This is a genomic window from Bacillus sp. FSL W8-0629, assembly GCF_038593225.1.
GTDB classification, from domain to species: Bacteria; Bacillota; Bacilli; order Bacillales; family Bacillaceae; genus Bacillus; species Bacillus altitudinis.
The window spans coordinates 3,533,011-3,763,696 of the sequence record NZ_CP151975.1; the positions used below are offsets into that span (position 1 = coordinate 3,533,011).

Genomic DNA, 230,686 nt, shown 5'->3' on the forward strand with positions numbered 1-230,686 from the left:
ACAGTCTTTTTGTGGATGAAAATGCGATTCGTACAGATGATATGCTCAGCTACTATTTCTATTTCTTTAAAGGCATGTATGAAATGCGCAGAGGGAATCAAGATACAGCATTTCACCATTTGAAATTGGCCGAGGATAAATTAGATCTCGTACATGATGACATTGAAAAGGCAGAATTCCATTATAAAACAGGATGTCTATACTATAATATAAGATCCACACTTCTCTCCATCCACCACTTAAAAAAGGCTTCGTCTATTTACGACGCAGATCCATGTTATGTGAAAAAATCAATCAGCTGTCAAATGATGCTTGCTCTGAATTATGCGGATCAATCGAAATATGAAGAGGCAGAAGCTTTGTTTGGACAGGTGATTCACTCACTAGAACAGGTGGAGGACCCAGATTTACTTGGTCACGCGTATTGCAATGCAGCCTTTATTAAAAGTCTAAGAAATGAATACAGTGAAGCTGTACCGCTCCTAGAAAAGGCTTTATTGATTGAGGCATTCGAAACTTCTTCTCCAGGCGGCTATTTACTGGCCTTGTATGCCTACACGAAAGCGCTGTTTAAGCTGAAAAAGCCTGGTTTGTTCCACTATTATGTACAGCTTTCACTTCAAAAAGCAGAAAATTTAAAACAACGGAACATTTCACTTAAATTATCCATTTTAGAAACATTGATGCTCCAGCCAGACAACATGATTGAGCAGATCATTTCTTATTGTGACCAATTAGAATCTATGAATTTCCTTGTTGATCTTGAGGCTATCTGTCAGGATGTAGCCGCCTACTTAACTGAAAATGGTCTTCCGAAAGAAGCGATGTATTTTCAGAACAAGGCATTGTCATTCAAAACTTGTTAAGAAGATGGAGTGATGTATGATGAAAAAATGGCTGATCTCAAGTGCGATTTTTGCGCTCTTGTTCACAGGTGTTTGGATTGGCACTTCTACACAAAAAGGCAGCCCGTCTGCACAATCGCAAGATGACGGTACGATCATTCAAAAGAGAGATCGAGGCACCAACCCTTAATAAGACTGAAAAGAGTAGCTGTCATTCAAAACAGCTACTCTTTTTATTGGTTAATCAATTTCTCGTTTGATATTTTGCATTTTTTCATCTAAGTAGTGAGCGATATCTGCCGCTTCCTTTAGTTCATCGGTGAGCTGATGAGGAACATCGTTTTGCAGTTTATAATAGATTTTATGTTCGAGACTCGCCCAGAAATCCATCGCAATGGTCCGCACCTGAATTTCAACCTTCACATGCTCCACACGATTCGTTAAGTAAACAGGAATCTCAACAATTAAATGAAGACTTCGATAGCCATTTGGTTTCGGATGCTGAATGTAATCCTTCACTTCAAGGATCTTTAAATCCTCTCTTTGCCTCAGAACATCAATAATGTTATAGATATCTTGAATAAACGAACAGATGATGCGGACACCAGCAATATCATGTATGTACTCCTTGGCACATTGTGTGGTGATGTCACATCCTTTTCTCGCTAGTTTATTCACGATGCTTTCAAAGGATTTGATCCGTGATTTTGTATGCTCTATTGGGTTGTGTCCATGGATTAAATTATATTCCTGACTAATAATCGAAAACTTTGTATCCATTTCATCTAATGCAAATTTATATACTAATAATTCATTTTTCCAGTCTTCCATGACACTTTTCAAATCTTCTACATGAGTTGCTGACATATTCATTTCTTTTTGTCATCTCCTTTTGGCAAACAGCTGTTACGCTGCTTTCCGTTTACTAGACGAAGAGAGGACACAAATGGTTTTAAAAAAGTACATCTTAGCCACGCTGTTTGTAATAAGTCAGCGCGAGTGCCAGTGCAAGCACAGATCCTTTCACGATATCCATTGCATAATACGGGACAGACATCATCACAAGTCCATTTTGCAAAATACCGATGAGTACCGCACCAATAAACGTACCGAATGCGTTTGGTTTACCTGCTCCCATGACTGAAAAACCGATAAAAGCAGCAGCTACCCCATCCATTAAATATGGCGTTCCTGCGTTAATTTCTGCTGTCATCACCCTTGATGCCAGCACGATACCACCGATCGCCGCAAATAAAGCAGACAACAAATATGCTGCGATTTTGTATTTGTTCACATGAATACCAGATAATCGAGCGGCTTCTTTATTTCCACCAATGATATACATCAATCGCCCATGCTTTGTGTAAGTCATAAAAACATGGGCAAAAAGCACAATGGCCGCCATAATCAAAATGATATAGGGGACCTGCCCAATCTTGCTGAAAAAGGCAGGGATGGTGCCAGTTGAAAAAGTGCCATCAGGCAGCACCATATTTTCAGAAATGGTCGCACCTTTCGTATAGGTTTGTGCGAGCCCTTGAATGATAAACATCATGGCTAGTGTCATGAGCATATCTGGAATCTTCATTTTGACAATCATCCAAGCATTCAGCAAACCGACAATAAGAGAAGCCGCCAGCGCAGAAAGGATCGCAATGAGTGGGTTTTGCGAGAACCATACAAACATGGAGATCACAATTGCATTTGATAACGTAGCAACTGAGCCTACAGATAAATCAAAGCCGTTCACTGCTAGGGAGATCGTCAGCCCTACCGCAATGATGGTTACAATCGAGATCGATCGTAAAATATTGATGATATTTCCTGACTGTAAAAATGCCGGATTGGCTGCCGCAAAGACAACAATCAATACGACAATCGTTAAGATGGTGCCATATTGATAAAAGAAATCAAACAGATGAAAGGATGGCCGCTGTTTCTTGATTTGTTGAACTGGGGCTGAAACTTGTCGTTCACTCATGATTGTCCTCCTGTTGAATGATATAAAAGCTCTTCTTCAGTCATTGGTGCCGTCATTTCCCGGGCAATGCTGCCATCATATAAGACGTATACTCGGTCGGCAATTCCTGCAATTTCTGAAAGCTCACTTGAAGCATAAATAACCGCTTTTCCTCTTGCAGCTAGTTCTGCAATAAGGGAGAAAATGTCCTTTTTTGCTCCAACGTCTACACCTTTGGTTGGTTCATCAAAGAGATAGACATCCGCCTCAGCCAACAGCCATTTTCCAATCGCAATCTTTTGCTGATTTCCACCAGAGAGATGCTTCACCTTCGCTTCAAGAGAAGGTGTCTTGACGCCAAGCCGCTTGACGATTCCATCTGCTGCCTTCCGTTCCTTAGAACGATGTAAGAAGCTGAACGGCCGTGTAAACGAACGTAGACTTGCAGCTGTTACGTTCCATCCAACAGTTTCTTCTGTTAGAATCCCTTCTTTTCTCCGTTCCTCAGGCACAAGGGCAATACCCGCTCTCACAGCGTGATGAGGCGACTTGATATGAATGGTTTGACCATGCAGCTGCACAGTGCCTGACTTTTTTTCTGAGGCGCCGAATAGGGCTTTGCACAATTCTGTTTTACCAGCACCGACTAGTCCTGCAATCCCGAGAATTTCTCCTTTTTTCACATGAAGATGAATGTTGTTTAATTTATGCTGGTCATGCAACTCTTTCACATCAAGCACAATCGGTGCATCCTCTAGCGGTGTACGGAATGGGAATTGATCCTCTAATGGCGCGCCAAGCATTTCTTCAATGACCTGCTTTGGATCGGTTTCTTTAATGAGGTGCGCCGCCACATCAGTTCCATTCTTCATCACAGTCAGTTCATCACAGATGTTGAAAATCTCCGGCATGCGATGCGAGATAAAAATGATGCCTGTGCCGTTCTTTTTCAATTGATGAATCATTGAGAATAACTTGCTTGTTTCTGCATGACTAAGTGGAGCGGTTGGTTCATCTAAAATTAAAATGCTGCATTTGATCGACACAGCCTTGGCAATGAGCACCATTTGTTTTTCTGCCAGTGTCAAATCACTCACAAGACGCTTCGTTGAGATGTCAATGTCCATCTCTTGTAACAGCTGTGCTGCCTTGCGGTGAATCTCTTTCCAACGGACGAATGGTTTTTTCTCCATTTCATGGATCATCATATTTTCGCCAACACTTAAATAAGGCACTAGAGCTGTATCCACTTCTTGATGGACGGTCTGCACACCGTATGAGGCCGCATCCTTCGGTGTATGAATGGTCGCCGCCTCGCCATTGATGTGGATGGTTCCTTCAAAATGTGAATGAGCACCAGAGAGAACTTTCATTAACGTTGACTTCCCAGCACCGTTCGCCCCAATCAGGGCATGGACTGTGCCTTTTCTTAATGTGAAATTTGCTTGATCTAACGCTTTGACTCCTGGGAATTCAATCGAAATGTTTTTCATATGAACAAGCGGCGTTGTCATAGGTGTCCTCCTTCTCTCCTGATCGTCAATTGAAAAACGAAACACCCTCTATGAAAAGAGAGTGCACGTTGTTTATTTTGCATAATGCTTCTTCAAGGTCTTCATCCAGTCTTCTTCAAAAGCTGTGGATGATCCGAATCCTTTTACTTCATCTGCAAGATTGACCATATTGATGGCCCTTCCTGCATCCTGAAGCTGCTTTTGTGAAATGAGAGAGGCCTCAAGGTCATAGGAAGATGGCGTTTTCTCGCCAGCTAGTTTCTTCGCAAGAATCCTTACGTCGATTGCGCCAATGAGCTTCGGATCAACAGCGGCAGTGTACTTCCAAGGACTGTCTTTCGCAGTCATTTCTTGCAGATCGGCATTAGACACATCAATACCGTATATTTTCACTTCGGTTCTTCCTGCTTCTTTTAAAGCTCTTGCGGCACCAATCGCAAATGCATCCCACGTGGCAAAAATCGCATCCAGTTTACCCTTTGGATATTTATTTAGCATAGCCGCAACCGCATTTTGTGTTTGAACTGATGTATCAGAGGCCGCAACGCCAAATCGGTCAAGTTCCTTGATTCCTGTATGCTGTTTGAGCGTTTCTTGGTACACCTTGTTTCGTCTCACCATTGGAGGGAATCCGTCTACCCAAAGATACGCAATATTTGCTTTCCCTTTAAAATCAGCCACGAGTGCATCTAATGATTTTTTCGCTAATTGCTCGTCATCTTGAGACGTCACTGTGACCCCTTTGATGTCCTTCAGCTTCGGATTTGAATCAAACGCCACAACTGGAATGCCTTTCGCTGTGATCTTCTTCACATCAGCGACTGTCGCCTCATCATCCCCATGAGAGATGATAAAGCCATCATAGTTTTCTTCTAGTGCTTGAGAAATAGCATCATGAAACTTCGCCGTATCACCATTTGCCGTGTAGACATCTACTGTAAAGCCTAGCGCTTCACCTTCTGCCTTCGTTCCTGCTAAAAACTGAGCAGTATGATCGTCCCCGCCAATTTTACGGATGACTTTAATTTTTGCTCCCTGTCCTTTTGCAAATCGCTTCGGGACATTGTCAAAGGAGACCTTTTCGTTTGCATTAGCCTTTGAGCCCGCGCTTGATCCCGTACCGCAACCAGATAATAGCACGGTCAGGACCGTCAATAATACAAGAGATGATGTCCAATATTTACGTTTCATTGCTGTTCCTCCTCAAGTTGTTTAATTTTTCACATCGGAAAACTGGGTAAAAAAGTGAGAATATGCCTGAGAACCCCGTCGTTTGATTCTCAAAAAAGAGATCAAAAAAAGCCTCTCTTGATAAAGAGAGGCTTGATCACCGTTGCATGAAACATGTATCGGGAAGTCTTCCTCTCTTATCTGTCAAAGCTGTAACAGCTTTGCAGGAATTAGCACCAATTTCTTAAATAGAAACGGTTGCTGGGCGTCATAGGGCCAGTCCCTCTGCCTCTCTTGATAAGAGATCCGTTATGAAATTTGTTTTAGTTGAAATGTCTTCTTTACTTTAATGTGATGTCTCATCAATGTCAATGACTTTTTTGAAAATTTCTAAAATGATCATTTGCACCGAATGCCTTGTTTAACTGCCGATGATTTTCTTAGCAGGTGATGATGCCTTAAGACGGAAATCATATTTTTTCTCATTCACAAATTGGGGATTAAGGTGTGCTGATCCTTTATCTTGACCGCTTTTCGAGCGATACGTTTTGTAGCCTTCCAGCCATTTCCCGCGCCATACCCACTGTGAGGCTTTTGCACCTTTGCGGTCATCGTAGACATTCTTTTGGAATGTATTCTTCTTGTTCACTTCGTAGAGATTCACGACTAAGTAATGCGAAGCACTGGCTGTCATGATATTATTCGTGATTCGATTGTTCACCGATTGATATTGCATGAGCAATTGACCGCCTTCTAAGCCGGCTGTGTCATTTTTGTACAAAATGTTATGGGAGATGGTCGTGTTTGTGGTTCCGCCCCGCTTCTTGTCATAGCCGCCAATGGAGATGCCTGTATAACGATTTAAATATACTTGATTGTGCTCAATGCGAATGCGTTCGGCCATCTTCCCTTTATGTTCACTTGTGACCTCAATCCCAAGGTCATTATGATGGCTGATGTTATGATCAATCACGATGTCTTTTCCGCCATCCACATAGATTCCTCCTGCGGAGATGTCCTTGCCGTACGCTGGATTCCCAACACTCGTAATCTCATAAACTTTGTTTCTAGATACGACACCATTTCGCACTTGATCATACTTTTTAGAAGGTGCGACATTCTCAAAACCAATTAAATCAATCCCGATATTGTCCGTATGCCGGACTGTATTATGTGTCACGCGGAATTTTTTCACGTTTCCGTTTAGCACAAGGGCTTCACTAAAACCTAGCTTTAACTTTTCCACAGTGTTTCCTTTGATTTCGATGTCTTCAATGGCTGCAGGTGCTTTCGTTCCATAGACCGCAATGCCATGAGCATTCCCATTTTGATGTGTCGTCTGAATGTCGTACACACGGTTGTTAAGCAGTTTGACGCCTTTGCCGCTTCCTGTGATGAATATACCGATGGGTGTCACATCTTCTTTATTCGTTTTAATATGACCGACTGTCAAACCTTTCAGGGTGATATAGCTTTTTTGATCAAGCTTCACGAGACCTCCGTCTGCTTGATTTCCTTTAAGAGATGCTCCGCTAATGACAGGCTTCTCTTTTCCATACGCTTGAAAAACAACTGGTGCTTTCTTTGTTCCAGAATGGCGGACAATCAATCTCTCTTTGTATGTACCGCCTCTCATGTAAACTGTTGTCCCAGCTTTCGCGATACTTGCCGCTTTTTTCAGCGTACGGAAAGGCTTTTGCTTTGTCCCTGGATGTTTGTCGTTCCCATTTGCTGCGACGTAATAGGCAGTACCTTGCTTCGCACCAGCCTCCTCCGTCATCGCTTGACAGCCAAAACTAATGGCGGTCATCAATAAAATCAATAAGGCGCCTGATATCATTCGTTTCATCTCGTTGTTTGCTCCCTTCCACTCTCTTCTACCTTTATCGGTTAAAAAAAGAGGATTAAAATATGGCAATGCCCCTTGCAATGTACTAGTCAAAAGGTGTATGGTTGAAAGAATATCTTACAGGAAAACAAGTTGTTTTTAAATTGTCAGATTAATCAGTTAATAATGAAATTGGATTTTATTTCTAAGGAGAAACTTCAGTAAAACCACGACAGAGAGGAGGAAAGCGCTTTAACAGATTTTTCTTGTCTGAATTCCAGAAAACCTATTGCTAATATTTTGTGAAGGTATAGAATAGAATCATAATTATTTCATATTATTAGAATTTTCAAATAATCAAACAGCAAGGAGATTTACGATGCCAAAACAACCCATCCGCGTTGAACTTAGTTCAACAAAAAAACCAAAACCTCAATCTGATCAACTTGAATTCGGAAAAATCTTCACAGACCACATGTTTGTGATGGATTATTCAATTGATAAAGGCTGGTATGATCCGAGAATTATCCCTTATCAGGCGATTCCAATGGATCCAGCTTCTATGGTTTATCATTATGGCCAATCTGTTTTTGAAGGCTTGAAGGCGTATGTGTCTGAGGATCAAAAGATTCTTTTATTCCGTCCCGAAAAAAATATGGAACGCTTAAACAGATCAAACGACCGCCTATGTATCCCGCAAATTGATACAGAAACGGTTTTAGAAGGCTTAAATGAACTCATTCGCATTGATAAGGATTGGGTACCTGATGCAGAGGGCACTTCTTTGTATATTCGTCCATTCATTATTTCTACTGAGCCCTATTTAGGTGTTGCACCGTCAAGCACCTATAAGCTGATCATCATTTTATCTCCAGTAGGTTCTTATTATAAAGAAGGCATCCATCCGGTCAAAATTGCGGTGGAAAACGAATTTGTCCGCGCTGTTAAAGGCGGAACAGGAAATGCCAAAACAGCTGGAAACTATGCATCAAGCCTGAAAGCACAGCAAGTTGCTGAAACGAAAGGATTTTCACAAGTCCTGTGGCTTGATGGCATCGAGAAAAAGTACATTGAAGAAGTCGGCAGTATGAATATCTTCTTTAAAATCAATGGAGAAATCGTGACGCCTGAACTGAATGGCAGCATTTTAGAAGGGATCACACGGAATTCTGTGCTTGAGCTGTTAAAGCATTGGGAAATCCCTGTGACAGAACGTAAAATTTCAATTGATGAGTTAATCGAAGCACATCAGTCAGGTGAACTTGAAGAAATCTTCGGGACAGGAACGGCAGCCGTCATTTCTCCTGTCGGTGAATTAATTTATCACGATCAGCCATACGTCATTCAAAATGGTCAAACAGGCGAAGTATCGAAGAAATTGTACGAAGCGATTACTGGAATCCAAAAAGGAACTCAGCCAGATATCTTCGGCTGGACAGTAGAAGTCGATTCGGTCGTCAAGCAGGCATAAGCAAACGAAAGAACCTTTCATTTGATGAAGGGTTCTTTTTTTGTTTCTTTATCTCCTTCGCTACCTCATAATGGAAAATATGGATCTATTCCACGCTTAAGGAGTGATGATATGTTTTTTACTTATTTACTAGCGTTCTTTGGGATTTGCATCGGATCGATCATCATCGCTACAGGTTTCGATGATTCACCGTTCTTCACCCGTTTTCTATTTAAGTTTCTCGGAATTTCTATCCTTGTTCTTTCCATTACTTTTGTAAAAGTGAGGCGAAAGAGGTTACGCAACAAAAAGGCGAAAAAGACTTAGATGTCAGTCAGCCTCTCATCAAATCGTGCACCAAAACAAGACCGATATCCCCACAATGGCCCCTGCATATATCCACTGTTTCCCTTTGATACTCCGCTTTCTCTCGATCAGTAAAAAGATCTCTGGTAAAAAGACGATGATGATTTCTAGGATAAAAACAAGATGATAAACTGGCGGCATCGGCTGGAAATCAAAGTCTCTTTCATCTCCATCGATGGTGGCGAAATACATTAACAGATTGGTTACTGGAATGGTAAAACAAACGAGCAGGCGGAGAACATACATCCACACATCCTGTCTATGCCGAATCAGGCCAATAAATGAAGCGATGATTCCATACAAAAACAAAACCACTGTGCCGTAACTCAGTAGAGGTTGAACGATAAAGCCGTAAAGCATTAACCCAATTGCCACCATATTCTAACCGTCCTTTCTTTGAAGCAGTACATGTTGTTTTTTCTATCATACACTGCTTTCTCCGGTTTCCATATGAAAAAATCATAAAAAACGACCCCATAAAGGGGCCATTTTATTTTACGCATTCACTGATTTGAAGAACTGCGGTAAATATTCGCGGTGCGCTTCAAGCATTTCATCTAAGATTTGCTTTGCAATTTCGTCAGATGGAACGAGTGGATTGATGGTCATGGCGACAAGAGCCGTCTCGTAATCTCCTGTCACAGCTGCTTCAGCTGCCACACGCTCGAAGGACTTGATTTGTTGAACGAGTCCTCTCACAGCCACAGGCAGATCACCTGTCGCGATTGGTTTCGGTCCGTCCTTTGTAATAATACAGTTCACTTCAACCGCTGATTCGGCCGGAATGCTGGCAATCGCTCCTCTGTTCACTGTATTTACCGGTTGAATGTCATGTTTATCATTATAGATGGAGCTGATCAAATTACATGCTGCATCGCTGTAATAAGCCCCGCCTCTTTTTTCGAGCTGCGGCGGTTTAATCGATAAATCTGGGTCTTTATATAACTCAAATAGTTCATGCTCGACTTGCTGCACAACCTCTGCTCTTGTTCCTTTTTCTTGAGCCGCTTTTTGTTCTTCCTCCAGCATATCTTTCGTTTTATAGTAATAACGATGATACGGACATGGAATGACCCCTAAGCCTTTGACGAAAGAAGGCTCCCAGTTTTTCGCTTCAATATTCCTCATGGACCACTGGCTATTTGGATTTCCTAACTCATCGAGCACTTGATCCATAATGCTGACCCCGTCTAAATACACATCTAAACCATAGACCATGTGATTGAGGCCTGCAAATTGTACTTCAATGCGTTCGACATCGACATCCAGCGCTTTTGCAATGCCCATTTTGATTCCAATCGGCACATTGCATAGACCGACCACTTTTTTCAGATTCGTGTAGCGTAACACCGCCTCTGTGACCATGCCTGCTGGATTTGTAAAGTTCACCAGCCAGGCATCTGGACAAAGCTCTTCCATATCCTTCACGATGTCTAGAATGACTGGAATGGTGCGTAGACCTTTAAATAACCCGCCTGGACCATTCGTTTCCTGTCCAATGACGCCGTATTTGAGCGGGATTCTTTCATCCTTGGCTCTGGCTTCGAGCAGTCCTACACGAAATTGTGTCGTGACAAAGTCCGCATCTTTCAGAGCTGCCCGGCGGTCAAGGGTGAGGTGCACTTCAATCGGCAAACCTGCTTTTTCAACCATACGTTTTGCAAGGGCACCCACGATGTTCAACTTTTCCTGACCTGCTTCAATATCCACAAGCCATAATTCCTTTACAGGCAATTCTTGATATCGTTTAATAAACCCTTCGACGAGCTCAGGCGTATAGCTTGATCCACCGCCTATTGTGACAATTTTGATTCCGTCTTTCATGAATTGACACCTCCGAATTGCTTCATTTTTTCATGGAGCTCAATGATTTCAGCTGCAAGCTCCTTGACGGTCATTGCGTTCATCAGATGATCCTGTGCATGAATCATCAAGAGACTGACGTCGGTTTTCTCTCCTCTGATTTCTCCTTGGATCAGCTCTGTCTGTGCGTGATGCGCCTCATTTAACGCGTCTTGTGCTTCCTGCAATTTTTGCTTCGCCTCATCAAAATTGCCTTGCTTTGCACATGTAATGGCCTCCATGGCCGAGCTTCTGCCATTACCACCGTGCAAGATGAGTTGAAACACAATTTGTTCCATTTCCATCGGCCGCATCCCCCTTGTTCCCTCTATTACATGCTGACGACATTTTCATCTGTTGATGCTTTTGCTTCAAGCTCATTTTCTTCTTTCAATTTCTGCTTATCCCACATTCTAAAGAATGGATAGTATAGCGCAAATGACAAGGCAAGGTTAATCAGCTGCATGACCGCACCAGAGATTTTCCCGCCTGTTGCGAGATAGCCTGAAATGATTGGCGGCATTGTCCACGGGACAGCGATCCCTGCCGGTTTTGCTACAAGTCCTGTGCTCATTCCGATATATGTGGTGATGATCATCATAATTGGGGTAAGGATAAACGGAATGAGAAGCATTGGGTTCATCACAATCGGCATTCCAAAAATGATCGGTTCGTTGATGTTAAAGATGGCTGGCCCAATCGCAAGACGGCCAAGCTGTTTCATTTGTTTACTTCTCGCACGCAAGATCATGGTCAGTACCAAAGCAAGCGTCGCGCCGCTTCCGCCGACATTGATAAAGATTTCAAAGAACTGCGCTGTGAAAATATTCGGCAGCACTTCTCCTGCTTGGAAGGCAAGACGGTTTTCATCCATCGCACCGAGCCAAATCGGACCCATGACTCCACCGACAATGGTGGCTCCGTGAATACCACATGCCCAGAGGAGCATTTGCACACCGATGGCAACGATACTTCCGCCTAAGCTTCCACCAAGAATGGATAGTGGTGTGCCGATTAAGACCGTAATGATATTATGAATACTCTCAAAAGGTGTCATCTCAATCAGAAGCCTAGCGACCCAGATCAGCGTGATGACCACAAAACCTGGAATAAGTGCGATAAACGATTTACTAACTGCTGGCGGTACACCATCAGGCATTTTGATGACGATATTCCGCTGTACAATAAAGCGGTAAATTTCGGTGGAAAGCATGGCAATAATCATGGCAACGAATAGCCCTTTACTGCCCATCAGTGTGACGGGAATACCACCATTCACTAGGATAGCTTCTGTTGATCCTTCAGGTGTGAACGGTACTTGATAAGGTGTGGCTAGGAGGAACGCTGCGACAGCAATTGCACCAGATGACAGTGCATCGACTGCATACTTTTCAGCTAACCTGTACGCGATCCCAAAGGTCGCAACAAGTGCCATAATGTCAAAGGTGGCATTCACAGGATAGGATAGTTTCGTGGCCCATTCGGCTCCGAAGACACTTGCCATAAAATCGCTGTATCCTGGAATCGGAAGGTTGGCTAAAATAAGAAACAGTGAACCGACGATAATGAGAGGCATGGTTAAAACAATTCCGTCACGCAATGCTTGTAAATGTCTTTGAGCGGCAATCTTCCCTGCAAACGGCATAACCTTCTCTTCTAGAAATCGGTTGAATCCATTCATCCCTTCCGCCCCCTTTATCCGTTCACTAACTGTTCAGCAGATTTTAAAACCTCAGCACCATTACATACGCCATAATGCACGGTATTAATCACGTCTACTGGAATTCCTTTGTCTTCTCCGAGTTTTTTCATTTGCGGTAATAAATAACGAACTTGAGGTCCTAATAAAAGCACATCGGCTTGATCAATATGATTTTTTGCAGCATCTCCAGATACTGCCCAAATACGATAGTCTTTTCCTTGTTCTTGTGCACTTTTCTCCATTTTTGTGACAAGTAAGCTTGTTGACATACCTGCTGCACAAACTAATAAAATGTTCATTGTAAACGCCCCCTTTTTGAAATATGAAGCTTTTCTTTACACATTCATCATATTATGAAACCGCTTTCATAAACACCCATACTTTTTCCTTTAGGAAGCGGAAAAAGTTAATATCACACCATTAGTTCTTGTACGAAGGCGCTTTTTTATCCATGACATCCAGCATGTCTTCAAAGGTGTCACAGGTGATGAGGTGCTGAATAAATTTCACATGATGGACAAGCTCTCCAAGCAGACGGTACATGCCTTTTAAGTCTTTGGCATTCTCTTTTTCGACACAAAGCAAGCACACAAATTGAACTTTTTTCTCTCCCCAAATAATCGGTTTTTCTAATGTACAGATCGCCCAAAACGTCTCTTCTGTTAGCGGGGTCATCGGATGCGGAATCGCTGTATAATGCCCAAATGAAGTCGGTGCAGACTCTTCTCTTTCCATCACAGATTGTGTAAGTTCTGCTGGCGCTAAGCCCATGTCAATGACCTTTTGCGTGAGAAAGTGTATGACCTCTTCCTTTGTTTGAAAGGCGCGTTTTGTAAAGACCAATTCCTTTTTCATATATTGCGTGGCTAATGTCACTCTTGTTTCACTTGTCAAAGCTTCTTCTATTTTTAAAAAATCACTGCCTCCTAAAATCGTGTTCACTTGAATGACCGGAATCGGTAAATCCATATGAATGGGAATGGTCGAAATAATTAAATCCAATGCATGTAAAGAGACATGCGGAAGCGAATAAAGCTCTGCTGTGCCTAAAATGGTCAGCTTCGACCCAAATTGTGACCGCAAACGATCTTGAAGTAGCCTTGCACTCCCAGCACCAGACGCACAGACAATCAGGCATCGCTTCGGTGGTATTTCCATTTTCCTGCGCTCTAAGGCCGCACCAAAATGAAGTGCCATATAGCCGATCTCATTTTCATGAATGGACAAACCTGTCTCTTCTTCAATGACCCTGCTCGCCACAATCCCTGCTTCAAAGGCAATTGGATAGCCCGCTTTGATCTCATCAAGCATTGGATTTCTTAAATTCATTCCATACTTACACCGATTGATCGCTGGCTTTAAGTGCAAACTGAGGCCAATCAGCAATTCCGCATCTCCCGCTAAATCCAGCTGCAATTTTTGATCAATGGCTTTCAGCATCAGCTGAACAAGACGGCTCGTGTCATCATCCACAATTTGTTTTTGACCGCCCGTTGAAAAAGACTGTACCATTTTGGCTGTTCCTAGCAAATGAATGGCGATATAAACGATTTCCTCTTGTGGAAATGAGACATCTAGCAGCCCTTCAAGACGCTCAACCATTTTTTGGGCTACCTTGTATTCTTTTGCCCTTGGGATTTCGTTGATTTCTTCAGGCAGCACAGATACATAGTTTCCGTGTCTAATCCGTTTACAGGCAATAGCAATATGAACAATTAAATTATTCATGCAAATGTCTGATAGATTCATTTTTTCCTCGTTGATATAATCAATCATGGTTCTCTGAATCAATTCCAGCTCATGTTTTGGCAAAATCGTAACCGCCGTGTTCAGCATGGTTTGATAGGAACGCCGTTCATTGAATAAATATTCTGACATGCAATAACGGATTTTCATCTCAGATCCTTTGATCCGGCAGCCTTTATTCGGCTTTGCTTCCAGCTTCAGATCAAAGGGTTCGAGCTTACGTTTGACCCATTTCATGTCATTACTCATCGTCGATTTACTAATAAACAGCTGCTCCTGTAAGTCTTCCAGCTTCACATATGATTCCGCTAGAAGCAGCTTTTTCAAAATAAATCGAACTCGTTCTTCTGGAAGAATTGCAAGCGGTTCTTCCTGTTCGACTTCTTCCTTCATAAAACGGCGAAAGGCATTCTCATCGTTGATCAACAGCTCATAGCCAGCGCCTCTAACAGCTGATACAGCTGCTTGATAAGGGGCTAGACGCTCATTCAGTTCCTTGATGTCTGTTCGGATGGTGCGGCTTGTCACTTGTAAACTGACAGAAAGCGCAGCGCTCGTGAGAGGAGTCTCAGCTGCCATCAGCTGACTTAAAATGTGCGCCAGTCTTTTACTCAGCATTAGGTCGGCCTCCTTCATTTAGGGTGGAGAATCTGCCTTGTTCGGACAGGTTGTATACGCTTACAGTTCTCTTCATTACTCATATTCTACTGAAAAGAAATAAAAATTGCCAACTCATTTATATGACAAACGCCCCTATTTATACAACCAACCATATCTAATGACCTATGAATCTTCTTCTAAGATGCTGTTGTGGAAATCATGAAAAAAAGGCGTTACACCTCCGTGTATCCGCCTTTTTCTTATGAGGAAATCAGTTGTGTAAAGACAACCAATCTTTTTTCATGTGTACCGGCTGCATGATCAAAAGTTCCCGTACATGTGATGAAATTGAGATTCCGTGTAAAGGCGTACCCGAAAAAAGCATTTGGTTTCTCTTCGCGCGGATAGCTTTTCACCTTGAGAACCTCAAAGGTTCGCTTTTCCCCTGACGAGGATGTCACAATGACTTTGTCTCCCTTTTTTAGCTCCTTTAGTCGATAAAAAACAGCTGGACCCCATTTATTATCAACATGACCATTTATGACAGCATTCCCTTTATCACCAGGCTTCGGACCATCTTCAAACCAAGCTGTGTGATCTGTATTTTGTGGAACACCCATACTGCCATCCTTTGATAAAGTCGTTTTCTCCACTTTTGCTTGGACATCAATCGCTGGAATGGAGATGTCAGCTGGCACAATACCCGATGGCTCATCTTTTAACGTGTCGTGTGAATGAGATTGATTCTTGGCTTGTTTTGCTGTCATTGGCTCAGGAGATGATGCAGTTTCAGAGGATGACTTTTCATCTATTGATTGGGATGCGCAGCCCGTGATGATGAAAAGCGTCAGAATACCAAACAGCCATCTTTTCACGCAAGTCGACCTCCTTTTGAAGAAAGGAACGGCACGATTGTGCACGTTCCCTCTTGTCTTGATGCCTGCTTAATTTGATGGTTTACGGCGAATGAGGAAGAACGCCCCCACTGCACCTCCGGCTAAGATGAGACTTGCCATCATCCCAGCAAATGCTTCATATGACATACCTAATGGACCGGCTGTGCCTCCCATACCTGTTTTCGGCATCTCATTTGGCATGTTGGATTTGAACATGTCAGGATGCTGATCGACAATAGCTGATGCGACATCTTGACCAACCATGAACATATGGCCGTATGCTTCTCTGACAGTCGGGTACAGCTGATCATATTCACCATGATGATAAGACGTGTACGTTTTGATGAGCTCATCAATATGGGTTTTCAACCCAGCTTCTAAGTCAGCCGCCTTCAATCGTCCATCTGTTGCTTGATCTAAAAATTTTGCTTGTTTCATACGGTAAGCATCTAAATCTTTGACAGCCTTTTCTTTTGCCTGCTCGTCTCCTGATGCATCCGCTTTAACATAATCAACTAAATATCCGATATGACTTGACCAGATCGTTTTAAATTGTTTTCCTGCATCTTTTCCATAAACAGAAGCGATCGCATCTGATAAATCATTTGTATTTTCATTTAAGGCTGCTGCCGCTTGGTCAAAGTCCTTGCTGCCATCATTCCCTTTTTGCATAGCCACTACCGCGAGTGCCAAATGCTCTGAGAACAAGTAGTTTAAATCCTCACGAAGATCTGCCGCTGGAGTATCGACTGATTTTTGATCAAATTTCCCAGGAAATTGATCTGTAATCGCCCATGATACACCTTTACCTACTTCAAACATATGATGAATGGATTTTCTGACCGTTTCATAGGTTGTATCAAAATCCTTTTCTGTGTAACTGTCAAAAGCTTTTAGCAGTTCATTGACGTGCATCTTTAACCCTTCTTCAAGTTCACTTGCTTTCAATCTTCCACCTGTTGCTTTATCAAGCATATCAGCTTGTTTCATGCGGTATTGATCAAGCTCTTTGACCGCTTTCTTTTTACCTGCTTCATCTTTTTTCGCTGTCGCTTGTACATAATCAACGAAGTAGCCGATATGGCTTGACCAAATCTCTTTGAATTGTTTCCCTGCTTTTTTTCCATACACAGAGGCGATCGCATCTGATAGATCATTCGTGTTTTCATTTAACGCTGCGGCTGCTTGATCAAAATCTTTACTGCCGTCAATTCCCTTTTGCATCGTGATCACTGCTAAATAAGCATGCTCTGAGAAGAGCTGATCAAGCGCTGCGCGAAGATCCGTTGCTTTATTTGACACCTCTTGTGATGATGACGACTTTTTTGCATCCCCATGCATATGTCCTTCGTGTGCACTTGCCATTTGAGCAGTTGGTAATAATAATGCTGCACTAAGCGGGATCGTTAAAAATGCTTTTTTCATTTTCATCTGTTTTGCCTCCTCTTTCCGTTTGTTATGTACTTAACGGAGAGAGAAGTGAAATGGATCATTCACAAAGCATATTTTTTTGTTTCATTCATTTCATAAAAAAAAAGCCGGATTACCCGGCTGATACGTTACGACTTTTGGATGCTTTTCGTTCTTTGTATATTTTCCTCACCACTGGATAAATCACTGGTGCCCATTTGACAATTTGTTTCAGCCACTTTTTCATTTTCTCCCGCGCCTCCTTATTGTCATTCTTACAAGACGATTCCCGATCTTGTCATGAAATAAACAGGTGCGGGAGAGCAGGAATTAAATGACGCCTTGCGCGATCATGGCATCTGCCACTTTGCGAAATCCTGCAATATTTGCGCCTACCATTAAGTTTCCAGCGTATCCGTATTCTTCAGCTGTCTCAGTACACTGACGATAAATCGACTGCATCATTTGTTTCAACTGACCATCTACTTCTTCAAAAGTCCAAGACATTCTCGCACTGTTTTGCGCCATTTCTAACGCCGAAACACCCACTCCCCCAGCATTTGCTGCTTTTGCTGGTGCAAACAAAATATCATGTTGTTCAAATACTTTGACGGCCTCAAGTGTGGACGGCATATTGGCCCCTTCTCCTACAGCGATGACACCGTTTGCCACTAGCTGCTGTGCTTGCGACTCTGAAATTTCATTTTGTGTCGCACATGGCAGCGCAATGTCACAAGGGAGAGACCAAATTTGTTCGCAATCTTCAATCAATTCAGCATGCGGGTGAATGTCTATGTAGGCACTAATTCGCTGGTTATCGACTTCCTTCAGCTGCTTCACTGTCTCAAGTGAAATGCCTTGAGGGTCGTAAATGGCTCCGCTTGAATCACTACAAGCCACAACCTTTCCGCCTAATTCCAATACTTTTTCCATCGCATAAATCGATACATTTCCTGACCCAGACACAACAACAGATCGTCCTTCAAATTGCATTCCGTGGGCTTTTAACATTTCTTCCATAAAGTACACCAGTCCATAGCCGGTCGCTTCTTTTCTTGCTAAACTGCCTCCGAAGCTAGGGCTCTTTCCTGTCAGGACACCTGCTTCATACGCACCACGCATTTTTTTGTACTGGCCGAACATATAGCCAATTTCGCGTGCGCCTACCCCAATATCTCCTGCCGGTACATCTTGATCAGGTCCAATATAACGACTGAGTTCACTCATAAAGCTTTGAACAAAACGCATGATTTCTCCATCAGATTTCTCTTTAGGGTCAAAATCTGATCCACCTTTTCCTCCGCCGATCGGCAAACCTGTCAGTGCGTTTTTAAAGATTTGTTCAAATCCTAAAAACTTGATGATGCTGGCATTGACCGATGGGTGGAAACGAATGCCCCCCTTATAAGGACCGATGGCACTATTAAATTGAACCCTGAATCCTCTGTTCACCTGTACTTTGCCTTCATCGTCTACCCACGGTACACGAAACATCACAAGCCGCTCAGGCTCAATTAAGCGTTCTAAGATCCCCTGTTTTTCATACTCTGGGTGTTTTGCAAAAACCGAGACGAGGGATTCCAGAATTTCTTTCACGGCTTGCTGGAATTCCGCCTCGCCTGGATTCCGTTTTTCTACATCCTCTAGCACACGGTGGATGTAGCTTTGTGCTGTTTGTGCTGCTCGATCTAAGGTCAACATGTCTCATCTGCCTCCTTGTCAATATCTCACTCTTTGGTTGTTAGATTTTCTAACGCATATTGAGATTAATTTAACACCATTTGTAAAAACTGATCAATATTGATAACAGATGAAAACGATGCCGAAATGAGATAGATCAAGCAGAATCACCTTCCGTCATGAAAATGACCCGCTCAAAGAATGACTATCGTGCTAGAAATGACGAACTGGGCGTTCAACATCCCGCTTTCTTTGACACATTCATGAAACTTTCATTGTTTCTAGATGATGATCATTCAAAAAAAAGGTCAAAAGTTTTACAACGTCTTTCAATCTTTCCTGAGCTTTTCTCCTCTTTTACGATCAGGTAAGACAACACACAGCCAATATAAAATAGAAGAAGATGGGAAGTTGATTAATCCAATGATGCCCCAGAACCATTTATAACGCCCTCTTTTCTTAGCATCCATAAATAAGAGAAATCCTTGTGCAAACAGTAACGGTAATGCGCACAATAAGATGATCATTTCCGTCTGACTCATAAGGAGGACCCTCCTTTAATATGTTGGTATTCCTTGATGCCGACAACCACACAGAGTGGCACGCTCACCACTTGGAGAAGAATGAAGATGATGGGCAAATGAGTAATGGCAGCTGCAAAAAGTGTCATGATGGTCAGACTGACGATGATGTACGCCAGCACTTCTTGTTTAAAACGTTTTTTCTCTTTTTCCTTTGCCTGCTTTAGCATCAACATCAAAGCTTGTTCACTCGGCTTTTCTACTTCGATTTGTTCATCGAGCTCCTGCAGCCCCTCTTTTAAACGATCGGCGAAACGATCTTCTTTCATCAGTCCCACTCCTTTCGAATTTTCTTGATCCCATGATGAACCCTCGATTTCACCGTACCTTCTCTCACCCCGAGCATCGAAGCGATTTCAGGGTAAGTAAAGCCATAATAGTAATGGAGAAGGATCGGTGCTCTCTCCTGAGCCTTTAACTCATTTAGAGCATCCCACATGTCATGCCAAGTATGGCCTTTTTGCTGAACATCCCATTTGAACCGGCGGATGGCTTCTTGATTCGCCTTTCCTTCTCTCTTTTGTTCACGTTTTCTTTTCTTTTGATGATCTAAAAATTGTCTAGATGCAATGGACATGAGCCATGTTGAAAATAATGAATCTCCTCTAAAAGAAGAAAGTTTCATGTACGCTTTGAGCATCGTTTCTTGCATGATCTCCTCTGTCAGCTCTTGTTGAAGGGTCAATTTCATCAAATAACGGTAAAGAAACGAATAATGATGCCGATAAAGGGCGGTAAATGCGGCATCATCCCCCTGTTTTGCCCGCTTGATCCATAAAGTCTCCTCGGTCTGCTCCAAACACGTCCCTCCTTCCTTTCTATCTCTTATTGATTAGACGACACCGGTGATCGCATCGTTTAAAATAGACCTTCTTTTTTTAATTGGAGCCTTTTCTACCTGCTATTTAGCGCATGGATCTATTTGATATCCATTTTTTTCTTATGTAATGATTATGACATGTCTTTGTCTCTAACAAAATGACGCTTTCGTAATCATCTTGATTTTCCTTGAAAAGAAGAACGTCCTTTTCATAATCACTAGGTTACCCCAATACCTATCGTCAATGATCCTTGTCTCATGTAGATAAATTGAAATAATCATTGCCTTAGTTTCCTTGAAAATCGTGGAATACTTCGTTCCAATTCTTAGCCGATGATACCTTTTTGCGTGCTATGCTCTTCCTACATTCCGAAAGAGGCGATGCTGGCGAAGGAAGGAGGAGCGGTTGAATCGCAGCTTATTTTGGAAACGTTTACATTAAAACAAAATATAGAATGGAGATGTTCATGTTGAAGAAAAAAGTTCCAATGTTAGCTGGTGTGTTAGCGGTTGGTCTCGTGACTTCATTATTTGCGCCAAATGGGGAGGCAAAAGCAGCAACGAAATATCCAGAAAGCCCTTCGATTATGGCCAATTTTAATCAGCAAGGATTCTCCACATTAAATGGCGGTACAACAGGCGGTGAAGGCGGTAAAACGGTGACGGTGAAAACCGGAAATGAACTATTAGCTGCCCTCAAAAGCAAAGGAACAAATGAAAAATTGAAAATCGTGGTAGACGGAACGATTACTCCTTCTAATACTTCGGCCAATAAAATTGATGTGAAAGATACAAACAATGTCTCCATCGTCGGTAAAGGGAAAAACGGCGAATTTAATGGGATTGGTATTAAAGTATGGCGTGCCAATAACGTCATCATCCGCAACCTCAAAATCCATCACAGCAAAATCGGTGACAAAGATGCCATCGGAATCGAAGGTGGCTCTAAAAACGTATGGGTCGACCATAATGAACTTTACAACACTTTGAACTCTGGGAAAGATGACTATGATGGGTTATTCGATGTGAAAAATGACTCCGATTACATTACGTTCTCATGGAACTATGTCCATGACAGCTGGAAAACAATGCTGATGGGCAGCTCCGATAACGATAACTACAACAGAAAAATCACATTCCACAACAACCGCTTTGAAAACTTGAACTCTCGTGTACCGTCTATGCGCTACGGAGAAGGTCATGTGTATAACAACTACTACAAAGGCATCCATACAACTGCGATTAACTCTCGTATGGGCGCAAAAATGAGAATTGAGCACAACGTATTTGAAAATACAAACAATGCCATTGGCAGCTGGGACAGCCGTCAAGTCGGTACATGGCATGTCATCAACAACTCATATATTAACAGCACAGGTAGCCTGCCAACGTCTTCAACAGGTACGTACAACCCTCCTTATAACTACTCTTTGCTTAACGTGAACAATGTGAAATCAGAAGTTGTATCAAATGCGGGTGTAGGAAAAGTAAATCCTTAAACTCAAAAAAACGTTCGGGCAGAAATCTTCTGTCCGAACGTTCTTGTCATACATTTTTTACACGTTCGAAAATGGACGATCCATTTCATACAGCTTTTGATAACGCACATTTTCTTTCAGCAAATCATGATGGTGCCCTTCCATCTCAATACGTCCACCTTCAATAAACATCATACGGTCACATGCCTCACAGCCAGTGAGATGATGGGTGATCCAAATGACTGTTTTTCCTTTTAACACACGGAAGATTGTTTCAAGCAATTCACGCTCTGTGCGTGGATCAAGCCCGACGGTTGGCTCATCTAATACAACAATCGGTGTGTTTTGCAGCAAAATCCGTGCTAGAGCCATACGCTGTCTTTCTCCACCAGAGAAACGAACCCCTGTCTCTTGTACACCTGTGTGATAACCTTCTGGCAAAGACTCAATGTAATCGTGCAGCTGCACTTGCCGCGCGGCTTCTTTTACTTGCTCTTCTGTCGCTTCTGGAGAACCTAAGCGAATGTTGTTTAAAACAGACGTATCGAATAAATAGGGCTGTTGATTGAGCACAGACACATAAGAGGATATCTCCTCTTGAATGCTTTGTACCGGTTTCCCCTGAATGCTGACAACCCCTTGATTTGGCACGACTGCCCCTTCTAACAGTTTTAAAATGGTCGATTTGCCTGCACCGCTTTTTCCTAAAAGAGCGAGCGATTCACCTTGCTTCAGGGAAAACGAAAAATGCTTTAGTACATGTTGATCTACTTCATATCCGAAGGTGACTTGATCAAAACAGACCGCTTCAACGCCATCAGAGACGGGTGTCTCGTCTGCTGCCTTCCTCTCCACTAATCCTTCATACGACCGCTCTTCATAATGATTTAATCTGCTGACGGCATGCTGATAAACAGGAATATCGCCTGCTGCATCTGACAGCGGAAGAAAGGCTTCTGTTAATGGAAACAGCACAAGCACAAAGGCTGCGATGAGCGTGTGTGGCATAGAACCAGCCTGAACGACTGAGCCGCTCCAATACACAACAAGGACGACTGCTCCTCCAATGACTAGCTGTGCTAAAAATTGGCGCAGACGGATAAACCGGTGCTTTGCCGATTCGAGTGCTAATAGCTTTGCTTCTTTTCGTTCATAGCCCTCAACAAAATCGTTCTGTCTGCCGCTAAACAACCAGTCACTCACCCCCATGACAGCATCCGTTAAATGGCTGTACAGTTCATTTCTGCCTTTCTTCATTTGAATTTGTCGCGCCCGGTTCACAAGTACTGTGATATATGGGAATACAAATACGAGCAGCGCCATATAAAGCAGCATCAACCCGGCAAAAGGCCATGAAAAAAGCCCAAGTGCTCCAATCGAAGCGGCATATAAAAGCAGCGCACCGATGGATGGAAAAATTGTTTTTAAATACGCATCCTGTAATCTCTCCACATCTTCTGATAACAGCCCAAGCATTTCACCTGTTCCAAGCTTAGTCTGTTTGGCACTTCGTTCAGCCATATCATAAAGACGTACCCGCATTTTTTCAATCATCGTCAAAATGAGCTGATGACTCGCCAGTCTCTCCGCATAACGAGCCGCTGAGCGTGAAATACCAAAGGTACGTACTGCCACGATTGGGACATAGACCATCAAAATATTCTCAGGTCTTGTGGCAGCTTTTGAAATGAGGAACCCTGACGTATACATGAGCATAGAAGCAGAAAACACCGCAATCGCCCCTAAAAAAAGCACCAAGGCAAACAGCTTTTGATTCTCCTTGATATAAGGTATAAACCAGCCTTTACTGACCATGTGTGACCGCCCCCATTTGTTCCTGTACCAATTGATAGTACACACCTTTTCTTTCCATTAATGATTCATGAGTCCCCATCTCTGCAATCGTCCCATGATCCATCACAATGATTTCATCCATATCCGTCATCCAATGAAGTCTGTGTGTAGCTAAAAACACAAGTTTATCTTCAAACAATGGAAGCATTGTTTTCTTCAATTCATACTCTGTCTCAATATCCAGATGAGCCGTTGGTTCATCTAACAGCATAATGGATCGCTGGCCGAGCACTGTGCGAGCGAGTGCAATCCGCTGCGCTTGTCCACCGCTCAGTCCTCTGCCCTGTTCGCCAATGACCTCATCCAGTCCATTGGGGAGATCAGCTACGAGCTGAGACAAACCTGCCTCTTGCACCGCTCTTTCAACGTCTTCATCTGTTGCATTCGGTTCATAAAAACGAATGTTTTCTCTCAGTGTCATGTGAAATAAATAAGGATGCTGCGGCATATAAACAACTTCTTTTTGCCATGCCGCCAGCTGTAAATGAGCAAGCGGCTTTCCGTTTAGGATGATTTCACCTGCAGACGGTTCAACAAAACCGCCGAGGACATCCGTTAACGTCGATTTCCCCGAACCACTGGCACCGATGATCCCAATCTTTTTCTTTCCTTTCACAGTGAGGTCCACATCCTGAATCGAATAAGGAGCATGTTCATCATGCAACACACTGACATCTTGCAGTATGAGCTCAGATTGCTCATTCCACTCGTTCAGCTGCACGGATTGTGTCTCCTGCTCTCGGAAGCCCTTTTCCTCTAAAATCACTTGAATCGCCTCATTCGCTTCTTTACCGTTTAACGTCGCATGATAATCATTTCCCACTTCACGGACTGGCAAGAAATATTCTGGCGCAAGCATCAGTGCGGTCAAAGCGGGCAATAACAAAAGATCTCCCTCAATTAAGCGCAAGCCGAGAAATACAGCGACAGTCGCAATGGACAGCATTGAAAAGAAATCGAGAGCAAAAGATGAAAGAAAGGCGACTTTCAGTGTGCTCATCGTCGCCTTTCGATAACGCTTTGAGACCTCTCCAATATTGCGAGAATGCTTTTTGCTAATCCCTAAGTAGCGAAGCGTTTCAAGGCCACGGAGAGAATCAGTAAAATGATTGGATAATTTCTCATACGATCTCCATTGTTTGGCCGCTTTACGCTGAGCGACAAGTCCTAGCAAAATCATAAAAACAATTAAAATCGGCAGCGTGACAATGAGAATGACAGCAGATGTTTCATCTAATGTCCAAACATAGACAAGCACCATCACCGGAATAACTGCCATGTTCACCATTTTCGGCAAAAACAGCTGTAAATACTGACGATATTGGGCAATGCCCTCCATCGCCAATGTCACAAGCTTTCCTGTTCCTTTTTTCTTCGTGAAAGCTGGCCCTAAACGGAACAGCTGGTCCAGCAGCTGCTTTCTCACGTCTGCTCCAATTCGGGAAGAATAGGTGAACATGACCTTCTCCCGCATCAAGGTGAGACCGTGCCGCACCAGAAAGGCAGCAAGAAACAGCAAGACATAAGGCGTTGCCTGCATGAGGCTCTTCCCGTCAAACAGCGTTGTTATGGCATGTGCCAGCCACTGTGCTTGAAAAATAATACTTGCTCCTTGGATGATTGACACAATACCTAAGAGGGCAAGAAGCCCCCTCATTCCTTTTAGTTGAAGCAAACGTTTATCCATTAGTAAGTCATTGGCTCCTTACCGCTTACACGTTTACGGAAGACATAGTAGCTCCAGATTTGATACCCAAGCACAAAAGGTAGCAAAGAAATGGCAACAATCGTCATGACCGTCAGTGAATAAGATCCTGATGCAGCGTTTTGAATGGTGAGGTCGAATGCATGGTTGATCGAACTAATCATGACACGCGGGAATAATGCTGTGAAAAGCATGGTCACCGTCACCATAATACCTGCACCTGTGAATAAAAATGTCCATCCATCACGCTCTTTTCTCATAAAGAATAGAGCCGCTACATAACAAACCACAATGAGTACAGTTAAAGGGATTGTGATGATCGGACGCACGGTATAAATGTCTGTTTCAAGAATAGACACACCAACAAATAGAACAAGAACTGGTAGTGCAATCAATAAAACACGCTGACCGAGCTTTCTTGCACGATTTCTTAAATCACCCTCAGTGCGGAGTGTGACGAAAATCAATCCATGCAGGAGGCAAAGCACCGTCACGGCTACCCCGCCGATCACTGAATAAAGATTCACAAAGTCTGTAAATCCAGCGTACATATTCATATCTTGATCAATTGGCATTCCTCGTAACATACTTGTGAATAGCACTCCGAGTAAAAATGGCGGAAGCAGACTGCCAAAGAAGATGATCCAGTCCCACGTTTTGATCCATGAAGCCTTCTCGACCTTCCCTCTAAATTCAAAGGCGACCCCCCGCCCAATGAGCGCTAATAGGAGAATCGTAAATGGAATATAGTATCCGCTGAACATCGTAGCGTACCAGTGAGGAAAAGCGGCGAAAATAGCCCCGCCAGCTGTAATCAGCCAGACCTCATTCGCATCCCAGAAAGGGCCAATCGTATTGATTAAAATGCGGCGCTCATGTGCATCTTTTCCAAGCAGCTGCATGGACATCCCGACACCAAAATCAAATCCTTCTAAGAAGAAAAATCCAACAAACAATACTGCGACAAGAATAAACCAAATCTCGTTAAGATATGCCATGATATGCGCCTCCATCAAATGGATCTGTAGACAGGTCCGTTTCATCCTTTTGATCTGTATTCTCTTCAGAATGTGCACCTTTTTTAATTTCTCGAATGAATAAGTAGGCAAGCACGATGGCAAGAATCAGATAAATGGTCGTAAAGCTAATGACTGAGAATAGCAACATGCCGTACGATACGTTTGGTGAAATGGATTGTGCGGTTGTCATCATACCAAAGACTGTCCACGGCTGACGCCCAATTTCCGTCATGATCCAGCCCGCTGAGTTTGCAATAAACGGGAACGCAATCATCCATACCATGAAGCGTAAATACCATTTGTTTGATTCTAGTTTTTTTCTAAAGCTCAAATACAAACCAATCATACTAGCAAAAATCATCAACATGCCGGCACCCACCATGATTCTAAAGCTCCAGAAGGTTGTTTTGACTGGAGGAATGTAATCTCCAGGACCAAACTTTGCTTCATATTCTTTTTGAAGGGTCAGCATGCCTGGCACATCTCCACTAAACTTCGAATAGGCCAAGTAACTTAAAGCAAACGGAATATTGATCTCCGCAGAGTTTTCTTTTTTATCTGTATCAATGTTGGCAAATAGTGTCCAAGCCGCTGGATCTCCACTATCCTTCCAAAGGGCTTCACTTGCTGCCATCTTCATCGGCTGTGATTCCATTAAATGCTTCGCTTGATCATGTCCAGAGAACGCCACACCTAAGCCAGAAATGAAAGCAAGCACCATGGCAATCTGGAAAGATTTTTTGAAAAAGGTCACTTCTTGTTTTTTGATCATTTTATAGGCACTGACACCCGCAATAAAGAAAGCACCGGTTGCCAATGCACCAAACAGAACGTGCGGGAACTCTACCCAAAGTTGCGGATTTGTCACGAGCGCCCCAAAGTCATTCATTTCTGCACGGCCATTTTTAATCACAAATCCAACTGGCTCCTGCATAAATGAGTTGGCGAGTAAAATCCAAAACGCCGAAAAGATCGTACCAAGAGAAACGAGCCAAATACATAACAAATGAATTTTTTTCGGTAGACGGTCCCAGCCGAATATCCAAAGACCAATAAAGGTCGATTCAAGGAAAAAGGCCAATAGCGCTTCAATGGCAAGCGGTGCACCAAAGACATCACCGACAAACCTTGAATAATCTGACCAGTTCATCCCAAACTGGAATTCTTGCAGAATCCCTGTCACCACACCTACTGCAAAGTTAATTAAGAAAAGGTGACCCCAAAATTTTGCCATCTTTTTATAGATGTCTTTTTTCTTCACCACATAAAGGGTTTGCATCAATGCAACGATAAATACCAAACCTATAGACATAGGAACAAAAATAAAATGAAATAATGTCGTTGAGGCAAATTGAAATCTTGCTAAAAACAGCTCACTCACAGCCTTACATCCTCCCTTACTTTCGCATGCCGAATGATTCGAGATATTTATGCTCACCATTTCACAAAAAGTTCACTATTTGTTCAATGATTCACAAGTGAAAGTCCATTTGATATAGTTCACTCGGTGAAATTTTACTCTTGATTTTCATTCGGTTAGTTATTTATACCTGTACTTTACACCCATGCGCTTCAAAAATAAAGTAAATTTTACCTAAAATTTGGATAGGATTGTGTCAGTTGTTTGAATACTTTGTCAAAAATATGTGACGGAAAGAGACAATCACAAAAAAAATAGCGCTGCTTCTTCGCTGCAGCGCTTTTGAATATTTAGGCTTTTTTCTGTAAAGCGGGTCTTGTGACTTGCACTTCATAGTACGTAATTTTGTTTTTTAACAGGCCTTCAGGTTTCGCCTTTCCATGAGCATGCGCATCACCAAATGCCTGAGATTTTGTCCAATTCACAAAGTCTTCTTTTCGATTCCAGCGGGTGTGAATGGTCACTTCATCGTAATCAGTTGTCTGCTGAGTGACCCATACTTCCATTCCTAAAAAGCCTTCCATAAATTCTACTTGTCCCTGCTTGTTAAACCGTTTAACAAGGTGGTCGGCACTGCCTTTTTCTACTCTTACTTGGTTGTTTACAATAATCATGTTTGGTTCATCTCCCTTTTGTTGTTGAATGGAGGCGATTGGGATAATGAGTGGATGCTCACCGTCTAAGTGAACCTCTGCCTGAATCCCAAAGACCTCCTTGAAAAAGTCTTCTGTTAACACTTCTTTTGGTGAGCCAATTTGATGCACCTGACCTCGCTTCATAGCAATGAGGCGGTCACAATATTTTGCGGCCTGCTGCAAGTCATGGAGAACCATTAAAATGGTGATGCCATGTGTTTGATTCAGCTGTTTGAGCAGCTCCAGTAATTCAAGCTGATGCGCAATGTCTAAATAAGTGGTTGGCTCATCGAGAATGATGGTTTCTGTCTTCTGAGCCAGTGCCATTGCAATATATGCCTTTTGTCTTTCTCCGCCTGACAATGTATGAAGCATTCTGTTTTCATTGGTGCGGCTATTCGTCACCTCAAGCGCCCACTCAATCGCTTCATGATCTGACGTACTGCTTTTTTTCCAGATGGAACGATGCGGACTGCGTCCAAGTGCGACCAGCTCACGTACTGTCATCGATGGAATGGCGGTTCTTGTTTGCATGAGAACCGCCACCTCCTTGGCGATCTCCTGTGCCGTCATCTCTTTTTGCGGGATGTCGTGAATGTAAATCATGCCGCTTTCGATTGAGGTCAGTCGTGCGGCCGCTTTGATAAAAGTCGACTTACCTGACCCATTCGGGCCAATGATTCCGGTTACACTCCCTTTAGGAACAGCTGCTGAAATGGAAGACAGCCGAAAGCCGCCTTGACTGAGACTCACGTCATCCATTGCAATGACATCCATCTTAACCCCTCCCTTTCTTTTTTAATAAATAGAGGAAGAAAGGTGCACCGATGCAGGCAAGCAAGATCCCTACAGGCAATTCAACCGGTGTAAACCAGACCCGTGCCGCTGTATCGGCAAAGACCACAAGCACGCCCCCTCCAAGCATTGAAATCGGCAGCAAATACCGGTAATCATCTCCGATTAAAAGACGGATAAAATGAGGCACAACAAGCCCGACAAATCCGATTAAACCACTGACACTGACAGCCGCTCCAGCTAAAAGAGCGGCCAGCACAATAAGGAAAAATCGGGTCCTTTCTACTCGAAGGCCCAATAGCTGAGCCGATTCATCGCCAAGCAAAAGGAGATTGGACGGTTTAATGGCGAAAAGACAAAGACATAATCCAGCCAGCGCATATGGCGACACAAAGCTAAGATGATGCCAACTCCGTCCGTTTAACCCCCCTGATAGAAAAGGCAAAACAGCCTGCACACGCTCACTATAAAGCACCATAAACCCATTCATCACCGCACCAAGCAGGGCATTGACGGCAACACCTGCCAAGATCAATTTAAGCGGGGAAACCCCTTGATCAAATGACAGCATATACACGACAAGAGCTGCTAATAAGGCGCCCAGAAAAGCAGCTGCCGGAAGCAAATACGTGAATTGCGGAAGAACAATCATGCTGAGTACAGCAGCTAACCCGCCGCCCGCAGTCACACCAATGATCCCAGGGTCAGCAAGTGGATTTCGGACAACTCCTTGTAAAATCGCCCCTGATGCCGCGAGACAGGCCCCAACGAGAAAACCAATGAGCACACGGGGCAGCCGTAAATCCATGACAATTTTTTCATGAACAGGCAGACCTGATCCCGTGAAGACAGCCATTAAATCCGTCAGCGACAATTGGACAGAACCTACCGCAAGTCCTAGACAGACGCCCACACATAAAGAGAGAAACAATCCTGGTAACAGCCATTTTCGTCTTGACTGCCTTTTTTGAAAATCTAGTTCTGCATTCATCTTCATGATGACAATCGCTTCAATTTCTTCTCTAATTCATCGATCGCTCTGATGACTTCTGCGCCTGGATTTGTCCCAAATAGGTCACTTGGCAGAATCTCAACGTGTCCATTTTTGACAGCTGATACATCGTGCCACGCCGCATTTTGCTTCATTTCACTCATAAAGCCTGCTTTGACATCTTCAGGATTGCTGTGTGTCATCAGCAAAATGAGATCCGGATCGGCCTCGATTACCTTTTCTGCATTGATTTGTGCATATTGCGGAAACTTCTCGAGTGCTGGTTCATTTTCAGCAATATTCGCCCCACCAGCGATCCGCAGCAGATCACCGCTTAAAGATTGTGGAAGTGCCGCCATATATGTGCCGGGCGCACCATATACAACGAGTGTCTTTATTTTTTTCTCAGGCTGCTTCACTTGCTTGATCCGCTGATCGATTTGAGCATTGAGCGCTTTGGCCTTTTGCTGTTTTCCAAGTAAATCACCAAATAAAGTAACTTGACGCTGGATGTCCTTCACTGAGTTGGCACTTGTCAAAAGAAGCTGTGAACCAATTCCTTCTATAGTAGAGATATCCTTGCTGTTTAATGATTCATTCCCAAGCACCACATCGGGCTTTAAACTCGTGATCAGCTCGACATCAAATTGATGGGTTGTGCCAATTGATTGTACGGACTTTGCCTTTTGTAGATTGTCTGGCAATTCGGCAGTTGGCCGGCCGACAACCTGACCACCTAGAGCATAAATGATGCTCATGTCGCCAGTTGACAACGAGACGATCCGTTCAGGTGATTCATGAAACGATAATGTTCTGCCGGCAAAATCCTGAATGTTGAGCGCACCTTGCCCGCTCCCATTCTCGACAGGCGCGGCCTGACTGCATCCGCCGAGGAGAAGCACGACGACGAGTCCTGCCCAAATCACATGTAAACATTTCAACCGTCTGTCTCTCCTTTTCTAGTAAACTTTCTTTAGCTTCGCCTGTACCACGAGACGCTTGTTTTTAGGTGCCAGCACGTGATCACAGGTCGATAATGTGAGAATCAAGTCATCTGTGGATACGTCTGTTTTCGTTTGATAGATGGACTTCTTACGCACAGCTTGCAAGTAGTGCGCATATTCACCAAGATCCTGAAAATCAGTCTGAATATAATCGAAATCGACTGTCGTCTCATACACAGCAAAAATCTCTGCTTCATAGCTTTGGTACAGCGTATCGTACTGAAATGTGCGATGATCTTGGAAGAAATCTTTTTTCAAATAGTTTGTGAGACCAGCAAACATAGACCCATCCCTCATCCGATGACCGTATAACACTGTATTGGGACTTTCATGCAAGACGTCATTACGATAATCCATAAAGATACTGCCTGCCCGTGTGTCATCCTTTACATAATTACGAGTTAAATAAAATGCATTATCGTTTGACTGAACAATTGGATACTGAATCATCGTGTCCTTCATATCAATCCAACCGACAATGTCTTGATTCACCTTTCGCAAATCATCAAATGACTGACGGATTTCTCCAGGTTTTCGCTGTTTCATTCCATCCTCGTGTGTGTAAAGTGTCTGAGCCTTTGCAAGCACCTGACGATTTTGATAATAGCCAAAGAGCTCCAAGCCAATGGCAGTACCGCTATATAGAAAAACACCTAAACAGACGATCGTCAGCATTCGCTGCCCGATCCTTTTCCCTCGTTTCACACTGTCTCACCTGCTTTTTGCACAACTTATATGCCTACAGGCACGATATACATCCCTGTTTCTGCATCCTGCTTAATTGTGACGGACACATGATAAATGTGCCGCACCATCTCTTCTGTTAACACATCATTTGGCCGTCCTTCGCGGATAATTTGTCCATCTTTCATGGCGATGATGACATCACTATAGCGAATCGCCTGATTCATATCGTGCAGGACCATCACGATGGTTAATCCATGCTCGACATTGAGCTCTCGAATGAGCTCCAGAATGTCAAATTGATAATACATATCCAAATAAGTCGTCGGTTCATCTAAGAAAAGGATCGGTGTTTTTTGCGCTAAAGCCATCGCAATCCATACACGTTGCCGTTCTCCACCTGACAATGAGGCGAGAGGCACCTTTCGCTTATCCGTCAGCTTTGTACAGGACAGTGCCCACTCAATTGCTTTCTCATCTTCTCCCTTGTCACTGCCGCGCATCGTCTGGTAGGGCGTTCTCCCAAATGCCACGACTCGTTCGATCGTTAAATCGAGCGGCGCTTCATTTTGCTGATGTACGACTGCCAGCTTTCTCGCGAGTTCCCTGGGCTTGAACGCATTCAGCTCTTGCCCATCTAAATGTATCTGTCCTTTATGTGGACAATGGTTATGTGCCATCAAAGAAAGTAACGTGGATTTGCCCGAGCCATTTGGACCGATAATGGTCGTAATTTTCCCTTTTTCGATGTGCGTGGTGACCGATTGAACAATATCCCTCTGCCGATCATAGGAAAACGACACCTCACGAATGTCCATGAAGACGATCCCCCCTTCTTAATAAAAAGATCAGAAACGGCCCGCCAATAACAGCCATGATTGTAGAAGCAGGGATTTCATTTGGTGCCACAAGCGTTCTGCCGAGCGTATCAGCCGTCAAAATGAGCAAGGCCCCGCTTAACGCAGAAAATGGAATCAGTACCCGATGGTCCGAGCCGACGAGCCTTCTAGAGATATGGGGAATGAGCAAACCGACAAAGGCAATCACGCCCGCTACCGCAGCAGTCACCGCTGCTAATAACACCGCCGTGATTGAAATCAAAAGGCGCATTCTGGTCACACGCAATCCTAAGTTTTTCGCCGTCTTATCTTGAAGGGCAAGCAAGTTACACCATCTGCTAAAGAAAAGCGCAACCACAAGCCCAATGACGCCATAGACACCGATTAAACGGACATCTCCCCACGTTTTCATCGTCAGATTCGACTGTCCCGACTGATTAATGGTGATATTGAAATAGCTGCAAATGGTCACAAACGCTTCTGCCATCCCTGTAAACATGGCATTGATGGCGATCCCCACCAAAATCATTCGAATCGGGCTTAAGCCGCCTTTCCAAGACAACACGTATACGAGGAAGCAGGCAATTGCCCCGCCTAAAACTGAAAATAAAGGAGAGTAGAAATAAAATTGAGGAAGCGCTGTAATCGCCATTAAAGAAAAGAAGCTAGCTCCCGATGAAATACCAATAACACCGGCATCTGCTAATGGATTCCTCATCACAGACTGCAAGAGGACACCGGAGACAGATAAAGCCGCCCCTGTAAACATCGCTATGAGCATGCGGGGGATTCTTAAATCTTTAATGATTTCTACCTGTGCATGTTGACCGGTCATAAGCCCTTCCAATAATTCAATTGGTGTAACATGAATGCTCCCCGTAATGGCGGAATAAATAAATACGCCGGCTAGTAAGAGACTGACTATCAGAAATAAAATCCCTGTTTTTTTCATCTTGAACGTCCTTTTATCATTAAGATTCGCCGCTTATGACGGATACAACATACGAGTCAATTCATCTAATGCCTCTCTTGCCTTTAAGTTGCCTGTTGTCCCGAATAAGCTTTCTTCTAGGTCGTACACCCGGTCTTGTTTGACCGCATGGAAATGTTTCCAGATGTCATTTGTTTTAAATTCTTGATCAAACATTTTGACGACTTCATCCGGCATCCCATGTGCAGCTCGGAGAATGATATCTGGATTGGCTTTTTGTAAATACTCCGTATTGGATGCCAAATACTCCATTTTCTCACCTTTTACGATGTTCTTTCCTCCTGCAATACGCACAAGATCACCGATATACGAATTCTCTGTTGCCACTAAATAACTGCCTGGTACACCAAGCAAAATGAGAACGGATGGCTTCGTCTTTCCCTTCGTTCTCTCTTGTATGTCTTTCTTTTTTTGTTCAAAATCATCCACAATGCGTTTCGCTTGTGTCTTTCTATCATATTTTTCTCCAAGCTTTGTGATGGCGTTCTCCATCTTGTCCAGGCTCTCAAGGTTGAGGTATGTCGCAGGGACAGAAGCTTGTTGAAAAGGCGTTTCTAAATCATATTGAAGGGTCGTGACAGACAGGACATCTGTCGGTTGAAGTGATTGGATGATTTCCATGTCTGGGCTCATTGGGTTACCGACTGCTGGGAGTCCTTTGTATCGAGCCGGCAAGGATTTTTGACTTGTTGGCACCCCGACAAGATCTACCTCTAGCGCATCCATGATCTCAGCAGCAGCTACAGTCGTTGCCACAATGCGGGCATTTGATGCTGCGCTTTTTTTGCCTTTCGCTGAGCTTTCAGCTGATTGTGAGCAGCCTGCTAAGAAGACGCACACACATAGAGCCGTGATCAGGGTACATAACATTCGATGCTTCAAAAAACAGAAGCCTCCTTTCGAAAAAAAGGAAGTGGATGCGCCGAGATGAATGGCGCACCTCACTTAAAATAGATTCTTTATCTTGTACGAGTTTGATACTTTCTGACGAGCACGAATAGTGATCCGCCGAATAAAAGAATGTACACCCAAAGAAGTGAAGTATCTCCTGTTTTTGGGTTCAGCTGACCTGTCTCAGACTTGGTTTGGTCATCTGATGGCGTAAAGGTCATCTGCTCTGCACCCGTTTCCTCAGGGGCGAGATTCGCAAGCTGGCTTGGTTGAGAATCGTGATCATTCGGATTTTTCACAAAGCCGATGCTCTCATCGTCTCCGATCACCGTCGCAATTCCGCTTCCTTCACCAAGTGAAATGCCTTTCGTATCATAGACAAGTTTGACATCGTACTGCTCATGATAATTGGCAGCTGGAATGTCAATTTTCACGCGTGCTGCCTGATCACTGCTTACACTTTTTGCTTCATATTGAATCACTCGTGTATCTGCTTTTTGATCAGTCTTTGCAACTAGCGTCTCTTCAAATTTACCGCCGGTTCCTACTTGGAACGACGTGATGGCTGAGCTGTTCTTCACAGTGTATGAAACGAAATGGCGGCCATTTTTCACCACCAATGTCGCAGGGCTCACGACGTAATCGTTCATGCGAGAAAGCTCATCTTTGTCTGCTTTCTTCATTGAGAAAGGAAGCTTGTACACCCCGTCTTTTAGCTGAACTGTCTCTTGATTCGTTCCGCCGTTCGTTGTGTCTGGTGCTGGTTTATTTGGTTTTGGTGTTTCTGGTGTAGCCGGTGTTTCTTCCTCTATTTGACCGTCCTTCAGTGGAACGATACTTTTTGAATCAAATTGAAAACGAATATCGTACGTTTGATCATAGTGAGCGGCTGCTACCACAATGTGTACTTTTCCGTTAACTGCTTTTTTCAGATCAGACACTTCAAATGAAACCACTCTTGTGTTCTTTGCTTGATCTGTGCTCACGTTTTTCACTTCTTGATAAGAACCGTTTTTCTCTATTTTCAAAGAATCAACTGACGTATGATCCTTCACCGTAAAGGAAACGGTTTGCGTTCCATTTTTAACGGTTAACGATGCTGGATGTGAGAAGTATTGGCTCATCCGAGATGCCTCATCCTCATCGCCCTTCAGCACACTGTAGTTGATACGATACACACCATCTTTTAATTGGTTCTGCGGTGAATCAACTGGTGTTGTGCCGTTGTTATTGTCTGGCGTTTCCGGCTGATCGTCTGGTGTTGTGCCGTTTTGATCATCCGGCTTTGTTTCGCTGTCACCTGGTGTCGTACCACTTTGATCATCTGGTGTTGTTTCACTGTCGCCTGGCGTCGTACCGTTTTGATCATCTGGTGTTGTTTCACTATCGTCTGGCTTCGCAGGCGTGACAAGTGTGAGACTGCTCTCGTCGAAAGCGATCTGTACGTCATACGCCTCATCATAAATAAAGCCGCCTAAGTCCCAGTAAATTTTGACCCAGCCATTTAATTTGGCTGATACATCGGCTACATCAAATTTGATCACACGCGTATTCGCTGTCTCATCTTCACTGACCGTTTCAGTGGTGACGAGAGAGCCATTTTGTTCGACCTTGAAATCTGTGATTTCTTTGCTTTGCTTCAGCGTCAAATAGGCAGTCGTCTTGCCATTTTCGATGATGAGCTTAGCTGGCTTTTCTGTATACGTATCCATCATGGATGCTTCAGTGCTGCCATTTTTTAAAATGGTGAATCCGGCCGTATATTCACCATCAACCAATGATGCCGCCTGAGCCGTTCCTTGAGGCAGCTGAAACGCAGTCAACAAACTGAATAAAACGAGCAGAATAGCTGTCTGTAGATGAAAAAGACGTTTCAAAAGATGACACTTCCTTCCGTTAATGCTTGATGATCCACTTTCTCGCTAAAAACCCGCCTGAACATAAGACAAGCACAAGGAGCCATCCCATCTGGCTTGTATCACCAGTTTGAGGATTTTCTTCTTGTTTTGTTTTGGTGGATGAATCAGTTGTTTTGGTTGTTTCTTTTGATGATTCTTGATGTTTTGCTGCACCTGCTGTTTCTTTTGAACTGTCAGAAGAAAGTGACTTGATGCTGCTTTCATCGAATTTCAGTTGGATGGTATAGTCATGATCATAATCAGCCGATTTGACTGTGACATGGATTTTTGACTTGATTGGTTTAGACAAACTCTGTGCTTGGAATTGAACAAGCCTTGTATTGGCTTTCTTATTCGTTGATAGAACCGTCGTATCGACATAGCCGCCATTTCCCGGCACTTTAAATTCCGTTACCCAGCTGCTGTTTTTAATGGTCATTTGAACCGTTAGCTTGCCATTTTTCACGATCACTTTTGCCGGCTTCAGCCAGTAATCATTTGCCATCGAAACTGCAGTTCCTTCCGCCTTCATCACAGTGTAATTGACGGAGTATGTACCATCATTTAATGAGGCAGCCTGTGCATTTGAAAAAGGCAGTATAAGTGCCAGCAGCAATGCAGCCATGAAGGCTGGCATCCTAATCCATTTTTTCATCAAACGAATTTCCTCCCTTTTTATTGAACAGTTGCTGCATCAAACTTGACGCGAATATCGTAATTGCCTGTATATCCAATGACCGGTACAGTCACACTCACTTTAGCTGGTACAACATCTGTCAGGCTGTTGACATTGAACTCTACCGTTCTCTTATTAGCAGCTGTGTTTGTACTGATCACCTTCGCATCTTTGTAGACACCTTGATCCAATGTTTTAAAGCTTGTAATCCAAGAGCTGTTCGTTAACGTGACTTGCGCTTTGATTTTTCCGTCCTTCACAACAAGCTTAGCTGGTTTTTCAAAATACGTATTTGCTGTTGACGTTGAATCACTGTCTGCTTTCCATACCACATATTGTGCTGAATATTGACCATCTGCTAAACCTGCTGCTGAGGCAGAGCTAACCGGGGCTAGAGCAAACAATAGAACAAAGCTAAAGAATAATAAGACGTGTGATGCTGAACGAAGTGATTTCATATATATCCTCCTAATTGATATTGATAATTATTCTCAATAGACAATAAAAAAAATAACCTTTATCAGCGTATGAATCACACTCACAAATGATTATGATAATCATTATCAATTGAGTTCAAAAAATAAATCTTTGCTTTCGACAAGTCAAAGATGTCTGTTGCTACATGATGTAGTGATACACGGTTTAGGTAATCTGTCCCATTCATGATACCATGGCATAACCTCCCCATTCCATTACAGGGAAAAGAACCCTCTTCTCCTTGATATTATATGATGAATGAAATTATTGTCAACATCATTTTTCATACTATTGACTTAGATTTCTGGAAAATCACAAAAAAAATCGATCAGGGACACTGATCGAAATCGATTAAGAAGGGACATGTTCACCCTTTTCACTATTTTTGCGCTCTAAAGACCAAGCATACATTTCCCGTATGACTGGTTCAATTTTCTTTCCTTGTTCTGTTAGTTCATATTCAATCCGCACGGGAATGTCGGGATATACTTTTTTCTCAACAAGGCCTTCAGCTTCTAAATCTTTCAGCCTTTCTGATAATAACCGTCCGCTGATGTTCATTTCATTTTCTAGCTGACAAAAACGTTTTGGCCCTGTCAAAAGCTGATTGATGATCAGAATCACCCACTTCTTCCCTAAAATCTCCATGGCATCTGTAATTGGGCAGCCATCTACTTGAGCCATACTTTACTCCCTCCTGCTTTTCTCTACTTTTTTTCATTATAACATAATTAATTACTTGAAATAAGTCACTAACTATTATATAGTTTAGTTACTAAAAGTAACAAGGTAATCATTTTATCAATTTTCAATAAACCATTGAACATGCAGATGCATATAACATGAAGGAGATGACCGAGCTTTGAATACAATAGAGCAGGTAAGATTAGGTGTAACAGAATTACATGTGTCCAGCTTTGAGCGTTCTTTGCCTTTTTATACAGACATTTTAGGTTTTACTTTATTAGAACAGACGGATTCTACTGTCACGCTTGGCAGCAACGCAAAGGAACCAATCCTTGTGCTGAAAGAAGATGTGCAGCTGAAAGAGAAGCCGGATCATGAGCCAGGACTTTATCATTTTGCGGTTTTATTACCTACCAGAAAAAACCTGGGCACATGGCTGGCGCATGTGATCAAAAAAGGCTATCCTTTAATTGGAGCAAGCGATCACTTTTTCAGTGAAGCCATTTATTTAAGTGATCCAGATGGAATCGGCGTCGAAATTTATGCTGATCGTCCTCAGGACATATGGGTAGGTGAGCATGGAGAAGTGAAAGGTGGCGGAAATGCTCCGCTTGATGGAGATGGTCTCCTGCAAGAAGCCGCTGATTCCACCTGGGAAGGACTCCCGGCTGGTACAGTCATGGGACACTTGCATTTCCATCTCAACCCAGAAGAAGCCGATTCCTTTTATGTGAACACGCTCGGTTTTCATATCCGAATGGCTCCCCCAGCCAGCTTATTCGTTGCTGGTGGCGTCTATCATCACCACCTTGCCTTTAATGCATGGGGACGCGGGAGAAAAGGAGCCATTGATCCACGTTTTTCAGGAATTAGAAGCTATACACTGGTTTTCCCAAAAGAAGACGATAGAACATCCGTCGTCGAACGTCTGACAAAAGCAGGCGTTCACATGAACACGACAGGAAAAAGTAACGAATTTATTGATCCATTTGGCGTTCTCGTTCGTTTACAGATTGAAGAAACAGACAAAAAAGAAGGTGCAGAATATGGACAAACACACAGAGGTTAAAACAGCCATTTTAAAAGATAAAATCAAACGAGTACAGCAAGAAGACGGATTTATATATATCACTGGACCTATTAAACTGCCAGTGAATTTAGACGGTAGAACGGTCATGTTTAACTGGTATTCATGGTTAAAAGATGACGGGAAAGAACCATTATCAGATGAAGCTTTAATCGAAAGCCTTTCCTCCCGTGAGCTTGCAGATCACCAGCAATCAAGTGTCCTTGTTTACGGAGATTTCGAACATGCTGATGAAGCGCTGATCCGCATGCATTCCATCTGCCACACCGGCGATATTTTCGGAAGCAAACGCTGCGATTGCGGGTTCCAATTGAAACAGTCTATGCGGATGATTGAGGACAATGGAGCAGGCGCACTGTTTTATTTAGCCAACCATGAAGGACGCGGGATCGGTCTTTTCAGTAAAGCCATGGCCTACATCTTGCAAGAAAACGGCTACGATACAGTAGAAGCAAACGAAGCACTAGGCTTTGAAGATGATACACGTCAATATGAAGAAGCGATTGCTGTTCTTCAAACGTTGCGTACAAAGCCAGTCAGACTTATTACCAATAATCCGAAAAAGACCGATGCTATCAGTCATGCAGGCCTTTCTCTTTCTGGACGGATTCCTCTTTGGGGTGATGTCTCTGAGTTCAATGAAAAATACTTGCAGACAAAAATTAACCGCTCAGGCCATATGAAGGCGGATCAAGAGGTGCGTACGATTGCCACATCATGAGCGATATATGAAACTAGCCCTTAAAAATGCCGAAGCAATGAAAGGTCAGACATCTCCCAATCCGCTCGTCGGGGCTGTGATTGTGCGAGAAAATGAAATTGTTGGGGTCGGGGCGCATATGAAGGCCGGCGAACCACATGCAGAAATCCATGCGCTCAAAATGGCTGGAGATAAGGCAAAAGGTGCCACGATCTATGTGACACTAGAGCCTTGTTCCCACCATGGCCGCACAGGCCCATGCGCTGAAGCACTTGTGAAAGCTGGCGTCGAAACTGTTGTCGTGGCGGCACTTGATCCGAATCCGCTGGTCGCTGGCCGCGGGATTGCCATTTTACAAGACGCTGGCATACAAGTTATCACGGGCGTACTTGAACAGGAATCCATTCTGATGAATGAAGTATTTAATCACTTTATTACGAAAAAAACACCTTTCGTGACGCTCAAAGCGGGCATTACGTTAGACGGAAAAATTGCATCTGCTACGTCTGACAGCAAGTGGATTACATCAGAGACGTCCCGTTATGATGCACATCACATTCGCAGTATCAACGATGCCATCTTGGTCGGTGCGCAAACCGTCATTCACGACGATCCTTCATTAACAGCACGGATTCCAAACGGTCATCATCCAATTCGAATTGTCTTAGACTCTAAGCTGTCTATCCCGCTGACAGCAAAGGTGGTCACAGATCAAATGGCGCCAACATGGATCTTTACAACAAAACAAGCCAATGAAGAAAAACGAGCCGCTTTAGAAGCAGCTGGCGTCAGCGTCATCATGACGGATAGCGATATCCGAGTGCCCTTACAAGAAGTACTTCAAGTGCTTGGAGAAAGAAATATCTCCTCCCTGATGATTGAAGGCGGCGGACAAATCAATGCCTCATTTTTAGAACAGCAGCTTGTCGATAAACTCGTCATCTACATGGCACCCAAGCTCATTGGCGGTCGACTCTCTCCTTCTTTTTTCGGAGGCGAAGGCATACGCCTCATGAGTGATGCAATTGAACTGGATCAACTCTCTCTTGAACCACTCGGAAAAGATATAAAGATAACGGGTTATCCTGTTTATCAATAAACAACAAAGCTTGTAGATTGAGTCTGCAAGCTTTTTTCTCATCATTGAATTTGAGGTGATTAAATTGAACATCAAAGGAATAAACCATTTATTATTTTCTGTTTCTGATTTAGAGACATCTATTGATTTTTACACAAAGGTCTTTAATGCCAAATTGTTAACAAAGGGCAGAACGACAGCTTACTTCGATTTGAACGGCCTGTGGCTTGCCCTCAATGTAGAAAAAGACATTCCTCGTCAAGACATCCATCACTCTTACACACACATCGCTTTTTCTATTGATGAGGAGGATGTAGATCCAATGTATAACAAACTAAAAGATTTGAACGTCAACATCTTACCAAGCCGGCCAAGAGACGAAAGAGATCAGAAGTCGATTTATTTCACAGACCCTGATGGACATAAATTTGAATTTCATACAGGAACCTTGAAAGATCGATTGGATTATTACAAACTAGAGAAAACGCATATAGAGTTTTATGAATGAAACGCAAAGAAAAACAGAGAAGAAACAACAAGGTGCTATTCGTCATTAAATAGGAAAGATGGTAAAATATACATAGAAACGTGTTGCAAACGATAGTCCTCCCCCCTTCCATACTAAAGGTGTTTTTATGCCTAGAAAGGAGGGGTCAGTTTGAGAACAAAACTTGTGCGTTCACGCGTTGAAAGACGCAAAAACAAAAAGAAAAAAGCTTGTACCTGTAAGTACAAGCTTTGGTTCCTTATCTTAAATTCAATCCGAACTCTAGTCCAGTTCATCATATGGATTTTAGATAAGAGAACATTCTGAATGAACCCTTAAGATGATAATGAAAAATAAAGCGGCACCTTCATTACCCCTAGTCAAGGTAATGCTGGTTCTATCTCGTTTCTGTTTTTTGGAGGGCTGCTTTATTTTTTCATATTATTTCAGTGTATTCCTCACATTTTAAATTTATACATAGAAAAAGCACACGGTAGTCAGCCGAGTGCCCAAATTAAATTTCTTTTCAGTTGTATGGTGAACGTTCAAGAAATTCACCTTGAAGCTCTCGTGCTTCAGTTTGAAAACTAGTTCAACTTAGTCCGAGTTGAACAAAAAACTTGTGCAACAATATGTTACCATAAGTAACAATTTGTTACCATAGTTAAGCTTATTTTTTAATCTTACTTATCCATTTCAAATTCAGAATTCTCATTATTTCAAATAAATTATACAGCTTTTTGTTATGCAATGAATCAAATAAACTGAACAACACTCAAATTAACTTTCAAGTATAATAACCAATAACCTGTACTTTTCTTCTAACCCCTCCTACTTTCTATTGGCAACTGTAAGACCTTATTTAATTAAATAAAAAAGAATCAGTATATAAAAAACTGATTCCTTCTGCATACATTTATCTCAAACAAATCGTATTTAATCCACGAAACGTGTCGTAAAATGTTTCATGTGAAACATCTGTGATCTAATATTGATCAATTTCCCTCTATCAGCCTGCCAAAGCTTTCGGGTGAAAGTCCTGGTGAAATGCGCAGGCGGTGTAAGGACATCATGCCTTGTTCCTTTTTCGCATGTCCTGGTTCAGTGGTCACAGCCATTTCATATCCTGCTTCCTTCGCCAGCTTCAGTGTGTCTTCGTTATAGCGACCGACCGGATAGCTGACCATGATCGTTTGTTGAGAAAACCGCTGGTCAAAGAATACCTTCGATCCTTTTAATTCTTCTTCCTGCTGCTTCTGTGTTAAACGATTGAGTTCTAAATGATGAATGGTATGACTCTCTATTGAAATACCATGCGACATCATATCATCCATTTGAGCATCGGTTAAATGATGCGGACGGCCAATGGACTGCTCGATCATAAAAATCGTGGCTTTCATTCCATATTCCTTTAAAATCGGAAATGCCTTTGTGTAGTTATCCGTGTATCCATCGTCAAATGTGATAAGAACATACTTTTCACTTGGTGTCGAATTGGTCGCGAGAACTTGATATGCCTCTTTCGGCGACAGCGTGACATAGCCGTTGTCTTTCAGCCATTTCATATGAGCCGCAAATTCGCTTTTTGGCACACGTAACGAATTACCGCTGGAAATACTGTGATACATCAAGATTGGAAGCGCAACGGGTTCCTTTTGCTGAATCCAGTTTTGTTTGTCTATCTCTGCCGCTTCAATTTGCTGCGTTTCTGTTGTTTCTTTCGTTTGTACTTGACCCTTTACCTCTTTGATGGCTTGCTGGTTTCCTTCTGTTTGCTGTTTCGTACCCATACAGCCCGAAATGAGCAGCATGACTACACCAACTGCAAGCCACATACATGTTTTTTTCATTCACCAATCCTGCTTTCTCTTTATCTACCGAATGATTATAACAGAAATTGGTTAATAACTGATATCTATTTTGACAGGGTATTCATTTTTTTACACATTTCGATCATTTCAATGGCAAGCAGATGGATGGTCTCTGTTGTGAGCATTTGGTCTTCTGCATGTATGAGCAGTAAAGAAAAGGGAAGCTGTTCCCCCGCCGCCTCTTTTTGTATCAGCGACAAGTGCAGGTCATGGATGCTTCGAAACGCTTCCTCCCCTTTTTCAATCAACTGCTGTGCTGCTTCAAAGTCATCCGCTCTTGCTAGACGAATGGCTTCTACATAATGGCTTCGTGCCTCACCTGCATGGGCAATGATTTGAAAGGCCGCTCCCTGCATTTCCTCTAATACCGTCATCTGCTTCTCCTCCGATTGCTCAAGATTCATTTGCTAGTTTCAGTGCATGTTCTAGAATTTTTTCTCCATTCGCTGTTCCATATAATCTTACATTTACCACATCGACAGGTATATGATAAGGTGCCGCTGTTTTTTCTGCTGCCTTTCTCATAAAGCTAACTTGCGGTCCTAGCAAAATGACCTTTACATCGTCCCCATGCTCTTCTAATTCGTCCGCAATGGCCCCTTCAGGTATCGCATAAATTTCATAATCCAGCCCTTTTCCTTCTGCGGCTGCCTTCATTTTAGATACCACAATCGACGTCGACATTCCTGCTGCACAAGCGAGAATGATTCGCTTCATATCCCATCACTCCTATTGATAAATGACATCTGGTTCATCCCTTAATTTCCTCGTTTGGATTAATGTTTTGAACCAGTACCCTGACGCTTTCATCTGACGATTCCGTTCATTCTCCAGCTGGATCTCTACTAATCCGTAGCGATTCTTGAATGCATTCATCGGCGAGACATTATCAGTAAAAGCCCAGAGCATATATCCCTTGCAGTTTGAACCTTCTTTTTTCGCTTGGAGGGCTTTTTTCAAATGCTGGCTGATAAATGAAATTCGGTACTGATCATCAATGATGCCGTCTTCGTTTTTAAACCGCTCTTCCTGCTCGACCCCCATACCATTTTCAGCCACAAACCACTCGATATTGCCGTATTCTTCTTTTATTCTCATGCCCATATCATAGACGATATTCGGATAGATTTCCCAGCCTCTGAATGGATTCATTTTTCTCCCTGGGAGCTCAAATAGATCGTAATAATAAGATGGATGAAACGGTGTATTTTCATTCCAAGCCTTGCTAGGTGCCTTAACGCGATGCGGATAGTATAAATTAAGACCGACCACATCGACTGTATGACCTTTAATGAGCTGAAGCTCTTCTTCCGTTGCATCGAAAAGAATGTCATGCTTTTTCAACACATCAAGCAGTTCTTCTGGATACTCGCCTTTAATGGAGGGATCTAAGAACACTCGATTAAAAAACAAATCATACATGCGGGCCGCTTCTTGATCATGCGGAGCAGTCGATCTCGCATACGTCACTTCTGGATTGAGAATGACCCCGATTTTTGCACGGGCTGATTCCTTCAAGCCCATTTCCTGAAAAAGCTTCACCACTTTTGCTGTCGCCAAGGCTTTATGATAGTTCCACTGCATCCATTTCTTCGTATTTTGCTCGAAAGGATAACGAATAGCATCTAGATACACACGAGTCTGAACAACAATTGGTTCATTAAAGGTAAACCAATGTTTGACCCGGTCTCCATAGCGTTCAAACACCTTTTCTGCATACAGAACAAACAGCTCGACAACATGTTTAGATGACCAACCGCCGTACTTTTCAAGCAAAACAGCAGGAAGCTCATAATGCTCTAAGCAAAACATCGGCTCTACACCTGCTTCAAGTAATTCATTGATGAAATCATCAATATAACGAGCATAGGTCTCATCTACAATTCCATTCTCGTAATCTATGAGAAACCTCGACCAATTGATCGATGTCCGGTAATGAGATAACCCAATTTCCTTCATAAGGGCTACATCTTCAGGATAGCGCTCGTAAAAATTCGTTGCTCCTGCTGGTCCGTATCCTTCGTGCCATACGTGATACCCCTCCTTATACCAAAGGTCTATATACGAATCCTGATGCGGTTTCTTCCCTTTCCAACCCTCCGTCTGCCAAGCAGAAGCCGCAGCACCTAGAATAAAGTCATTGGGTATATCAATTTTGTTCATGTTGCCACCTGACCTTTCTTCGTGTGAATTTGAAGTCCTTCCCACATCCCTTGTAAATACATAGCTCCAAGTGCTCGGTCGTATAATCCATAGCCAGGTCTGCCCGTCTCACCAAAGATCATTCGTCCATGATCTGGCCGGACATAGCCAGCAAATCCTTCCTTAAACAATGCGTTCACAATCGCTCCCATATCGAGGCTGCCTGCTGACGACAGGTGTGCCGACTCTTCAAAATCACCGTTTTCATACAAATTGACATTGCGTAAATGAGCAAAGTGTATACGCCCTTTTTTGGCATACTTTCTCGCAAGTGAAGGAACATCATTTTTCGCATTACAGCCTAGGGAACCGGAACAAAAGGTCAGTCCATGCTGTGAGCGTTCATCGAGCTGAAGGATACGATCTATTTGTTCTTCACAACTGACAATGCGGGGCAGACCAAATATGTTCCAAGGAGGGTCATCTGGATGCAGTGCCATGTTCATGTTCTCTTCCGCTGCAACTGGAAGGATATTTCCCAAGAAATAGTCTAGGTTCTCAAACAACCCTTCCGCACCCAATGCCCTGTATGCAGCCATCAACTTTCTCATTTCTTCCTGCGTATAAGACGTATCCCATCCTGGTAAGGAAAATCGATCTTTTTCTATATCCATCTGTTCAAGCTGATGCTGAAAATAAACAAGGGTCGTCGATTGATCAGCTAGTGGGAAATCGAGCTGTGTTCGTGTCCAATCAAGGACTGGCATGAAGTTATAACAAATGACTTTCACACCATGCCTTGCTAATCTCCGGATATTTTCTTGATAATGCTCGATATAAGCATCCCGGCTAGGCTTTCCCAGCTTAATATCTTCATGGACCGGGAGACTTTCTACGACTTCAAAAGCAAGATCGTGACGTTCGATTTCCTCTTTTAAATGAGCAATACTTTCCTCCGGCCACAGATCACCAGCCGGCACATCATAGACTGCACTGACAATCCCTTTCATGCCGGGAATTTGCCGAATATATGAAAGGGAGACAGGATCTTCTTTGCCATACCATCTAAATTGCATGTTCATTCATGAGCCCTCCTTCTATTCTGAATCAGGTGCTGCTTCTGGCTTCCGGTTGGATAAGAGAACAAAAGGTAAATAGATGAAAACAGCGACAACAATACAGATGAGCTGTGTGATGACAGCCCCCATACTGCCAGCGGTAGACAGCCAAGCATTCACAATCGGAGGTGTCGTCCACGGCACCATCACCACCGCTTTCCCGGCAAAACCTGTAGCGGTTGCGATATAACCAATCGTACCTGTCACGAGTGGTGTAACGATAAACGGAATCGCCATCACAGGGTTCAACATGACAGGTAATCCGAAAATAACTGGTTCATTGATGTTAAACAGTCCAGGTCCTGATGAAAGCTTGGCAATGCTACGCATCTCTTCCCTTCTACCCGCTATAAAAATGGCGATCAACAGACCAATCGTCACACCCGAACCACCAATGCTCATATACACATCCCAAAATGGCATCGTGATAATATTTGGAATCTCTTTGCCCTCTTGAAATGCTGTCATATTCACTGCAATTGATCCTAATAACAGCGGCTCGCGAATCGGTTTAATCATTTGGTTGCCATGTATACCGATCACCCAGAAAAATTGAGCCACAAACATTAACGTTAAAATACCAGGCAGTCCCTGTACAACACTTTCAAGCGGACGCTGCACGACGTTATACACCGCTTCATGCAAATAAATGCCTGTCACACGGTGAAACGCAAACCCGAATGAACTAATGATTGTAATCGTAATAATTGATGGGAAAAGTGAAGAAAAAGACGTCGCCACATTTGATGGAACAGAATCTGGCATCTTAATTTGCAGCCACTTCACCTCGGTAAGCTTACAAAAGATCTCTACAGAGACGATGGCAATGATCATACCCAAAAATAAGCTTTTTGGATCGGAGAATTGCCTCGCCAGCACATCGACAACCTCACGCATCGATCCATCGACTTCAAGAAGAAGTGTCGTCGGAATAACGGATATAAATGAAATCAATGCCATTAACCCTGGGAATAATGATTTATGTCCATTGATTTTCCCGAGCTCAATCCCGATGAGGAACACAGCCCCGATCGTTAAAAAGTTCAGCGTGGCATAATTGATTGCCTTCATAATTGGCTGAAGCTCTGCTAAAAACCTGAATATCTCAAAATGGGCAAGCCCCGTTTCCGGGCTCATGATCATATTTGCGACCAGTACAGCAAAAGCCCCCGTAATGATGATTGGCATTAATGTGACAAATGCTTGCTTAATCGCCATAATATATTTCTGATTTGTAATACGATAAGCGACATGTCCCATGACGTCGGCCGCTCTCTCTTTAAAGCTCATGATCCGTCTCCCCCTTTACAAAAACTCGTGATCATCCTCCTTTTTGATGTTATTTTAAAAGCGCTTTCATTAACATCTAATCTTTTTCCTCACAGATGCGGAAATGGGTGTCCTTTTTTTTCATCTGGCTGTTCCAACACGTGCAGCGCCGCCGTCAGTTCTTCAAATGAAGCAGCTTTGATGATTTGCTCCACCACTTCCTTCTGCTCTGTCAAACGTACAAGAAATTGATAGAGTGACTGCAATTCTTTCTGATACGTCTTCTGTATACTTAACAAACAGACGACCTGTACCCGCTCTTCTCCCCACAGCACTGGTTTTCTCAACGTACAGATCGCACAAAACGTATCATCTGTTGCCGGTTTGATTGGGTGAGGAATTGCGACCAAATGACCGAACGACGTAGGTGACACTTCCTCTCTTTCCAGCAATAGCTGTTCAAAATCATTTGGGATTCGGTTTTGTTCCTGCAATACATTCACGAAAAATTGAAGAACCTCTTCCCTTGTTTGTAGATCTTGCTGAAAAAAAGTCATCTTCGGACTGATATATCGCAAGACCCCCATTTCTTGTGACCCCTGCACAAATCGTTTCAGCCTCGACATATCGTCTTCACTGAGGATCGTATGTACATCAATCACTGGCACAGGTAATGTGTTCTGAAGCGGGATGGTACTAATGATCAAATCGATACTTCTCAAGTCATACGACAAAAGGTCACTGACACTTGCAGTTCCAGCAATCTCTAGCCTTTCGCTAAAGGCGGCCTTCAGCTTATGGAGAAGAAGCTGACTGCTTGCGACACCCGTTGCACACACAATCAAGCATTTTTTTCTCACAGTTTGAGTTTTTGTCCGCTCTATGGCAGCACCAATATGCAGCGCCAAATATCCGATTTCATCTTCATGAATCTCTACATTCTCTTTTTCCTTCAGCCATCTTCCCATATAGACACCTGCTTCAAAAGCAATCGGATAATGCCTTTTTATGTCTGATAAATAGGGGTTACGGATGTTCATATCATATCGGAATCGATGAATCGCTGATCTCAGGTGAAGACTTAGTCCCACAATCAATTCCTTGTCTGTCTGAATATCAAGTGACATGTGCTCTTCGACATAACCAAGTAATTGGTGAGTTAAACGGAAATGCTCTTCATCAAGCATGTGAAATAGCGTGTGGCCCGTTTCTCCATACGCCATCATTTTTGCCCCCATTAAATGAATCGCAATATAGGCCATTTCAGATAATGGAAAATCTATACCGAGTACGTGACGCATATCTTCTGCCATTTGCCTCGCCACTTGAAAAGCGGGCTGTGTTTGAATATCTTTGAGTTCTCCTTCCGGCATCATGACCAATTTTTTCTCTTCAATTCGTTTGCACGCAATGGCGATATGTGTCACTAAGTTGCTTAAACCGATCTCTGACACATGAAGGCCGCTTGCCTTTGTACGTGAACGCACCATATCTTGAATCAATTGATATGTTTCTTCAGGTAAAAGGGCAGGGTTCGGATGCTCCTGCTGAAACACATGCTCAGCTAGACAATACCTTAATTTCATTTCATCTCCAGTCAGCCTCAGTCCATATTTAGGACGGTGTGCAACAGAGAGGCCATGTAAAGAGAAAATATGCTTGACTGCTTTCAGGTCATTTTTCACAGTAGATTCACTCACAAATAATTCCTCGGCCAATTCATCTAATTTCATATAGTCTTCGGACAATAAAAGCCTTCTCAATAAATAAGAGATACGATCCTCCGGCTGATCTGGAATGACTTGATTCTTTTTTTCATTTCTTTCTCTCATTGAGTTTTTCAAAAAAGTACGAAATGCTCCATAATCTTCGACAGTCAATGTATACCCTGCTCCACGTTTCATATGAAGTGTTGCCCCATGTGCTTCTAATATCGATTTAAGCGCTTTCATATCTGTTCGAACTGTTCGTGATGTGACGCCTATCAGGCGTGCAATTTCTTCACCTGTCAGCTCCTGCTCTGCCTGCATTAACCGCCTCAACAGCTCCTCCTGACGTAGAGATAACATAGACTCCCCTCCCTTGGTCAATTACTTTTGCCTATCATCATAAACGAAAATAGAACTCTTTGCCCAGTTTTTCTTTCCGACCGGGAACTTTGTTATGGCTCAAACGTATGAATATGAAACAAGAGGAGGGATACATCATGTTTGTTATCATCATCATACTAGCTTCTTTAGGCGCCATTGCCGCCCACATGTTTACACCAAAAGATAAGCGTTCATCTTCTAAGCATTCTGCACATCACAGTTCAACAACCAGTAACTATACTGATTCGTATACACATCACGCTTCTGATGCCTCCTGCGGTGGTGATTCAGGTGGTAGCGGCGGATGTGACTAAACCCAAAAAAACAGCCGCTTGTTCAGCCGGCTGTTTCGTTTATTTTATTAAAGAGCTTTCCAGCCCCGTTCAATTAAATGTTTGACATCCTTTGCAAAATCCTCGCCCTTTTCCATTACATCTTGGGCTCTTCCTGCAAAATTACTGGCGACAGCGAGTTCCATTTTTTTTAACTCAAAGTGCATAATTTTTTGGTCTATCTCCGTAATATAGGTTTCATACTCATTGTTCACAATGTCGTGCAGCACGTGATAGGCTTTTTTCCGATGACGGTGAAAGTCCGTTCCTCTCTCACCTTTCCATGAAGAATCTAGAGCAGGTTTCTTGATTTCCTTTATGTCAGACTGCGCAAGATCTTGTTCTGTTCGAATATTACTTTTGGCTGTCTTTAACCGAGAGATCATTTCGTCAAATTCTGCACGTTTGTTTTCAATCCCCATATGCAGATGGTGCAGCATCTCGGATAAACTCATGTCATCCACCTCTATTAGACCTCATAAGAAAGCACGGCGTCAGCGTTTTTGAAACCGAGCAGATCATCTGCTTTTTCCAGTCCTGACATTTCTATCGTTCGCTTTCATTAAGTATAGTATAAGGTGAAAAGCCTTAGGCTTAAATAGGGAAAAGGTGTCCTTTTAACATGGTGTTTGGAAGAAAAACGGAATAATCTAGGGTCATAAATCCCGAATTATATATGAGTCTTTAAGACTATATTTTACATCATACTCCGCTACGCTATCAATAAAACGATTAGGGCTTATGATTTTGCCGCAATTGCCTCATCCTGTTCTTTTAGCGTCTTCACATTTGAGCGTGTATCCTGAACGTTTTTGATCAAGGCTTCTTTAAAGCTTGAGACCATTTCGCCCACCTCTGCTTCACGTGCCGTCCATTTGGTTACAAATTCAAGGCTATTTTCACCAGCTTTATCTGCTGCTTTTTTCATTGTTAAAGCTTCAACTGCTTGGGAGACTTCATCTAGTTTATCCATCACTGTTTGGTAGTTTAACTTAATTTGTCCCATTATGATATCCTCCAGATTTGTTCAGCATGAAGCTCGCTTACAAGCTGCTCCATGCTTTTGAGATCAAGCGTTTTGCGTCTTCTACTGCGTCTTCTCCTTTTTCAGCCAAACGTGCGGCATCTCCAGCTAAAGAGCTGGCAAAGGATAAGGCAGCCTGCTCTGCTTCTAGTGTACTGATTTTGAATTCGATTCGGCTCACGTAGCGTGGGTATTTATCGCTTACGATCGTTTGCAGCGCTTCATGCGCTTCATTTCGCTCTGATTTGAAATCTTGGCTCCGCTCACCTTTCCAAGAGGCCCCAAGCTTTGGCTGCTTGATTTGTTTTAGATCTGTTTCTGCCGCATCTTGTTCACGTTCAACCTTACTTTTTGCCTTTTTGAGTCGAGCAATTTTCTCTTCGATCTCTGCCTTTTTATTTGAAATGCCACCGTTAAGGGCAGACAGCATATCCGATAAGCTCATATGGGTTCCTCCTCCTGTCAAAAATAAAAACGCTGCTTAGAGTCCCTCTAAACGAGCGTAATGGTGAATCGCACTTTTTCCAATATTGTTATTATAAGGTTCAAAGACTCATGTTTGAATAGGGATTTGTGCCCTTTTTATGGTATAAATATGCTTTCAATCTGCTTCATACCACACCTTAAGCCCTCTTTTATAGGGGGTCAAAATACACAACCACCCTTCTGGAAACACACATAGTCTTACGGTCCTAGGACAAACAAAAGCCGCCCGGGGAGGGGCGGCTTTTGCAGCGGCTTATGATGCCGATTCTTCTGAGTCTTGTTGATTTTTCACGTACCAAATGAATTTCCCTGTATATCCGTAGATGATGGCAAGACCAATGGCAACAAAACTCAGCCACATAAATGGTAAATAAGAGAATGTCGAGACGCCTAGAATCCCTGCCATGTAAATTCCGTTATCTGACCACGGAACCATACCAGACGTAAGTGTTCCACCAACCTCAGAGTTTCTAGATAACACACGTCTGTCTAATTTTAATTTGTCATAGCTTTTTTCCATGATTTTTGGTGTAAGAATTAATGAGACATACATTGCACAACCAAAGATATTCGCAAAGAATGCTACTACAAGTGTAGATAGGGTTACATTTCCTGCATTATATAATTTCTTCTCGAAAGTAGCGACAATTACTTTTAAGACGCCGAGATATTCAAGTACGCCACCAAAACCAAGTCCGAGAATAATGACCACTAGCGATCCAAGCATATTCACAATACCGCCACGATTTAACAGCGTATTTAAGAAATCTACATCTGAATTAATAGAGAAGCCGTTATAAGCTGTACCAAGCGCATCAGCTGGGTTCATTCCTTGGAATGCCATCGCCCAGACTGCCCCAAGCAGTGCACCAATTGCGATAACAGGCATTGACGGTTTTTTCAATACAAGTAATAGGACAACAATGACTGCCGGAATGATCATCCAAATATTAATCGTGAATGTATCCTGCAATGCTTGTTTCAAAAACTCTACTTTATCTTGATCAATATTTCTTCCACCATACATAAATCCAGTAATTGTAAACATAATAGCCGTAATCACAAAGGCCGGTATGGATAAGACCATCATGGCTCTTACATGCGCCAGCACGTCCACTTTTGAAAGAGAGGAAGCGAGCACAGTACTATCAGATAAAGGAGATAATTTATCACCAAAATAAGCGCCAGATAAAACAGCCCCAGCTACGATCGGTAATGGGATACCCAATCCTTCACCAATCGCAATCATCGCAATCCCTGCTGTTCCAACTGTACCCCAAGACGTACCAGTAGCAACAGACATAATAGAACAGATAATCAGTGTAGCTAATAAGAAGATATTAGGATGAATAAATTCCAGTCCGTAATAAATTAACGTGGGTACAACACCGCCGGCAATCCATGTACCAACAAGTGCACCTACTGCAATTAAGATTAAAACAGCCTCTAATCCATTTGATATCCCTTTTGTGATCGCATTTTGAAGGTCTTTGTACGAATGCCCTAAACGAATTCCTAAAGCGATAACCATAAACCATGAGATGAACAATGCTAGCTGAATATCTAGTTTGAAGTAAAGAGTGAATGATAAAACAATTGCTAAAAATAAGCCAAGTACAGACACGACTTCTAAAATAGACGGTAGACGTGGTGTTTTCATTTTGTTTCCTCCCTTTGTGCGTGCGTTAAGCGTTTTCAAAATATTGTGAAAAAAGTGTGTCAATTCGAAAGAAAGTGAATTGCCTGTTTTTCTCTATTTCACAGGCAATTCCACATATTAATAAAATAAAATTTTTGATATTATTATCGCTCTAGGAGCTCTGCACCCGCAATGCCAGGCTTTGTCATCTCGTAAGGATTCAAAATAATATCAAGTTCTTCTTCTGTTAACACATCATTTTGCAGGCAAAGATCTCTGATCGATTGTCCTGTTAAAATGGCTTCCCTTGCGATTCTAGCCGCGGCTTCATAGCCTAAGTGAGGGTTTACCGCAGTAATGACACCTGCACTTTTTTCGACATATTCTTTCAAACGTTTTTCATTTGCTTCGATGTCCGCTAAGCAGTGATCTGTGAATGAGCGGAATCCGTTATTCATTATACTAATAGATTGAAGCAAGTTAAAGACCAGAACAGGCTCCATCACATTTAACTCAAGCTGGCCTGCTTCAGAAGCAAGACAGATGGTGTGGTCGTTCCCAATGACCTGGAATGCGATTTGGTTAATGAGCTCTGCCATGACTGGATTGACTTTTCCAGGCATAATGGATGATCCCGGCTGACGGGCTGGCAATGCAATCTCAGCAAGACCTGCACGTGGGCCAGATGCCATTAAGCGAAGGTCATTCGCAATTTTAGACATGTTCATCATGCATACTTTTAAGGCAGCAGATACTTCTGTGTATGCATCTGTATTTTGCGTCGCATCTACGAGGTGCTCTGCGCCTACTAGTGGCAGTCCAGAAATATCAGCAAGCTTCTTCACGACGATTTCGATGTAGCGAGGATCTGCATTGAGGCCTGTCCCAACAGCTGTCGCACCCATATTTACTTCATATAAATGCTGTTTTGATTGGTTGATTCGTTTAATATCTCGGCTCAGCACACGGCTGTATGCTTCAAACTCTTGTCCTAAACGGATCGGAACAGCGTCTTGTAAATGAGTACGCCCCATTTTGATGACATGATCGAATTCTTTTGCTTTCTTTTGAAATACGTCATGCATGGCCTGCATCGTCTCAAGTAAAATGTCTAACTGCTTGAGCACTGCAATATGGATCGCCGTTGGGAACGAATCATTTGTCGATTGTGACATGTTCACATGTGTGTTTGGACTTAAATGAATGTATTCGCCCTTTTGATGTCCCATGATCTCGAGGGCTCTGTTTCCAATGACCTCATTGGCATTCATATTCATAGACGTTCCTGCGCCGCCTTGAATCGGGTCTACGATGAAATATTCATGGAATTTGCCTTCAATGACTTCATCTGAAGCTTGAACGATCGCATTTCCAATTCCTTCATATAAACGTCCGACTTCCATGTTGGCTTGAGCTGCTGCTTTTTTGACAATGGCAAATGCTCGAATGAGTTCTTCATGCATGCGATATCCTGTAATCGGGAAATTCTCTTTTGCACGAAGCGTTTGAACACCATAATACACGTCTGCGGGAATTTCTTTTTCACCTAGAAAATCCTTCTCGTAACGATAAGTTGCTTGAACCATCTCGTATGACCTGCTTTCTATAGAATAGTTAAATCACTAAATCTTCTGCGATTGGCGTTTCCATAATCTTTTTCACTTCTCGTGGATCTGTTGTTTTACCTAATGCCCACATGAGCTTTGGCACGATGGCTTCTGTGTTCATGTTTCTTGAACGAGCAACCAGTTCTTGATTGATTTTACGTCCTACTTCATACACACTCATGTCTTCTCCTTCTTCGAGACACTGAGTGGTGATCACAACAGAAATGCCTTCTTCCAGCAATTCGTTGATTTTTTCTAAAAGGTTTCTTCCTTCGAAAGGAATTCCGCCGCTGCCGTAGCTTTCAATGACGACTCCTTTGTACAACCCTTTGATTGAATCTAAAAACTCAGGCTTCAGTCCTGGATGCAGTTTTAATAAACAAACGTCTGTGTTCAAGGATGCATCTAATTTAAGCGGTTTCATTGATGATCTTTTTACTTTGCTATTGTATTCAATTTGATGATTTTCAATCGATGCAATATATGGGTAGTTAATACTTTCAAATGCATCGTAGCTTTTCGTTCTTAGTTTGATTGCGCGAGTTCCTTGAATGACTCTGCCATCAAACACGACATACACGCCGCCAACACCGTCACATGCAAAACGAATCGCATCTGTAATGTTTTTCTTCGCATCTGTTTTCTTAAACGTAATTGGAATTTGAGACCCTGTAATGACAATTGGCTTATCAGGATTTTGCAGCATATACGATAGTGCTGCTGATGTATAGGCCATTGTGTCCGTACCATGCGTGACGACAAATCCGTCATATTGATCATAATTTTCATAAATGGCTGTTGCGATATCAACCCAGTATTCAGGCTGCATATTGGTACTATCTATACTCATTAGGGACTTTGTGTCCATTGTGTAGTCTGCATTAATTTCGTTTAAATAGCTTAAAAGGTCCTCAGCTTTAACACCTGGAGCTAAACCATTTTCACTTTCTACAGATGCAATCGTCCCACCAGTGGTTAAAAGCAATAATTTCTTCAACAGGTCCACCTCTTTCAGTAAAATTACTTCGTTTGTCACACATATTATAAGCCAGCTTGTGCTATTCTATAATATACGCTTTACGCGTACCTTCATTGCCATTATAGTCACATAACGCGAATTAATCAAGAAATTATTACGCATAACGCGTACACTCTTTGTCAAAATATGATATACTGTTGTTGTATATAAAGGAGCGTTCATGTATGATACTCGATCGTTTAACCACCCTTAGAAAAAAGAAAAAATGGTCTCTCCAGCATACGGCAGATCGCCTAGGTATCGCCAAAAGCACCTATGCCGGTTACGAATCTGGGTACCGACGACCTTCGCTTGAAGCAGTGAAACTGCTGGCTGATTTGTATGATACGTCCATTGATTTTTTACTTGGTAGAACGGACGAGCCAGAGATACAACGCAAAATCTCTGATATCAAAATTGAGCTGACGGAAGCAAAAGAAGGAACCATCCATGTAGACGGCGTTCCACTAACAGATGAAGAAATTAAACAGCTTGTTGCCTTTATTCGGGCGAAAAACACTCTGAAAGTATAAACAACACAAAAAAGAGAGGTCCCTGTCATAGAGGGACCTCTCTTTTTCTGCTTACGACAGCTCACTTAATTCCTCTAACCGCCGCTTCGCTTCTTCTTTATTAAAGGAACTATAATAGCGATAATTCTCATCATCTAAGATGCGGTAATGCTGACTTAGCACATTCTGCTGAAGACGAAACGTACCTTTTCTCACAGACGTCCGCCACCAAACCTTTCCGCCAATCGTACGTTCAACAGATAAATGCAATTCATCGTGGGCGACGACTTCCAAAATTTCAAGCGGATCATCCCCAAGTGTCCCTTTTAAAATGTCACTATCCCTGAATAATGCACATACGGCCGCAGATTGCGTCCAGTTGAGGCGAAGACGATTCTTTTCAACCTGCTGCAAATGCCGTTTGGATAACCCAAGCACCTCAGCCATGCGGTCCTGTGTATAGTCTTTTTCTTTTCGAATTCGTGCCATTTGTTCTGTGACGAGGTCAATTACCATTTCTTTGTCCATCTCTCATCACCTCTTGATTGTTCAGTCTTTACTGACATCTTACACGATTTCTTAAAAAAAGTGGCGTCTCACCTCATGGAATGATGGCGAAAACATCTATTGATTCTGCTTTTCACCATGACCATTCTGCTGTTTCCAATTCTCTTGGGCAGTCTCATGTAAATATGGATAAATGTCTTGTTTCACCGTTTGCTCAAATACTTCTTCATCTAAAATACTGTACGCCGGAATCTTGATCAATTTCCCATCAATTTTCCGAATAAGCACATCCATGAACAGAAATCCCCTGATATTGTAACGATGCCTGCGCATATCAATAGATTGAATGTCTTGAAAAGGGATTGTTTGTTGCCGGTATAAAACAGCGCCATTCTCTCCACGCTGAATGCGAAAAATCACATTTCCCCTCTTCGTAAAAGCCGGAAAAATCATCAAAAAAGAGATCCACCCATAGACAATGCCTAATAATCCGCCTAAAAATAAAAACAACGTATAATTCGATTCAAATGTAAGAGCTTCTGAAAATAACCAAATACCGATGATGCCAAATCCGCCCGTTGCTAAGAATGCCCATACTCTTAGAAAGGGTCTGCTCCTCACTTCTATTACTTCACTTGGATTCAAGCGCCATTCTCCTTTTCTCCATTAGAATATAGAACGTAATCCGTCCCTATGAGCCGTCTCTATCCGAAATTCATTTTCCTTCATGCCCGACACTAGCCAAGAATGCTTCTGCCCCGGAATAACAAATATCATAGACTCTACATCCGGCGTATTATTTTTATCATAAGTGACCTTCATCAAAGAATCCATTTTTCCTTTTCTGACCCTTACATCAGAAACAAATGCCCGCACAAGCTCTTGGTTCTCTGCTTTATTTAGAAAAGAAGGCCAATCATCATTCCCTTGACTGGCTTGTTCTAACAGCAGTTCAAATTCTTCCGCCTGCAAATTGATGACTGGTGTAAGGTGTTCACTCATGTGTATGTTCAAAAAGGTTGTCACTTGCTCCACAGTCTGCTGATCGTCTTTTAGTTTGTGAATCTGATGCACTTGTTGATCATAAAGCGTATGGTGTGAATACACACCTGCCTGAGTCGTATGGAAGGACGTACTGACCTCTTCATCTAATGCACCAAACCTTGAAGCTTTCACGGTATGTGATGCATCGTTCATGGCTTGAATGAAATGCCGGTATTTTTCTTTATAACGGTATTGTCTATTTCGAAATTCCAGCACGTCTTTTGCCAGCAAAGAGCGACATGCAATTTCAAATAAAAATCCAAGACGTTCATCCTCTACATCTGGATAATAGGCTTCCTTTAAAGACATCCCTTGCTCAAAATAGCCTTCACTGTAAAAACTAAAGATGAGTTCCTCGATACTTAGACTTAGCTGATCCAACTTGATCTCTCCTTATCCAAAAGAAAATGCGCCCTTCAAGAAATCACCTGCACCTTTCAACAGCGAATCTGCGGTTTCTTTTGTTTTTTCTATTCCTTTATGTATCACCTGATTTGCTTGATCAATGGTGTCATTGACTGCTTTAACACCTTGACCTGCCAGTTCAAATGCTTTTTTGCCCTGATCGACGACCGCATGAATTGGGTCTTTTAATTTCACTGCGACCTGTTCTGCAAAACCAGAAGTAAGCTTGGCGACTTTTTCACCAATAAAGCCACCTACTGCTGATCCTATCGCTCCGCCAACGACTGTTCCAATCGGTCCTGCAAAGCTTCCAAGAGCGCCGCCCACAACGGCACCTGCAACAGATCCGCCTGCAATAAAGACCGTATTATTCACTGCATTACCAACAGCCTTTGCATTTTCACGCTTGAGAACTTCTGGCTGATCCCCAAATTCCGCATAGTTCTCCGCAATTTTCAGACCGCAGCCAACCGTTTCTGTTGCACCCGTGACGACCGTTGCAATGATGGCATTTCCTTTCGCAAACCTTGCACCATTTTTCAGAACAGACTTGATGCCAGCCGTGTCCTTCCAATTGATACTTCCTTTTGTGAAATCACGTACACTGTTCGTGAACGCAACTGTATCGCTAGGATAAAATTTCGTAAATTTCTTATGGACCAGGTCAGCCATCGACCAATTGGATCGTTTTAATAATTCTTTTTTACTCAGCCAAATCCTTGCCAACCGGTCAAATCTCGTTCCTTCTACCCGTCCGGTCACATCAAGAAGGAGCTTTGAATGCTGCGCAGCATAGCGGCCATTTTCTTTAATAAAGGTCGTCATGCCAAGCCCATAGTATTTTGCCTGCATCATCACAATACCAGCTAGGCTCGTGAGTGTACCATATTGATCATACAGACTGTACATTTTCCTTAAAATATCATCAGCTTCGACCATTTTATCCGTTGCATGACGAATGGCAATGTCGTCACTGCTCAATTTGCTCATTAAGGCTTGTCCAGAACCCCATGCATCTCCTACTCCAGAAAAACAGCTTCGATAACGGGGATCACAGCCTAGGATGAGGCCATCCAGTTCACTATGTAAATCGTGGTGCTTTGTTTCGATGGCCGAAAGCTCTCCTACAAAATCATTCGCCAGCCCTGTCAGCTGATCTGGATCTACTACAATGTCACGCGCCATCACATCATCTCCCTTCTCGGTTTCTTTCTCTCCGTTCTTCTCGCCTTTTTCGCTCAAGCTCTTCCATTCTGGCGATTTCAGCTTTACGTTCCTCGATTTTGACAGCAGCATCCCGCAGTTCCTGACTTGTTTCAAGCAAGTCCTTTTCAAATTGATCATAGCGTGCCACTGTTTCCTCAAAGCTTTGATCAAATTTATCTCTTGCTTCCCCTTGCCAGCCTGATCCAACTGCCTTCAGCCGATTCTCAAGTAGCTGCTTCGACTGCCGAATGCCATCAGCAGCTTCCTGGAACTTTTGAGCGAGTGCAAGTGTTTGACTAGAATCCAACTTTCGCACCCCTTTCTCCCAAATTAACGTACAAATGGATGATTTTATATGTCCTCATTATAAATAAAAAGACACCCAAAAAAATCACCCTAAAGAACCATTCAGCACATCGCAAAATAAAAGTAGGTCTTTTTCCTCTCTAATTGTCAGAGAAAGCCTTTCTTGTTATGAAGCGCATTCAAGACATGATAAAATGAACATATTCTACAAAAGGAGTGACGTATTGATGAAAGAGGAAATGATCCAGCGATTCACAAGTTATGTAAAAGTGGATACACAGTCTGATGCAGACATAGAGAGCTGCCCATCCACTGAAGGACAGCTGAACCTAGCAAGGCAGCTTGTTGAAGAGATGAAATCCATCGGCATTCAAGAAGTGACAATGGATGAAAACGGTTATGTCATGGGCACGATCCCATCTAACACAGACAAAGAAGTGCCAACCATTGGCTTCCTAGCTCATATCGACACAGCCACTGACTTCACTGGCAAGAACGTGAAACCGCAGATTCATGAGAACTATCAAGGCGGGGACATCACGTTAAACGAAGATCTACATATCGTATTATCTCCAGCACAGTTTCCAAATTTACAAAAATACCAAGGACATACGCTCATCACGACTGATGGCACGACCCTGCTTGGTGCAGATAACAAAGCAGGTATCGCAGAAATTATGACCGCCATGCATTACCTGATTGAGCATCCAGAAATCAAGCATGGAAAAATTCGTGTCGCCTTCACACCAGATGAAGAGATCGGCAGAGGACCTCACAAATTCGATGTTGATGCCTTTGGCGCTTCTTATGCTTATACGATTGACGGCGGCCCGCTAGGAGAGCTTCAATATGAAAGCTTCAACGCCGCAGGTGCAAAAGTATCAATTAAAGGAAACAACGTCCATCCAGGGACAGCAAAAGACAAAATGGTCAGTGCTGCAAAGATCGGCATGCTCTTTCACAACAAACTTCCTTCAGATGAATCTCCAGAATACACAGAAGGATACGAAGGCTTTTTCCACCTCACAAGGTTTGTAGGAGAAGTAGAAGAAGCAGAGCTGCAATATATTATTCGTGATTTTGATAAAGAGAAATTCAACAAGCGCAAAGCACTGTTTGAAAAAATCGCAAACGACTTAAAAGCGGTCTACGGTGAAAACAGCATCACCCTTAGCATTCAGGATCAATATTACAATATGAGAGAAAAAATTGAACCAGTCAAACATATCGTAGACATCGCTCATGAAGCCATGGAAAACCGCTCAGTGACACCTGTCATTGAACCAATCCGCGGCGGTACAGATGGCTCACAGCTTTCATATAAAGGACTTCCAACGCCAAACATCTTTACTGGCGGGGAAAACTTCCACGGTAAATATGAATTCATCTCTGTAGAGAACATGCTGAAAGCGTCAGAAGTGATCGTGGAAATTGCACGTTTATTTGAAGAAAAAGCATAAACATGTTTACAACCGTTCCTGTTCGGGAACGGTTTTTTAATAAAAGTTTACAATTTTCTGAAACTTTTATGACACTTAATCGTACTAATAGAGACAACCCCAGAAAAATTCTTCTTGACGAGTGCAATAACTGGAAATATAATAGTTAAAAACAACCAGTATTTTAGACCTAAAAAAGCAGCAAGAATAAACCTTTAGAACTAAACGCTATTTGCTAACTATTTTCAGTTATAAACATCACTCACCCTGTCTACACTTAAAGAATAGGATGAATTGGAGGAATGTCATATGATGATTTTATTGATTATCGCTTCACTTTGCTGCTACTTACTATTCTCTTTCAAAAAAGATAACCGCACCCAAAAACGAAAAAGCGCAGAGCTTTCGGAGTTTGAAATCTTTCGTATGCGCCGCCACTACAACGGCAAACGCCGTCACCCACTAAACGATGCACCCAAACAAGTATAAATGTAAAAAGAAGAGCCTCGTCACCAGGGGCTCTTTTTATGTATAAAAAAACGACCAAATTCATGGCCGTTTCTCTTCTTTATTTATACACCTTCGCAGGTACTTGAATCATAGGAATTCCTACATAGTACGGTGAAATTTCATATGGCTGGAAGACAACAGCGATTCCCTTTTTCGTGAAGTAGTACTGCGTGTCGTAGCCGATTTGAATATCGCTTTTTTTCAGATTCGCATAGAATTTACTTTTATGCTTCTTTGTGTAGTTATAGATATAATCTCTTACTTTTGTACGCTTTTTCTTTGTTTTTACCACATCTGTAAAGTACAGTTGCTTTGTTTTTTTCTTTGTTAACACATAGTTCATGCTCGTAACCATCGTATCCCCGTGCATGCTACCGTCATTCATGTAATCATAGTTTAGGATACTTAGTTTCTTCCCATTATTAAATTTCGTTTTAAACGATCTCTCGTATGTGATCTTCCCAATGCCTTCTTTTTTCGCTTCGTCCTTTAAGAACAAGTACGTAGAATAAGAGAATGCAATATCATCTTTTAAATCACGATTGATGGTTTTCATATGCGCCTTACTAAGGTTTTTCACCTGTGCATATTTAAACGTTTTTTTCTTTTTATAATAGTGTGTACTTACTTTTGCTTTTTTCACTTGTTTGGCATCCGCAGATCCAACTGGCGCAAACAATGAAACAATCAGCGAAAAAATGAGCAGGCTGATCGTTAGGCCTTTTTTCATTGTCATAGTAAAAACCCCCATTTTTGTCTATTACCAATTGAGTATACCATGACAAAAGAACCAAAAGAAGTGTTTTCTTCCATATTATTCTTTATTTTTCATGTGAGGTTTGTTTACCGTTTTCATAAGTTCCTGTATGCTTAAGATAGAATGTTAGATGAAGTGTGGTGTTTATCATAGAAGAGAATATTTTTAGTCATATCCGGACAACATTTCATAGTTTGTCCCCTACCCAGAAAAAGATTGCCAATTACATTTTACAAAACCCTCAGAAAGTTGTGCTTCATTCGATTAGTGCACTCGCTGCTGAATGCAACACAAGTGAAACGACGATCTTTCGTTTTCTGCGAAAAATTGGCTATGAGTCCTATCAAGTGTTTCGTGTCCATGTCGCGCAGGATATTGCGACCAATACACCTCAATCCATATACGGTGAGATCGAAGCATCTGATAGTGTCGCAGATATTAAACATAAGGTCATAGAGTTAACAACCAACTCTATTCAGGATATGAAACATATTTTAGAAGACCAAGCTGTGACACAATTTATTGAGCAAATGAAACAGGCTCATAAAACCGTCTTCTTTGGAGCAGGTGCCTCCAGTTTTATTGCCGGGGATGCCTATCATAAGTTTCTCCAGCTTGGATTTGAAGTGAGTCTATGCAGTGATCCTCATATGATGAATATGATTGCAACACATGCAACGGAACATGATTTTATCGTCGCGATCTCACATTCAGGGGAAAGTAGAGAAATCCTTGATGCCGTGCAATTTGCAAAGGAAAAAGGTGCAACGGTCGCCTCGATTACGAGCTATCCGAAATCAGAGCTCGCCAAGAAATCCGACTTTCATCTGCTCAGTTCATCGAGAGAAACAACCTATCGTTCTGACTCAATGATTTCTCGTATTAATCAGCTTGTGATTATTGATGTTTTGTACGTCACAGCTGTTTTAGAATTAGGAGCAAATGCAATCGACAACGTCAAACGTTCTCGATTAGCTGTAGCTAAAAATAAAACATAATCGACCATAGACCGGAGCTGTTTCCGGTCTTTTTTTTGTGACTTTTCTCATATTTTCCGTTGACACATTCCTATTTCGTCATGTACATTAAATGAACAATAGTTTATTTCCTACTATTAATTTAAATCGATAGTATATATACTAACAAAAAGAAAAGAAAGCGCTTTTTGTAAGGGGTTTCTAAATAGGAGGCGGACAAAATGGCAAAACAAATTGGATTCATTGGATTAGGCATTATGGGGAAACCTATGGCACTCAATCTATTAAAAGCCGGTCATACTGTGACTGTTTTCGATATTCATACAGAATCTGTTCTAGCATTAAAAGAAGTGGGCGCAAATGCAGCTGCATCAGCTGCTGAGGCAGCATCTGAAAGCGATATCATAATCACGATGCTTCCAAAAGGTGAGCATGTAGAAGCAGTCGTAGCAGGTGAACAAGGCATATTGGCTACAGCAAAACCTGGCACGATTATTATAGATATGAGCTCTATTTCACCTGTTACTTCTAGAGCATTAGCGGCACTGGCAAAACAGCATCAGGTCGAATTTATCGATGCTCCTGTCAGTGGCGGAGAGCCAAAGGCGATAGACGGGACACTTGCGATTATGGCGGGCGGAGAAGAAGAGATCTTTGAACAAGTAAAGGATGTCCTCTATGCCATGGGCACAGATGTCGTATTAGTTGGATCAAATGGAAGCGGGACAACTGCTAAGCTTGCGAATCAAATCATCGTCAACTTAAATATCGCTGCCATGTCCGAGGCACTCGTCCTTGCCGCTAAGTCTGGCATTGCGATTGATAAAATGTATGAAGCCATCCGAGGTGGACTGGCAGGAAGTGCTGTACTCGATGCGAAGGTTCCTCTCATTTTAGAACGAAACTTTGAGCCTGGCGGACGTATTGACATCAACTTAAAGGATTTAACCAATGTCATGGAAACTGCCCACGATATCGGCGTTCCTCTCCCGCTTTCTAGTCAGCTGCTGGAAATCTTCCACGCCCTCAAAGCGGACGGAAAGTCTGGACTTGATCACGGTGGGATCGTTCAATATTACGAAAAAATGGCTCATGTTGAAGTGAAGAAAGGATGAGGTTCTATGAAACAAAGCATTGAGTTACTAAATGCCATTCCGAAAGCGGATTCAGACCGCATTCAATCAGCATACGAACAAGCACTAAACCATTTTCACCATAAAGTGATTGTATTAGACGATGACCCAACAGGCATTCAAACCGTACACGGCGTCTCTGTTTTCACCGATTGGTCAGAGAAAAGCATTGAAGCTGGTTTTCTTGAAGACAGCCGTATGTTCTTTATCTTAACCAACTCTCGCAGTATGACAGAGAAAGAAACGGCGGTTCTTCATGAAACGATCGCATCAACGATTGTGAAAACGGCTGAACGGCTTGATCAAGATTTCATCATTGTCAGCCGGGGGGACTCCACCCTGCGTGGACACTTCCCGCTAGAGACTGACATTCTCAGAACGACCATTGAACAGCAAAGCTCCTGCCAATTTGACGGCGAAATCCTTCTTCCCTTTTTTAAAGAAGGCGGCCGCTTTACGATTGGCAATATTCACTACGTACAGGAAGGTCACGAATTAATTCCTGCTGGTGACACAGAATTTGCATTGGATCGTACATTCGGATTTCAATCTTCTCACCTCGGAGAATGGATCGAAGAGAAATCAAACGGATCGTTCACTAAGGAAAACACTACTTATATTTCTTTAGAAGATATCCGGTCTTTACGTATTGAACAAATCAAGGATCAGCTGATGACCGTGAAGGATTTTCAAAAAGTGGTTGTAAATGCAGTAGACTATGACGATGTCAAAGTCTTTGTCATTGCCCTCATAGATGCCATCAAAGCAGGTCAGCACTTTCTATTTAGAAGTGCGGCAGCTCTCACAAAAGTGCTTGGCGGTGTTGAGGATCAAGCACTATTAACTAGACAAGACTTAATACAGGAAGAAAGCACGCACGGTGGCCTCATCATGGTCGGTTCCCATGTCAAAAAAACAACCGAACAATTGCGAGCACTGCAGCAAAATAAAGACATTGCATTTATTGAATTTGATACACACCTCGTGTTAGAACCTGAAGCATTTCAAGAGGAAATTGACCTCGTGATTCAACAAACTGAACGGCTTTTAACAACCGGGCAATCGGTTGCTGTTTATACAAGGAGAGAACGGCTTGATCTTGGGGACGATCGTCAAGAGGAAGAATTGAAACTGTCTGTTCAGATTAGTGATGCTGTGACGAGCATTGTTCAGCGCCTCTCCATTCGCCCTAAGTACCTCATTGCCAAAGGTGGAATCACCTCAAGCGATATTGGAACAAGAGGACTCAGCGTCAAACGTGCGACCGTCGCAGGTCAAATCAGACCAGGTATTCCCGTTTGGCAAACAGGAGAAGAAAGCAAATTCCCATTTATGTCTTATGTGATTTTCCCGGGAAATGTTGGCTCAAAGGATACGTTAAAAGAAGCAGTAGACATACTTGAAGGATAAAGCAGAGGGGGCGTTCACGCTCCCTTATGCAGCACAAAGGAGGAAAGATCATGTCGTTAGTTTTTATCGGACTTGGCGTTTTGTTATTACTTTTACTCATGGTTGTCTTTAAGTTAAACGCTTTCATTTCGTTGATTATTGTCTCTTTAATCGTTGCCGTTTTAGAAGGCATGTCACCACTTGAAGCGATTTCTTCAGTCGAAAAAGGGCTTGGAAGTACACTCGGCCATCTGGCGTTGGTTCTTGGCTTTGGAGCGATGCTTGGTAAATTGATGGCTGATTCTGGCGGTGCTCAGCGTATTGCCATGACACTCATCGACCGCTTTGGTATCGGGAAAATCCAATGGGCGACGATGCTGACTGGATTTGTTATCGGAATTGCTCTTTTTTATGAAACCGGATTCATTATTCTTATTCCATTAGTCTTTACCATTGCTCAAGCCGCAAGACTTCCTGTGTTGTATGTGGGAATGCCGCTCGTCGCTGCACTCATTACAACACATGGCTTCCTCCCTCCTCACCCAGGGCCGACAGCCATTGCCAATGTATTTCAAGCCAACATGGGACAAACCTTATTGGTTGGAATTATTTTAGCCATTCCTGCTGTTTTAGTAGGCGGACTTTTGTTTACGAAACTATTTAAGAAAGATCAACTGCATGCACACATTCCAAAGGACTTGTTTAATCCAAAGGAATTTACAGAAGAGGAAATGCCAAGCTTCGGCATTAGTATTTTCACCGCTATTTTACCTGTATTGCTCATGACATTCAGAGCATGTTTAGAAATTTTCTTCCCGTCCTCCCCGCTGCTACCGGCGGCTGAGTTTTTAGGTGAGCCGGCGATTGCCCTATTAATCTCTGTGCTGCTTGCCATCTACACATTTGGTCTTGGCAGAGGAAAGAGCATGCAGGACGTCATGAAGTCGATTACGGATTCAATTGGTTCCATTGCGATGATTCTATTGATCATTGCAGGAGGCGGCGCCTTTAAACAGGTGCTCATTGACAGCGGTGTTGATCAATACATTGCAGGGATTATGCAAGGAAGCACACTGTCTCCTCTGCTCCTCACTTGGCTGATTGCAGCTGTCCTTCGTGTCTCTTTAGGGTCAGCGACTGTCGCGGGTCTCACAGCAGCTGGCATTTCTGCACCGCTGATTGGCTTGACGGGAGTCAGCCCAGAATTAATGGTGATTGCAACAGGCGCCGGCAGTATTACATTCTCTCACGTGAATGATGCGGGTTTCTGGATTTACAAAGAATACTTTAATCTGTCGATGGCCCAAACTTTTAAAACTTGGACATTAATGGTGACTGTTCTTTCACTTGTTGGATTAGCTGGTGTTCTCGTCGCTGATTTGTTTATGTAGGAAAATAAATAGGAAAAACCATTGACTTTTTCTCGAAAAGATTGAATAATTGTGTTTATTAAGAAAATTGAATCAAAGGTAACCTTATTAAGAGTGGTGGAGGGACTGGCCCTGTGAAACCCGGCAACCGCTGTTCCTAGGAACAGAATGGTGCTAATTCCTTAAACAAGCTGATGCTTGTTTGAAGATAAGGCAGAGATCTCACAGTATATGATGCTCTTCCTTATCCAAGGAAGAGCTTTTTTATTTGATTTATAACTTGAAGAAAGAAGGGATTCAACATGACACAAGTACAAACCATTGGTAAGAAAACAACAAAGCCGCCATTTCGCGCAGATCAAGTAGGGAGTTTACTTCGTTCTGAACGCATCAAAGAAGCCCGCAAGCAAAAAGCAGACGGTACACTGACAGCAGAACAGCTCAGACAAATTGAAAATGAAGAAATCACTCGTATTGTAGAGAAGCAAAAAGAAATTGGATTAGAGGTTGTCACAGATGGAGAATTCAGACGTGCATGGTGGCATTTTGACTTTCTTGAGGGACTCGATGGAGTCGAAGGATTTGAAGCGGATCAAGGTATTCAATTCCACAATACGACAACAAAAGCCAGAGGCATCAAAGTAACAGGTAAGATTGATTTTACTGATCATCCAATGCTGGAGGATTATCGCTTCCTTCACAGCATCGCGGGTGACCATACGGCTAAAATGACGATTCCAAGTCCGAATATGCTCTTTTTCCGTGGAAAGCTTGAAGAAGGTGTGTACGACAGCTTAGATGATTTTCACCATGACGTGGCACAAGCTTATAAAAAAGCCATCCGTGCTTTTTATGATGCAGGCTGCCGTTACTTACAGCTAGATGATACAGCTTGGGCTGTGTTCTTTTCTGAAAAAGGACATGAACAAATCAAAGCTTTTGGCCGCGAGGAAGATGAACTGCGTGAATCGTTTGCGAAAACAATCAATGAAGCGGTTGCCGATCGACCAGATGATTTAGTGATCACTATGCACATTTGCCGTGGTAACTTTAAATCAACTTGGGCAGCCGAAGGTGGTTATGAGGCAGCGGCAGAAACGATTTTTGCGGGTCTCGATTTGGATGGTCTCTTCTTAGAATTCGACGATGACCGTTCTGGCGGATTCGAACCCCTTCGTTATGTGAAAAATCCAAACCTTCAAATCGTACTAGGTCTTGTCACTTCAAAGTATGGGGAACTTGAACCCGTTGATCAGATCAAAAGAAGAATCGAGGAAGCGGCACAATATGTGGACATCAACCAAATCTGTTTGAGCCCACAATGTGGATTCGCCTCAACAGAGGAAGGCAATTTGTTAACAGAAGAACAGCAATGGGAAAAGCTGCGTCATGTGATTGAGATTGCGGATCAAGTGTGGAAATAGGCGGAAATCTGCAGAAAAAGCTTACCGTCATAATAAAGAACCGCTTTTTTGGCGGTTCTTTATTTTTTGTCATCTCTATCAACATTATATTAAGTTTAATCGTCATACTTCTATAGTAGAGTTAAGAAGATAATGAATATAAGTTATCTTCTTAAAAACCATCTTTTATACTCATAAGTTGTCTTACAACAAGTTGTGTAGATTGATATACATCTAAGTCATCTTTCTTTCTTGCCAGTATATCCCCTACTGAAATTCCTTTGAAATCGTTTGGCAAATTATTTATCATTGATTTTAATTTTTCTTCTACCTTTTTTCGTTCATTTTCATCCAAAAGATCAATATTAACGAGTTCTCTCCATTCGTCTTTTTGAATCAATCGATTCCTTAATTCTATTAAAATTAGATCTAGCCAAGCTGGCTGACCGAAGGTAAAGTTTAGTGCAATGGTTTCTTCAGAAGAACTAGTTGAATGCCAACAACCTCTTGGAAGAAATAAAAATGATCCCGTATCCAAAATCAATTCCCTTCCATTAGATAAATTTTCATCAGGAAAATCACCATTCCAATACGACTTTAATGGATCTGGATCTGGCAAATGAGGAGCCTCAATTAATTCATAATGTTGAAGTGGATTCACTGTATTAAAATTTTCAGCCAACTTCCATTTCTTTTTCCCTTTAAGTTGAAAAATGAAATTGCAATACGCATCAAAATGTGCTGAAAATCCAGCTGATTCTTTAGCAGCGTACAATACTGCTTTTGCCATTGTTCCCTCAGGCAAGCCTAAAAGATTATCCTATACCATTTAGAATTCAATTTAGTGGATATACAGCTCTCTAAAACCATAAACGCCTTCCTAGATTAAAATAACCGATGATTCTAGCCATCTTTTGTATTTTCTCCAACTTCTTTTTTACAAACTATCAATCTACTCATCACTATTACTTTATAAACATAAAATTTGTCAAAAAATCATTATTTAAATATTGAAAAAAATATAAACGACATGCTATTATCACTTTTGTTAGGATATAAAATAGGAATTTAATACATATATAGGAGGAATGTTACATCAAAAAAATTATAAAACTCCATGTCTTGTTGAGATTCGTAATGTAGTTGTTGCTGGAGGACATTAATAACTAGTTTTTCATACCCTAACACTTTATGAAAGGAGTGTACAATCTTTGCTGACTCATAATGAATGTTATTTATATAATGATTTTGTCAAAGAAAATCAACTATACATATATCCTTTGAAGGTAATAAAATCTTAAATCATAACCTGACACAAACGAGCCAAAGCCACAATCTTGGTACCTTGTTATAGTAAGAAAGAATGGAGGGAATCACAATGGAAAATAATACAATTTTCGTGAAAAATCCTGATAATGAACAAGAAAGTACTTAAAAGGTATCATTATCGAACCGGGCATGTCCCTAAATCAAGTCGCAGCTGATTTTTATGAACGAATTGACGGACAAAGAGAGTATATTTCAATAGTAATGGAAATTGCTGAAGAATATAATACAGATGTTCAAACTTGTATCGAAGACCTGCAAGCATTGAGTAAACAATTAATTGAAAAGGAAGTTGTATATGTAAAATGAATAAACTGAATGATGATATTCTAGAAAACATCTATAAAAACATTTCAACTAAGAGAAGCAAAACAATCGTTAATTACATTGCAATGCTAATGGCACTAGCAAGAGATCATGAACTAAACGAGGATGATTTAATTAATTGGATTCACAGTAAATTAAGTGCAATAGGATATTTTCAAGAAAAAAATCGTTTATTTACTCCAAACAAATTAGATGAATTTGTCGTAGAGTTTATTGAAGGAAGAGCACTATTATATGATGATATCAACATAACTGAAACAAAACAAAACGAATATGTCATCAGTAGCAAATTGTGGTACAAAAAGAATCCACCTGAAAGTTTTTTTCATTTTGGTATTGACCCTGAAGATTTTTCGAACTACGCACAAAAACTTGCTCAAATAAACGCCGAAAAACTAGGTATCTCAATCAATTTTTCTAAGGATCAAGCGAATGACAACGAAATAGCTCATATCCAGCTTTCAAAAAAATGTTCTCTTTCAGAAGAATTGACAGTAACTCAGCCAAGTTCAAAAGACTTTTCTTGGTTAACATGTTTTTTCAATGAACATTGGGGTGGAACGACTATGGTGTCTAAAGGGACAACTTATAATGTTTTAAATGAAAACATTATGTTGGCTAAACGTGGAGATACTATAGTAGGAATATTAGTTTACAAAATATTCAAAGAAGAGGCGGAAATCCTGACTTTAGAGGCTCTAGAAAAGTACCATGGGGTTGGCAGTAAATTGCTTTTTGAGTTAGAACAACATTTAAAAACACAAAATATACAATCTATTAATTTAATCACTAGTAATGATAACTTAAATGCCATTAGGTTTTATCAAAGAAAGGGATATTCTTTCAAAAACATCTATGTCGGTGCAATTGATAAAGCAAGAATGCTTAAGCCGACAATTCCCTCTATAGGAAATTACGGAATAAATGTCAAAGATGAATTAGAATTTGAAAAAAGGTTGCTACGATGACTATAAAAAGCAGATTGATTGTTATTGCGATTTCACTTTTAACTTAAACCAAGACGCAGCTCTCACGATTAATATATTACACATTCCAATACTAAAAGAAAACATAGATGTTTTAATGCCTTTACAAGAGGATAACTTATTATATATCACTATTAATAATAGCATTGAATACCTTGTTGATTCACGCGATGCTTATGAATGGTTTACTTTTTTAAGTAAAATCAATGGTATCAAATCCATAAAAGATATTATATCTCAAAATAATCAAGATTTTAGATATATAAAAGAAAGACTTGAAGAATCAGTATTACTTGATATTATCGAATTAAAACCACTTTTTGAAGATCAAAGCTCTTCTTCAAAAGCATAAATAAATATATTCGAAAGATCATATGATTTATTTGAACCACGCAAAAATTTAAAGTGTGGTTTATTTTTTGTACAATTTTGTCTTTTTCATAAAACAAAAAGCATTATCATTCCAAAGTGACACCTAAAGAATGATAATGCCTCGATTCAAATTGTTTTCATCGTTTTATGACACCATGAGTTCTCAAAGAAACCAAACAATATTTTCTCTATTTATGCGTCTAAATGCTTTCCATTTGTCGCGATCACTTGTTTATACCAATCAAAGCTTTTCTTTTTCTTTCTATCTAATGTACCGTTGCCTTCATTGTCACGGTCGACATAAATGAAGCCGTAGCGTTTTTTCATTTCAGCTGTTGATGCGCTGACAAGGTCAATTGGGCCCCAGCTTGTATAGCCGATCAGATCAACGCCGTCTGCGATCGCTTCTCTTGCCTCAAGCAAATGACTTCTGAGGTAATCAATTCGGTAATCGTCTTGAATGGAGCCGTCTTCTTCTACTTGATCCACAGCACCCAATCCATTTTCTACGATAAACAATGGTTTTTGGTAGCGGTCATATAGTTGGTTTAGTGTTGTACGAAGTCCTTTTGGATCAATTTGCCAGCCCCAATCACTTGCTTCTAGATAAGGGTTTTTCACGCCTTCAAATAGGTTGCCACCAGTCACTTGTCCAAGTACCTCTGGATCTGTACTTGTCACAAAACTCATATAATAGCTGAAGCCGATATAGTCGACTGTATGGTTTCTTAGAATGTCTTCGTCACCGTCTTGGAATTCAATGTTGATGTTATTTTCCAGGAAATAACGTTTCATGTATCCAGGGTAATAGCCTCTTGCCTGTACATCTGAGAAGAACAATGTTTTACGATCTTGATCAATCGCAGCAAACATATCTTCAGGTCTTGAGCTGTACGGATATGTGGTCATCGCTGCAATCATACAACCGATTTTCGCATCTGGAATGATTTCGTGTCCTGCTTTAACAGCTAGAGCACTTGCAACAAACTGATGATGCGCTGCTTGATATTGAATGCTTTTCTCGTCTTCGCCTTCTTCAAATACAAGGCCACCCCCTGTGAAAGGAGCATGTAAGACGACGTTAATTTCATTGAAAGTCATCCAATATTTCACTTTATCTTTAAAGCGAGTGAACAATGTTTTAGCGTATGTTTCATAAAGACCCACAAGCTTACGGTTTCTCCATCCGCCGTAGTTTTTCACAAGTGCAAGTGGCATTTCATAGTGAGAGATCGTGACAACTGGCTCAATTCCATGCTTATGCAGTTCATCAAATACTTTTTCATAGAAAGCGAGGCCCGCTTCATTCGGTTCCGCATCGTCGCCATTTGGGAAAATACGTGGCCAAGAAATGGATAGTCTGAAGCACTTGAATCCCATTTCTGCAAACAGGGCAATATCTTCTTTGTAGCGATGATAGAAGTCGATCGCATCATGATATAAGTTAAGGTCCTTCATTGATTCATCGAATGGGTGCATAATACCGTGTGGTGATACATCCGCTGTTGATAAGCCTTTTCCATCTTTGTTATAAGCACCTTCAATTTGGTTGGCGGCTACTGCGCCGCCCCATAAGAAACCTTTAGGAAATGTTTTTTCTAAATTGGTCATGTTGAATGCCCTCCTCATTTTCTTCTACACTGACTGTAAGCAATGTCTCTTTTACTGTAATCGCCCCATCTGTTTTCGCATTAACTTGTGCATAATCATTTGTGTTGGTGACGATAATTGGCGTTGTTACATCATAGCCTTCTTGCTGAATGCCCTTGATATCAAATTCAACTAGCAGATCTCCTGCTTGAACGAGATCACCTGACTGCACATGACTTGTGAAATGTTTACCGCCAAGTTTTACTGTATCAATCCCCACATGGATGAGAAGCTCTGTGCCTTGATCACTCTTTAAACCAATGGCATGTTTCGTTTGGAAAATGGTTTCAACCTTACCGTTGAACGGTGCTACTACACGTCCAACTGTTGGGACAATGGCTGTTCCTTTACCCATGATTTCATTAGAGAATGTTGCATCATTTACTTGATTGAGCGGCTTTAGTTGACCTTCAAGCGGGCTTTGTACCACTTCATTTTGAAGCGCTACTGTGTCTTTCTTTTCTTCTGGTTTGTCTGCTTTTGTATCATCTTTCACTGGTACATCTTTGAACCCTAGAACAAGTGTCATGATGGTTGCTACAACAAAGCCGATCACTAATCCAATGATGGAGTAAACAAATGTCGGTCCAATGAACGTTGGGAGACCTGGAAGACCTGCTGATCCTGATATCACATATGACTTTACTTTGAAGATAGACATGAACACGCCGCCTGCTGCTGCACCAATGAGGGCTGCAAGGAACGGTTTTTTCAATCGCATGTTCACACCATACATAGCAGGTTCAGTAATACCCATTAACGCAGTGATACTTGTAGACATCGCCAATGATTTGAATGTTTTGTTTTTTGATCTTAAGAAGACACCGAATGCTGCGCCTGCTTGTGCCATATTCGCTACAAACATCATTGGAAGAATGAAGTCAAAACCGTTTAATGTAATGTTGTTGATCATGATTGGAAGTAGTGCATAGTGCATGCCCGTAATGATCAATGGTGACATAAAGCCACCGATTAAGAGTCCGGCCAAAATACCTGCATGTTTGAACAATAAATCAATTCCACCTGAAAGGCCATTTCCGATAATACCACCAAGCGGTCCAACCGCGATGAGCATAACTGGTACCACGACAAGAAGTGTAACTGTTGGAACAAGAATGATTTTTAGTGATTTCGGACTATATTTTTCCGCGAATCTTTCAACATATGAGCCGAGCCAGATAGTGAGTAGAATTGGAATCACCGATGAAGAGTACACAACGGCAACCACTGGTAGCCCTAGAAATTCTGTATTTCCTGCGCCTAGTAAAGCCGTTAACTGCGGGTGCAGTGCGGCTGCTGCAATGGCAGCGGCGATATACTGATTTGTGCCAATTTTTTTGGCTACGCTTACAGCAAGCAGAATCGGTAAGAAGTAAAAGGCTCCGTCTCCGATAGCTGTTAAAATCGCATATGTGCTGCTTTTATCTGAGATCCATTGGAACGTCAGCATTAATGCCAAGATCCCTTTGATCATACCAGCTCCAGCGATGGCTGGAAGAATCGGTGTGAAGACACCAGAGATAAAATCGAAAAGTTTAGAAATCACATTTTGTTTTGAAGCTTCTTCTGAACCGCCTGATTTCACATCGGCTGATAACCCAGAATCAGCAATCATTGCTTGATAGACGTTTGATACGTCGTTGCCAATAATGACATGGTATTGACCGCCGCTTTGATTCACGCCCATGACGCCGTCTGTTGATTGCAGCTTCTCTTTATCCGCTTTGCTTTCATCGTATAGGTTGAAGCGGAGCCTTGTCATACAGTGCGTGACTTGCTTTACATTCTTTTCACCGCCGACAAGCTCTAGAACTTCTTTTGCTGTTTGTTTGTGGTTCATTGTGTTACCCTCCAATCGTTGATTTCATCTTGATATAGAAAAAACCTAAACATCCATTAATGCCCGAAAAATAGCGATTCAGACATTAATCGATATTTAGGTTTTGCCTGCTTAACCAGTAACAATCCTTCATAGCGATTGATCGTTATTCAATTTTATAAGCCTTTAGATACAAAAAAACCTAAATCATGCCTTATCAAAGATAGGGACAATGATTTAGGTTTTGCCTGCTTGACCAGTAACAATCCTAAAAGATTGTGGGTTATTAAGTTTATAGTTATAAATTAGCATGTTAATTTTGATATGTCAACGCTTTCTTTTTGATTTATTTTCTTTTTATGACTCGATCGATGTGCAAAGTTAAGTATAACATCTCATCTTCTATGAGACTTCGGTTGTATTCTTTTTGAACATAGTCATTAATTTTCTCCGCACATTGAAAAGCGGCTGTATTTTTTTCCTTTACCACTTCATACAGAAACTCATTTTGATTTTCCATTTGTGTTTCGTTAAACAGACGCTGTCCAAAAAACTTCAAATGCGTGACAAAACGGAAATAGTTTAATGATTCTTCGTCCAAATCAATTTGGAAATGATACTTTACGATGTTCAAAATATCTTGAATCAGTTTTGTAATTTGAATGACATTCGGCATTTCCTCATTCAGTTCTGCATTGACAATATGCATCGCAATAAAGCCTGCTTCATCCTCGGGAAGATGGATGTTGAGCTTGTCCTGTATGATCCGAATCGCTTCTACACCACACATGAATTCCTCTTTGTACAGCCGTTTGATTTCCCAAAGCAAGGCATTTTTAATGTCCATTCCTTTTTGATGACGTTCAATAGCAAAGGTAATATGATCCGTTAATGTGACATAGATGCTGTCATTTAAATTTTTGTTAAGGGTCGTTCTTGCGTGATCGATAATTGCCTCACACACTTGCATATACTCGATCGGAATATCATAAAGCAGGGTTTTGAATTTTTCTGATATATCTTTATTTTGAATGGAAAATACTTTTTCGATACGTTCTTCGTCAATCGGGTCTCCGCTTTTCTTTTGAAACGCAATCCCTCTGCCCATAATGACCAGTTCATGCTGCTCGTCATCATACGCACTGACCACATTATTGTTGATTACTTTCGAAATGATCAATTGATCCCCCCCAGTACATTCCGCTTTTTCGAGCATTTCATTGTTGATTGATATGTCATTTTATTATTATTTTCAAAAAAGAGGACTTTAAGATGATTTTACATTTTTTTTTGATACGGTCAACTAGAAAGAATGACATATTACCTCTCAGAAATGACGATTTAGGGGCAAAAAGGCTAAAAATAGACAAAAAACACTCTTCAAAAAGAGTGTTTTTTACAAAATTAGGAGCAATCCCAGTTATAGACGACATTTTCGAAATGTTTTCGTTTGAGGTCTTCTGGTTTGATAAAAATGTTGGCAATGCCGCAATCTCCCCACAACATGTCCACTTCATCATCTGAGTCAATTTGCAATAATAGCACAGTATGTTCTTGGTCTACATAGGTACGCGGGTCTTCTTGTGTAAAACCTGGGTATCCGCCAACTTTATGGCCAAAACCACTTGCTGTCTCATAAAATTCATCTAGCAAATGATCTGCTTCATCACCATCAATACCAACAGCATCTTCGAATAGATCCCAGCTTTGCTTTCCTGTGACTTTTTCAAAGCGGAAATCTCCTACACTGATCGTTTCGCTTGATAATTCACCTGTAATCGCACCTTCCTTCGTAACTGGAAAATAAAAATCGTCAGGAATTTTCACGAATGAAAAATCAGTCAATAAGTCTTCTTCAGCTAAGAAAGGTTCCTCAATAAATTTGATCCGAAAATCTTTTTGCTCTGTTTTTTGGTCAATATTCATCCCATAAAGATCATCATGTACAGAAATAAACACTTGCAAAAGTCCTGTTTCTGGGTAATCTTTCAGCTTTGGCAGCTGGCCGAAATTGATTTGTGCCAGCAGCTTCATAGGATGGCCTTCTCCATCAACGGGATATTCGTCGTTTTTTGGGAAATAAGGATCACCTGCTATTTTGCTGTCATATGGTCCTGTTTTTCCTTGTTTTATCTGTAATTGAATCAGTGGTTTTTCAGTTTGATCTAACAATGGACGGTAAGGCGCAAGTACTTCTTGCAGCTTTGCTGATTGTGTCAAGATGGTCTTCCTCCTTATGAATAGGTCTAATGATCAAAACAGGTCTCTCTTTTTCTATCATACAGAAGTGTAACTTCCCTGTCAGTGAAAAACCCGTCAATATCGTGACAAAAAACTCACTTTAACACGTTAAAAAACCTCCGATACGGCTGGAGGTTTGGTGATTCGTTTATTTATTTCACTTGATAATTCACTAAGTCTGTTGCCAATGATTTCATCGTTTCGTTCGTTTCGTGCAGCCCCTCAATAATTTTTGTGAAAGTGCCAACGAGTTCTGCTTGATGTTCAGAAGAAGCCACAATTTGTGCTATTTCTTCTTCCATTCCTTTGATAGAACCTTGCACATCTTTTAGCGCTGTTTCAATATCAGTCGTTGCTTGCTTCGCGTGAGTAGACAGCTTTCTCACTTCTGTAGCAACCACCCCAAAGCCTGCTCCTGCTTCACCTACTCTTGCAGCCTCAATGGATGCATTGAGTCCAAGTAAGTTCGTTTGATCAGAGATACCTTTGATGAGATTAGACACTTGGTTGATTTTAGAGGAATTTTCGACAGTGGTTTTTGTATTTTGTAGAATTTGTTCACTTGTCGCTTGTAGTTCCTCTGAATGTGCAGCCACTTGCTGTACCATCGCGACTAGTTTTTCGGAAGCATCGTTACTTTCCGTCATAATGTGTTCTAATCGTTGTTGATTCGTTTGGTCATATGCTACACAGAAGGCAGCGACCACTTGACCATTGTCATCTTTAATCGGGACGGCGACGATGTCCATAGGAATTCCGTACACCTCTTTAGGAATCTGGATAAACGATGGCTCTCTCCCATTTTTCAACATTGAAAAGTTTTGGAACCCGGGAGCTACAACGTCCCCTGCTTTAAACCCTAAGTCAATGTTCCCGTGCTGCTGATAATAAAGAACCTTCTCTTTCCCTAATACAGAAAAGGTTAGCTGCTCTCTCATAGCTAGTCCAACGATTGGTAAAGCGTCTATTATGTTATCAATTCTCTGTGACATTCGCTCACGTTCATCCTCTCTTTTTCTCAGTACACTCTCTTTATCGGTTCTTTATATGATCTATTACAGCCTGCAATGTGTACTAATATCAACCAAATGACCTAAGACATATAAAACAGCCACATTCTATCAAGAGAATGTGGCTGTTTTTAAAAGAAGAAGATGCATATCAACACACTAATGACGATGAAAAAAAGATACATGCAGTCGATCCATGAAGTGCTGATGACATGATAATACGTTCTCTCCCTCGTCCCTGTGAAGCCTCTTGCTTCCATCGCAATGGCTAGTCGTTCAGATTTCCGTACACCTTGCGTGAAAAGTGGGAGTGCATAACGTATAAAGGCTTTCCAGCTGTTTTTTTGCTTGTAGCCTCTAATTTTATGTGCAGCCTTCATTTGCTTCAATTCACTTTGAAACAACGGGATAAACCGGAAGCCTGCCAGCATTCCATATGCCCATTTGGGTGACATTCGGCATTGATGGATTAAGCTCATCATAAAGGCCGTCAAATCAGTTGTTGATGTAAAAAGGAGACCAAATGTCACAAAGCCAAGCATTCTAAAAGAAATGGTCAGCCCATTTCTTAAACTCTCCTCTGTGATATGAAACCATGCCCATTTCCAAACCGTATGATCTCCCTTGCCAAAGGCCGCGATCATCCAAAACACGAGAATGAAAAAGAGCAGATAAGGTACAAGTCTGGTGATGAGGTATTTCAAATTCCAGCCGCCTAGGACAAGTCCAATTCCAAGTGCAAACAGCCAGATGATGAACGTCGTTTTAGGATCAGAAATCGCCATCAGACAGCACATCGCAAGGAGATGGGCGAGTAATTTCATGACTGGATTTACAGTGGATAGAAAGGAGTGATTACTTTGCAATCGTCATCACTTCCTTTCTTTCAGCCATATAGCGGTAATGTAACGGCACTCTCAGCTCACAGGAAGTGACAAGTTCCTGATGAGAAAATAAATCAAAAGGCGTACCATCATAAACATGCTCCCCTTGATGAAAAACAAGCACTTGATCAGCGCACTCATCAACAAGTTCCATATCATGTGTGACCATGATAATAGTGGTGCCTTGTCGTTGACGTTCTTTTAAACGCCGGATTAACTCCCTCGCCGTTTTCTCATCCTGCCCGAAGGTCGGCTCATCTAAAATGAGTACATCCTGATCAAAAAGAAGCATCGTGGCAACACTTAATCTTCTTTTTTGTCCTAAGCTTAAGGTGAAAGGATGCACGTCTCTATGCTTCTCTAGGCCGAACTCTACCAATAGCTGATTCGTTTTTTCTTGCACCACAGGCTCTGGCCAATTTCGCTGTCTCCCACCAAATGCGATTTCATCAAACACTGTGTCCTGTATAAATTGAAGTTCTGGATTTTGAAATACAAAGCCTGCTTTTTCATATAATGTTCGGTCAGACCACTTTTTCAGGTGTTTTCCTTTTAAGAAAATGTGACCTTTCTTTATTGGTTCTAAACGGATGACATGTTTAAGAAACGTACTTTTTCCGCTGCCATTTTCACCGATGATCGCAACCCAATCTCCTGCTTTTATATTAAGGTGCAGGTCATCTATAATGCTTTTTTTCCCGTAGCTTAATTGTAGATGATCTGTGCGAATAATGACCTCTCGATCTGTTGATGACAATTTCTCATGACGTTCTTTTCTCGCCTCAAAGGTTTGCAAGAGTGTTTGACTCAGTGGATGAAACGGATCTTGTACGATAGTGGACCATTTCTCGGGAAATATTTTCGGACGCCAAATGCCGGCTTCTTTCATTTCTCCCTCAAATGTGTTCATCACGTCTTTTGGCGTTCCATCTGCTATGATACGGCCTTGATGATCTAATAAGATCACCCGATCCATCCACTCGATGACACCGTCTAACACATGCTCCACAAAAATCATCGTCTGATTCTGTTCAGCCGAAAGCTGCTGAAGTAATTGAAATATCTCCATTCTTCCTGCTGGGTCAAGCTGTGCTGTCGGTTCATCAAAGAACAGGACATCTGGCTCTAATGCTAGTAAACAAGCAAGCGCCAACCGCTGCTTCATTCCGCCAGATAAGGTATGAATATCTGTATTTGGACCGACATCCAGCTGTACCTTTTTCATGAGATGCTGAATCATGTCATCCATTTGTTCACGAGGGACAGATCGATTCTCTAAGCTAAACGCAATTTCTTCATTGACTCGGTGCATACAAAACTGCGAATCTGGGTCTTGAAACATGACACCAGTATGCCTTTGCCGCATCACTTCTCCCTGTACTTCAGCTTCCATATGCTCTGGAATAATGCCAGCAAGCACAGAAATCAGCGTAGATTTCCCGCTTCCACTTGGTCCTAATATCAGCACCTTTTCCTCCTTTTGAATAGAAAGAGATACTTGATGAAGAACGGGATTCGGCTGTTCATAAAAACGGACAGTGAGATTACTGCACGCGAGAAATGAATCCATGCTGGTCACCCTTACTTCGTTTTTCTTTCATGATGGCATATTGATTCAGCACACCCGTTTTAGATAAAGCATCCACCACAACCTTTGCCAAGCAACCACCGAGTAACATGCCGCTAATGACTTGAGTGACAAGTGTCATGAGTAACACTTGAGGCGTGTAATAGCCGAATCCATTGGCAATGAGGCTATATGCCATTGCCCCTACTGCTGCAAAGGCACCAGACAACATGAGTGTCCACATGCGATATCGCTTATAGCCAAATAGAGCGAAGGCGATTTCTGCTCCAAGTCCTTGGCATACACCAATCAAAAGCGCAGAAAGACCGAAGTGGCTGCCTGTCAGTAATTCCACGGCAGCGGCAGCTGTTTCTGCGATGAGGGCAGCACCAGGCTTTTGGATAATGTAAGCAACGATTGGACTGGCAATGACCCAAATTCCGAACATGATGTTGCCTCCTGCTGGACCGACAAGGGCTGTAATCGGTAAATAAAGAGTCGACCACCCTAAATAGATAACTCCGCATGCCACTGATAAAATGACAGCAAGAACGACTTCTTTCATCTTCCATGTCATGAAGAATGCACCTCCATTTGGACAGGCCACTCTTCGACAGTAAAGGCCATGTCCCAGAATTTATACTCAAGCTGACAGCTTAAGATGAAGTGCTGTTTCATTTTCTCCTTTTCCTTCTCACTTGCTCCTTCCGCCCACTGATCAAGCCGTTTGCAAAGCTCCACTGTAACAGAGTCCGTTAACCCGCCATAAAACGTGATCCACTCATAGAATGGATGGGCAGGATCGGGCTCAACATCTTTAAGCATTCGTTTGCCTATTTCCCAATAGGTCCAAGGGCAAGGGAGCAAAACCGCAATGATTTCTCCTAGCGTCCCTTCCTCGGCGACTTGCAGCATGTGATGAATATAGTGATGGGCACTTGGCGCCAAAGACGCACCTTGCAGTTCATCATAAGCGACACCTGCCACTCGGCAAAGGTTTTGATGAGGATGTGTCTCACTATCAAGGACAAAAGCCATTTGTTGATGGAAAAAGGTAATGTCCTCTCTGTCTGTACATCTGCTGATGGCTGCCGCATAAATTTTAATAAAGGCATTTAAATATTCTGCATCCTGTTTGACATAATGAATGATCTGTTCCTTTTCGAGTTCTCCTGCTGCGAGTCCTCTCACAAACGGATGCTGATAAATCGCTTCAAATAATGGTTCTGCTTCTTGCCTTAATTGGGTTGAAAATGTCATAAAAAAAGCCTCCTCTTTTTCAGTTGAATAAATGAAAAAGCCACCCCGAATGGAGCGGCCTTCTTATCGATTCAATCATGAATAAGACAAGGTCCAGCTCCACTTCCCTCCGCTAGTACAAACTAGATCAGGTTCAAAGGGTCCAAGATTTCCTCTTGTCTCAGTCATACATGACTCCCCTAGTGGACTTTTGTCATTTAATTATCTTTACTCTACACATGTGGCGATTTGATGTCAACCGCCGATCTTAATTCAATGTATTGATCGTTGGCAGCTTCTCGATCCCTGCTGCATAGTAGAAATTAAGGACACTGAAGAAATCAATTGGCTTTCCTGTCTTTAAATCAACAGCCAAAATATGATCGCCGTAATTTGTCAGGTCATCAATGTCTAAACGCCTTGGCGTTGTCTTTCCGAGAGTATCAACAAAGCTGCTATGGTAGTACTGCCCACTAGCAAACGATGATTCATGATACATAAATAATGTCTCCACATCTAAGTAGACAAGAATGGCCTCAGAGGAACTCGCGTATGGAGCAGAGTACGATACTGGTGCCGAAATACTTTTCACTTTTACACTGTCAACAGAATGCGTTCTCTGTTGATATTTTCCATCATATGAGAAATAAAATACACGCTCCCATTTATAATCGGCGGTCTTAGATTGTTTGTTATACACTTTTGTACCATTTGCGAAAACATCCCCATTGGCATACGAAGCAACAAAGTATTGCAATGTTGATGACAGGGATTCAGCACCTGTGAAATTTGGTGGGTTTTTTGCATTCACCTGTAATGTATATGAGTCTCCAAAGTCTCCACCGCTAGTAATACCAAACGCATAATCACCCGCTGGTAAATTGCTTAACGCAAGCAGACTGCCTGCCGGTTGAATCAGATCCGTTGGATAAGCTTGTCCTTCTTCATAATCAATAACAAATAACTGAACGAAATAATCAGCATTTGGAGAGGTAATCCGGCTGATGAGCGCCTGAGGGGACGATGTACTTAAGAACCATAAATCAACTGGATCTTCCTCGTTTAAAACTGCCGATTGATTAATGGCTAGTCCATCAATAGAGCGAACGGCAGACGTGCGCATCTTTCCATCTGTAGCCGCTTTTCGTTTAATACTTATTCCCTTTTTCTTATCTACTTTAAATGATTTTTTTACTTCCTTCTGTTGAACCGCAGTCCCTTTATCCTGCTTTTCAAACGACTCTTGCACTTGCTGAATGGCTTTTTCAGTCAGTGGCGATACTTTTTCACTTGATTTTGGTGCATCTTCTGCTTTGATTGCTGGTGAAAATAAACCTGTTGTGACCAATAAAATAGACAGTAAGGCGGCGGTGATTTTGACATAAAATGCTCTCACAGGAACATCCCCTTTTCCCTAATTTGGGTTTTTTACCCTGTGATTATTTTACCATTTTTCTAATACTTGTTTTGGACTTTTTAGGAAATTTTTATAACAAAAAACCAGCCGTATGCGTCACGACTGGTTTATTTGATGATTTATGCAATGGTTTTGACAAATAAACGTGCTGTTTCTGCACTTGATCCTGGATTTTGTCCAGTAATGATTTGTCCGTCTACAACGGCGAATGGCGCAAATGCATCGCCTTTTTCAAATGCTGCCCCTTGCTCGCGAAGTTTTGTTTCCAATAAAAATGGAACTTTAGATGTCAATTGAACAGCATCCTCTTCCTCATTTGTGAATCCTGTTATTTTCTTGCCGTCGATAAATGATTTTCCATCACGATCCTTCACATCAACAAAGGCAGAAACGCCATGGCAAACTGCCCCAACGGCTCCTTTTTTGTCTGAAATCGCTAAGATCGCATCGGCAACCAATTGATTGGACGCAAAGTCGATCATTGGGCCATGTCCTCCAGCAAAGAAAATGCCATCATACTCAGCTGGGTTTACATCGGTCAGTGCCTTTGTGTCTTGAAGTAATTCATACACATCTTGATATTGTGCTGGAACTCCTTCAGGAATTGAATTTTTATCGATCGGTACTGTTCCACCTTTTATTGAAACAATTTGCACGTTGAGTCCATTTTCTTTAAAAATATGAAATGGCTCGGCCAATTCTTCTAGCCATAAGCCTGTTGGGTGTCCGTTCATTTCTGAGCTGCTTGTTGATACTAATAAAACGTTCTTGCTCAACTTTTATCATCCTTTCTATTTATCATGTGACTATTTTATATTTTGCACAATTAAATATCAAGCAATCAGACTTGGATACAACTCTTTATGTTATACCCAATTTTTTAAAAAATATAGCCTCACTTCAAATCTAATCATTCTGTCACATTCTATTGACAGGGAATTTCATGTAAAATTGTGATGAAATGATATAATATGAGAAACAATTGACAGACCTCTTGCGCTAGAGGGAATTTAAAAGGAGTGGAAAAAGAGATGAAAACCTATTCGATTGTGATGATTATCATCACGCTCTGTATCATATTGGCTGTCTTTTTAATGAATCTTACGGGCGTCATGTATGGAAAAATCATATTGGCTGTCGCTGTTGCCCTTTGTCTTACGTCCATTATTCGTTTGATAGGAATGCGTAAAAGATAAAAGCCGCCCTCTAGGGCGGCTTTACCGTGTAGACAAACCCCTCGCATTCAGTGTCAGTCCTGCGCTTCGGTGCTCACCAATGTCAAATTCACTCCGATGCTCGTCCTTCCTAAACTGCAAAGGTTTTCTATCACGCTGATAGGATTATATAGCCAGGATAAGTGCAATTAATGCAAGAAACGCTGGTAACCCTTGTTTGATGATAATCGATTTATTAGACGTCACACCGCCAAATACTGCTGCGATGAACACACAAAGAACGAAAAATAGCTGAATCATATATCCTACGGTATTCGAACCAAGAATGAGCCCCCAAATGAGTCCAGCAGCTAGAAAGCCATTGTATAGCCCTTGATTAGCAAACATCACTTTCACATTTGGATCCTTTTGTAAGTGTTCAGGCAGATTGAAAGATCTTTTCGCCATTTTTGATTCCATAAAAAACATTTCTAGTAACATGATGACAATGTGCTCTAAAGCGACAATTCCTACTAAAATCATTGCTAAAATATTCAATTTAGTGAATTCCTTTCTGATAGACGGTCTCGTATTTGTATTTTGTCCGTGTATAAATCAAAGTCTTGGATTAGCTCTAACGCCTCATGAAAACGACTTTGTGGAATGTCTTTCATTTTTCTTACACCAAATTCCTTTTTAATAAAAGCCATGATGGTATTAATATGAAGCTTACCGTGGCCATCATACTCTAAATGGCTGCAAAAAGTCTGCATCGTCCCTCGAATCACCTTTAATTGCTTGGCAGTGACACAACTCATTGGTAACGCTCATCCTTTCTTGGTTTTTTAACAACTAAAAAGAACATTGAATGAAAGAAAAACCTTCCAATCTCTATTATATAATGGTTTCATTCGGATATCAAAATAAAAAAGAACAAACATTCGATCAAAGACGAGTCATACGCTAAAAATCCATGTCTTAACGTATCAAAAAGCCGGATTCATGGATAGAATCCGGCTTTTTGTTTAGTTGCTTTTAGAAATTAATACCTTTCCAACAGAACGGTCCTTACTTTGTCCGACGACTTTAAAGGATAGGCCGTATGCTGGCACATCACGTCCTGCATCCGGGTTATTTGGATTCACATAGTTCTTTTTATCACTAAATGTACGCGTTGGGCGGATATAGCGATCCTCTAAGGTTAAGCCTGTTGTCGCTGTATAATCAATATTCAGCTTCGTGCTTGGATTCAAAGAGAATGCTGCATCATGTACTTGGAAACCTGTCGCTGCAATAGAGCCGTCACTCCATTTCAACACTTGTTGATCTGCATCTACGACTCCAAGGAAGCCGTTCCCTGGATGTTTTCCAACCCAGTTATCACTGTACGATTGATCGACGTACCACACGACCAAACCGTTATTATAGCTCATCAGACTTGCTCCTCGTTTGATATGCTTTAAGCCTTTATCGACATCAGCATAAGAGCGCCATTCTAGTAAATAATACTGAGCGGCATATTGTTTTCCATTAGATTGAGAGAATCCATTAAAAGTGAACGTGGACGTTCCCTCGGCATCATCTGACCACACTTTTGCTCCATCTGCTGTAATCTTTAGATCATCTACAAATAAACCTGGCAGTGAATATCCTGCATCGGTTGTATAGCGGAATTGCAGATCGATCTTCTTCCCTGCATAAGCAGAAAGGTCAAAGGATGCATCTACCCAGCCATCTGATTTTCCATCGATGCCATTGCCTTCATTCGCTCCTGCCTCATTTCGATCATTCGTAATATTACCAGCAATGGTTGTCCATTTGTCTGTCCCAGTTTCACGAACTTCTACATACGCATAGTCATAATCTTCTTCGATATCGTACCATGCTTTAAACGTAAGCTCGGCTTTGCTTCCCTTCGACAAATCAATCCCTGATGTCGTCATGGTAGCATTCAAATTGTCACCTGTTCCGCTGAAGTATGAATATTGCCCTTGTGCAGGCTGAGTGACCACAATCTCTTTATCTGGCAAATCGACTCGAACCGCATCATGGTTGGTTCCTTTTGTTGCTGCTTCATCGATTAAAACTGTTTTGCTTTTTGTTAATGTCTTACCATCAATGGTTTTTCCAGAAAGCCAGTTGCCGCCATGCAAGTTTTGAAGCATTTCTTTTGCATATGGACTAAAACCTGTTGGTTCCGTACCAGGTACTTTACCTGCCCAGCTTCCGCTTGACATGATAGACCAATAAGAAACGGGCTCTCCTCTGCCTGTGTATTGTGTATCGTATTCATCAGGCAGACCAAGATCATGTCCAAATTCATGTGTGAACACGCCTGCTGCGCCATCTTCAGGCTCAATCGTATAATCTAGAGCGCCTAACTTTCCGCCTTGACCCACTTCTGATTCAGTGTTTGGAATCTCAAATACATCACCAAGTGACCAGCGATGCGACCAAATCGCGTCAGAGCCAAGCTGTCCGCCGCCAGCTTCTTCACCTACGCCAGCGTGTACAACCATGAGGTGGTCAATGATACCGTCCGGCTCATTATAAACACCGTCCCCATCCATATCATAGCGGTCCCATTGATCATATTCACCAAGGTCAATATTTGGATCCTTTGCCGCTGCTTCGAGGGCTTCTTTCACCAATTCGCGCGGTCTGCCGTCACTGCCTGATTCGTCTGGTACGTTCCCGCCATAATATGCTGCTTCATGCTTGGCTGTATACCATCCAGCTACTGTTCCACTAATCGTGTAGCTTCCACCGGACTGCTTTTCATAATACTGCTTCATAGATACTTTTCTTTTACCATCTGGACCAATGTAGCCATTTTTTCCGAAAAGCATATCTTGGTAATGCTGCTGATCGTACTTGTCATAGTACATATCAGTCTCTTCTTTTTTAATACTATTATGCTTATAATCTTTAAAATCTACTAATAATACCAAAACTTTATCATTACGGACGTCGCCTTTATATTTTTCCTTTTTCACCGGCTTTACTTGATTGCCTTCTTTTCCTTTATGCTTCTTTAACTTTTTCTTTTTGGCTAGTTTATTATGTACATTTTGTTTGTATTCTTTTAGGAATTCAGGTTCTTCTGTTAAGGTACTTGCGCTTTGTTTCATCGCTGCTTCTTCTTTTTTCTTTAGGTAGTTCTTTAATGCTTTTTGGGTTTCTGCCTCATTGGCATTCTTTTTGATCTTTCCTTGTTTTTTCAAGGCTTTGATGAGGCGGTCTTCATTGACAACACTTGCGTCGAATGGAATACCTGAATAATGACCACCATCTGAGGATGTTGACTTTTCTGAGGTGTGGGCAGATAGAGGGGTGCTGAAAGCTGTCAATGTGCCTAAACTGAGGACAGCTGTTAGTGCGATGCTCGTCCATTTCCCTTTTTTCATATTGGTTCCTCCCTAATTTGGTAATAAATAATATCTAATTCTAGCATATTCCAATATACTTAAGTCGAAAAACATTTTATTTTCAGAAACTTTGTGGAAAATGCACAATACGAGATTGAAATAGGTGGAACGAATTGTCGAAAATAAAAGAACCCTAGGCTATAAATGCCTAGGGTGTTTGTTGTTTTTCTATGAAAGCTGCTCTCCTTGATATGCAACAACATCAAGTGGAGCGGCTAAAAATTCTTTTGCCTTTGCGACGAAAGCTTGGAAATGTGCACTTGCATTATGGCTTTGAACCGCTGCTTCATCTTTCCACACTTCTACCATTAAAAAGGTGTTTTCTTTCTCTGTATCCTTGAAAAGCTTGTAGGACACATTGCCTGCTTCTTCCTGTGAAGCTTTCATTAAACCGTTGATTTCTTCTAGAAATACGTTTTCTTTCTCTGGATGAATGGTCATCCCTGCATGAATAATAATCATATGATCGTCTCCCTTTTTTTAAAAATTATTTCCACTCTGTGATGCGTTCAATCGGTAAACGGTAAGAAGCATAACCTTCGTCAGCTGCTTTCCCAATGGATAGAAGCATAACTGGTACATAGCGCTCTTTATCCCAGCCGAATGTTTCAGCGATGACTTCTTTGTCATATCCGCCAATTGGGTTTGTATCATAGCCATGCGCACGAGCAGCAAGCATCAGCTGCATTGACACAAGTCCACCGTCAATTAAGATCGTTTCACGATTCACTTGCTCTGGAAGAGCTTCAAAATGTGCAGTTAATGCAGCAATTTGTCTTTCTTTTACTTCCTGCGGCATGTAGCCATTTTCTACTGCTTTTGAATAAATTTCTTCTAAGTATTCATTGTTTTTCATATCTGCAAACACAGCGATGACAGCTGATGATGTAGCTACTTGTGTTTGGTTGAATTTTGCGAGTGGTGCGAGCTTTTCTTTTCCTTCTGGGCTGTCAATGACCATGAAGCGCCAAGGCTGTGCATTCACTGATGATGGTGCTGTTGTTGCCTCTTCTAAAATCTCCGTCATTTCTTCTTTGCTAATTTTCACTGCTGGATCATAGTTACGAATGGAGCGGCGCCCTTTCATAATATCCATAAAATCGTTTGTTTTTAATGTTGTAGCCATGTGTAACACTCCTTTAGGTTGTTTGAATCTTCTCGATGTTTTGTTGTATACGGATGAGCACATCAGTGAGAAGCTTTCGTTCTTCATCACTTACGTTTTCAAGCATTTCTGAGATAAATCGTTCTTTTTCTTTTTTAGAAGCTTCGATTCTTGTTCTGCCTTCATCTGTCAGACGAACAAGCGTGACTCGATTATCTTCCGGCTTTCTTCTGCGCGTGACCATTCCTTTTGTTTCTAACTGTTTTAAGTGACGCGTCACAGCCGCACTATCAATATTTACTTTTTTCTGCAAATCGGATTGGCTGATTTCGTCGGCTTGGAATAACAGTGATAGCAACTCCAGTCTTGATTGGCTGATGCCCGTGCATGCTTCGAACTTCACACCCATCATACGGTTCACGCACTGCAAACGATATAATACCTCTGCTTCTTCAGAGCAAAATGCAGTCAATGCCATCCCCTCTTTTCTATTCAGATCAATTAGTTGATATATCAATCATTGACTCGTCAACTAATATACACCCATTGTTTCATGATTGCAAGAGGTTTGTTTCATAAAGTGAAATTTTTTATTTCAATTAAAAAAGACGAGCTTTTGCTCGTCTTAAGAACTTGGTGTCGATGTTGGTCCCACATAGTAGCTGATAAATCCAATGATCATCAAGACTACAAAAATAAAGAGAATGAGTTTGAGCATTCTCATGGTTTATCCCCTCCCACTCATATAACTTATCATATCTAGAAGAAGCGCTACCTAAAATTTACATAAAAAAAGACAAAAGCGATTCATCACTTTTGTCTTCTTCTCTTTATTCTGTAATCACTGTATGAATCAAAGTCGGAGCATCAGCATGGTCAGCGATGCGGATGTTGTCATAAATTTTCTCCATGACATTCGCAACATCTTCACGATTTGCATGCAGCGTCACGAGAGATTCACCTTTTTCTACACGATCGCCTACTTTTTTGTTGAGCATGATGCCAACAGATAGGTCGATATCGTCTTCTTTTGTTGCACGTCCTGCTCCAAGAATCATCGCTGCAACACCGATTTCGTCTGCGACGATTTCAGCGATCACACCTGATTCTTTTGCCGGCACTTCGATTTGATAAGGTGCTTGTGGCAGTTTTTCCGGTTGATCTACAATCGAGCCGTCTCCACCTTGGTTTTCTAAAAATTCCTTGAATTTCTCAAGTGCTTTGCCGTTTTTCATGACTTCAATTAGCTTTTCTCTTGCTTCATCAAGTGTCTCTGCTTTTTTCGCAAGAACGACCATTTGACTTCCTAATGTGAGCACAAGCTCGTTTAAGTCTTCAGGGCCTTCGCCTTTAAGCGTGTCAATCGCCTCTTTCACTTCAAGGGAATTTCCAATCGCTAATCCTAGCGGCTGAGACATGTCTGAGATGACAGCCATCGTTTGTCTGCCAACATTATTTCCGATACGAACCATTGCTTTTGCAAGCTTCTCAGAGTCTTCAGGTGTTTTCATGAAAGCACCTGCACCTGTTTTTACATCTAGTACAATGGCATCTGCGCCAGCAGCGATTTTCTTACTCATAATCGAGCTTGCAATGAGCGGGATTGAGTTAACAGTTCCTGTTACATCACGAAGGGCATACAGTTTTTTATCAGCAGGTGTCAGGTTGCCTGATTGTCCAATGACCGCTACTTTATGACGGTTCACCAGTTCGATGAACTCGTCTTTTGTAATTTCAACGTGGAAGCCTTTGACTGCCTCTAACTTGTCGACTGTTCCACCCGTATGTCCAAGACCACGCCCAGACATTTTTGCAACAGGTACATCAAGTGCTGCAACAAGAGGAGCGAGTACAAGCGTTGTTGTATCGCCTACACCGCCTGTTGAATGCTTGTCTACTTTAATGCCGTCGATAGCAGACAGGTCAATTGTGTCCCCTGAGTTTGCCATAGCGAGTGTTAAATCTGCACGTTCTTGATCCGTCATATCTTGGAAGAAAATCGCCATCGCCAAGGCACTTGCTTGGTAGTCAGGAATTGTTCCGTCCGTATAACCTTTGACAAAGAAAGAAATTTCCTCTGAAGATAATTCTTTTCCGTCACGTTTTTTCGCAATGATATCTACCATTCTCATTGTTTTCACCATTCCTTTTTTAGTTTAGTAAATCAAACCGACAACGCCTGCTGTTAAGAAGCTGACGAGTGTTGCACCGAATAACAGCTTTAATCCAAAGCGTGCGACAACGTTTCCTTGTTTTTCATTTAAGCCTTTCACTGCTCCAGCAATGATACCGATAGACGAGAAGTTCGCAAATGACACAAGGAATACAGAAATGATCGCTTCTGTACGAGCAGTGAAATGAAGACCGTCGCCAGATAGAGCAAGCATCGCTACAAATTCGTTAGATACCATTTTGGTCGCCATAATACTTCCTGCTTGTACCGCTTCACTCCAAGGTACACCAACAAGGAAAGCAAATGGTGCAAACACATATCCAAGTACATCTTGGAAAGAAACACCGATGGCAGCTGTGAAAATGCCATTAATCATCGCAATTAATGCAACGAATCCAATCAACATCGCAGCCACAACAATGGCTACTTTGAAACCATCCATAATGTATTCGCCGAGCATTTCGAAGAAAGATTGTCTTTCTTCTTCTACGACTTCAAGCATGTCTTCGTCTTTAGACACTTCATATGGGTTGATGATAGACGCAATAATAAATCCACCAAATAGGTTCAGCACAAGTGCTGTAACAACGTACTCCGGTTTAATCATTTGCATATACGCACCGACAATGGACATTGATACAGTCGACATCGCAGATGCACACAATGTATAAAGACGCTGTTGAGGTAATAATCCAAGCTGCTTCTTAATGGAAATGAACACTTCGGATTGACCTAAAATCGCTGACGCTACGGCGTTGTAAGATTCTAGTTTCCCCATTCCATTGACTTTACTAAGCAAATACCCAATTCCGCGTACGATCAGCGGAAGGATACGCCAATGCTGCAGGATACCAATCAAGGCAGAAATGAAGACGATCGGCAGCAAGACATTGATAAAGAAAGTTGACGCATTATCATTCATTAAACCGCCAAATACGAAGTTGATCCCTTCACCAGCATAGCCTAGAAGCATTTGGAATCCTTTTGCAAAGCCCCCGACTAGGAAGTTCCCAACACCTGTATTGAGCAGAATATAACCTAAAATAAATTGCAGTACAATCATGACAATGACTGGACGGAATTTCACTCGCTTTTTCCCGTTACTTGCCAGCCATGCAATGGCGAGAATCACCAGCAAACCGATAATACCAATGACGTATTTCATGTTTTTCCTCCTTGAATGAATTCGTTTACATTAATGTGCTTGTATGGAACAAACCCTATTTCGCAAACAAATTGCGGAAGAAAATCCCAGAAATGAGATCCTTCCGCATATGACTTTTTCATCATCTAATGAGTCATGATTGTTATCCTACCATAGGATCGTATGAATTAATAGTCTTTAGAAGGAGCTGATTGATCCCCTTTAATAATGGAAACGCCTGCACTGGCACCAATACGGGTTGCGCCTGCAGCTGTCATCGCTTCTACGTCTTCTTTTGTTCTCACGCCGCCTGATGCTTTGACACCGATGTCAGGTCCAACTGTTTTACGCATTAATGCGATGTCCTCAGCTGTTGCACCGCCTGTACTAAATCCAGTCGATGTTTTGACGAAATCAGCGCCAGCTTTTACAGAAAGTTCACAAGCTCTTACTTTCTCTTCATCTGTGAGTAAACAAGTTTCAATGATGACTTTCACTAAGGCTTTGCCTTTTGCTGCGTCTACAACGGCACGAATATCTTGTTCAACTACATCATATTCGCCATCTTTCAATGCCGCAATATTGATGACCATGTCCACTTCAGTTGCACCGTTTTCAATGGCATCCTTTGTTTCAAATGCTTTCACTGCTGTTGTGTTTGCACCTAACGGGAAACCGATGACTGTACAGACATCAACGCCTGTTCCTTCTAGTTCTTTCGCCGCAAGAGATACCCAAGTTGGGTTCACACAAACGGAAGCAAATTGGTATGTCTTTGCTTCTTCTAGTAACTGCATGATCGCAGCTTTAGATGTATCTGGTTTTAGTGCTGTATGATCAATGAGCTTTGCTATTGTCATGATTCACACTTCCTTTTAAATATGATACTTTCATCTTAAATGACTATTGAACAATTGTAAATATAGTTATGAAATTTTGTTCATCTATTTTGTGACATTTAAAAGAGCTCTTGCTGTGTGCTGATCGATCATCAATACGTTCGCATATTTTCCTCTCAGCGCCCCATGGATAGAGGCAACCTTTCGATGTCCACCAGCAACAAGAATGGAGCGCTCTTTTGTTCTCAAATCATCCAGCTCCACACCGATTGTGCGATTGTTAATCGCTTCACTGCAAATGCGTCCTTCTTGATCATAAAAACGCGAACAGATATCTCCGACACTGGATGTCTTGAGCAGCGCCTTTTCTTCTTCACGGAAATAACCCAGCCTAAACAAAAGCGCCTCATCTCTTACCGTCCCAACAGTAAACACAGCGATATTTGCCTGTTTGCCCATTTCAATAATGCGCTGAATATGTCTATCCTGTTCGACCATCTCTTTAACGGCGGCACTATCAAACACAACAGGCAGTGGCAAATAGCGTGGTGCCGTTTGAAAAGCTGATGCAAACAGCTGGATCGTTTCCGCAGAATATGTATTCACATGCGAATGGCTGATTCCGCCTTTCAGCTGAACCACTTCTACCCCTTTTACCTGTTTAGGTTGCATCTTTTGAGCAATTTGATACATCGTGGTGCCCCAGCTCACTCCAACGATATCGCCGTCTTTCACCGTATTTTGAAGATAATCTGCACCAAACCGGCTCAAGTAATCCGTAATCGTTGGATAATCGTCCTTTGGCGAAAATACCACATGAGCCTCGAGCAGATCATATTTTTCTTTCAGCAATAAGGACAGCTCATTTAAATCCTCAAATGGGTCCATCACTGTAATTTGGACGTACCCTTTTTCCTTCGCATACTGAAGCAGACGAGACACCGTTGGCCTCGACAGGTCAAGCTGCTTGGCGATTTCCTGCTGACTGTAATCAGATAAGTAATAGAGCCTTGCTGCTTCAATACTTAATTGCTGTTTCCCCCGATCCATTCGTACGCCTCCTTTTTTCCTCTATCATAACAAATTGTTCACTTCACCATGCACAAATGTTCATTTAAAGAAAATGGTGTAAGCTGCGTGAAAGGTCTCTTGCTTCTCTAAGGTTTGAATGCCGAATTTCTCCTTATACTGCCCGTTTGTCCCTTCCATATCAGCGATCCCATACCAAGGCTCAATACAAACAAAAGGAGCCATTGTTCCCTTTTCTTGATCATATGGAGACCAAATACCAACAAACGGAAAACCACTGAGATCGACCTCAACGCCGTGACCTGCTTGAGAAGTCAATGATACTTGATCAATATGACTAAAGATCATTGCATCGTTCTGAAAAAGTTCTGGGCGAAGTTGAATCGGCTCAAACTCAACACCTTTCTCCTTCTCTCTCACAAGTGAATTATGAAGTTCATATTGAACTGGATCATGTTCGGTGGAAGGTACCAATGTGAGTGAATAATCAGATGTCTGCTCGCCTTCAACAAGCGGGACATGAAATGCCGGATGCCCGCCAATCGAGAAATACATCGTGCCATCTCCTTCATGAACAATTTCCCAGGAAATCGTTAGTCCATTTTCCGACAGTGCATAACTGATGCGCGCTGTAAATTCATACGGATATTGTGACGTGTGACGGCCATTTGATTGATATTGAAAAATCACCTGATCTTTTGCTTCTTCAAATAGTTCAAAATCAACATCACGCAAAAATCCATGCTGCGAGAGTTGATACGTTTGATCGTCTATCTTGTATTGATCATCCTTCAACCGTCCTACAATCGGAAATAAGACGGGCGACACCCTGCCCCAATAAGCAGGGTCACCAGACCACATATATTGACGTCCACTTTCTTTATGAAGCACCTCTCTCACCTCGGCACCTCTCTCATTGATTTGAACCAATAACAGATCATTTTCAATCGTTTTCATTCAACACATCCCCTTTCCTTCTTCTTTTATTATGACAGGGATTTTCGGTTTGAGTATAAAAATAAGAATCCCTCAAGCCTTAGAATGTTTCTTCATATAAAAAAATTTTAAAAAAGACAGAAATTCGCCAACAAAATGTAATGCTGATTCGTCTAATCTTATATAAAATAAAAGAATCGTTGTTCTTTTGGAGTGACAACAAAAAAGACGCGTTTGACATTGATGGGGGATTCTTTTTCATGAACAGCAAGGAAAACCGTTTACGTTACATATTAGGATTAGATGGGCTGAGAGCTGTTGCCGTATTGGCGGTCATTGCTTATCACTTACATATTGGACCTGCGAGCGGCGGGTTTCTTGGCGTTGATTTGTTTTTTGTGATTTCTGGTTACTTGATTACAACCATCTTGCTGCATAAGCAGGATTTGGGCTATCAAGAGCTTCTGCCTTTTTGGATGGGCCGCATCAGAAGGCTGCTTCCAGCTGCCTACGTCATGATTTTTTTAATCGTCAGCTGGTGCGCCATTGCTGGTTCAAATGCATTAATGTCCATTCGTGGCGATGCCTTATCGTCCTTTTTTTATGTGAGTAACTGGTGGTACATTTTTCATCAGCTCTCTTACTTTGACAGCTTCAATGCTGTATCTCCACTAAAAAATTTATGGTCTTTGGCGATTGAAGAGCAATTTTATCTCATTTGGCCGGTACTGTTGATTGCTGGACTGAAATGGGTGAAAAATAGATCCCATCTTCCTATGATCACCTTTGGTCTGGCACTTGTATCTGCTTTATGGATGGCCATTCTCTATTCACCGGATACTGACCCGAGCAGGATCTATTATGGAACAGACACACGTGCGTTTGCACTCCTCATCGGGTGCAGTCTTGCATTTGTCTGGCCCATGCACAGACTTTCCAGCAGAAAATTACTTCCTATCGGCAGACGTATGTTACAAATAGCCGGATTCGGTTCGATGGTCATTTTCCTCTTATGTGTTTATGCAGTCGACGAATTTGACGGCTTTCTCTACCAAGGCGGTATGCTTTTATTCTGTTTGAATGCAGCGATCTTAATTGCGTGTGTCTGCCATCCTGCCAGTCTTATTGGGAAATGGCTGTCTTTTCAACCACTCGTTTGGCTTGGAAAGCGGTCTTATGGCATCTACTTATGGCATTATCCAATTATCGTGCTGACCACACCGGTCATTGAGATTGGACAGCCTTCCATGGGACGTGTCACATTGCAGCTCATCGCAATTCTACTCATATCAGAGGCTTCCTATCGTTTGATCGAACAGCCGATTCGTAAACTCGGGTTTAGACACTATTTTGCCTCTTGGTCGATTTGGAAAACAGGAATCAAGCAATGGTCTATGTCCAATAAAGTGTTTCTTGGGATTGCGGCAGTCCTTTTGATTTTATTTACCATTGGCATGTCTAGCTCGTCTCATACATCCCCGCATGCGCAAGAAGTCACACAAATTAAGACAGCGCCCCAAAAGGCAGGCGGTCAGACAGAATCAAAAGTGAAGAAAAAGAAAGACAAACATAAGAAAAAAGCAGCGGATCCTAAACAATTTCACCAAGTTCTTGCCATTGGTGATTCCGTCATGTTAGACATTGCTTCAAATTTAGAAAAGGCCTATGAACCCATCACCATTGACGCAAGGGTCGGAAGGCAAATGAACGAAGCCATCCGCATCGCCCCTCAATATGCTTCTTTTAACAAGGCTGATGCCGCTGTTATTATTGAGCTTGGCACAAATGGTTATTTTACAGAGGGGACTTTGACCTCATTCATTCAACATTTCTCGAAGGCACATATTTTTCTTGTGAACACTCGCGTTCCAAGAGCTTGGGAAAATGATGTGAATGCAGTCATTGAGCGTGTGGCCAATCAACACCACAATGTGAGCTTAGTCGATTGGCATTCAGCGGCTACCGGACAGCCATCCTATTTTCAGCCAGATGGTGTTCACCTTTCCACAAAAGGCTCTGACACATTGACTGAGCTCATTAAAGCCAGTATCAAGAAAAAAGGTGATGTGTCCTCGGCATCATAAGAAGACTAGCATCCTGTGAAGAGAGATTCAAAAAAGACATGCTTTCCTATGATTGGAGGCATGTCTTTTTTTGTGATGGATGAGCACGGAGCTGCATTATGTTTTACTTTTAAAAGACCAAACGATGACAGGGATGAGAATTAACGATAAAATTCCTCCGCTTAAAGATAATGTAGCATAACTCGTATTCGCCATGACCATTCCTGAAAGGGCACCGCCAGAAGCACCTGCTAACGCAACAAAAACATCGAGTGTTCCTTGGGTTTTTGCCCGGTTTGATGGTTCTGTAGAATCCACTATTTGAGCAGTACCACTAATTAAACCAAAGTTCCATCCCAATCCAAGTAAAGACAAAGCAATGATTAATAGAATCATTGAATCACTTGGTGCGAATGCTGCTAATAAACCAGCAAGTAACAATGTGATGCCCGACGCTATGCTCATAGCTGTTCGTCCTAGTTTATCTACAAGTACACCCGTGATAGGTGAAGGAAGATACATGGCTCCTATATGAAAACCAATCACAATGCCCACTTCGGCTAATCCATGACCATGATGCTGCATATGCACCGGGGTCATTGTCATGAGTGCCACCATGACAATTTGAGTTAAGATCATCACTGTGGCACCTACTGTAAGCCCTTTTTTATCTGTTTTTTTATCAGCAGCATCTGGTTTATTTCCATGCCCATGTTCTGCTTTGTAAGTTGCTATTCTTCGGGCAATGTCTAATGGATCAGGACGCAGCAGAATAAAAAGGACAAGACCAGCTACAATAAATGCTACTGCTGATAAAATAAAAGGACCGGCAAGTGCTGGAACACCAATGGACACTGCAAATTTACCCATCACTTCAACTAAATTCGGACCTGCTACTGCTCCAAATGTTGTCATGACCATTGTTGTACTAATTGCAGTTGCACGCTGTTTAGAATTTGCTAAGTCCGTCCCAGCATAACGCGCTTGTAAGTTCGTGGATGTTCCTGCTCCGTAAATGAAGAGCGATGCAAATAATAAAATGACACTATTCATCATAGCTGCCAGCACAACGCCAATTGCTCCGAGCCCTCCAACAACAAAACCTGTCGATAAACCGATGCGTCGTCCATAACGTTGTGAAAGCTTTCCTACAATGAAAGCTGACCCAGCTGACCCCAAAGTAAATAAAGCGATTGGGACTCCTGCATAGGCTTCAGTTCCAAGCATTTGTTGTGCTAAAATGGCACCTACCGTAATTCCTGCAGCTATTCCAGCCCCTCCAAATATTTGCGATAGACTGACAACAAACAATACTCGTTTATATAAATTTTTCAATTTTTGGGGTGAATCTATATAATTCTTCACTACATCTTTTTCTGTATCTAACACTTGTAAACACCCACTTGAGATTTATTTGCCCAATGTAACCATTATATCAGTTCCGACTACAATCCTTGATTTAAATCTCTTCCACCTCTCGACCATTTACATGGAGAGCAAGCGGTTGTTTTCGGATCATAGACACCTTGTTTTTAAATGGATCATGAATAAAGCGCCCACATGACTGACCTGTTCTTTTGAGCTGATGCGTATCTTTTGTCGTTTTCTTTTATGCCGTTAAAAGGCTGGCTCTCAATGCTAATGCGTGCTTTTCCTTCGTTTTTTGATCCACCAACGCAAAATCACCATTCTCATACGCTAATGAAAATAATTCTTCGATATGAAAAACACCTGCCTGAAACTGCTTGCTCAATACATGCAGTGCCACAGCACTGGCGACTTGAGCCGTTGCTTGAGACTCATCGCGACCTTTTATTCCAAGCGCTGCTTGATGAATTTCGTTACCCTTCATTCCTACCGCTTCCACTTTCACTGCATATTGATCTGTACCCATTTGAGCAGATTGAATCAGTGAAATGGCACGTTCCTTGATTTTCGGCATCGTGAGAAGGGACGTCATTCCGAGTTTCCTTGTGAGAGCAAATGCACGTGTCGCTACGCCAGAATCAAAACAGAGCCTTGTTGTCACAGAAGGCACATGGAGCGTCGAAGGCAATGTTTGCTGGTCAGAGAAAGGGAATTGATAGGCTTGCCGCTTTCCAAGCGTTTTGCCAAAATCAATGCGTTTCCCTCCAGTAAAACTTTTGACTTTCTTTCGCTGATGATTCTTCGTCAGCTCATAATCCGTATGCACATGATCAAGCGTCCATTCAATAGTTGCTTTTCCATGCTGGTCACCTAGCCCAAGCATGATACTAATATCAATTTGCTCCACAGAGGTCAGAATAGATGCCGCCTTCGCTGCAAGCAAATTGGTGAGACCAGGTGCAAGGCCTACGCTCAGCACAGCCGTTGCGTTCAATTGCTGTTGATGGACCTTTGCTAGCTTCTCAATATAGGCTCCTTTTGCCGAAATATCGAGATAATCAATACCTGATCGTAAGCATGTTTCAGCAAATGACGTGTCATCTTGATCCAGACACATGATCACGAGTCTCGTTTCATCCATCCAGTCCGTATCCATTGGTTGTCTTACGTCTATCTGAAATGGACGTACACGCCCATTCGTTTGGCGTGCAAATTGTTCAGCCTTCTCATAACTTCGGCCAGCCGCAAAGACTTGCCCAGGATACACGTCACTTAATTGAAGACATATTTGCTGCCCCACATGTCCATAACCGCCTATCACCATCACTTTTGACCTCATTTTCCAACCGCCTTTCTATCGCCTCTTTTACAAACAATCCCTTTGATCATGCCCGCTTGAAAATAAGGTCTGATGTCTTGAAATCCTGCTTCGGTTAATTGTGCTGTCATCTTTTCTTCAGACACGGGATATGTTGTGACACCCAGCCTTTCTCGGAAGGACGTAAACACTTCCTTTCCCAAGCCTTGACGCTTCATGAATAGAGAAAGCATATGAAGCTCCTGCTGAAATGTCGGCGTTTCCGGGTCTCCTTGAATAAACGCCAACACGAGAGGCGCCCCTGGTTGAAGCCGGCGGGCGATCTCCTGTAAAAAGGTCAGCTGATCTTTTACAAAATGAATGACAAGCAAACTTACTGCTGCATCGTACGACTTTTCAACCGGCACTTTGTCTAAGGCCATCTCATACCATGTGACGCGATCTTGCATATGAAGCTGTGCCACTCTGCGCTTGGCCATATCAAGCATGGATGGAGATGGATCAACCCCTGTGATATGCCAGTCTTTATTTCTTTGAAGCATGTTGATGATCTCTTCGCCCCCACCTGCTCCGACTATTAACATGCGAGAAGCCGCTCCCATTAATTCGATTTCTACTCTATCCACTGTCAGCTCATGCAAAAGATGATAGCCCGGTACTTTATGTGCAATTGTCGCTGCATAGGATTCAGCAACAGGATCATGCCAATGTTGATTTACACTCATATGTCTTCTCCTCCAGTTTCCTCTTTGCTTCGTTTCCTTTACACTAACGGTATGTTATCTTCATTGTAAGAAGATAGATGAGAAAAAACGATCCCTAAAAGTGGGGATATTGAGGAGGAGATCAAATGAACAATCCAGCCGCTCATTTTCAGCAGCTGAGAAAAAGCATTCGAGATGAACTTGCTGCTATCTGTGATTTTGATGCTGCCTGTATCACAACCATTGATCCAGCTACTCTCCTCTCGACGGGTTCTTTTACAGATGAACCGATTGAAGCCATACATAACGAGCTGTTTCAAAATGAATATTTAAAAAAAGATGTGCACCAGCATGAAGATCTAGCGAAAGGTCCTGTCCACGCTGCCAGTCTCGTCCAAAGCGGAGAATACACCAATAGTGGTCGATACCAGCACATTTTGTTACCTAACGGATGGGCAGATGAATTGCGGGCAGCCCTTGTGATTCAAGGTGAATGCTGGGGAATCGCCAGCCTTTATCGGAAAAAGGAGAAGGAACCTTTTCATGAACAAGATATACAAGCGGTTAGTCGTCAAACACCAGCACTCGCAGCCAAACTGAGAGATGAACTTTTTAAAAGAAGAGAAACGGAAGAAGATGAAACGGCGGAACACCAAGGCTTCCTCATTCTTTCACACGATTACCATCTTCTTTATGGAAATGAAACTGGACTTCATTGGCTCCACACCTTCCAAACCTTTGAGCAAATTCATGACGGTGCCATCATGCCCCGTCCGTTTAGAGCATTAGGTGCTAAGCTTTTATATGGCGGCGGTGACCAAACAGCGGTCAGCATCACCAGAATGCCGACAGGGCGTTTTCTCTCTCTTCAAGCATTTCGTTTAGCACAGGCAGCCGGGGAGGAAGAGGCTGTCATGATTCATATTAAACGAGCTCAAACAAGTGACATTCTTCCTTATATAGCGAAAACATATCGGCTGACAGAAAGAGAAATGAACGTCCTTGACTGCTTAATAAAAGGACAATCCACAAAAGAAATTGCCAGTACGTTATTTATCTCGCCTCATACGGTGCACGATCATGTAAAGGCGATGCTCGAAAAAACAAATTTGAACAGCAGACGTATGCTTGTTTACTTTTTCTCACACATATAAAAAAGCGGCTACCTCATTGGTAGACCGCTCTTTCTTTATTTTCCGATGACTCGCTCATGCAGGACATGTGCGACTCCTGCTTCGTTATTGGATTTTGTCACAACATCCGCAACTGCTTTGACATCTTCAATGGCATTTCCCATCGCAACGCCACAGCCCGCAAATTCTAGCATCGACACGTCGTTCCCATTGTCACCAATCGCCATCACTTCTTCACGAGAAATCCCAAGTTCATGCGCTAGAAGCTTCACGGCATTCCCTTTGCTCACATCAGGATGAAGAATTTCTAGGAAGAAATCTGTGCTTTTTACCATCATGTACTGATCCTTCACTTCAGATGGAATGGCTTGTATCGTCTTTTCCAAACGTTCCGGCTGATCAATATACATCATCTTCGGAAGTCTCATGGATGGGTCTGCCTCTTCGACAGGTAAATACTTAAGCGGCAATTTCGTTAAATACGATTCAAGTACCGTGTATTCACTAATATCCCGATTTGGTGTGTATAGATGAGCCGAATCGAAATAATGCATAGGTGTATCCAGCTGACGGCTCAGTTCATATAAAGAAGTCAAATCATCATAGGATAAAGTTAATTCTGATACGACTTCATTTGTATGGCTGTTTTGTACAAGCGCTCCGTTATAGGCGATGACATAATCCCCCTCTTGATCAAGCTGCAGCTCTTTTAAATAGCGATGCACCCCGCCAATCGGCCGGCCTGTACATAAAACAATTTTAACGCCTTCTGCCTTCGCCTGTTGAATGGCTTCAAACACCTCATCCGGCACCATATGCTGATCATTTAATAACGTACCATCCATATCAATTGCGACTAATTTATACATTCACTGCTCCCCTTTTCTCAGCAAAACGTGCTGTCACTATTTTGAGTGATCATCTACATGATCACATGCTATTCATCATACTATGTACCTATTTTAGCCTATCGTTTTTTTCTCACGCTGTCTACTTGTTCCTATCTGTAACAAAAAATCACTTCATCCTCATCTATTATAACCTATTCTATAGAATCCGCTGTGAATAGAACAGACCTCTCATTTTAACAGTATGAAAAGGAACAAATGTTCATCAGAGAATATTTTGAAACTAGCAAATCTAATTGTATGATGGATAGCAAAGAAAGGAGGTGCAGGGAATGATTACATTTACGAGAGGAAAATTGTCAAAAATGTCTGGTGTACATATTGAAACCATTCGTTTTTATGAAAATGAGGGTGTGCTCCCCGAGCCTAAGAGAGCACATAACGGCTATCGTTTATATGATAAAAAATATGTACTCATGCTATCCTTTATCACTGAAGCAAGAAAGCTAGATTTCTCACTCAAAGAAATTCGAGAAATTATCACGTCACTATTCGAGAAACAGTCAAAAACAGAAGCGGAACAGCTGCTCGAACAAAAAGTAGAAGATATTCAAAAATCCATTCAAGAGTTAAAAAAGAGGAAGGCGGCCATTCAACTGTTAACGAAACAAACATTAGCTAACATTAGTTAATTGTAGAGACTGCCAAAGATGTGCCGGTATTTTTTACTGGCACCCCTCTGCGCCTAGCTGTTAAGTACACGTTGTATGAAAACATCAGGTATACTAGAGACAGCTTGACGTGACATCAATCGTATGAAAGGGGTTATGAATAGAATGAGAATAGCAACCATTGGAACAGGTGTGATTGTGGAAGGTTTCCTCCAGGCAATTGAACAGCTTGAAGGTGCTTCTTGCCACGCTGTCTATTCAAGAAAGGAAGCGACGGCAAAGAAACTCGCAGATCAATTTGGGGTGCAAACGACTTATACGGATTTAACCGCTATGTTAGAAGATCCCCACATAGAAGCGGTATATATCGCATCACCCAATCGTTTACATAGCGAGCATGCCACGGGTGCATTGAAACACGGAAAACATGTGATTTGCGAAAAGCCTTTTACCTCTAATGTGAAAGAGCTAGAAGCCTTAATCGCTCTCGCAAAGGAAAAGCAGCTCTTCCTATTTGAAGCCATTACGACCGTTCATATGCCCAACTATCATTTAATCAAAAAACACCTTCATCAATTAGGCAGAATCAAACTCGTTCAATGCAACTACAGTCAATATTCAAGTAAATATAATCAGCTGCTCGCCGGGGAAACGCCGAATGTCTTTAACCCAGAGTTTTCTGGCGGTGCCCTCATGGATATTAACATTTACAATGTTCATTTCATTATGAATCTATTTGGTTCACCGAAAGACGTTCGTTACCAGGCCAACCGCCATCCAAACGGCATCGACACATCTGGTGTTTTAACTTTTACTTACAATGATTTCATCGCCACAAGTGTTGGCAGCAAAGATACAAGCAGTATGAATTTCGCTTTGATTCAAGGGGAAAAAGGGTTCCTGCATGTGAAAAATGGTGCGAATGGCTGTGAGGAAGTGTTGCTGCATATAGGAGACCAAGTCACTTCACTCAATGCACAAACCAATTCAAACCGCCTGTTTTATGAAGCAGAAGCATTTCAGCATATCATTGAAACAGGAAATGTCGAAAAGTGTTATGAATGGCTTGATGACAGTCTTTCTGTCATGAAGGTTCTTGAAGCCGCTAGGAAAGACGCCGGTATTGTTTTCCCAGCGGATCATGCTTAAATAAAAAAACCGCCTTCTGATGAAAAGGCGGTTTTTTGACATTAGATACTCTTTGAATATGCCACCAGACGCTGAGACATATGATTCACTTCATCAACTGAAGCGTTCACTTGCTCTGTTAAAGCAGCCTGTGTTTGCGTAAGAGCTGTCATATTGGAGATATTTTCAAGAATTTGATCGATTTGTGTTTTCATTTCAGTTAAACTAGATTCGATATTTTCTGTCGCATTGGCACTATGAAGCGCTAGCTTACGTACTTCATCGGCAACGACTGAGAAACCGCGGCCCTGCTCGCCTGCTCTTGCTGCTTCAATTGCGGCATTCAAACCAAGCAGATTCGTTTGGTTTGCCACTTCTTTGATCAAGTCTGAAATGTTCTTCGTCTCATCTGCACTGTTTTTCGCCAAATTAGCAGCAGACGTTGACTGCTCTTGAGCGACAGCAAGCTCCTGTGCTTGGTTTGTCACAGAACTGATGCCAGATACCATTTCACTAATAGAACTTGAAAGCTGCTCTACTTGAGAAGCCATTTCATGGGCTGTTTTTTCTTTATTTTTTTCTAACGTAATATCACGAATCGTTCCTGCGACACGTAAAGGGACACCCTTCTCATCACGAATGGTTTCACCGCCCGCATGATACCAGCGGTACTCGCCATTTTTACTCTGCAATCTATAGTCAATGTCAAATGGTGTACGGCCAGAATGGTCATTTAAGTGATCCGCAAAGGCTTGGAGAGCCGATTCTTTATCTTCAGGATGCAAACGATCACTCCAGCTGCTCAATACGTTCGGGAAATCCTTTTCATCTGTAAAACCAAGCGTTTTTCTAAACTGCGGAGACCACCAGAATTCATTGTTTGGATTGACAGGATCGCCAGCCTCTACAACCATATCCCAAGGCGCTTCCACAAGCGCACGGTTGATCAAGTCATATCTTGTCACGAATGCTTGCAGCTCTTCTTCTTTCAATTTCTGATCATGAATATCAAAAAGAGCCCCTGCCACACGAAGAGGTACCCCATTTCGATCTCGAATCGTCGTTCCAGTTGCTTTGAACCAGCGATACTCGCCATTTTTCAACATCAGACGATATTCGATATCATACGGTGTCCGGCCAGAATGATCCAATAAATGCGTAGAGAATGCATTCAAGGTGTATTCCTGCTCATCTGGATGAATTCGAGATGCCCAGCTGTCTAAGACATTCGGAAAATCGTTTTCATTTTGAAAACCTAACATTCTGCGGAAATCATCTGTCCATGTGAATTCGTTTTTTGGATTCACAGGATCTCCTGCTACAACCGTCATATCCCATAGACCCACTTGAATCGCTTTTGTCACTAAATTCATACGCATATGAATATCTTCTTGCGCTTCTTGCATCTTTTGCAACGCTTCATTTATTTGAGCCACTGCTTCTATTGTTTGACTAGAAGAGAATGCAGCAGTATCAATTCTGGCTGAAAAATCTCCCTTCTCAATTCGTTCAACTAATTGACTGCTTTCACTAAGAAGGGCTTCCGACGATGAATCACTTGCTTTTCTCATAAACATCTTCAATAACTCCTTTCATTTTTTCATACATTTTTGAAATATTTTACAGTTATAAACAATTCTTTATTAGGACTTTAGTAATACAAAAGATATATCGACAAAAACTACAAATTGTTTATGTCAGAATGAAGGCAAATGTTCATTTTTTCACGAAGTTTTAGATTTTGGGGATGGGTCATGGAAAAGATTTATGGAAGAAAACGGCTCAATTGATAGAATCAACCGCCTATTTTGTCTGAAAAATCTCTTTTTTTATATTGACACTGACCGCTCGAAAAAAGAAAATGGAACATAAGCATTTTAAAAAAGGAGAACGTCATGAGCGCGAATCAGGAACAACACGAATTAAAAAAGCTTTTATCGCCGCGTCATATTCGCATGATTGCGATGGGCGGGGTCATTGGTACAGGAATCTTTAAAGGAAGTGCCGATACAATCGGCTTAGCAGGTCCTGGAGTTATCTTTTCCTATGTATTTGCTGGATTGCTTCTTCTCATTGTCATGGCGGCTTTAGCTGAAATGGCCATCGTCTACCCGGGGAATAACCTTCGCGACCTCATACAGATTGCGCTTGGTCAACGTTTTTCATTTGTTGTCGGATGGGTTTACTGTTTTATGTGGCTCACTGTATGTGTCATTGAAATTATTGCAGCGGGCAGTTTGCTTCAATATTGGTTGCCGAACGTACCATTATGGTCTTTATGTTTACTTTGCTCGCTCTTAGTCATCGGAATTAATTTAAATAATGTAAAATACTTTGGTGAAATTGAGTTTTGGTTCGCTGGAATGAAGATTTTCGTTATTATTGTGTTTATTCTTCTCGGTGCTGCATTATTATTTGGAATCATTCCGAGCGAACAAAGCACGCCTGTTCTCACCAATTACCAAAACTTTGTCCCGAACGGATGGGGTGCTGTCTTTGCCTCATTATTAGTGGTGATCTTCTCGTATGGAGGCTCTGAATTGATCGGGCTGACCATTACAGAAACAAAGGATGCAGAAAAGGTATTACCTGGTGTTGTCAAAAGTATGATGTGGCGCATCATCTTGTTTTACACACTGCCGATTTTGATTATTTGTGGACTCATTCCTTGGAATCAAATTGATCCGAATAACAGTCCTTTTGTCCAAGTCTTTTCAGCAGCTGGCATGCAAGGTGCCTCTCACTTCATTAATTTCGTCTTAATTACAGCCGTTCTATCTGCCGCCAACTCTGGTATTTACGGCACGACGAGAATGATTCATTCTCTATCTAAATCAGACGGCGGTCCAAAAAAGCTGGCACAGGTCAACAAAAGAGGTGTACCTATTTTAAGTTTATGGGTGACCGTTCTGTTTCTTTTAATCGGAACACTCTTTGCTTACTTGTACCCAGATCAAATTTTCAGCTATATGCTGGCTATCCCTGGTTTTGCGGTCTCTCTTATTTGGATTAGCATCTGTCTGGCACATTTGAAACTGCGTCCAAGATATCCGCAGGAGCCGTATTTCAAAGTTTGGTTATTTCCGTATTTCACTTTATTTGCTGGTCTTGTACTCAGTGTCAGTTTTGTTCTGTTCCTATTCAGACCAGAGAACTTACCTAGCTCGATTATCAGCATCGGTTTCTTAGCAGCCGCCATCATTGCTTCATTCTTAATGAAAAAGAAAGCTTAGAAACGCATGAAAAAACCCGCCTCAGTGGCGGGTATCAGATTGTTGACAAAGGGCTAAAATGAACTTGATTTTAGCCCTTTGTCTTCTTTTCAGCGTGATAGAAAACCTTTGCAGTCTAGGAAGGACGAGTACTGGCGCGGAGCGAATTTGACATTCGTGAGCAGCTGCTGTGACTTCGAAATCGACAGACGCTTTTGGGATGCCGTTGATGATGATGGTTAATGTATGAATGCCCTCATAGTGCTTTCTCGTTGTCATATTTTGAAACGACTGTGACCGGACAAATTCTCTATACAGCGCAGATCCTGTTTCAAATTCTGTGATTTTAAATACCTTTTGATTGCGTGTACCACGAGCTTTCACGTAATCAACGGCATACTCTACGCGCAGCTTTAATGGCTTATCAACCTGAAGAATAAAATGAAAGGTCAGCTTCTCTCCAATACGAACGGGGTCTTGCGTCACCTTCAAATCCGTTACTTGGATAGACGGATCATCTCCATAGCCAAATAAAGCCATGATATCTGGATCGCCTTTTTTTAATAACGTACGGGATGCATGTTTGACAATCCAGTTTGTATGTTCATTGGTTCCATACCAGCTTTTGACCATTTGCTTCATGAGGTCTGGCTGAATTGCAGAAATATCATTTAAATGATTCGCTACACTTTTTTGCACATACTTGGCCGAATCTGACTTCAAATTTTCTAAAATGGGCAGCGTGACAGAAGGGTCCTTTTTCAGCGCAGGGACGGATAATCCCCACGGCAAACGAGGCCTGCATCCTTCACTAGCGAGACGGCGAATATGTTCATTTTGATCCTGTGACCACACAAGCATCTGCGCCAGCATTTTCTCTTGATCTTGAATGAGAAAAGGTCGAACGGCAAATTCAGCAGTGGAAAACGGTGTAAAGAATTCAAGTGCTTTGATCGAGATATCCCAATGGTCAACACCATATGTCTCGACGTAGTCTGGAAATACAAGCGCACTGAGCCCTGTAAAATGCGGTGCTGTCTGAAGCAGTACATCGATTGCCTTCTCATAATCCTCAGGCAGACAGGCGTGCATCGATTCAGTCACTCTTCTCATTCGTCCTTTTAACTCCAGCTGCTCCCAATCCTCTTGAAACACGAGCTGCTGAAAGTGATCAGCATCAAATACAGTTGACGCTTGCGCCAGTTTTTCTGCTAAATGTTGAATAAATGTTTCATTATATACATGTTTTAAAGGTTCGATCGTGTCCGCCTCCCATAGCTCAATATCATTATTTTATCCTAAATTGTCAAAAGCGGCATAACAACAAGCTAAAACAGCCCAATTCCGAAGAATTGAGCTGTTGTCCCGTTATATAAACATATTAATAATCATAATAAATGCAATGGCGCTAACGGAAATGATGGTCTCCATAGCCGTCCATGTCAAGAACGTCTCTTTAATGGTCATACCAAAATACTCTTTGATCAGCCAAAAACCAGAGTCATTGACATGAGACAAAATCAGTGAACCCGCTCCTGTTGCTAAAACAAGCAGCTCTCTGCTCACATCCGGCATGGATGCAGCGATTGGGGCTACAATTCCGGCCGCTGTCATCATGGATACTGTAGCTGATCCTGTTGCCACACGAATAACCGCAGCAATCAGCCAGCTAAGTAAAATCGGTGAGATTGGGGAGTGTTTGGCTAAATCAGCAATATAATCCCCAACGCCTGAATCGATCAGTACATTATTGAACGCTCCGCCTGCACCAATCACAAGCAGAATGGAAGCGATCGGTCCCAAACAATCGTTACTGAATGACAGCACTCGGTCACGGCTCATCCCTTGTATAAAGCCAAGACTAAAGAAAGAATACACTGTCGCAATCAATAAAGCTGTTATGGGATCTCCAATGTACTTGAACATCTGATACCACATACTATCCTCTGGCAAAATAATATCCGCCAACGTGGCAAGCAGCATAAGAATGACCGGCACCAAAATGGTAAACATCGTATTCGCAAAACCAGGAAGCTTTCGATCAGCATGTCGTTCCGTGAATTGCTTTCTGAGCAGATCTGGAACTGGTTTATGTATCCGTTTTCCAATCCACTTACCGTACAGCGGTCCAGCAATAATAGCTGTTGGCAAACCGACGATGATTGAAAAGAAAATCGTTTTTCCCACGTTGGCATGATAGATGCCTACTGCTGCCATGGCAGCTGGGTGAGGCGGAACTAGCCCATGCACAACAGACAATCCTGCGATTAATGAAATCCCAATCGTCACGAGCGAAATGCCCGTTTCAATCGCAATGGTAAAGAGTAAAGGAATGAGAAGAACGAATCCGACCTGGAAAAAGACAGGTATCCCCACGATAAAGGCTACAAACATCATCGCCCAATGCACATTCTTCGTCCCAAAACGACTGATGAGTGTTTGAGCTATCCGCTCAGCGCCCCCTGACTCAGCCATCATTTTCCCAAGCATGGTCCCAAGCGCTAGTACAATCGCCAGTAACGATAACGTGTTCCCTAATCCCGTTTTAATCGATTGAATGATTTCCTGTAAATCCATTCCTGTAGCAAAGCCTACTAGCATAGAGGTAATGATCAAACTCACAAACGGATTCAACTTAGCGACTGTAATGAGAATGAGTAAAAGGACAATCGCCGCAATCACAATGAATAAAAGCATGTTCTCCCACCTTTTCCCCGATGTTTAACGATTTTGTTTTAATTGCAACGCACTAATGACATCAAATTCATCCTTCAGTTTGTCATAGAGACGCTCATATAAATAAAACAGCTCTATGTATGTTTCATTGTTCTTCATATTTGGTTCATGGCGGGCAGAAATACGAATCCATTCCTGCACCTCTTCTATCTCTTCCATATGACCTAAACTATGAAGTGCAAGGACAGCCGCCCCAAGTGCGGAAGCCTCGTAGCTTTCTGGAACGAGCACTTCTCTGCCCATCGTATCCGCCAAAATCTGTCGCCATAGAGGGGATCTCGCAAATCCACCAGAAGCCCTGACATCCTTCGCTGGACCTGTTAAATCTCTTAGTGCCACACCGATCGAGAAAACACTCATAATGACGCCTTCTAACACGGCTCTAATAAAGTGCTCGCGCTTATGCTGAAGACCGATCCCGAAGAACGTGCCTCTTGCGTTTGGATTCCAATAAGGTGCACGCTCACCTGTTAAAAATGGAAGAAACAGCAGTCCTTCTGAGCCAGCTGGAACCTTCTCTGCAATATCAATCATCAGATCGTAAGGGTCTACACCTAGACGCTTTGCTACCTCCACCTCGGAAGACCCAAATTCATCCTTGAGCCATCTCAGCATAATTCCGCCGTTATTGGTCGGTCCTCCGACGACCCAATGCTTGTCCGTCAATGCATAGCAAAATGTTCTTGATTGCTCATCTGTAATTGGCTGATCTACGACTGTACGTACTGCACCACTTGTCCCAATCGTGACTGCTACCTCACCTTTGCCAATCGCACCAACACCAAGATTCGCTAGTACACCGTCATTTGCACCCACAACAAATGGTGTATCTTCTTCAATGCCCATTCGCAGCGCAATTTCTGGCTGAAGCCCACGCAGCTGATGCGTCGTTGGAACAAGTTCAGACAGCTGATTCACCTGAATTCCTGCAATACGTAGTGCCTCCTCGTCCCATTGAAGCGTTTCCAATCGGAACAGTCCTGTTGCTGATGCGATTGAATAATCGACCACATACTGACCGAAGAAATGATAAAGAACATACTCTTTGATGGAAATGAATTTTGCTGCCTGATTGAAGACGTCAGGTGTCATTTCCTTGATCCATCGTATTTTTGAAAGCGGTGACATTGGATGGATCGGTGTTCCGGTTCTTTTATAAATTTGAAAGCCATCTAAGTCCGTTATGATTCGTTTCGCTTGTTCTGCACTTCTGTTATCAGCCCAAATGATACTGTTTGTTAATGCTTTTCCATTCTCATCCATGACGATTAAGGAATGCATCGCCGTACTAATTCCCACACCTATGAGGTTTTTTGCATCAAATGTTGCTTTCGTCAATGCGCCTCTTACACTCGCAATCACAGCATCTAAAATATGTTCAGGGTTCTGCTCAACCCATGCTGGCTGGGGGTGAATGAGGTCATAAGGAACAGAATGCTTTGATATGACTTTCCCCTGTGGTCCAAATAGAACCGCCTTTGTACTTGTTGTTCCAATATCCAAACCAATTACCGCCTGGTTTCCCTTCATCTGTATCACGCCCAATCATTGATTTGAAATAAAGTGTCGTGGTGCCGGTGTACCTGATAAATCCCATTATAGGAATATTTTTTTCGACATTCAACGACCAAAAAGAAAATAATTTTCATTTAAAACCTTAGAATCGTTACCACAACAGCATTTTTCACTAATAGAAAAATTTATTTTTGAAACCATTACACTCTTTTTTGAGAAATGGTTTCTCTCATTTGCTTTAAGTTTGTTAATGTTTCCTGCTGCCTTAAATGTGCAAGCGCAAAATATAGCACATCAATCACAGTAAGCTGGGCAAGCCTAGCAGACATCGCTTCCGTTCGGAAAGCCGTTTCTTGCGTTGATGTATACAGCGTGACATCTGCAAGCTGACTCAATGGAGAACGCTGATAGCTTGTAATGCCAATGGTTTTCGCTCCTTTTTCCTTAGCTGTTTTCATCGCATCCAGTAAATCCTTATTTCGACCAGAATGAGATATACCAAGCACTGTGCTCTTTTGATCAAGCAGACCTGCCGACATCGCTTGAAAGTGAGAATCTGTATGAACAATACAGTTGATGCCTGTTCTCATAAATTTGTGAAAAGCATCTGTGGCGATGAGTCCAGACCCACCACTGCCATAAAACTCTAAGCGCTCTGCTTCATGGATTAATTGTACGGCTTTTTCTACATCTTCTGGATTCAACAATTGAAAACTATCCTTTAATGCAGTGATGTTCGCCTGAAATACCTTTTGCATAAAAACGGCAGTATCATCGTCAAGACTCATCTCTTCATCTACATAATCAGGCTTCGTTTGGTCTATTTCCTGGGCAATAGCAATCTTCAAATCTTGATACCCCTCAAATCCAAGCCTTTTACAAAGACGAAAAATCGTTGCCTCTGAGCTCGCTGTCTTTTTGGCAAGCTCGACAATTGACAAATGGATGATGTCGCGGGGCTCACTCGTAATGTGCTCAGCAATTGCTTTCAGTTTTGGCGGCAATCCTCTGCTTGCTGCCCTTATCTTATCCATACTACTTAAACTGACAGAAGCCAATTGACTTCACTCCTTCCTCATTTATGTGAGCGCATACATTTCCTCATGTTCCCATCTTATAAAAAAGAAGCCTGTTTGCACAGACTTCTTTTTTAAGAATTCAAGACTTTGATCATTAAATCAAAAAACCCTTCAGCATCTACATCCATACACACTTGAAGATTGCGATCTTTTCCCCATTGATGCTGAAAATCACATATCATTTGACCATCGCAGAACTCACTCTTCGTCTCCACTTCTACATGAAAAACCTGTGTATTCACAAGTTGTTTATCAATTGCAAGACTTACAGCAAGCGGATCATGCATGGCACATGCCCACATCCCATTCCGCTCAAAATAGCGCTGGCGGTAAATGCTTGTGCTCTCTCTGATATAACTAGCTAACGTTTCATTTTGAATGGTATTAATTCTCTCATCCGTTAACAAGACCTGTCTCGTGACATCCAGCCCTACTTGAGTCAATGAAGGGAAACCAGCCTCCAGCACCAATTTCGCCGCTTCTGGATCTGCATATGTATTAAATTCCGCAACCGGTGTGACATTCCCCTGTCCCTGCACGACACCCCCCATAAAAATGACTTCTTTCACGTGATGAATCAGCTCAGGGCATTTTTTTACCGCAAGGGCTAAATTCGTTAACGGTCCTGTCAACACAAGCGTAACCTGCTTCGAATACTTCAGCACTTGGTCAATGATAAAATCAGGCGCAAAACCTTCATCTGCGGTCTTCTTAGGCTCGACATCTTTTAAAGCGCCGCCAATTCCATCCTCCCCATGCACCCGATGTTCATAATGAGGGGCTCTCAAAAGAGGCGTTACTGCACCTTTGATGACAGGGATTTCCTCTGCCTCAACCAACTCAAGCACTTTACACGTATTCAACGTCGCCGCTTCAACAGACACATTCCCGCACACCGTTGTGATCCCCAACATATCAAACCGCTTACTTTTCACTGCAAGCAAAATACCAATCGCATCATCAATTCCAGTGTCTACATCCAAGATCAATTTCTTTTTATTTGCCATGTTTGAAAGCTCTCCCTTGTTTGTAATTGTTGTTAGGGGAATGATAGCATATTACTTTGGTCATCGTTTGTTAAAGAACATACGGCTAACGGATATTTTCCACTCTTTTTCTCCAATGTCTCTCAGATACTGTTCACGTTCCTCCTTAGTAAAACTTTTAAGATAATTTTCTTTCACTTCCGGCTCATCTTTATATTCTTCCCAATCTATAAAGCGGTCTGATAATTCAGGGTCATAACTCATTGAACCGATCTTTTTAGCTCTATATTGTAAAGAAGCTGAGAAACCATACTTCTCCGGCTCATCATTTATATATCCTCTAATTACGATGTAGCCCATTGGATCAATAGTTACTCTCTTCTTAAACGTTATGGTCTTAATAAAGTGATGGATGTCTTCTTTGCGTAAACATTCTTCTATTTTAGGCTTCATTTTTTCTGCGAGCTCTTCTGCTTTTTCTTGATCGCTCTTTTCTTTTACCCACATCATTTGATTTACTTTGCTTATTGTGCTAAGTGATTAACGAAGTCACTGAAACAATGATGATAACGATCAAAACAGATACAAGTTTTATTGTGTTTTTCATGTCTACCGTTGCCACCTTCTTAATAATGAAAAATAAAAAAGGTAATTCATTAACTTTTTGTTATTCCTCCCCAATATCCTTAAGATACTGTTCACGTTCTTTTTCAGAGAGTCGTTTAAGATAGTTTTCCTTTATTTCAGGCTCATCTTTATATTTATCCCAGTCTTTAAAGCGATATGATAAATCAGGAGAATGACTCATCGAACCTATTTCATTAGATTTGTATATTAATGATGCAGAAAAATGATATTTTTCTGCATCTTTATTTATATATCCATCAACTGTGACATAACCCATAGGGCTTATAGATACATTTTTTTTAAATGTGATGGTTTTAATAAAATTGTGAATATCTTTTTCATGTAAATATTCTTCAATTTTTGGTTTCATCTTTTCTGCGAATTCTTCGGCCTTTTCTTGATCGCTTTTCTCTTGCACTACTTCATCTGAAAAACTCTGATGAATGTACTCTACAACAAACACAGTTACGGTGATGACGGCGACCACAATTATGATAGAAAATTTCATGATATTTTTCATAAAAAGCCAAACTCCTTAATGAACTTTAATCAGCTGACTATTGAATTTGACAAAATAAAAACAGGTAGGCTAGTCCCTGTTTTACTCTTTTTCGCCAATATCTTTGAGATATTGCTCTCGTTCTTTTTCAGAGAGTCGTTTAAGATAGTTTTTCTTTAATTCTGGTTCATCTTTAAATTTATCCCAATCTTTAAAACGATATGACAACTCAGGATCATAACTCATTGAACCTATTTTTTTAGCTCTATATTGTAAAGAAGCTGAAAATCCGTACTTCTCCGGTTCATTATTTATATAGCCATCGATTATAATATCCCCCATAGGATTGATGGTCACATCTTTTTCAAACGTTATGGTTTTAATAAATTTATGAATATCTCTTTTGTGCAAGTGCTCTTCAACCTTAGGTTTCATCTTCTCTGCAAAATCTTCTGCTATTTCTTGATCACTCTTTTCTCTTTCTTCCACGATATTTTTTCCTCCTGCATCGTTTGTTTCTTTTTTCTTATCAAAGTTTAGAATAATTAACATCACCGAGATAACTACGACGAGAACTAGAACACATATAATTTTAATTGTGTTTTTCATTTATACAATATCCACCTTTTATTGATATAATACTTGCTCTTTTTTGTATAATAAGCCATGTATTTATAATAGATATTTATACCAACCTATAATATAATTAACATAGATAAATATAACAGGAGTGTTATTATTGCCCATTAAATCAAATCAATTTAAGCTTACTGACGAAGATTATAAAGAAATATCATCAAAATCTTATGCAATTAAAAACTATAAGCACTCTCAAGAGATAGAAATTAGTAATGGTCAAATAATGTATGTTGTTGACTATCAAGAGACAAAAAAAGGTCTTAATGCACTAACCCTTGTATCCGAGATTGATTTCGAGCGCTCCGATGGCGGAAAAGACCTCACCAAAATTAAAAACGCCGTCATCGCCTACCGCGGCTCAGAACCAATTGGCGCAGGCCAATATAAAGATACCATTAAAAAACATGGAAAAAAAGAGTCAGATGATCTTCTTTCTACCATTTTGACAAAGCTGCCTCCTTTTAGCCAGTCAGAGACGTCAAAGGAAGTCACGACGAAAGTGACGACAGGGACAACGACCTATACAAATGAGATTGTACAAGATTGGTTGATTTCAGATACGAAGTATTTGATTAAAAATATCCCCTTTGAACACGGTGCAGAGAATCAAATGGTGCAGGCGGACCGGTATGCAAAAGAGATCCATAAGAAAATGCCGAATGCGAAGATGTATGTGACAGGGCATTCACTTGGCGGGTCAAATGCTTCTTATGTTCTTGTCAAAAATGATTTTATTCAAGGCGGGGTCACCTTTGAGAATCCGAATATTTACCCAAATCTATCGGATGGTCTGCAAGCCAAAGCATTAAAAGGTGATTACCGTAGTAGATTAACAGAATATATCAATCTCAATGACGGGCTATCTCTCTTAAATCGTCATACGACAGAAATCGGTCGTGTGAAAGTGATGTATGATGCCGCTTTACCTGAAGGCGTCGATTACACTGAGGACTCCTCAAAGGCCGTCCAATTTATGAAAAATCTCCTCAATCGGGCAATGAGTGTGAACCCTTCACTTGATGCGAATTTATTTCTTGAAGCCCTCGCCGGCAGCCATGGCTTAGACCGGTATTCCTTTTCGTCAGATGGCTCCGTTCAAAACATTGATGATATGTTGAGAAAAAACCCTTCTCTCACTGCCGCCATGTTACATCAATTGAGCCAATCAAATGTCCATCCGCAAAGTGTGGTAGCGATTTTAATCAAGTCGCATGTTCTCATGAACACAGGTCGTAAATTCTCTACATATGCCGAGCACCATATGCAGCAAATCATTCGTAAAATTGAGAAACTCGATGACAAAGTGGATCAATCGGTGGAACGCGTCCGTTCAAGATACAAACAAATTGTCGGTTTTGGCTCGTATGATCAGCTGACGGCTTCAGATGTGGATGCTGTGATTCGCCACTTAAAAACAGAGGGTCTTGAAAATGAGTTCTATTCGGTCAAAAAGTATGATGCAGCGATTGATCATGCGATGGATATGAAAAGGTGGATGGATTCAATATCAGATGATATGAGCCAGCTAGGAAAACAATACCACGATGCAGATACAACCCTTGCCAAGAATATGGGTATTTCTTAAGGAGTACGACAAATGGAATTTTCAAAGAAACAACCAACAGACGCAGATCGTTTTTTGCAGAGAGTGACAGATACGCATACATCAAGCTCCATCTTCTCTCAAGCAAACTTTAACACGGAAGACATGACACCAGCAGAGCTGGCTGCTTTGAAGGCAAAGATCAAAGAAGAACAGAAAACAGCGCTGATCAGAGCCATCCGGCATCAACTTCAAAATGAATTTGCAGAGGATCGCCAAGAAGCCAAAAAAATAGTAGATCTGATTGATGACCTTCTGATTAACGTGTACAAACATCAAAGGAACATCCAAACCCATATGTCAGGTGAAGCCATTGACGCCTTAATCGAAAAAATTGAAAAAAGACTCACATTTTTTGAGCTGAAGGAAGATGTTCAATCCGCCATTGATTCGATCGGCATTTAAATGAACCTGCCATCCGGTGAATCTTTTCCACGCCTCACTCGTATATACTAAAAGAGTGATTGATTTGAAAGGAGATCTGTTTGTGGGATATATGTTGTTATTTTCGGTTGTGATCGGTCTTGTCCTGACCCTTTTGCTCACACCACTCAGGTTAATCGTTAGAAAGAAAGGGACTGAACAACAGGTGCCGCTTATGTGGATTGCGGGACTGGCACTGCTGTTTATCATCGGGATTTTCGGCTTCTACTACATCACCAATTTAGACCGCAACCCATCATCACTGTGGCTCATTGGACTTGTTGTGACAGCAGCAGGTGCCTTTTTATCAGTGGGATTGGAGCGGAAGATCAAGGGCGTTTTATTTCTCATATTATTGCTGCTCGGTGTTTATATGGCAACCGCTTTTCTATTTAATGCAAATGAGAAATTCGACGTGTCTAAAATGGAGCAAAAAGTCGAAATCAAAGCGTTCGATGAGACAGAGACACCTGCGAGTGTACCACCGCAATTTGCTCGCAATAAGATGAAGAAATCGTTCGGGCAGGTGCCAAACACGAGTTACTACGAGCTTGGCAGCTTGCAAATTCAGAAGGTCAATGGTGAGTATGTGTATATCGCACCCGTCGAGTTCTCCGATTTCTTTAAATGGATTCGTTCTGGTAGCACACCGGGTTACTTTACACTAAGTGCGACCGACTCATCTGCCAATCCAAAGTTTGTGAAAACCGAGATGGTCTATACGCCTTCTTCCTATTTCAATAAGGAAATTGAGCGGCATATCCGTCTTCAGTACCCAGATTTGATTTTCTATGGAGACACGCAGCTGGAGATCAATGATGATGGCAAGCCTTATTACATCCAAACATTTGGAGATTTCATCTCTGCACGAAACGGGTTTAAAGCTTCAGGTGTGGTTGTTGTGGATGCCAAAACAGGTGCAACGAAGAAATACGCCTTAGACAAAGTACCAGCCTTTATTGATGGCGCTGTGTCGCCAGAGGCCGTCAGTCTGCAGAATAGTTACTTCGGCAACTATGTACATGGTTTCTGGAACAGCCTCTTTGGAAAATCAGATGTGAAGCTGCCTTCAGATGAGGGGACTGAAGCCAATGTAAGTCCGGTGTTTGATTCAAAAGGGGATATGTATTACTTCACAGATTTCACCAGTCCAAAAGAGGGCGTTGATTCCATGCTCGGGTATGCACTAACAAATGCCCGAACAGGAAAAGCCACGTATTATACGGGTAATCTTGAAGAATCCTACATGGATTCACAGGGAGCTTTGCAAATTATTGAGAAACGATTTATCGAGAAGAAATGGAAGGGCCGCATGCCGATTCTTTATAATTTCTACGGGGAAGCCAGCTGGCTTACACCTGTTCTCGATTCAAACGGGTTCCTGCAAAACTACTTTATTGTTTCGGCAGCCAATCCTGAAATCGCCGCATACGCTTCTACACCAAATGAAGCACTAAGAGCCTATAAAACAGCTCTTCAAAAAGGCGGCGGTACCGTCAATAGTTCATCAAAGCAAGAAAAGAAAGAGTCAACAGGCAAAGTGAAGAGGGTGTATAAGGAAAAGACCGGTGATTATACAACCGTCACCTTCTTACTAGACGATGGGAAAAACTACACCATGTCATCTGAAAAAGAGCCTCTTATTATTTATTTAAAAGAAGGCGATCAAGTCAACATGAAGTACACAGATACAGGTGAGATTTTCCTCCCAGTCGATGAAATCAACATCAAAGGATTATAAAAAAAGACGTTTCTCCTACTGCGGAGAAGCGTCTTTTTTCTCTTTTCTCAACAACTCAACAAGCAATTCCTTATTTTTATTCCCACCTGTCATCGGGGATTCGACATAGGAAAATGTCCGTTTAAAGTCCATTCCCCTCACAGAAATGACAGCCAATTCCCCGCCAATGCTGCCCCGCTGGAGGACATATTTAGATAAAACAGACAGCCCCATTCCATGAATGACAGCTTCTTTAATCGCTTGATTGCTGCTAAATGTCACAAAGGTCCGCGCTTTCAGTCCATTTGATTTCAGGACATGCTGTAAGTATTCTCCTGTCCCAGATCCTTCTTCTCTTGTGATCCATGTTTCATTTTGCAATTGATCAATGGTGACATCCTTTTTCTTTGCAAACGGATGGTCTAATGGGGCAACGATATACAGTTCATCCTCTAGGAACGTTTCTACAGAGAGTTCTTTGTCATTGGTTTGTCCTTCGATTAGTCCGATGTCGACATGGAACAACCGAACATGTCTAGCGATCGCCTCTGTATTATCAATGACTACTTCAATATCAACATGCGGATAGAGCTGATGAAATTGTGCCAAAATTTGCGGCAGCACATACTCCCCAATGGTAAAACTCGCTCCAATCGTGAGCTTCCCTCGTGCCAGATGATGATGCTCATAAATATCCTGCTTCGCCTGTTCATATAAACGAATGATTTGTTTTGATCGATGGTACAGCATATCCCCAGTTGGCGTCACCGTTAATTGCTTTGGCGAACGATTGAGCAGAACCGTCTGAAATTCCTGCTCCAAGTTCTTAATGTGAAGACTGACACTCGGTTGAGAAATCCGTAGCTTCTGAGCTGCTTTTGTAAAGTTTTTCTCTTCTACCACTGTCACAAATGTCTTCAGTGCATCATAATACATCTGTCCCTCTCCTATCAGAAATCTTAATCCTACATCTTCAATACATATATCTTACTAATTCCTTTCCAACTCGTAAAGAACAGCCTAAACCAATCAATTTAATAAAAATATTTACTAATTTTTTTAAAGACTCTATACTGAAAGGAGATATTTTCTATAGGAGGTGCTGACTTGGCAGCTAAAATAAAGGACATTGCGGAAAAAGCCGGATTATCCATCGCCACCGTGTCTCGCGTACTGAACCAAGATCCCAACCTATCGGTTACGGATCAAACACGAGAGAGAGTATACGCGGCAGCAGAAGCTTTGTCCTATCAAAAAAAGACATTTAAACATTCACTAAAAAAAATTGCCTTTCTCTATTGGATGACCGAAAAAGAAGAGCTTGAAGATATTTATTTCAAATCCATTCGTCTAGGCATTGAGGAACTCACCAATACCAGAAGCTTAAATGTTACCGCTTACAACCCATCTGATGGTCTTCAATCGATTGATCCTTCTACAGAAGGCATCATCGCCATCGGTCGATTTAAAAAAACTGAGCTTGATCAATTATATGCGATCACAAAACATATTGTCTTTATTGATACATCACCAGATGAAGACCGCTTTGATTCTGTGAAACCAAACCTGAAACGAATTGTAGAAAAGATTATCGATTCTTTTATCGAAAAACAGCACACATCCATCGGATTTATTGGCGGGACAGATCTTGATCTCAATACAAATAGGTGGATTCCAGATATTCGTGAAACGACCTTCCGCCAGTACATGACAGCACACAACAAACTGGATGAACAATTGGTCTATATCGGTCACCACTTCTCTGTAGATGAAGGCTATTCATTGATGATGAAGGCGATCGACGAGCTCGGCGATCACCTGCCAACCGCTTTTTGTGTCGCAAGTGATCCTCTTGCGATAGGTTGTTTACAAGCATTAAATGAACGCGGTTTTTCTTTACCAAATCGAGTGAGTGTCTTTAGTATCAACGATATTCACGTCTCTCAATATGTGTCACCACCGCTCACAACTTATCACATCCATACCTCTTTACTTTGCGAAACAGCTGTCGATTTACTTTTAGAAAGACTTGTTGATGGCAGAACATTACCAAAAACCGTGCTGATTGCCTCAGAACCTGTCTTTCGGAAAAGCACGATATAAACAGCTGGAAGGCCTGCCGTATATGGTGGGCTTCTTTTCTCTTTATTTCAGTAAAAAATTTTACTTAATAAATTTAATAAAATGTGTTTACTTTTTTTACTCAAGTTGATATTCTCACATTAAGAAAGCGTTTTCTTATCATCTGTGAAAAAAGAACGAGAGGGGATTACGAATGAAAAAGGGAAAATGGGCGACATTATCGGCAGTCGTTGGTACTGCTGTGCTGCTGCTGTCAGCATGCGGACCAGGAGATGACAATTCAAGCGGTACACTGCCGGCATCTACAGGTACAAAGACCTTGCTAGTGTGGGAGGATGTCAAAAAGTCTGATGGGATTCAAGACGCCGTCAAAGAATTTGAAAAACAAAACGACGTGAAAGTCAAAGTGGTCGAAAAAGCATATGCCGACCAAATTGAAGCGCTTCGTCTTGATGGCGCAGCCGGCACTGGTCCAGATGTCATCACCATGCCTCACGACCAAATTGGATCAGCTGTCACAGAGGGATTGTTACAAGAAATCAAACCAGATGAAAAAGTGATCAATTCCTTCACAGACGAATCGATTCAATCACAAACGATAGATGGTAAGCTATATGGCCTGCCAAAATCCGTTGAAACCACTGTGCTTTTCTATAACAAAGACCTTGTCAAAAAGGCACCAACGACACTCGATGACTGGTATGACCTTTCGAAAAAGCTGACAAAGGACGGGAAATACGGTTTTGTTGCGAAGTGGGATGAAATTTACTACGCACAAAGTGTATTAGGCGGTTCAGGTGGCTATATTTTCAAACAGAAAAACGATGGTTCTTATGACGTCAATGATATTGGTCTTAATAACGATGGTGCCATCGAAGGCGGAAAATACATTCAGACATTCTTTAGCGAAGGACTTTTCCCGAAAGGTATCATTGGTGAGCAAGGAATCAATGTCCTCAATTCCTTATTCACTGAGAAAAAGGCGGCGGCTGTCATTTCTGGTCCATGGTCATTTGGTCCTTATAAAGAAGCGGGTATCGACTATGGCGTGACGGAACTGCCAACACTCCCTAACGGAAAACATATGAGCTCGTTCTTAGGTGTAAAGAGCTACAACGTCTCCTCTTATTCTAAAAATAAAGAACTTGCCGAGAAATTTGTTGAGTTTATCACGAACGAAAAAAATTCGAAAAAGCGCTTTGAAGTAACAGAGGAAATTCCACCAGTGAAAAAGCTGATGAAAGACCCAGTCATTACTGAAAACGCTAATGCGGATGCTGTTTCAAAGCAAACGAAATATGCCACGCTGACACCGAACAATCCAGAGATGGCAGAGGTGTGGAAGCCGATTGACAGCGCATTAGGGCTGATTGCGACTGGCCGTACCGATGTGAAAAAGGCATTTGATGATGCGGTTAAACAAATCGACTCGCAAATTAAAGCGAATCACTCCAAATAAACATCAAGCGCAGGTAGCTGTTCATCTATCATGCTGCCTGCACTTGATCTAATTTCATATGAAGTAGGTGTTAAACGTGACGGGTAACCTTGAACTAGACCGCACACACATAGTGGAATCAAAGACACACCGGAGACGGGCGCTAATGTTCTCTCTTATACCCGGGATGGGGCAAATATACAACAAACAGTATGGCAAAGGGGCACTCTTTTTCCTGTTTGGCGTTTCTTTTCTACTTGTGTTTTATGATTTATTCAATATTGGCTTCTGGGGGCTGTTCACACTTGGTACGATGCTGCCTCGTGACAACTCTGTTTTCCTTTTAGCAAAAGGAATTATTGCACTTTTAACAGCTGGATTTGGCATCGGTTTTTATGTACTCATGATACGAGATGCATTTATGAACGGAAAGAAACGTGATCAAGGGGTTCCGCTTCATTCCATCCGTGCTCAATACCATCAGCTCATTGATCAAGGCTTTCCTTACTTAATGAGCACTCCTGCTTTCTTTTTACTTCTATTCTCTGTTGTCTTTCCTATTATGTTCAGCTTTGCGCTGGCCTTTACAAACTATGATTTATACCACTCGCCTCCTGCCAATCTCATTGATTGGGTAGGCATCAAAAACTTTCAAAATATCTTTTCAATCGATATTTGGAGAGACACATTCATTGATGTACTAGGCTGGACGGTCGTATGGACGTTGGCTGCATCGACCCTTCAATGTGCTGTCGGCATTTTCCTAGCGGTTCTGCTCAATCAAAAAGATTTAAAAGGAAAACGGTTTTTCAGAACGATTTTGATTCTGCCGTGGGCTGTTCCAGGATTTGTGACCATTTTGGTGTTTGCTGGATTGTTTAACGACACGTTTGGTGCGATCAACAATACCCTTTTTGCATCGATTGGAATTGATCCAAAACCATGGCTGACAGATCCATTTTGGAGCAAAATCGCTCTTATTGCGATGCAGACTTGGCTTGGTTTTCCTTTTGTGTTCATTATGACAACTGGCGTTTTGCAGGCCATTCCTGAAGATTTATACGAGGCTGCAACCATTGATGGGGCAAATTTCTTTCAGAAATTCCGTTCCATTACATTACCGCTTGTCCTCTATTCAATTGCACCTATATTAATCACGCAATATACGTTTAACTTTAACAACTTTAATATCATCTATTTATTTAATGGCGGGGGGCCACCTGTTGCTGGATCTACAGCGGGGGGCACAGACATCTTGGTGTCTTGGATTTACAAACTGACGATGCAGTCTTCTCAATATGCACTCGCTGCCGCTGTTACGATCTTACTGTCAATCTTCGTCATTGCCATTGCACTTTGGCAGTTTAAGAGAACGAATTCATTCAAAGAGGAGGACATGATGTGATATGGGATCAAAACAAAATAAGCTCATTCGCCTGAGTATCACCTATTTCATCCTTTTCATTGCCTCCGTTTGTATTCTATATCCACTCCTTTGGACGATCGGCGCTTCCTTTAATCCTGGGAACAGCCTGATGAGCACAAGCATGTTTCCGAAGAATCCAACGTTCAGCCACTTTACAGAACTCTTCTTCGGTCAGGGAGCACTTTATGCAAAATGGTATTGGAACTCAATGAAAATCAGTATTGCGACTATGCTCTTAACGTTGATCCTTGTCAGCTTTACAGGTTATGCCTTTTCTAGGTTCCGATTCAAAGGACGCAAGAATGGACTGATGCTCTTTTTGCTGCTGCAAATGATTCCTCAATTTTCAGCGCTGATTGCCATATTTGTATTGGCTCAAATGCTTGGACTCATTAACAGCCATCTTGCATTGATTTTGATTTATGCAGGCGGACAAATTCCGATGAATACGTATTTAATGAAAGGCTATCTTGATGCGATTCCAAAGGATCTCGATGAATCAGCCAGAATGGATGGCGCAGGGCATTTCCGGATTTTCATCCAAATTATTATGCCACTTGCCAAGCCGATTTTAGCCGTTGTTGCCATCAACTCATTTACAGGACCGCTCGGTGATTTCATTATCTCCAGTGTCATTGTCCGCTCACCCGAAATGTATACGCTCCCAATCGGTCTATACAATCTTGTATCAGACAAAATGGGTGCCAGCTACACGACCTTTGCAGCAGGGGCTTTACTCATTGCGATTCCAGTTGCTTTATTGTTTCTTGTTTTACAAAAACAATTTGTATCCGGCCTCACACAAGGCGGGACAAAAGGATAAGGGGAGATTTGATGAAGAAATGGTTGCTTGTCACTGTTGTCGTTTTCTTTCTGATGGGGTTAGGTATTCTGCCTGAAGCAAAGGCTGATACGATTTCGGTGAAACCGATCAATGGATTGCAAGGTGATTTCATCAAAGGAGCCGATATCTCCATGCTCGCAGAAGTGGAGCGAAGCGGCGGCAAATACTACAACCAAAATTGGCAGCAGGTTGATCCGCTCAAGCTATTAAAAGAGAAAGGTGTCAACTATGTGCGCATCAGACTCTGGAACCATCCATACGACAACCAAGGCCGTGCCTATAACGGGGGGACAAACGATTTAAATACCGCCATTTCTCTCTCGAAACGTGCAAAAGCACAAAATATGAAAGTGCTGCTTGATTTTCACTACAGTGATTTCTGGACCGATCCCGGTAAACAGTTCAAACCGAAAGCTTGGACCAATCTCTCCCAAAGCGATTTAGAAAAAGCTGTTGGCACTTACACAAGCGATGTACTTAAAGCGATGAAAGCACAAAATGCCCTACCAAATATGGTACAGGTCGGGAATGAATTAAATTCAGGTATGCTTTGGCCGAACGGAAAGAGCTGGGGTGAAGGCGGCGGTGAATTTGACCGACTCGCTGCTTTGCTAAAAGCGGGGACAAATGCTGTCCGCTCTGTCGATTCAAACATCAAAGTCATGCTTCATCTTGCACATGGAGGGGACAATGGCGCATCTCGCTGGTGGTTTGATGAAATCACCAAACGAGGCGTTTCGTTCGATACGATCGGTTTATCTTACTACCCGTATTGGGACGGGGGATTTAGCGATCTTACTAACAACATGAATGATATTAGCGCCCGCTATAACAAGGATGTCATCGTGGTAGAAACCGCCTACGGCTTTACAACAGCAAATGGTGACAACCTCGATAACTCATTTAACCAAGATTCAGTCAATACGGCCGGTTATCCAGCATCACCACAAGGGCAGGCATCTTTTATACGAGATCTATCAGAAAAAATTTCACAAGTAAAAAACAATCGCGGGAAAGGGTTCTTTTATTGGGAGCCGCTTTGGATTCCAGCAAAAGGTGCGCCATGGTCTAGTCAATACGGGCTCGCTTATATTCAAACAACCGGCACAGTCGGGAATGCTTGGGAAAATCAGGCCATGTTTGATTTCAACGGAAAAGCCCTGCCTTCTCTTGATGTATTTAAACAAATGACACCGTAATTAAACAGATAGGACGTGACAAAATGGGAAAGCGTTACCCACTCGTTCACCCAAATGTGAAAGGCTTTTTGCATGGTGGCGACTATAATCCTGATCAATGGCTTCATATGCCGGAGATCATTGACGAAGATTTTCGATTAATGAAGCTTGCACACTGTCAAACATTCTCTATCAACATTTTCGCTTGGAGCAAGCTCGAGCCAAAAGAAGGGGAATATGATTTTGCCTGGCTGGATGATATCATGGACCGCTTGGCAGCGCAGGGAGCTCACGCCATTCTCGCCACGCCAAGCGGAGCAAGACCTGCTTGGCTCTCGCAAACATATCCAGAAGTCTTACGCGTTGAAGCAAACCGCCAGCGCAACTTACACGGACTTCGCCATAATCATTGCTTCACCTCACCGGTTTATCGAGAAAAAACGAATACACTCAATCGTTTGCTTGCTGAACGCTACAAGGACCATCCAGCGCTGATCATGTGGCACATTTCAAATGAATACGGCGGTGAATGTCATTGTGATCTTTGCCAAGAAGCATTTAGAGACTATTTGAAAGACAAATACAACCATGACCTTGAAGCTTTGAATCAAGCATGGTGGACGGGATTTTGGAGCCACACCTTTACCGATTGGTCGCAAATCGAGTCACCTGCACCGCACGGGGAGCACATGATTCATGGCATGAACCTAGACTGGAAGCGTTTTGTCACAGCACAAACGATCAATTTTTATCAAAATGAAATTGAACCACTACGAGAATTAACACCTCATGTGCCAGTAACCACCAATTTTATGGGCGACTATCCGCATATGCGTCCATTTCTTGGACTGGATTATCATCAATTTGCAAAAGAAGTCGACGTGATCTCATGGGATAGCTATCCAGCATGGCATAGCGGCAGAGAATCCACTGCAGAATTAGCGTCAAACGTCGCCTTCGTTCACGATTTGTATCGTTCATTAAAGGGCGGTCAGCCGTTTCTTGTGATGGAAAGCACACCAAGCCTCGTGAACTGGCATGAAGTGAATAAGGTGAAGCATAAAGGAATGGCACACCTCTCTGCCATGCAGGCGATTGCCCACGGGTCCGACTCCGTCCTTTATTTCCAGTGGAGACAAGGCCGGGGCGCCTCTGAAAAATTCCACGGCGCTGTTGTGGATCATTCAGGACATGAACACACGCGTGTGTTTCAAGAAGTCGCTAATTTAGGAAAACAGCTGGAGCAGCTTCAACCGATTGCGGGTACATCCGTTCAACCAGAGGTCGCCATCATATATGATTGGGAAAACCATTGGGCAATTGATGATGCGCAAGGCTTAAATAATACCAACAAACGCTATGTAGAGGCTTGCCAAACTCACTATCGCAGTTTCTGGAAAAAGGGTATCCCTGTTGATATTGTCGGGATGGAAAAGGATTTCTCATCCTATCGAGTGCTTGTGGGGCCAATGCTCTACATGATCAAACCAGGCGTGGCAGAAAAGATCGAAGCATTTGTCAAAGAGGGCGGCATTTTTGTGGCAACATACTGGAGCGGCATGGTCGATGAAAACGACCTCTGTTTCCTCGGTGGTTTCCCTGGCCCTCTCCGCCATGTACTTGGTGTTTGGGCAGAGGAAATCAACACATTGATGCCAGATGAACACGTCTTAATGACCACAGGAAATGGACGCACCTACCATGTCGGGCAATATTGCGAATCCATTCACCCAGAATCAGCCTCTGTGTTAGGGCATTTTGAGAATGGCTGCTATGAAGGACAGCCCGCCCTTACTGTCCGTCCATTTGGCAAAGGGAAAGCATACTATATGGCTTCTGAAAATGAGCAAGCGTTTTATGATGATTTTTACGAAGATCTCATCACAGGAATAGGGATAAAACCGATCCTATCCTCTTCAATTCCAGAGGGAGTCAGTGTCCAGAAACGAACAGATGGATCGCAGGACTTTGTGTTTATGATGAATTTTACAGAACAGCAACAGAACATTTCACTAGATTCAGCGGAAAGCTATGAAAATATGCTGACTGGACAGCATACATCTCAACAGTTACAACTGAATCCTTACGAATACGTTATTTTGAAAAAATAGTGTGAAAGAAGCGTCCATCCAAAGGGCGCTTTTTACTTTTTGTTGAATCTAAATACCTATATATTTTCTCCCGATAGTAGATTATCAATAGAAGTATTATTTTTTATCTAAATTTTTTGACATATTGAAAACCGCACCATGATTGGCCCCGCCATCCTTTTTTACCATTGTATAGGTATGAAAGCGGTTGCCTAATACTCATATTTTTGATACTCTTTTTTTCAATGCAAATGTGGGATTGCATTGGTAAAAAAACAAACAAATGTAAACGGTTTATTGTAGGGGGAGGGGCTTATGTTAACGTTTGTTGGATTGTTGATTATTTTAACGATTGTTGTTTTGCTGATTTGGGGGAAAGCAAGTCCAATTGTCGCCATGGTCATGGTGCCTTTAATAGGGGCGCTCATCGCAGGATTTGGTATCAATGACATTCAAACTTTCTTTGAACAAGGGATTATCAAAGTTTTGCCAGTGGCGACCATGTTTATCTTCGCCATTTTATTTTTTGGCATTTTACAAGATACAGGGTTCTTTGAACCTGTAATTAAAGCGTTAATCAAGCTGACAAAAGGGAATGTTGTCACAGTTGCGATGGGAACTGCCTTGATTGGGGTCATCGCACACTTAGACGGAGCAGGCGCTACAACCTTTTTATTAACTGTACCTGCACTGCTTCCGCTTTATAAAAAATTACATATGAGTCCTTATTTATTGCTATTGTTAATCGGAACGAGTGCTGGATTAACCAATATGATTCCATGGGCTGGCCCCACAGGACGGGCAGCTAGTGTCCTAAATATGGACCCATCTGAACTGTGGGTACCGCTTATTCCCATTCAGCTGATCGGGGTCGTGCTCGTATTAGGAATGGCATTCATTTTAGGAAAAAGAGAAGAAAAACGAATTCGGGTGAAAATCGCGGCAAATGAAATAGCTGCTGTCCAATTAGAAGGCGCCGATTGGGATCGTGCTATTCAATCGATCAGCGAAACAGGCGATGCGTCTTTAAAGCGTTATCACTTAATGTGGGTCAACCTCATTCTATTTTTAGCTGTTGTTGTCCTTCTCGTGCTGAACGTGATTCCTGCTAGTTATATGTTTATGATTGGTCTTTCACTAGCACTTCTGATTAACTTTCCAAATGTGAATGTACAAATGGAGCGAATTAAGGCGCATGCCCCGAGTGCACTAATGATGGCAGCTGTAATTTTCTCCGCAGGTTCTTTTTTAGGAATTCTTGAAGGAACGGGCATGCTGAAGGCGATTGCAGTAGACAGTATTCACATTTTGCCAGCTTTCTTACTGCCATTTTTACATATCATTGTGGGGATATTTGGGGTTCCGCTTGATATGCTGACAAGTACGGATGCCTATTATTATGCACTATTGCCGATTGTCGAATCGATTACATCAGAGGTTGGTGTGCCAGGGACATCTGCGGCATACGCCATGATGATTGGAAATATCATCGGCACCTTTGTCAGCCCCCTTGCACCTGCTGTATGGCTTGCCATCGGTCTTGCAGGGGTCGATATGGGGAAACATATCCGCTACTCCTTCTTTTGGATGTGGGGGTTCAGTATCGTTTTACTCATCATCGCCAAACTGATTGGCATCATATAAAAAAGAAAGACATGCGCAAACCAGCGCATGTCTTTTTCTTTGAATTATGAAGGATACTCACTCGTGTGAATGTCTGTTTTCGGTTTTCTAATGAGTGACATCAATCCAACGATTAGCAACAAGATCATCGGAACGAAAGCAAGACCAACAGTTCCAATTAAAAGAGTCACAGCCGAAACCAAGAAAAGAATACCAGAAAGCACGGCACGGCGGTCTGTTTTCAAAACAATCACACCAACAAGGGCTAAGACAGCCGCAATTGCAGAAACAACCATAAACTGAACGCCAAAGGCATGAACCGATGCCTCAAGTGTTTCAACTGGCAAGGCGCTGCCTTCCTCTTTTAACACTTCATTCATTTCTTCATAAAATGCTGGGTCCACAGAAAGCATCAACGCCCCAAAACCAACACCAATTACGTTGAGGACAATACTGATAATCCCCATAATTTTTTCACCTTTACGCTTAATCATTGATAGAAACCTCCTAAAAAGTTAAATTAACCTGTTTTTACTTCTCGCTTTTGGAAGACGATTAAAGCAACCGCCAAGAAGATGGCCCAGTAAATGACTAGGACCGTTAGTGAGAATCCTAGGGACATGCCTTCGATAAAAGTAACCTGTTCCTTAAAGTATTGAGATGGATCATTTGCGAATAACAAATATTTTGTCCAATCAAAGAAGAGCATTAAAATACCTGTAATCGTTCCACCTACAATATAAGCTAACACACTAATGGCAATGGAGATAGCTTCACTTCCGAATATCGTTGATATAGCAAACGAAAGTGTCCCTAGCACAACAAACATTGCGCAATTAGCTAAATAATAAAAAACCATATTGGCAAACTGCGAACGTTCAATCACTTCACCATTTTGATAGATCAAACTCACATAATCAGTATTGAGTCCGAAGAAAATGGCACCCAATATAAATGACAAGATAAACAACACCACCACCAGTAGAAGAGCATACAGTTGCACCGTAATATATTTAGATATTAAGATTTTTAGTCTTGATGGTGGACGAATCAATAATAATTTAATTGTACCATGCTTGTATTCAGCCGAGACAATGGTGGAAGCGATAATGATCACAAACACACCTACAAGCTGAAGTAAATTGGCGTTTGTTTTCACATAGTCCCATACACTGTCGCTAAACTGATCAGCTGGCGGCAAATTATGCTTAATTCGATAATCATTAATAGCAATCTCTTTTTCAAGGCTTCTTTTAAAGTAACCATTTTCTATTTCTTTGAGTTCCTTCTTGTTCTCAGTATTCATCATCTCTAGTTGGGCTTTCCAAGCTCCAGATGATTGATCTTCGTCATTTGTTTTAAGTGCAAAAATCAACGTCGCAATCATACCTAAAACAAGAAGCCCAACCATAATCCAAGTACCCACACGATAACTGATTTTCATCCACTCGTTTTGAATGAGGCGAATCATACGTCTGCCTCCTTTTTACCTGTTAAGCTTAAGAACTTATCTTCTAAGGTTTGTTTTTCTATTTTGATTTCGTACAAATGAATAGAAGCCTCGCTCAAATGACGAATCAATTGTGGCATTTTCTCTTCTAGGATGGAGAAGAATAAGTACTGCTCCTCTTCTCTAACTGTGATGCCTTCCTCAAATGCTTCAATGAGCTTTTGAGCTTCTTCAAGCTCACTTGATGCTACTTTCATTCGATAATTGACCAAATCATCCTGCTTCGTCTCTGCACGCTGATCCTCAATCGCAATCAGCTTTCCTTTTTGGATAATGGCGAAACGATCACACATCAATTCCATTTCTGACATGAGATGACTTGAAACAATGACAGCAAGCCCTTCTTCCTTTGCCAACCTTCTCAAGTAATCTCGTATCATACGAATTCCCTCTGGATCTAGTCCATTGGTCGGCTCATCTAAGATTAGCAGTTTCGGTTTATGTATCAATGCCTGAGCAATCCCCAAACGCTGCTTCATTCCTAATGAAAACGTACGGACACGCTTATGTTTCACATGCTGCAAACTAACTAGTTCTAGCAGTTCATCAATTCGACCTTCATCCACTTTTCCATTCATTCTGGCAAAATGAACAAGGTTTTGTCTTGCCGTTAAATGATTATACATTTCTGGATTTTCAATAATTGCACCGACATCTTGGATGGCATGCTGATATGAGGTTTGAATACTATGACCATTAATCAGAATGTCACCGGATGTAATGGGAGAAAGACCGACCATCATGCGAATGGTTGTCGTTTTTCCTGCGCCATTCGGCCCTAAGAAGCCAAAGACTTCGCCCGCTTTGACAGAGAAACTCAAGTCTTGAACAATCTTTTTCCCGCGAATATGCCTAGATACATTTTGCAGTTCTAAAACGTTCGTCACGTTACCTCTCCTTCTTTGTCTAAGTATCATCTATCATCTATTTCCTGATAAACACCATGATCCGTCAAAAATAGAAGAACACTTCCATATGGTACAGCAATGCCCAAAAGTTGTGAAGGGGATTAGGCAAAATTTAGAGAATCATCTGCCTTTTTTAAGGTAGAGTTAAGAAAAGCGTGAATTTTTATAAGAAAAGAGGCTTGATTTTTTAAAAAAAGAATGATTTTCAATAGGTACATATGTATGAAATGATGTTTAAGATTATACCTTTCACCTATAAATATCGAAATAAAAAAGAGGCTGATGATCGACAGCCTCTTTTCATATATTATACTTTCTTCACAAACTCCGATTTTAACTTCATCGCGCCAAAGCTAGGAATTTTACAATCAATGTTATGATCGCCTTCGACTAAACGAATCCCTTTGACCTTCGTTCCTATTTTTAAAACCGAAGAAGAACCTTTGACTTTTAAATCTTTAATCACAGTGACCGTGTCACCATCACTTAATAGATTTCCATTCGCATCTTTGACAACAAGCTGTTCCTCTGCCGCTTGTTCTTGTTCTAGCGACCACTCATGCGCACATTCAGGACAAATAAGCATGCTGCCATCCTCGTATGTATAGGTTGAACTGCACGATGGACAATTCGGTAGATTAGACATTTGTGTTTCCTCCAACTTTCTTTTCATTTAGAACCATTTTACCACATTTCTATAGAGAGGAATGTGATAGAAAAGGAAACATTTTTCATCATTTACTTATCTCTTCCAAATGTCATGACAGCCGCAATATTCCTTGCTGTTCTCTCTACATGCACACTAGCATCATGCATGGCTTCAGCCAGAGTCGTGACGCCAGGGACAATACTAAAAAGTGCATCAATGCCATGATCATGTACGACTGCACTGTCTTTTGAGAGGGACCCAGCGATGCCAATGACAGGGAGTCCATATTGTTTCGCAGCTTTGGCTACACCGATTGGCGTTTTGCCGTAAATGGTCTGCTGATCAATCCGCCCTTCCCCTGTAATGACTAGGTCAGCGTCCTTGAGTACGTCAGCAAAATGTACGGCTTTCAGTACAATATCAATTCCCTTTTGCAGATCAGCCTGTAAAAAGCCTAATAAACTCGCACCAAGTCCTCCTGCCGCTCCTGCACCTGCCGCATCACCAAAGGAGACATGAAGATGCTGCTTAGCCACTTGTGCTAAATGAGATAAATTCTTGTCCAACAGTTGAACCATTTCTGTATCTGCTCCCTTTTGAGGACCGAACACAGCAGACGCTCCTCTTTCACCCGTTAAAGGATTATCCACATCACACGCCACTTCCAGACGGACTGATTGCAATCTTGGATCCAGTCGAGATAGATCAATAGTAGCTAATTGATTCAGTGATCCACCGCCCGGCGTGAGGTCTTGGCCTGCTTTATCGAGAAAAGAAGCACCTAAACCTTGCATCATGCCAACGCCACCATCATTTGTTGCGCTTCCGCCAAGCCCAATGATTAAATGCTTCGCTCCTTTATCCAGCGCTGCAAGCATTAATTCTCCTGTCCCTCTAGACGTCGTGAATAAGGGGTTCCGTTTTTCTGGCGGGACAAGATGTAATCCTGATGCTGCTGCCATCTCTATGACAGCTGTCTGCCCATCTCCCAACATACCAAAAAAGGCATCCACAGGTTTGCCAAGCGGGCCCGTGACCACTTGCTTGACAATGGTTCCGCCTGTCGCATCCACTAACGATTGAACTGTGCCTTCTCCTCCATCTGCCATTGGGATTTTCATATATTTTGCATCTGGCAAAATAGAGCGAAATCCTCGTTCAATGGCACATGCTGTCTCATAAGCAGATAAACTTTCTTTAAATGAATCTGGTGCGATCACAATCTTCATCCAAAAACCCCTCGTTTCTCATTAAGTCCTCAGCCGAACAGCTGGAAAATACCAAAGATAATGGTCGATACAACGGTTAATGTCAAACCAATTAACGATTCAAAGGGCATTAATTTCAACCGTTCTTTTATATCCATTTGAACACTTCCTGCCGTTGCATGGAAAAAGCTTCCGTGTGGCATATGGTCTAGCACAGTTGCGCCAGCGTGAATCATAGCTGCGCCTGAAAGGGCAGATACACCAAGACCAATAAGAGTTCCGCTAAATACACCACTTGCAACTGCCGTCCCTGCAGTTGTCGAAGCTGTGGCTGCCGACATAAAAATTCCAGACGTTGGTGCAAGCAAGTAAGGAGGTAATCCCGAAGCGTCAAGCGCCTGAATAAATACCTCTTTCATGGAAGAATTCGATACAATTCCAGCTAATGTACCTGTCCCTAGTAACATGATCGCTACACCTGACATTTTATGCAGCCCTGACATCGCATAATCATTGAGAAACTTCCCTTTTTTCATGAAAAGAGCGCCTACAATTCCTCCTATTGGTAAGGCAATCATTGGATCAATATTTATTTGAAACAACGGCCTCAAAGCTAACAAGAGAATGGTCACAAGCGGGCCTACAAGCGCTTGTAGAAAACCAGGTACTTGAACCTCGCCTTGGTCAGCTCCCTCTTCCAAAACAGGTGTCCCTTTATTCGCAAGCTTTTTGGCTAATACATACGTGACGGCTATCCCGAAAATAGCCGGTATGACACCTGCCGCCATCAGAGAAGTAAGCGGGACACCAAAAGCATCAGAGGCTGCAATGGCATTCGGATTCGGTGACATGATATTCCCCGCCTTCCCTCCTCCAATCATCGCAAGTAAAATACCCGTTTTAGAAAGTTTTGCACGCTTGGCAATGGCAAGTGCGATTGGTGCTACTGTAATGACTGCTACATCTACAAAAACACCCACCGTTGTTAAAATCATTGTTGCAAGTGCGAGTGCTAAAAGTGCCCTCGCCTCTCCAAGTTTTTTCACGATGGCCTCCGCAATAGATAACGCTGCACCCGACTCAATTAAAACCCCTGCCAGTACACCTGCCGCCATGATTCGAAGAACAGCCGGAATCATGTCCTTTGCGCCTTCCATCATGACGTTCACGGTCTGCACAACATCTACACCGCCAACCAAACCGCCAATAAATGCGCCTGCCAGCATGCCATAAGCAGGTGATACTTTTTTTAGAATGAGAACAATAGCGATCACAAGCGCAGTCAATGCGCCCAATGTACTTACTGTCACATCTCCACCCATACTCCATCCCTCCTGATTGTCTTTTCTTAATTGTAAGCGTTTACTCGTCGGGATCGAGTTGTGAATCTAGATGAACTTCTTTTATTTATTTCTTCATCCAGTTGTGCAAATGCACAATTAAGACAGTTGATTGTCCAATTGTGCTATGTACAGCTCCATCAACTGTTTCACATGACGAGGATCTTTTCCGGTCAATGCCTGGATTTTATCTAAACGATATCGCAGTGTATTACGGTGAATAAATAGACGATCAACGATTCTTTGTAAATCCCCGCCCTCTTCAATGTAAACCTTTAACGTTTGAATGAGCTCCGTTTCTTGTATTAGCGGATGATAAAAATCACTCCACCGTTTGCCCTCTTTGGCGGCTCTCGCTTTTATAAACAAGCTTTCAAGCTGATAAGATTCAAAAACATATATGCTTTCCTCTGGATGGAGCACCTTTCCTAACCGCAGGGCTTCTCTCGCATGCTGAAAGGACAACGGTAATTGACTCATGTCCTCAGCGACAGTTCCTACACCCACTAGCACTTGTCCATCAACTGCACCTGCCATTGTTTGTTGCAGCTGTTCGATCACATGCTTGAATTGATGGTCACATATCGGCTGTCTTAACAGGATCAATTCATGACGGAAGGTCATGCCTAGTAAATCATCCGCATTCTTATCGTATTGAATGGCATGCATCATTTTATGTACAGTGTCCTCAGACGATGGAATCGGCTGAAAAACAATAGCCATTCGCCGCTTGTCTAAATCCATTCCAAGCCAGTCAGCACGGTGCTTCAGCTGATGATCACCCATGTCAGATTCGGAGATGAGCTGATTCACAATTTCACTCTCTATTCGCTGCCGCCACTGGAAGCGTTCAAGCAGAAAAGATTGCTCTAAAACGAGCTCAGCTGCCATTTTCACCAGCTCAGCATGATGACGAATGTTCTCTGGCTCACCCGTAATCCCAATGACACCAACAACTTGTTCCCGAAAGCAAATAGGCAGATTGATTCCATGTCTCACGCCTTTTAAGCGGCGGGATGTCTCCTGATCAATCTCCACACTATCTCCGCTTGACAGCACTAGACGTGCTCCATCATGTTTTTGTCCAATCCTTTTTCGTTCACCAGACCCAATAATGACACCATCTGCATTCATGACATTGATGTTTTGATGTAAAATATGCATCGTACGTTCAACCATCTCTTGCGCCAATTCACTGGTTAAAAATTGCATTCAGCATCTCTCCTGAAGGGGTTTTCATTCAATGTATCATAGTGTCATTGCACAATAAATGCAAAGCTAAAAAAAACAGCCATTGACAAAGATACGCCAAAAAGTGTTTAATCGAATCAAGGGACCGACCGACAGTCTAGTCAAAAGAAAGGATGGCTTTATGAGAACCGTTAAACATCCTGAGGAACGCAAAAATGACATCTTAAATGCAGCAGAGAAGCTTTTTTCAACCAAAGGCTATCAGCAAACCACAATTATTGACATCCTCAAAGCCGTTGGCATTGCAAAAGGCACATTCTATTATTACTTTACTTCCAAAGAAGAAGTGATGGATGCAATCATTGACCGGATCATAAAAGCAGATATCATCGAGGCAAAGCGTATTGCCGCTGATCCAGATATCTCAGTGGTTGATAAATTATTTCGCATCATCATGGCACAATCTCCTAAACAGGGCAGCCATAAAGAAGGCATGATTGAACAATTTCATCAGCCTGCTAATGCAGAGATGCATCAAAAAAGCTTGATCAAAGCCATTACAGAGCTATCACCCGTTTTAGCAGAAGTCATTCAGCAAGGGGTAGAAGAAGGGATATTTCAAACGGATTACCCGCAAGAAACTGTCGAATTTCTCCTCGCTTCTGCACAGGTTATCTTTGATGAGGGACTTTTCCAATGGACCACAGCGGAAAGCATACAACGAGCTCTAGCATTTATCGCAATCCTTGAAGCCTCATTACATGCAGAAAAGGGGAGTTTCTCCTTCCTTCTCCAACGTTTAACTGGAGAACCGGAAGACAATAATCAGTGATTGGTCACTTCAATACCAATCCTGCATACATTATAGACTGACGGTCGGTCTAAAAGGAGAGTGATTTTCATGTCGTTATCAGCCAAAAATGGTTCCACCCACTTTATCTACCTCGTGCTCGGGCAAATTATTTCCGTTTTCGGGTCTTCCTTGATTCGTTTTGTTCTATCTTTACACGTCTTGGATATAACACATCGTGTTGATTTATATGCTCTGCTTTTCGCTTTATCCAATATCCCGCTCCTCCTTTCGCCATTAGCTGGAGCAATTGCTGACCGGTTTAACAGAAGAAATTTGATGATTTTATTTGATGTTCTTACTGGCATTATGATTCTGTCTTTTTATTTCTGGTTATTTTCAGGTCATGATTCACTTTATATGATTGGAGCCGTCATGATTCTCCTTGGTGTCATGAGTACGTTTTATGCTCCTGCTGTGATGTCCAGTATTCCTCAACTAGTGAAAGAAGAAAAATTAGAACAAGCGAATGGCATCGTGAATGGCGTACAGGCCCTTTCAGGTGTTGTCGCTCCTATCATTGGCGGCGTTTTATACGGACTCATTGGGAGCCAGGTCATCATAGGCGTTAGCAGCATTGTATTTTTTCTATCAACATGCATGCTTTTACGGTTAAATATCTCTTTCTCACCTAGCCCACTCGCAGAACCGATGACCAAAGTACTCTTGAAAGATATGAAACAAGGCTTTTCCTATATCGGAAGCCAGTCATTTTTAAAAAGAGCCATGCTGCTTGCAGCGCTACTAAATTTCATCCTCACACCATTTTTTATCGTTGGAGGTCCCATTATTTTAAGGGTCACAATGAAAAGCAGTGACATCATGTATGGAATAGGAATGGGCATCATTGAGTTTGCCGTCATCGCAGGCGCCCTGCTAGTTGGTCTTGTAGCGAAACATTGGCGGATTCCTACTTTGTATCGCTGGCTGCTCGTCATCGCAGTCATTTTGCTGCCTGTTGCTTTTTCAACATCCAAGATGGCTCTTCAATTTGGTACATTTCCAGCCTATTTTCTCTTTTTAGCAGGGTGTCTCCCAATTGCCATGCTGCTCACCATGATTTCGATCGTTGTCATCTCACATGTGCAAAAGAAAACACCCAATGCTCAATTAGGAAAAGTCATGGCCAATCTAACAATGGTCTCTCAATGTGCTGCACCGCTCGGTCAAATGATGTATGGGTTCTTGTTCAACACTTTTTCCGCTAGCATGTATGTGACCGTGTTAATCGTGAGTGCCTTGATGTTTGCACTTGCCTTCCTTACAAAAAATATGCTTCGACATGAAGGAGAATCAGCCTCATGAGATTGACGTTTATCAAGAAAGACCTAACCCGCCACCGTCTCATTTCAATCGGCTTAACCCTTTGCATCATGATGACATCATTTTTAGCAACAAGCGCTGCGCAAATGACGGCCCAGCTGAATGGTTCCATTTCTGATCTACTCCAATCAGCCAAAGCACCAGACTTTGTCCAAATGCACGATGGCAGCTTAGATGAAAAAGCGGTCGATATATTTTCAAGTAAACAGTCGATGGTGAAGGCACATCAAATTGTTCCAATGATTCCGATCGAACACGTCAGCATCAAGTTCGGGCAGGAGCCTGCTCAAGCGGGTGTGATGGATCATTTATTTGTAAAGCAAAATCGCTATTTTGATTTCCTTTTAAACGAACGAAATGAAAAGCTCACTGTCAATAAAGGAGAAGTAGCAGTCCCTATTTATTTTCAACAAAAATACCATTTAAAGATTGGCGAAAGGTTACTCATTTCAAAAGGCTCTCATCAATTCTCTTTTCAAATCAAAACGTTCTTACGAGATGCCCAAATGAATCCAAGTCTTGTCAGTTCAAAGAGGTTTCTTCTGCATGATGCGGACTGGGTAGCACTGAATCAAGTGTTTCAAAAAAAGGAGTACTTAATTGAATTTTTATTGCATGATGCTAGTCAAGCAGATGCTTTTCAATCACTCTATCAATCATCTGAGCTGCCACAACAGGGGCCTGCTGTCACATTACCCCTGCTTCGCATGCTGAATGCCCTAACAGATGGTATGGTGATCGCCATTCTCCTTCTTGTTTGCTTTCTGCTCATTAGCATTTCCCTCCTCTCTCTTCGTCTCGCTATGACCGCCGCTATAGAAGAGGATGAACGTGAAATTGGAATCTTAAAAGTACTAGGAATCCCTTTATCAAAAATCAAACAATTATACGTTGGGAAGTATGCTGTGCTTGCCTGTATAGGGTGTATAGCAGGATATTTGATGACACTCATGTTTGGTGATTTGTTTACAGCCAATATTCAGCAATATATGGGGAATCGCTTCTCTTTTATTCATCAGGTGATTCCGCTTTTGGTGTCAATTTTGACGGCAATGATCGTCATCTCATTCAGCTATACTGTCCTAAGGAGATTTGGTCAAATATCAGCCGCTCAAGCTATTCAAGGCGGCATAAGCTCACCAAGCCGTAAAAAACAAATTCCTATGTACCTCCAGAAAAACAGATTCCTCCCAGTCAATTTTTGGTTTGGATTGAAAGATCTGTTCTCGCGAATAAAGATGTATTCAACAATTACCTGTATTATTGCGCTTTGTACATTTTTAATGTTAATGCCGATTCAGTTATGGTACACATTACAATCACCCGATTTCGTCACATATCTTGGCTCAGGAAAAAGTGACCTTCGAATTGATATTCGGCAGGGAAATCATTTAGAGAAAAGTACAAATAAAATAGAGTCTATGATTAGCGTAGACCAAGACATTCAAACATCTGCCGTCTATGAAACAACTTCTCTACAAGCCAAAACAATGGAGAATACATTAGAAACGCTCTATTTAGAAACAGGTGATCTATCAGCATTCCCTCTCACCTATTTACAAGGACGGGAACCGTTGAAGGAGGAAGAGATTGCTTTATCGGTGTTGAGTGCTGACTCACTTCAGAAAAAGATAGGCGAAAAAGTCACTCTCGCCACAAATGGACAGCAAGTTCAAAAAATGGTTACCGGCATTTATCAAGACGTCACCAACGGAGGGAAAACAGCTAAAGCATTATCTCAGCCTTTTCCTCATTCATCCCTTTGGAAAACCATTCAAATACAATTAAAACAAGGAATAGATATGGCAGAGAAAAAAGCAGCACTTGAAACAAATATGTCTCCTGCAAAAGTGACAGATATGAAAGAATATGTGCATCAAACAATAGGAAGCACCGCATCTCTAGTAAAAGTGATTGCATTATTTTCAACCATCGCAGCTTTTGGAACAGCCAGCCTAATGTTAATGATGTTTCTGCACATGTTAAGGGCGAAAGATTTAAATCGTACTCACTTGTTAAGAACGATTGGTTTTTCTCAAAAAGATTTAACCTATCAATACTTAACAAGTTTTATCGTCGTTCTCTCTATTGGCGCCTTCATTGGAGCAATCACTGTTCATACTATTGGTCCGGCGTTGATGAGTGCAGGCGGAGCATCATTAGGAGCATCCAGCCTTCAGTGGTTAGCCCCGAAATGGGTTTGGATCGTGTATCCTCTCCTGATGTTTATGGTGAATTTAACTGTCATCTCGTGGTTATTGAAGTCCTTTTTTTCTAGTAAAATCAGTCGTCATACTCTTTCATAAGGAGATGTTTCACATGGAACAATTAATTGAAGCGAAGCAATTGTCTTTACAAATTGATTCATTAAAAGGACAAAAACAGACCATTCTTAGAAATATTCACTTAACCATTAAACGTGGAGAATTTGTCACCATTATGGGACCTTCAGGGTGCGGAAAAACCTCTTTGCTTTATCAACTTAGCGGTATAGAGACATCCTCCAGAGGGGAAATCAAATATAACTGTCAACTGCTATCAGAAATGACAGACAAACAGTTAACAGCTTTGCGCTTATCAGAGATGGGATTCGTCTTTCAACACAGCCACTTACTAAAAAACCTCAATCTATTTGATAACATCATTGCTGCAGCTTACTTAGCGAAGAAAATGCCGAGAAAAGAAATCAATGAACGAGCGAAATATTTAATGGAGAAACTTGATATTGATCATTTAGCTGATAGATATTTATCAGAAGTATCAGGAGGACAGCTCCAAAGAGCCTCTATCTGTCGAGCTCTTATGAATGAACCAAACATTCTTTTTGCCGATGAGCCCACAGGTGCTCTTAATTCAAGCACCACAAAGGAAGTCATGGATATTTTTTCACAAATCAATTCTGAAGGAACAACTCTGCTACTCGTCACCCATGATCCAAAAGTGGCCCTTTGCTCTGAAAGAATTTTGTTTATGAATGACGGTGAAATTTCAGCCCATTTAAATTTAGGAAAATACGATCGCTTTACCGCTGAGAAACGAGAGGCCTTGTTAAACAAGTGGTTACAAAACTTAGGGTTTTAATTGGTGTCAAACAGGCAGAAATCTGCCTGTTTTATTTTTTCTTACACTCAAAGGAGTAATCCATAGTCAAACTATTTGTTTCTAGTATGATTTTGCCGTCTTCTTGTTGACAAGATTCTGTCAGCAACTCAATTTCTTTGCTATAAAAGTATCTCTTTGAGATATAAAGAGTGACTAAAACAAGTAAAAGCGTCGTCATCACAATTGTCATTTGCCAGTTTAACATTTGAAATCTTTTTTTCATTTCAACATCCTTTCTGAAAGGTAAACACTTGTCTCGGATATTCACCTTTCTCAGTAACTTCCAGTTTCTTCCCCCAAAATCATCTAGCAACATCATAACTGATTTTCCCTTCTAGATCGACCTTTCATTCTTCTTCTCTCATAGCTAAAATAGCTTTATTTCATATATTCGGAAGGTATTTTCGACCATAAAATTAAAACTAATAGTATCTATCACGTTTTTAGACTTCCAAAAAAAGATTTTACTCATTTGAATAAACAATCAATCATCAATACAATAACGTACATCTCATGACATAAGGTCCTTTTTATTACCTCCTGTCAATCACCTCCCAGAAACGATTATATTTTACCAAAAATTGTGATATCGTTTTTTATTGAAACAGGCGAAAGGATGTTAAAGAGGTGAAATTTCCATGAAAATCATTTCAGCTGAACAGGTGGGGAACCGTTTAAATGATTGGCGAATTGCCATTCGTAAGCATGATGTGCACAATGCAAAGACAATCTACACAGAATTAAAGGAATTACTTCAAGAGATGGAAGAGAATCAGGAGGTCTTGACCTACTATTCATTGCTAGAAGGCAAGTTTAAGCTCATGTTATATGAACGAAGAGGTAAAAAACTGAATGAACCGACAGTGCTAGAATACCCTTCTAAAACAAACGACTTAATTGAATATTATTTTTACCTATATAAAGCCCTTTACGCTTCATATAACAGAGACTATGCATCAGCCATCGGACTGTTTAAAATTGCTGAGAAAAAACTACAAAACATTCCTGATGAAATAGAAGTAGCAGAATTCCATACGAAGGTCGCAAACCTATATATGATGCTTCGCCAAAGCCTGATTTCACTTCATTATATTCAGAATGCCATCGATATTTTCAAAGGTCATGATGGCTATGAAAGAAGACTGGCAGCAGCTTTTGTGATCGCAGCCACCAACTTCATGGATATTGGCGATTTCAAAAGAGCTGAGAATTACTACACAAAAGCATTACACATCTCAAATCAATTAAACGATCATTTTTTAGCATCACAGCTTTATCACAATATCAGTATTCTATATGCCGAAGTTGGAGAATCAAAAAAATGTATTGATGCCCTAGAAAAGGCTCTTAGTGATGATGACTACCTTTCATCTTGTTATTTCGAACACTCCATGTTTATGTTACTAAAAGAGCTACTCTCCATTGATGAAAAGTCGCAAGCTCTCTATTATTTTGAATTGGTCAAACAAAAACAAGAAATAGACAGAAACCCCATCTATACAGCAAAAATGAATTTTCTCTATCACCTATATTTCACTGAAGACATATCCAAAAAAGCTCAAACCTGTTTCGATGACATCAGTATTCTGAAAGAATTAAAGGATGTTGAAGGTGCCCGTGAATTAAGTGCACTAGCTGCCAAACACTTTGAAGAGCTAGGTTCAATTCACCAAGCATACCTCTTTTTGAAGGATGCCTATCAATTAGAACACACTACACTTAATTGGAGGAATTATGATGAAAAAAGTGAGTTTACTCATTTTCGCTTTAGCCATCGTTGTTTTCGGACAAACGGTGTCTTACAATTCGTTAAATGATACAAATCTTGGCCCAACAGAACGACCTATCGGAACATAAACCGATACAATACAAATAACCACTTGCCTCGTTACAAGGCAAGTGGTCCACATTTATTTTAGTTCTTGATAAGAAATGAGGCGGTGAATATGTACCGCCAGATACGTAAGTTCGTCATTAGGAATAACAATACTATGCACCTGTTTAATATAATCTTTGATTTTGAAAGCTACATCCATCGCTTGAGGATACAAGTGTGCAATTTGTTCAAACAACTCATTTTCTTGATCTGATAATAATTTATTTGCGTAAAATCTTTCAACAAAGAATTTCACATGTGTAATAAATCGGCTGTAATGAATATTCTCTTGATCCATTTTCATATTCAACGTATAGCGGACAAGATTCACAATACTTCCGATCATCTTGGCATACTTCATGCCATCTTTGGAATCGGACTCTTCACCTAACGCATTAATTAAATGGAAGGCGATATTGGCCGCTTCTTCCTTTGGTAATTGTATGCCCAATGTATTGTTGACTAACTCAAGCGCATAATTACCTACTTCAAATTCTTCGGTATAGTAGTTTTTGATTTCCCAGTATACTCGATTTGTAATATTAATATTCTTCTTGTGCCGTTCTACTGCAAAATTCAAGTGGTCCATCAAGGTAAAATAGACACCAGAATTCAGACTTGAGTTTAAGCGTTTTTCAGCATATTGAACAATATGCTGAGTTAAATCGATAAACTCTTGCGGCATTGAATCTAACAGTTGGAGAAATTCCTTCGCTCTCATGTTATCGACAGACATAAACACTTGATCTGCCTTCTTTTCTTCAATCATTTGACCTGGTTTTTGTCCATAACCAATCCCCCGGCCGAATAGAACCATCTCCTGTTGGTTCTGATCTTCAGCCAGAACCACACTCGAGTTTAAAACTTTTTTGATTTTAAACATCGTCATCACCTGTTTTCATGATTGTGGTTTTTCAATCAAGCGATTCACCATTTGTTTCAATGACCTTTTTGTACCAATAAAATGAGTCTTTACGAGAACGTTTTAATGTACCGTTTCCATCGTCATCTTGATCTACATGAATGAACCCGTATCGTTTTGACATCTGTGATGTACCTGCACTTATAATATCAATTGAGCCCCAGCTCGTATATCCGAATAGGTCAACGCCTTCTTCCACCGCTTCTCTCATTTGGCGGAAATGCTCTTTGAAATAGTTAATACGATAATCATCGTGAATTGATCCATCACTTTCAACAACATCTTTTGCACCCATGCCGTTTTCTACAATGATCAGTGGTTTTTGATAACGATCATATAATTCTATTAAAGAAATTTTCAGACCAACCGGATCAATTTGCCATCCCCAATCAGTAGATGGAAGGTAAGGATTTTTGACCCCACGGATGGTATTTCCATCCGTTTTTTCTAATCCTTCATCAGCTGATTCAGTTAAAGACATATAGTAGCTGAACGAGATAAAATCTACTGTATTTTCTTTTAAAATAGAAAGATCATCTGATTCCATTTGGATATGAATGTTTTTTCTCTCAAGCATGCGCTTGATAAGCGGCGGGTATTCACCAAATACCTGAACATCTGCATAGAAATAGTTTTCTAAGTTTTGTTTCAATGCCCGCTCCACATCATTTGGATGACAAGTGTGCGGATACGTTGTTAATTTTGTCAGCATACACCCTACTTGACTGCCTGGTATGATGCGATGACAATCTGCTGTTACGAGTGCAGAGGCAATGAATTGATGATGGAGTGCTTGATAAACCGTTTCTTCCTCTTTCCCTTCTGGGCAGCGATCAGGAATAATTCCTGCTGTAATAAAAGAGTGGCGGTGAATACTATCTATTTCATTAAAGGTAAGCCAATATTTCACATCATGTTTATAGCGTTCAAAACATACATTGGCGAACTTAACAAAGAGATCAACGACTTTTCTTTCAACCCAGCCATTATATTTCACGCTCAGTGCTAACGGCATTTCATAATGTGACAGTGTCACAATCGGTTCTATGTTGTGTTTTTTCATTTCTGCAAATAAACGATCGTAAAATTGGAGTCCTTTTTCATTTGGTTCTTTCTCTTCTCCAGTTGGGAAGATACGGCTCCATGCAATAGAAATGCGAAGAGTTTTAAAACCCATTTCTGCAAATAGAGCCAAATCCTCCTTATAGTGGTGATAGAAATCAACACCTCTGCGTTTTGGGTACTTTTTATCATCTGGGTCTTTCATCGCTCTATCTATATTTTCAGAAGTAACAGCTAGATGCCCTTCATAATCTTCTACACTCAAATTAGACCGGTACATCGCAATATCAGCAACAGATGGGCCCTTTCCATCTACATTCCAAGCGCCTTCTGCTTGGTTGGCGGCAATGGCGCCGCCCCATAAAAATCCTTTTGGAAAACCTTTTATTTTCGTCATATGTTTAGCCTCCTAATTGGGTGATAACCATCAATGTATCTTCGCGATTGACCTCTTGTAATGGCTGTACCTTAATATCATATTGATCTGTATTCGTGATGACAGCAAGCGTAACTGGATCGTATCCTGCTTCCATGATTTTTTCTACATCAAATTCAATGAGTAAATCCCCTGCTTGTACACGATCTCCTGCCTGCACTTTTGGATAAAAATACTGTCCTTCCAACTGTACAGTATCAATGCCAATGTGGAATAATACTTCCACCCCTTTGTCCGTTTTCATACCAAGTGCATGGTTTGTTTCGAACAGCAAGGTGACCTCACCATCTACTGGTGCATATAACGCTCCTTCTGAAGGAACAATGGCAATTCCGTCTCCCATGACCTTTGAAGAGAAAATATCATCTTTTACTTCAGATAGAGAGATCATTTGACCAATCACAGGGCTTTTGAAAGTTTCCCCTGCTCCAATTTGTTCAGCAAATGCATCTTGATCATTTGTCTTTTCTTCTACTTTTTTATCCTTACCTAATACAAAAGCAGCGATAAAAGCAACAACGAAGGAAATGACAGCTCCAATGACAGCAAACATTAGATTTCGTGGAAGCTCATCTGATATAAACATCGACATACTTGCTAATCCAGGACCAACAAGTACAAAAGCTTGTATACCAACTAATCCAATGAAGATCCCGCCAACAAACGAACCAATCATGACACTTCCAAGTACGCGTTTATTTTGAAGTGTCACACCATACAAAGCAGGCTCTGTGATGCCAAAAAATGCTGAAATTCCTGCCGAAATGGCTGTTGATCTGAGTACCTTGTCTTTCGTGCGTAGTGCCACTGCGAAACATGCTCCACTTTCCGCAATATTATGCGCAAGTGATGCTGGTAAATAAAGCGCTTCTTTCCCGAGGTTCCCCATCGTTGTCACTGCATAAGGGACCATTGCTTTGTGCATGCCTGATGCAACCATAAACGGGAGTACCGCTGCTAAAATTGCGACAGCTACCCAGCCTACTGTATTAAACATCGCAAGAATAACGGATGAAAACCCTTGTCCTGCTGTAAAACCAAGTGGTCCTAATAACAGTAACGTAACTGGTACAGTAATGACTAATGACATCATTGGGACAAAGAAAATCCGAATTGGTTTTGGTGAAAATCGTGTGAAGAATTTTTCCATTTGAGCGTAAAGCAATACAGAAAGGATTGCTGGAAACACTTGATACGCATAAGCTATATTTTTTACGTCGAATGACATTAATTGCGCACCTTCAGTAAGCATGGCTGTCATGTTCGGAAGAAGGAGTGCACCGACTGCTGATAATGCGACCAGTGGGTTTACCTTTAGTTTATTTGCCGTTGTGACAGCGACTAGTAATGGCAGAAAGTATAGTGGTGCGTCACCCACCATATTCAGTATTTGATAGGTTTGGCCTTTTGCATCCACCCAGCCTAATAAAGAGAAAAGGAGAAGAAATGATTTTAAAATCCCTCCGCCTGCGATAGCCGGAACAAGCGGCTGGAAGACACCCACAATGAAATCTAATAGAACTGTGCCTGCTTTTCTTTTTTCTTTTGGCTGATTGGATGGCACGCCTTGCCCGGATGAGCTGCCGCCCATTAAATTTGTTACCTGTTGATACACTTCAATCACGTCATTCCCAATGACCACTTGGCATTGTCCTGACATTCTGACAGCTATGACACCTGGTGTTTTTTCTAATGCTGGTACATCTGCTTTTTTCTGATCAATTAGTGTGAAGCGAAGTCTTGTTGAGCAGTGTTCAAGGTGTGCAATGTTTTCTTTACCACCTACATGCTGTAAAACATCTTTGGCGACTTGTGTGTAATCCATTTTTCCTCCTCCTTTTCTCATACATGAGACCTATATTTTGGCAATAAAAAAAGGACCTAAAACGACAAATTAAAGAAATTCATCGTTTTTAGATCCTGCCTGCATGACCAGTCACATGTCTAATTTATTTATATTGGATTTGTTTTTAGTATATATTGATTATATGAAAGCGTCAACATTTATTTTTCTGAAATTTATTAAGGTCTATATACCTAAAATACTTTTCTTTATTTACTTAAAGCAACTCTTTTGTTCTTTCTATCATCAATCAACAAAATGTTTCTCCATAAAAAACCAGATAAGTTGATTCACTCATCTGGTTTAAGATGCCTATTTTCTCTTTTCTTCTGCTTTCTTTTTAAATGCTTTCGCTTGTTTTTCATATTCCTTTTTCGTGACAGCTTTTAACTCTACCGAATCGCCTGTCATGATATATGGTTTAGGGAGTTTTTTATATTCCTGACGCGTGAAAGCTCTTAACTCTATTGTACCGTTGGTCTTTTTAATTGGCAGTTTGATTGATTTTGCATCTCGATCAGTCGAACCTATAAGTACACCTTGTTCAATTATAGGATCATAGCTCATGTCTAAAAATCCTCCACCATCCGTAAAGCCTCCGACTTCTAATTTCATTTCTTTATATGGCTTACAACCATCTTCAGAAACAGTTGTTATTAGAAAAGAGCCGAGCCATCCATTCTCAATATGCATGCTTTCCACTTGTAAAAATAGTTGTTTGTCCTCTGCCGTATATAGAAAACCATATACCTTCGCTACTTTATCCCTGAAGTGTCTCATATTGTCATAAAATCTAGTTTCTGATGTATCAACTAGATGTTGATGTCGATCTTGAATTTTTTTGTGATACGAATCTAGCTTTTTTCGATTGATTGCTTTATATATCCTGCTTTTCTTATCACCTTGTTTTTTTACAGATAGGTCTTTCCCAGACATTTGAACTTCGTATATGATTGTTTCTTTGCCTTGTTTGACTCGAAATTCATAACCGTTTTCCTTTGAACTCCCGGACACTACATATTGTTTTTTATATATTTTGGGATCCCACCATATTTCTTCTATATACTTTTCATTCAAATGCCCCGTTACTTTGCCTTTATTCTCAGATATCTCAAACCAGCTCATTCTATCCTTCGTTTTATACGCAAATGCATAGGCATGATTCAATGAATTCTTTTTTGCGATCGCTTGATATGCTGTCCAGCCGCCTCCACCTAAGATGAGTACTGCCAGGATAGACACGACCCACATTTTCAGTTTACTCATACGTACCTCCACTCAAATATGTTTTGAAAAACCTTCATGATCCCTATTTATTCTGATCGCCCTGAAATGCCATTCACAACATTCATCTGTTCCAACACGATCTACTTTTGCCATTCTTTCGCCTTCTTTTTGAATGCTTCTGTTTGTTCTTGATATTCCTCTTTCGTGACCGCTTTAAATTCTATTGTCCCGCCTGCCATTTTAAAAGGAAATTTAATGTATGTTGCGTCTCGGTCAGTTTCACCTAAAATAAAACCCTTTTCAATTGCAGGATAAGTACTCAAATCAAACATCATCCCATCTGAAACTCCACCGGCTGTATGTTTCGTTTCTTTATAAGGTTCACCACCATCTCCTGGGGCCTTTCTCATTAGAAAAGAACCTGCCCATTCAGACTGCATATACATTCGTTTTACTTTTAGAAATAGTTGGTATGAACCATCCTCTGCCGTATACAGATAACCATAAGCGCCTGTTACTTTCTTAATGAAATTTCGTACATAATCATGAAATCTATTTTCCGTGTCATCCATCAGTTTCTCATATCGAGTATGAATGTCCTGTTGAACAGCACGTAGGTTTTTTTGATCAACTGCTTTGTATGTGATGCTGTGCTTTTCACCTTGTTTTTTCACAGAAAGATCCTTTTCGGCAAGGTGAATTTCATATGTGACCGTTTCTTTCCCTTGCTTCACATAAAATTCGTAACCGTTTTCAATTGATTTCCCAGTTAATTGATATTTGTTGATAAATAGATTGGGATCATAATGCCTTTTCGGATTTTCCTCTAAAATGGTTTCATTCAGATGACCTGTTACTTTTCCGTTTCTTTCCGTTACCTTGAACCAGTTCACACGATCATGAGTCTTATATGCAAAGGCGTAGGGATGATTCAAATCACTCTTTTTTGCGATTGCTTGATAGGCTATCCAGCCGCCTCCACCAATCAGTAGTACCGCCAGAATAGTCATGATCCAGATTTTTGATTTACTCATATGTCCCCTCCAAACTATGATCGTTCACTCTATATGAAGGATTCATCTTATTGATTAACCAATCAGTGATCTCTTCACCTCCTTTCTAGCATTTATTTTTTTCTCATACCTCTTGTATCTGCAGTTATACATCGTTTATTATATATCTAAATGATATATCTTTTAGATAGGTGTGTTGATCAATGAAAAAATACAATGATACGACGTATGCGATTTTGGGGATTTTGACGACAGATTGTAAGTCTGGGTATGAAGTGAAGCAATTAATTGATAGGAGCTTGCATCACTTTTGGAAAATTAGTTATGGACAAATTTATCCAGCTTTAAAGTTAATAGTCGAGGAAGGGCTTGCGAAGGTTTCACCCGCTTCTACAACTGGGCGCTCAGACAAGCGGGAGTATCATCTGACTGAAAAAGGGCTGGACACGTTGAGACAATGGCTGGCGCAGCCGCTCGATCAAGTACCATCAGAACGAAATGAAGTGTTATTAAAGTTATTCTTTGGTCAATATCTTTCGTTTGAGAAAAAATTGGTGCTTTTACAAGATTATGAGAGGCAGCTCCGTATCCGTTATGAGACATATGTTGCGATTGAACAAAACATTCAAGAGCTGTATCCAGATGAAGCTGATGCGAAGTATTGGCTATATACATTAGATTACGGAAAGAAAGTGGCGCAGGCTGGAATTGATTGGTGCGTGGAGACCTGTGAATCGATGAAGAAAGAAGGATGAACAAATGAAAAAAAATATACGTGCTGGCAGGTATACAACAGACAATTCTGAGCCGATTGTTGTGTTCATTATCGGAATGAGAATCAATAAACGCTGGGCTGTCCATCAATGGTTGCCAGTATTTAAGGCGATGCCGGGGATGATCAAAGAACTTTATACACATCAAGAAGAGCTTGGTTTTCTCGGGACAGAAAATTACTTCGGTTTACGCACCACCACCATGATCCAATATTGGAAATCAACAGAGGACCTCCTTGCCTACGCCAAGATGGAGAAGCATTTGGCTGCTTGGAAAGGATTTAACCAAAGAGCACGAAATAATGACGCGGTCGGAATTTATCATGAAACGTATCAAATTCAAGCCGGCTCATATGAATCTATCTACGTGAACATGCCTTCATATGGATTGAGCCAAGCTAAAGCGCCCATCCTAATTGGAAAAGGGAAAGGAAAAGAAACCGCAAAAGAACGCCTTTCCACAACAAATTCCTAGAGCTGATTCTCTAGGAATTTCTTTTTGCAACCATCACAAAATGTTTTAATATGCGGGCAGTTAATCCCCAAATGGTGTAACGATCGTAATCATAAAACCACTCCTCAATCGAACGACTCCCCCAGCTGTATTTTTCACCATTCATGATTTTTTCATAAGGAAAGTCCTCTCCTGGTGTTGGCTGCACCGATACATGGTGTAAGTATGGTTCGTATTGGCTGAGCCATGATAGAGGCACAGTAAAGGTCTCCTCTACTTCTTCTTGATTAAAGGAATGTTTGACCTGCTGTTCATCAATGATTCCGACAAATGGATATACCACAAAGGATGGAGAGGCAATATAAGGACTGAGCTGTCCTAACACCTTGACGGATTCGGGCGGAATCCCTAGTTCTTCATATGTTTCCCGCAGTGCAGCTTCTTGTGCGGTTTCGCCGCCGTCGAGTTTACCGCCAGGGAAGCTAATATCGCCAGGCTGTTTTCTCATCGTCAGTGATCGCACTTCAAATAAAACATGCCATTCCCCGTCTACTTGCACCAAAGGAACAAGGACTGCCGCTTTGAACGCTGTCTCTTCTCCGATAAATAGCGGCTGTGATTGATGTAAGTCACTTTTTAATTGATCAATGAACATGGGCATCACCTATTTTCTGTTTCTCTTTTCTTTAGCGTATCATTGATTACCTTTTGAATAAAGGCGATCTTTCTGACAATTATTTTTATCATTTTGACAATTATACTTGTCAAAATGAATATAATACTTTACAATCAAGATAACATTTTGATCAGAGTTGAGGTGACAGAATGAAAAATCGGCTAAAAGAGCTGCGGGCACGTGATGGTTTAAACCAAACGGAGCTTGCGAAACGGGCAAAGGTTTCCCGCCAGACGATCAGCTTAATGGAACGAGATGAATTAATGCCGTCTCTCTTACTTGCTATGAGGCTTTCACGTATTTTTCAAGAACCCATTGAACATATTTTTCTATTCGAGGAGGATGAACTCACATGAAAACTGTATACAAAATGCTCTTAGGTGCTCTCCTTGGTTTTCTCGGTGCTTACTGTTTGCTGGCAGCCGAATTTGAGCTGACACTTCTGCAAGCTGCATTTGAAGCAACTCTTGTCATCACTGGCTTGACAGTTCTATTCATCATTTATTGTTTTTCAGGCATTTCGCGCATGAAGAAAAGAGTCTCTCTTTCAGTATATGGTGATGAGGAGGATGAACTCGAGGTAAAACAGTACCGAACTTTTACTGATGTAACGTTAGCTAATACGGTGAGTACCATTTTATCGATCATTGCAATTGGAATTTCCATCGTAACCGAGCAGCCACTCTGGCTGATTCTCGCAAATGCTGCCTTATTTTTGATCACCGTCATTCTTTCTTATGCATCGATCTCTGTCCTAAAGCTCGTCTATCCTAATCGTCACCTACCTAGTCCAACCGATAAAGATTATGGCAAAAAACTGCTCGCCATTTCTGATGAAGGCGAAAAGCATGTGATGCTCGATGGGCTTTTTCACACTTTTCAAATGATGAATATTTTATTGACCGGTGCCATGTTTATTTTGATTGTCTATTCTCTTGGCGCCAATCACTCTCAGCTCTTCTCCATCATCGTCATTGGACTTGTTCTGATCATTCTTAATGCATACTATATGTTGAAGATTCGAAATCGTTAAATAAGCAAAAGCACAGCCATTTAAAAAGGCTGTGCTTTTTTCGTTCATTATGCTGAACGACGTTTCTGTCGTGCATAAATCAAAAATAAGAACCCAAACCATACTGGTGTCAATAACAGGGCTGGACGTGTTGCATCAGCGAAAAGCATGATGACAAGAATGGCAGCAAAGAGCACAAGAACCGCTATATTCACAAAAGGTGTAAATGGCGCTTTAAAGGTAGACGCCTCATGCAGTTCAGGACGTGTCTTTTTATATTTCAAATGACATATTAAAATAATACTCCATACCCAAATGAAACAAATGGCACTGATTGTTGTCACAATACCAAAGGCTTGTTCAGGAATTAGCTTGCTTAAAAGAGCCCCTACTGACACCACAATTGTCGACACAAACAGGGCATTACTTGGAACAGCATGTTTATTTAGACGGCCAAAGGATGCCGGTCCTTGTTTTTGATGACTGAGATTATACAAAATTCGGCTCGTTGAGAACATACCGCTATTACAAGCAGACGCCGCAGATGTCAGGACGACAAAGTTGATGAGTCCCGCCGCTACTGGTATCCCAATGAGCCCAAAGGTTTTCACAAAAGGACTTTCTGATGCACTGAGTTCTGTCCATGGGTTGATGCATAGTAATACAAAAATCGCACCTACATAGAAAAATAGAATTCTTAATGGAATTTTATTAATCGCGGACGGGATGTTTTTTTGCGGATTCGCTGTTTCTGCTGCTGACACACCGACAAGTTCCACGCCCACATACGCAAAAATCACCATCTGGAATGACAATAAGAAGCCTGTCACACCATTTGGAAAGAATCCTCCGTGTGACCACAGATTCGTTACCGTCACGGGCCCTGCATCTGTTTGGAAACCAATGATTAACAGGACAATTCCAACGCCAATCAACAGTAATATCGTAATCACTTTAATCAGTGCAAACCAAAATTCCATTTCTCCAAAAAGCTTCACCGTTAATAAATTAAATCCTAGCAAAATCAATAAACAAATAATAGCAGGAATCCACTGCGGAATATCAAACCAGTACTGCACATACACCCCGACCGCAATAACATCTGCCATCGCTGTCATAATCCAGCAAAACCAATACGTCCATCCTGTCACAAAGGAAGCCCATGGTCCAAGATAATCCTCTGCTATATCCGTTAAAGACTGATAGCCCGCCTTAGATAAGAGCAATTCTCCAAGTGCCCTCATGACAAAAAATATGGCCATTCCGACAATTAAGTACGCAAAAATGATCGATGGTCCTGCCAATTGAATGGCTTTTCCAGACCCTAAAAACAGCCCAGTTCCAATCGTTCCGCCAATGGCAATTAATTGAACATGACGGTTTGATAAATCTCGCTTTAACTCTTGTTGTGCCAATTCCAACACCCTCCTACGACACGATCCTATACTGAAATAATGAACTCTCAAAAAGTCCATAAAAAAAGAGATTGGATGCGCTCCAATCTCACGGTCATAAAAGAATAGCAAAATAGAGAAAAGCAATACACAGTATGATCCATGCATCACAAATACAATATTTCGTACTCTTCTGTCCTTTTGCCTGAGATTGTGAACCCTTCGGCGCCGCACATACATGCGGTCTCTCCAGAAGCTGCTCCTGCCATAGTGTGACCCACAGCAATCATAGCCTTCGATATTTACTTTAAATGTTGCTATTTCTGAATAATTTTATATTTTACGCCTCTAAAAGAAAGCTGTCAATGGTAATCTTTTAAGATGTTGTTTCCTCCTTATCTGAAGCTGATATGACATCACTTCATCAACACCCCTTGATTAAGGTATAATGAAACAAAGAATGTTCGGCTCGTTTGGTGGAGACATCCATCTTGATGATGAACCATAGTTAGGCAATCCAATGAAGTTGGTGAAGACAAATGAAAAAAATGAACAAACAGCGTGTGACATTACAAGAAGTCGCTCGGCATGCCGGTGTATCGACTTCAACGGCCTCACTCGTTGTTCGCAACAACCCTAGGATCTCTGAAGCCACCCGGAAAAAAGTGCTGCAATCCATGGAGGATTTGGGATACGTGTACGATCGCGTCGCTGCCAACATGCGGTCGAAAAGTTCAAATATTGTAGGTGTGATCGTCACGGATATTTCAAACACCTTTATTTCTGAATTTTTAATCGGTGTGCAAACCACCCTTGAGTCACTTGGCTATACCGTTTTACTTGGGACAACCTTTGATAGTGTGGATAAGCAGGAGCGGCTCATCTCCACAATGGTAGAGCACCGAGTGGGTGGAATCATCTTAAATCCAGCATCGAAAAGTTCGACACGAACGGTAAAACAATTAAACAACATTCGCACACCAAAAGTATTGGCAAACCGTGAATTAGCAGATGTCCATTGTGATTATGTCGGCGTTGATTATGAACAAGGCACTTGGATGGCGGTCCGTCATCTTCTTCAAAAAGGGCATCGCCGCATCGCTTTCTTAGGCGGAGTCAAATCCTCCTCGACTTGGATTGAACGGATGAAAGGGTTCAAAAGAGCCCATGATGATGAGGACCTGACGATGGATGAATCTCTTATTATTGATATGGTGCCTACCCGTGAAGGCGGGAAAGAAGCCCTTGCCCAAGTGATTGACCTTCCCGAACCACCTACTGCTATTTTTTGCTTCAGTGATTTAGTGGCGTTTGGGGTGATTCAAGAATTGGCAGCGCGTGACATCAAGCCTGGTAAAGACATTGATGTAGTTGGGTTCGATAACATCCCTGAAGCGGAGATGTATCACCCGCCGCTCACCACGGTCTCATCATTTCCACGATCCATTGGAGTCAAAGCAGCCAACCTTTTGTATCATAAAATGAACGAGCAGGATGAAGAACTGCAGCGATTGATATTAAAGCCTCAACTTCATATTCGAGAAACCTCGACATGATCATGAAAAGGAGAATTGCAAAGCGATTCTCCTTTTTTTATTGATCAAGTCAACTATTTCTTTATTACATTTTTCTTTTTTTAAATCGCAAAGTCATAAACTTGACACATTTTATACACAGGAGTATATTTATCTCGTTGCTTCTTTTAGTATATCGTTATACCTTTTGTGAACATATCGTTATTTATGATATCAACTACAGTTAAAGATGGATCTTTTGATTCTGATCAAATCGAGGAAGTCCATCAACTTATGATAACTGTTATTATTTTTAATTATTTAGTAGAACGATGTACTTATTTGAAGAACAGATGAATATTCATTATTTTTTTCATCAATCACACAAGGGGTGTTGTGATGGACTTAATATTATTTACGTTTAAGGAAATAACAAAGGGTAACAAGAATTTGGCCCGAACAGGGTTTCAAATATAGGAGTGGGAACATGAAAAATCCATACATTAAATCATCACTTGGCATGTACTTAAACTATTTCATGCTAGGCATGATCAATATTATTGTGGCATCAAACATGGAAAGCTTATCTGAACGCTACCATGTAGATATTCCAAAAATCAGCTTGCTTGTATCAGCAATCGGTATCGGTAAATTAATTGCTCTCTTTTTCTCTGGCCGGCTGGCAGACAGCTGGGGGCGAAAACCTGTCATTATTACAGGTAACTTTCTCTACTTATTATTCTTAATTGGGATTCCAATAACGACCAATTATACATTGGCTTTCATTTTTGCCATTTCCGCAGGGATTGCGAACTCATTACTTGATTCAGGAACATATCCTGCTTTGACAGAATCATTTCCTAAAAAAGCAAGTTCAGCTTCTGTTTTAGTAAAGGCGTCTGTATCAATTGGTGCGACTGTTCTTCCATTTATCTTGGCATTCCTTATTGCACATGACATCTTCTGGGGCTGGGCATTCTTTGGTCTAGGACTTCTCTATTTACTTGTAGGCATTTACTTGATCTTTATGCCGTTCCCAAATCATAAGCAAACGGCTTCTCAAAACGATCTTCCCGTTCAAGAGCAAATGAAGGAAGAACCGAAAATGTTTGGTGAAGGTTTAGCTGTTGTACTTATGGGATTCACGTCTACTGCATTATTTGTCGTATGGCAAACTTGGCTTCCACAGCTCGGGTTGAAATTGATTGGGCTTGGCTCAGGACAAGCGACACAGCTTCTTTCTTATTTTAGTATTGGTGCACTCGTATCTGTTCTATTGCTTTCAATCGTATTAGATAAATTCATTTCACCGATTATGGTCGCCATTATTTACCCAATCGGGGCATTCCTTGCCATGCTTTCACTATTTCAAATCGAAACGTACGGCATTGTCATTGTTAGTACCTTTTTCTTAGGATTATTTACAGCCGGCATTTTCCAGTTGGCGATGAGTATTATGATGAAATTATTCCCTACAAACAAAGCAACGGCTTCATCATATGTCAACATTGCGGCAAGCTCAGCGTTTATCCTTGTTCCGCTGATTACAAGCGGACTCGTTAGCACGTACGATATTAAAATGACTTTATTCTTCGATATGATCATTGCGGTCATCAGCGTATTGTTAGCAGTCTTTGTTTTACGACGCATGAAAAAATTGTTTAGATAATTAAAGGAGATGTCAATCATGACAAACATACACGAACGTAATATTGATGGAAAAACAAAATTAGTCGGTCTTCTTGCAACACCAATCGGACACAGCCTGTCACCACGGATGCACAACCTTGGCTATACACTAACAGGAATCAACTATGCTTACCTTGCTTTTGAGGTAGGAAATGATGAACTAGAAGCAGCAGTAAACGGGATGAAAGCAATGGGTGCAGCTGGATTTAACGTATCCATGCCGAACAAAATGAAAGTACTCGATTACTTAGATGAACTAGATGATTCTGCAAAATATACTCGCGCAAGCAACACAGTTGTGAACAAAGATGGCAAGCTGGTTGGTTACAACACAGATGGTCTTGGTTATGTAAGAAACTTAATTGAACACGGCGTTGAATTAGCTGGACAAAAGGTTACACTCGTTGGATCTGGCGGCGCTGCAACACCGATCGCCATTCAGCTTGCACAATCAGGTATTCGTGAAATTAGTATTTTTGCTCGTAATGATCAATACTTTGTTCAAGCAGAAGAAAATGTAAATTACATCAACAACGAAATGAAATCATTCGGTGTCAAAGCGAATATCTTCCCACTTGAAGACAAAGACGCTTTCCGTCGTGAAGTAGCTGAAAGTGCGATCTTAGCAAACGGGACAAGCCTTGGCATGAAACCATTAGATGAGCTCAGCATTATTGACGATACCCTTGATGTATTACGCAAAGACTTAATCGTGACAGATGTCGTCTACAACCCGCAAAAAACAAAACTTCTTGCTCAAGCACAAGAAGCTGGTGCCAAAACGATTAACGGTCTTGGCATGATGCTATGGCAAGGTGCCCTTGCGTACAAACTCTTTACTGGTGAGGATATGCCTGTTGAACAAGTAAAACAAATTCTATTTGAAAATGACCGTTTCTAAACGAAACATAAAAAAGACGACCTCCGCTTTGGAAGTCGTCTTTTTTTATTCGTGTATCATCACACGGCGATATCGATAAAGGATATACACCGCGCCGATGATCGCCACAACAGCCACACCCGCATCAAATATAAAGATTTGCAAAATGGTCGAGTGGGTTTCGATCAAACCAGTGACGACTGGAATCACAATGGCGGACACTCCGCCTGCTGTTGAGATAATTCCTGTCATCGTCCCTTTGTTTTTCCAGAAGAACTCAGCCATTACGGTTAACGTCAGCTGAAAGACACCCGCTGTTGAAAAGCCCAATACAAATGCATTGACGGTCCCGATGACTGGAGACTTCACGACCAATAGCACACAGATTGAGGCTAATGTAATAATCGGATAGAGTAGCAGCACGGTGACCGGACGGACAATGCGACGCAAAAGAAATGCGAGCAATAAGACAGACAGCAAACCACCCATGCTATAGTAACTAAGCAGCTTCACAGCACTGCCAGAAGCCATTCCCAATATTTCCTCACCGTACGTAGGCAGCCAAATTTGCGGCAAGGCGTACAGACCATTTGATGTAAAACTGATCACAATCAGTGCGACCCCTTCTCTCCAAAACGTAGGTTCTGATGAGAAGCGCGGAAGTCCATCATGCTCCGTCACCTGAACTTGCTCCACCTTGCGATGATTCGGAAATGGCAATGTCCACAGCATCATCACATTCACTAAATAGATAAAAGCAGGTACAAAAAACGCAAATCCATAAAACAGATCATGCTCTGCTAAAAAGAAAATAGCGAGCGGCAGAATGGTCGCCCCAATCGAAATAAACGCCTTCACCATCACATTTGCAGATCCCGAGTTTTGAGGAAAAGCTTCCATTAAAGCCGGATACGTCCCTGCATCCATCGCCGAATTCGCCACCCCTGCCAAAATCGCAAACGCAAACGCGATTTGATAATTCGGAGACAACGGGATTCCAATGAGGAACACCGCCATCAGCACCCCGGAAACCAAAATGACCGGCTTTCGTCCAAAACGATCTGACAGTACGCCCGATAAACCATACGTGAGCACCCTGCCAATACCGAGTGCAGATATCATATAACTTATCCCCGCACTATTTGTATCTAATTGTTTGATCAAAAATGGCATATTAGAAGCCAAAATAATATTGACCATACCTAATAAAAAATAATTGATATAAAGACTAGAAGCCGTTCTCAAATACGGATTCCTCATGCTGACACACCCCTCAACACATTGCAATGAAGTGACAAATAATGGTTACGCTTACAAGATTCATGCGTGAGGAGAAACAGCTTTGCAACCTTCACGTACTTGAAACATCTCATCATTTCATGCAGCTCACAGCTTACATGCCCTTCATTTATCAAGCATCTCTTCAAATTTTCACTAGCTCTTATTTTATATGAATGTGAAAGGTAATGATAGTGAATTGCTTAAATTTGAGGGAAATGGTGATAGAAAAAAATCCCTCTAAACTCACATTCCCCAAAGACTAAACTCACAAAAATATTCTTTACGCTCTATGCATCATCCAAAATGAAAATCCTCTGCTATTAAAATGAAATCACCGTATCCACTTGAGAATTTGATGTGCTCAAGAAGTTTCGTTAAATGATGAAACACTTCATTTACATTCATCAAGAGCGATTCAATTTCATGATCTCAGAAAAACAGCAATCTCCCTTGTTTAGGAGTCGCTATCACCCTTAAGGCCATTTCCGTTAACAGTTGTGTAGGCTTTTCTATATGCTCTAGTTAGTTGTCTCCATGTATTTGACTTTTATGTTCTCTTGATTGCAGGAAAGTTAATACCTTCTGACAAAACAAATGATTTTCTTTGATCTCTAAAAAAGGGGGTTCTGGAATTTTCATATAGCTTAATTCGTTTATTAAGTGCTTTCTTCTGCTTTTTTTTAAGGTTTCGATTTTAGTTTTTCCTTTATTATTCATAGGAGCACCTCCACAAGGCGTAAACATTGCTCTCTAGACATCTCCCCCTTGAAAATTCCACCAGGCTACACGGTGGAATGAACTGATTTCCAGATCAAAATTTCTGGATATAAATCTAGGAAATCAATATAAATGGGGACTCTGTATAATTAAATGTACGTAATAATGAATCTTATGTTGTTTAAAATCCGAATAAATACCTTCCTACTTACTCTATTTACAATGTGACATTTTTCATCAGTGTAAATTAAATAATCTTGATCAGTATAAAACCAATCAAGATCTTATTTCATCATTAAATTTCAGCAATAACAGACTAATTTGAATGTATTTTTGAAATGAAGTCTTGAAGAACTGTCTTTGCTGGTAGGTTCGCAGTAGTAGTCAACATTTGATTTATACGTTCTGTAACCTGAGGATGTTTCAGTACTATTTTTGTACCCTCTTCAATAGGATAACTTCTTAATGTATCAATACAAATCTCAAATAATTCAACATCATTAGTATTCAGCAAATCCAATAAAATATGAAACTCATATTCATTGCACTCATTATCGAGACAGTACGCAATTTTTCGCTGCCACTCTATTGGTTTATGGAGTACCTTTTTTGATAGTTTTTCCCAATCGTTTAGGCTAAAATACGAGAGTATCTCACTTACTAGTATATACCCTTCATCGTACCAAGAATCTACCGTTGTATCAGCGGATAAAAGTTTATCCAGTTCTATATACATTTTTAATGCTCCAATTATGGTTCCACATATTTTTCTTTTTAAGCATTGTTTGGTTTTTATTCATTATAAGACCACCACCATCAAGCATGTACTGCTCTTAGAAACGGCAAAACAGAGGAGTACTAGCTTTATTAACCTCGTAGAAATACATACAGTTTTATTTCCACCAGTTAGATGTAATTTCTTTTAAATGAAATTCTATAAAATCTATCACTTTGCTATAGTCATCAGAGCTAAACTCCTGAATAGGATTGTCCCAATCTGTATTTTTAACTATTAGAACAAGATAGTTGCCATCTGAAGATAAATCGGGATACCAACCTAAGTCCAATGTTATTGATGATTTCTCATGATAAAGCTGTAACAAACTTTCAGTGAACATAAACCATCTTTCATCTTCTGTTTCTAACTTTCTAGGGTCAATTTCCCAAAAATGATTATAACGGACATTCCAACCTTCAGTTATCCTCAAGGGATGGATGTTTACTTCCGGAATATCAAGTTTCACATGCTTTCTCATCTTTATCCAACCTCTTTGTTAATTTTATAGTTATTTTATTCCTAATTTGTTTAAATACTTATTTAATCTATCACCAGCTATTGGATGACCGTGATACACATTACCACTCGTTAGTTCTCCTCTAATCCAACTAGTAGATTTTCCATTATCATAACCAACAACTTTACCAGTATCATAAATAAAGTAAAAATTATTATTGCCATTATCAATGATATGTCCTCTTTGAAGAGCTTCTTTTTCTATCACTTTATTATTTATTTCAGGTAGGTATTGAGCATTTCGTCTTCCGGTTTCACTAAAACGTTTCGCTTCTTCAGCAGTTCTAGCCTTTAAATGCTTATTATCATGATGAGAATATACTGCGCTATTTATCTTTATTCTAAAATCTTTTCTACCATAATAACTTTTATGAGCAATTTCATCATGCCTTTTTGAAATATTAGGTATACCTGAACTCTTTACACCCATCTTCCCATGAAATCCTTTCGCCCCAAACGGCAAAAGCATCCCCAGCGCCGCATTCATACTCGCTTCCTGCTGTTCTTTCGAGATTTTATTTCCAAACATATCTCGACCCGTAATCGCTTCACTGAAGCCGTTTGTTGCGGTGAGGCCATATAAGCCTTTTTGAGATGTTTTCAGGGCGTCAAAAGACTTCTGTGATGTCTTGTAAATGTCGACCGCTCTTACTGCGGCTGAGGTGGCTTGAGTCGTTTTATAAACGGCTTTACCGCCTTTGAAAATGCGTCCTGCCCATCCTACGATTGGGATATATCCTGCTGCTGCCATGCCGCCTGCGGCGACTCGCTGGCCTGCGGTGAGTTCTTCGCCTGTGATTGGATCAACGCCCGTAGCTGCACGTTTTGCATCATTCACACCGGTTAGCTCATTGACAATGTTCCCCCCATAATCAAGGGCTTTTTCATACCAAGGACGGTTGGCGAGCGCTTCTTGTTCCTTTGCGATCTTGCGGGCTTCTTCTTGATCTTTTTTGATTTTTAGATATTCAGAAGTTTGCTTCTCAATATCGCTTTTTGCCTTGTAGATTTCGCTATTTTGATACGCTTTCTTGTCAAAATTCATAGGCGAAATGGATTTTCCGTCATTTGTGGCATTCATCATTTCTGCGTACAATGCCATTGTAGCCTTCTCCTCAGTCTCTGACAAAGCATATTCATCTTTTAGATTTTGATCAAGTTCTATTAAATCTTTACCCGTTTTCTTCCGTTCATCTTCCGCATCTGCAATCTTTTCGTCAAAGGTTTTACTATCAAATACCTCCAGAGAAATGAGGTCATCAATATCTTGAAAAATCGTTTTGAGTGCCTTTTTTTGATCCTTCACGATGCTTTTGGCATTCTTGATTCCCATATGTACAGCGTTGTCTAAAAAGTGTTCTTCTACAAAGGTGTCGCCGCCAAAATTTGTATCATCAAGCGTCCCAGAAACACCTTCATGAAAGGCCTTTTGCTTATCGATGAAGCTGATAAACATGTCCACATTTCCGGCGAGTTCTTTGTAGAAGCTTTTAATGTTATCGGCACCTTTTCCAGTGAAGTCGTCACCGAGGTTGGCAACACCTTGAAGTGCCTTTTTTAAATCTATCATTTGTTCGCGGAGTTCCTGATAGTGTTTTGCCCTTGTATCCATGGCACTGGTTAGTGCTTTTGCATCAAGTATCTTGCCCAGATTAAGCCACTCCCTCCATTATTGATCATAAAGTCTATTTTACCGTGACCTCCAAAACGGAAAAATAGGCTAAATGACATAAAAAATGGAATGGACTCTCTATTCAATTTACCCTCTACAATGGATAAACGAGTTTATCCATTGTAGAGATATAGAAAAGGCCAGACAGTTCATTATACTCTGTCTGGCCACATGTTCACGTTACTTATAATCATTGATTGGTCCTTTATCCATCAAAACATCGATCTCATTTGAATATTTCATTTTTAACTTCGGTCTACGCTCAGAGTTTGGTTTACTGTAAAGCTCTAGTGGACGGATGATCACGCCATCATTTGTGTTTTGAAGAATACCTGGAACACAAGAATAAATTCGATCATTGTCATTTGCATGTTTCGCGTGAATCGTGACAGACGTTCCTTGATGATTATCGATACTCATAGTCACTCTATATCTATAGAAAGAACCTGTTCCATTTGATTGAGCAGAGTAAACAACGGGTACCACCGCAAGGATATCATCATTTAACCTTAGTTTAATGACTTCTGTTTTCATTGATTCACGATCTCTACCGACATCTCCCATATGCTCAACAGCCCCGTTACCGTAACTTTTGAGAGCGGGAACACCTTTTGCGCCAAACATGGCCACATCTATTTGTTTTCCTGACTTCGTATAGACCAATGCGTAAATATCATAATCGGTTCCAGACTCCCAAGATACTGTAGCCGTAATCTCTGGTGTTTTTTCAATGATGATCGGTTTATGACCTTTGTCTAAACTAATTTTACCTTGAACTTTCTCTAAGCTAATAGGTGCAGCGACTTTCTGTTTAGCGGCTGTTTTCATTGGAGCAGGCTCATTAATTTGTTTTTCAGAAACCATTTGAGGAGGTGTAGAAACATCCTGTTCATCAGGTTCAACCTCTACCCCATAAAGCTGGCATAGCCCTTCCAATCCAGAATCAAAGCCACGCCAGATGGATCGTGCTTTCGTTTCACTATTTCTTATGTATAGCTCTACTACGACAATGCCCTTTTCATTTGTAAAGCTTACTGGTGTTAGGTATAGGACCTCATCACCTGTTCGAATTTCTGCTTGCAGATTCTTCACATGAGAAAAGCCGATTCCTCGATCCTCTGTTAGTGTAATAGCCATCTTTGTGATTCCGACAGGCACTTTGCTCATATCAAAATTCAATTGATGTCTTTTCAACTGATCTGATATCTCTGCTGGTAAAAGTGTCGCGACACCCGTAGTACTCTCCGGCTGATTGTAAAAAATAATGCCATTATCTCCTTGAACTAGATTTGAATCTGTTAAGAGAAACGCCGTTAAAGAAATATCAATTGCAGATGACACTTCATAACTGATGGATAATTGCCCCTTTGGAGAGTTTAGTACGGTATTGGCACCCATTTGCAGAGTTTGATTCATTTCAACAACTCCTATTCTTTATCTACCATTTATCGTTTTTATAGACCAATTATACCAAATTGTGCAATGGAACCTATTAATATCTTTCTCTCTTTTCATCTCTGCAATGATATGAGACAATGCCACCTAAAAACAAACTACTCTCGAAAGGAGAATCAATGTGTATAAAAAAATCATCCCAGCTGTTACAGTGATATTCGGTTTTTGGATTCTTCTTCAATTAGCATTTAGCATCAATATCTTTCACAATCCAATGAATTATTTTATTGTGATCACTCTCTTTTTTCTTTGTATTCAGGCTACATTGAAGCATAGGAAATAAAAAAACCCGAACAAGCGAATCCCACGCTCATCCGGGCCAGTCATTTCTTTATTACACTTCTTCACCATTCGTTGCGATGACGTTTTGATACCAAGTAAACGAATCTTTTTTAAGACGCTTCATTGAACCATTACCTTCGTTATCGCGGTCAACATAAATCATGCCGTAGCGTTTTTTCATTTCACCGGTTGTGAATGACACGATATCAATGATGCCCCAAGGTGTGTAGCCGATGAGGTCCACACCGTCATATTCAACCGCTTTTTTCAGTGCTTGAATATGAGAAGCGAGATATTGAATTCGCTCTGGGTCATGAATAGAGCCGTCTTCTTCCACTTGATCAATGGCACCAAAGCCATTTTCCACAATGAATAGCGGGATTTGATAGCGATCGTAAAAACGATTCAATGTATATCTTAAGCCTGTCGGATCAATGGACCAGCCCCAGTCGCTTGATTTGATATACGGATTTTCTACACCATGTGGCAGTGCTCCATTGACAATGTCCCCGTTGTGATCAGATACTGCATCGCTTTTGACCGTTGTTGACATGTAGTAGCTAAAGCCAAGGTAATCTACTTTTCCTTTTCTTAAACTTTCTTCATCGCCTTCTTCAAATGGAATGTGATAGCCTTCGCGCTCAAATTCTTTTAACGCGTAGCTTGGATAGTAGCCACGCACTTGGACATCTGGGAAGAAATAGCGCTGTCTCATATATTCTTCTGCCAGCATGACATCCTCTGGGTTTGAGGAATATGGATAAATTGGCACGTGGGACACCATCGCTCCAATTTGAAAGAACGGATTGATCTCTTTTCCTTTTGCCACTGCCCATGCACTTGCAAGCAATTCATGATGGCCCGCTTGATACATGACTTCTTTGGCATTTTCGCCTTCTTTGACAGATACCCCTGAATTTGTCCAAAGGAACAACGGGTTGTTGACGTCCATTTTGTTATTGATTTCATTAAATGTCATCCAGTACGTGACCTTGTCTTTGTAACGATTGAAGCATACTTCCGCAAATTTCGCGAAATATTCAGCGACTTTTCTGCTTCGGAATCCGCCGTATTCTCTTGCCAAATGAAGGGGCATTTCAAAGTGAGACAACGTAATGACAGGCTCGATTCCATGTTTAATCAGTTCATCAAACACATCATCATAAAACTGTAAGCCTGCTTCATTCGGCTCTTCTTCATCCCCTTTAGGGAAAATTCGGCTCCAGCCGATCGATGTTCGCAAGCATTTTAATCCCATTTCAGCAAACATGGCGATATCTTCTTTGTAACGATGGTAGAAATCAATGGCTTCATGGTTTGGATAAAAAGTTCCTTCTTCTATCGTTTCCGTGATCTGTCTTGGTACACCATGAGCACCTGCTGTCATCACATCTACAACACTCGGCCCTTTGCCAGCTGCATTCCATCCACCTTCGAATTGATGAGCGGCTAATGCCCCGCCCCATAAGAAATCTTTTGGTAAAGTCATTATCTATTCCTCCTATTTCACAATTGTCATCATGACGTCAGTTGGCTGACATGTCGAACGTTTCTCTACAATCACATCTTCGTATGCTTGGGTATTGGTAAGGATAACAGGTGTGATTGTTTGTAATCCTTTGCTTTCAATTGCTTCCTGATCAAATGTCATCAACAAGTCACCCTTTTTCACCTTGTCGCCTTCTTTGATATTGAGTGTAAATGCCGATCCATCTAGAGAGACCGTATCAATTCCTACATGAACAAGTAACTCTACACCAAATTCAGATCGCAGACCAATCGCATGTTTTGTTGGTGCAAGCATGACGACACTGCCATCAAACGGTGCAAACAGTTTGTTATCGGTCGGATGAATGGCAAAACCTTTCCCCATCGCCCCAGAGCTAAATACGGCATCTGGCACTTCAGATAACGAAAGCACCTTTCCTGTAAGTGGAGCCGTGATCATTTCTTCATTGTTCATAGAAGTATTTGGCGTTTCTCTGTCTTGATCTTTAACAGGTGTTTCACCAGCTGACTGTTCTACCGTATCTTCTCCATATCCTAACATTTGAATAAGCACAACTGGTAAAATCAGCGCAATGGCCACACCAATCAAAATACCAATGATAGACGTTGGATAATCTGCACTGATTCCGTTCACAATGGTCAGCGGGCCAGGCAGTCCTGCATATGCAAAGTAATAAGGCGTAAAGAAGCTGGCCACAACGGCACCGACCGCTCCAGAAATACACCCGAAAATAAACGGCTTTTTAAAACGTAAGGTGACACCGTAAATCGCAGGCTCCGTAATACCGAAGAGTCCTGTGATTCCAGCTGAAACCCCAACTTTCCGTGTTTCCCGATTTCTTGCTTTTAAAATAACTCCCAGCACCGCACCGACTTGAGCGATAACAGCGATGGTTTGATATGCCTGAAAGGAGTCACGTCCATATTGTTCAAAGTTCGCAAGTACCATTGGCGTGATGCCCCAGTGAACACCGAAAATCACGAGTACTTGCCAGAAACCGCCGATAATGGCCCCTGCCAGAGCTGGTACATTTTCAGCTAAGACATTGTATCCGTTTGCAATCCCATTTGCACCTGCTGTCGAAAGAGGACCGATTAATAGTATGGTTAACGGAACCATGACGACCATACATAGAAATGGGACAAATAGCGGTTTGACGACTTCATGAATTCGTTTGTTTAAGAATTTTTCTACATAGGAAAGAATCCATACTAAGAAAAGCGGTGGCAAGACGGATGATGTATAAACCGTTTCAGATAACGCAATCCCTAAAAAGGTCACACCTTCCCCTGATGCTACACGTCCAGCAATCTCTGTCCAAGAAGGACTGACAAGCGCTGCTGTACAAGCAACCGCAATATACATATTCGTTTTGAAATGCTTGGCTGCAGTTATCGCAATAAAAATGGGCAAGAACGTAAACGGTGCCCAAGAAATAAAGCTAAACACTTCATAAGTGCCTGTTTTCGAGAAGCTTGGAAATATCAAATTTATTAAGATAAGTGCACCTTGCAAAATACCAGCTGCGGCTAAAATATACACAAATGGCGCAAACACAGCGGACATGGTCGCAATGACCCGATTCAGTATCGTTCCTTTGTTTTCATTCGGCTGATCATCATCCGACGTTTGGAGCTGAACAAGGTTGGAAAAATGCTCATATACCTCACCTACATGCTGACCGATCACAACCTGAAACTGACCACCGTTTTCCACCACTGTAATGACGCCAGGCATGGCGTTGACTGCTTCTTTTGCCTTTGGATTAGAACGCTTCAGCACCAAACGCAGCCTCGTGGCGCATCTTGCGGCACTCACCACATTTTCTTCTCCGCCAACTGCTTCTAAAATGTCTTCTGCAAGCTTTTGATAATCCCTCACTTTTGACATATAACCCCCCCTTTATCACTACTAGTATACGTACATTATAATTATACCGGTACAATTTATCAATACATATATAATTTGAGTTTGCATATCAAAGAGAAATCGGGATGTGCTATAATACAAAGACAATAAATCGTGAAAACAAAGAGGAATGGCTATGTTAAAGTATCAACAAATTGCGAGCGATATTGAAAAATATATTGTCACACATGAGCTGCAGCAAGGAGACAAACTCCCTGTGCTTGAGACGCTCATGAATCAATTTGCTGTGAGCAAAAGTACAATTATCAAATCATTAGATTTACTCGAAAGAAAAGGGATTGTCTATCAGGTGAGGGGCAGCGGCATCTTTGTGAGAAGGCATAGACGCAAAGGCTATATTAGCCTATTATCCAACCAAGGGTTTAAAAAAGATTTAGAGGAATTTCAACTGACATCAGAAGTTCTCACGTTAGATATCGTCAAACCGCCAGAAGAAGCTGCGCTAAATTTAAATATTGAACTAGATGAGGATGTTTTCTACCTTAAACGCATTCGTTACATCAATGGACAAACTTTATGTTTAGAAGAGTCCTATTACCGGAAAACCATTATTCCTTACCTCAACACAGAAATTGCAGCCGATTCTGTATTTAAATTCATTAGTGAAGGCCTTGGTCTTAAAGTGGGCTTTTCTGACATGTACCTGCAAGTTGGCAAACTAAACGAAACTGAAGCGAAGCACCTCGGACTTAAACAAGACGATCCTGCCCTCCGCGTCGAGACCGTTTTCCATCTCACAAACGGACAGCCCTTCGACTTCTCGAAAATCACATATAACTACATGCAATCCCAATTTTTTATTCAGGCGAATAATTATTATGGGTGATGAAAGGAAAAAGCCCCTGATACATTCAGGAGGCTTTTCTACTGTTCTCTTTTAACCTTTAAGTATATCTTCCCTCTCTCTTGAGTAGTTAGCCCGTCAATGAGAGTATCACCATAAAAAATGACTAAATAATCCCCTTTACCTATAAGAACAACTGGAAAAGCATGATGTTCCTGCAGACTCTTTTCAACATCATCTGGATGAAGCTCGATTTCCATTTCATGACCAATGAATGCATACTCAAACGGAAGAGTATGATAAAGTTCTACAAGACACTGTACGATCTCCTGTTGAATACGAACGACATCATGTGAAACAACCTCTGTCCACTTTAAATATAGAACGAATCCCACAAAACCAGCTTCTTTTTGTATGTTGATAGTCGTATGTTTTAGACATGTTCCCGCCAATTCAAATTCTGTATAAAAACCTTCCAAGTAATAGTTTTTGATTTTATTCTCTTTTACATCATGTTCGATCCATGCTTCGCCATTAGCGTCTTGACTAAACTTTACTTTCGTTATTGACATTCCTTTTTTTGTTAAATAGTCAGTCAGTTTGTGAAAAGTGGTTATTAAATGAATGTCATCATAGAATACCAATCCAATATTGATATATCCTCCTAAAGCTATGCTGAATCCCTCGCCTTCTTTTTGTTTTGTTCAAGCATACTACAAAAAAGCAGGTTCCTTCGTACCTCCCTTTTGATCCATCATTATTTTTTCCCTTAAATGTCTTTACCGTCTTACCACTCTCTGACAATCTTTTTCCTGTAATGGTACGTAGACTTTCCCGCCCTTAGCGCCTAGTTGTTTGATATTACATGAACAATTCCAATAAATCACATCAAAAAGATTCATTTTACGAATGCATCCTACACACTTATGATGAACATAACAACATGGTTAGGAGGATTCGTCAGATGAAAGATATTAGGGTGTATCATGTCGATGCGTTTACAACTGAGAAATTTGGAGGTAATGCCGCTGGGGTGGTGTTGGATGGGGAATGGTTAACGGAGGATGAGATGCAGAATATCGCCAAGGAGTTGAACTTACCCGAATCCGTTTTCTTGCTGCCGGCACATGATGAGAAAGCCGATTATCGAGTGAAATATTTCACTCCAACGGAAGAGGTCAATTTCTGCGGGCATGCGACGGTTGGGTTGACTTGGCTTTTAGCGACAGAGCTAGGGATGGCTAAAGAAAAATCAGGAGTGGTGTTAGAAATAAAGATCGGCCATGTTCCCGTTATATGGCACGAAGAGAATGGAAAACTTGTGGATGTGGAGATGACACAGGTCACGCCAAAGACGCGAGATTTTATCATCGATGTAGAAGAGCTTAGTGACATGCTCGGTATAAGCAGTGACAGGATTGATCCATCCTATCCTATAAAATTAGCAAACACCGGAAACTGGCATCTCCTGGTTCCGCTGAAACACCAGAATGACATTGATCAAGCAGCACCAAACTTAGCAGCTTTAGGAAAAATGAATAAAGAGCAGGATATCACAACGACTCATCTTTATACGTTTCAATCCACAAAGGACTTTGATCTTTATACAAGGGATTTTGCACCTGGCATTGGCATACCCGAAGATCCTGTAACGGGAGCAGCAAACGGGGCATTGGCCGGATATCTGTATTTGGAAGGGATCATTCCTCAGCAAGAAACCACTCATCTGCGCATTGCCCAAGGTGATGCAATCGGCAGACCAGGATTGCTTCGTATCACGGTCATTCCGAATGAAGCAAAGCCGGTCATTAAAGTAGCAGGTGCAGCGGTTATTACCATTTGTGGGGTGATCACGCTATAAATTGATCAGCTTGAATAGAGACTCTCGTTCAAGCTGAATCTATTTAAAATGATCTTTGACCGCTTCAATCCATCTTTTAGTAGAGGGAGAGGCTGCGTTAAAAGATTTAAACGCCATATTGATTTCGCGATAAACACGGGTCTCAAGTGGAATTACGTTCGCATGAAGCACCTGAGGCGGCAAAATCAACTTCGGAATGATCGTGAGCCCAAGGCCTTCCTGAACCATAGAGATGAGCGTATTGTTGTCCCCAATCTCAAATAAAACATGGGGTTTTACGCCTCTTTCTTTTAATATTTTCTTAATGAGTTGATCACAGCCCGCTTTTGGCATAATAAATGGTTCATCTTGGAACGAAGCCACTTCCATCACCTTCTTTGTATGGAAACGATGACTCTCTTGCATGAGCACAACCAATTCATCTTGAAACAGTGGAACAGTTTCCAAATCTCTAGATGGCTGTGTTAAAAACCCAAGATCAACTGTGCCAGATGCGATCCACTCTTCAATTTCTTCATAGCCGCCTTCGTATAATTCCAATTGGATATTGGGATAACTTTTCGTAAAACGATGAATGAGCTGCGGAAGCATTTTTGAAGAAAAACTAGAAAACGTGCCGATTTTAATACTCCCCACTTCCATCCCTTGAATCAACGCCGCCTCCTGCTCAAGCAATGACGCATGATGAATGATTTGGCGAATATGGGGCATCAATCGCTCACCTGCATCTGTCAGCGACAGCCCGTTTCGATTCCGATGAAGCAGCACAATCCCAAGTTCTGACTCAAGCTTCGCCATATTATGACTCACACCCGACTGCGTCAACCCAAGCTTCTCACCGGCTTTTGTAAAACTGCCGCATTCGACGACTGTTTGAAATACTTTGTATGGGAATGTCATTCGTTTGCTCACCTCACTTTAGATCTTGGCAAAACCTACTGTTAGACATGTCTGTGATTTTTCGATTTAATTGTTGTTCGACCAATTGAAAACATGCCTGCTGAATCCATAAACGTTTAAATGTATAGAGTTGTTCTTTTTCATCGCCATGCATCTCTTCATCTTTTTCTAACTGAAAATCTGTTAATTCGATTTTGTCATGAACATGCATATGAATAAAAACATGCGCATTGTGAAAATCATGCATATGCTCTACTAAAGCTGAGATATTGGTGATAAAGTCATCAAATATATCTTCTTCTAGCGTTTTCTTGAGATCTAGATGGCTGTGCACATCCATTGATATGTAATTATCTCTTTCATCCAGTTCTTCTTGAGTGGCCAGAGGGTTATCATGAATCGTTGCTTTTCTATTTAAATCTGTAATCGAGAAATAGACGATGATGTCTTTATTATCGAGAAATTCATACGCCCATATCTCTGCATCTCTTAATCTTAAAATGCGGGTGAGGTTGTCCAACTTTTTAAAACCTCCAATTAATTATTCATTGTCGTCGTCGACGAAGACCTAGACGCCGCTTCATCCGCTTTCACACAATCAATCGCAACAACCAATGCAATCATCACAGGCTCCATCTCTTCTTTCAAAATATCCACCTTGTAGCTATCCCCCCAAGTAAACCATTCCTTCTTTACCTGACCGATCACTTCGCCGCTTTGCAGCACTTGGAAATTCATATCCCACCAGTTTCCTTGTACTTCGATACCAGCAGCATCAATTGAATATTTTGCTTTGAAGAACGTAAACTCTTTTTTGATCGTCAATACCTCTTGCCCACCGACTTCTACTAAAAACTTCGGTAAAAAGCTAAACATTTTCTTCGTAATTACAGCGATGACTTCTCGTTCTGTATTCAAAATGGTAAACGTCTTTGGCACCTTCATAAAGCTGCCTTCGACCACATATACATCATTCTCCTGTTGGTCCTTTACCGTAAACCTGCCGCTCAGACTAAATACCTTTTGCTTCATATACAGCTGCTTCATAAGTACCTCCGATTCAATTCAAAAATTTATCCGTTCTTCCCTTACCCCTGATTATACCAAATAATAGAATGTGCAAAAAACCACCTGGTAGCAGGTGGTTTTCGATTACTGATCCATTTTCAGAGATTCTTTTTCATATGTTTGAAAAGCATCTTCCATTCCCATGATGACCTCTTTCATTTTGACATAACCACTTGTATAAGGAATAGAATCTCTAATCTCTTCCCACATAAAATGATAGAACTTCAGATCATCTGTTTCACACATCACAAAATCTGTGTAATCCTTACCTGGAAGAGCCTCAGCATCAAAAAAGCGCACCGTCACATGTTCCTCATATTTCTGCATCAACTCTTGCAGCGAAGCCGCATGGGTTCTGCGCTCCTCTCGTGGTAAAGCAAGCCAAGATGGATAGAACTCTAATAAAACAACCATCATATATTTCATCATCATGCCCCTCGTTTCTTCTATGATGTGATGATTGTACGCCAGATCTAGAGAATGTGCATTAACATAGGTTAATGTTCAGCAGGATGCAGCAGCCTGCTCAGCGAAACCGGAGAAATACCGATATATGAGGCAATATGATATTGAGCGATACGCTGATGTAACCCGGGATATTTCAATAAAAACGCCTGATATCGCTCAATGGCTGGCAAATATAGCAGTTCCCTCTCACGCTCTTCCTTTCTCGTATACAGCCTTTCTACACTCACCCGAACAAACCGCTCCCACATATGACTTCTGTCCATCAATATTTGAAGTAGATCATACGGAATTTCAATCACGATAGAATCCTCCATCGCTTCAATCGAATAAGGAGAAGGCTGCCCATTGATCATACTTGCATAAGAAGTAGCAAAATCATCTTCCAACGTAAAAGCCACGTTGTACTCCCTGCCATCCGGTAACAAATAGAAGAGACGGAAGAGACCTGTTATGCAGAAATAGGCATGCTTCACTGGATCGCCAGCCTTGATTATGCATGTACCCGCTTTTAATTGTTTAATCGTTGTTCCATCTTTAAAGGCTTGCCAATGCTTATGTTCAATAAGATATTTCGATATTTTGGTTTTGAACGTGTCGTATGGGTTAGTTATTTTGTCCATCTGTAAGTTACCTCTCTAGTAATGGAAGACTTGATAAAAAATTGTATCAGGAAACACTCAAGTTATAATGGAAATATAAGCGATGATGAGAGGAGAAACAATGAAAAAAATCACTTTTTTTGACTGGACCATCCATTTACAAGCGGACTTAACAGCGATTACCGATCATTATGAAAAGAAAATGGTCATTTTAGAGCCATCTGTTGAACTAAATAGCATCATCTGGATGGATGACAACAACGAGCTACAAATCAAACCTACTTGGGATTGTGTCATTTCAATTGATCCAACCAATAAATCACTGACAATCCGGCAAACAAAAGAAGTATTCGGAGATGTGTACGAATGAAAATAGGAGGAACTATGAAGAAAATCGCTTTTTATGATTGGACGATTCACTATCCTGACCATTTAACAGCAGTCAAAGATGATACAGAAAAGAAAATGGTTTTTCTAGAACAAACGGTTGAATTTAAAGGAATGATCCGTATTGATGAGAGTGACGAACTGCAAATAAAGCCGACATGGGATTGCGTCATTATTGTAAATGCAAAACAGATGTCTATGACAGTTCGTGATGCAGAAGACTTTGTAGGTTTACCATAAACATTAAAAAGAAAAGTCTCATTTGACACACGCAAACGAGACTTTTCTCAAATACTATTTCTTTGGAAAAACCGTCGTAAAGGTCGTTCCTTCTTTTTCATTGCTTTCTACTTCAATAGAAGCATTGTGGTACGACAGGACTTCTTGCACAATGGATAATCCAAGACCCATTCCCTCTTTATTTCGTGCCTGATCTACCCGGTAAAAGCGTTCAAATATTTTTTCTAATGTGTGCGGTTCTATGCCAATCCCCGTATCTCTAATCGTCACGACCGCTTCCGATTCATTTTCATTACAATGAATACTGATTTCCCCAAACTCTTTGTTGTACTTAATAGCATTGCCAATTAAATTCTCCCAAACATTGATCAACAAAGTCCGATCCGCATATACCGAAACAGGCTGTAGATCCAACTTAATTTCTAGACCTTTCTCTTCTATCCGCCATAGCATCGAATGGACCACTTGATGAAGCTGCTCATCTACTCTGACGATTTGTTTATTCGTTGGATATGTCCCTTGATCAATAGAGGTTAAAATGAGAAGTTGTTTCGTTAAGTTAGATAATCGCTTTGCTTCTGTTTGAATAATGTGGTTGTATTTTTTCCCTTCGCTTGATGAAATCTCCTCATTTAGTAATTCAGAATACCCTCGTATATTTAATAGTGGTGACTGAAAATCGTGCGAGACGTTATTCACAAATTTCTTCCTTGCTTGATCGGTATTCTCTAATTTCTGCTGCATCATCCGAAAACGATCAGCAAGCTGACCAATTTCATCTTTTCGATTGATCATTAATGGATACTGAAAATTATGGTTTGCCATCTCTTGCGTCGCACTCGTCAATTCTGAAAGAGATTGGGTGACCTTTCGAGACATGAATAAAATGCCAATGATACTGCTCACAAAAACGGCGAAGATAAATCCAAAAATAATCAAATGGAACTCTGTAAAGAAACTGATATTATTCGGGCGTAAAAATAAGCCCCATTCTTCCCCGTCAATTTCTATTTTCGTCCCCACTGTATTTTGTATATCATTTGCGAAATGACTCATGATTAAGTATGAATTTTTAAAGGATTTGATCCCGTTGTACGCTTTACCGCCTTCAAATAAGGCGTGCATTTGGTCATTCCATTTTTTCGTTTTAAATGGTTCGCCAAACATCTTCATCTCCCCATCTTCTTTAACCAAAGCGATTTGGTACCCTAGATCGCTCATGGTTTGCAAAAAATCAGAAGAGGCCCGCAAGGTAATTTCATGTTCTTTGATTTGTTTAGATAACTGCTCGGCAATGGCTAAATATCGATCATTCATTTGCTCTTTGACAACATGATTGTAAATCAAGTTAGAACAAATAAATCCAATGAAGATACTAATCAAAACAATCAAACACGTATATAGCATAAAACGTTGTTGTAGTTTCATTCTTTTACCTCAAGTTGATAGCCGAAACCACGTATTGTGACAATTTCAATCGTCGCTTCCGCCCTTTTTAAACGTTCTCGTATGCGGTTAATATGCGTGTTTAATGTGAATTCGGGTTGATCTAACGTATCCCCCCAAATGTCATCAATTAAATCCCAGCGGCTTACATTGCGGTTTGCCCGCTGCAGCAGATAATACAGAATTTCTAATTCCCGCATGGGCCAGATATATTGCTGATTGGCAATCGTTAATTCCCAACGGTTCGTATCAATTTGAACATTTCCCGCAGTCGTTATAGCTTCTATAGATTTACGATATCGTCGTAAAATCGCATTTACACGGAATAGCAGTTCTTTCGTTTCAAATGGTTTGACGATATAATCATCAATCCCTTGTTCAAATCCTTGCTGCTTATCTTCAATCTGCCCTTTCGCTGTCAGCATAATGACCGGCAGTTCATATTGTTTCGTCACAATGTTCGCCAGCTGAAAGCCATCCATCCCAGGCATCATCACATCAATAATCATGAGATCAAATGACTGATGTTGCAAAAAAGCAAGCGCTGCCTCAGCATTGCTTGCTTTTGTCACTTGGTACCCCGCCTGCTCTAAATGGATGGACACTAATTGCAAAATGGCTTCATCATCATCCACAACCAATACATGCAATTATCCTTCCTCCTTTATTTCCTTAGCTTTGTCTTTTTCAAAGAATAATATGAGTGACGGCAGCAACATTCCTCGCACGAAGAATGTATCGATGATAATCCCAATAGCGACAATAAATCCAAAGATAAATAAATCCGTAATCGGCATGGTCATTAATGCGGCAAACGTTGCAGCAAGAATGATCCCCGCTGACGAAATGACCCCGCCTGTGTTTCGTATCGCTACTTCTAATGCAGCTTTGACGTGTAACGTTTGGCGTTCTTCTAAGAAACGGCTCACAAGGATGATGTTATAATCAATTCCTAATGCCACGAGAAAGATAAAGGCATACACAGGGGCACGAGTTGAAATCGCATCATATCCAAATAACACATCGACTAAGAAAATACCTAAGCCTAATGCAGATACAAATGAGATTAAAATCGTCGCCATCATATAAATCGACATTTTCATGGAGCGTGTCAAAACGAGTAATAAGATCAGAATGAGTAATGTTTCCAGTAATACGATCTTTTTAATATCGGATTGATTCACTTGTTGCTCATCCACTAATTTAGCTGTTGTGCCAGCAAAAGATAACTGAACCTTTTGACCATCTGATAATCGATAGGTGGCTTGATTTGTACGGAAATCTCCTAAAAATTCAATGGCCTCTATACTGTATGGATTCACTTTTAATGATATCGTCATTTTGCCGTGCTCTCCATCTTTGGTTACCCCCGAAGGACGAGCCGATCCTATCTCTTCATTTTCTGAGAATTGGGCGGAGATTTCTTGTAAATGTTCCTGAGTTAGCTTTTGACCAGTCACAAGTACTGTTGTCTGGGCTAGATCACCTTTATTAAATTTTTCCTCAACGATTTCAAATGCAACACGAGAAGGTAAATCCTTCGGGAAATTTTTCACCGAGTTAAATTCATAATGTAAATTGAAAATATTCGCACCTGTCACAAGTAAAAACAGCAAGACCGCACCACCAATTAATCCTGGTTTTCGAACCACGAATTTGGCAAGAGGTCCCCATATGCCATGTTTTGCTTCTTTTGCTTCACCATATGTCGGTACTTTCGGCCAAAATGCTTTGCGGCCAAATAATGCAAACAAGGCTGGAATCAGTGTGACAGAAGCCAACATAATGACCACCATCGCAGCACCAAAGATTGGCGCAAAGTTTTGATAATCACGGAAATCCGCCACAAATAATATGATCATCGCCGCAAATACTGTACCGCCTGCAAATAAGACCGGTTTGGCTGTTGAACGCATCGCCACTTTCATCGCTTCAAATTGATTTTCATGATGTTGTAACTCCTCACGATAACGCGAGAAAACAAACAATGAATAATCAATCACAGCAGCAAATAACAAAATGCTCATAATCGAGGTGGTCGAGTTATTGATTTCAAGTCCACCCACGCCAAGTAAAGCCACAACTTGATTCACCACTTGATAGACAATGACCGTTGCGAACAAGGGAATGATCGCTAATAACGGAGAACGGTAAATGACGATCAATAAAACCAAAATGATTGCAACAGTAGCTAATAGCAGTTTCAAGTCGGCAGATTCAAACAGCTTCACCGTATCCCCCGCTATACCTGCTGGACCCGTAATATAAAAATCAGCATCTAGCCCTTTCGCTATGTTTGTACCGACATCCGTTGTCTCATCATTAATCTTTGCATAATCAGCATTGCCTAATCCCGCTTTCAAATTCATTGGCACAATCATGGTCGTTTCATCTTCTGATAAAAAAGCGGATAACGCTTGAGGAGGCAATGCGGACACATCGACAATTTCTTCAATTCCCTCAATCTTTGCCTCTTTGATTCCTTGAATGATCGTTTTTACATCTTGAATAGCCAGCTTTCCATTAGGGTTATGGAACACATATAATCCCGGAGTCCCTTTATCATTTGGGAAATACTGATCTAACTTCTTTTGTGTCACGATGGACTGAGCATCACTAGGTAAAGATTGAAAATTGCTCACTTTATGATCTCCCAATTTAGGCCCAGCACTCAACCCGATCATGAAAACAAGCCAAATGATAACAGTCAGCCAAGCTCCTTTTTTTGTAGACATTTTATCAATAAATGATCTGAATCCTTTCATTGATGGTTCTCCTCCTTTTCTTACCGGTTCGAGTATATCGCTCGTATATAAACTTGATATAAACTCAGGGAAAAGGACGAGCCATGAAAATAAAAAAAGCAGAGGTTTATCCCTCTGCTAATCCTTCATAACCATTTACAAAATAAGCGATTGTCTCTAACTCATCTTCTTTTAGTTCTCTGTTCACATGTGTTTGATATTCACTCTTGATTTTCTCCTGGTCTCCACCATAAAGATCAGTGTATTTCGCCATCATTCGAAGCTTGTCTGTTTCCTGACGAAACTCCTCTTTTGTCCACGGTCTTTGATGTGAAGGAATATACGTCTCCGCATCAAAAGCATCTAACTCATCTAAAAGACGCAAAATTTCTTTCACCGTAAAATGTACTTTTTCTGCATACATTTTCGGATAAATGCAATCACCAAGAAACAGGATTTTTTCCTCTTTCACATACACGATCACTGAATCTGCGGCATGATCGCCCCCAACATGCTACACAACACAAGTGACCCCGCCAAGATCAATCTCCATCCGACGATCAAACGTCACATCCGGTAAAACCACCTGAATCTCTCGGTGATTCTTATATTCTTCTTTTATCGCCTTCGCGCAAAACTCAATCTCCGTTCCTTCCCTCACCCGCTCATCAATCGCCTCATCTGACCAAGAAAACGGAAGAAGCTTCTCCATTTCCTTTCTGGTTTTTGCAGAAGTAATTGAAACCGCATGAGGCAGCGCCGGTAGACCAAAAATATGATCCCAATGCCAATGAGTGAGGACAACCATATCCGGCGTGACGTTCTCTTGTTTTAAGGTCTTTTGGATGAAATAGTTCGCATGATCTTCTGAATTACCAGCATCGATCATTAATGTTTTGTTATTGCCTACGACCATGCCTAGGATGGGGCGGTCAGTGAGTGATATTGGTGTGATGTAGGAGAAGGTTTGGCCTATTTTTTTGATTGTGTGCATGGTGTGCCTGCTCTCTAATATTTAGATTTTATTCTCGTAGTGCGAAGGTAAACCGAAGCCTATTTCTTTAATAAGTATTTGGCTAACTTTCGATCTTCCTTATCCTTTGTCTTCACGGCAATATGTTCAATCAATTCTCTTGTGGCCGCTTGCTGCGAATACGAAGGAGACCATTCTTTTAATACACTTAAAGCATGATACTGTAAATTTCCATCATTTGATCTAAGTGCAGCTTGAATCAATGGCAATCCTACACCTTCGTGTTCATATAAATCTTGCACAATATATTGTAGACAAGCCACTTCATCATCTGAGAGGTTTGATAACGATAAATGTGTTTCTGCAAATGTACAAAGCTCTCTAATATGCTGGTGATGATTTGTGTCCATCACAGCAAAGTATATTTCACTATTTGTCGGATCTTTCTCAAGCAAAGCAAATAGATGCTCAATCACATCTAAACGATAAAAGAGAGCGATTTCAAGTGCTTGGGAGCTAAAAACCTGGTGTAACGAATCGGTTGCAAGCTTTGGCCATCTACTGTCATTGATAAACGGTTGAACAGCTTCCTGGATAGCCTTATAATCGTCCTGTTTCCATGAAGCATTCAATCGGTCTTCCCAAATCTCTTGTTCATCATTTAAAAACTCATTTATTTTCAATATTGGATAAAAGTCCTCAATTGTTTGGCAGTGCTTATGAGCATGGTGAATAAATCGGCAGAGAACTGAGCTTGCATTTGAATACTCATCGATTCCGTAGATAGAAACCTCATCTTCTAATAACGCTTGAATGATGAGACTCGCTCCATCGTATATTTCTTTGGAAATTTCATCTTCTGATAAAGCTGTTTCCAGATCACCATTAAGAGCGCAAGTATAGGCTAAGTATTCATTCATGATTGTATTTTCGCAGCCCTTTGTTAGTAACCAACGTTTTATTTCTGGCGTCGAAGCTTCCAATTGCTCAACAGCCGAAATTTTTCCCCATCCATCGACGGACTTTGCAAGACGCCAAACATGTTCGTTTCCTTGAATTGTGCCATTCTTCAATGCAAACACGACATAAGAAGTAAATTCTTCATGCATACCTATTGTGAATAAAAGCTCTTTGTATTTTTCACAGTTTGTACATCCCAGTATCATGACTGCAAATTTGACGACCTCCCGATGTGCCGCATGTTCAAGAAGCCATAACGCTTCTTGCTGTACACGGGATTCAGCCCATTGTGTTTGCTGAAATCGTTCAATTAGCTCACTGTTGCGACTCGCCATATTGTTAGAAATGATTTTTTCATATGTTTTTTTTCTAGTTTCGTTTGTAGGATGATTCAGTTGTATTTCAAAAAGCTTCAATAGTTTCTTCACATAAAAAGGGGCAGGTCGTTCATCTACATAATAATCAGATAAACCGGGAGCCAATCGTGGTTCATTTTCGTCAAATAAATAATCTTCATCGGGTAAACGGTCGTCTACTATTTTATGATGTGATTGAATTTGTTGTTGAATAAAGGGAACGATTTTCTCTTTATGATCCCATGGGAGAAAGTCTATCTTCATTGATTCATCTAAAACCGTTTCATGATCTACCTTCACCATACAACGAAATCGTACATACCCACCAAGTTTAACGGACACTTTGTGTTTTGTACCATCTTGAAGCTCCAATATCCCTGACAATTTTGAATAAGGGATCATATGAGTCAATAAACTTTTTCGTTGTTTTTTATCAACTGTCACACCATCAATGATTAGTTGCTCTTCTTTTATTTGGTTTGTAATTTCTATAGAATGCCCTTTATAATCAATTTTCCATGTTTTATTTATTTCTTTTTCTACATCTTTTATTACGTTACGTATTTCACGTTTAAAGTTTTCTTTAAAACTCATGGAAGTCTCCTTTAATTCTATTGATCTCCCTTAATCTCCGTTATAAGAGATTCTTTTAAACAATAAATAATTCTTCTTATCTTCCAATATATACTTTACTATAAAAATTTGGCAGACACTAACCATACCAATTACCACTTCACTTTACTAGGTGATTTACCAAACTACTTAAAAAACCTTTACTCATTTCAAATTATAGAATATAAAGTGGGAAAACTTGAAATCAGGACCAATAGTAAAGACATCTACTTTATGATCACTGATATGGGCTCTTAAAGAAATAATATTATCTCTAGATAAAATATTCCTTTAACTAAGTATGAATGCTATGTTTTTTATAATTTCTTCAATTACCGAAATTTAAAAAAGTATCGTCTAAGGACACTACCTCAAACGATACTTATTAATGAGATTACTTAAACAATTTTGTTTGCACTACATCTTCTAATACTTTTTCTTCAATGGATTTTGACTTTTTTCTGCTCTTTTTAGTTTGACCAGTAAGTAACATCTCACTTAGTTCATATTCCCATTTTGAAGTTTCGTATTCGTATTCAATACCTGCAAAAGATTTGAGTATTGCTTCAACTATAACTTTTGCTCCGTCTGGAGGAACTGCCATGCCTATTTGCTTTCTGACGCTTTCTTTCCCACCCAAAAACTCAAAGTCATCTGGAAAAGTTTGCAATCTCGCTCGCTCTCTATTAGTCAAAGCTCTTGGCTCATCGTAATGGTACATGTGAGTACCACCCCCACCTGAACCAGTGACCGTATAAGCAGGGGTATCAGGATTAAGCCTTTTATAGATGTTAGATAATCTTGCACCTTTTACATTTAATCGCAAATGCTCTGGAATACCTTCAAACCATGCATTTTCACCAGGTGGTATTGACTCTAACATCTCTATTACCTTGCCTTTATGTTTTGTATACTCATGGTTAAAAGCATCTGCTGGTATAGGTGGATTTTCCAGTGCTTCTCTTGTTGTTTTCCACTGTGTAGGACTCTTAAAAGGAGCTTTAGGCACTTTAAACTTCCAACCAAAATCTTTCCTAATTCCGACTATTATAATTCTATGTCGAGCTTGCGGTACGCCATACTCTTGAAACTTGTATAAATGAGGAGTAATGTTGTACCCTGACTCTTCCATTTCCTGCATTATTTTTATAAATGCTTTTCCTTCATTGGAGCTTTCCAACCCACCTACATTCTCTGCTATAAACCATTTGGGTTTATGATGCTTTAATACCTTTATACCATAAGTGTATAAAGGACCGTATTCACCTTCCAAGCCCTTTGATTCGCCTACTATGCTGTAGTCATTACAAGGGAAGCCAAATGCAAAGCAATCTATTGCTGGTAACTTTGTGACATCTAACTGTCTAACATCTTCCCAAATAACTGATTCAGGATTTCCTGGACATATGTTATGTCTAAACGTATTACATGTCGCTTCATCGTAATCATTAGCCCATTGGTGCTCTACTTTGAATACTTCACCATTTTTTTCAATCTGAGCTTCTCTTGCCCCAAGCGTCAATCCTCCTGGCCCACAAAAGAGCTCGCCTTTTTTAAATATCATTACTTCACAACTCCAAGTGTTCGTACTTTTGTTCGCTTTTATTTATTATACACCATAGTTAAACGGTTGAAAATAATTGTAGTACGAACACTCTCTATTACAATGAATTAATATCAGAAATCGAGACTACCTCGTTGCTTGTGAACAAGTTTCTAAGAGAAGCGTGATCAATTGTAGCGACTTGATTCCTTTGTAGAAGCCTCATTATATTAGATGCAGTAATCACCGTTCCATTGATATTTGTTTCTTCAGCAATACTTTGTATCTGTGAAGAAATATTAGAACCAAATCCATCTGCTACGTACATAAAGAATGTGAAGTCATCATCTCTATAGGTTGGTATGTAGTTCCTGACCATTCGATTTCTATGGTCATTTGTAATCGAGTACCTTCTGTAAGCCTTAGTATCAATGATTCCCGAATAGTTCAACGGTGATTCTACATAGATATCAGGATGTAGTGGTTTAGCCCCCACATGCTGGGCATTAAACCCTAACTCTTCAAAAACATTTTGGGTAGCCAACTCAAACTCGGTAGCAAGTTCTCTTCCGCTGACAGCCATGTTCATATAGGTAGCTTCAAACAGCGAAAAAGTATCCGGTCGAAATCCATCTAGAGCTCTTGCTACCTCATTTGTCGTATAACCGGTCGCAGACGAAATCCTGTTTAATATGTCATCGGTTATGGTGGATATTGGAGTCGTACCCGCTATGTGCAGAAGTTCACTCCGAATTCGCCTCTCTCTGTATATATTATCTGTAATGTTTTGCCCACCAAAATTACGATTATCACGATTTTGACCTGGAGCTAATCCAAAGTTTCTTTGAAAATTTTCTATGCCAAATTGATGATTAGCGTCTAACCTTCTCAATGTGGTCCCATCAGTCATAATCGATTGCACATCTACAATTCTCTCAGGCAAAATAAATATACTTCCATTATCATTCCTGCTTATGAACTGAGTATATTCCAAGTAATTGATTAGGGTATTAGCAATATCCTCTAATCCACTGATAGTCTTCTCTCGACTTCTAACACCAGTGGTACTACTTGGATATAGCTCCTCAAAGTTCTCGGGTAAAACAGCATCCCCCAGTAACCTGTAATCTAAAATACGTTGTACCACGTTTTCAAAGCACCCTTGTGATTCGTTTTCTCCTTCTGTAATTACAAATCTCCCAATCTCTTCTTTAGACAAAGTATGTACACGATTATCTAATAGGAGTTTTAATAGAAAGCGAAATGGTCGAATTTGAAAGCGCTTATTGATATTTACTCTTCTTCTTAAAGAGTAAGGAGAAGGATACTGCAACTTCATTAATTGATTTGTGACAATAGGAACTGGTGGCTGACCAGAAAGCAATGCATCTCCTGCTAATGTAGTACGAGTGATGTTCGTCTCTGTTTCTATATAGACAAGACCTAAATTGTATAACCATGATTCGTATGTTCTCGCCCCACCAGCTCTCCTATCCCTACGTTGTCCCACTCTTTTCAATCCATATCTTTCTAATTCCGTTTCAAAATCTAATTGACGTGATAAACTTCCTCTCCAATTCTCACCTAAATTTTGTAATGTGAATAATGATAATATATCTACAACAGGATAAAGTCTTCGTTTATTTCGAGGTACTTGCCAATTATTAATCATACTCATCACTCCGTTTCATATAAACTATAGTCTTATTGTATCAAATTTAACCAAATTTAAGTTATCTATCTCTTGTAGAACTCGTATATTATGGGTCACTTTCACTTTATAATGTTTATTTTTTAAAAAATATCCTTATTTATCCGAAATTTATTAGATCGAAACCATAAACATTCAAACTCTGTTGAGTACTTTCGAAAAGCAGATGGAGAATATCCGAACAACACATTAACAATATTACATTAGAAGTTGAGGCTCGTTCTTTCAATTCTTTTGAAGCTACTTATGATAAGGCTCTCCGTGATGTATCTAAACGAGATCACCCTTAGCTAATTTTTCAAACAATTTATTTGATGTTTCTATTAATAATTCTGGTCTTGTACTTGAACCTTTAAAATTATTCTCTAAGTAAGAATCTTTCATAACATCTGATATTACTTTGAGAATAACTCCAGTGTTCACTGTTTTAGTCAAATCTACATCCCGTTCAATTAATTTCCGCAAGAAATCTGCAATAATCATTAGAATAGGTATTTGCACTTTGTAATTTCTACTTTCAACTCCATAAATTTCTTTTGAAAAAGGGTATTTAATACCGTACTCCCAATATATCTTTTCATAGAAATTATTTACTTTATCTAATAAAATTGATAGTTTCTCAATTCGGCTTTCTTGATTTATTGTTATGGTGTTTTTTTCATAAACTCTTCTGCATACTCTGGAGACGTTTCATATTTACTTTCTAGTCCAATTTCTAATATGTAAAGCATAGTTTGAATATTTTCGTGTGCGGTTTTATCCGAAAACCTTTTCTTAGTCATATTATATATATATTTATATGTTGAAACTGAATTATAATAGGTTTCTATATGTTGATTTAACCAATCATTCACTGCACTTCTATAAACTACATTTCGTATTTCTTGTCTACTTAAAGGATGTGAACCGGTATTATATCTTTTGAAAATTTTTGTCACAATTTGTTCCATACACATCAACTAAACTATTATTCTTCCTTAAAAGAGAAGGAAGCAATTGATGTTTATTTGAACCTTGTCCTCTGAAAAATGAAAAGCCTCTAGAGGATATATTTTTTATTTCTTCTATGTAATTAGAAACATTATTTACAAAAAATTCTTTCACTACCGAAGACCTCCAATATACTAATATATCTATTATAAAAAAAATAGCCCGACTAAGGATTAGTCAAACTATTTACTTTGAAAATTAAAATCCCCGTTTACTTATGATAAGGCTCCCCCCGAACAATCCGAAACGCCCGATAAATCTGCTCCACCAACACCAACCTCATCAACTGATGCGGGAACGTCATTTTCGAAAACGACAGTTTCTCATTCGAGCGCTGCATGACAGCATCACTTAACCCAAGTGACCCGCCTATGACAAAACATACCTTACTTTTTCCGTATGTTGCCAGCTTATCTATTGTATTGGCTAATTCTTCGGAACTTTTCATTTTTCCTTCGATGGCGAGGGCGATGACGTGGGCGTCTGGGTTGATTTTGCTTAGGATGCGTTCGCCTTCTTTGTCTTTGATGATTTTCATGTCTTGCTCGCTGAGATTCTCGGGTGCTTTTTCGTCTGCGAGCTCAATGATCTCGATTTTTGCGTATGCTTGTAATCGTTTTGTGTATTCGGCTATGCCTTGCTTTAAATATTTCTCTTTTAATTTTCCTACTGTGATAATTGATATATTCACAGGTCATCCCCACCTTAAGAACAAGTTATTCATATAAGTTATCAACAATTGTGGATAAAATTTGTGTATTTTGTGTCCGATCATTCGTTCCCCACTATATATATTGCAGGTTCATCGCACAATTCACAGGTTGTGGATAAGCTGTGTGTATGTTCGATTTTTCTGAATTCTGGCGGTGTTTCGTGATCATCTATGTACATGTCTAGTACGGTTTCTATATGTTCTGCACAAGCATAAAGTGATTTGTTCATAAGTTTCTAATTCCTCCAATATGTTGTTTGGTTATTCACATGTGTTTCGCTCATTGTTCAATATAACCGATTTATTCACATGTTAATAGTCTTTTACCATTTTCCACACCTTTTATCCACAAACCAAATAAAAAAGCCTCCACTCCTGTGAAGGCTCCTTCCTATAAAAATGGATTATAAAATCTCGTTCCTCTAACAAATGTAATCACTAGCGACACAATCAGTACCGCTCCAACAAAGATTAACGCCGCATAATCTGCTTTTTGAAAGTCTTTCGCCGTAAACCATGTGCGCTTTTTATGCTTTCCAAACCCGCGCAGTTCCATCGCATTGCTGATCGTTTCAATCCGCTCTAGGCTGGAGAAAATCAGCGGCATCACAATCGACAGCGCATTTTTAATCCGTTTTCCCAGTTTTTCATTCTTTGACAAATCAATGCCTCTTGCTTGCTGAGAAATCGCGATCGTTCGAAAATCCCGCTGAATATCTGGAATGTAGCGCAGAGCAATCGCTACCGCATACGAAATCCGGTAGCTGATCCCGATTCTGCTGAGCGATGAGGCGAATTCACTTGGATTTGTTGTCACGATAAACAAAAGCGCCGCTGGCATCACGGTCACGTATTTCAGTGTAATGTTCAATTGATAGAAAAGCTGTTCAAGTGTGACATTGTACCAGCCTGCAATGTGAAACAGCTCGTGCTTCGCTCCATAGATGGCGACACCTTGCTGAGGTGCAAAGACGTAAATGGCGATGTTATTGATGACAAGAAAAATCGCCAAGACAATCACTATGAAAGAGATATCACGAAATCGTACGTTTGATAGCTGAAAGAACACGATACTGGCAACTAGCATAAACACTAATACGCCTGTATCATACGTGAGCATCGCTGCGGATGACCAGAGGATAAAGCAAATGAGTTTGGTGGCACCTGTCAGCCGGTGAATTGGTGACGGGCGGTCGATATAGGACAGCATGTCTACAGCCATGTCATTCGTTCCTTTCTGTCAACCTCAATGAAGCGATCCACGAGTTCATTTGGATTTGGCCAGTCTGCTTTTAGCGCCAGTTCATACAGCGACGTTTCCTTTAAGCTCGCCTTTTGGACTAGCAACTGATCTGTCAGTACTTTAGCTGGTGTATCGTCTGCGATTTTTTCTCCATCTGAAATGACAATGGTTCTTGTTGTGTATTCGAGCATCAAATGCATATCATGGGTGATCATCAAAATCGTGACGCCCTGCTGATTTAATTGCTCTAAAAACGTCATCATCTCTGTGTAATGTCTAAAATCTTGACCGGCCGTTGGCTCATCTAAAATGATGATTTCTGGCTCTAACACAAGAATGGATGCAATGGTGACGCGTTTTTTCTGTCCAAAACTAAGTGCTGAGATCGGCCAATTTCGAAATGGATACAGCCCGCACACTTTTAAAACCCGCTCTACACGATCCTTGATGTCGTCTTCCTGTACACCTCTTAAAACGAGACCTAGTGCGACTTCATCAAAAATCATTTGTTTCGAAATCATTTGATTTGGGTTTTGCATGACGACACCGATTCGTTCGGAGCGCTGTTTGATGGTGTCTCCTGTGATGTCATTGCCATTTAAAAGGATTGTCCCTTTTGTTGGCTTTTCAAATGCGCAGAGCACCTTGGATAGTGTCGTCTTGCCTGCGCCATTGGCACCGGCGATGCTGATCATTTCTCCTTTTTTGACGGTAAAAGAGATGTTGCTCAGCGTGTTTGGTCTTGTCGGATAATCAAAGCTCAGCTCACGCACTTCTAGTAAATCCGGTGCTTCATTCTGCTCGACTGATGGCTCAGATGCTTCCATCCATTGCTCGATTTTCTCTTTTGCCTCGTCATTTAAGGTGAGATGCTGTAAATTAGCGATCTGATCTCCTGCTGCAATCGGAATACCTGCATATTTCATCGCTCTCACATATAAAGGCTCACGTAAACACGCCGCTTCTAATACATTTGAGGCGAGCAATTCATCTGGTGTCATATCCGCTGCAATCGTGCCGTCATTGACAACGATGATGCGGTCGACATGGCGGAAGAGGACGTCTTCCAATCGATGTTCCACCATCACGACCGTTTTTTTCGTTTCTTTTTGCAGACGGTCAATGAGATCGATCACTTCTTTACCTGTTGCGGGATCAAGGCTTGCCAGTGGTTCATCAAACAGCAAAATGTCGACATCGTTGACAAGTACGCCTGCGATGGCGACACGTTGTTTTTGACCGCCTGACAGCTCATGCACGGATGATGCCAGTTTGCCGTCTACCTCTGTTAATTTTGCCGCTTTCTCGACACGTGTTTTCATTTCTTCGCGTGTGACTTGATCATTTTCTAGTGTGAACGCGATATCTTCTCCAACGGTCAGCCCGATAAATTGTCCATCAGGGTCTTGCAGTACCGTTCCAACGAGCTGTGAAAGAGAGAAAATGTTCTCTTTCTCTGCATTTTTCCCGCCGATGTGAAGACTTCCTTCCATAGAACCTTTATAAGACGCAGGAACTAGCCCATTGATACAATGGGCTAGTGTGCTTTTTCCCGATCCAGACGGGCCTGCGATGAGGACTTTTTCTCCTTCATAGATGGTCAGGTTGATATCTTTCAATGTTGGTTCTGCCTGACTGCGATACTTGAATCCGAAATGTTCGAATTGAATCATCGGTTTCTTCATTTATGTGTTCCACCTTGCTTCATGATGTTTCTTTCGATAGACTGCCGCTTTTGCTTCTTGTTTTCGCATAAGCCGCAATGATGATGGTGCCTAGTACACCGACTGTGATGATGTTTGAGATTCCTGCTACGATGCCTTGAACAAACACTTTATTTGCAGGTTCTGCATAGATCACAATGTCGAGTACCGGCGCAATGACAAACCAGCCTAATGCTTGTGCGCCGGCTTGGACGGCGTTGAAGAGCGTGATTTTTTTCCAGCCAAAGTCGCCCTCTTCTACTTTTAAACGGTTCGAAATGAGGCCGATCAATAAACCAACAACACCCGAAACGATAATCCAGCTCCACCAAGGTCCAAATGTGGTGGCATCTTTAATGAGATGGCCAATAAATCCAATCAATGCGCCTGCAACAGGACCAAATAGCACGGCCATTAATGCAAGGAACGCGTACGATGTTTCAATTTGTGTATTCGGAATCCCAGTTGGAATGGAGACGAAGCGTCCTAAAATGACAAAGACGGCTGCGCCAATTCCGATGGCAACGACAGTTTTCGTTGAAAGTTGTTTACCTGCCATGATGTTTCCTCCTCTTATTCATATATAATGCGCGGAGCTTTGCGAATCGAAAGGCGCCAGCCTGTGCCTGTACCGATGTTATAAGCCTTTGCAAATGACCCTTGATTGATCGCCACGCCTAAATGATCGAGTGAATTGACATATACGAGTGGTTCGCCTACCTTTAAATCGGCAAAAGATCGTCCATAGGTCATGATATTTTTATACACATTTTTTGGCCCGTTGGCAATGGTAACTTCTATTGCATCCCCATAATTGATTGAAAGCTGTTCAAATAACGTATGATGAATGTTTGTCCATAGGTTTCCGAACCGCACATCTAAAATATCAATCGTCCCTGTGATCACTTCTTCTTCCGCATAAGCTTGTACGACTGAAAGGTGAATAATGTCCTCTATATTCGCCTTTGGCCCGACCTCTTCAAAAGAAATCACACCTGAAGCAATTCTCGCGCCTGTATAGGCGTAAATGTCTCTACCATGGAATGTATGTGATTTTCCTGACTTCGGCAGACGATTGATGGTTTCATCTAAATACCGAGCCTCCACGATGCCAATATCCTGTGCGACATGCGTAAGTGTCCCATTATCAGGTGTGATGATGTAGTGTGAGCTTGTTGTTTTGACGACAAGGCTCTTTCGCTCTGATCCAACGCCTGGATCAACAACGGAGACAAATACCGTTTCTTCCGGCCAATATGTGACCGTCTGAAGCAAGCGATAAGACGCTTCCCAAATATCATATTGGGGAATGTTGTGAGTTAAATCAAAAATGCGGATGCCGCTGCTCACTGTATTGGCTACGCCGTACATTGCGCTGACCGCTCCATCATCAATACCGAAATCTGATTGCAAAACCAATGCATGTTCACTCATGTTAATCTCCCTTTCATTTGAAAAAATGGTTGTGGTGTTTCACGTGGAACATTTGAACATTTGTATGAAAAAAAGTGGACAATAAAAAATACCCCATCCTTATCTATGAATCATAAGGACGAGGTATTTGTCTCGTGGTACCACCTTTATTTACTGTTTGCTCGCGCTAAACAGCCTCTACAAGTACAAAGCTCCAATTTGGCTCATATACTGTGGTTTTGATAACGAGTACCAACTCTCGTCGTCACCTACTAATATCATGGATATGTTCAGCACGAGGCTCAGAGACCATTTTTCGAATCATTATTTTTGCTTCTTTTCAGCTGCCGAAGCTCTCTGTGGAAAAATTGATGATTGTACTTTCTCTCGTCATTGCCTGTTTAACTATCTTGAATTAAAGCTATCATACATGATGTTTTTTGATAAATCAAGATATTTTTCTGAACATTTTTAAAAATGAGTTAACTGTTCTGGAAGAGTCTTCTTTTTTATAAAATTTAAGCAAATGTTAAAGAGCGAGATATGGTGTCTTTCTTTTCTAGCGGTATAATAAAGATGAAGGGAGGTACAGTGTGTGTGGACCATCTGTATGAATGAATTTAAGCAGCTCTTCAAAAGCACAAAATCCATCTTAACTATTGTTATTATTTTCATTTTATCTACTTTTGTATCAAGTCTTCCATTTATAGCTGCTTATCAAGGGAAGTGGGAACAGGCAAAGGACCCTTATTCCATTGGGAATGAACTAGTAATGTCGTTATTTGGTTTCTTCCTTATTTTTTTATTATCTCATGATATTTTGAGCCGCGAAATTCATTTGAAAACCATTCGTTTTCTCGTCAGCAAAACGACCCGTTTAAACATTGTCATCGGGAAATATCTTGGGCTGATGCTGTTCTGGCTCAGTTGCATTATGACCACATATATATTAAATATGGTGATTTCACATCGTTTTCTGTTCTCTGATGCCTTAAAAATATTAACGTTTATCAGTGTCGGCATCTCCTGTGCTTTGTTTTTGTCCATGCTCTTTCCAACACCACAGAAATCGATGTTTGTTGGCATGTTGTTTTCCTTTCTATTTCCAATCATGAGCATGATGTCTGTTCTTTCTTCAGAACGGTTGATTCACTGGTTCCAATACGTGACGCCTTACTATTATGCTCGCTGGAGTGAACCGCTGACCTATGTGCTGATGAATGCCGCATTGACTGTTGTCTTACTCGTTGGAACTGCACTACTGTTTCAGAGGAGGGATGTCTAAGTGCTTCACACAAAAGGGCTGACAAAAAAATATCGGACGAAAGTCGCAATAGATCATATTGATCTTGATATCCATCAAGGGGATATCTTCGGCCTCATTGGACCGAAGGGTGCTGGTAAGACGACCTTCTTTAATATCATTACAGGGATCTCCCGCCCCACCTCTGGCACGTTTATCATGATGAACATGACGTCGTTAAAAAAAGTACGTCATCATATCGGTGTTCTGCCTGAATATACAGATTTATATGAAGGGCTGACTGCTATTGAGCATATTGCCTATTTATCGAAAATTACGGGTACTCGCCAGAAAACGAGCTATTATGAAGAATTACTCGAATTTGTTGGCTTACATCGTTATCATCAAGAGAAAGTCGGTGCCTTTACACCTGGGATGAAGAAGCGGCTCGGAATGGCTCAGGCCATCGCTCATCAGCCTGACTTTATTTTACTTGATGAGCCTTTTGCGGATATTGATGCAGATTCTATCTTACATATCCAGCGGGTGATTGAATCGTTAAAATTTGAAGGGAAAACTGTCTTTTTAACAGCAGACGAGCCAAGGTTCACCCAGCCTATTTGTACCAAAACAGCTTTCATATCTGAAGGAAAAATCGTGTCCTCAAGTACTCATCCTCAAGAGAAAACCATCACGTCCTCAACCATTCGTGCCACCTTCAAGCATGCATGGATTGATGATGAGGTGAAGCCTGTTCTCACGCAGTACTTACAAAGTGTGGGAACAGACCTTGTGATCAGAGATGACGAGACCTCATTGTTGATTCGTTCAGAAGCTCAAGTCCCAGCCATCATCCGTGCGTTTGTGAAATGCAAAGTCGACCTATACCGAGTCACGGCGCAAGATGCCATGATGTCCACATAAAAAAGTACCGTACGCTCACTGCACGGTACTTCTCTTTTTTTATAAAGGCTTGCTCATGTAAATCCCAGTCTCAGCAAATCCCGTTTTCTTATAAAGTGAGCGGGCGATTTGATTATGGGCAAAGACATGCAGCGATAGTTTCTTCACACCTAATGACTTTGCCTGCTCTTCTAATGCCGTCATGGCCTGTTTTGCCAACCCTTTTCCTCGATACGCTTCAAACAAAATAAAATTATAAATAAATCCTTCATGCTGGGGATGATCTGGATCATAGCAAAGCCATACCCATCCAATGGCTTCTTCTCCATGTAAGATGTTCCACAACTCATGATCTTCTGTCTGAAGTCCTTCAGGAAGCAGCCGGTCAAATTGTTCCTCTGCGTTCTTTTGCGCTTCTTCCTGATTCCATGTCCCTGCGTGTACCTTTTCTTCTGCGTACCGCTTAATGGCCTTCTCTATCAAGACGTCATAATCTGTTTGCGACATTGGTAGTAATGTGACCAATCGTATCTCCCCCTTTTCTTTATCATATGCCGGGCATGTAAAAAAAGCCAGTCCCCTATAGGAACTGGCTAGCCACCGAACCGATCGGTTTGGGAGAGTTTGATCTCGACTGATTTTTTCTTTCCGCTTCGGTAAAATTGCACCTTTACCTTGTCGCCTACTTTCTTTTGATAAAGATATTTACGCAGATCGACGATATTTTGTACTTCCTTGCCGTCAAACGACGTCACGACATCCAGCTCTTTTAACCCTGCTTTCCCTGCTGGAGACAAAGGCTCGACACTCATCACGACGACTCCGGTTGTGACCTTTGATGGCAGTTTTAACGTTTCCTGCCAATGATAGCTCGCAATATCTGCTAGTGATTTCATCCCAACACCAAGGTACGGACGCTTCACCTCTCCATAGCGCTCTAAATCTTCTATGACAGGGATCACCAGATTCGCAGGAATAGACAGCCCAATCCCTTCCACCTCTGACTCAGCAATCTTCATTGAATTGATGCCGATCACTTTGCCGTCCATATTAATCAAGGCTCCGCCGCTGTTCCCAGGATTAATGGCGGCATCCGTTTGCAAAACTTCCGCATTCCAATCCGTCTGTCCATCCCCATTAGAATCAACAGGGATCGCACGCTCCGTTCCAGAAATCACACCTTGTGTGACGGAGCCAGCAAATTCAAGACCTAATGGATTTCCAATGGCGATGACAGGCTCACCTGGTTTGACATGGTCTGAATTGCCGAAGGCGGCGGTTTTCTTGATCTTATCACTTTTGACCGTGAGTACCGCTAAATCCATAAGCTGATCACTGCCGACAAGATTTGCCCCGATCCTTGTCCCGTCCTGAAGGCTCACTTCAAGCTGGTTTGCGCCTTTGATGACATGATGGTTGGTCACAATATAAAAGGTGTCACCCTTTTTTTTATAAATCACACCTGACCCGCTGCCTGCTTCACCGCCTTCTTCCCAAAAGCTCGACTTTTGAATGTTAATGACGCCGACAACCGTATCCGACATACTTGATACCACTTTTGTGACCGCATCATTCACGTTCACATTGACGGTCTTTAAAGGGCCATCTGATGCCTGCTGATCTCCAGTTGACTGCCAGCCAAAGGGGCTGCCGCTTTGGCCAGACACATAGGGGAAAAAGAATCCCATTAAAAAAGCTCCTACCAATACACCGATCAGACCAGATAGGAAATATCCTTTTCTGCTTCGTCTCGGCTTCCACTCTACATCGCGATAATCCACTATGTTTCCTTCCTTTCAGTGAATAGATGATGTATATAGTGTTGGTAAGAAGCTCTTATCTTAATCATACGATTGTAAAAATCATACGGCGCAAAGCGGGGTTGCTTTTTTCGGGTCCGTATCATATAAATCAAAGCCGTCCCCTACAACAAAGCCCTTCATTTCAAGCGTCTGCTGGACCGCCATACGGGCTAAGTCCTTCATGTTGTTGTCTTGACTCAAGTGGGCCAAATAAATGCGTGAGGTGGCGTCTCCAATCACGTCTGTCATAGCAAGAGCTGCATCTTCATTGGATACGTGTCCGACATCGCTCAAAATTCTGCGTTTAATACTCCATGGGTAGCGCCCCATTTGCAGCATGCCGACATCATGGTTGCTCTCAAATACAAACGTATTGGCTGATTTAATAATCCCTTTCATCCGGTCACTCACATAGCCTGTATCCGTCATAAGGGCAAGTTTACGCCCGCCATAATGGAATACGTAAAACATGGGCTCTGCCGCATCATGTGATACGCCAAATGATTCAACATCGAGTCCGCCAAATGATTGAACCGTCTCCATATCAAAGTGGAATTTCTGCTCCGTATCCACTTTCCCAATATGTGACTCCATCGCCTTCCATGTTTTCGCATTTGCATAGACAGGAAGCTTGTACTTTCTTGCCATCACACCGAGTCCTTTAATATGATCTGAGTGCTCGTGTGTGACAAAAATTCCGTCCAAGTCTTCCGGCTTGCGATCGATTTGACCAAGCAGCTCCACCATCTGTTTGCCGCTTAAGCCTGCATCTACTAAAAAAGCATGCTCATCGGTTTCTAAATAAAAAGCGTTCCCCGTACTTCCGCTCGCTAGTACACTGAACTGCAAGCTCATGTTCTCTCACTCCAATGAAGATTTGTCTTCTTTCTCTATATGATCAAGTGTTGAGCCATCAATGGCATTGATCAAATATTCTTCTTCTGTCTTTTTCTTTGAACCAGTTGCCACGCCTTCAATCTCTACTCGCCATACAGGAACCATTACTTGAGTGCTTGCACCTGGGTATTGCGTGTAGTAGCCTAGCTCCACTTTTTTCACTGTCGTGTTTTGGCTCAGCATATTTTGTGTATATAAGTCCTTCACCGTTTCAAGCGCCGGGACAAGGGTTTCTTTTCTCACTTCATTAATCGATGTCACCATCGACTGCCGATACGAGACGACCTCGTTTTGATCGTTCACATCCAATGTGATCTTCCCAATGGTTTCGGTGTCATCAAGACCTTCTTGGAAGATGTATTTTCCTTTATACGTTTGGAAAAAGACGATTTCACCTGTTTCTTCATCGATGCTCCAGAGCTTATAATTCTTGCCATCCAGTAAACGCTGGCTCACAAGATTGGTCGCTGCTGTTTTCATATCTTTTTTCGGCAATGCGACTGGTTTATTGAAGGTCATTTCAAGCAGGGTGACAGGATCATCTTTCTTGGTTTTCGGGAATGTGCTTTTCGTCTTTTGATCAGCTAATCCGTCGACATCCTTTTTCGTATATTGCTTTTTCTCAGCTGTAATGCGGTATCCAATCTTCGCTTCATCTGATAGATTGCCATATTTGATTCCGTCTGCCTTCATTTCTTCCAGCGTATCTGTTTTTTCGATAATCGCAAAATGATCGGTTGATCGCTTTTCAAAGTATTGAAAACCTAGAAAGATATCGAGAACGAGAAAGGCTAGGATAAAGATCGTTTTGGTCTTATTCCACTCCATGATTCTCGCTCCCCTCTGTCAGCAAATCATTCGATAAAATGACGGTTTTTCCGTTATATTTCATACACCATACCGGCTCTAGCCAGACAAACATCGCTTGATCCTGATCTGATGCCGTGGATGTCGCTTGATAGGCAGGGAAAATCTGTTCAATTTTCTCTAAATCATCATACTTCGTCTGCTTGATGATCAAGTTTTTCAGCTCTGTCCCATTCATCAGTTTGACCTGTTCACTCTGACTCGCTTTGTTGCCGAGAATGTAGTTTGGACGCTTATAACTCAAGATGTCATCATTCGCCCATTGTACTTCAAGTGATGTCATACCAAATGGATGTTTTGTGCTGTTGACGATCGGCAGTCCATCCATAAACATATTAAAGGACAGCTGTTGGTTGCTGTTAATGCCGAAGTATTGATAATTATCGGTAAAACTTCCGGTATCATTGAAATATTTCACGCTTCGCTTGATCAAATCCCCCGTTTGGAATACGGTACTAGAATTGATATTACGATGCTGATATTGGATGCGGTGGTCTTTTTGATTTGCTTCAAGACGACTCGTTCCATCTGTATATACCGTCCGGTTTAAATTAGACTCCTCCCCAACTAGACTTGGGTCTGTAAACAAAGCGTCCTTGAATTTGCTTGTCTTAATCGTTTCGATAAAGAACATTTTCGCTTCAAGCTGCTTTTGCTTCTGCGGCAGCAGGAAATCTCGTTTTGAATTTGTAGAGAAAGTATATAGATCATAGCGCGGCATCTCGTTTTGAGCGGCTGCAATACTATCCATCAGATTACGATAGTTGGCAGATTCAATCGTTAGCTCAAGCACCGATTCCTTGCTGTATGAAACCAAATAGACTTTCTTATTGGCCTTATCCGGTTGAGCGAACGGCACAATCATCCGGTCAAACGAGTTGTATTCAATGGATTTATTCGGCCATTTAAACAGCGCTTGAAAAATATCAATCGGAATCGGATCATTGAACACAAGATCCAATGTTTTGCCTTGCCCCTCGCGTCCATAGAAGAAATTCTTAAATTTCTGCTCGGAATATTGGTCCGACACATCAGCAATCTCTTTGACATCCCACAGGCTTACATCATTCCAAAAGTTTTGGAAGAGTTCCTTTTGATCCACTTTGAAATGCTCTCCATTGGAATGGATGAACATCTCACGCGGCTTCACGACATCAATGAGACTCCGAGGCTCGTCGCTTGAAATCTTCTTCGTTTCCACGACCTGTGTGCCGGCATCCGCCTGATCCTGCATGACGGGCTGGAACATCCAAATATTCCACGTAAACACAAGACTGATCGCAATTAGGATTGTCAATATAATGGTTTTAAAGGTCTCACGCTTCATCCCAATCATCCTCTTGTTCTTCATTGTACGGAAGGGTAAAGGTTACCGTTGTTCCTTTTCCTTCAATGCTGTCAGCCCAAATATCTCCGCCATGAGCCTGAACCATTTCTTTTGCAATCGCAAGGCCTAGGCCGGTTCCGCCAAGCTTTCTTGTTCTCGCCTTATCCACTCGATAAAAACGTTCAAAGATTTTATCCATATCCTTCTTCGGAATACCGATTCCTTCATCTTTGACACTGAATAACACAAGACCTTGCTCCTCATCCAAATCGACAGTGAACGTAATGTGTCCACCCTCTGGCGAGTATTTCATAGCATTGGAAATGATATTATCGAGCACCTGAGTGATTTTATCTTGATCAATTTCCACATATATTTCACGCTGCGGCAAGTTGCGGATGAAATCGACATGCTGCTCCTTCGTCATTTCAAAACGATCAATGACGAGCGAGATAAACCTGATAAAATTCGTCCACTCACGATTGAATTGATAATCCTTGCTGTCAAACTTAGACAGCTGAAGCAGGTCATTCACAAGTCTAATCATGCGCTCTGTTTCATTTTGCGTGACACTGAGGAACCTTGGCGCAAGCTCTTTATCACCAATCGCACCTTCAGCGAGTGCCTCAAGATAGCTTCGCATCGTCGTAAGCGGTGTGCGCAGCTCATGCGATACGTTCGCCACGAATTCACGACGTTCCGCATCAATTTTTTCCTGCTCGGTTACGTCATAAATTACTGCAATTAAACCATCAATTTTCCCATGCTCTTTCTGAATCACTGAGAAATTGACACGCAAAACAGACAACTGATCTTCTCGTTCAATTTCTAGCAGCATGGAGTCTTGATTTTCGACTAAATCTTCAAATGTATGAGTTTCTTCTAAGCCAAGCAAGGATGTGATCGGCATCTCTAGAGCTGTTTCACGTGAAACATTCAAAAGCTCTAGTGCCGGACTGTTTAATAGAATAATGGCCCCGTTTTGATTCGTGGCAATGACACCATCCGTCATATAAGCGATAACAGAAGAAAGCTTTTTCCTCTCACCCTCTGTCATCAGCTGCGCTTCCTCCAGCTCTCTCGTCAGATGGTTAAATGTCGTTGCTAGCTGACCAATCTCATCATGTCCATACTTCCGAACCTTTCTGGAAAAGTTCCCTTTGGCGAGCTCGATCGCTTGCTTTCTCATATCCGAAATTGGGTGTGTAATGGTTCTGAATATGAATATACCAAGTAGAGCGGTCGTCCCAAGTGCGATGAGTGTACCCGTCGCCAAAATGGTGTTGATCGTTCGCATTTGGTTAAAAACACTTTCCATGGATGAGACCACATAAATGACACCAACAGTTTCTTGGTTCTCATTTTTCACGGCTGTCGCTGATATGCGGACTCGTTTATTCGATTCTGGGTCATAGAATTTTTTCTCGTAGTCTTTGCCAACCGCGAAAATACGGCTAATGATTTGATCTGTGATTTTCTTCCCGGCAATCTCTTGACTGCCGTTATTCACAGAGGCAATGACCTCTCTGCTTTCGTCAATATAGCTGACTTCAGAAATTTCATTAGACTCATCTTTGTTGTTAAAATCGTTTAATATCTTTTGAGCATCCTCTTTTAATTCTGCCTTGCTTTTCGATGAATCTTGTTCTAGGTAATACGATAACGAGTAGATTCGCTGATTCAAGGAATTATCATAGGAATTAATTAAGGACTGCTCTAGCTGCTTCACAAAGTACACGCCAATAATCTGCATGGCGACAATGATCAGCAGCACATAAATCAAGGTCAATTTAAAGTGAATCGAGCGAAAAAAACCTACTTTACTCATAAGAATCTTAGTCCTGCTCTGGGTTTCTTAAATAGTAGCCGACGCCTCGTCTTGTTACGATCCAGCTCGGGTGGCTAGGGTTGTCTTCAATTTTTTCACGAAGACGGCGGACTGTCACGTCTACTGTACGGACATCTCCGAAGTAATCGTAGCCCCAAACCGTTTGCAGTAAGTGCTCACGTGTCATGACTTGTCCAATATGTTTCGCTAAGTAATGAAGCAATTCGAACTCACGATGCGTTAACTCAATCGTCTCGTCACGCTTGGACACGACATACGCATCTGGGTAGATCACAAGTGAACCAATCTCGATATCATTTGATTCAGATTCTTCCTCTGATTGCGGAGCAGCCGTCTGTCTTCTTAAATTTGCTTTTACACGTGCAAGCAGCTCGCGTGTACTGAATGGCTTTGTGACATAATCGTCCGCGCCAAGCTCAAGACCAATGACTTTATCGATTTCAGAGTCTTTTGCTGTCAGCATGATAATCGGCATGTCATATTTCTTTCTCACTTCACGGCATACTTCAACGCCATCTTTGTTCGGCAGCATAATGTCGAGCAAAATAATGTCTGGCTTAATTTCTTCTACCATTTCAAGGGCTTCATTTCCGTCATACGCACAATGAACCTCGTAGCCCTCTTTTCTTAAGTTAAATTCCAATATATCCGCAATCGGCTTTTCATCATCTACGACAAGAATCTTTTTTTCCATTGTGATTTCCTCCTGCATTTTTAGCATCTATGTCATTCCATTTTGCATGTCTCATTACGCCTTTTTCATTTACGAAAAAAAGGCTCACTGTCTATTATAACGTTTTACGAGGCAAAGATAAAAATAATAACGGCTTTCTTTGCTAGTAAACGTTGGATAGAAGAACTTCACCCAAAAGATTTGATGACTTTTTCCTTTTTTATTGAAACTTTTCCAGTCACCAAACGTCTATATACATGTAACGTCTTCTTCTTATGGAGCCGGGCCCTACCTAGGTCCGGCTTCTCCCTTTTTATGCCTTCTTTTCATAATAAAAACGCACCTGCGATTGCAGATGCGTTTGGAAGTGGCTCGGGACGGAATCGAACCGCCGACACACGGATTTTCAGTCCGTTGCTCTACCAACTGAGCTACCGAGCCATCATCAAAAGATGAATATGTATAAATGGCGGTCCGGACGGGACTCGAACCCGCGACCTCCTGCGTGACAGGCAGGCATTCTAACCAACTGAACTACCGGACCTCAGTAACTTGCCCGAAAAAGCAATCGTGGTGCTCCTTCAAGCAAGTGAGGAAAAATTAGCTTAACGCTAAAGTAAATCAATGACCCGTACGGGATTCGAACCCGTGTTACCGCCGTGAAAGGGCGGTGTCTTAACCGCTTGACCAACGGGCCAAAACATGGTGAGCCATGAAGGACTCGAACCTTCGACCCTCTGATTAAAAGTCAGATGCTCTACCAACTGAGCTAATGGCTCTCGGTTTGTGAAAAGTGAATCTGAAGAAGCTGTATTGCGTCAAACCAATCGCTTTAAAAGCTGGAAAATCGCATCTTAACAAGTTTCAGAGACCTTTGCAACAACGAGATTTATAATATCATAGAGTAATTACATATGGCAATACGTTTTTCGACATTTTTTTAAAAAAAGTGTCGGATTTGATATCTTCTGTTACATCGCCTAAATCCGAAAGCGCCTTCATTCAATTAATGGCTACTGCCCAATCCAGCACACAGAAACGTTTGATTCCGACCAATATTGGTTATACAAGAAACAAACAGCATGGTGATTGAAAAAGGAGGAAGCATAGGATGAGTTCATTTAAATTAGGAGATAAAATGCCCGATTTTTCACTGCCAACAGTGCAGGGCGATCACATTGAGTTTTACAAACATTTAGAGGAGCATCAAAGCTGGCACCTTATCGTTTTCTTTAGAGGATCATGGTGCCCAGTATGTGTCGAAGAATTAAAAGAGCTGGAAAAACAGCAATCCTATTTTCAAGACAAGGATATTCACTTAATGACAATCTCAACGGATAATCCTGAAGACTTGAAAGAATTTGCAGACAAAGAGGGACTTTCTTTCCCCATCATGTCTGACCAAGACCTCACATCATTGAAAGCCTATGAAGTCTTCTATCACGGTGAAGATGCCCCATACGAAGATCATGGGGTGCACGGAGAACCTGCTTATTTCTTATTAAATGAAAAAGGCCAAGTCCTCTATCAGCAAAGACAAACAAGTCCATTTGGCAGACCGCATGCCAACGAACTGCGCAAAATCATTCAATACATTCGTAAAAATTTAAAAGGCCAATATAAAAGCCTAAAATAAAAAAGAAGCTCTCATCAGAGGGCTTCTTTTTTATGAATGTTTTTTATTGTATAGCCAATCTGCGGTGAAAAACACAAGAAGACCTGTCATTAAAATCACAAAAGTCACAGGTGTACTCTCACCTTGAAAAAAAGCGTAAGACGCATGTCCTCCTAATGCTAGAAGATAAAAAACAAACGCCGATCCTGCTGCTTTTTGTGCATTGGCTTGTTCTCTTTTCGTCGTTTTTTTGAAAAACATTGTATCTATTCCCCTTTAAGATGCTTTCTTCATTGTCACACGGCGAAGTGCCCGTGATCGGATATACTCCATTGGCCCAATTCGCCAGACGTGTAAGCAAAGGGCTGAAATCGCGATTTGCAGCAGGGAGATCAACAACCATGACAAGACGATAAGGGGCGCATTGATTTGACCGCCAAGACCCAATCCCCAGCTGTAAAAAAGAAGCGAGCAGATGACATTTTGCAGGATATAGCAGCTAAGCGCCATTTTCCCTACATATTCAAACCAAGTCCACATGAACCATGACTCCGTGCGTGCTAGAAGCTTCGCCACGACAGCAATATAGAAAATAGAGAGGAATGGCGAAAACACATAGCGCACCACAAATTCTACTATGTCATTTGGTACGAAGACGAGCGCATTCAGCGGCAGTCCAATCCACAAACCCATTCGGAACAATATTTTCCGCAGAGATTGCCCACGCTCATTTGCATAAAATACACCAGCTCTCATCATCCGCACACCTAATAAAAACAAAAAGGTATTCATTGGGATAATAAAGATTGCTTCTTCTCGGTACATCAAAAAGTGCTGTAATCGGTCTTGAACTTGAGATATCCATGTCTCCGGCAGTTGTTCTTCGTACGCTGGTTCACTGCTCTCGTCATAGGATTCAGTTTCCAATTCAGAGAAAGAAAATACAACGAGAAAAGCCGTCACCAACAAATGAATGACACCCGAGACAATCATGCCTTTTTTGATGCGCCGACTTCCTCCACGGACAATAAACGCCACAAGCAAACCCGTGACGGCGTAACTCATGAGCACATCATATTCCATCACTAACGCAAAATGGACAAAGCCTTCAATTAATAAGAATAAAAGAATCCATAAATATGTACCCGGCCAAGTCATATTTTTTCTTTTCGCCTGCTGGTATTTCAGCTCTAGCCCTACGCCAAACATGATTGTGAGCAGCGATAGCATTTTGCCATAAACGAACATAGAGACAAGACTTTCAAGAAAACTACCATTTTCATATTCATCCGCAATCTGATCTGTCGCAAAGGTATCCCCTGCGTATGCAAAAAACCAGACGTTTGTACCCAATGTACCTAATATCGCAAAACCTCGTAAAATATCTAATAATCGTATTCTTTCTTTCACTAGAACGCTCCTTCCCTTTTATACAGTTATCATATTTTGGTAATATCGGGAAGTCAGTTCCGTAGAAATTAAGGAATATTTAAACAAAAAAAAACCAGTAAAATGTGTCATTTTACTGGTGTCTGATCAGTCTATAATGATGGACGGTACACGCTGCGGACAACGTTCGTTTGGGAACGGTCTGGTCCGACTGAGAAAATAGAAAGTGGAATACCTGTTAATTGTGAAATGCGCTCTAAGTAATGACGGGCATTTGCAGGCAGTTCACTTAAATTCTTCACGCCTGTAATATCTTCTGTCCAACCTGGCATTTCTTCGTAGACAGGTTCACATTTCGCTAATTCATTTAGACTTGCTGGGAATTCTTCAGTGATTTCTCCGTTCAATTTATAAGCAACACAGATTTTCAATTTCTCAATCCCTGTCAGTACATCGATAGAGTTAAGAGATAAATCTGTAATTCCGCTCACACGGCGCGCATGACGGACAACAACACTGTCAAACCAGCCAACACGGCGCGGGCGGCCAGTTGTCGTACCGTATTCACGGCCAACTTCACGGATTTGATCGCCAATTTCATCATGGAGTTCTGTCGGGAATGGGCCATCACCTACACGAGTTGTGTAAGCTTTTGATACGCCGACCACATGTTGAATTTTCGTAGGACCTACACCAGAACCAATCGTCACGCCTCCAGCCACTGGGTTAGATGACGTCACGAACGGATATGTCCCTTGATCGATATCAAGCATAACGCCTTGTGCCCCTTCAAAAAGAACACGGCGGCCTTCATCTAGAGCATCGTTCAATACAACAGATGTGTCCACGACATATTTTTTCACTTGCTGACCATATTCATAATACTCATCTAAAATATCTTCAATTTTGAAGCCTTCTGTGTCGTACATTTTCTCTAAAAGACGATTTTTCTCTTCTAGATTACGGGCAAGCTTCTCTTCAAATACTTCACGATCTAATAAATCTGCGATACGGATTCCGACGCGGGCAGCTTTGTCCATATAAGCTGGTCCGATTCCTTTTTTCGTCGTACCGATCTTGTTAGCCCCTTTCCGCTCTTCTTCTACCTCGTCCAATTTTAAGTGATAAGGCAGAATGACATGGGCTCTATTGCTGATTCTGAGGTTATCTGTACTCACATTCCGTTCGTGAAGATACGCAAGCTCAGTGACCAACGCTTTAGGATCAACCACCATTCCATTACCGATGACACAAGTTTTCTCTTTGTAAAAAATACCGGACGGAATGAGGTGTAGCTTGTAAGTCACTCCATCAAATTTGATTGTGTGACCTGCATTGTTTCCCCCTTGATAACGGGCAATCACCTCTGCATTTTCTGAAAGGAAATCGGTAATTTTCCCTTTCCCTTCGTCACCCCACTGCGTACCTACTACGACTACTGAAGACATATCGTGCACCTCCGTTAACCTTTCAAAACGTTATCTCTTTCAAACACATTTATTTTATCAATGCACAATGAAAAAGTCAACGTGAAATCCGAACATTAATATCTCGAAATCAAATTTTGTTCGTTTTACATGTGAGGAAAAGCGCTTTAATTGCTCATTCTACGCTTAAACAAGAAGATTTCGATCAAAATTACTGTTTTTCTCATTTCCGTTTGTTCAGTGATTTTCAATCAATTGAATCATCGAACTTGCCATAAAGTCGGGTGAATATGGTCTACCTTTTCTCAGCCACCACTCAGCTGTTCCAACATAAGCAGAAATGACAAATTGCTTCTGCATCTCGAGAGGAACGTGTTGTGGATCAGGTGGTGAACCTGTGACTTCTTCTAGCCCCAAAGTAAAGCTTTCTTCAAAAAAAGCACTGGCCGTCTGATGAATATTAAGCTCTCTTCCCCTTTTCAAGAGAATCTGATACTCCTCTTCATGTTCCTGCAAATGCTGATAAAAGCGGTAAATATACACATATGCTGCATGATCGCTCTTCCACTCACTTTCATGTACAGGAGTAAAAATAGCGGTTTTCATGACATCAAACATCTCATCCATGACCTGCTGAGCTAAGTCAAACTTATCCTCATAATGCTGATAGAAGGTGGTGCGATGGATTCCTGCCTTGTTCGTCAAATCTTGTACAGAAATCTTCCCCCATTCCTTCTCCTTTAATAACTGAAATAATGCTTTTCTTAATTGTTGCTTTGATTCAGTTGCGCGCTTATCCCCTCTGTAGCAGTCCGCCACAAGCCGCTCTCCCCTTCCCATTTTCTTCAACAGATTTCGCTTTTCTGTTGGTTGAATCCTTTCTCCTGATGAATTACCTTTAAATCTAACACAGTGAAAAAAAGGAATCATCTGACAACCCATAAGGAGTGATGATCATGGAAACAACAACACCTAGTGCCGTTCAGAAAGCGTTATTAAGAGGGAAAAATAAGCAGGACCCGTATCACCCATTTGATTGGTACGCCAAAATGCGTCAAGAATCCCCTGTTCATTTTGATGAACACAGCCAAACATGGAGTGTCTTCACCTATGAAGAAGCAAAGCGCGTCACCATCGATAAAGATACCTTTTCTAGTCAACCTCCTCAAGACCACCGGAAACATTCACTGATGAAAACAATGGTCATGATGGACCCGCCAAAACATACACGAATCCGCTCCATTGTGAGCAAAGCCTTTACACCCCGGGTGATGAAATTGTGGGAACCACGCATTCAAGAGTTAATGGATGATCTCATTGCACAAATAGAAGGTAAGGAAGAGATTGATCTTGTTCAAGACATCTCCTATCCGCTTCCTGTGATTGTCATTGCAGAGCTTTTAGGTGTGCCAACAGAACATAAACAATCCTTTAAAGAATGGTCCGATATTCTCGTCAGCATGCCTAAAAGTGAAGAAGAAAGAGATGTCGTTGAATGGCAGAAAACACGGGATCAAGGCGAAGCGGACATGATGGCGTTTTTTGCTGACATCATTGAAGAGAAGCGGCAGAACCTTAGTGATGATTTGATTTCGCTTTTAATTCAAGCGGAGGAAAATGGAGACAAGCTGTCCGCAGACGAATTAATTCCTTTCTGCAATCTGCTCCTGTTAGCAGGCAACGAAACGACCACCAACCTGATCTCCAATATGATCTTTAGTTTGTTAGAAAATCCGGGGTCGTATGAAGCGCTCGCTCAATCACCTGACCTCATTCCTCGTGCTGTGGAGGAGGCTGTCCGTTTTCGTGCCCCTGCGCCTACCATCGTCCGGTATGTCACAGAAGACACCGAACTTGGAGGGAAAGTCTTGAAAAAGGGAGACAGTGTGATTGTCTTTCTTGCGTCTGCGAACCGGGATGAGCATCAATTTCCAAACGCACATGAGTACGATATACACCGGCATCCTAATCCTCATATTGGCTTCGGCCACGGCATTCATTTCTGCCTAGGCGCACCACTTGCTCGCCTGGAAGCCTGCACTGCCATCAAAGCCATACAGTCACGATATGCATCACTAGAGCTTCTCTCTTACGTCCCAATGACAAGCAGCGGTATGTATGGATTAAAAGCACTGAAGCTCCGTGTCACGCCTCGTTGCTAACAAAAAGGACTCCCACGAGATGGGAGTCTTTCTTAATCAGGTGTAATTCCTTCTGTATTCATGAGCACCACTCGATATCCATCTGGATCTTCAATCGTCACGCCTCCTCGATCCCAGTACGGGTTTGTAGAGGTGACATGCCGTCCGCCAGATGCGATCAGTCTCTTTTTCATCTGCTGAAATTCTTCTTCATCCGGAATATAGAATACAAGCAGTTGCTCTGGGTGGGGAACAGGCAAGCTTTCGTCTTCTTCATGTTTGGTGATTTCCAGATGAACATGCTGGTGAGGAAGCCCAAGCATGACCCCATCATACCCTTCATGCTGATCAAATGAGCCTATTCGTTTCAGCCCTAAACCTTCTTCATAAAAAGAAACAACCTCTTTCATGTTGACGGTCGGACGTGCGATGCGTAATTGAGCGGCTTCGAATTGTTGAAACTTCATCAGTCATCACTCCTTTTCTCTCCCTTTAGTATACGCTCTCTTTTTCTCCCACTCCTCCTCATTTCGACTGTTTTTCCGTCATTCTTTCGATGTAGATGGATCAAAAAAAGCCCAGCTTCTTGAGCTGGGCTTTAAGCACCGGGCGGAACACCCGCATCGTCAAATCTTCTTTCTAAGTTGACGAATTTGTTATATTCTTTTACGAACGCCAGTGATACCGTTCCAACTGGACCGTTACGCTGTTTCGCAATAATAATTTCAATAATGTTCTTATTCTCTGATTCTTTATCATAGTAATCATCACGATAAAGGAACGCCACAATATCGGCATCCTGCTCAATACTTCCTGATTCACGAATATCAGACATCATCGGACGTTTGTCCTGACGCTGCTCTACCCCACGAGAAAGCTGTGATAAGGCAATGACCGGCACTTCAAGTTCTCTTGCTAGTGACTTTAAAGCCCTAGAAATTTCAGATACCTCTTGCTGACGGTTATCGCTTGATCGTCCACTCCCTTGGATGAGCTGTAAGTAGTCAATCAGGATCATGCCAAGCCCGTTTTCTTGCTTCAAACGGCGGCATTTCGAGCGAATTTCACTGACTCTAATGCCAGGTGTATCATCAATGAAAATCCCACTGTTTGATAGCGAACCCATCGCCATTGTCAGCTTACCCCAGTCCTCTTCTGTGAGGTTACCGGTTCTTAGGTTTTGTGCATTGATATTTCCCTCGGCACAAAGCATACGCATGACCAGCTGCTCAGCGCCCATCTCTAAACTAAAGATGGCGACACTTTCATCTGTCTTGGTCGCAACGTTTTGTGCAATATTTAACGCGAAGGCTGTTTTCCCTACGGACGGACGAGCCGCTACAATAATCAGGTCATTTCGCTGGAAGCCAGCTGTCATCCGGTCAAGCTCTGAGAAACCCGTTGGAATCCCAGTGATATCACCTTTTCGATTATGAAGCTGTTCAATATTATCATATGTCTGAACAAGAACGTCTTTAATGTTTTGGAAAGCTCCTGAGTTTTTACGCTGAGCCACTTCCATAATGGTTTTTTCAGCATCACTCAATAGATCTTCTACTTCATCCTCACGCGTATATCCATCCTGTGCAATGGTTGTCGCTGTACGGATCAGACGTCTTAAAATGGATTTTTCTTCCACGATTTTCGCATAATATTCAATGTTTGCGGCAGTTGGGACAGAGTTCGCAATATCTGTTAAATACGAAATCCCGCCTACCTCTTCTAGTAAGTCTGTATTGGCAAGTTCTGATGTCACCGTGACAAGGTCAACCGGTTCCCCTCTATCACCAAGTACAAGCATCGCATTGTAAATCTTTTGATGCGACATTCTATAGAAATCCTCTGGAATTAATACCTCAGAAGCGAGCGTTAGCGCAGATGGTTCTAAAAAAACAGCACCTAATACGGCCTGCTCGGCTTCTATATTTTGCGGCGGCAGCCGGTCATCGAGAAGTTCCGTCATGCCAAGCACCGTCCTTTCATAAAAAAATACGCTACTCATCATTTTAACATTTTCATCAATAAAAAAGTGAAAAACATCAACTATAGTCAAAATTACCATGTCGATGTTTTGTTGAACAGCGAAACAACACATTTCAAATAGAAAAGACTCTGTAACATAAATTGTTATAGAGTCCTTTGTATCGCTAATGGGATTTGTAGCTGTTGTTGTTCACACATGTGATCGATACTCCAACATGGCATGTACACGCACATGATCAAATATTGAAAATATCAGGTGCGTTTTTTAATCTATCGTTTTCTTAACTCCGTAATTCACCTTTTGTCCAATATCATATAAAGACCCGTTTTCATACCCAATAGATAACACCAAATCGGGAATAGAATCATACCCGTTCTTGGCTAGATCAAAGAGCTGTGCACCATAATGTGATGCAGCAATGCGGGCATTTTCTGCTGTGTATGGGTTTTTCAGAAGTTCTTCTTTGTAGATATCAAAAATATTCGCTCCGGTATCCGTTACAAATTGACCGTTTACAATGCTTAAATCTTTTAAATTGTAGCCTGTCACCGTTTTGATTTGATTGACAAGGTGGAACTTTGCAAGTGTATCCGGCGTGAATTGAGTCGAATCATCATTTCTACTTTTCATAATATGAAAAAATAGTTCTCTTGTATTGTTGCTTGTATTCAATATGTCTTCTATTTGTTTGACTAGGGTTTCGTCTGTTGATCCACTCACCACTAATTTAAAATGATTGGGGTCAATGGTAAAAGTTAAATTAGCATTTTTAGGAATGTTCAAACCATTGGTAGAAAACAAAGCTTGCAGTTGTTCGTTCACCTTCTGACGATTTAATAGTTTCTTTTCTACACTTTCTTGGGTAGGATCGTACCGTTTTTCATTACGGAAGGCGGCATCATTAGAATTATAATGTCCTCCTGTTCCATTATTAGCCCAACCAATCTCAATAGAGTAAGCCGCTTCTCTTTCCGATTTGGTTAAATCACTTCTGAAATAAGGGGAGTGTTGATTTCGATACTTATCGTATATATGACCATGAGGATCTTTAAATCGTTTATTTTGTTCATTTATTTTTTCGTATTTTTCATCTAATATTTTCATTCGTCTATCAGATTCGGTCATCACTTCGTTTGTACTTTTAATAGCTGATTGACCTTTAGAGTCTATTTGGTTCAAATTGTTCGAAGAACTGGCTGTGTATGACGTATTAATATTCATTTTGATTCTCCTTTTTTAAGAAAATAGTGATTATTAAATATATCGGCATTTCAGTTAAAATTTGTTAGTTTAATGTCGATATAGTAATTATTACAAGGAGGGTTAATATATGACAAATACTATCTTTAAACGTTTATTATTACCAGCATTATTATTGGCGCTTGTTACTAGTTTTTTCGCACCTACGTCAGCAGAAGCAGCAATTACGGGGAATAACAGTCCTAACACTGCAAGTTCAATGGGATATTGGAAAAATAGTCGTTCAGACACGACAATCTTACCTGAAGGTGAAAATGAAGCGTATTATCAGTTTACGATCAATAAAGGTGAAAGAGTTTATGTCAGAAGTTCGTATAATAAGCAATATACTGGGATGAAAATCGAGGTGTATAATTCGAAAAATTCCGACGGGAGGTCTAGAGTCATTAATCCTGATTCAGTCACACCCTTTATTTTTGCAAATACTGGGGACGTGACTTCAACTTCAGAAACTTATTTTGTGAAAGTGACCCGTGGTACATATACAGGGAATATGTATTTTACTGTTTCCATTGAAGATCGTATTAAATCTGGAAATGGGACATTCAATTTTACGGGGACGGCTACAAACTTGGGGAATTCTTCTTTAAATTTTTTAGGAGTTGATTCTTCTGTCATTACAATGGATCTAACGAATAATTCTTCTATTCCTAAAAGTGCAATCGTTAAATCGATTACGACAACTAGCACTCAAACACCTAACCAAGGGAATGTCACACACAAATTAATGGATAGTGAAAGTAACATTTGGTATCAATCACTTTTCTCCTCTGCAACAAGTGGTTCTTATCGTATATCTCTGGATGATCAATTAAGAGTCGCTCAAAAATGGAGCTTTAAGTACAACGCAAAAGCTACGGCGAGATCTACTATGAGCAATGTCAAAGCCGATATCCGTTACGAATATGATGTCACAGATGGATTTTAAGTGAATGATGTTAACAGATATATACACCAATTGATCAACAAGTAAGGGCACATCCCTTACTTTTTTTATTGCCTCATTTTTGATGCTATATGTTATTTCACCACTCTACAGTGCTTGTCATGATTGCTTCGCTTCATGATATTTCGCCACTGTAAACGTATTTTTCAGCTTGAGCTGATTTTCAAGCAGATTTAGCCTCAGTTTTCCTAATGGGGGTTTCATTCTACCTACATTCCCTGCGATCTTGTCTTCCATAGAAAATTGTCTATGAATTTAAGCATGATATTGAATAAGTTGTGAATTAAGAACACTAACTTTCCCCAAAATCCACCTCTTTTTTTCTAAAAACACAAGAAGGTCTATAGACTTATTTTTCTCAAAATTATTTCAAGAAGAAAAACCTATATTTAATCATGATTCAAACAGAAGAAAATGGTAAATGTTTTGAGATTGTCAAGGTTTTTTGGCATTTCTACTCTGTTTTAATGACACAATCCGGCATTCTCTATTTCCAATCATTTGGTAGTTAGTTAGTCCTTTATTTTCTGAATATTTAGATCAAATTATCGATTATACCACTTTATGAACATTTGACTTCCTAATTGATAAACATTATCATTTGATTTGCTTGCGTGATAATTGAGAATCATTTTCATTTAAATTTTTATTACTACACTCATCCACTATCCGCAAGCCTGCTTTTATCATCATATGAGGTCAATTTGAGAAAGGGGATTTTTCACATATGACCAAACGCACTGAAGGAATGGGTACTGATGATTCACTTTTTGGAGAAAGCCGTCCTTTTTTTATACCTGGGACGGAGCAACTAGATATCACAACACACCCATACAGACTTTTTATATTTAAACCGAATACCACTCCTCCCGAAACTGGTTTTCCAGTCATGTACGTGCTTGATGGGAATTCACTTTTTGGCACAATGGTCGAAGCTATACGTTTACAGTCAAGAAGACCTGAAAAAACAGGTGTCGTACCTGCTATTATTGTTGGAATTGGCTATCAGACAGAAGCGCCCTATCATCCGCTTAGGCATTATGATCTCACTCTTACCGGCCCTGACGTTTCCATTGAGGGTAAAAGAAAGGACTTCTCCATCCATACATATGGCGGCGCCTCTGCTTTCTTTTCTTTTTTAGAAAAGACGGTTAAGCCATACATTGAGCAGCGCTTTCCGATTAATCAGAGTCGTCAAACACTATTTGGCCATTCTCTTGGCGGGCTTTTTGTATTACACACACTATTTGAGCACCCTGACGCTTATCAGACATATATTGCGGGCAGTCCTTCTATCCACTGGAACAAAGAATTATTTCTAGAAAAAGAACACCAATTTACCAACCGCATCCGGCAAGTGCCTATGGATGTAAGGCTACTTGTAGGTGTAGGTGAGTTAGAAAAACATCATCCATGTCAAATGAATGCTCATGCAAAGTCTCTAGCCAATCGTATGCTGCCTTTATCCTCGTATGGCTTGCATACGACCTATCTCGAATTTCCTGAAGAAGGACATACGTCTGTTTTACCGGTGCTGATGAATGACGCTTTTCGTTTTGCATTTTATCATCAAGATCCTTTAACAACTACAGACTTGAAAGAAAGGTAGTGAACACATGAAACAGAGTGGTCTGTCTCATAAAATTGCCCTTATTACAGGCGCAGGACAAGGTATTGGACAAGCAGTCGCAAAGAGACTAGCCGATGAAGGTGCGATCATTGCAGCAGTTGACACAAATGAAGATCAGCTGCAAAGCACCGTGCAGAAGTTGAATGATAAAGGCATACGTGCCTTTGCCTATCCAGGTGACATTACCGATCAAGCATCTGTTCAGCACATTGTCGATCAAATTGAAAAGCAGCTTGGCCCCATACATTTACTGGTCAATGTAGCAGGCATTCTTCGGATTAGTTCGATTGATCAGATTAGTACAGATGATTGGCACCAAACCTTCGCAGTCAATACACATGGTCTCTTTTACATATCCCAAGCTGTCTCCAAATACATGATGAAAAGATCAGAAGGGGTCATTGTGACTGTCAGTTCTAACGCAGGTGCCATTCCTAGAATGAATATGGCTGCCTATGCTGCTTCAAAAGCAGCAGCTACTTCTTTTACAAAAACGCTTGGATTAGAGCTGGCTACCTATGGCATTAGATGCAACGTCGTCTCGCCCGGCTCTACCGCAACACCTATGCAATGGGCTTTATGGTCTGATGAGCAAGGAGCAGATCAGGTGATTAAAGGTTCATTAGAGACGTATAAAACCGGTATTCCTTTACAAAAAATCGCTGACCCTCAACAGATTGCTGATGCAGTCATCTTCTTTGCATCTGAGCAATCCAGTCATATTACGATGCAGAATCTCACAATTGATGGTGGTGCAACACTCGGAATTTAACATTTTATCAAAAAGGAGGCCTTTTCATGAAACATTCATTATTGTCGACAGAAGAAAAAGTACAGCTGATCCAAGACTATCAGCCAGGCGCATTTTTCCTTGCTTCTCCTAAACGAGCGTTACTTGCAGAGGGGATATTCCAGCATATTAAAACCAATCAACTCGATGAACTATCCACAAAGGTAGCCCATGTTTTTGAGACTGCTAAACAAGCTGGTATTCAAGCACCGATTGTTGCTGGTGCTGTTCCGTTTGATCCGGCGCAACCCGTTCGTTTAAATGTGCCAGTCCATGTACAGTTTAGTGATCCACTCGAATTTCATCAAGGTGATGAGGATTCAGAAGTGACATCACAATCCTATGAGGTGACACCTGTCCCTTCTCCTGAAGTCTACATGAATGGTGTGAACGAAGGGTTAGCTAAAATTGAAAAAGGAGAGCTTAGCAAAATCGTCATTTCTCGATCTCTCCATCTCAAATCAAATCAAGACATTCATACGAAAACAATACTCGAACGACTGGCTCGTCATAATACAACTGGTTATACGTTTGCTGCAAACGTAGCTGATCCGAAATCTTCCCAAAAGCGCACACTTCTTGGGGCAAGCCCTGAGCTGCTTCTTTCAAAAACTGGTTCATCTGTGATTTCCAATCCACTCGCTGGTTCTCGGCCACGCAGTTCAGACCCCGTAGAAGACCAGCGTCGTCACGATGAACTTCTTACTTCTGCAAAGGATTTACACGAGCATGCAGTGGTTGTCGATGCTGTCACTAAAGCGCTTGCTCCTTACTGTCATACGTTAGATGTACCCGCATCACCATCCGTCATACAGACAGAAACGATGTGGCATTTATCTACTGTGGTCAAAGGTGAATTAACAGATTCCAATGTGTCCTCCATTGATTTAGCGCTTAGCCTCCATCCAACACCCGCAGTATGCGGAACACCTACAGCAGATGCACGTGAAGCCATTCAAGCGATTGAACCCTTCGATCGAGGATTTTTCACAGGAATGGTCGGTTGGGCAGATGCAAATGGTGATGGAGATTGGATTGTCACCATTCGCTGTGCAGAAGCTGAAGGTCACTCCCTTCGCCTCTTTGCTGGTGCAGGAGTGGTCAAAGGATCAAAGGCAGAAGAAGAGCTAGCCGAAACATCTGCAAAATTCAACACGATGCTTCATGCGATGGGCATCCATCAGCTATAAAAATACATAGGAGATGACAAAAGACATGTTTGTTCAACCACCTACATGGCCAGAAGAATTTGCAAAACGCTACCGTGAAAACGGCTGTTGGCGTGGAGAAACCTTTAGCGGGATGCTTCGTGAACGCGCCGTATCGTTAGGGAATAAAACAGCGATTACATACGCTGATACACACATGAGCTATCAAGAACTTGATGAGCGCGTCAGCAGTCTTGCCGCCGGTTTTCATCAGCTTGGAATCCAAAAGGGAAGTCGAGTTGTCGTACAGCTTCCTAACATTCCTGCTTTTTTTGAAGTCGTTTTCGCTTTATTTCGTATCGGTGCTTTACCCGTCTTCTCACTGCCATCTCATAGAAGCAGTGAAATCACTTATTTTATTGAATTTGCCGAAGCAGACGCATATGTCATAACAGATATCGATGGCGGCTTTGATTATCGATCACTCGCACGTCAACTGAAAGAAAAACTTCCCTCATTACCTCATGTCATTGTTGCAGGAGAAGCTGAGGAATTCCTAGACTTGGATGATTTGCGCAAGGACCCAGCGCTCGATCCACAAATACATGTAGAGGCAAGCGACATTGCGTTTCTTCAGTTATCTGGAGGAAGCACAGGCCTTTCTAAGCTCATACCTCGTACACATGATGACTATATTTATAGTCTTTGGAAAAGCAATGAGGTGTGCGAGCTCACACAACATAGTGTGTATCTAGCTACACTTCCAGTTGCACACAACTATCCATTAAGCTCGCCTGGTGTTCTTGGGACATTATACGCTGGTGGAAGAGTCGTTCTTGCACCTGGATCAAGCCCTGATGTCGTCTTTCCACTCATTGAAAAAGAACGGGCGACTATTACCGCTGTCGTTCCACCAATTGCATTGATTTGGCTAGAGGCCGCTCCTCATCGATCAGATGACTTATCGAGTCTTGAGGTCTTACAAGTCGGTGGTGCTAAATTAAGTGCTGAGGCAGCAAAACGAGTGATGCCTGCCCTTGGGTGTAAGTTACAGCAAGTTTTTGGCATGGCAGAAGGTCTGGTCAACTATACCAGATTGGATGACCCTGAACATGTCATTATCCATACACAAGGACGCCCGATGTCTGAATATGATGAGGTACTAGTGGTAGACGATGAGGACAAGCCCGTCCCGAATGAAGTGGCTGGACACCTTTTAACAAGAGGACCTTATACGATTCGCGGCTACTATAAAGCCGATGAACAAAACAAAAAAGCATTTACACCCGATGGCTTCTACAGAACAGGTGACATCGTGCGATTAACCAAAGAAGGAAATGTTGTTGTAGAAGGCAGAGACAAGGATCAAATCAATCGTGGTGGCGAAAAGGTTGCTGCTGAAGAAGTTGAAAACCATTTACTTGCGCATCCTGACATTCATGATGCCGCCATGGTGTCCATGCCAGATCCATTTCTTGGCGAACGCTCATGTGCCTTTGTTATTGCGAAAGGAAACAACAAACCAGCACCGCATGTCTTAAAGTTATTTCTAAGAGAACGTGGGCTCGCTGCCTATAAAATTCCTGACCGCATTGAATGGATTGATGCGTTCCCACAAACAGGTGTAGGAAAAATCAGTAAAAAAGCATTAAGAGAATTAGCTGCAATCCATACTGCCAACGTATAAAAAAGAGGAGTGAAAACCATGGCAATCCCTACTATTCCTGCGTATCCAATGCCAAGCATACATGATTTACCCGAAAATAAAGTGAACTGGATCCCTGATCCGAAACGTGCTGTCTTGCTGATACATGACATGCAGCAATATTTTTTAAATGCATTTCAACAAGATACTTCACCGATTACAGAGTTAGTGCAGCATATTGAACAATTACGTGATACATGCAAAGAACTCGGCATTCCAGTCGTCTATACAGCTCAACCTGGTGATCAAGACCCGAAGGATCGTGCCTTATTAACAGACTTTTGGGGACCTGGTCTTGGTGATGATGAAGCATTGACAAAAATCATTGATCAGCTTGCTCCATCTGAATCAGATACAATGCTGACAAAATGGCGTTATAGCGCATTCAAAAAATCCAACTTTTTAGATCTTCTTCACGAAGGCGGACGTGATCAACTGATCATTACTGGCGTATATGCACATATTGGATGTATGCTGACAGCCGCAGAAGCATTCATGCTCGATATTGAAACCTTTTTTGTCGCCGATGCCGTCGCTGACTTTTCACTTAAGCATCACAAAATGGCAATGACCTATGCAGCTGAACGCTGTGCAGTCACCACAACGACAAACCAAATCATCAGTCGTTTAACAGGACAAGAAGCAAACAGTGATGACCTATCCTTTGATGCCATCGTTCACCAAGTAGCTGAGTATCTTCAAATCAATCCAAATGAAATACCGCTTGACGAGAATCTCGTCTACCTTGGCCTTGATTCAATTAGAATGATGAGCCTAGCGGAAAAGTGGAGACAGCAAGGAGCAACAGTCAATTTCGTTGAGCTTGCAGCAAATCCAACGCTCATGTCTTGGCGGACTCTTCTTTTCCCAGAAAAACAGCCATCTATCCCAAATATCGATTACTTGTAAAGGAGGTTTAGGCCCTTGTCGATCCAGTCCGTCGATTCATTCCCACTAACCGGTGCCCAATCAGGCATTTGGTATGCGCAGCAGCTTGATCCATCTAACCCTATTTTCAATACAGCTGAGTATATAGAGATTAAAGGTCCTATTGATCCCATACACTTTGAAGCAGCCATTCGAAAGACTGTCTTAGAAGCAGATTCCTTGTATATGCAATTCGTTGAGGATACTGACGGTCCAAAGCAATGGATGACATCTAAGAAAGAGATCCCATTTCAATATGTCAATTTACAAAATGAAAAACAGCCGTTTGATGCAGCTAAAGCATGGATGAAAGCCGACCTTTCCACACCAGTCTCTTTAGAGAAAGATGTATTATTCCGTGAAGTGCTTTTTCAACTTGCTGACGATCGATTCATTTGGTATCAGCGCATTCATCATATTGCCATTGATGGATTCGCCTTTTCGCTCATTGCACGTCGTGTTGCTGAGGTCTATTCAGCCCTATCGCAAGGGACACCTGTGCCTCCTCAAACATTTGGAGCTTTACATGATGTAGTCCAAGAAGAGATCACTTATCAACAGTCCAATCGATTTGAAGATGATCGAGCATTTTGGAAAAATCGTTTTGCTGATCAACCGGAAATTGTCAGCCTTGCTGAGCTTGCCCCAAGAACGTCGGATCATTTTATCCGGAAAACGGCTAGATACGATGCCGAAAAGGTAAGCAAAATGAAAAAAAACGCCCAAGCCTTCGGTAGTACGTGGCATGAAATGATTCTTGCCGCATCCGCACTCTATATGCATCGTATGACGGGTGCACATGATATTGTTTTAGGATTACCTGTGATGATGCGCCTTGGATCGTGCGCCTTGCAAACACCTGGAATGGTCATGAACCTGGTACCGCTTCGTTTAACATGCAAACCAGAAATGACGCTCTCAGCACTTGTTCGTCAAGTATCTGATGAACTGAAAGCCATTCGTCCTCATCAACGATATCGTCATGAAGACATGCGGAGAGACTTTAAGCTCATCGGAAGAAATCAACGATTATTCGGTCCACAGATCAATATCATGCCATTTGATTATGATCTCAAGTTCGATCAGAGCATTGGTCGAGCACACAATCTCTCAGCAGGACCGGTAGATGATTTATCGATCAACATATACGACCGTGCGGATGGAAACGGATTTCAAATCGACTTTGATGCAAACCCTGCTGTTTACAAAGAGACAGCCGTTGACGCTCATCAACATCGTTTTCTTCAATTGCTGGAGGAAATAACCGGACTAGAGCAAGATCAGACAATCAGTCAATTCAACCTTCTTTTGTCTGAAGAAAAAGAGAACATTCTCAAGCACTGGAATGATACAAAACGAGAATTACCAAAAGAATCATTACGGGAACTATTTGAAAAACAAGTGAGCAAAACGCCGCAAGCAAAAGCATTACAGTTTGAAGGAATCATTTTGACCTATGAAGAGTTGAATCAGCGGGCAAATCAGTTAGCTCATTATTTGAAAAATCGTGGCATTGGACCAGAACAATTCGTCGCAATCGCTCTGCCTCGATCCATCGATATGGTCGTAAGTCTATTAGCCGTCGTCAAAACGGGAGCCGCATATCTGCCTCTAGACCCTGATTATCCTAACGATCGTGTCGCCTATATGCTAGAAGATGCCAAACCAGCGTGCTTGCTCACAATCAATGAGACAGCAGGTGGTTTGGACTATCCTCACATCGTTCAACTGGATGATGCAATTGTTCATCAGGAGATAGCAGGCAGTCCGCATCTCAATCCTACCTGGAGCGAGGGCTCTCCACATCACCCCGCCTATATCCTCTACACGTCAGGATCGACAGGCAAACCAAAGGGTGTTGTTGTAACAAAGCGAAATGTAGTCAACTTTATATTGTCCATGCAAGATGCATTTTTATTAGATCAAGGAGACCAGCTTTTAGCGGTAACGACCATAGCCTTTGATATTTCCGGGCTAGAAATGTTCCTCCCACTTTTACATGGGGCTGCTATTTTATTGGCAAAAAAAGAAACGATACAAGAACCAGCAAAGCTTTCAAACATGATTCGTTCTCATCATGTCACAATCATGCAGGCAACACCAACGTTGTGGCATGCATTGGCAGATGAATACCCTGACGTGATCACAGGTATGCGTGTTCTTGTTGGAGGAGAAGCACTTCCTGCCTCCCTTTTGCACACACTGCAATCTCTTCAATGCGACATTACCAATTTGTACGGACCTACAGAAACGACGATCTGGTCTACGATGGAAAATGTCACAGCACATCAAGAGAATAGCGGGCCGGCAATTGGTAAACCCATTTGGAATACGAGCATTTACATTTTAGATGAAGGACTAAACCCAGTCCCAGCAGGATCAATCGGTGAACTTTATATTGCAGGTGAAGGAGTATCAAGAGGATATCTTGGACGATACGACTTAACGGCAGAACGATTTGTCGCTGATCCGTTCGGCACAAAAGGCACGAGAATGTATCGTACTGGAGATTTAGCCAGATGGCGTGAAGATGGTTCGATTGATTATATAAGCCGTGCCGATCATCAAATTAAAATCCGCGGCTTCCGTATTGAATTGGGTGAAATTGAAACCGTGATTATGCAGCATCAAGCTATAAAGCATACATCTGTGATCGTTCGTGAAGATCAACCTGGACAACAGTTGCTTTGTGCGTATGTTGTGCTGACAGACGACTCAGCTCTTCACCCTTCAGAGCTCAGGCAATTTGTGGCTGCATTACTTCCAGACTACATGGTGCCTTCTGCTGTTGTCGTTTTGCCGGAACTGCCACTTACACCAAACGGCAAAATCGATCGCAAAGCATTGCCGGTGCCAAATATGTCTTTAGTTAGTTCTGAGCGTACACCTAGAACACCCCAAGAAGACATGTTATGTAGTTTATTTGCAGAAACCCTTGGCGTATCTCAAATTGGCATAGATGATAGTTTCTTTGATTTAGGCGGACATTCTTTACTTGCCGCTCGTCTGCTTCGACGTATACGCGATACATTCGGTGCAGACCTAAGCATGAGCACCATTTTTGAATCACCCCGAGTCGCTGAGCTTGCACAGCACTTAGATAAAGCAAAGGACATTCGGCCGCCGCTTCAGGTAGAAAACAAGCCAGATGAGATTCCGTTATCCTTTGCTCAGAAACGGCTGTGGTTCCTTCATTGCCTTGAAGGGCCAAATCCAACTTACAATATTCCACTTGTCATTCAGCTGACAGGTACACTAGATCAACAAGCTCTAACTGGTGCTTTGGCAGATATCACTGAAAAACATGAAACCCTTAGAACCATTTTTCCAAATAAGAATGGCATGCCAAGACAGGTTATTTTACACCCAAAAAGTGTTCAGCCTGAGCTCCATGTCACAGCTTCGAGTGATCAACAAATTGAGAATCAATTAAATGAATCCATTCGCTATAGCTTTCAGATTGAAGAAGAACCTGCACTGCGAGCAGAATTATTCACGCTTGGTGGCAATCGATATATGCTGCTTCTGTTGCTGCATCACATCGCTGGTGACGGCTGGTCACTTGCACCGTTGACACGAGACTTAGCTGCTGCTTATGAAGCTCGTATTCAAGGGAAATCCACCCCATTGCCAGCGGAACCTGTTCAATATGCTGACTATGCTATTTGGCAGCAGAAACTGTTGGGCAGTGAAAAAGAGACGGATAGTTTATTTGCCAAGCAGCTCAGCTATTGGAAAGGTGCCTTACATGACCTGCCAGAAGAACTTGAGCTTCCCTATGACTTCCCACGTCCACAGGAAGGAAGCTTCAACGGTGCGACGATAGACTTTACGATCGAACCGGCTTTACATCAAAACCTTCTTGAGCTTGCGAAACAGCATCAAGTGAGTTTGTTCATGGTGCTTCAAGCATCCCTTGCAGCATTACTGACACGCCTTGGGGCGGGGACAGATATCCCAATCGGCAGTCCAATTGCTGGACGGAATGACGATGCTCTTGACGATATTGTCGGATTGTTTGTGAACACACTAGTATTACGTACAAATACAGCTGGTAATCCAACCTTCAGTGAGCTATTGAAGCGAGTGCGAAACGTTGACTTAGCAGCCTATGAGCATCAGGATCTGCCATTTGAACGGCTAGTGGAAATCCTAAATCCAACCCGCTCCAGATCACGGAATCCATTGTTCCAAGTGATGCTTGCCTTCCAAAATACACCGAAGGCGGAAATGAAGCTGACACAACTTGATTCGGATCTCTACGTAAAACCAGTGGGATCAGCTAAATTTGATCTGACCATCGAATTGACAGAACAAAGAACTGAAACTGGATCAGCAGCAGGATTAACAGGATTGTTTGAATTCAGCACAGATGTATTTAAACAAAGTACCGTTCGAGCAATCGCTGACAGAATGAAGCGCTTTTTAACAGAGATAGTTGAGCGCCCACATCTGCCGATTGGTCAAATGAACATTTTATCAGATCAAGAACGACAAACATTTCTCCCTGACAAACAGACATTCGCTCAGTCAGACCAAGCACCTAATCTCCCAGCCTTATTTGAAAAAACGGTGCAACAATTCCCTGATCGAGTGGCTGTAACGGATGGAAATAGGCAGCTGACCTATGGTGAGTTAAACAACAAAGCCAATCGTCTTGCTCATTTATTAATACAAAGAGGCGTTGGACCAGAACAGTTCGTTGCACTTGCCCTGCCTAGATCAATTGATATGCTCGTCAGTTTATTAGCTGTTCATAAAGCAGGCGCAGCCTATGTTCCTCTTGATCCTGACTATCCAGCAGACAGGCTGGCATACATGATACAAGATGCCAAACCAGTTTGCAGCATCACAACAAAAGCAGCTGCATTGCATCTCCCTGCTGACTGCGATTTGATTTTGTTAGACGAAAAAGAAACAATTGATCAATTGCTGACTACGCCAAATCACAATCCGGCTGATATAGACAGAATTGAGCCGCTGTCTTCTCTGCATCCGGCCTATATTATTTATACGTCCGGCTCTACAGGGAAACCAAAAGGAGTGGTCATTCCACACCAAAATGTCATCCGTCTTCTGACATCTACTGAACATTGGTTCCATTTCGATGAAGAGGATGTTTGGACAATGTTCCATTCATATGCCTTTGACTTTTCAGTTTGGGAAATATGGGGACCCCTTTTATATGGCGGGCGACTTGTCATTGTTCCTCATACCATCTCTCGTTCTCCAGAAGAGATGATGCAGCTTCTAGTCGATGAAGGTGTGACTGTACTTAATCAAACACCTTCCGCCTTCTATCAGCTCATGCAGATAGACAAGGAACAACAAACACTTGGTCAAGCATTATCACTCCGCTATGTCATCTTTGGCGGTGAAGCGTTAGAACTTAGCAGATTAGAAGATTGGTACAGCCGTCACTCAGACTGCAAGCCAAAATTAATTAACATGTATGGCATTACAGAAACCACCGTTCACGTTACGTACAATGTACTCAATCGAGACATGATCGCAAAGAAATCCAGCAGTTTAATAGGCGAACCAATTCCTGACTTACACGTGTACGTACTAGATGAATACCTACAACCTGTTCCACCTGGGACAACAGGTGAAATGTATGTAGCTGGTGCTGGTTTGGCAAGAGGTTATCTAGGCAGGCCTGACCTGACCTCAGATCGATTCCCTGCTGATCCTTATGGAGCACCTGGCACAAGGATGTATCGTACAGGCGACCTCGCTCGCTGGACAGAAGAAGGGGCACTTGATTACATTGGTAGAGCTGATCATCAAATTAAAATACGCGGGTTTAGGATTGAACTTGGAGAAATCGAAGCCGTTCTATCACGCCACGACGCAGTTGCACAAGTTGCCGTCATTTTGCGAGAGGATCAGCCTGGTGACAAACGCTTAGTTGCATACATCGTCACAACTGAAGAAGACCATTTCGATACAGAGACTCTTCGCCATTTTGCGGCAGCCAGTCTTCCTGATTACATGGTGCCTGCGGCTTATGTACAGATTGATACGATGCCACTTACAGCAAACGGGAAGCTTGATCAAAAATCACTGCCGGCACCTCAATTGCATATACAGCAAACGGATGGACGCGGCCCAAGAAACCCGAAAGAGGAAATCCTGTGTCATCTTTTTGAAGAGGTGCTTGATTTGCCAAAAATCAGCATTGACGATCGCTTTTTTGACATTGGCGGGCATTCCTTACTTGCGGTTCGTTTAATCAGCCGCATTCGTGATGCACTTGGTGTGAAACTGAGCATCGGAACGTTGTTTGAAGCACCGAACGTTGCCAGCTTGGCAGAGAAACTAGAAACAGGAAGCGATGAAAACGCACTAGAAATCTTACTGCCGCTACGAACAAATGGAGAAAGACATCCTCTCTTCTGTGTTCACCCAGCAGGTGGTCTTAGCTGGTGCTATGCAGGTCTCTTGAATACATTAGAGAAAGACATCCCTATTTATGGATTACAGGCACGAGGAATCGCAAGAAAAGATGACTATCCGCATACACTCGATGATATGGCTGCCGATTATATTAAGCACATCCAAACGATTCAGCCAAAAGGCCCTTATCATCTACTTGGCTGGTCACTTGGCGGAAACGTTGTACAAGCAATGGCTACTCAACTCCAGCAGCAAGGTGAAGAAATCGCTCTCGTTGCGATGCTGGATGCCTATCCGAACCATTTCTTACCGATTAAAGAAGCACCTGATGAAGAAGAAGCACTAATCGCTCTTCTTGCACTCGGCGGTTATGATCCAGATACCTTAACAGGTGAACCGCTCACGATGAAGAGTGCTGTCGACATCTTGAAGAAAGACGGCAGTGCACTAGCAAGCTTAAGTGAGGATGCCATTAGAAATCTAAAAGAAACCTATGTCAACTCAGTGCGATTGCTCGGGGAATATCAGCCAAAAACTTATCAAGGGGACATATTATTCTTTAGATCTACCATTATCCCAGACTGGTTTACACCGATTGATCCCGAAGCATGGGCACCTTATATCAATGGAACCATTGAACAGCACGACATTCATTGCCGGCACAAAGACATGTGCCAGCCTAAACCCCTAGCAGAAATTGGTGTCATCTTAGACAACGCTCTGCACCGGGTCAAACAAAAGCACTAAGAATAAAGGAGAGATGACAAATGACAAATCCCTTTGATCGTGAAGACGGTGTATTTCTTGTGCTTGTCAATGAACAAGGACAACATTCACTTTGGCCATCATTTGCACCAATACCAGATGGATGGGAAAAGGTCTTTGGTGAAGACACTAGAAATGCCTGCATTGATTATATCCAGACACACTGGCAGGACTTACGACCATTAAGCTTAACAAAAGAACCTGCGTTAGCACATGGAAAAACGGAATAAATCATCGCACCCTGATCTCCATCAGGGTGCTTTTTTGACAGAATAAACACACCATTTTCCAGCTCTTTCTGATACAATTCAATTGAGAATGTTTATCAATTAATAAGAGATCAGGTGGTTTTATGGGAAACAATCATCAATTATGTACAAAGGTAAATGCTGAACAATGCATTTATCGATTAACATATACTGAAAAAATAAATAATGCAGATCTTCCACATACGGAGCAGCAGTTGTCAAATACATTTTGCCTCCTCTTTAGCATAAGCGGCAATGGTTTACTTACATTGAATGATCAAAGATGGCGATTGAAAAATCTGACACTCTATACGATGATGCCTGGGGAAACATTTATGTTGAAAACAGAGCCTTATCAAAAACACGAGCTCTATCTGTTTCGCTTTCAAATGTACGCGTCACAAGGTCAAAGCATAGAAGAAGTATCAACTGAACAAGCCCGATCTTTACTGAATGTATGGCAATTTATCGATATTAGCTCGATTGAACAAATTCATTCTTTACTGTCCGACATGACAGCAGAATGGCAAAAACCTGAATCCATTAGCTTTTTTAGAAGCCAAACCCTTTTTCAACAGCTCATCCTGCAGCTTTTCACACTGCATAAAGAAGACATTTGTGACACAACACACGCCCTTTTCAAAACAAAACAATATATCGATCAACATTCCGAAGAACCTCTCAGCCTTACAAGTCTATCTCATATGGCTGGTATCAGCGCCAATCATTACAGCGAACTATTTAAAAAGCATTTTGATGTGAGTGTCACTGATTATATCACCAAGAAAAGACTGGCTAGAGCCAAACAGTTAATGGCGAAAGGTCATGCAAAGCTCAAAGACATTGCACAGGACATCGGCTATCAAGACCCCTATTACTTTAGCCGCATTTTTAAGAAAAAAACGGGTATCACTCCTTCTGCTTATATGAAAAGCCGTCAACGGAAAATGGCTGCCTATGGCCATTCCATACTCGGGCAGCTCACACCTATTCATATCATCCCATATGCTGCCCCTCTTCACCCTAAATGGACAGCACATGATTTTGAGCATTATGCAGAAGAAATTCCGATCCATCTGAGTGCACATCGTATCAACGAGCACGCTGAAGCCAATTTACAGCAATTGAAGGAAGCACAACCTGAGCTGATCATTGCCAATGATTATGTGACAGAGGCAGAAAAACAAGTGTTGAAAACCATCTGTCCTGTGCACTTTGTTCCATTCACACAATTGGATTGGCGCACTCAATTCAGACAAACAGCTCTGTTCTTAAACGAAACGAGGGAAGCAGAAGAATGGCTGCTTCATTACGAAGAACTCGTTAATCAAGCGAAAAAGGAATGCGTTATTGATCATCCACCAAGAACCGTCCTGCCTCTTCGTATCTTTCAAGATCAGCTCTACTTATCTGTCAATCGCACCTTGTCAGAAGTAATTTTTCATGACATTGGCCTTCTGCCAGCTTTTCAGAATGATGGCCAGCTCATCGAAAAAAAAATCAGCATTCACTCTATACAGCAGCTAGACCCAGATGCCATCTTCCTCTTGTTGCATAAAGAACCAAAAACCATTGCTTTTTATCAAAAATTAAAGCAACAGGAGGCTTGGCAAAATCTCAAGGCTGTGACGCAACAAGCCGTCTATCCACTCGCTTCTGACCCTTGGCGTGAATACACAGCAGCCAGTCATCAACGAGTCATTCAGGACCTTTTATCTTTTTTTCCGTAAAAAGTCCATCACTAGACAGATCATTGTCTATGGATAAAAGGACGAATGACTACTACAATCTTTAATTGAGAACAATTATCAGTTAAAGGAGAAAACAAATGAAAAAATGGTTCGCATTGCTTATCCTTTGTATCATGACGATCATCGCAGCAGCCTGTGGTGCTGCAGAAAATAAACCGGCTTCCAACACAACCAAAAGCAAGTCAGCTGAAGCAGCAGAAACAAATATCAAATACTTAGATCAAACGTACAAACTGAAAACACCAGTGAAACGAATCGTCATTGCTGGAAGCCTAGAATCGATGGAAGATGCAAAACTACTTGGTATCGACCCTATTGGGGCTTCTACTGTAGGCGGCACTTTCCCTGAATTATTTAAAGACATTACAGCAAAAACAGAAGGCATTGGGGAAAAAACAGAACCAAACCTAGAAAAAATCTTAAAACTAAAACCAGACGTGATACTCGGATCAACCAAGTTCCCGCCTGCAACAATTAAAAAACTAGATAAAATCCAAACGACGATCCCAGTATCACATGTCTCTTCCGACTGGGAAAGCAACCTTTTATTACTCGGTGAACTGACTGGAAAAAGTGAAGAAGCGAAAAGCATCATTTCTGATTATCAGAAAGATCTCAAACAAGCGAAAGAAACCCTGAAAGACAAAAGCAACAACAAAACAGCTGTCATTTTACGCATTAGACAGGGCGACCTGTACGTGTACCCTGAAGACGTATACTTCAACTCTACTTTATATGGGGACTTAGGGTTTACAGCACCAAGTGATATCAAAAAAGCCAAAGCACAAGCAATGATTTCATTGGAACGCCTAGGCGAACTCAATCCTGACTATATCTTTGTTCAGTTCTCCCAAGAGGAAAACTCATCGAATCCAAATGCATTGAAGGACTTAGAGGGAAATAAAATTTGGAACAGCCTAAAAGCTGTGAAAAATGGGCACATCAATGAAAATGTCGTTGATCCTATGCTTCAGGGAGGAACAGCACTAAGCAAAACAACTTTCCTTGATCAGGCTGTCAAATGGCTAGATCAAACCAACTAAAAAGATGCGCATCTTGACAAAGGGCTAAACATTTTAGCCCTTTGTTCTTCTTTTCAGCAGAGCTTGAAAACTTGAAGGAGAGAATACACATGAACGGAACGTATCTATATGACGAATTGAACGGGCGGCAGCTTGATATTTACCTTCCACCGGACACCTCTATTGATGTTCCAGCTGTCTTTGTACAAGATGGCTCTTCTTTGTTTAGAACCCACTTGCTAGAGATCGAAAGTATGATTGAAGCCAAAACCATCTCGCCAATCATCATCGTCGGTATACACCCCTTCAATCGACTTGACGAATATACACCATGGAAAGCATCATCACTGCGTTCTGGATTCCCTGACTTTAAAGGTGAGGCACAGACATATGTGTCATTTTTAGCAAATGACTTGCTTCCATATATCAAAAGAGAATACCCAGTCAAACAGACCGGTCATGAACATAGTCACATAGGTGCTTCATTAGGTGGGCTATTTGCAATTTATACTTTATTGATGTACCCTGCTCTTTTTAAAAACATCGCATCTATCTCTGGATCATTTTGGTATCAAGATTTTCTGCCGTTTGCTAAACAACAAAGCATTCAGTCTGCGGACCACCTTGTCTATTTGTCTGTAGGCAGTGAAGAAGGGAAAGGCAAAACATCTGTCCAACAGCACATGCCTTTATTCAACAAACAACTCCATGATCATTTATTACAGAAAGGGATGCAGGAACGAAAGCTTCACTTTCACATTGAACAAGGAGAGGGCCACCATCTCAAACAATTTCAAAAAAATTTCTTATCGGCCATCAAGTGGTTTTATAAAAGAAAACCTTAATTTTTTATCAGCAAGTCACAAAGTCGATATGGTATATTGGAACGTATAGATTGAAAGAGGAGGGATTTGCGCATGAGACCTTTACAAATCTCAGCCGATACCGCACAAAAGCTTGCTGCATCACTCAATGTACCGTTAGAGCAAATCATGCATATGCCGCAGCACATCTTATTAGCTAAATTAGCGGAGCTTGAACAGAAGAAAGATCGTTCTTAAAGAAATAAAGGAGTTTACATTCATGGAACAACAACTAGAAAAATCAACATTTCATCCTCGCAGTACAGGGCAAACCATTTTGCTGATTGCTGGGATTTTACTCATTGCCTTTAACCTGAGGCCAGCCATTACGTCTGTTGGTCCTGTGATCGGTGCCATTCGTTCTGATTTACAGCTTTCAAATGGACTTGCTGGTTTCCTCACGACATTACCACTGCTCTCATTCGCATTGCTATCTCCCATTGCACCTAAA

At 41.5% G+C, this 230,686-nt stretch carries 213 protein-coding genes, 4 tRNA genes, 3 pseudogenes, 4 riboswitches and 1 other annotated feature (2 of these 225 running past the window's edge); of the genes and pseudogenes, 70 read left to right on the plus strand and 150 right to left on the minus strand.

Annotation, left to right across the window (positions count from 1 at the left end):
- Together NSQ17_RS18335 and NSQ17_RS18340 are read left to right on the plus strand one after the other, a co-directional pair.
- Positions 1–866: the 3' portion of a Rap family tetratricopeptide repeat protein gene (locus tag NSQ17_RS18335; RefSeq protein WP_342467669.1), read on the plus strand. Its footprint begins 220 nt before the window's first position; 866 of the gene's 1,086 nt are visible here — the last part of the coding sequence; the start codon falls outside the window, past its left edge; its stop codon occupies positions 864–866.
- A 16-nt stretch (positions 867–882) separates the two neighbouring features.
- Positions 883–1,035 carry a hypothetical protein gene (locus NSQ17_RS18340; RefSeq protein ID WP_155720705.1) on the plus strand — a complete coding sequence of 51 codons (153 nt, stop codon included), beginning with the start codon at positions 883–885 and terminating at the stop codon, positions 1,033–1,035.
- Between the two features lie 50 nt (positions 1,036–1,085).
- Here NSQ17_RS18340 and NSQ17_RS18345 read toward each other — a convergent pair whose 3' ends face one another.
- From NSQ17_RS18345 to NSQ17_RS18365, 5 genes are all read right to left on the minus strand, one after another.
- A complete protein-coding gene (locus NSQ17_RS18345; RefSeq protein ID WP_007497867.1) occupies positions 1,086–1,718 on the minus strand; it encodes a GTP pyrophosphokinase family protein in 633 nt (210 codons plus the stop codon).
- Between the two features lie 94 nt (positions 1,719–1,812).
- Positions 1,813–2,826, minus strand: coding sequence for an ABC transporter permease (locus tag NSQ17_RS18350; protein WP_017368303.1), 1,014 nt, complete (start codon positions 2,824–2,826; stop codon positions 1,813–1,815).
- Positions 2,823–4,319 carry a sugar ABC transporter ATP-binding protein gene (locus NSQ17_RS18355; protein WP_135009542.1) on the minus strand — a complete coding sequence of 499 codons (1,497 nt, stop codon included), beginning with the start codon at positions 4,317–4,319 and terminating at the stop codon, positions 2,823–2,825. Before NSQ17_RS18355 ends, NSQ17_RS18350 begins: the two co-directional genes overlap by 4 nt.
- Before the next feature lie 72 nt (positions 4,320–4,391).
- Complete coding sequence (locus tag NSQ17_RS18360) at positions 4,392–5,510, minus strand: sugar ABC transporter substrate-binding protein (protein WP_135009541.1); 1,119 nt, start codon at positions 5,508–5,510, stop codon at positions 4,392–4,394.
- Between the two features lie 173 nt (positions 5,511–5,683).
- Positions 5,684–5,793: riboswitch (SAM riboswitch) on the minus strand.
- Between the two features lie 117 nt (positions 5,794–5,910).
- Positions 5,911–7,338, minus strand: a complete 1,428-nt coding sequence (locus tag NSQ17_RS18365; RefSeq protein ID WP_326241742.1) for a right-handed parallel beta-helix repeat-containing protein — start codon at positions 7,336–7,338, stop codon at positions 5,911–5,913.
- A gap of 358 nt (positions 7,339–7,696) precedes the next feature.
- Between NSQ17_RS18365 and NSQ17_RS18370 the strand changes: the two genes are divergently transcribed.
- A complete protein-coding gene (locus NSQ17_RS18370) occupies positions 7,697–8,788 on the plus strand; it encodes a branched-chain amino acid aminotransferase (protein ID WP_008345553.1) in 1,092 nt (363 codons plus the stop codon).
- A gap of 324 nt (positions 8,789–9,112) precedes the next feature.
- Here NSQ17_RS18370 and NSQ17_RS18375 read toward each other — a convergent pair whose 3' ends face one another.
- The 13 genes from NSQ17_RS18375 to sigY all read right to left on the minus strand — a co-directional run bounded on the left by NSQ17_RS18375 (position 9,113) and on the right by sigY (position 20,389).
- A complete protein-coding gene (locus NSQ17_RS18375) occupies positions 9,113–9,511 on the minus strand; it encodes a hypothetical protein (protein WP_342467670.1) in 399 nt (132 codons plus the stop codon).
- 117 nt (positions 9,512–9,628) lie between these two features.
- Entirely contained in the window at positions 9,629–10,957 is a 1,329-nt protein-coding gene (locus NSQ17_RS18380) for a 6-phospho-beta-glucosidase (RefSeq protein ID WP_007497885.1), read from the minus strand.
- Positions 10,954–11,280, minus strand: a complete 327-nt coding sequence (locus NSQ17_RS18385; RefSeq protein ID WP_008345561.1) for a PTS lactose/cellobiose transporter subunit IIA — start codon at positions 11,278–11,280, stop codon at positions 10,954–10,956. Before NSQ17_RS18385 ends, NSQ17_RS18380 begins: the two co-directional genes overlap by 4 nt.
- Positions 11,281–11,306: 26 nt before the next feature.
- Positions 11,307–12,656: a PTS cellobiose transporter subunit IIC gene (gene celB, locus NSQ17_RS18390; protein WP_007497888.1), complete on the minus strand. Its 1,350-nt coding sequence runs from the start codon at positions 12,654–12,656 to the stop codon at positions 11,307–11,309.
- Between the two features lie 14 nt (positions 12,657–12,670).
- The gene (locus tag NSQ17_RS18395; RefSeq protein WP_007497889.1) at positions 12,671–12,976 is read right to left on the minus strand and encodes a PTS sugar transporter subunit IIB; all 306 of its coding nucleotides are present in this window, start codon (positions 12,974–12,976) and stop codon (positions 12,671–12,673) included.
- A gap of 121 nt (positions 12,977–13,097) precedes the next feature.
- Positions 13,098–15,041: a BglG family transcription antiterminator gene (locus NSQ17_RS18400; RefSeq protein WP_072367992.1), complete on the minus strand. Its 1,944-nt coding sequence runs from the start codon at positions 15,039–15,041 to the stop codon at positions 13,098–13,100.
- Positions 15,042–15,283: 242 nt separating this feature from the next.
- A complete protein-coding gene (locus NSQ17_RS18405) occupies positions 15,284–15,898 on the minus strand; it encodes a class F sortase (RefSeq protein ID WP_274660478.1) in 615 nt (204 codons plus the stop codon).
- Positions 15,899–15,967: 69 nt separating this feature from the next.
- Complete coding sequence (locus tag NSQ17_RS18410) at positions 15,968–17,350, minus strand: hypothetical protein (protein WP_019743488.1); 1,383 nt, start codon at positions 17,348–17,350, stop codon at positions 15,968–15,970.
- A gap of 112 nt (positions 17,351–17,462) precedes the next feature.
- The gene (locus NSQ17_RS18415) at positions 17,463–17,576 is read right to left on the minus strand and encodes a hypothetical protein (RefSeq protein ID WP_008345567.1); all 114 of its coding nucleotides are present in this window, start codon (positions 17,574–17,576) and stop codon (positions 17,463–17,465) included.
- An 83-nt stretch (positions 17,577–17,659) separates the two neighbouring features.
- A complete protein-coding gene (gene gdhA, locus NSQ17_RS18420; protein WP_342467671.1) occupies positions 17,660–19,030 on the minus strand; it encodes an NADP-specific glutamate dehydrogenase in 1,371 nt (456 codons plus the stop codon).
- 308 nt (positions 19,031–19,338) lie between these two features.
- Complete coding sequence (locus tag NSQ17_RS18425) at positions 19,339–19,551, minus strand: hypothetical protein (RefSeq protein ID WP_008345569.1); 213 nt, start codon at positions 19,549–19,551, stop codon at positions 19,339–19,341.
- Positions 19,548–19,859 (minus strand): YxlC family protein, encoded by a 312-nt coding sequence (locus NSQ17_RS18430; protein ID WP_045033786.1) that lies wholly within the window; start codon positions 19,857–19,859, stop codon positions 19,548–19,550. The genes NSQ17_RS18425 and NSQ17_RS18430 overlap by 4 nt, the downstream gene beginning before the upstream one ends.
- Entirely contained in the window at positions 19,859–20,389 is a 531-nt protein-coding gene (gene sigY / locus NSQ17_RS18435) for an RNA polymerase sigma factor SigY (protein WP_041507977.1), read from the minus strand. The genes NSQ17_RS18430 and sigY overlap by 1 nt, the downstream gene beginning before the upstream one ends.
- Before the next feature lie 488 nt (positions 20,390–20,877).
- Here sigY and NSQ17_RS18440 point away from each other — a divergent pair, with 488 nt between their 5' ends.
- Positions 20,878–21,909 (plus strand): pectate lyase, encoded by a 1,032-nt coding sequence (locus NSQ17_RS18440; RefSeq protein WP_034647690.1) that lies wholly within the window; start codon positions 20,878–20,880, stop codon positions 21,907–21,909.
- A 57-nt stretch (positions 21,910–21,966) separates the two neighbouring features.
- Here the strand turns inward: NSQ17_RS18440 and cydC are convergent, their stop codons facing one another.
- From cydC to NSQ17_RS18515, 15 genes are all read right to left on the minus strand, one after another.
- Positions 21,967–23,703: a thiol reductant ABC exporter subunit CydC gene (gene cydC / locus NSQ17_RS18445; protein WP_342467672.1), complete on the minus strand. Its 1,737-nt coding sequence runs from the start codon at positions 23,701–23,703 to the stop codon at positions 21,967–21,969.
- Positions 23,693–25,429: a thiol reductant ABC exporter subunit CydD gene (gene cydD, locus NSQ17_RS18450; protein WP_342467673.1), complete on the minus strand. Its 1,737-nt coding sequence runs from the start codon at positions 25,427–25,429 to the stop codon at positions 23,693–23,695. Before cydD ends, cydC begins: the two co-directional genes overlap by 11 nt.
- Complete coding sequence (gene cydB / locus NSQ17_RS18455) at positions 25,429–26,445, minus strand: cytochrome d ubiquinol oxidase subunit II (protein WP_024719518.1); 1,017 nt, start codon at positions 26,443–26,445, stop codon at positions 25,429–25,431. The genes cydD and cydB overlap by 1 nt, the downstream gene beginning before the upstream one ends.
- On the minus strand, positions 26,432–27,847 hold the full coding sequence (locus NSQ17_RS18460) for a cytochrome ubiquinol oxidase subunit I (RefSeq protein ID WP_058213460.1): 1,416 nt from the start codon (positions 27,845–27,847) through the stop codon (positions 26,432–26,434). The genes cydB and NSQ17_RS18460 overlap by 14 nt, the downstream gene beginning before the upstream one ends.
- Positions 27,848–28,176: 329 nt before the next feature.
- Entirely contained in the window at positions 28,177–29,298 is a 1,122-nt protein-coding gene (isdG, locus tag NSQ17_RS18465) for a heme oxygenase (RefSeq protein ID WP_041507982.1), read from the minus strand.
- Position 29,299: 1 nt separating this feature from the next.
- Entirely contained in the window at positions 29,300–30,313 is a 1,014-nt protein-coding gene (locus tag NSQ17_RS18470) for an iron ABC transporter permease (protein ID WP_342467674.1), read from the minus strand.
- On the minus strand, positions 30,310–31,248 hold the full coding sequence (locus NSQ17_RS18475; RefSeq protein WP_335350512.1) for an ABC transporter substrate-binding protein: 939 nt from the start codon (positions 31,246–31,248) through the stop codon (positions 30,310–30,312). The genes NSQ17_RS18470 and NSQ17_RS18475 overlap by 4 nt, the downstream gene beginning before the upstream one ends.
- Positions 31,249–31,266: 18 nt before the next feature.
- Positions 31,267–32,016 (minus strand): class B sortase, encoded by a 750-nt coding sequence (gene srtB / locus NSQ17_RS18480; RefSeq protein ID WP_168948368.1) that lies wholly within the window; start codon positions 32,014–32,016, stop codon positions 31,267–31,269.
- A 26-nt stretch (positions 32,017–32,042) separates the two neighbouring features.
- A complete protein-coding gene (locus tag NSQ17_RS18485) occupies positions 32,043–32,813 on the minus strand; it encodes an ABC transporter ATP-binding protein (RefSeq protein WP_144679038.1) in 771 nt (256 codons plus the stop codon).
- Positions 32,800–33,786, minus strand: coding sequence for an iron ABC transporter permease (locus NSQ17_RS18490; protein WP_007497915.1), 987 nt, complete (start codon positions 33,784–33,786; stop codon positions 32,800–32,802). Before NSQ17_RS18490 ends, NSQ17_RS18485 begins: the two co-directional genes overlap by 14 nt.
- A 33-nt stretch (positions 33,787–33,819) precedes the next feature.
- Positions 33,820–34,707, minus strand: coding sequence for a heme ABC transporter substrate-binding protein IsdE (gene isdE, locus NSQ17_RS18495; protein ID WP_024719524.1), 888 nt, complete (start codon positions 34,705–34,707; stop codon positions 33,820–33,822).
- 77 nt (positions 34,708–34,784) lie between these two features.
- Entirely contained in the window at positions 34,785–36,593 is a 1,809-nt protein-coding gene (locus NSQ17_RS18500; RefSeq protein ID WP_342467675.1) for an NEAT domain-containing protein, read from the minus strand.
- Positions 36,594–36,612: 19 nt separating this feature from the next.
- A complete protein-coding gene (gene isdC, locus NSQ17_RS18505; protein ID WP_110487238.1) occupies positions 36,613–37,269 on the minus strand; it encodes a heme uptake protein IsdC in 657 nt (218 codons plus the stop codon).
- A gap of 20 nt (positions 37,270–37,289) precedes the next feature.
- On the minus strand, positions 37,290–37,748 hold the full coding sequence (locus NSQ17_RS18510; RefSeq protein ID WP_007497924.1) for an NEAT domain-containing protein: 459 nt from the start codon (positions 37,746–37,748) through the stop codon (positions 37,290–37,292).
- A 370-nt stretch (positions 37,749–38,118) separates the two neighbouring features.
- The gene (locus NSQ17_RS18515) at positions 38,119–38,451 is read right to left on the minus strand and encodes a helix-turn-helix domain-containing protein (protein ID WP_007497926.1); all 333 of its coding nucleotides are present in this window, start codon (positions 38,449–38,451) and stop codon (positions 38,119–38,121) included.
- A 178-nt stretch (positions 38,452–38,629) separates the two neighbouring features.
- Here NSQ17_RS18515 and NSQ17_RS18520 point away from each other — a divergent pair, with 178 nt between their 5' ends.
- From NSQ17_RS18520 to fosM, 4 genes are all read left to right on the plus strand, one after another.
- Entirely contained in the window at positions 38,630–39,523 is an 894-nt protein-coding gene (locus tag NSQ17_RS18520) for a VOC family protein (RefSeq protein ID WP_249855508.1), read from the plus strand.
- Positions 39,501–40,262 carry a GTP cyclohydrolase II gene (locus NSQ17_RS18525; RefSeq protein ID WP_008345606.1) on the plus strand — a complete coding sequence of 254 codons (762 nt, stop codon included), beginning with the start codon at positions 39,501–39,503 and terminating at the stop codon, positions 40,260–40,262. Before NSQ17_RS18520 ends, NSQ17_RS18525 begins: the two co-directional genes overlap by 23 nt.
- Positions 40,249–41,340 carry a bifunctional diaminohydroxyphosphoribosylaminopyrimidine deaminase/5-amino-6-(5-phosphoribosylamino)uracil reductase RibD gene (gene ribD / locus NSQ17_RS18530; RefSeq protein WP_268361254.1) on the plus strand — a complete coding sequence of 364 codons (1,092 nt, stop codon included), beginning with the start codon at positions 40,249–40,251 and terminating at the stop codon, positions 41,338–41,340. The genes NSQ17_RS18525 and ribD overlap by 14 nt, the downstream gene beginning before the upstream one ends.
- A 64-nt stretch (positions 41,341–41,404) precedes the next feature.
- Positions 41,405–41,827: a FosM family fosfomycin resistance protein gene (gene fosM / locus NSQ17_RS18535; RefSeq protein WP_047946573.1), complete on the plus strand. Its 423-nt coding sequence runs from the start codon at positions 41,405–41,407 to the stop codon at positions 41,825–41,827.
- A 974-nt stretch (positions 41,828–42,801) separates the two neighbouring features.
- On the opposite strand, the gene NSQ17_RS18540 is transcribed toward fosM, so the two are convergent.
- The 7 genes from NSQ17_RS18540 to NSQ17_RS18570 all read right to left on the minus strand — a co-directional run bounded on the left by NSQ17_RS18540 (position 42,802) and on the right by NSQ17_RS18570 (position 50,275).
- Positions 42,802–43,656, minus strand: a complete 855-nt coding sequence (locus NSQ17_RS18540) for a polysaccharide deacetylase family protein (protein WP_342467676.1) — start codon at positions 43,654–43,656, stop codon at positions 42,802–42,804.
- Between the two features lie 65 nt (positions 43,657–43,721).
- Complete coding sequence (locus NSQ17_RS18545; protein ID WP_008345614.1) at positions 43,722–44,051, minus strand: PTS lactose/cellobiose transporter subunit IIA; 330 nt, start codon at positions 44,049–44,051, stop codon at positions 43,722–43,724.
- A 19-nt stretch (positions 44,052–44,070) separates the two neighbouring features.
- Complete coding sequence (locus NSQ17_RS18550) at positions 44,071–44,394, minus strand: PTS sugar transporter subunit IIB (RefSeq protein WP_008345616.1); 324 nt, start codon at positions 44,392–44,394, stop codon at positions 44,071–44,073.
- A gap of 12 nt (positions 44,395–44,406) precedes the next feature.
- Positions 44,407–45,840 carry a glycoside hydrolase family 1 protein gene (locus tag NSQ17_RS18555; protein ID WP_203143839.1) on the minus strand — a complete coding sequence of 478 codons (1,434 nt, stop codon included), beginning with the start codon at positions 45,838–45,840 and terminating at the stop codon, positions 44,407–44,409.
- On the minus strand, positions 45,837–46,901 hold the full coding sequence (uxuA, locus tag NSQ17_RS18560) for a mannonate dehydratase (RefSeq protein WP_342467677.1): 1,065 nt from the start codon (positions 46,899–46,901) through the stop codon (positions 45,837–45,839). Before uxuA ends, NSQ17_RS18555 begins: the two co-directional genes overlap by 4 nt.
- A 15-nt stretch (positions 46,902–46,916) precedes the next feature.
- Positions 46,917–48,227: a PTS transporter subunit EIIC gene (locus NSQ17_RS18565; RefSeq protein WP_024719533.1), complete on the minus strand. Its 1,311-nt coding sequence runs from the start codon at positions 48,225–48,227 to the stop codon at positions 46,917–46,919.
- An 89-nt stretch (positions 48,228–48,316) separates the two neighbouring features.
- A complete protein-coding gene (locus NSQ17_RS18570; protein ID WP_342467678.1) occupies positions 48,317–50,275 on the minus strand; it encodes a BglG family transcription antiterminator in 1,959 nt (652 codons plus the stop codon).
- Positions 50,276–50,412: 137 nt separating this feature from the next.
- Between NSQ17_RS18570 and NSQ17_RS18575 the strand changes: the two genes are divergently transcribed.
- The gene (locus NSQ17_RS18575) at positions 50,413–50,610 is read left to right on the plus strand and encodes a hypothetical protein (protein ID WP_039963061.1); all 198 of its coding nucleotides are present in this window, start codon (positions 50,413–50,415) and stop codon (positions 50,608–50,610) included.
- 47 nt (positions 50,611–50,657) lie between these two features.
- Here NSQ17_RS18575 and NSQ17_RS18580 read toward each other — a convergent pair whose 3' ends face one another.
- From NSQ17_RS18580 to NSQ17_RS18605, 6 genes are all read right to left on the minus strand, one after another.
- Positions 50,658–51,083, minus strand: coding sequence for a DUF5082 family protein (locus NSQ17_RS18580; protein ID WP_274660467.1), 426 nt, complete (start codon positions 51,081–51,083; stop codon positions 50,658–50,660).
- A gap of 284 nt (positions 51,084–51,367) precedes the next feature.
- Entirely contained in the window at positions 51,368–51,634 is a 267-nt protein-coding gene (locus tag NSQ17_RS18585; protein ID WP_008345634.1) for a YwqI/YxiC family protein, read from the minus strand.
- Positions 51,635–51,671: 37 nt separating this feature from the next.
- A complete protein-coding gene (locus tag NSQ17_RS18590) occupies positions 51,672–52,097 on the minus strand; it encodes a DUF5082 family protein (RefSeq protein ID WP_274660466.1) in 426 nt (141 codons plus the stop codon).
- Between the two features lie 294 nt (positions 52,098–52,391).
- Positions 52,392–53,798 (minus strand): Na+/H+ antiporter NhaC, encoded by a 1,407-nt coding sequence (gene nhaC, locus NSQ17_RS18595; RefSeq protein ID WP_024719537.1) that lies wholly within the window; start codon positions 53,796–53,798, stop codon positions 52,392–52,394.
- 143 nt (positions 53,799–53,941) lie between these two features.
- Positions 53,942–55,363, minus strand: a complete 1,422-nt coding sequence (gene aspA, locus NSQ17_RS18600) for an aspartate ammonia-lyase (protein WP_017368335.1) — start codon at positions 55,361–55,363, stop codon at positions 53,942–53,944.
- 28 nt (positions 55,364–55,391) lie between these two features.
- On the minus strand, positions 55,392–56,381 hold the full coding sequence (locus tag NSQ17_RS18605) for an asparaginase (RefSeq protein ID WP_017358664.1): 990 nt from the start codon (positions 56,379–56,381) through the stop codon (positions 55,392–55,394).
- A 206-nt stretch (positions 56,382–56,587) separates the two neighbouring features.
- On the opposite strand from NSQ17_RS18605, the gene NSQ17_RS18610 reads away from it, so the two are divergent.
- Positions 56,588–56,935: a helix-turn-helix transcriptional regulator gene (locus NSQ17_RS18610; protein WP_017368336.1), complete on the plus strand. Its 348-nt coding sequence runs from the start codon at positions 56,588–56,590 to the stop codon at positions 56,933–56,935.
- A gap of 51 nt (positions 56,936–56,986) precedes the next feature.
- Here NSQ17_RS18610 and NSQ17_RS18615 read toward each other — a convergent pair whose 3' ends face one another.
- The 5 genes from NSQ17_RS18615 to NSQ17_RS18635 all read right to left on the minus strand — a co-directional run bounded on the left by NSQ17_RS18615 (position 56,987) and on the right by NSQ17_RS18635 (position 60,383).
- The gene (locus NSQ17_RS18615) at positions 56,987–57,442 is read right to left on the minus strand and encodes a helix-turn-helix transcriptional regulator (RefSeq protein WP_008345651.1); all 456 of its coding nucleotides are present in this window, start codon (positions 57,440–57,442) and stop codon (positions 56,987–56,989) included.
- Between the two features lie 96 nt (positions 57,443–57,538).
- Entirely contained in the window at positions 57,539–58,066 is a 528-nt protein-coding gene (locus NSQ17_RS18620; RefSeq protein WP_342467679.1) for a YfjD family protein, read from the minus strand.
- Between the two features lie 21 nt (positions 58,067–58,087).
- Positions 58,088–58,846, minus strand: a complete 759-nt coding sequence (locus tag NSQ17_RS18625; RefSeq protein ID WP_039165050.1) for a hypothetical protein — start codon at positions 58,844–58,846, stop codon at positions 58,088–58,090.
- 12 nt (positions 58,847–58,858) lie between these two features.
- Complete coding sequence (locus tag NSQ17_RS18630; protein ID WP_058337105.1) at positions 58,859–60,055, minus strand: glycine zipper domain-containing protein; 1,197 nt, start codon at positions 60,053–60,055, stop codon at positions 58,859–58,861.
- Between the two features lie 4 nt (positions 60,056–60,059).
- A complete protein-coding gene (locus NSQ17_RS18635) occupies positions 60,060–60,383 on the minus strand; it encodes a WXG100 family type VII secretion target (RefSeq protein ID WP_017358661.1) in 324 nt (107 codons plus the stop codon).
- A 226-nt stretch (positions 60,384–60,609) separates the two neighbouring features.
- Here NSQ17_RS18635 and pepT point away from each other — a divergent pair, with 226 nt between their 5' ends.
- Positions 60,610–61,842 (plus strand): peptidase T, encoded by a 1,233-nt coding sequence (gene pepT / locus NSQ17_RS18640; RefSeq protein ID WP_008345662.1) that lies wholly within the window; start codon positions 60,610–60,612, stop codon positions 61,840–61,842.
- A 288-nt stretch (positions 61,843–62,130) separates the two neighbouring features.
- Positions 62,131–62,310: a hypothetical protein gene (locus tag NSQ17_RS18645; protein ID WP_008345664.1), complete on the plus strand. Its 180-nt coding sequence runs from the start codon at positions 62,131–62,133 to the stop codon at positions 62,308–62,310.
- Positions 62,311–62,389: 79 nt separating this feature from the next.
- Here the strand turns inward: NSQ17_RS18645 and NSQ17_RS18650 are convergent, their stop codons facing one another.
- Positions 62,390–63,067: a DUF3298 and DUF4163 domain-containing protein gene (locus tag NSQ17_RS18650; RefSeq protein ID WP_024719231.1), complete on the minus strand. Its 678-nt coding sequence runs from the start codon at positions 63,065–63,067 to the stop codon at positions 62,390–62,392.
- A 161-nt stretch (positions 63,068–63,228) separates the two neighbouring features.
- Between NSQ17_RS18650 and NSQ17_RS18655 the strand changes: the two genes are divergently transcribed.
- The 5 genes from NSQ17_RS18655 to NSQ17_RS18675 all read left to right on the plus strand — a co-directional run bounded on the left by NSQ17_RS18655 (position 63,229) and on the right by NSQ17_RS18675 (position 69,381).
- Positions 63,229–64,086: a MurR/RpiR family transcriptional regulator gene (locus NSQ17_RS18655; protein ID WP_326112052.1), complete on the plus strand. Its 858-nt coding sequence runs from the start codon at positions 63,229–63,231 to the stop codon at positions 64,084–64,086.
- Between the two features lie 200 nt (positions 64,087–64,286).
- On the plus strand, positions 64,287–65,180 hold the full coding sequence (gene garR, locus NSQ17_RS18660) for a 2-hydroxy-3-oxopropionate reductase (RefSeq protein ID WP_342467680.1): 894 nt from the start codon (positions 64,287–64,289) through the stop codon (positions 65,178–65,180).
- Positions 65,181–65,186: 6 nt separating this feature from the next.
- Positions 65,187–66,608 (plus strand): four-carbon acid sugar kinase family protein, encoded by a 1,422-nt coding sequence (locus NSQ17_RS18665; RefSeq protein WP_342467681.1) that lies wholly within the window; start codon positions 65,187–65,189, stop codon positions 66,606–66,608.
- 50 nt (positions 66,609–66,658) lie between these two features.
- Complete coding sequence (locus tag NSQ17_RS18670) at positions 66,659–67,978, plus strand: gluconate:H+ symporter (RefSeq protein ID WP_342467682.1); 1,320 nt, start codon at positions 66,659–66,661, stop codon at positions 67,976–67,978.
- An 81-nt stretch (positions 67,979–68,059) separates the two neighbouring features.
- A riboswitch (SAM riboswitch) is annotated at positions 68,060–68,172 on the plus strand.
- A gap of 87 nt (positions 68,173–68,259) precedes the next feature.
- Positions 68,260–69,381 (plus strand): 5-methyltetrahydropteroyltriglutamate--homocysteine S-methyltransferase, encoded by a 1,122-nt coding sequence (locus tag NSQ17_RS18675; RefSeq protein ID WP_025208229.1) that lies wholly within the window; start codon positions 68,260–68,262, stop codon positions 69,379–69,381.
- Between the two features lie 151 nt (positions 69,382–69,532).
- Here the strand turns inward: NSQ17_RS18675 and NSQ17_RS18680 are convergent, their stop codons facing one another.
- The gene (locus tag NSQ17_RS18680) at positions 69,533–70,150 is read right to left on the minus strand and encodes a cupin domain-containing protein (protein WP_235701784.1); all 618 of its coding nucleotides are present in this window, start codon (positions 70,148–70,150) and stop codon (positions 69,533–69,535) included.
- Between the two features lie 668 nt (positions 70,151–70,818).
- On the opposite strand from NSQ17_RS18680, the gene NSQ17_RS18685 reads away from it, so the two are divergent.
- Genes NSQ17_RS18685 through NSQ17_RS18695 form a run of 3 tightly spaced genes read left to right on the plus strand, consistent with a single transcriptional unit; the run spans position 70,819 to position 72,351 of the window.
- Entirely contained in the window at positions 70,819–70,995 is a 177-nt protein-coding gene (locus tag NSQ17_RS18685) for a PqqD family protein (RefSeq protein ID WP_342467683.1), read from the plus strand.
- A complete protein-coding gene (locus tag NSQ17_RS18690) occupies positions 70,992–71,981 on the plus strand; it encodes a GNAT family N-acetyltransferase (protein ID WP_342467684.1) in 990 nt (329 codons plus the stop codon). The genes NSQ17_RS18685 and NSQ17_RS18690 overlap by 4 nt, the downstream gene beginning before the upstream one ends.
- Positions 71,959–72,351, plus strand: a complete 393-nt coding sequence (locus NSQ17_RS18695; protein WP_342467685.1) for a hypothetical protein — start codon at positions 71,959–71,961, stop codon at positions 72,349–72,351. The genes NSQ17_RS18690 and NSQ17_RS18695 overlap by 23 nt, the downstream gene beginning before the upstream one ends.
- A gap of 212 nt (positions 72,352–72,563) precedes the next feature.
- Here the strand turns inward: NSQ17_RS18695 and NSQ17_RS18700 are convergent, their stop codons facing one another.
- The 11 genes from NSQ17_RS18700 to NSQ17_RS18750 all read right to left on the minus strand — a co-directional run bounded on the left by NSQ17_RS18700 (position 72,564) and on the right by NSQ17_RS18750 (position 84,974).
- Positions 72,564–73,982: a glycoside hydrolase family 1 protein gene (locus NSQ17_RS18700; RefSeq protein WP_035702586.1), complete on the minus strand. Its 1,419-nt coding sequence runs from the start codon at positions 73,980–73,982 to the stop codon at positions 72,564–72,566.
- Positions 73,954–75,861, minus strand: a complete 1,908-nt coding sequence (locus NSQ17_RS18705) for a beta-glucoside-specific PTS transporter subunit IIABC (protein WP_039165021.1) — start codon at positions 75,859–75,861, stop codon at positions 73,954–73,956. The genes NSQ17_RS18700 and NSQ17_RS18705 overlap by 29 nt, the downstream gene beginning before the upstream one ends.
- A 325-nt stretch (positions 75,862–76,186) precedes the next feature.
- Entirely contained in the window at positions 76,187–77,020 is an 834-nt protein-coding gene (locus NSQ17_RS18710) for a PRD domain-containing protein (protein ID WP_017368351.1), read from the minus strand.
- Positions 77,021–77,244: 224 nt separating this feature from the next.
- Positions 77,245–78,060, minus strand: coding sequence for a YwqG family protein (locus tag NSQ17_RS18715; RefSeq protein ID WP_326241717.1), 816 nt, complete (start codon positions 78,058–78,060; stop codon positions 77,245–77,247).
- Between the two features lie 173 nt (positions 78,061–78,233).
- A complete protein-coding gene (locus NSQ17_RS18720) occupies positions 78,234–79,073 on the minus strand; it encodes a methyl-accepting chemotaxis protein (RefSeq protein ID WP_047947031.1) in 840 nt (279 codons plus the stop codon).
- Positions 79,074–79,222: 149 nt separating this feature from the next.
- Positions 79,223–79,957 (minus strand): energy-coupling factor transporter transmembrane component T, encoded by a 735-nt coding sequence (locus NSQ17_RS18725; RefSeq protein ID WP_024719222.1) that lies wholly within the window; start codon positions 79,955–79,957, stop codon positions 79,223–79,225.
- On the minus strand, positions 79,947–81,545 hold the full coding sequence (locus NSQ17_RS18730) for an energy-coupling factor transporter ATPase (RefSeq protein WP_342467686.1): 1,599 nt from the start codon (positions 81,543–81,545) through the stop codon (positions 79,947–79,949). The genes NSQ17_RS18725 and NSQ17_RS18730 overlap by 11 nt, the downstream gene beginning before the upstream one ends.
- Positions 81,520–82,119: an ECF transporter S component gene (locus NSQ17_RS18735; RefSeq protein WP_019743666.1), complete on the minus strand. Its 600-nt coding sequence runs from the start codon at positions 82,117–82,119 to the stop codon at positions 81,520–81,522. Before NSQ17_RS18735 ends, NSQ17_RS18730 begins: the two co-directional genes overlap by 26 nt.
- Complete coding sequence (gene tenA, locus NSQ17_RS18740) at positions 82,116–82,802, minus strand: thiaminase II (RefSeq protein ID WP_007498001.1); 687 nt, start codon at positions 82,800–82,802, stop codon at positions 82,116–82,118. The genes NSQ17_RS18735 and tenA overlap by 4 nt, the downstream gene beginning before the upstream one ends.
- An 87-nt stretch (positions 82,803–82,889) precedes the next feature.
- Positions 82,890–82,993, minus strand: a riboswitch (TPP riboswitch).
- Positions 82,994–83,049: 56 nt separating this feature from the next.
- Positions 83,050–84,177 carry a hypothetical protein gene (locus tag NSQ17_RS18745; RefSeq protein ID WP_058337113.1) on the minus strand — a complete coding sequence of 376 codons (1,128 nt, stop codon included), beginning with the start codon at positions 84,175–84,177 and terminating at the stop codon, positions 83,050–83,052.
- A gap of 140 nt (positions 84,178–84,317) precedes the next feature.
- On the minus strand, positions 84,318–84,974 hold the full coding sequence (locus NSQ17_RS18750; protein ID WP_217967689.1) for a type 1 glutamine amidotransferase domain-containing protein: 657 nt from the start codon (positions 84,972–84,974) through the stop codon (positions 84,318–84,320).
- 225 nt (positions 84,975–85,199) lie between these two features.
- Between NSQ17_RS18750 and NSQ17_RS18755 the strand changes: the two are divergent.
- Positions 85,200–85,394, plus strand: a pseudogene (locus NSQ17_RS18755) (hypothetical protein); the annotation flags it as partial.
- 144 nt (positions 85,395–85,538) lie between these two features.
- Here the strand turns inward: NSQ17_RS18755 and NSQ17_RS18760 are convergent.
- From NSQ17_RS18760 to NSQ17_RS18810, 11 genes are all read right to left on the minus strand, one after another.
- The gene (locus tag NSQ17_RS18760; RefSeq protein WP_007498006.1) at positions 85,539–85,910 is read right to left on the minus strand and encodes a DUF1304 domain-containing protein; all 372 of its coding nucleotides are present in this window, start codon (positions 85,908–85,910) and stop codon (positions 85,539–85,541) included.
- Positions 85,907–86,170 carry an ORF6C domain-containing protein gene (locus NSQ17_RS18765; protein ID WP_008345710.1) on the minus strand — a complete coding sequence of 88 codons (264 nt, stop codon included), beginning with the start codon at positions 86,168–86,170 and terminating at the stop codon, positions 85,907–85,909. Before NSQ17_RS18765 ends, NSQ17_RS18760 begins: the two co-directional genes overlap by 4 nt.
- Before the next feature lie 207 nt (positions 86,171–86,377).
- A complete protein-coding gene (locus NSQ17_RS18770) occupies positions 86,378–88,759 on the minus strand; it encodes an immune inhibitor A domain-containing protein (protein ID WP_039164999.1) in 2,382 nt (793 codons plus the stop codon).
- A gap of 189 nt (positions 88,760–88,948) precedes the next feature.
- The gene (locus NSQ17_RS18775) at positions 88,949–89,242 is read right to left on the minus strand and encodes a putative quinol monooxygenase (RefSeq protein WP_008345714.1); all 294 of its coding nucleotides are present in this window, start codon (positions 89,240–89,242) and stop codon (positions 88,949–88,951) included.
- 25 nt (positions 89,243–89,267) lie between these two features.
- A complete protein-coding gene (locus NSQ17_RS18780) occupies positions 89,268–89,906 on the minus strand; it encodes a nitroreductase family protein (RefSeq protein WP_039164997.1) in 639 nt (212 codons plus the stop codon).
- A gap of 13 nt (positions 89,907–89,919) precedes the next feature.
- Positions 89,920–90,363: a MarR family transcriptional regulator gene (locus NSQ17_RS18785; RefSeq protein ID WP_045033720.1), complete on the minus strand. Its 444-nt coding sequence runs from the start codon at positions 90,361–90,363 to the stop codon at positions 89,920–89,922.
- Between the two features lie 352 nt (positions 90,364–90,715).
- Positions 90,716–92,017 (minus strand): pyrimidine-nucleoside phosphorylase, encoded by a 1,302-nt coding sequence (locus NSQ17_RS18790; RefSeq protein ID WP_039164991.1) that lies wholly within the window; start codon positions 92,015–92,017, stop codon positions 90,716–90,718.
- Between the two features lie 24 nt (positions 92,018–92,041).
- Complete coding sequence (locus tag NSQ17_RS18795) at positions 92,042–93,223, minus strand: NupC/NupG family nucleoside CNT transporter (protein WP_017358632.1); 1,182 nt, start codon at positions 93,221–93,223, stop codon at positions 92,042–92,044.
- A 167-nt stretch (positions 93,224–93,390) separates the two neighbouring features.
- Positions 93,391–94,062 (minus strand): deoxyribose-phosphate aldolase, encoded by a 672-nt coding sequence (gene deoC / locus NSQ17_RS18800; protein WP_024719215.1) that lies wholly within the window; start codon positions 94,060–94,062, stop codon positions 93,391–93,393.
- An 84-nt stretch (positions 94,063–94,146) separates the two neighbouring features.
- Positions 94,147–95,091 carry a sugar-binding transcriptional regulator gene (locus NSQ17_RS18805; RefSeq protein WP_041508008.1) on the minus strand — a complete coding sequence of 315 codons (945 nt, stop codon included), beginning with the start codon at positions 95,089–95,091 and terminating at the stop codon, positions 94,147–94,149.
- Between the two features lie 60 nt (positions 95,092–95,151).
- Positions 95,152–96,027 (minus strand): aldose 1-epimerase family protein, encoded by an 876-nt coding sequence (locus NSQ17_RS18810; protein ID WP_039164984.1) that lies wholly within the window; start codon positions 96,025–96,027, stop codon positions 95,152–95,154.
- Positions 96,028–96,266: 239 nt separating this feature from the next.
- Here NSQ17_RS18810 and NSQ17_RS18815 point away from each other — a divergent pair, with 239 nt between their 5' ends.
- Complete coding sequence (locus tag NSQ17_RS18815; RefSeq protein WP_342467687.1) at positions 96,267–98,090, plus strand: acyltransferase family protein; 1,824 nt, start codon at positions 96,267–96,269, stop codon at positions 98,088–98,090.
- Between the two features lie 96 nt (positions 98,091–98,186).
- Here the strand turns inward: NSQ17_RS18815 and NSQ17_RS18820 are convergent, their stop codons facing one another.
- From NSQ17_RS18820 to NSQ17_RS18830, 3 genes are all read right to left on the minus strand, one after another.
- The gene (locus NSQ17_RS18820; protein WP_047947042.1) at positions 98,187–99,458 is read right to left on the minus strand and encodes an MFS transporter; all 1,272 of its coding nucleotides are present in this window, start codon (positions 99,456–99,458) and stop codon (positions 98,187–98,189) included.
- A 220-nt stretch (positions 99,459–99,678) separates the two neighbouring features.
- The gene (locus NSQ17_RS18825; RefSeq protein ID WP_342467688.1) at positions 99,679–100,776 is read right to left on the minus strand and encodes a saccharopine dehydrogenase NADP-binding domain-containing protein; all 1,098 of its coding nucleotides are present in this window, start codon (positions 100,774–100,776) and stop codon (positions 99,679–99,681) included.
- Positions 100,773–101,480 (minus strand): class I SAM-dependent methyltransferase, encoded by a 708-nt coding sequence (locus NSQ17_RS18830; RefSeq protein ID WP_058337120.1) that lies wholly within the window; start codon positions 101,478–101,480, stop codon positions 100,773–100,775. Before NSQ17_RS18830 ends, NSQ17_RS18825 begins: the two co-directional genes overlap by 4 nt.
- Before the next feature lie 125 nt (positions 101,481–101,605).
- Here NSQ17_RS18830 and NSQ17_RS18835 point away from each other — a divergent pair, with 125 nt between their 5' ends.
- On the plus strand, positions 101,606–102,613 hold the full coding sequence (locus NSQ17_RS18835; protein ID WP_203143857.1) for a LuxR C-terminal-related transcriptional regulator: 1,008 nt from the start codon (positions 101,606–101,608) through the stop codon (positions 102,611–102,613).
- A gap of 35 nt (positions 102,614–102,648) precedes the next feature.
- On the opposite strand, the gene yidA is transcribed toward NSQ17_RS18835, so the two are convergent.
- Positions 102,649–103,461 carry a sugar-phosphatase gene (gene yidA, locus NSQ17_RS18840; protein ID WP_008345739.1) on the minus strand — a complete coding sequence of 271 codons (813 nt, stop codon included), beginning with the start codon at positions 103,459–103,461 and terminating at the stop codon, positions 102,649–102,651.
- A 311-nt stretch (positions 103,462–103,772) separates the two neighbouring features.
- Between yidA and NSQ17_RS18845 the strand changes: the two genes are divergently transcribed.
- Positions 103,773–104,132, plus strand: a complete 360-nt coding sequence (locus NSQ17_RS18845; RefSeq protein ID WP_007498034.1) for a MerR family transcriptional regulator — start codon at positions 103,773–103,775, stop codon at positions 104,130–104,132.
- A gap of 144 nt (positions 104,133–104,276) precedes the next feature.
- The gene (locus tag NSQ17_RS18850; protein ID WP_342467689.1) at positions 104,277–105,260 is read left to right on the plus strand and encodes a Gfo/Idh/MocA family oxidoreductase; all 984 of its coding nucleotides are present in this window, start codon (positions 104,277–104,279) and stop codon (positions 105,258–105,260) included.
- A 41-nt stretch (positions 105,261–105,301) separates the two neighbouring features.
- On the opposite strand, the gene NSQ17_RS18855 is transcribed toward NSQ17_RS18850, so the two are convergent.
- Positions 105,302–106,816: a PAS domain-containing protein gene (locus NSQ17_RS18855; RefSeq protein WP_160757853.1), complete on the minus strand. Its 1,515-nt coding sequence runs from the start codon at positions 106,814–106,816 to the stop codon at positions 105,302–105,304.
- A 318-nt stretch (positions 106,817–107,134) separates the two neighbouring features.
- On the opposite strand from NSQ17_RS18855, the gene NSQ17_RS18860 reads away from it, so the two are divergent.
- Positions 107,135–108,472 carry an amino acid permease gene (locus NSQ17_RS18860; protein WP_342467690.1) on the plus strand — a complete coding sequence of 446 codons (1,338 nt, stop codon included), beginning with the start codon at positions 107,135–107,137 and terminating at the stop codon, positions 108,470–108,472.
- Between the two features lie 21 nt (positions 108,473–108,493).
- On the opposite strand, the gene NSQ17_RS18865 is transcribed toward NSQ17_RS18860, so the two are convergent.
- The 8 genes and pseudogenes from NSQ17_RS18865 to NSQ17_RS18900 all read right to left on the minus strand — a co-directional run bounded on the left by NSQ17_RS18865 (position 108,494) and on the right by NSQ17_RS18900 (position 116,502).
- Positions 108,494–109,564, minus strand: a complete 1,071-nt coding sequence (locus NSQ17_RS18865; protein ID WP_342467691.1) for a DNA alkylation repair protein — start codon at positions 109,562–109,564, stop codon at positions 108,494–108,496.
- 255 nt (positions 109,565–109,819) lie between these two features.
- Positions 109,820–111,148, minus strand: a complete 1,329-nt coding sequence (locus tag NSQ17_RS18870; protein WP_251210605.1) for a GntP family permease — start codon at positions 111,146–111,148, stop codon at positions 109,820–109,822.
- A 24-nt stretch (positions 111,149–111,172) separates the two neighbouring features.
- Positions 111,173–112,717 (minus strand): gluconokinase, encoded by a 1,545-nt coding sequence (gene gntK / locus NSQ17_RS18875; protein ID WP_144679013.1) that lies wholly within the window; start codon positions 112,715–112,717, stop codon positions 111,173–111,175.
- A gap of 185 nt (positions 112,718–112,902) precedes the next feature.
- Positions 112,903–113,736, minus strand: a complete 834-nt coding sequence (locus NSQ17_RS18880; RefSeq protein WP_034646848.1) for a MurR/RpiR family transcriptional regulator — start codon at positions 113,734–113,736, stop codon at positions 112,903–112,905.
- Positions 113,737–113,852: 116 nt separating this feature from the next.
- Positions 113,853–114,788 carry a nucleoside hydrolase gene (locus NSQ17_RS18885; protein ID WP_327878542.1) on the minus strand — a complete coding sequence of 312 codons (936 nt, stop codon included), beginning with the start codon at positions 114,786–114,788 and terminating at the stop codon, positions 113,853–113,855.
- A gap of 60 nt (positions 114,789–114,848) precedes the next feature.
- Positions 114,849–115,374 (minus strand): annotated as a pseudogene (locus NSQ17_RS18890) (DUF1433 domain-containing protein).
- 60 nt (positions 115,375–115,434) lie between these two features.
- A complete protein-coding gene (locus tag NSQ17_RS18895; protein ID WP_342467692.1) occupies positions 115,435–115,914 on the minus strand; it encodes a DUF1433 domain-containing protein in 480 nt (159 codons plus the stop codon).
- 81 nt (positions 115,915–115,995) lie between these two features.
- The gene (locus NSQ17_RS18900) at positions 115,996–116,502 is read right to left on the minus strand and encodes a DUF1433 domain-containing protein (protein ID WP_327878544.1); all 507 of its coding nucleotides are present in this window, start codon (positions 116,500–116,502) and stop codon (positions 115,996–115,998) included.
- A gap of 130 nt (positions 116,503–116,632) precedes the next feature.
- Between NSQ17_RS18900 and NSQ17_RS18905 the strand changes: the two genes are divergently transcribed.
- From NSQ17_RS18905 to NSQ17_RS18915, 3 genes are all read left to right on the plus strand, one after another.
- On the plus strand, positions 116,633–118,117 hold the full coding sequence (locus NSQ17_RS18905) for a lipase (RefSeq protein ID WP_342467693.1): 1,485 nt from the start codon (positions 116,633–116,635) through the stop codon (positions 118,115–118,117).
- 12 nt (positions 118,118–118,129) lie between these two features.
- A complete protein-coding gene (locus NSQ17_RS18910; RefSeq protein WP_024720438.1) occupies positions 118,130–118,540 on the plus strand; it encodes a hypothetical protein in 411 nt (136 codons plus the stop codon).
- 82 nt (positions 118,541–118,622) lie between these two features.
- The gene (locus NSQ17_RS18915; protein WP_342467694.1) at positions 118,623–120,299 is read left to right on the plus strand and encodes a hypothetical protein; all 1,677 of its coding nucleotides are present in this window, start codon (positions 118,623–118,625) and stop codon (positions 120,297–120,299) included.
- A 15-nt stretch (positions 120,300–120,314) separates the two neighbouring features.
- Here the strand turns inward: NSQ17_RS18915 and NSQ17_RS18920 are convergent, their stop codons facing one another.
- The gene (locus NSQ17_RS18920) at positions 120,315–121,214 is read right to left on the minus strand and encodes a LysR family transcriptional regulator (protein WP_025208260.1); all 900 of its coding nucleotides are present in this window, start codon (positions 121,212–121,214) and stop codon (positions 120,315–120,317) included.
- Between the two features lie 171 nt (positions 121,215–121,385).
- Here NSQ17_RS18920 and NSQ17_RS18925 point away from each other — a divergent pair, with 171 nt between their 5' ends.
- From NSQ17_RS18925 to NSQ17_RS18955, 7 genes are all read left to right on the plus strand, one after another.
- Entirely contained in the window at positions 121,386–122,381 is a 996-nt protein-coding gene (locus NSQ17_RS18925) for a LacI family DNA-binding transcriptional regulator (protein WP_160758274.1), read from the plus strand.
- A gap of 172 nt (positions 122,382–122,553) precedes the next feature.
- A complete protein-coding gene (locus NSQ17_RS18930) occupies positions 122,554–123,819 on the plus strand; it encodes an extracellular solute-binding protein (protein WP_342467695.1) in 1,266 nt (421 codons plus the stop codon).
- A gap of 145 nt (positions 123,820–123,964) precedes the next feature.
- Entirely contained in the window at positions 123,965–125,203 is a 1,239-nt protein-coding gene (locus NSQ17_RS18935) for a sugar ABC transporter permease (protein WP_045033662.1), read from the plus strand.
- A gap of 1 nt (position 125,204) precedes the next feature.
- Positions 125,205–126,047: a sugar ABC transporter permease gene (locus tag NSQ17_RS18940; RefSeq protein WP_007497274.1), complete on the plus strand. Its 843-nt coding sequence runs from the start codon at positions 125,205–125,207 to the stop codon at positions 126,045–126,047.
- A gap of 11 nt (positions 126,048–126,058) precedes the next feature.
- Complete coding sequence (locus NSQ17_RS18945) at positions 126,059–127,267, plus strand: glycosyl hydrolase 53 family protein (RefSeq protein WP_342467696.1); 1,209 nt, start codon at positions 126,059–126,061, stop codon at positions 127,265–127,267.
- Positions 127,268–127,290: 23 nt separating this feature from the next.
- Positions 127,291–129,357 (plus strand): beta-galactosidase, encoded by a 2,067-nt coding sequence (locus NSQ17_RS18950; RefSeq protein WP_342467697.1) that lies wholly within the window; start codon positions 127,291–127,293, stop codon positions 129,355–129,357.
- Between the two features lie 294 nt (positions 129,358–129,651).
- Positions 129,652–130,980 carry a citrate:proton symporter gene (locus tag NSQ17_RS18955; protein ID WP_335364426.1) on the plus strand — a complete coding sequence of 443 codons (1,329 nt, stop codon included), beginning with the start codon at positions 129,652–129,654 and terminating at the stop codon, positions 130,978–130,980.
- Between the two features lie 44 nt (positions 130,981–131,024).
- Here NSQ17_RS18955 and NSQ17_RS18960 read toward each other — a convergent pair whose 3' ends face one another.
- The 7 genes from NSQ17_RS18960 to NSQ17_RS18990 form a co-directional block, all read right to left on the minus strand.
- Complete coding sequence (locus NSQ17_RS18960) at positions 131,025–131,453, minus strand: DUF4064 domain-containing protein (RefSeq protein ID WP_047946709.1); 429 nt, start codon at positions 131,451–131,453, stop codon at positions 131,025–131,027.
- Positions 131,454–131,479: 26 nt separating this feature from the next.
- The gene (locus tag NSQ17_RS18965) at positions 131,480–132,430 is read right to left on the minus strand and encodes an ABC transporter permease (RefSeq protein WP_216895377.1); all 951 of its coding nucleotides are present in this window, start codon (positions 132,428–132,430) and stop codon (positions 131,480–131,482) included.
- Complete coding sequence (locus NSQ17_RS18970) at positions 132,427–133,356, minus strand: ABC transporter ATP-binding protein (RefSeq protein WP_342467698.1); 930 nt, start codon at positions 133,354–133,356, stop codon at positions 132,427–132,429. Before NSQ17_RS18970 ends, NSQ17_RS18965 begins: the two co-directional genes overlap by 4 nt.
- A gap of 328 nt (positions 133,357–133,684) precedes the next feature.
- Positions 133,685–134,023 (minus strand): zinc ribbon domain-containing protein YjdM, encoded by a 339-nt coding sequence (locus NSQ17_RS18975; RefSeq protein WP_017359922.1) that lies wholly within the window; start codon positions 134,021–134,023, stop codon positions 133,685–133,687.
- 92 nt (positions 134,024–134,115) lie between these two features.
- Entirely contained in the window at positions 134,116–135,255 is a 1,140-nt protein-coding gene (locus NSQ17_RS18980; protein ID WP_342467699.1) for a glycerate kinase, read from the minus strand.
- Positions 135,256–135,284: 29 nt separating this feature from the next.
- Complete coding sequence (locus NSQ17_RS18985) at positions 135,285–136,556, minus strand: GntP family permease (RefSeq protein ID WP_039962847.1); 1,272 nt, start codon at positions 136,554–136,556, stop codon at positions 135,285–135,287.
- A 117-nt stretch (positions 136,557–136,673) separates the two neighbouring features.
- Positions 136,674–137,786 (minus strand): sugar diacid recognition domain-containing protein, encoded by a 1,113-nt coding sequence (locus NSQ17_RS18990; RefSeq protein WP_135009499.1) that lies wholly within the window; start codon positions 137,784–137,786, stop codon positions 136,674–136,676.
- A gap of 160 nt (positions 137,787–137,946) precedes the next feature.
- Between NSQ17_RS18990 and NSQ17_RS18995 the strand changes: the two genes are divergently transcribed.
- The 4 genes from NSQ17_RS18995 to NSQ17_RS19010 all read left to right on the plus strand — a co-directional run bounded on the left by NSQ17_RS18995 (position 137,947) and on the right by NSQ17_RS19010 (position 143,019).
- Positions 137,947–138,597 carry a TetR/AcrR family transcriptional regulator gene (locus NSQ17_RS18995; RefSeq protein ID WP_008347371.1) on the plus strand — a complete coding sequence of 217 codons (651 nt, stop codon included), beginning with the start codon at positions 137,947–137,949 and terminating at the stop codon, positions 138,595–138,597.
- 69 nt (positions 138,598–138,666) lie between these two features.
- Positions 138,667–139,920, plus strand: coding sequence for an MFS transporter (locus NSQ17_RS19000; protein ID WP_342467700.1), 1,254 nt, complete (start codon positions 138,667–138,669; stop codon positions 139,918–139,920).
- On the plus strand, positions 139,917–142,244 hold the full coding sequence (locus NSQ17_RS19005) for an ABC transporter permease (protein WP_160758282.1): 2,328 nt from the start codon (positions 139,917–139,919) through the stop codon (positions 142,242–142,244). The genes NSQ17_RS19000 and NSQ17_RS19005 overlap by 4 nt, the downstream gene beginning before the upstream one ends.
- A gap of 13 nt (positions 142,245–142,257) precedes the next feature.
- Positions 142,258–143,019, plus strand: coding sequence for an ABC transporter ATP-binding protein (locus NSQ17_RS19010; protein ID WP_178929706.1), 762 nt, complete (start codon positions 142,258–142,260; stop codon positions 143,017–143,019).
- A gap of 31 nt (positions 143,020–143,050) precedes the next feature.
- On the opposite strand, the gene NSQ17_RS19015 is transcribed toward NSQ17_RS19010, so the two are convergent.
- Positions 143,051–143,359 carry a hypothetical protein gene (locus NSQ17_RS19015; RefSeq protein WP_342467701.1) on the minus strand — a complete coding sequence of 103 codons (309 nt, stop codon included), beginning with the start codon at positions 143,357–143,359 and terminating at the stop codon, positions 143,051–143,053.
- A gap of 319 nt (positions 143,360–143,678) precedes the next feature.
- Here NSQ17_RS19015 and NSQ17_RS19020 point away from each other — a divergent pair, with 319 nt between their 5' ends.
- A complete protein-coding gene (locus NSQ17_RS19020; RefSeq protein ID WP_024720457.1) occupies positions 143,679–144,857 on the plus strand; it encodes an aspartate phosphatase in 1,179 nt (392 codons plus the stop codon).
- Positions 144,858–144,950: 93 nt separating this feature from the next.
- Here NSQ17_RS19020 and NSQ17_RS19025 read toward each other — a convergent pair whose 3' ends face one another.
- From NSQ17_RS19025 to NSQ17_RS19045, 5 genes are all read right to left on the minus strand, one after another.
- On the minus strand, positions 144,951–145,799 hold the full coding sequence (locus NSQ17_RS19025) for a PRD domain-containing protein (protein ID WP_008347382.1): 849 nt from the start codon (positions 145,797–145,799) through the stop codon (positions 144,951–144,953).
- Between the two features lie 31 nt (positions 145,800–145,830).
- Positions 145,831–147,297 carry a glycoside hydrolase family 1 protein gene (locus NSQ17_RS19030; RefSeq protein ID WP_338704498.1) on the minus strand — a complete coding sequence of 489 codons (1,467 nt, stop codon included), beginning with the start codon at positions 147,295–147,297 and terminating at the stop codon, positions 145,831–145,833.
- 4 nt (positions 147,298–147,301) lie between these two features.
- Positions 147,302–149,161, minus strand: a complete 1,860-nt coding sequence (locus NSQ17_RS19035) for a beta-glucoside-specific PTS transporter subunit IIABC (RefSeq protein ID WP_342467702.1) — start codon at positions 149,159–149,161, stop codon at positions 147,302–147,304.
- A gap of 330 nt (positions 149,162–149,491) precedes the next feature.
- Positions 149,492–150,445, minus strand: a complete 954-nt coding sequence (locus NSQ17_RS19040; RefSeq protein WP_217967662.1) for a hypothetical protein — start codon at positions 150,443–150,445, stop codon at positions 149,492–149,494.
- Between the two features lie 101 nt (positions 150,446–150,546).
- Complete coding sequence (locus NSQ17_RS19045) at positions 150,547–151,440, minus strand: hypothetical protein (protein WP_342467703.1); 894 nt, start codon at positions 151,438–151,440, stop codon at positions 150,547–150,549.
- Positions 151,441–151,622: 182 nt separating this feature from the next.
- Between NSQ17_RS19045 and NSQ17_RS19050 the strand changes: the two genes are divergently transcribed.
- Both NSQ17_RS19050 and NSQ17_RS19055 read left to right on the plus strand, forming a co-directional pair.
- A complete protein-coding gene (locus tag NSQ17_RS19050) occupies positions 151,623–152,174 on the plus strand; it encodes a PadR family transcriptional regulator (RefSeq protein WP_008347390.1) in 552 nt (183 codons plus the stop codon).
- Positions 152,175–152,178: 4 nt separating this feature from the next.
- Positions 152,179–152,667 (plus strand): DUF4188 domain-containing protein, encoded by a 489-nt coding sequence (locus NSQ17_RS19055; RefSeq protein WP_008347392.1) that lies wholly within the window; start codon positions 152,179–152,181, stop codon positions 152,665–152,667.
- 10 nt (positions 152,668–152,677) lie between these two features.
- Here the strand turns inward: NSQ17_RS19055 and NSQ17_RS19060 are convergent, their stop codons facing one another.
- Positions 152,678–153,301, minus strand: coding sequence for a CoA pyrophosphatase (locus NSQ17_RS19060; RefSeq protein WP_008347394.1), 624 nt, complete (start codon positions 153,299–153,301; stop codon positions 152,678–152,680).
- Positions 153,302–153,471: 170 nt separating this feature from the next.
- Here NSQ17_RS19060 and NSQ17_RS19065 point away from each other — a divergent pair, with 170 nt between their 5' ends.
- Positions 153,472–153,678 (plus strand): helix-turn-helix transcriptional regulator, encoded by a 207-nt coding sequence (locus NSQ17_RS19065; protein ID WP_008347396.1) that lies wholly within the window; start codon positions 153,472–153,474, stop codon positions 153,676–153,678.
- Positions 153,675–154,355 carry a DUF3169 family protein gene (locus NSQ17_RS19070; protein ID WP_342467704.1) on the plus strand — a complete coding sequence of 227 codons (681 nt, stop codon included), beginning with the start codon at positions 153,675–153,677 and terminating at the stop codon, positions 154,353–154,355. Before NSQ17_RS19065 ends, NSQ17_RS19070 begins: the two co-directional genes overlap by 4 nt.
- A gap of 47 nt (positions 154,356–154,402) precedes the next feature.
- On the opposite strand, the gene NSQ17_RS19075 is transcribed toward NSQ17_RS19070, so the two are convergent.
- On the minus strand, positions 154,403–155,749 hold the full coding sequence (locus NSQ17_RS19075) for an amino acid permease (RefSeq protein ID WP_160758289.1): 1,347 nt from the start codon (positions 155,747–155,749) through the stop codon (positions 154,403–154,405).
- A gap of 162 nt (positions 155,750–155,911) precedes the next feature.
- A riboswitch (glycine riboswitch) is annotated at positions 155,912–155,991 on the minus strand.
- Between the two features lie 276 nt (positions 155,992–156,267).
- Between NSQ17_RS19075 and NSQ17_RS19080 the strand changes: the two genes are divergently transcribed.
- The 3 genes from NSQ17_RS19080 to NSQ17_RS19090 all read left to right on the plus strand — a co-directional run bounded on the left by NSQ17_RS19080 (position 156,268) and on the right by NSQ17_RS19090 (position 159,832).
- Positions 156,268–157,284, plus strand: a complete 1,017-nt coding sequence (locus tag NSQ17_RS19080) for a LacI family DNA-binding transcriptional regulator (RefSeq protein WP_039164885.1) — start codon at positions 156,268–156,270, stop codon at positions 157,282–157,284.
- A gap of 445 nt (positions 157,285–157,729) precedes the next feature.
- Positions 157,730–158,911, plus strand: coding sequence for an MFS transporter (locus tag NSQ17_RS19085; protein ID WP_024720467.1), 1,182 nt, complete (start codon positions 157,730–157,732; stop codon positions 158,909–158,911).
- An 18-nt stretch (positions 158,912–158,929) separates the two neighbouring features.
- Entirely contained in the window at positions 158,930–159,832 is a 903-nt protein-coding gene (locus NSQ17_RS19090) for a shikimate 5-dehydrogenase (protein WP_008344408.1), read from the plus strand.
- 45 nt (positions 159,833–159,877) lie between these two features.
- On the opposite strand, the gene NSQ17_RS19095 is transcribed toward NSQ17_RS19090, so the two are convergent.
- The 6 genes from NSQ17_RS19095 to NSQ17_RS19120 form a co-directional block, all read right to left on the minus strand.
- The gene (locus NSQ17_RS19095) at positions 159,878–161,071 is read right to left on the minus strand and encodes an MFS transporter (protein ID WP_024720468.1); all 1,194 of its coding nucleotides are present in this window, start codon (positions 161,069–161,071) and stop codon (positions 159,878–159,880) included.
- A gap of 543 nt (positions 161,072–161,614) precedes the next feature.
- Positions 161,615–161,809 (minus strand): hypothetical protein, encoded by a 195-nt coding sequence (locus NSQ17_RS19100; RefSeq protein WP_236552355.1) that lies wholly within the window; start codon positions 161,807–161,809, stop codon positions 161,615–161,617.
- 316 nt (positions 161,810–162,125) lie between these two features.
- Positions 162,126–162,545, minus strand: a complete 420-nt coding sequence (locus tag NSQ17_RS19105) for a hypothetical protein (RefSeq protein WP_327872213.1) — start codon at positions 162,543–162,545, stop codon at positions 162,126–162,128.
- A 157-nt stretch (positions 162,546–162,702) separates the two neighbouring features.
- Positions 162,703–163,065 carry a hypothetical protein gene (locus NSQ17_RS19110; RefSeq protein WP_035390066.1) on the minus strand — a complete coding sequence of 121 codons (363 nt, stop codon included), beginning with the start codon at positions 163,063–163,065 and terminating at the stop codon, positions 162,703–162,705.
- Between the two features lie 30 nt (positions 163,066–163,095).
- Positions 163,096–164,754, minus strand: a complete 1,659-nt coding sequence (locus NSQ17_RS19115) for a T7SS effector LXG polymorphic toxin (protein ID WP_342468115.1) — start codon at positions 164,752–164,754, stop codon at positions 163,096–163,098.
- A 201-nt stretch (positions 164,755–164,955) separates the two neighbouring features.
- Positions 164,956–166,191, minus strand: a complete 1,236-nt coding sequence (locus tag NSQ17_RS19120) for a TerD family protein (protein WP_342467705.1) — start codon at positions 166,189–166,191, stop codon at positions 164,956–164,958.
- A gap of 160 nt (positions 166,192–166,351) precedes the next feature.
- On the opposite strand from NSQ17_RS19120, the gene NSQ17_RS19125 reads away from it, so the two are divergent.
- Positions 166,352–166,513, plus strand: coding sequence for a hypothetical protein (locus NSQ17_RS19125; RefSeq protein WP_025208294.1), 162 nt, complete (start codon positions 166,352–166,354; stop codon positions 166,511–166,513).
- A gap of 51 nt (positions 166,514–166,564) precedes the next feature.
- Here the strand turns inward: NSQ17_RS19125 and bglA are convergent, their stop codons facing one another.
- Both bglA and NSQ17_RS19135 read right to left on the minus strand, forming a co-directional pair.
- A complete protein-coding gene (gene bglA, locus NSQ17_RS19130) occupies positions 166,565–168,004 on the minus strand; it encodes a 6-phospho-beta-glucosidase BglA (protein WP_342468116.1) in 1,440 nt (479 codons plus the stop codon).
- 9 nt (positions 168,005–168,013) lie between these two features.
- A complete protein-coding gene (locus NSQ17_RS19135) occupies positions 168,014–169,912 on the minus strand; it encodes a beta-glucoside-specific PTS transporter subunit IIABC (protein WP_304717558.1) in 1,899 nt (632 codons plus the stop codon).
- Positions 169,913–170,066: 154 nt separating this feature from the next.
- Between NSQ17_RS19135 and NSQ17_RS19140 the strand changes: the two genes are divergently transcribed.
- Positions 170,067–170,777: a GntR family transcriptional regulator gene (locus tag NSQ17_RS19140; RefSeq protein ID WP_342467706.1), complete on the plus strand. Its 711-nt coding sequence runs from the start codon at positions 170,067–170,069 to the stop codon at positions 170,775–170,777.
- Between the two features lie 38 nt (positions 170,778–170,815).
- Here NSQ17_RS19140 and NSQ17_RS19145 read toward each other — a convergent pair whose 3' ends face one another.
- Positions 170,816–171,379, minus strand: coding sequence for an Imm64 family immunity protein (locus tag NSQ17_RS19145; protein ID WP_342467707.1), 564 nt, complete (start codon positions 171,377–171,379; stop codon positions 170,816–170,818).
- A gap of 320 nt (positions 171,380–171,699) precedes the next feature.
- On the opposite strand from NSQ17_RS19145, the gene NSQ17_RS19150 reads away from it, so the two are divergent.
- Positions 171,700–172,596 carry a PhzF family phenazine biosynthesis protein gene (locus NSQ17_RS19150; RefSeq protein ID WP_342467708.1) on the plus strand — a complete coding sequence of 299 codons (897 nt, stop codon included), beginning with the start codon at positions 171,700–171,702 and terminating at the stop codon, positions 172,594–172,596.
- Between the two features lie 39 nt (positions 172,597–172,635).
- On the opposite strand, the gene NSQ17_RS19155 is transcribed toward NSQ17_RS19150, so the two are convergent.
- The 5 genes from NSQ17_RS19155 to NSQ17_RS19175 all read right to left on the minus strand — a co-directional run bounded on the left by NSQ17_RS19155 (position 172,636) and on the right by NSQ17_RS19175 (position 175,652).
- Positions 172,636–173,496, minus strand: coding sequence for a LysR family transcriptional regulator (locus NSQ17_RS19155; RefSeq protein ID WP_342467709.1), 861 nt, complete (start codon positions 173,494–173,496; stop codon positions 172,636–172,638).
- Between the two features lie 13 nt (positions 173,497–173,509).
- Positions 173,510–174,016: a hypothetical protein gene (locus NSQ17_RS19160; protein ID WP_142153380.1), complete on the minus strand. Its 507-nt coding sequence runs from the start codon at positions 174,014–174,016 to the stop codon at positions 173,510–173,512.
- Positions 174,017–174,033: 17 nt separating this feature from the next.
- Entirely contained in the window at positions 174,034–174,543 is a 510-nt protein-coding gene (locus NSQ17_RS19165; protein WP_256688876.1) for an LURP-one-related family protein, read from the minus strand.
- Positions 174,544–174,648: 105 nt separating this feature from the next.
- A complete protein-coding gene (locus tag NSQ17_RS19170; RefSeq protein ID WP_039165381.1) occupies positions 174,649–174,990 on the minus strand; it encodes a darcynin family protein in 342 nt (113 codons plus the stop codon).
- 71 nt (positions 174,991–175,061) lie between these two features.
- Positions 175,062–175,652: a Crp/Fnr family transcriptional regulator gene (locus NSQ17_RS19175; protein ID WP_268361797.1), complete on the minus strand. Its 591-nt coding sequence runs from the start codon at positions 175,650–175,652 to the stop codon at positions 175,062–175,064.
- A 100-nt stretch (positions 175,653–175,752) separates the two neighbouring features.
- Here NSQ17_RS19175 and NSQ17_RS19180 point away from each other — a divergent pair, with 100 nt between their 5' ends.
- Entirely contained in the window at positions 175,753–176,001 is a 249-nt protein-coding gene (locus tag NSQ17_RS19180) for a hypothetical protein (protein ID WP_144680285.1), read from the plus strand.
- Positions 176,002–176,015: 14 nt separating this feature from the next.
- Positions 176,016–176,258 carry a hypothetical protein gene (locus NSQ17_RS19185; protein WP_342462135.1) on the plus strand — a complete coding sequence of 81 codons (243 nt, stop codon included), beginning with the start codon at positions 176,016–176,018 and terminating at the stop codon, positions 176,256–176,258.
- Positions 176,259–176,312: 54 nt separating this feature from the next.
- On the opposite strand, the gene NSQ17_RS19190 is transcribed toward NSQ17_RS19185, so the two are convergent.
- From NSQ17_RS19190 to NSQ17_RS19255, 14 genes and pseudogenes are all read right to left on the minus strand, one after another.
- The gene (locus NSQ17_RS19190; RefSeq protein ID WP_342467710.1) at positions 176,313–177,686 is read right to left on the minus strand and encodes an ATP-binding protein; all 1,374 of its coding nucleotides are present in this window, start codon (positions 177,684–177,686) and stop codon (positions 176,313–176,315) included.
- Positions 177,683–178,354: a response regulator transcription factor gene (locus NSQ17_RS19195; protein ID WP_212362119.1), complete on the minus strand. Its 672-nt coding sequence runs from the start codon at positions 178,352–178,354 to the stop codon at positions 177,683–177,685. Before NSQ17_RS19195 ends, NSQ17_RS19190 begins: the two co-directional genes overlap by 4 nt.
- Positions 178,355–180,469: an MMPL family transporter gene (locus NSQ17_RS19200; RefSeq protein WP_342467711.1), complete on the minus strand. Its 2,115-nt coding sequence runs from the start codon at positions 180,467–180,469 to the stop codon at positions 178,355–178,357.
- Between the two features lie 106 nt (positions 180,470–180,575).
- Positions 180,576–181,442 (minus strand): annotated as a pseudogene (locus NSQ17_RS19205) (MBL fold metallo-hydrolase).
- A 59-nt stretch (positions 181,443–181,501) separates the two neighbouring features.
- Positions 181,502–183,331 (minus strand): hypothetical protein, encoded by a 1,830-nt coding sequence (locus NSQ17_RS19210; protein WP_342467712.1) that lies wholly within the window; start codon positions 183,329–183,331, stop codon positions 181,502–181,504.
- A gap of 412 nt (positions 183,332–183,743) precedes the next feature.
- Positions 183,744–184,913, minus strand: a complete 1,170-nt coding sequence (locus NSQ17_RS19215) for a DNA cytosine methyltransferase (RefSeq protein ID WP_041508066.1) — start codon at positions 184,911–184,913, stop codon at positions 183,744–183,746.
- Positions 184,914–185,010: 97 nt separating this feature from the next.
- Positions 185,011–186,564, minus strand: a complete 1,554-nt coding sequence (locus NSQ17_RS19220; protein ID WP_041508067.1) for a restriction endonuclease FokI C-terminal domain-containing protein — start codon at positions 186,562–186,564, stop codon at positions 185,011–185,013.
- Positions 186,565–187,247: 683 nt separating this feature from the next.
- Complete coding sequence (locus NSQ17_RS19225; protein ID WP_342467713.1) at positions 187,248–187,553, minus strand: hypothetical protein; 306 nt, start codon at positions 187,551–187,553, stop codon at positions 187,248–187,250.
- A 251-nt stretch (positions 187,554–187,804) separates the two neighbouring features.
- Entirely contained in the window at positions 187,805–188,284 is a 480-nt protein-coding gene (gene rlmH / locus NSQ17_RS19230; protein ID WP_342467714.1) for a 23S rRNA (pseudouridine(1915)-N(3))-methyltransferase RlmH, read from the minus strand.
- Between the two features lie 80 nt (positions 188,285–188,364).
- Positions 188,365–188,535 carry a CxxH/CxxC protein gene (locus NSQ17_RS19235; RefSeq protein ID WP_008360116.1) on the minus strand — a complete coding sequence of 57 codons (171 nt, stop codon included), beginning with the start codon at positions 188,533–188,535 and terminating at the stop codon, positions 188,365–188,367.
- Between the two features lie 161 nt (positions 188,536–188,696).
- Positions 188,697–189,527: an energy-coupling factor transporter transmembrane component T gene (locus tag NSQ17_RS19240; protein WP_304717551.1), complete on the minus strand. Its 831-nt coding sequence runs from the start codon at positions 189,525–189,527 to the stop codon at positions 188,697–188,699.
- Positions 189,518–191,233, minus strand: coding sequence for an ABC transporter ATP-binding protein (locus NSQ17_RS19245; protein WP_342467715.1), 1,716 nt, complete (start codon positions 191,231–191,233; stop codon positions 189,518–189,520). Before NSQ17_RS19245 ends, NSQ17_RS19240 begins: the two co-directional genes overlap by 10 nt.
- Before the next feature lie 19 nt (positions 191,234–191,252).
- Positions 191,253–191,810 (minus strand): ECF-type riboflavin transporter substrate-binding protein, encoded by a 558-nt coding sequence (locus tag NSQ17_RS19250; RefSeq protein WP_041508071.1) that lies wholly within the window; start codon positions 191,808–191,810, stop codon positions 191,253–191,255.
- A 14-nt stretch (positions 191,811–191,824) separates the two neighbouring features.
- Complete coding sequence (locus tag NSQ17_RS19255; RefSeq protein WP_135009474.1) at positions 191,825–192,685, minus strand: S-adenosyl-l-methionine hydroxide adenosyltransferase family protein; 861 nt, start codon at positions 192,683–192,685, stop codon at positions 191,825–191,827.
- Positions 192,686–192,796: 111 nt separating this feature from the next.
- Positions 192,797–193,067 (minus strand) — a binding site (T-box leader).
- 192 nt (positions 193,068–193,259) lie between these two features.
- Between NSQ17_RS19255 and NSQ17_RS19260 the strand changes: the two genes are divergently transcribed.
- Both NSQ17_RS19260 and NSQ17_RS19265 read left to right on the plus strand, forming a co-directional pair.
- Positions 193,260–193,949 carry an ABC transporter permease subunit gene (locus NSQ17_RS19260; RefSeq protein WP_039164793.1) on the plus strand — a complete coding sequence of 230 codons (690 nt, stop codon included), beginning with the start codon at positions 193,260–193,262 and terminating at the stop codon, positions 193,947–193,949.
- Positions 193,950–194,831 carry an ABC transporter ATP-binding protein gene (locus tag NSQ17_RS19265; RefSeq protein WP_008347478.1) on the plus strand — a complete coding sequence of 294 codons (882 nt, stop codon included), beginning with the start codon at positions 193,950–193,952 and terminating at the stop codon, positions 194,829–194,831.
- Positions 194,832–194,870: 39 nt separating this feature from the next.
- Here NSQ17_RS19265 and NSQ17_RS19270 read toward each other — a convergent pair whose 3' ends face one another.
- The 11 genes from NSQ17_RS19270 to NSQ17_RS19320 all read right to left on the minus strand — a co-directional run bounded on the left by NSQ17_RS19270 (position 194,871) and on the right by NSQ17_RS19320 (position 203,004).
- Positions 194,871–195,335: a GNAT family N-acetyltransferase gene (locus tag NSQ17_RS19270; protein WP_135009473.1), complete on the minus strand. Its 465-nt coding sequence runs from the start codon at positions 195,333–195,335 to the stop codon at positions 194,871–194,873.
- A gap of 68 nt (positions 195,336–195,403) precedes the next feature.
- Positions 195,404–196,591 carry a S1C family serine protease gene (locus NSQ17_RS19275; protein WP_342467716.1) on the minus strand — a complete coding sequence of 396 codons (1,188 nt, stop codon included), beginning with the start codon at positions 196,589–196,591 and terminating at the stop codon, positions 195,404–195,406.
- 81 nt (positions 196,592–196,672) lie between these two features.
- Positions 196,673–197,467 (minus strand): MBL fold metallo-hydrolase, encoded by a 795-nt coding sequence (locus tag NSQ17_RS19280; protein WP_007497388.1) that lies wholly within the window; start codon positions 197,465–197,467, stop codon positions 196,673–196,675.
- Between the two features lie 6 nt (positions 197,468–197,473).
- Positions 197,474–198,337 carry a two-component system regulatory protein YycI gene (gene yycI / locus NSQ17_RS19285; protein ID WP_342467717.1) on the minus strand — a complete coding sequence of 288 codons (864 nt, stop codon included), beginning with the start codon at positions 198,335–198,337 and terminating at the stop codon, positions 197,474–197,476.
- Complete coding sequence (gene yycH, locus NSQ17_RS19290) at positions 198,324–199,703, minus strand: two-component system activity regulator YycH (protein WP_024718466.1); 1,380 nt, start codon at positions 199,701–199,703, stop codon at positions 198,324–198,326. Before yycH ends, yycI begins: the two co-directional genes overlap by 14 nt.
- Positions 199,693–201,531, minus strand: a complete 1,839-nt coding sequence (gene walK, locus NSQ17_RS19295; protein WP_007497390.1) for a cell wall metabolism sensor histidine kinase WalK — start codon at positions 201,529–201,531, stop codon at positions 199,693–199,695. The genes yycH and walK overlap by 11 nt, the downstream gene beginning before the upstream one ends.
- Before the next feature lie 7 nt (positions 201,532–201,538).
- Positions 201,539–202,246 carry a response regulator YycF gene (gene yycF, locus NSQ17_RS19300; protein ID WP_017359978.1) on the minus strand — a complete coding sequence of 236 codons (708 nt, stop codon included), beginning with the start codon at positions 202,244–202,246 and terminating at the stop codon, positions 201,539–201,541.
- A gap of 347 nt (positions 202,247–202,593) precedes the next feature.
- Positions 202,594–202,666 (minus strand) — tRNA-Phe (locus tag NSQ17_RS19305).
- Between the two features lie 26 nt (positions 202,667–202,692).
- Positions 202,693–202,769 (minus strand) — tRNA-Asp (locus NSQ17_RS19310).
- Positions 202,770–202,850: 81 nt separating this feature from the next.
- Positions 202,851–202,922 (minus strand) — tRNA-Glu (locus NSQ17_RS19315).
- Positions 202,923–202,928: 6 nt separating this feature from the next.
- Positions 202,929–203,004, minus strand: a tRNA-Lys gene (locus NSQ17_RS19320).
- 332 nt (positions 203,005–203,336) lie between these two features.
- On the opposite strand from NSQ17_RS19320, the gene NSQ17_RS19325 reads away from it, so the two are divergent.
- Positions 203,337–203,861, plus strand: a complete 525-nt coding sequence (locus NSQ17_RS19325; protein ID WP_007497396.1) for a peroxiredoxin family protein — start codon at positions 203,337–203,339, stop codon at positions 203,859–203,861.
- A gap of 30 nt (positions 203,862–203,891) precedes the next feature.
- Here NSQ17_RS19325 and NSQ17_RS19330 read toward each other — a convergent pair whose 3' ends face one another.
- From NSQ17_RS19330 to NSQ17_RS19345, 4 genes are all read right to left on the minus strand, one after another.
- A complete protein-coding gene (locus NSQ17_RS19330; RefSeq protein WP_024718463.1) occupies positions 203,892–204,101 on the minus strand; it encodes a hypothetical protein in 210 nt (69 codons plus the stop codon).
- Between the two features lie 15 nt (positions 204,102–204,116).
- Entirely contained in the window at positions 204,117–205,250 is a 1,134-nt protein-coding gene (locus NSQ17_RS19335) for a DUF418 domain-containing protein (protein ID WP_138279237.1), read from the minus strand.
- 131 nt (positions 205,251–205,381) lie between these two features.
- Positions 205,382–206,677 carry an adenylosuccinate synthase gene (locus NSQ17_RS19340; protein ID WP_007497400.1) on the minus strand — a complete coding sequence of 432 codons (1,296 nt, stop codon included), beginning with the start codon at positions 206,675–206,677 and terminating at the stop codon, positions 205,382–205,384.
- 216 nt (positions 206,678–206,893) lie between these two features.
- Positions 206,894–207,475 carry a TetR/AcrR family transcriptional regulator gene (locus tag NSQ17_RS19345; protein WP_342467718.1) on the minus strand — a complete coding sequence of 194 codons (582 nt, stop codon included), beginning with the start codon at positions 207,473–207,475 and terminating at the stop codon, positions 206,894–206,896.
- A 137-nt stretch (positions 207,476–207,612) separates the two neighbouring features.
- Between NSQ17_RS19345 and NSQ17_RS19350 the strand changes: the two genes are divergently transcribed.
- The gene (locus NSQ17_RS19350; protein ID WP_144668251.1) at positions 207,613–208,818 is read left to right on the plus strand and encodes a cytochrome P450; all 1,206 of its coding nucleotides are present in this window, start codon (positions 207,613–207,615) and stop codon (positions 208,816–208,818) included.
- 32 nt (positions 208,819–208,850) lie between these two features.
- On the opposite strand, the gene NSQ17_RS19355 is transcribed toward NSQ17_RS19350, so the two are convergent.
- The 3 genes from NSQ17_RS19355 to NSQ17_RS19365 all read right to left on the minus strand — a co-directional run bounded on the left by NSQ17_RS19355 (position 208,851) and on the right by NSQ17_RS19365 (position 212,002).
- The gene (locus tag NSQ17_RS19355; protein ID WP_024718459.1) at positions 208,851–209,264 is read right to left on the minus strand and encodes a VOC family protein; all 414 of its coding nucleotides are present in this window, start codon (positions 209,262–209,264) and stop codon (positions 208,851–208,853) included.
- 131 nt (positions 209,265–209,395) lie between these two features.
- A complete protein-coding gene (dnaB, locus tag NSQ17_RS19360) occupies positions 209,396–210,760 on the minus strand; it encodes a replicative DNA helicase (protein ID WP_003214779.1) in 1,365 nt (454 codons plus the stop codon).
- 285 nt (positions 210,761–211,045) lie between these two features.
- Entirely contained in the window at positions 211,046–212,002 is a 957-nt protein-coding gene (locus NSQ17_RS19365) for a DUF4885 family protein (protein WP_338705905.1), read from the minus strand.
- A 109-nt stretch (positions 212,003–212,111) separates the two neighbouring features.
- Here NSQ17_RS19365 and NSQ17_RS19370 point away from each other — a divergent pair, with 109 nt between their 5' ends.
- From NSQ17_RS19370 to NSQ17_RS19430, 13 genes are all read left to right on the plus strand, one after another.
- Positions 212,112–212,969, plus strand: a complete 858-nt coding sequence (locus tag NSQ17_RS19370) for a hypothetical protein (protein ID WP_039168997.1) — start codon at positions 212,112–212,114, stop codon at positions 212,967–212,969.
- Positions 212,970–213,714: 745 nt separating this feature from the next.
- A complete protein-coding gene (locus NSQ17_RS19375; protein WP_342467719.1) occupies positions 213,715–214,596 on the plus strand; it encodes an alpha/beta hydrolase-fold protein in 882 nt (293 codons plus the stop codon).
- Between the two features lie 7 nt (positions 214,597–214,603).
- On the plus strand, positions 214,604–215,389 hold the full coding sequence (locus NSQ17_RS19380; protein WP_342467720.1) for a 2,3-dihydro-2,3-dihydroxybenzoate dehydrogenase: 786 nt from the start codon (positions 214,604–214,606) through the stop codon (positions 215,387–215,389).
- A gap of 26 nt (positions 215,390–215,415) precedes the next feature.
- The gene (gene dhbC, locus NSQ17_RS19385) at positions 215,416–216,597 is read left to right on the plus strand and encodes an isochorismate synthase DhbC (protein ID WP_135009468.1); all 1,182 of its coding nucleotides are present in this window, start codon (positions 215,416–215,418) and stop codon (positions 216,595–216,597) included.
- Between the two features lie 25 nt (positions 216,598–216,622).
- The gene (locus NSQ17_RS19390) at positions 216,623–218,242 is read left to right on the plus strand and encodes a (2,3-dihydroxybenzoyl)adenylate synthase (protein ID WP_342467721.1); all 1,620 of its coding nucleotides are present in this window, start codon (positions 216,623–216,625) and stop codon (positions 218,240–218,242) included.
- A gap of 18 nt (positions 218,243–218,260) precedes the next feature.
- On the plus strand, positions 218,261–219,169 hold the full coding sequence (locus NSQ17_RS19395) for an isochorismatase family protein (RefSeq protein WP_024718452.1): 909 nt from the start codon (positions 218,261–218,263) through the stop codon (positions 219,167–219,169).
- A gap of 15 nt (positions 219,170–219,184) precedes the next feature.
- Positions 219,185–226,333, plus strand: a complete 7,149-nt coding sequence (locus tag NSQ17_RS19400; protein ID WP_342467722.1) for an amino acid adenylation domain-containing protein — start codon at positions 219,185–219,187, stop codon at positions 226,331–226,333.
- Between the two features lie 20 nt (positions 226,334–226,353).
- Complete coding sequence (locus NSQ17_RS19405) at positions 226,354–226,581, plus strand: MbtH family protein (protein WP_024718451.1); 228 nt, start codon at positions 226,354–226,356, stop codon at positions 226,579–226,581.
- Between the two features lie 122 nt (positions 226,582–226,703).
- Complete coding sequence (locus tag NSQ17_RS19410) at positions 226,704–228,329, plus strand: helix-turn-helix domain-containing protein (protein ID WP_342467723.1); 1,626 nt, start codon at positions 226,704–226,706, stop codon at positions 228,327–228,329.
- A gap of 98 nt (positions 228,330–228,427) precedes the next feature.
- Positions 228,428–229,393, plus strand: coding sequence for an iron-hydroxamate ABC transporter substrate-binding protein (locus NSQ17_RS19415; RefSeq protein WP_024718449.1), 966 nt, complete (start codon positions 228,428–228,430; stop codon positions 229,391–229,393).
- A gap of 89 nt (positions 229,394–229,482) precedes the next feature.
- Complete coding sequence (locus NSQ17_RS19420) at positions 229,483–230,217, plus strand: alpha/beta hydrolase-fold protein (RefSeq protein ID WP_342467724.1); 735 nt, start codon at positions 229,483–229,485, stop codon at positions 230,215–230,217.
- 72 nt (positions 230,218–230,289) lie between these two features.
- Complete coding sequence (locus NSQ17_RS19425) at positions 230,290–230,433, plus strand: YycC family protein (RefSeq protein ID WP_008347524.1); 144 nt, start codon at positions 230,290–230,292, stop codon at positions 230,431–230,433.
- 22 nt (positions 230,434–230,455) lie between these two features.
- Positions 230,456–230,686 carry the 5' end (the start) of an MFS transporter gene (locus NSQ17_RS19430; RefSeq protein ID WP_024718448.1) on the plus strand. 984 nt of this gene lie beyond the right edge of the window, so the window shows 231 of its 1,215 coding nt (coding positions 1–231); its start codon is at positions 230,456–230,458; its stop codon lies off the right edge, out of view.

Excerpts from the sequence above, each read along its gene's own strand:
- celB (WP_007497888.1), bottom strand. The coding sequence starts at position 12,656 with ATGAATGGATTCAACCGATTTCTAGAAGAGAAGGTTATGCCGTTTGCA.
- NSQ17_RS18910 (WP_024720438.1), top strand. The coding sequence starts at position 118,130 with ATGGAATTTTCAAAGAAACAACCAACAGACGCAGATCGTTTTTTGCAG.
- NSQ17_RS18380 (WP_007497885.1), bottom strand. The coding sequence starts at position 10,957 with ATGAAAGACGGAATCAAAATTGTCACAATAGGCGGTGGATCAAGCTAT.
- NSQ17_RS18580 (WP_274660467.1), bottom strand. The coding sequence starts at position 51,083 with ATGAGTTTATCCGAGATGCTGCACCATCTGCATATGGGGATTGAAAAC.
- NSQ17_RS18550 (WP_008345616.1), bottom strand. The coding sequence starts at position 44,394 with ATGAAGCGAATCATTCTCGCTTGTGCAGCAGGAATGTCGACGTCGATT.
- NSQ17_RS18730 (WP_342467686.1), bottom strand. The coding sequence starts at position 81,545 with ATGGATTCATTTCTCGCGTGCAGTAATCTCACTGTCCGTTTTTATGAA.
- NSQ17_RS19330 (WP_024718463.1), bottom strand. The coding sequence starts at position 204,101 with ATGTTTTTCAAAAAAACGACGAAAAGAGAACAAGCCAATGCACAAAAA.
- NSQ17_RS18845 (WP_007498034.1), top strand. The coding sequence starts at position 103,773 with ATGATTACATTTACGAGAGGAAAATTGTCAAAAATGTCTGGTGTACAT.
- NSQ17_RS18775 (WP_008345714.1), bottom strand. The coding sequence starts at position 89,242 with ATGATTATTATTCATGCAGGGATGACCATTCATCCAGAGAAAGAAAAC.
- NSQ17_RS19085 (WP_024720467.1), top strand. The coding sequence starts at position 157,730 with ATGAAAAATCCATACATTAAATCATCACTTGGCATGTACTTAAACTAT.
- NSQ17_RS18705 (WP_039165021.1), bottom strand. The coding sequence starts at position 75,861 with ATGAACCACAAACAAACAGCAAAAGAAGTTCTAGAGCTTGTCGGCGGT.
- NSQ17_RS18960 (WP_047946709.1), bottom strand. The coding sequence starts at position 131,453 with ATGATTAAGCGTAAAGGTGAAAAAATTATGGGGATTATCAGTATTGTC.
- NSQ17_RS18795 (WP_017358632.1), bottom strand. The coding sequence starts at position 93,223 with ATGAAATACGTCATTGGTATTATCGGTTTGCTGGTGATTCTCGCCATT.
- NSQ17_RS18490 (WP_007497915.1), bottom strand. The coding sequence starts at position 33,786 with ATGAAAAAAACAGGGATTTTATTTCTGATAGTCAGTCTCTTACTAGCC.
- isdG (WP_041507982.1), bottom strand. The coding sequence starts at position 29,298 with ATGGATGTCATTGCAATGGATGACGTGAGTCTCAGTCAAGGCGGCTTT.
- NSQ17_RS19140 (WP_342467706.1), top strand. The coding sequence starts at position 170,067 with ATGTTAAAGTATCAACAAATTGCGAGCGATATTGAAAAATATATTGTC.
- NSQ17_RS18375 (WP_342467670.1), bottom strand. The coding sequence starts at position 9,511 with ATGGTGGCAATTGGGTTAATGCTTTACGGCTTTATCGTTCAACCTCTA.
- NSQ17_RS18920 (WP_025208260.1), bottom strand. The coding sequence starts at position 121,214 with ATGTATTATGATGCACTGAAGACATTTGTGACAGTGGTAGAAGAGAAA.
- yidA (WP_008345739.1), bottom strand. The coding sequence starts at position 103,461 with ATGTATAAATTAGTCGCAATTGATATGGATGGTACGTTATTAAATGAT.
- NSQ17_RS18815 (WP_342467687.1), top strand. The coding sequence starts at position 96,267 with ATGAACAGCAAGGAAAACCGTTTACGTTACATATTAGGATTAGATGGG.
- uxuA (WP_342467677.1), bottom strand. The coding sequence starts at position 46,901 with ATGAACATGCAATTTAGATGGTATGGCAAAGAAGATCCTGTCTCCCTT.
- NSQ17_RS18940 (WP_007497274.1), top strand. The coding sequence starts at position 125,205 with ATGGGATCAAAACAAAATAAGCTCATTCGCCTGAGTATCACCTATTTC.
- NSQ17_RS18900 (WP_327878544.1), bottom strand. The coding sequence starts at position 116,502 with ATGAAAAACACAATTAAAATTATATGTGTTCTAGTTCTCGTCGTAGTT.
- NSQ17_RS19425 (WP_008347524.1), top strand. The coding sequence starts at position 230,290 with ATGAGACCTTTACAAATCTCAGCCGATACCGCACAAAAGCTTGCTGCA.
- NSQ17_RS19175 (WP_268361797.1), bottom strand. The coding sequence starts at position 175,652 with ATGGACAAAATAACTAACCCATACGACACGTTCAAAACCAAAATATCG.
- NSQ17_RS18930 (WP_342467695.1), top strand. The coding sequence starts at position 122,554 with ATGAAAAAGGGAAAATGGGCGACATTATCGGCAGTCGTTGGTACTGCT.
- NSQ17_RS18645 (WP_008345664.1), top strand. The coding sequence starts at position 62,131 with ATGATGATTTTATTGATTATCGCTTCACTTTGCTGCTACTTACTATTC.
- NSQ17_RS19100 (WP_236552355.1), bottom strand. The coding sequence starts at position 161,809 with ATGAATAATAAAGGAAAAACTAAAATCGAAACCTTAAAAAAAAGCAGA.
- NSQ17_RS18985 (WP_039962847.1), bottom strand. The coding sequence starts at position 136,556 with ATGGGTGGAGATGTGACAGTAAGTACATTGGGCGCATTGACTGCGCTT.
- NSQ17_RS18515 (WP_007497926.1), bottom strand. The coding sequence starts at position 38,451 with ATGGCTCAAGTAGATGGCTGCCCAATTACAGATGCCATGGAGATTTTA.
- NSQ17_RS18965 (WP_216895377.1), bottom strand. The coding sequence starts at position 132,430 with ATGATTCGCCTCATTCAAAACGAGTGGATGAAAATCAGTTATCGTGTG.
- NSQ17_RS18880 (WP_034646848.1), bottom strand. The coding sequence starts at position 113,736 with ATGGATAAGATAAGGGCAGCAAGCAGAGGATTGCCGCCAAAACTGAAA.
- NSQ17_RS19015 (WP_342467701.1), bottom strand. The coding sequence starts at position 143,359 with ATGATGTTGCTAGATGATTTTGGGGGAAGAAACTGGAAGTTACTGAGA.
- NSQ17_RS19095 (WP_024720468.1), bottom strand. The coding sequence starts at position 161,071 with ATGAGGAATCCGTATTTGAGAACGGCTTCTAGTCTTTATATCAATTAT.
- NSQ17_RS18510 (WP_007497924.1), bottom strand. The coding sequence starts at position 37,748 with ATGAAATCACTTCGTTCAGCATCACACGTCTTATTATTCTTTAGCTTT.
- NSQ17_RS18860 (WP_342467690.1), top strand. The coding sequence starts at position 107,135 with ATGAGCGCGAATCAGGAACAACACGAATTAAAAAAGCTTTTATCGCCG.
- NSQ17_RS18610 (WP_017368336.1), top strand. The coding sequence starts at position 56,588 with ATGATACTCGATCGTTTAACCACCCTTAGAAAAAAGAAAAAATGGTCT.
- NSQ17_RS19415 (WP_024718449.1), top strand. The coding sequence starts at position 228,428 with ATGAAAAAATGGTTCGCATTGCTTATCCTTTGTATCATGACGATCATC.
- NSQ17_RS19375 (WP_342467719.1), top strand. The coding sequence starts at position 213,715 with ATGACCAAACGCACTGAAGGAATGGGTACTGATGATTCACTTTTTGGA.
- NSQ17_RS19240 (WP_304717551.1), bottom strand. The coding sequence starts at position 189,527 with ATGGCTGTAGACATGCTGTCCTATATCGACCGCCCGTCACCAATTCAC.
- NSQ17_RS18545 (WP_008345614.1), bottom strand. The coding sequence starts at position 44,051 with ATGACGGTATTAGAGGAAATGCAGGGAGCGGCCTTTCAAATCATTGCC.
- NSQ17_RS19280 (WP_007497388.1), bottom strand. The coding sequence starts at position 197,467 with ATGAGCTTGCAGTTCAGTGTACTAGCGAGCGGAAGTACGGGGAACGCT.
- NSQ17_RS18995 (WP_008347371.1), top strand. The coding sequence starts at position 137,947 with ATGAGAACCGTTAAACATCCTGAGGAACGCAAAAATGACATCTTAAAT.
- NSQ17_RS19150 (WP_342467708.1), top strand. The coding sequence starts at position 171,700 with ATGAAAGATATTAGGGTGTATCATGTCGATGCGTTTACAACTGAGAAA.
- NSQ17_RS18685 (WP_342467683.1), top strand. The coding sequence starts at position 70,819 with ATGTCCCTAAATCAAGTCGCAGCTGATTTTTATGAACGAATTGACGGA.
- dhbC (WP_135009468.1), top strand. The coding sequence starts at position 215,416 with ATGAAACATTCATTATTGTCGACAGAAGAAAAAGTACAGCTGATCCAA.
- NSQ17_RS19060 (WP_008347394.1), bottom strand. The coding sequence starts at position 153,301 with ATGTTCATTGATCAATTAAAAAGTGACTTACATCAATCACAGCCGCTA.
- NSQ17_RS18365 (WP_326241742.1), bottom strand. The coding sequence starts at position 7,338 with ATGAAACGAATGATATCAGGCGCCTTATTGATTTTATTGATGACCGCC.
- NSQ17_RS18700 (WP_035702586.1), bottom strand. The coding sequence starts at position 73,982 with ATGACCAATTTAGAAAAAACATTTCCTAAAGGTTTCTTATGGGGCGGC.
- yycI (WP_342467717.1), bottom strand. The coding sequence starts at position 198,337 with ATGGAGTGGAATAAGACCAAAACGATCTTTATCCTAGCCTTTCTCGTT.
- NSQ17_RS18785 (WP_045033720.1), bottom strand. The coding sequence starts at position 90,363 with ATGGCATTGACTGCATTTTGCTCTGAAGAAGCAGAGGTATTATATCGT.
- NSQ17_RS18950 (WP_342467697.1), top strand. The coding sequence starts at position 127,291 with ATGGGAAAGCGTTACCCACTCGTTCACCCAAATGTGAAAGGCTTTTTG.
- NSQ17_RS18425 (WP_008345569.1), bottom strand. The coding sequence starts at position 19,551 with ATGAGTCAGACGGAAATGATCATCTTATTGTGCGCATTACCGTTACTG.
- NSQ17_RS18670 (WP_342467682.1), top strand. The coding sequence starts at position 66,659 with ATGTCGTTAGTTTTTATCGGACTTGGCGTTTTGTTATTACTTTTACTC.
- deoC (WP_024719215.1), bottom strand. The coding sequence starts at position 94,062 with ATGACAATAGCAAAGCTCATTGATCATACAGCACTAAAACCAGATACA.
- nhaC (WP_024719537.1), bottom strand. The coding sequence starts at position 53,798 with ATGAAAACACCACGTCTACCGTCTATTTTAGAAGTCGTGTCTGTACTT.
- NSQ17_RS18575 (WP_039963061.1), top strand. The coding sequence starts at position 50,413 with ATGTTTGTTATCATCATCATACTAGCTTCTTTAGGCGCCATTGCCGCC.
- NSQ17_RS19170 (WP_039165381.1), bottom strand. The coding sequence starts at position 174,990 with ATGAAATATATGATGGTTGTTTTATTAGAGTTCTATCCATCTTGGCTT.
- NSQ17_RS18350 (WP_017368303.1), bottom strand. The coding sequence starts at position 2,826 with ATGAGTGAACGACAAGTTTCAGCCCCAGTTCAACAAATCAAGAAACAG.
- NSQ17_RS19050 (WP_008347390.1), top strand. The coding sequence starts at position 151,623 with ATGAAAAAATACAATGATACGACGTATGCGATTTTGGGGATTTTGACG.
- gdhA (WP_342467671.1), bottom strand. The coding sequence starts at position 19,030 with ATGTTGACCTTAGATCGAGCAGCACAAACAGCACAAAGCTACATCCAC.
- NSQ17_RS18790 (WP_039164991.1), bottom strand. The coding sequence starts at position 92,017 with ATGAGAATGGTAGATATCATTGCGAAAAAACGTGACGGAAAAGAATTA.
- NSQ17_RS19045 (WP_342467703.1), bottom strand. The coding sequence starts at position 151,440 with ATGAGTAAATCAAAAATCTGGATCATGACTATTCTGGCGGTACTACTG.
- walK (WP_007497390.1), bottom strand. The coding sequence starts at position 201,531 with ATGAGTAAAGTAGGTTTTTTTCGCTCGATTCACTTTAAATTGACCTTG.
- tenA (WP_007498001.1), bottom strand. The coding sequence starts at position 82,802 with ATGACATTTTCAACCCAATTAAGGCAAGAAGCAGAACCATTATTTGAA.
- NSQ17_RS19055 (WP_008347392.1), top strand. The coding sequence starts at position 152,179 with ATGAAAAAAAATATACGTGCTGGCAGGTATACAACAGACAATTCTGAG.
- NSQ17_RS18585 (WP_008345634.1), bottom strand. The coding sequence starts at position 51,634 with ATGGGACAAATTAAGTTAAACTACCAAACAGTGATGGATAAACTAGAT.
- NSQ17_RS19350 (WP_144668251.1), top strand. The coding sequence starts at position 207,613 with ATGGAAACAACAACACCTAGTGCCGTTCAGAAAGCGTTATTAAGAGGG.
- NSQ17_RS18955 (WP_335364426.1), top strand. The coding sequence starts at position 129,652 with ATGTTAACGTTTGTTGGATTGTTGATTATTTTAACGATTGTTGTTTTG.
- NSQ17_RS18780 (WP_039164997.1), bottom strand. The coding sequence starts at position 89,906 with ATGGCTACAACATTAAAAACAAACGATTTTATGGATATTATGAAAGGG.
- NSQ17_RS19070 (WP_342467704.1), top strand. The coding sequence starts at position 153,675 with ATGAAAACTGTATACAAAATGCTCTTAGGTGCTCTCCTTGGTTTTCTC.
- NSQ17_RS18385 (WP_008345561.1), bottom strand. The coding sequence starts at position 11,280 with ATGGAAATGGAACAAATTGTGTTTCAACTCATCTTGCACGGTGGTAAT.
- NSQ17_RS18895 (WP_342467692.1), bottom strand. The coding sequence starts at position 115,914 with ATGAAAAATATCATGAAATTTTCTATCATAATTGTGGTCGCCGTCATC.
- NSQ17_RS19120 (WP_342467705.1), bottom strand. The coding sequence starts at position 166,191 with ATGAATCAAACTCTGCAAATGGGTGCCAATACCGTACTAAACTCTCCA.
- NSQ17_RS18680 (WP_235701784.1), bottom strand. The coding sequence starts at position 70,150 with ATGGCAAAAGCAGTATTGTACGCTGCTAAAGAATCAGCTGGATTTTCA.
- NSQ17_RS18370 (WP_008345553.1), top strand. The coding sequence starts at position 7,697 with ATGCCAAAACAACCCATCCGCGTTGAACTTAGTTCAACAAAAAAACCA.
- NSQ17_RS19040 (WP_217967662.1), bottom strand. The coding sequence starts at position 150,445 with ATGAGTAAACTGAAAATGTGGGTCGTGTCTATCCTGGCAGTACTCATC.
- NSQ17_RS19180 (WP_144680285.1), top strand. The coding sequence starts at position 175,753 with ATGAAAAAAATCACTTTTTTTGACTGGACCATCCATTTACAAGCGGAC.
- NSQ17_RS18525 (WP_008345606.1), top strand. The coding sequence starts at position 39,501 with ATGGACAAACACACAGAGGTTAAAACAGCCATTTTAAAAGATAAAATC.
- NSQ17_RS19420 (WP_342467724.1), top strand. The coding sequence starts at position 229,483 with ATGAACGGAACGTATCTATATGACGAATTGAACGGGCGGCAGCTTGAT.
- NSQ17_RS18885 (WP_327878542.1), bottom strand. The coding sequence starts at position 114,788 with ATGGCAAATAAAAAGAAATTGATCTTGGATGTAGACACTGGAATTGAT.
- NSQ17_RS18720 (WP_047947031.1), bottom strand. The coding sequence starts at position 79,073 with ATGTCACAGAGAATTGATAACATAATAGACGCTTTACCAATCGTTGGA.
- cydB (WP_024719518.1), bottom strand. The coding sequence starts at position 26,445 with ATGGCATATCTTAACGAGATTTGGTTTATTCTTGTCGCAGTATTGTTT.
- NSQ17_RS19020 (WP_024720457.1), top strand. The coding sequence starts at position 143,679 with ATGAAAATCATTTCAGCTGAACAGGTGGGGAACCGTTTAAATGATTGG.
- yycF (WP_017359978.1), bottom strand. The coding sequence starts at position 202,246 with ATGGAAAAAAAGATTCTTGTCGTAGATGATGAAAAGCCGATTGCGGAT.
- pepT (WP_008345662.1), top strand. The coding sequence starts at position 60,610 with ATGAAAGAGGAAATGATCCAGCGATTCACAAGTTATGTAAAAGTGGAT.
- NSQ17_RS18770 (WP_039164999.1), bottom strand. The coding sequence starts at position 88,759 with ATGAAAAAAGGGAAATGGACGAGCATCGCACTAACAGCTGTCCTCAGT.
- NSQ17_RS19165 (WP_256688876.1), bottom strand. The coding sequence starts at position 174,543 with ATGAAGCAGCTGTATATGAAGCAAAAGGTATTTAGTCTGAGCGGCAGG.
- NSQ17_RS19155 (WP_342467709.1), bottom strand. The coding sequence starts at position 173,496 with ATGACATTCCCATACAAAGTATTTCAAACAGTCGTCGAATGCGGCAGT.
- NSQ17_RS19005 (WP_160758282.1), top strand. The coding sequence starts at position 139,917 with ATGAGATTGACGTTTATCAAGAAAGACCTAACCCGCCACCGTCTCATT.
- NSQ17_RS18470 (WP_342467674.1), bottom strand. The coding sequence starts at position 30,313 with ATGAAGATGAATGCAGAACTAGATTTTCAAAAAAGGCAGTCAAGACGA.
- NSQ17_RS18830 (WP_058337120.1), bottom strand. The coding sequence starts at position 101,480 with ATGAGTGTAAATCAACATTGGCATGATCCTGTTGCTGAATCCTATGCA.
- NSQ17_RS19080 (WP_039164885.1), top strand. The coding sequence starts at position 156,268 with ATGAAAAAAATGAACAAACAGCGTGTGACATTACAAGAAGTCGCTCGG.
- NSQ17_RS19220 (WP_041508067.1), bottom strand. The coding sequence starts at position 186,564 with ATGATTAATAATTGGCAAGTACCTCGAAATAAACGAAGACTTTATCCT.
- NSQ17_RS19365 (WP_338705905.1), bottom strand. The coding sequence starts at position 212,002 with ATGAATATTAATACGTCATACACAGCCAGTTCTTCGAACAATTTGAAC.
- NSQ17_RS19210 (WP_342467712.1), bottom strand. The coding sequence starts at position 183,331 with ATGAGTTTTAAAGAAAACTTTAAACGTGAAATACGTAACGTAATAAAA.
- NSQ17_RS18825 (WP_342467688.1), bottom strand. The coding sequence starts at position 100,776 with ATGAGGTCAAAAGTGATGGTGATAGGCGGTTATGGACATGTGGGGCAG.
- NSQ17_RS18555 (WP_203143839.1), bottom strand. The coding sequence starts at position 45,840 with ATGAACAAAATTGATATACCCAATGACTTTATTCTAGGTGCTGCGGCT.
- NSQ17_RS18355 (WP_135009542.1), bottom strand. The coding sequence starts at position 4,319 with ATGACAACGCCGCTTGTTCATATGAAAAACATTTCGATTGAATTCCCA.
- NSQ17_RS19110 (WP_035390066.1), bottom strand. The coding sequence starts at position 163,065 with ATGAGAAAGCATGTGAAACTTGATATTCCGGAAGTAAACATCCATCCC.
- garR (WP_342467680.1), top strand. The coding sequence starts at position 64,287 with ATGGCAAAACAAATTGGATTCATTGGATTAGGCATTATGGGGAAACCT.
- NSQ17_RS19025 (WP_008347382.1), bottom strand. The coding sequence starts at position 145,799 with ATGTTTAAAATCAAAAAAGTTTTAAACTCGAGTGTGGTTCTGGCTGAA.
- NSQ17_RS19355 (WP_024718459.1), bottom strand. The coding sequence starts at position 209,264 with ATGAAGTTTCAACAATTCGAAGCCGCTCAATTACGCATCGCACGTCCG.
- NSQ17_RS18675 (WP_025208229.1), top strand. The coding sequence starts at position 68,260 with ATGACACAAGTACAAACCATTGGTAAGAAAACAACAAAGCCGCCATTT.
- NSQ17_RS19380 (WP_342467720.1), top strand. The coding sequence starts at position 214,604 with ATGAAACAGAGTGGTCTGTCTCATAAAATTGCCCTTATTACAGGCGCA.
- NSQ17_RS18340 (WP_155720705.1), top strand. The coding sequence starts at position 883 with ATGATGAAAAAATGGCTGATCTCAAGTGCGATTTTTGCGCTCTTGTTC.
- NSQ17_RS18345 (WP_007497867.1), bottom strand. The coding sequence starts at position 1,718 with ATGAATATGTCAGCAACTCATGTAGAAGATTTGAAAAGTGTCATGGAA.
- NSQ17_RS18440 (WP_034647690.1), top strand. The coding sequence starts at position 20,878 with ATGTTGAAGAAAAAAGTTCCAATGTTAGCTGGTGTGTTAGCGGTTGGT.
- NSQ17_RS19135 (WP_304717558.1), bottom strand. The coding sequence starts at position 169,912 with ATGTCAAAAGTGAGGGATTATCAAAAGCTTGCAGAAGACATTTTAGAA.
- NSQ17_RS18570 (WP_342467678.1), bottom strand. The coding sequence starts at position 50,275 with ATGTTATCTCTACGTCAGGAGGAGCTGTTGAGGCGGTTAATGCAGGCA.
- isdC (WP_110487238.1), bottom strand. The coding sequence starts at position 37,269 with ATGAAAAAATGGATTAGGATGCCAGCCTTCATGGCTGCATTGCTGCTG.
- NSQ17_RS19105 (WP_327872213.1), bottom strand. The coding sequence starts at position 162,545 with ATGTATATAGAACTGGATAAACTTTTATCCGCTGATACAACGGTAGAT.
- NSQ17_RS18485 (WP_144679038.1), bottom strand. The coding sequence starts at position 32,813 with ATGGACATTCGTGAGGTGTCGTTTTCCTATGATCGGCAGAGGGATATT.
- cydD (WP_342467673.1), bottom strand. The coding sequence starts at position 25,429 with ATGGATAAACGTTTGCTTCAACTAAAAGGAATGAGGGGGCTTCTTGCC.
- cydC (WP_342467672.1), bottom strand. The coding sequence starts at position 23,703 with ATGGTCAGTAAAGGCTGGTTTATACCTTATATCAAGGAGAATCAAAAG.
- NSQ17_RS18360 (WP_135009541.1), bottom strand. The coding sequence starts at position 5,510 with ATGAAACGTAAATATTGGACATCATCTCTTGTATTATTGACGGTCCTG.
- NSQ17_RS18945 (WP_342467696.1), top strand. The coding sequence starts at position 126,059 with ATGAAGAAATGGTTGCTTGTCACTGTTGTCGTTTTCTTTCTGATGGGG.
- gntK (WP_144679013.1), bottom strand. The coding sequence starts at position 112,717 with ATGAAGGGAAACCAGGCGGTAATTGGTTTGGATATTGGAACAACAAGT.
- NSQ17_RS18615 (WP_008345651.1), bottom strand. The coding sequence starts at position 57,442 with ATGGACAAAGAAATGGTAATTGACCTCGTCACAGAACAAATGGCACGA.
- NSQ17_RS18400 (WP_072367992.1), bottom strand. The coding sequence starts at position 15,041 with ATGCTGAGTAAAAGACTGGCGCACATTTTAAGTCAGCTGATGGCAGCT.
- NSQ17_RS19000 (WP_342467700.1), top strand. The coding sequence starts at position 138,667 with ATGTCGTTATCAGCCAAAAATGGTTCCACCCACTTTATCTACCTCGTG.
- NSQ17_RS19325 (WP_007497396.1), top strand. The coding sequence starts at position 203,337 with ATGAGTTCATTTAAATTAGGAGATAAAATGCCCGATTTTTCACTGCCA.
- NSQ17_RS19255 (WP_135009474.1), bottom strand. The coding sequence starts at position 192,685 with ATGAGTGAACATGCATTGGTTTTGCAATCAGATTTCGGTATTGATGAT.
- NSQ17_RS18765 (WP_008345710.1), bottom strand. The coding sequence starts at position 86,170 with ATGAGTTGTGTCACTGCCAAGCAATTAAAGGTGATTCGAGGGACGATG.
- NSQ17_RS18935 (WP_045033662.1), top strand. The coding sequence starts at position 123,965 with ATGTTCTCTCTTATACCCGGGATGGGGCAAATATACAACAAACAGTAT.
- NSQ17_RS19250 (WP_041508071.1), bottom strand. The coding sequence starts at position 191,810 with ATGGCAGGTAAACAACTTTCAACGAAAACTGTCGTTGCCATCGGAATT.
- aspA (WP_017368335.1), bottom strand. The coding sequence starts at position 55,363 with ATGGTTCAAGCAACTTATCGTTACGAGAAGGATTTTCTAGGTGAAAAA.
- NSQ17_RS18565 (WP_024719533.1), bottom strand. The coding sequence starts at position 48,227 with ATGAGCTTTAAAGAGAGAGCGGCCGACGTCATGGGACATGTCGCTTAT.
- NSQ17_RS19395 (WP_024718452.1), top strand. The coding sequence starts at position 218,261 with ATGGCAATCCCTACTATTCCTGCGTATCCAATGCCAAGCATACATGAT.
- NSQ17_RS19410 (WP_342467723.1), top strand. The coding sequence starts at position 226,704 with ATGGGAAACAATCATCAATTATGTACAAAGGTAAATGCTGAACAATGC.
- NSQ17_RS19405 (WP_024718451.1), top strand. The coding sequence starts at position 226,354 with ATGACAAATCCCTTTGATCGTGAAGACGGTGTATTTCTTGTGCTTGTC.
- NSQ17_RS19010 (WP_178929706.1), top strand. The coding sequence starts at position 142,258 with ATGGAACAATTAATTGAAGCGAAGCAATTGTCTTTACAAATTGATTCA.
- NSQ17_RS19370 (WP_039168997.1), top strand. The coding sequence starts at position 212,112 with ATGACAAATACTATCTTTAAACGTTTATTATTACCAGCATTATTATTG.
- NSQ17_RS18870 (WP_251210605.1), bottom strand. The coding sequence starts at position 111,148 with ATGCTTTTATTCATTGTGATTGCGGCGATTGTCCTTTTACTCATTCTC.
- NSQ17_RS19030 (WP_338704498.1), bottom strand. The coding sequence starts at position 147,297 with ATGACGAAAATAAAAGGTTTTCCAAAAGGATTTTTATGGGGCGGCGCC.
- NSQ17_RS18865 (WP_342467691.1), bottom strand. The coding sequence starts at position 109,564 with ATGAGAAGAGTGACTGAATCGATGCACGCCTGTCTGCCTGAGGATTAT.
- NSQ17_RS19065 (WP_008347396.1), top strand. The coding sequence starts at position 153,472 with ATGAAAAATCGGCTAAAAGAGCTGCGGGCACGTGATGGTTTAAACCAA.
- NSQ17_RS18395 (WP_007497889.1), bottom strand. The coding sequence starts at position 12,976 with ATGAACATTTTATTAGTTTGTGCAGCAGGTATGTCAACAAGCTTACTT.
- yycH (WP_024718466.1), bottom strand. The coding sequence starts at position 199,703 with ATGAAGCGTGAGACCTTTAAAACCATTATATTGACAATCCTAATTGCG.
- NSQ17_RS19185 (WP_342462135.1), top strand. The coding sequence starts at position 176,016 with ATGAAGAAAATCGCTTTTTATGATTGGACGATTCACTATCCTGACCAT.
- NSQ17_RS18835 (WP_203143857.1), top strand. The coding sequence starts at position 101,606 with ATGAACAATCCAGCCGCTCATTTTCAGCAGCTGAGAAAAAGCATTCGA.
- NSQ17_RS18590 (WP_274660466.1), bottom strand. The coding sequence starts at position 52,097 with ATGAGCTTATCGGATATGCTGTCTGCCCTTAACGGTGGCATTTCAAAT.
- NSQ17_RS19225 (WP_342467713.1), bottom strand. The coding sequence starts at position 187,553 with ATGGAACAAATTGTGACAAAAATTTTCAAAAGATATAATACCGGTTCA.
- NSQ17_RS18415 (WP_008345567.1), bottom strand. The coding sequence starts at position 17,576 with ATGAAAAAGTGGCTGAAACAAATTGTCAAATGGGCACCAGTGATTTAT.
- NSQ17_RS19035 (WP_342467702.1), bottom strand. The coding sequence starts at position 149,161 with ATGGATTACACACAAGTCGCCAAAGATGTTTTACAGCATGTAGGTGGT.
- NSQ17_RS18410 (WP_019743488.1), bottom strand. The coding sequence starts at position 17,350 with ATGAAAATGAAAAAAGCATTTTTAACGATCCCGCTTAGTGCAGCATTA.
- NSQ17_RS18850 (WP_342467689.1), top strand. The coding sequence starts at position 104,277 with ATGAGAATAGCAACCATTGGAACAGGTGTGATTGTGGAAGGTTTCCTC.
- NSQ17_RS19215 (WP_041508066.1), bottom strand. The coding sequence starts at position 184,913 with ATGATATTTAAAAAAGGCGAGCTCTTTTGTGGGCCAGGAGGATTGACG.
- NSQ17_RS18855 (WP_160757853.1), bottom strand. The coding sequence starts at position 106,816 with ATGTTTATGAGAAAAGCAAGTGATTCATCGTCGGAAGCCCTTCTTAGT.
- NSQ17_RS18665 (WP_342467681.1), top strand. The coding sequence starts at position 65,187 with ATGAAACAAAGCATTGAGTTACTAAATGCCATTCCGAAAGCGGATTCA.
- NSQ17_RS19090 (WP_008344408.1), top strand. The coding sequence starts at position 158,930 with ATGACAAACATACACGAACGTAATATTGATGGAAAAACAAAATTAGTC.
- dnaB (WP_003214779.1), bottom strand. The coding sequence starts at position 210,760 with ATGACGGAACTTCTCGATGACCGGCTGCCGCCGCAAAATATAGAAGCC.
- NSQ17_RS18690 (WP_342467684.1), top strand. The coding sequence starts at position 70,992 with ATGAATAAACTGAATGATGATATTCTAGAAAACATCTATAAAAACATT.
- NSQ17_RS19200 (WP_342467711.1), bottom strand. The coding sequence starts at position 180,469 with ATGAAAGGATTCAGATCATTTATTGATAAAATGTCTACAAAAAAAGGA.
- NSQ17_RS18630 (WP_058337105.1), bottom strand. The coding sequence starts at position 60,055 with ATGGCGCGTGACATTGTAGTAGATCCAGATCAGCTGACAGGGCTGGCG.
- NSQ17_RS18990 (WP_135009499.1), bottom strand. The coding sequence starts at position 137,786 with ATGCAATTTTTAACCAGTGAATTGGCGCAAGAGATGGTTGAACGTACG.
- NSQ17_RS18805 (WP_041508008.1), bottom strand. The coding sequence starts at position 95,091 with ATGGATCGGGGGAAACAGCAATTAAGTATTGAAGCAGCAAGGCTCTAT.
- NSQ17_RS19390 (WP_342467721.1), top strand. The coding sequence starts at position 216,623 with ATGTTTGTTCAACCACCTACATGGCCAGAAGAATTTGCAAAACGCTAC.
- NSQ17_RS19235 (WP_008360116.1), bottom strand. The coding sequence starts at position 188,535 with ATGAACAAATCACTTTATGCTTGTGCAGAACATATAGAAACCGTACTA.
- NSQ17_RS18735 (WP_019743666.1), bottom strand. The coding sequence starts at position 82,119 with ATGACATGGAAGATGAAAGAAGTCGTTCTTGCTGTCATTTTATCAGTG.
- NSQ17_RS18980 (WP_342467699.1), bottom strand. The coding sequence starts at position 135,255 with ATGAAGATTGTGATCGCACCAGATTCATTTAAAGAAAGTTTATCTGCT.
- NSQ17_RS18650 (WP_024719231.1), bottom strand. The coding sequence starts at position 63,067 with ATGACAATGAAAAAAGGCCTAACGATCAGCCTGCTCATTTTTTCGCTG.
- NSQ17_RS19190 (WP_342467710.1), bottom strand. The coding sequence starts at position 177,686 with ATGAAACTACAACAACGTTTTATGCTATATACGTGTTTGATTGTTTTG.
- NSQ17_RS18810 (WP_039164984.1), bottom strand. The coding sequence starts at position 96,027 with ATGAAAACGATTGAAAATGATCTGTTATTGGTTCAAATCAATGAGAGA.
- NSQ17_RS19340 (WP_007497400.1), bottom strand. The coding sequence starts at position 206,677 with ATGTCTTCAGTAGTCGTAGTAGGTACGCAGTGGGGTGACGAAGGGAAA.
- NSQ17_RS19245 (WP_342467715.1), bottom strand. The coding sequence starts at position 191,233 with ATGAAGAAACCGATGATTCAATTCGAACATTTCGGATTCAAGTATCGC.
- NSQ17_RS18540 (WP_342467676.1), bottom strand. The coding sequence starts at position 43,656 with ATGAAAAAAACATGTATGTGGCTTGCAGTTGGTGTAGTCATGCTGCTC.
- NSQ17_RS18975 (WP_017359922.1), bottom strand. The coding sequence starts at position 134,023 with ATGTCTAATCTACCGAATTGTCCATCGTGCAGTTCAACCTATACATAC.
- NSQ17_RS18430 (WP_045033786.1), bottom strand. The coding sequence starts at position 19,859 with ATGAAAGAAGATCGTTTCGCCGATCGTTTAAAAGAGGGGCTGCAGGAG.